This window comes from Peptoanaerobacter stomatis, from assembly GCF_000238115.1.
In the GTDB taxonomy this organism is placed as follows: Bacteria; Bacillota; Clostridia; order Peptostreptococcales; family Filifactoraceae; genus Peptoanaerobacter; species Peptoanaerobacter stomatis.
Window position 1 is genome coordinate 1 of sequence record NZ_JH414546.1, and the last position, 230,686, is coordinate 230,686.

Annotated in this window: 199 protein-coding genes and 3 pseudogenes (1 of these 202 cut by a window edge); 51 read left to right on the plus strand and 151 right to left on the minus strand. The window is 30.8% G+C overall.

The genetic code is table 11. From position 1 onward, the window contains the following. Nucleotides 1-111 precede the first annotated feature (111 nt). From HMPREF9629_RS00005 to HMPREF9629_RS00045, 9 genes are all read right to left on the minus strand, one after another. Nucleotides 112-3,537 carry a Cna B-type domain-containing protein gene (locus tag HMPREF9629_RS00005; RefSeq protein ID WP_009524238.1) on the minus strand — a complete coding sequence of 1,142 codons (3,426 nt, stop codon included), beginning with the start codon at nt 3,535-3,537 and terminating at the stop codon, nt 112-114. A gap of 900 nt (nt 3,538-4,437) precedes the next feature. Further along, the gene (locus HMPREF9629_RS00010; RefSeq protein ID WP_009524239.1) at nt 4,438-8,124 is read right to left on the minus strand and encodes a DUF7601 domain-containing protein; all 3,687 of its coding nucleotides are present in this window, start codon (nt 8,122-8,124) and stop codon (nt 4,438-4,440) included. Between the two features lie 591 nt (nt 8,125-8,715). Beyond that, nucleotides 8,716-10,977, minus strand: a complete 2,262-nt coding sequence (locus tag HMPREF9629_RS00015) for a glycogen/starch/alpha-glucan phosphorylase (RefSeq protein WP_009524240.1) — start codon at nt 10,975-10,977, stop codon at nt 8,716-8,718. 248 nt (nt 10,978-11,225) lie between these two features. Then, nucleotides 11,226-12,341: an ABC transporter ATP-binding protein gene (locus tag HMPREF9629_RS00020; RefSeq protein ID WP_009524241.1), complete on the minus strand. Its 1,116-nt coding sequence runs from the start codon at nt 12,339-12,341 to the stop codon at nt 11,226-11,228. Between the two features lie 173 nt (nt 12,342-12,514). Continuing rightward, nucleotides 12,515-13,966: a 4-alpha-glucanotransferase gene (gene malQ / locus HMPREF9629_RS00025; RefSeq protein WP_009524242.1), complete on the minus strand. Its 1,452-nt coding sequence runs from the start codon at nt 13,964-13,966 to the stop codon at nt 12,515-12,517. A gap of 235 nt (nt 13,967-14,201) precedes the next feature. Beyond that, nucleotides 14,202-15,230, minus strand: coding sequence for a LacI family DNA-binding transcriptional regulator (locus tag HMPREF9629_RS00030; RefSeq protein WP_009524243.1), 1,029 nt, complete (start codon nt 15,228-15,230; stop codon nt 14,202-14,204). A 1-nt stretch (nt 15,231) separates the two neighbouring features. Next, on the minus strand, nt 15,232-16,068 hold the full coding sequence (locus HMPREF9629_RS00035; protein ID WP_009524244.1) for a carbohydrate ABC transporter permease: 837 nt from the start codon (nt 16,066-16,068) through the stop codon (nt 15,232-15,234). Next, nucleotides 16,068-16,916, minus strand: coding sequence for a carbohydrate ABC transporter permease (locus tag HMPREF9629_RS00040; RefSeq protein WP_009524245.1), 849 nt, complete (start codon nt 16,914-16,916; stop codon nt 16,068-16,070). Before HMPREF9629_RS00040 ends, HMPREF9629_RS00035 begins: the two co-directional genes overlap by 1 nt. A gap of 185 nt (nt 16,917-17,101) precedes the next feature. Then, entirely contained in the window at nt 17,102-18,475 is a 1,374-nt protein-coding gene (locus tag HMPREF9629_RS00045) for an ABC transporter substrate-binding protein (RefSeq protein WP_009524246.1), read from the minus strand. Between the two features lie 531 nt (nt 18,476-19,006). Here HMPREF9629_RS00045 and HMPREF9629_RS00050 point away from each other — a divergent pair. From HMPREF9629_RS00050 to HMPREF9629_RS00065, 4 genes are all read left to right on the plus strand, one after another. Next, nucleotides 19,007-19,897, plus strand: coding sequence for an Rpn family recombination-promoting nuclease/putative transposase (locus HMPREF9629_RS00050; RefSeq protein ID WP_009524247.1), 891 nt, complete (start codon nt 19,007-19,009; stop codon nt 19,895-19,897). A gap of 174 nt (nt 19,898-20,071) precedes the next feature. Next, nucleotides 20,072-20,902 (plus strand): NAD(+)/NADH kinase, encoded by an 831-nt coding sequence (locus tag HMPREF9629_RS00055; protein WP_009524248.1) that lies wholly within the window; start codon nt 20,072-20,074, stop codon nt 20,900-20,902. Nucleotides 20,903-21,143: 241 nt separating this feature from the next. Continuing rightward, nucleotides 21,144-21,821: a response regulator transcription factor gene (locus HMPREF9629_RS00060; RefSeq protein WP_009524249.1), complete on the plus strand. Its 678-nt coding sequence runs from the start codon at nt 21,144-21,146 to the stop codon at nt 21,819-21,821. Beyond that, complete coding sequence (locus HMPREF9629_RS00065; RefSeq protein ID WP_009524250.1) at nt 21,818-23,062, plus strand: sensor histidine kinase; 1,245 nt, start codon at nt 21,818-21,820, stop codon at nt 23,060-23,062. Before HMPREF9629_RS00060 ends, HMPREF9629_RS00065 begins: the two co-directional genes overlap by 4 nt. Nucleotides 23,063-23,181: 119 nt before the next feature. Here HMPREF9629_RS00065 and HMPREF9629_RS00070 read toward each other — a convergent pair whose 3' ends face one another. Next, complete coding sequence (locus HMPREF9629_RS00070; RefSeq protein ID WP_009524251.1) at nt 23,182-28,203, minus strand: prealbumin-like fold domain-containing protein; 5,022 nt, start codon at nt 28,201-28,203, stop codon at nt 23,182-23,184. 867 nt (nt 28,204-29,070) lie between these two features. On the opposite strand from HMPREF9629_RS00070, the gene HMPREF9629_RS00075 reads away from it, so the two are divergent. Next, complete coding sequence (locus tag HMPREF9629_RS00075) at nt 29,071-29,325, plus strand: type II toxin-antitoxin system Phd/YefM family antitoxin (protein WP_330367794.1); 255 nt, start codon at nt 29,071-29,073, stop codon at nt 29,323-29,325. Nucleotides 29,326-29,666: 341 nt separating this feature from the next. Here the strand turns inward: HMPREF9629_RS00075 and HMPREF9629_RS00080 are convergent, their stop codons facing one another. The 10 genes and pseudogenes from HMPREF9629_RS00080 to HMPREF9629_RS00125 form a co-directional block, all read right to left on the minus strand. Continuing rightward, nucleotides 29,667-30,422 (minus strand): exodeoxyribonuclease III, encoded by a 756-nt coding sequence (locus tag HMPREF9629_RS00080; RefSeq protein ID WP_009524253.1) that lies wholly within the window; start codon nt 30,420-30,422, stop codon nt 29,667-29,669. Nucleotides 30,423-30,653: 231 nt separating this feature from the next. Continuing rightward, a pseudogene (gene rsmA / locus HMPREF9629_RS00085) lies at nt 30,654-31,521 on the minus strand (16S rRNA (adenine(1518)-N(6)/adenine(1519)-N(6))-dimethyltransferase RsmA). Continuing rightward, complete coding sequence (gene rnmV, locus HMPREF9629_RS00090; protein ID WP_009524256.1) at nt 31,511-32,083, minus strand: ribonuclease M5; 573 nt, start codon at nt 32,081-32,083, stop codon at nt 31,511-31,513. Before rnmV ends, rsmA begins: the two are co-directional and overlap by 11 nt. Next, on the minus strand, nt 32,076-33,125 hold the full coding sequence (locus HMPREF9629_RS00095; RefSeq protein WP_009524257.1) for a lysylphosphatidylglycerol synthase transmembrane domain-containing protein: 1,050 nt from the start codon (nt 33,123-33,125) through the stop codon (nt 32,076-32,078). The genes rnmV and HMPREF9629_RS00095 overlap by 8 nt, the downstream gene beginning before the upstream one ends. Before the next feature lie 117 nt (nt 33,126-33,242). Next, entirely contained in the window at nt 33,243-34,373 is a 1,131-nt protein-coding gene (locus HMPREF9629_RS00100) for a cobalt-precorrin 5A hydrolase (protein WP_009524258.1), read from the minus strand. Then, on the minus strand, nt 34,339-35,115 hold the full coding sequence (locus tag HMPREF9629_RS00105) for a cobalt-precorrin-4 methyltransferase (protein WP_009524259.1): 777 nt from the start codon (nt 35,113-35,115) through the stop codon (nt 34,339-34,341). Before HMPREF9629_RS00105 ends, HMPREF9629_RS00100 begins: the two co-directional genes overlap by 35 nt. An 81-nt stretch (nt 35,116-35,196) precedes the next feature. Then, nucleotides 35,197-35,931, minus strand: coding sequence for a precorrin-2 C(20)-methyltransferase (gene cobI / locus HMPREF9629_RS00110; RefSeq protein WP_009524260.1), 735 nt, complete (start codon nt 35,929-35,931; stop codon nt 35,197-35,199). 92 nt (nt 35,932-36,023) lie between these two features. Continuing rightward, entirely contained in the window at nt 36,024-36,602 is a 579-nt protein-coding gene (gene cbiT, locus HMPREF9629_RS00115; RefSeq protein ID WP_009524261.1) for a precorrin-6Y C5,15-methyltransferase (decarboxylating) subunit CbiT, read from the minus strand. Between the two features lie 154 nt (nt 36,603-36,756). Continuing rightward, entirely contained in the window at nt 36,757-40,965 is a 4,209-nt protein-coding gene (locus HMPREF9629_RS00120) for a PolC-type DNA polymerase III (RefSeq protein ID WP_009524262.1), read from the minus strand. Between the two features lie 119 nt (nt 40,966-41,084). Beyond that, a complete protein-coding gene (locus HMPREF9629_RS00125) occupies nt 41,085-42,386 on the minus strand; it encodes an MATE family efflux transporter (protein ID WP_009524263.1) in 1,302 nt (433 codons plus the stop codon). Between the two features lie 298 nt (nt 42,387-42,684). Between HMPREF9629_RS00125 and HMPREF9629_RS00130 the strand changes: the two genes are divergently transcribed. From HMPREF9629_RS00130 to rpmE, 5 genes are all read left to right on the plus strand, one after another. After that, on the plus strand, nt 42,685-44,469 hold the full coding sequence (locus tag HMPREF9629_RS00130; protein ID WP_009524264.1) for an aminopeptidase P family protein: 1,785 nt from the start codon (nt 42,685-42,687) through the stop codon (nt 44,467-44,469). A gap of 341 nt (nt 44,470-44,810) precedes the next feature. Further along, the gene (locus HMPREF9629_RS00135; RefSeq protein WP_009524265.1) at nt 44,811-45,083 is read left to right on the plus strand and encodes an autorepressor SdpR family transcription factor; all 273 of its coding nucleotides are present in this window, start codon (nt 44,811-44,813) and stop codon (nt 45,081-45,083) included. 5 nt (nt 45,084-45,088) lie between these two features. Then, nucleotides 45,089-45,220 (plus strand): hypothetical protein, encoded by a 132-nt coding sequence (locus HMPREF9629_RS12370; RefSeq protein ID WP_009524266.1) that lies wholly within the window; start codon nt 45,089-45,091, stop codon nt 45,218-45,220. After that, nucleotides 45,210-45,761, plus strand: a complete 552-nt coding sequence (locus HMPREF9629_RS00140) for an SdpI family protein (RefSeq protein WP_242821986.1) — start codon at nt 45,210-45,212, stop codon at nt 45,759-45,761. The genes HMPREF9629_RS12370 and HMPREF9629_RS00140 overlap by 11 nt, the downstream gene beginning before the upstream one ends. A gap of 110 nt (nt 45,762-45,871) precedes the next feature. Beyond that, nucleotides 45,872-46,072, plus strand: a complete 201-nt coding sequence (gene rpmE / locus HMPREF9629_RS00145; RefSeq protein ID WP_009524268.1) for a 50S ribosomal protein L31 — start codon at nt 45,872-45,874, stop codon at nt 46,070-46,072. Nucleotides 46,073-46,235: 163 nt separating this feature from the next. Here rpmE and HMPREF9629_RS00150 read toward each other — a convergent pair whose 3' ends face one another. The 15 genes from HMPREF9629_RS00150 to HMPREF9629_RS00220 all read right to left on the minus strand — a co-directional run bounded on the left by HMPREF9629_RS00150 (nt 46,236) and on the right by HMPREF9629_RS00220 (nt 62,212). After that, entirely contained in the window at nt 46,236-47,639 is a 1,404-nt protein-coding gene (locus tag HMPREF9629_RS00150; protein ID WP_009524269.1) for an aldehyde dehydrogenase family protein, read from the minus strand. A gap of 12 nt (nt 47,640-47,651) precedes the next feature. After that, nucleotides 47,652-48,305, minus strand: a complete 654-nt coding sequence (locus tag HMPREF9629_RS00155; RefSeq protein ID WP_009524270.1) for a phosphate propanoyltransferase — start codon at nt 48,303-48,305, stop codon at nt 47,652-47,654. 207 nt (nt 48,306-48,512) lie between these two features. Further along, entirely contained in the window at nt 48,513-49,388 is an 876-nt protein-coding gene (locus tag HMPREF9629_RS00160) for a hypothetical protein (RefSeq protein ID WP_009524271.1), read from the minus strand. A gap of 227 nt (nt 49,389-49,615) precedes the next feature. Beyond that, entirely contained in the window at nt 49,616-50,782 is a 1,167-nt protein-coding gene (metK, locus tag HMPREF9629_RS00165; RefSeq protein ID WP_009524272.1) for a methionine adenosyltransferase, read from the minus strand. A gap of 134 nt (nt 50,783-50,916) precedes the next feature. Next, a complete protein-coding gene (locus tag HMPREF9629_RS00170) occupies nt 50,917-51,930 on the minus strand; it encodes a response regulator (RefSeq protein WP_009524273.1) in 1,014 nt (337 codons plus the stop codon). After that, a complete protein-coding gene (locus tag HMPREF9629_RS00175) occupies nt 51,923-53,242 on the minus strand; it encodes a PocR ligand-binding domain-containing protein (RefSeq protein ID WP_009524274.1) in 1,320 nt (439 codons plus the stop codon). Before HMPREF9629_RS00175 ends, HMPREF9629_RS00170 begins: the two co-directional genes overlap by 8 nt. 46 nt (nt 53,243-53,288) lie before the next feature. Next, complete coding sequence (locus tag HMPREF9629_RS00180) at nt 53,289-54,407, minus strand: 1-propanol dehydrogenase PduQ (RefSeq protein WP_009524275.1); 1,119 nt, start codon at nt 54,405-54,407, stop codon at nt 53,289-53,291. Nucleotides 54,408-54,433: 26 nt separating this feature from the next. Further along, entirely contained in the window at nt 54,434-55,753 is a 1,320-nt protein-coding gene (locus tag HMPREF9629_RS00185; RefSeq protein ID WP_009524276.1) for an aldehyde dehydrogenase, read from the minus strand. A gap of 10 nt (nt 55,754-55,763) precedes the next feature. Next, entirely contained in the window at nt 55,764-56,027 is a 264-nt protein-coding gene (locus tag HMPREF9629_RS00190; RefSeq protein WP_009524277.1) for a EutN/CcmL family microcompartment protein, read from the minus strand. Nucleotides 56,028-56,064: 37 nt separating this feature from the next. Continuing rightward, nucleotides 56,065-56,646: a BMC domain-containing protein gene (locus HMPREF9629_RS00195; RefSeq protein ID WP_009524278.1), complete on the minus strand. Its 582-nt coding sequence runs from the start codon at nt 56,644-56,646 to the stop codon at nt 56,065-56,067. Next, nucleotides 56,647-57,192: a hypothetical protein gene (locus tag HMPREF9629_RS00200; RefSeq protein WP_009524279.1), complete on the minus strand. Its 546-nt coding sequence runs from the start codon at nt 57,190-57,192 to the stop codon at nt 56,647-56,649. It abuts the gene before it with no gap. Between the two features lie 123 nt (nt 57,193-57,315). Further along, nucleotides 57,316-57,597 carry a BMC domain-containing protein gene (locus HMPREF9629_RS00205; RefSeq protein ID WP_009524280.1) on the minus strand — a complete coding sequence of 94 codons (282 nt, stop codon included), beginning with the start codon at nt 57,595-57,597 and terminating at the stop codon, nt 57,316-57,318. Nucleotides 57,598-57,777: 180 nt separating this feature from the next. Then, nucleotides 57,778-58,554, minus strand: a complete 777-nt coding sequence (gene pduB / locus HMPREF9629_RS00210) for a propanediol utilization microcompartment protein PduB (RefSeq protein ID WP_009524281.1) — start codon at nt 58,552-58,554, stop codon at nt 57,778-57,780. Between the two features lie 12 nt (nt 58,555-58,566). Beyond that, nucleotides 58,567-59,484: a glycyl-radical enzyme activating protein gene (locus tag HMPREF9629_RS00215; RefSeq protein WP_009524282.1), complete on the minus strand. Its 918-nt coding sequence runs from the start codon at nt 59,482-59,484 to the stop codon at nt 58,567-58,569. A 184-nt stretch (nt 59,485-59,668) separates the two neighbouring features. Then, nucleotides 59,669-62,212, minus strand: coding sequence for a glycyl radical protein (locus tag HMPREF9629_RS00220; protein WP_009524283.1), 2,544 nt, complete (start codon nt 62,210-62,212; stop codon nt 59,669-59,671). A gap of 496 nt (nt 62,213-62,708) precedes the next feature. Here HMPREF9629_RS00220 and HMPREF9629_RS00225 point away from each other — a divergent pair, with 496 nt between their 5' ends. The 5 genes from HMPREF9629_RS00225 to HMPREF9629_RS00245 all read left to right on the plus strand — a co-directional run bounded on the left by HMPREF9629_RS00225 (nt 62,709) and on the right by HMPREF9629_RS00245 (nt 68,275). Then, nucleotides 62,709-63,248, plus strand: coding sequence for a BMC domain-containing protein (locus HMPREF9629_RS00225; protein WP_009524284.1), 540 nt, complete (start codon nt 62,709-62,711; stop codon nt 63,246-63,248). Between the two features lie 146 nt (nt 63,249-63,394). Beyond that, nucleotides 63,395-65,134, plus strand: a complete 1,740-nt coding sequence (locus HMPREF9629_RS00230) for a DUF4037 domain-containing protein (protein WP_009524285.1) — start codon at nt 63,395-63,397, stop codon at nt 65,132-65,134. An 11-nt stretch (nt 65,135-65,145) separates the two neighbouring features. Continuing rightward, nucleotides 65,146-66,183 carry a DUF4125 family protein gene (locus HMPREF9629_RS00235; protein ID WP_009524286.1) on the plus strand — a complete coding sequence of 346 codons (1,038 nt, stop codon included), beginning with the start codon at nt 65,146-65,148 and terminating at the stop codon, nt 66,181-66,183. A gap of 212 nt (nt 66,184-66,395) precedes the next feature. After that, on the plus strand, nt 66,396-67,727 hold the full coding sequence (locus HMPREF9629_RS00240; protein ID WP_009524287.1) for a 4Fe-4S dicluster domain-containing protein: 1,332 nt from the start codon (nt 66,396-66,398) through the stop codon (nt 67,725-67,727). Next, entirely contained in the window at nt 67,727-68,275 is a 549-nt protein-coding gene (locus tag HMPREF9629_RS00245) for a BMC domain-containing protein (protein ID WP_009524288.1), read from the plus strand. Before HMPREF9629_RS00240 ends, HMPREF9629_RS00245 begins: the two co-directional genes overlap by 1 nt. Before the next feature lie 143 nt (nt 68,276-68,418). On the opposite strand, the gene HMPREF9629_RS00250 is transcribed toward HMPREF9629_RS00245, so the two are convergent. From HMPREF9629_RS00250 to HMPREF9629_RS00275, 6 genes are all read right to left on the minus strand, one after another. After that, nucleotides 68,419-71,859 (minus strand): pyruvate carboxylase, encoded by a 3,441-nt coding sequence (locus HMPREF9629_RS00250; protein WP_009524289.1) that lies wholly within the window; start codon nt 71,857-71,859, stop codon nt 68,419-68,421. A gap of 245 nt (nt 71,860-72,104) precedes the next feature. Continuing rightward, nucleotides 72,105-73,571 (minus strand): hypothetical protein, encoded by a 1,467-nt coding sequence (locus HMPREF9629_RS00255; protein ID WP_009524290.1) that lies wholly within the window; start codon nt 73,569-73,571, stop codon nt 72,105-72,107. 253 nt (nt 73,572-73,824) lie between these two features. After that, the gene (locus tag HMPREF9629_RS00260; protein WP_009524291.1) at nt 73,825-74,385 is read right to left on the minus strand and encodes a hypothetical protein; all 561 of its coding nucleotides are present in this window, start codon (nt 74,383-74,385) and stop codon (nt 73,825-73,827) included. Nucleotides 74,386-74,690: 305 nt separating this feature from the next. Next, nucleotides 74,691-75,911, minus strand: a complete 1,221-nt coding sequence (locus HMPREF9629_RS00265; protein WP_009524292.1) for a TPM domain-containing protein — start codon at nt 75,909-75,911, stop codon at nt 74,691-74,693. A gap of 12 nt (nt 75,912-75,923) precedes the next feature. Next, the gene (locus HMPREF9629_RS00270; protein WP_009524293.1) at nt 75,924-76,994 is read right to left on the minus strand and encodes a hypothetical protein; all 1,071 of its coding nucleotides are present in this window, start codon (nt 76,992-76,994) and stop codon (nt 75,924-75,926) included. Between the two features lie 222 nt (nt 76,995-77,216). Beyond that, complete coding sequence (locus HMPREF9629_RS00275; RefSeq protein ID WP_009524294.1) at nt 77,217-78,563, minus strand: SPFH domain-containing protein; 1,347 nt, start codon at nt 78,561-78,563, stop codon at nt 77,217-77,219. Between the two features lie 354 nt (nt 78,564-78,917). Between HMPREF9629_RS00275 and HMPREF9629_RS00280 the strand changes: the two genes are divergently transcribed. Next, the gene (locus HMPREF9629_RS00280) at nt 78,918-80,351 is read left to right on the plus strand and encodes an S-layer homology domain-containing protein (protein WP_009524295.1); all 1,434 of its coding nucleotides are present in this window, start codon (nt 78,918-78,920) and stop codon (nt 80,349-80,351) included. A 48-nt stretch (nt 80,352-80,399) separates the two neighbouring features. Here HMPREF9629_RS00280 and rpsR read toward each other — a convergent pair whose 3' ends face one another. The 15 genes from rpsR to HMPREF9629_RS00350 form a co-directional block, all read right to left on the minus strand. Continuing rightward, the gene (gene rpsR, locus HMPREF9629_RS00285; protein WP_009524296.1) at nt 80,400-80,657 is read right to left on the minus strand and encodes a 30S ribosomal protein S18; all 258 of its coding nucleotides are present in this window, start codon (nt 80,655-80,657) and stop codon (nt 80,400-80,402) included. 23 nt (nt 80,658-80,680) lie between these two features. Beyond that, on the minus strand, nt 80,681-81,142 hold the full coding sequence (locus HMPREF9629_RS00290; RefSeq protein WP_009524297.1) for a single-stranded DNA-binding protein: 462 nt from the start codon (nt 81,140-81,142) through the stop codon (nt 80,681-80,683). 9 nt (nt 81,143-81,151) lie between these two features. After that, complete coding sequence (gene rpsF / locus HMPREF9629_RS00295; protein WP_009524298.1) at nt 81,152-81,442, minus strand: 30S ribosomal protein S6; 291 nt, start codon at nt 81,440-81,442, stop codon at nt 81,152-81,154. Between the two features lie 139 nt (nt 81,443-81,581). Continuing rightward, a complete protein-coding gene (locus tag HMPREF9629_RS00300; RefSeq protein ID WP_009524299.1) occupies nt 81,582-82,625 on the minus strand; it encodes an acyltransferase in 1,044 nt (347 codons plus the stop codon). 48 nt (nt 82,626-82,673) lie between these two features. Further along, entirely contained in the window at nt 82,674-83,756 is a 1,083-nt protein-coding gene (gene csaB, locus HMPREF9629_RS00305; RefSeq protein ID WP_009524300.1) for a polysaccharide pyruvyl transferase CsaB, read from the minus strand. Next, nucleotides 83,749-85,848, minus strand: a complete 2,100-nt coding sequence (locus tag HMPREF9629_RS00310) for a DUF5693 family protein (RefSeq protein ID WP_009524301.1) — start codon at nt 85,846-85,848, stop codon at nt 83,749-83,751. The genes csaB and HMPREF9629_RS00310 overlap by 8 nt, the downstream gene beginning before the upstream one ends. Before the next feature lie 264 nt (nt 85,849-86,112). Continuing rightward, the gene (gene murJ / locus HMPREF9629_RS00315) at nt 86,113-87,669 is read right to left on the minus strand and encodes a murein biosynthesis integral membrane protein MurJ (RefSeq protein ID WP_009524302.1); all 1,557 of its coding nucleotides are present in this window, start codon (nt 87,667-87,669) and stop codon (nt 86,113-86,115) included. 18 nt (nt 87,670-87,687) lie between these two features. Next, on the minus strand, nt 87,688-88,626 hold the full coding sequence (locus tag HMPREF9629_RS00320; RefSeq protein ID WP_009524303.1) for an Abi family protein: 939 nt from the start codon (nt 88,624-88,626) through the stop codon (nt 87,688-87,690). 238 nt (nt 88,627-88,864) lie between these two features. Continuing rightward, nucleotides 88,865-89,848 (minus strand): VanW family protein, encoded by a 984-nt coding sequence (locus tag HMPREF9629_RS00325; protein WP_009524304.1) that lies wholly within the window; start codon nt 89,846-89,848, stop codon nt 88,865-88,867. Further along, the gene (locus tag HMPREF9629_RS11975) at nt 89,832-90,113 is read right to left on the minus strand and encodes a hypothetical protein (protein WP_009524305.1); all 282 of its coding nucleotides are present in this window, start codon (nt 90,111-90,113) and stop codon (nt 89,832-89,834) included. The genes HMPREF9629_RS00325 and HMPREF9629_RS11975 overlap by 17 nt, the downstream gene beginning before the upstream one ends. A 201-nt stretch (nt 90,114-90,314) precedes the next feature. Continuing rightward, nucleotides 90,315-92,726 (minus strand): leucine--tRNA ligase, encoded by a 2,412-nt coding sequence (leuS, locus tag HMPREF9629_RS00330; protein ID WP_009524306.1) that lies wholly within the window; start codon nt 92,724-92,726, stop codon nt 90,315-90,317. A gap of 262 nt (nt 92,727-92,988) precedes the next feature. After that, on the minus strand, nt 92,989-93,810 hold the full coding sequence (locus tag HMPREF9629_RS00335; protein WP_009524307.1) for a DUF4261 domain-containing protein: 822 nt from the start codon (nt 93,808-93,810) through the stop codon (nt 92,989-92,991). 12 nt (nt 93,811-93,822) lie between these two features. Further along, nucleotides 93,823-95,040, minus strand: coding sequence for an exonuclease SbcCD subunit D (locus HMPREF9629_RS00340; protein ID WP_009524308.1), 1,218 nt, complete (start codon nt 95,038-95,040; stop codon nt 93,823-93,825). Between the two features lie 245 nt (nt 95,041-95,285). Continuing rightward, the gene (locus tag HMPREF9629_RS00345; protein WP_009524309.1) at nt 95,286-96,584 is read right to left on the minus strand and encodes a DUF1343 domain-containing protein; all 1,299 of its coding nucleotides are present in this window, start codon (nt 96,582-96,584) and stop codon (nt 95,286-95,288) included. Nucleotides 96,585-96,595: 11 nt separating this feature from the next. Beyond that, nucleotides 96,596-97,090, minus strand: coding sequence for a pyridoxamine 5'-phosphate oxidase family protein (locus tag HMPREF9629_RS00350; protein ID WP_009524310.1), 495 nt, complete (start codon nt 97,088-97,090; stop codon nt 96,596-96,598). Nucleotides 97,091-98,391: 1,301 nt separating this feature from the next. On the opposite strand from HMPREF9629_RS00350, the gene HMPREF9629_RS11260 reads away from it, so the two are divergent. Further along, nucleotides 98,392-104,352 (plus strand): S-layer homology domain-containing protein, encoded by a 5,961-nt coding sequence (locus HMPREF9629_RS11260; protein WP_009524311.1) that lies wholly within the window; start codon nt 98,392-98,394, stop codon nt 104,350-104,352. 346 nt (nt 104,353-104,698) lie between these two features. Further along, nucleotides 104,699-105,886, plus strand: coding sequence for an oxygen-binding di-iron domain-containing protein (locus HMPREF9629_RS00360; RefSeq protein WP_009524312.1), 1,188 nt, complete (start codon nt 104,699-104,701; stop codon nt 105,884-105,886). A 217-nt stretch (nt 105,887-106,103) separates the two neighbouring features. Here the strand turns inward: HMPREF9629_RS00360 and HMPREF9629_RS00365 are convergent, their stop codons facing one another. Next, entirely contained in the window at nt 106,104-106,865 is a 762-nt protein-coding gene (locus HMPREF9629_RS00365; protein WP_009524313.1) for a TraX family protein, read from the minus strand. A gap of 342 nt (nt 106,866-107,207) precedes the next feature. On the opposite strand from HMPREF9629_RS00365, the gene HMPREF9629_RS00370 reads away from it, so the two are divergent. The 6 genes from HMPREF9629_RS00370 (at nt 107,208) to HMPREF9629_RS00395 (ending at nt 112,305) form a co-directional block, all read left to right on the plus strand. Next, nucleotides 107,208-107,564 (plus strand): hypothetical protein, encoded by a 357-nt coding sequence (locus tag HMPREF9629_RS00370; RefSeq protein WP_009524314.1) that lies wholly within the window; start codon nt 107,208-107,210, stop codon nt 107,562-107,564. Between the two features lie 9 nt (nt 107,565-107,573). Continuing rightward, nucleotides 107,574-107,993, plus strand: a complete 420-nt coding sequence (locus tag HMPREF9629_RS00375) for a hypothetical protein (protein WP_009524315.1) — start codon at nt 107,574-107,576, stop codon at nt 107,991-107,993. A 146-nt stretch (nt 107,994-108,139) separates the two neighbouring features. Beyond that, nucleotides 108,140-108,904 (plus strand): alpha/beta fold hydrolase, encoded by a 765-nt coding sequence (locus HMPREF9629_RS00380; RefSeq protein WP_009524316.1) that lies wholly within the window; start codon nt 108,140-108,142, stop codon nt 108,902-108,904. 53 nt (nt 108,905-108,957) lie between these two features. Beyond that, nucleotides 108,958-110,505, plus strand: a complete 1,548-nt coding sequence (locus HMPREF9629_RS00385) for a Mur ligase family protein (RefSeq protein WP_009524317.1) — start codon at nt 108,958-108,960, stop codon at nt 110,503-110,505. 523 nt (nt 110,506-111,028) lie between these two features. Beyond that, complete coding sequence (locus HMPREF9629_RS00390) at nt 111,029-111,568, plus strand: DUF3793 family protein (protein ID WP_009524318.1); 540 nt, start codon at nt 111,029-111,031, stop codon at nt 111,566-111,568. A 314-nt stretch (nt 111,569-111,882) separates the two neighbouring features. Beyond that, nucleotides 111,883-112,305 (plus strand): flavodoxin, encoded by a 423-nt coding sequence (locus tag HMPREF9629_RS00395; protein ID WP_009524319.1) that lies wholly within the window; start codon nt 111,883-111,885, stop codon nt 112,303-112,305. A gap of 286 nt (nt 112,306-112,591) precedes the next feature. On the opposite strand, the gene HMPREF9629_RS00400 is transcribed toward HMPREF9629_RS00395, so the two are convergent. The 21 genes from HMPREF9629_RS00400 to HMPREF9629_RS00500 form a co-directional block, all read right to left on the minus strand. Further along, nucleotides 112,592-113,368 (minus strand): ATP-binding cassette domain-containing protein, encoded by a 777-nt coding sequence (locus HMPREF9629_RS00400; RefSeq protein ID WP_009524320.1) that lies wholly within the window; start codon nt 113,366-113,368, stop codon nt 112,592-112,594. 200 nt (nt 113,369-113,568) lie between these two features. Continuing rightward, complete coding sequence (locus HMPREF9629_RS00405) at nt 113,569-114,411, minus strand: ABC transporter permease (protein WP_009524321.1); 843 nt, start codon at nt 114,409-114,411, stop codon at nt 113,569-113,571. 77 nt (nt 114,412-114,488) lie between these two features. Beyond that, the gene (locus HMPREF9629_RS00410; protein WP_009524322.1) at nt 114,489-115,424 is read right to left on the minus strand and encodes an ABC transporter permease; all 936 of its coding nucleotides are present in this window, start codon (nt 115,422-115,424) and stop codon (nt 114,489-114,491) included. A gap of 99 nt (nt 115,425-115,523) precedes the next feature. Continuing rightward, nucleotides 115,524-117,086, minus strand: a complete 1,563-nt coding sequence (locus HMPREF9629_RS00415; protein ID WP_009524323.1) for an ABC transporter substrate-binding protein — start codon at nt 117,084-117,086, stop codon at nt 115,524-115,526. 176 nt (nt 117,087-117,262) lie between these two features. Further along, nucleotides 117,263-117,445 carry a DUF4044 domain-containing protein gene (locus HMPREF9629_RS00420; RefSeq protein WP_009524324.1) on the minus strand — a complete coding sequence of 61 codons (183 nt, stop codon included), beginning with the start codon at nt 117,443-117,445 and terminating at the stop codon, nt 117,263-117,265. A 208-nt stretch (nt 117,446-117,653) separates the two neighbouring features. Next, a complete protein-coding gene (locus HMPREF9629_RS00425; protein ID WP_009524325.1) occupies nt 117,654-117,893 on the minus strand; it encodes a DUF3343 domain-containing protein in 240 nt (79 codons plus the stop codon). Continuing rightward, nucleotides 117,890-118,465, minus strand: coding sequence for a sulfurtransferase-like selenium metabolism protein YedF (gene yedF, locus HMPREF9629_RS00430; RefSeq protein ID WP_009524326.1), 576 nt, complete (start codon nt 118,463-118,465; stop codon nt 117,890-117,892). Before yedF ends, HMPREF9629_RS00425 begins: the two co-directional genes overlap by 4 nt. Nucleotides 118,466-118,635: 170 nt before the next feature. Then, on the minus strand, nt 118,636-119,184 hold the full coding sequence (locus HMPREF9629_RS00435; protein ID WP_009524327.1) for a CvpA family protein: 549 nt from the start codon (nt 119,182-119,184) through the stop codon (nt 118,636-118,638). Nucleotides 119,185-119,251: 67 nt separating this feature from the next. After that, nucleotides 119,252-120,289 (minus strand): hypothetical protein, encoded by a 1,038-nt coding sequence (locus HMPREF9629_RS00440; protein ID WP_009524328.1) that lies wholly within the window; start codon nt 120,287-120,289, stop codon nt 119,252-119,254. A gap of 195 nt (nt 120,290-120,484) precedes the next feature. Then, entirely contained in the window at nt 120,485-121,639 is a 1,155-nt protein-coding gene (locus HMPREF9629_RS00445; protein WP_009524329.1) for an aminotransferase class V-fold PLP-dependent enzyme, read from the minus strand. Nucleotides 121,640-122,048: 409 nt separating this feature from the next. After that, nucleotides 122,049-122,798 (minus strand): ParB/RepB/Spo0J family partition protein, encoded by a 750-nt coding sequence (locus tag HMPREF9629_RS00450; protein ID WP_009524330.1) that lies wholly within the window; start codon nt 122,796-122,798, stop codon nt 122,049-122,051. 22 nt (nt 122,799-122,820) lie between these two features. Next, complete coding sequence (locus tag HMPREF9629_RS00455) at nt 122,821-123,573, minus strand: TRM11 family SAM-dependent methyltransferase (protein WP_009524331.1); 753 nt, start codon at nt 123,571-123,573, stop codon at nt 122,821-122,823. A gap of 35 nt (nt 123,574-123,608) precedes the next feature. After that, nucleotides 123,609-124,517, minus strand: coding sequence for a type II restriction endonuclease (locus HMPREF9629_RS00460; RefSeq protein ID WP_009524332.1), 909 nt, complete (start codon nt 124,515-124,517; stop codon nt 123,609-123,611). A gap of 12 nt (nt 124,518-124,529) precedes the next feature. Then, the gene (locus HMPREF9629_RS00465; RefSeq protein ID WP_009524333.1) at nt 124,530-125,519 is read right to left on the minus strand and encodes a DNA adenine methylase; all 990 of its coding nucleotides are present in this window, start codon (nt 125,517-125,519) and stop codon (nt 124,530-124,532) included. A gap of 240 nt (nt 125,520-125,759) precedes the next feature. Further along, nucleotides 125,760-126,206 (minus strand): NADPH-dependent FMN reductase, encoded by a 447-nt coding sequence (locus HMPREF9629_RS00470; protein WP_009524334.1) that lies wholly within the window; start codon nt 126,204-126,206, stop codon nt 125,760-125,762. 457 nt (nt 126,207-126,663) lie between these two features. Further along, nucleotides 126,664-127,536, minus strand: coding sequence for a cation diffusion facilitator family transporter (locus HMPREF9629_RS00475; RefSeq protein ID WP_009524335.1), 873 nt, complete (start codon nt 127,534-127,536; stop codon nt 126,664-126,666). Between the two features lie 390 nt (nt 127,537-127,926). Further along, the gene (gene rpsT, locus HMPREF9629_RS00480) at nt 127,927-128,199 is read right to left on the minus strand and encodes a 30S ribosomal protein S20 (protein ID WP_009524336.1); all 273 of its coding nucleotides are present in this window, start codon (nt 128,197-128,199) and stop codon (nt 127,927-127,929) included. A 100-nt stretch (nt 128,200-128,299) separates the two neighbouring features. After that, nucleotides 128,300-128,998 carry a response regulator gene (locus HMPREF9629_RS00485; RefSeq protein ID WP_009524337.1) on the minus strand — a complete coding sequence of 233 codons (699 nt, stop codon included), beginning with the start codon at nt 128,996-128,998 and terminating at the stop codon, nt 128,300-128,302. A 30-nt stretch (nt 128,999-129,028) separates the two neighbouring features. After that, nucleotides 129,029-130,933: a 1,4-alpha-glucan branching protein GlgB gene (gene glgB, locus HMPREF9629_RS00490; protein ID WP_009524338.1), complete on the minus strand. Its 1,905-nt coding sequence runs from the start codon at nt 130,931-130,933 to the stop codon at nt 129,029-129,031. Nucleotides 130,934-131,081: 148 nt separating this feature from the next. Next, nucleotides 131,082-131,528 (minus strand): GNAT family N-acetyltransferase, encoded by a 447-nt coding sequence (locus tag HMPREF9629_RS00495; protein ID WP_009524339.1) that lies wholly within the window; start codon nt 131,526-131,528, stop codon nt 131,082-131,084. 190 nt (nt 131,529-131,718) lie between these two features. Further along, entirely contained in the window at nt 131,719-132,660 is a 942-nt protein-coding gene (locus tag HMPREF9629_RS00500; RefSeq protein WP_009524340.1) for an MOSC domain-containing protein, read from the minus strand. Between the two features lie 604 nt (nt 132,661-133,264). On the opposite strand from HMPREF9629_RS00500, the gene HMPREF9629_RS00505 reads away from it, so the two are divergent. Then, complete coding sequence (locus HMPREF9629_RS00505; RefSeq protein WP_009524341.1) at nt 133,265-133,699, plus strand: acyl-CoA thioesterase; 435 nt, start codon at nt 133,265-133,267, stop codon at nt 133,697-133,699. 316 nt (nt 133,700-134,015) lie between these two features. Here the strand turns inward: HMPREF9629_RS00505 and HMPREF9629_RS00510 are convergent, their stop codons facing one another. The 10 genes from HMPREF9629_RS00510 to HMPREF9629_RS00550 form a co-directional block, all read right to left on the minus strand. After that, complete coding sequence (locus HMPREF9629_RS00510) at nt 134,016-134,576, minus strand: glycosyl-4,4'-diaponeurosporenoate acyltransferase CrtO family protein (protein WP_009524342.1); 561 nt, start codon at nt 134,574-134,576, stop codon at nt 134,016-134,018. Nucleotides 134,577-134,775: 199 nt separating this feature from the next. Continuing rightward, a complete protein-coding gene (gene ybaK / locus HMPREF9629_RS00515; protein WP_009524343.1) occupies nt 134,776-135,255 on the minus strand; it encodes a Cys-tRNA(Pro) deacylase in 480 nt (159 codons plus the stop codon). Nucleotides 135,256-135,310: 55 nt separating this feature from the next. Next, nucleotides 135,311-135,934 (minus strand): response regulator transcription factor, encoded by a 624-nt coding sequence (locus tag HMPREF9629_RS00520; protein ID WP_009524344.1) that lies wholly within the window; start codon nt 135,932-135,934, stop codon nt 135,311-135,313. A gap of 187 nt (nt 135,935-136,121) precedes the next feature. Continuing rightward, nucleotides 136,122-137,393, minus strand: coding sequence for a sensor histidine kinase (locus HMPREF9629_RS00525; protein WP_009524345.1), 1,272 nt, complete (start codon nt 137,391-137,393; stop codon nt 136,122-136,124). 9 nt (nt 137,394-137,402) lie between these two features. Next, complete coding sequence (locus tag HMPREF9629_RS00530; protein WP_009524346.1) at nt 137,403-138,767, minus strand: histidine kinase N-terminal 7TM domain-containing protein; 1,365 nt, start codon at nt 138,765-138,767, stop codon at nt 137,403-137,405. Between the two features lie 503 nt (nt 138,768-139,270). Further along, nucleotides 139,271-140,905: a copper amine oxidase N-terminal domain-containing protein gene (locus tag HMPREF9629_RS00535; RefSeq protein WP_009524348.1), complete on the minus strand. Its 1,635-nt coding sequence runs from the start codon at nt 140,903-140,905 to the stop codon at nt 139,271-139,273. A 345-nt stretch (nt 140,906-141,250) separates the two neighbouring features. Continuing rightward, the gene (locus HMPREF9629_RS12375) at nt 141,251-141,391 is read right to left on the minus strand and encodes a 5-formyltetrahydrofolate cyclo-ligase (RefSeq protein WP_009524349.1); all 141 of its coding nucleotides are present in this window, start codon (nt 141,389-141,391) and stop codon (nt 141,251-141,253) included. After that, a complete protein-coding gene (locus HMPREF9629_RS00540; protein ID WP_009524350.1) occupies nt 141,354-141,812 on the minus strand; it encodes a 5-formyltetrahydrofolate cyclo-ligase in 459 nt (152 codons plus the stop codon). Before HMPREF9629_RS00540 ends, HMPREF9629_RS12375 begins: the two co-directional genes overlap by 38 nt. Nucleotides 141,813-142,060: 248 nt before the next feature. Further along, nucleotides 142,061-142,522 (minus strand): P-loop NTPase family protein, encoded by a 462-nt coding sequence (locus HMPREF9629_RS00545; RefSeq protein WP_009524351.1) that lies wholly within the window; start codon nt 142,520-142,522, stop codon nt 142,061-142,063. Nucleotides 142,523-142,964: 442 nt separating this feature from the next. Then, nucleotides 142,965-144,551, minus strand: coding sequence for a putative polysaccharide biosynthesis protein (locus tag HMPREF9629_RS00550; protein WP_009524352.1), 1,587 nt, complete (start codon nt 144,549-144,551; stop codon nt 142,965-142,967). A 518-nt stretch (nt 144,552-145,069) separates the two neighbouring features. Here HMPREF9629_RS00550 and nifJ point away from each other — a divergent pair. Further along, on the plus strand, nt 145,070-148,612 hold the full coding sequence (gene nifJ, locus HMPREF9629_RS00555) for a pyruvate:ferredoxin (flavodoxin) oxidoreductase (protein ID WP_009524353.1): 3,543 nt from the start codon (nt 145,070-145,072) through the stop codon (nt 148,610-148,612). A gap of 154 nt (nt 148,613-148,766) precedes the next feature. Here nifJ and rplQ read toward each other — a convergent pair whose 3' ends face one another. The 31 genes from rplQ to rpsJ form a co-directional block, all read right to left on the minus strand. Continuing rightward, nucleotides 148,767-149,108 (minus strand): 50S ribosomal protein L17, encoded by a 342-nt coding sequence (rplQ, locus tag HMPREF9629_RS00560; protein WP_009524354.1) that lies wholly within the window; start codon nt 149,106-149,108, stop codon nt 148,767-148,769. A 100-nt stretch (nt 149,109-149,208) separates the two neighbouring features. After that, on the minus strand, nt 149,209-150,150 hold the full coding sequence (locus tag HMPREF9629_RS00565; RefSeq protein WP_009524355.1) for a DNA-directed RNA polymerase subunit alpha: 942 nt from the start codon (nt 150,148-150,150) through the stop codon (nt 149,209-149,211). A 47-nt stretch (nt 150,151-150,197) separates the two neighbouring features. After that, entirely contained in the window at nt 150,198-150,599 is a 402-nt protein-coding gene (gene rpsK, locus HMPREF9629_RS00570; protein WP_009524356.1) for a 30S ribosomal protein S11, read from the minus strand. A gap of 23 nt (nt 150,600-150,622) precedes the next feature. Further along, nucleotides 150,623-150,991 carry a 30S ribosomal protein S13 gene (gene rpsM / locus HMPREF9629_RS00575; RefSeq protein WP_009524357.1) on the minus strand — a complete coding sequence of 123 codons (369 nt, stop codon included), beginning with the start codon at nt 150,989-150,991 and terminating at the stop codon, nt 150,623-150,625. A gap of 17 nt (nt 150,992-151,008) precedes the next feature. Next, nucleotides 151,009-151,122: a 50S ribosomal protein L36 gene (gene rpmJ, locus HMPREF9629_RS00580; protein ID WP_009524358.1), complete on the minus strand. Its 114-nt coding sequence runs from the start codon at nt 151,120-151,122 to the stop codon at nt 151,009-151,011. A gap of 26 nt (nt 151,123-151,148) precedes the next feature. Further along, a complete protein-coding gene (gene infA, locus HMPREF9629_RS00585) occupies nt 151,149-151,367 on the minus strand; it encodes a translation initiation factor IF-1 (protein WP_009524359.1) in 219 nt (72 codons plus the stop codon). Nucleotides 151,368-151,381: 14 nt separating this feature from the next. After that, nucleotides 151,382-151,645, minus strand: coding sequence for a KOW domain-containing RNA-binding protein (locus HMPREF9629_RS00590; RefSeq protein WP_009524360.1), 264 nt, complete (start codon nt 151,643-151,645; stop codon nt 151,382-151,384). Nucleotides 151,646-151,656: 11 nt separating this feature from the next. Further along, nucleotides 151,657-152,406, minus strand: a complete 750-nt coding sequence (map, locus tag HMPREF9629_RS00595) for a type I methionyl aminopeptidase (RefSeq protein WP_009524361.1) — start codon at nt 152,404-152,406, stop codon at nt 151,657-151,659. Next, entirely contained in the window at nt 152,407-153,057 is a 651-nt protein-coding gene (locus HMPREF9629_RS00600) for an adenylate kinase (RefSeq protein ID WP_009524362.1), read from the minus strand. 25 nt (nt 153,058-153,082) lie between these two features. Further along, nucleotides 153,083-154,357 carry a preprotein translocase subunit SecY gene (gene secY, locus HMPREF9629_RS00605; RefSeq protein ID WP_009524363.1) on the minus strand — a complete coding sequence of 425 codons (1,275 nt, stop codon included), beginning with the start codon at nt 154,355-154,357 and terminating at the stop codon, nt 153,083-153,085. Then, complete coding sequence (gene rplO / locus HMPREF9629_RS00610; protein WP_009524364.1) at nt 154,357-154,803, minus strand: 50S ribosomal protein L15; 447 nt, start codon at nt 154,801-154,803, stop codon at nt 154,357-154,359. Before rplO ends, secY begins: the two co-directional genes overlap by 1 nt. A 14-nt stretch (nt 154,804-154,817) precedes the next feature. Further along, a complete protein-coding gene (gene rpmD / locus HMPREF9629_RS00615; RefSeq protein ID WP_009524365.1) occupies nt 154,818-154,997 on the minus strand; it encodes a 50S ribosomal protein L30 in 180 nt (59 codons plus the stop codon). 12 nt (nt 154,998-155,009) lie between these two features. Then, a complete protein-coding gene (rpsE, locus tag HMPREF9629_RS00620) occupies nt 155,010-155,516 on the minus strand; it encodes a 30S ribosomal protein S5 (protein ID WP_009524366.1) in 507 nt (168 codons plus the stop codon). A gap of 18 nt (nt 155,517-155,534) precedes the next feature. Continuing rightward, nucleotides 155,535-155,903: a 50S ribosomal protein L18 gene (rplR, locus tag HMPREF9629_RS00625; RefSeq protein WP_009524367.1), complete on the minus strand. Its 369-nt coding sequence runs from the start codon at nt 155,901-155,903 to the stop codon at nt 155,535-155,537. 19 nt (nt 155,904-155,922) lie between these two features. After that, complete coding sequence (gene rplF / locus HMPREF9629_RS00630) at nt 155,923-156,465, minus strand: 50S ribosomal protein L6 (RefSeq protein ID WP_009524368.1); 543 nt, start codon at nt 156,463-156,465, stop codon at nt 155,923-155,925. 15 nt (nt 156,466-156,480) lie between these two features. Continuing rightward, entirely contained in the window at nt 156,481-156,879 is a 399-nt protein-coding gene (rpsH, locus tag HMPREF9629_RS00635) for a 30S ribosomal protein S8 (RefSeq protein WP_009524369.1), read from the minus strand. A gap of 30 nt (nt 156,880-156,909) precedes the next feature. After that, nucleotides 156,910-157,095, minus strand: coding sequence for a type Z 30S ribosomal protein S14 (locus HMPREF9629_RS00640; RefSeq protein WP_009524370.1), 186 nt, complete (start codon nt 157,093-157,095; stop codon nt 156,910-156,912). A gap of 17 nt (nt 157,096-157,112) precedes the next feature. Beyond that, nucleotides 157,113-157,655: a 50S ribosomal protein L5 gene (gene rplE / locus HMPREF9629_RS00645; protein ID WP_009524371.1), complete on the minus strand. Its 543-nt coding sequence runs from the start codon at nt 157,653-157,655 to the stop codon at nt 157,113-157,115. Nucleotides 157,656-157,676: 21 nt separating this feature from the next. Further along, nucleotides 157,677-157,985 carry a 50S ribosomal protein L24 gene (gene rplX / locus HMPREF9629_RS00650; protein ID WP_009524372.1) on the minus strand — a complete coding sequence of 103 codons (309 nt, stop codon included), beginning with the start codon at nt 157,983-157,985 and terminating at the stop codon, nt 157,677-157,679. Between the two features lie 15 nt (nt 157,986-158,000). Then, nucleotides 158,001-158,369 carry a 50S ribosomal protein L14 gene (rplN, locus tag HMPREF9629_RS00655; RefSeq protein ID WP_009524373.1) on the minus strand — a complete coding sequence of 123 codons (369 nt, stop codon included), beginning with the start codon at nt 158,367-158,369 and terminating at the stop codon, nt 158,001-158,003. Nucleotides 158,370-158,383: 14 nt separating this feature from the next. Then, a complete protein-coding gene (gene rpsQ, locus HMPREF9629_RS00660; RefSeq protein ID WP_009524374.1) occupies nt 158,384-158,647 on the minus strand; it encodes a 30S ribosomal protein S17 in 264 nt (87 codons plus the stop codon). Nucleotides 158,648-158,662: 15 nt separating this feature from the next. Continuing rightward, nucleotides 158,663-158,857 (minus strand): 50S ribosomal protein L29, encoded by a 195-nt coding sequence (gene rpmC, locus HMPREF9629_RS00665; protein ID WP_009530686.1) that lies wholly within the window; start codon nt 158,855-158,857, stop codon nt 158,663-158,665. Continuing rightward, nucleotides 158,847-159,281, minus strand: coding sequence for a 50S ribosomal protein L16 (gene rplP / locus HMPREF9629_RS00670; RefSeq protein ID WP_009524376.1), 435 nt, complete (start codon nt 159,279-159,281; stop codon nt 158,847-158,849). The genes rpmC and rplP overlap by 11 nt, the downstream gene beginning before the upstream one ends. Nucleotides 159,282-159,307: 26 nt before the next feature. Continuing rightward, entirely contained in the window at nt 159,308-160,105 is a 798-nt protein-coding gene (gene rpsC, locus HMPREF9629_RS00675; protein WP_009524377.1) for a 30S ribosomal protein S3, read from the minus strand. 18 nt (nt 160,106-160,123) lie between these two features. Continuing rightward, on the minus strand, nt 160,124-160,492 hold the full coding sequence (gene rplV, locus HMPREF9629_RS00680) for a 50S ribosomal protein L22 (protein WP_009524378.1): 369 nt from the start codon (nt 160,490-160,492) through the stop codon (nt 160,124-160,126). 47 nt (nt 160,493-160,539) lie between these two features. Continuing rightward, nucleotides 160,540-160,821, minus strand: coding sequence for a 30S ribosomal protein S19 (rpsS, locus tag HMPREF9629_RS00685; protein WP_009524379.1), 282 nt, complete (start codon nt 160,819-160,821; stop codon nt 160,540-160,542). Nucleotides 160,822-160,838: 17 nt separating this feature from the next. Then, nucleotides 160,839-161,666: a 50S ribosomal protein L2 gene (gene rplB, locus HMPREF9629_RS00690; protein WP_009524380.1), complete on the minus strand. Its 828-nt coding sequence runs from the start codon at nt 161,664-161,666 to the stop codon at nt 160,839-160,841. A gap of 20 nt (nt 161,667-161,686) precedes the next feature. After that, a complete protein-coding gene (rplW, locus tag HMPREF9629_RS00695) occupies nt 161,687-161,971 on the minus strand; it encodes a 50S ribosomal protein L23 (RefSeq protein WP_009524381.1) in 285 nt (94 codons plus the stop codon). Next, the gene (rplD, locus tag HMPREF9629_RS00700; protein ID WP_009524382.1) at nt 161,971-162,597 is read right to left on the minus strand and encodes a 50S ribosomal protein L4; all 627 of its coding nucleotides are present in this window, start codon (nt 162,595-162,597) and stop codon (nt 161,971-161,973) included. The genes rplW and rplD overlap by 1 nt, the downstream gene beginning before the upstream one ends. 29 nt (nt 162,598-162,626) lie before the next feature. Further along, nucleotides 162,627-163,250 carry a 50S ribosomal protein L3 gene (gene rplC, locus HMPREF9629_RS00705; RefSeq protein WP_009524383.1) on the minus strand — a complete coding sequence of 208 codons (624 nt, stop codon included), beginning with the start codon at nt 163,248-163,250 and terminating at the stop codon, nt 162,627-162,629. 80 nt (nt 163,251-163,330) lie between these two features. Next, nucleotides 163,331-163,642: a 30S ribosomal protein S10 gene (gene rpsJ / locus HMPREF9629_RS00710; protein WP_009524384.1), complete on the minus strand. Its 312-nt coding sequence runs from the start codon at nt 163,640-163,642 to the stop codon at nt 163,331-163,333. 445 nt (nt 163,643-164,087) lie between these two features. Here rpsJ and HMPREF9629_RS00715 point away from each other — a divergent pair, with 445 nt between their 5' ends. Then, nucleotides 164,088-165,068, plus strand: a complete 981-nt coding sequence (locus HMPREF9629_RS00715) for a metal ABC transporter substrate-binding protein (RefSeq protein ID WP_009524385.1) — start codon at nt 164,088-164,090, stop codon at nt 165,066-165,068. A 167-nt stretch (nt 165,069-165,235) separates the two neighbouring features. Here HMPREF9629_RS00715 and HMPREF9629_RS12630 read toward each other — a convergent pair. The 3 genes and pseudogenes from HMPREF9629_RS12630 to HMPREF9629_RS00725 form a co-directional block, all read right to left on the minus strand. Beyond that, nucleotides 165,236-165,346: pseudogene (locus HMPREF9629_RS12630) on the minus strand (hypothetical protein); the annotation flags it as partial. 246 nt (nt 165,347-165,592) lie between these two features. After that, on the minus strand, nt 165,593-165,862 hold the full coding sequence (locus tag HMPREF9629_RS11980) for an S-layer homology domain-containing protein (RefSeq protein WP_009524386.1): 270 nt from the start codon (nt 165,860-165,862) through the stop codon (nt 165,593-165,595). 205 nt (nt 165,863-166,067) lie between these two features. Further along, nucleotides 166,068-171,650, minus strand: a complete 5,583-nt coding sequence (locus HMPREF9629_RS00725; RefSeq protein WP_009524387.1) for an S-layer homology domain-containing protein — start codon at nt 171,648-171,650, stop codon at nt 166,068-166,070. A 168-nt stretch (nt 171,651-171,818) separates the two neighbouring features. Between HMPREF9629_RS00725 and HMPREF9629_RS00730 the strand changes: the two genes are divergently transcribed. From HMPREF9629_RS00730 to HMPREF9629_RS00740, 4 genes and pseudogenes are all read left to right on the plus strand, one after another. Continuing rightward, entirely contained in the window at nt 171,819-172,037 is a 219-nt protein-coding gene (locus HMPREF9629_RS00730) for a hypothetical protein (protein WP_009524388.1), read from the plus strand. A 70-nt stretch (nt 172,038-172,107) separates the two neighbouring features. Beyond that, nucleotides 172,108-172,200: pseudogene (locus HMPREF9629_RS12705) on the plus strand (hypothetical protein); the annotation flags it as partial. Nucleotides 172,201-172,580: 380 nt separating this feature from the next. Continuing rightward, a complete protein-coding gene (locus tag HMPREF9629_RS00735) occupies nt 172,581-173,237 on the plus strand; it encodes a metal ABC transporter ATP-binding protein (protein ID WP_009524389.1) in 657 nt (218 codons plus the stop codon). Nucleotides 173,238-173,285: 48 nt separating this feature from the next. Continuing rightward, complete coding sequence (locus tag HMPREF9629_RS00740; protein WP_034910415.1) at nt 173,286-174,077, plus strand: metal ABC transporter permease; 792 nt, start codon at nt 173,286-173,288, stop codon at nt 174,075-174,077. A gap of 119 nt (nt 174,078-174,196) precedes the next feature. Here the strand turns inward: HMPREF9629_RS00740 and HMPREF9629_RS00745 are convergent, their stop codons facing one another. The 3 genes from HMPREF9629_RS00745 to hpf all read right to left on the minus strand — a co-directional run bounded on the left by HMPREF9629_RS00745 (nt 174,197) and on the right by hpf (nt 177,546). After that, complete coding sequence (locus HMPREF9629_RS00745; RefSeq protein WP_009524391.1) at nt 174,197-175,249, minus strand: type II secretion system F family protein; 1,053 nt, start codon at nt 175,247-175,249, stop codon at nt 174,197-174,199. Further along, nucleotides 175,224-176,588, minus strand: a complete 1,365-nt coding sequence (locus HMPREF9629_RS00750) for a GspE/PulE family protein (RefSeq protein WP_009524392.1) — start codon at nt 176,586-176,588, stop codon at nt 175,224-175,226. Before HMPREF9629_RS00750 ends, HMPREF9629_RS00745 begins: the two co-directional genes overlap by 26 nt. Before the next feature lie 436 nt (nt 176,589-177,024). After that, nucleotides 177,025-177,546: a ribosome hibernation-promoting factor, HPF/YfiA family gene (gene hpf / locus HMPREF9629_RS00755; RefSeq protein WP_009524393.1), complete on the minus strand. Its 522-nt coding sequence runs from the start codon at nt 177,544-177,546 to the stop codon at nt 177,025-177,027. Nucleotides 177,547-178,094: 548 nt separating this feature from the next. Here hpf and HMPREF9629_RS00760 point away from each other — a divergent pair. From HMPREF9629_RS00760 to nagB, 3 genes are all read left to right on the plus strand, one after another. Further along, complete coding sequence (locus tag HMPREF9629_RS00760) at nt 178,095-178,358, plus strand: HPr family phosphocarrier protein (RefSeq protein WP_009524394.1); 264 nt, start codon at nt 178,095-178,097, stop codon at nt 178,356-178,358. A gap of 79 nt (nt 178,359-178,437) precedes the next feature. Beyond that, complete coding sequence (ptsP, locus tag HMPREF9629_RS00765) at nt 178,438-180,117, plus strand: phosphoenolpyruvate--protein phosphotransferase (RefSeq protein ID WP_009524395.1); 1,680 nt, start codon at nt 178,438-178,440, stop codon at nt 180,115-180,117. Nucleotides 180,118-180,141: 24 nt separating this feature from the next. Then, the gene (gene nagB / locus HMPREF9629_RS00770; RefSeq protein WP_009524396.1) at nt 180,142-180,867 is read left to right on the plus strand and encodes a glucosamine-6-phosphate deaminase; all 726 of its coding nucleotides are present in this window, start codon (nt 180,142-180,144) and stop codon (nt 180,865-180,867) included. A gap of 297 nt (nt 180,868-181,164) precedes the next feature. Here nagB and HMPREF9629_RS00775 read toward each other — a convergent pair whose 3' ends face one another. From HMPREF9629_RS00775 to HMPREF9629_RS00785, 3 genes are read right to left on the minus strand one after another with little or no spacing between them, the layout of a single operon-like run. Continuing rightward, complete coding sequence (locus HMPREF9629_RS00775) at nt 181,165-181,548, minus strand: hypothetical protein (protein ID WP_009524397.1); 384 nt, start codon at nt 181,546-181,548, stop codon at nt 181,165-181,167. An 8-nt stretch (nt 181,549-181,556) separates the two neighbouring features. Further along, nucleotides 181,557-182,240 carry a hypothetical protein gene (locus HMPREF9629_RS00780; RefSeq protein ID WP_009524398.1) on the minus strand — a complete coding sequence of 228 codons (684 nt, stop codon included), beginning with the start codon at nt 182,238-182,240 and terminating at the stop codon, nt 181,557-181,559. Nucleotide 182,241: 1 nt separating this feature from the next. After that, complete coding sequence (locus tag HMPREF9629_RS00785) at nt 182,242-183,357, minus strand: TolC family protein (protein ID WP_009524399.1); 1,116 nt, start codon at nt 183,355-183,357, stop codon at nt 182,242-182,244. Nucleotides 183,358-183,954: 597 nt separating this feature from the next. Between HMPREF9629_RS00785 and HMPREF9629_RS00790 the strand changes: the two genes are divergently transcribed. Next, entirely contained in the window at nt 183,955-184,617 is a 663-nt protein-coding gene (locus tag HMPREF9629_RS00790; RefSeq protein WP_009524400.1) for a GntR family transcriptional regulator, read from the plus strand. Between the two features lie 56 nt (nt 184,618-184,673). Here HMPREF9629_RS00790 and HMPREF9629_RS00795 read toward each other — a convergent pair whose 3' ends face one another. Together HMPREF9629_RS00795 and HMPREF9629_RS00800 are read right to left on the minus strand one after the other, a co-directional pair. After that, the gene (locus HMPREF9629_RS00795; protein ID WP_009524401.1) at nt 184,674-186,038 is read right to left on the minus strand and encodes a sensor histidine kinase; all 1,365 of its coding nucleotides are present in this window, start codon (nt 186,036-186,038) and stop codon (nt 184,674-184,676) included. 4 nt (nt 186,039-186,042) lie between these two features. Next, nucleotides 186,043-186,714 carry a response regulator transcription factor gene (locus HMPREF9629_RS00800; RefSeq protein WP_009524402.1) on the minus strand — a complete coding sequence of 224 codons (672 nt, stop codon included), beginning with the start codon at nt 186,712-186,714 and terminating at the stop codon, nt 186,043-186,045. Between the two features lie 177 nt (nt 186,715-186,891). Here HMPREF9629_RS00800 and HMPREF9629_RS00805 point away from each other — a divergent pair, with 177 nt between their 5' ends. After that, nucleotides 186,892-187,608: a TraX family protein gene (locus HMPREF9629_RS00805; protein ID WP_009524403.1), complete on the plus strand. Its 717-nt coding sequence runs from the start codon at nt 186,892-186,894 to the stop codon at nt 187,606-187,608. Nucleotides 187,609-187,677: 69 nt separating this feature from the next. Here the strand turns inward: HMPREF9629_RS00805 and HMPREF9629_RS00810 are convergent, their stop codons facing one another. The 3 genes from HMPREF9629_RS00810 to HMPREF9629_RS00820 all read right to left on the minus strand — a co-directional run bounded on the left by HMPREF9629_RS00810 (nt 187,678) and on the right by HMPREF9629_RS00820 (nt 193,498). Then, the gene (locus HMPREF9629_RS00810) at nt 187,678-192,015 is read right to left on the minus strand and encodes a 2-hydroxyacyl-CoA dehydratase (RefSeq protein WP_009524404.1); all 4,338 of its coding nucleotides are present in this window, start codon (nt 192,013-192,015) and stop codon (nt 187,678-187,680) included. A gap of 348 nt (nt 192,016-192,363) precedes the next feature. Then, on the minus strand, nt 192,364-192,972 hold the full coding sequence (locus tag HMPREF9629_RS00815; protein ID WP_009524405.1) for a histidine phosphatase family protein: 609 nt from the start codon (nt 192,970-192,972) through the stop codon (nt 192,364-192,366). Nucleotides 192,973-192,982: 10 nt separating this feature from the next. Next, on the minus strand, nt 192,983-193,498 hold the full coding sequence (locus HMPREF9629_RS00820; RefSeq protein WP_009524406.1) for a cob(I)yrinic acid a,c-diamide adenosyltransferase: 516 nt from the start codon (nt 193,496-193,498) through the stop codon (nt 192,983-192,985). Between the two features lie 305 nt (nt 193,499-193,803). Between HMPREF9629_RS00820 and HMPREF9629_RS00825 the strand changes: the two genes are divergently transcribed. From HMPREF9629_RS00825 to HMPREF9629_RS00835, 3 genes are all read left to right on the plus strand, one after another. Beyond that, nucleotides 193,804-195,066, plus strand: a complete 1,263-nt coding sequence (locus tag HMPREF9629_RS00825) for an FxLYD domain-containing protein (protein ID WP_009524407.1) — start codon at nt 193,804-193,806, stop codon at nt 195,064-195,066. 110 nt (nt 195,067-195,176) lie between these two features. After that, nucleotides 195,177-196,184: a restriction endonuclease gene (locus HMPREF9629_RS00830; protein WP_009524408.1), complete on the plus strand. Its 1,008-nt coding sequence runs from the start codon at nt 195,177-195,179 to the stop codon at nt 196,182-196,184. 16 nt (nt 196,185-196,200) lie between these two features. After that, nucleotides 196,201-197,829: a stalk domain-containing protein gene (locus HMPREF9629_RS00835; RefSeq protein ID WP_009524409.1), complete on the plus strand. Its 1,629-nt coding sequence runs from the start codon at nt 196,201-196,203 to the stop codon at nt 197,827-197,829. A 193-nt stretch (nt 197,830-198,022) separates the two neighbouring features. On the opposite strand, the gene proS is transcribed toward HMPREF9629_RS00835, so the two are convergent. Together proS and HMPREF9629_RS00845 are read right to left on the minus strand one after the other, a co-directional pair. Beyond that, nucleotides 198,023-199,471 (minus strand): proline--tRNA ligase, encoded by a 1,449-nt coding sequence (gene proS / locus HMPREF9629_RS00840; RefSeq protein ID WP_009524410.1) that lies wholly within the window; start codon nt 199,469-199,471, stop codon nt 198,023-198,025. A 294-nt stretch (nt 199,472-199,765) separates the two neighbouring features. Beyond that, a complete protein-coding gene (locus tag HMPREF9629_RS00845) occupies nt 199,766-201,718 on the minus strand; it encodes an ATP-dependent metallopeptidase FtsH/Yme1/Tma family protein (protein ID WP_009524411.1) in 1,953 nt (650 codons plus the stop codon). Nucleotides 201,719-202,005: 287 nt separating this feature from the next. Here HMPREF9629_RS00845 and HMPREF9629_RS00850 point away from each other — a divergent pair, with 287 nt between their 5' ends. The 5 genes from HMPREF9629_RS00850 (at nt 202,006) to HMPREF9629_RS00870 (ending at nt 206,335) form a co-directional block, all read left to right on the plus strand. After that, nucleotides 202,006-202,680, plus strand: coding sequence for a dTMP kinase (locus tag HMPREF9629_RS00850; RefSeq protein WP_009524412.1), 675 nt, complete (start codon nt 202,006-202,008; stop codon nt 202,678-202,680). Nucleotides 202,681-202,870: 190 nt separating this feature from the next. Then, complete coding sequence (locus HMPREF9629_RS00855; protein ID WP_009524413.1) at nt 202,871-203,677, plus strand: DNA-directed DNA polymerase III subunit delta'; 807 nt, start codon at nt 202,871-202,873, stop codon at nt 203,675-203,677. Then, entirely contained in the window at nt 203,674-204,555 is an 882-nt protein-coding gene (locus HMPREF9629_RS00860) for a PSP1 domain-containing protein (RefSeq protein ID WP_009524414.1), read from the plus strand. The genes HMPREF9629_RS00855 and HMPREF9629_RS00860 overlap by 4 nt, the downstream gene beginning before the upstream one ends. Continuing rightward, nucleotides 204,556-205,308 carry a tRNA1(Val) (adenine(37)-N6)-methyltransferase gene (locus HMPREF9629_RS00865; protein ID WP_009524415.1) on the plus strand — a complete coding sequence of 251 codons (753 nt, stop codon included), beginning with the start codon at nt 204,556-204,558 and terminating at the stop codon, nt 205,306-205,308. A gap of 385 nt (nt 205,309-205,693) precedes the next feature. After that, nucleotides 205,694-206,335: a TlpA family protein disulfide reductase gene (locus HMPREF9629_RS00870; RefSeq protein ID WP_009524416.1), complete on the plus strand. Its 642-nt coding sequence runs from the start codon at nt 205,694-205,696 to the stop codon at nt 206,333-206,335. Between the two features lie 31 nt (nt 206,336-206,366). Here HMPREF9629_RS00870 and HMPREF9629_RS00875 read toward each other — a convergent pair whose 3' ends face one another. From HMPREF9629_RS00875 to HMPREF9629_RS00945, 15 genes are all read right to left on the minus strand, one after another. Then, nucleotides 206,367-206,960, minus strand: coding sequence for a GNAT family N-acetyltransferase (locus HMPREF9629_RS00875; RefSeq protein ID WP_009524417.1), 594 nt, complete (start codon nt 206,958-206,960; stop codon nt 206,367-206,369). Nucleotides 206,961-207,217: 257 nt separating this feature from the next. Continuing rightward, entirely contained in the window at nt 207,218-207,895 is a 678-nt protein-coding gene (gene tsaB, locus HMPREF9629_RS00880; protein ID WP_009524418.1) for a tRNA (adenosine(37)-N6)-threonylcarbamoyltransferase complex dimerization subunit type 1 TsaB, read from the minus strand. A 185-nt stretch (nt 207,896-208,080) separates the two neighbouring features. Then, nucleotides 208,081-208,875 carry a PHP domain-containing protein gene (locus tag HMPREF9629_RS00885; protein ID WP_009524419.1) on the minus strand — a complete coding sequence of 265 codons (795 nt, stop codon included), beginning with the start codon at nt 208,873-208,875 and terminating at the stop codon, nt 208,081-208,083. Nucleotides 208,876-208,946: 71 nt separating this feature from the next. Next, nucleotides 208,947-209,261, minus strand: a complete 315-nt coding sequence (locus HMPREF9629_RS00890; protein WP_009524420.1) for a TfoX/Sxy family protein — start codon at nt 209,259-209,261, stop codon at nt 208,947-208,949. A 64-nt stretch (nt 209,262-209,325) separates the two neighbouring features. Beyond that, the gene (locus HMPREF9629_RS00895; RefSeq protein WP_009524421.1) at nt 209,326-209,943 is read right to left on the minus strand and encodes an SAP domain-containing protein; all 618 of its coding nucleotides are present in this window, start codon (nt 209,941-209,943) and stop codon (nt 209,326-209,328) included. 28 nt (nt 209,944-209,971) lie between these two features. Beyond that, nucleotides 209,972-210,298, minus strand: coding sequence for an inorganic diphosphatase (locus HMPREF9629_RS00900; RefSeq protein WP_009524422.1), 327 nt, complete (start codon nt 210,296-210,298; stop codon nt 209,972-209,974). A gap of 104 nt (nt 210,299-210,402) precedes the next feature. Next, on the minus strand, nt 210,403-210,807 hold the full coding sequence (locus HMPREF9629_RS00905; RefSeq protein WP_330367796.1) for a hypothetical protein: 405 nt from the start codon (nt 210,805-210,807) through the stop codon (nt 210,403-210,405). Between the two features lie 166 nt (nt 210,808-210,973). Beyond that, nucleotides 210,974-211,447: a hypothetical protein gene (locus tag HMPREF9629_RS00910; protein ID WP_009524424.1), complete on the minus strand. Its 474-nt coding sequence runs from the start codon at nt 211,445-211,447 to the stop codon at nt 210,974-210,976. Nucleotides 211,448-211,479: 32 nt separating this feature from the next. Further along, a complete protein-coding gene (locus HMPREF9629_RS12710) occupies nt 211,480-211,728 on the minus strand; it encodes a hypothetical protein (protein ID WP_330367797.1) in 249 nt (82 codons plus the stop codon). 220 nt (nt 211,729-211,948) lie between these two features. After that, nucleotides 211,949-215,038 (minus strand): penicillin-binding transpeptidase domain-containing protein, encoded by a 3,090-nt coding sequence (locus HMPREF9629_RS00920; protein WP_009524425.1) that lies wholly within the window; start codon nt 215,036-215,038, stop codon nt 211,949-211,951. Further along, complete coding sequence (locus tag HMPREF9629_RS00925; RefSeq protein ID WP_009524426.1) at nt 215,035-215,523, minus strand: hypothetical protein; 489 nt, start codon at nt 215,521-215,523, stop codon at nt 215,035-215,037. The genes HMPREF9629_RS00920 and HMPREF9629_RS00925 overlap by 4 nt, the downstream gene beginning before the upstream one ends. Nucleotides 215,524-215,536: 13 nt before the next feature. Beyond that, entirely contained in the window at nt 215,537-216,310 is a 774-nt protein-coding gene (gene mreC, locus HMPREF9629_RS00930; protein WP_242821987.1) for a rod shape-determining protein MreC, read from the minus strand. 119 nt (nt 216,311-216,429) lie between these two features. Continuing rightward, a complete protein-coding gene (gene radC / locus HMPREF9629_RS00935) occupies nt 216,430-217,143 on the minus strand; it encodes a RadC family protein (RefSeq protein ID WP_009524429.1) in 714 nt (237 codons plus the stop codon). Between the two features lie 88 nt (nt 217,144-217,231). Continuing rightward, nucleotides 217,232-217,837 (minus strand): Maf family protein, encoded by a 606-nt coding sequence (locus HMPREF9629_RS00940; protein WP_009524430.1) that lies wholly within the window; start codon nt 217,835-217,837, stop codon nt 217,232-217,234. Nucleotides 217,838-218,092: 255 nt separating this feature from the next. Further along, nucleotides 218,093-218,983, minus strand: coding sequence for a radical SAM protein (locus HMPREF9629_RS00945; protein WP_009524431.1), 891 nt, complete (start codon nt 218,981-218,983; stop codon nt 218,093-218,095). Nucleotides 218,984-219,603: 620 nt separating this feature from the next. On the opposite strand from HMPREF9629_RS00945, the gene HMPREF9629_RS00950 reads away from it, so the two are divergent. The 5 genes from HMPREF9629_RS00950 to HMPREF9629_RS00970 all read left to right on the plus strand — a co-directional run bounded on the left by HMPREF9629_RS00950 (nt 219,604) and on the right by HMPREF9629_RS00970 (nt 226,930). After that, entirely contained in the window at nt 219,604-220,749 is a 1,146-nt protein-coding gene (locus HMPREF9629_RS00950; RefSeq protein WP_009524432.1) for a LapA family protein, read from the plus strand. 580 nt (nt 220,750-221,329) lie between these two features. Then, nucleotides 221,330-223,357: a urocanate hydratase gene (locus HMPREF9629_RS00955; RefSeq protein WP_009524433.1), complete on the plus strand. Its 2,028-nt coding sequence runs from the start codon at nt 221,330-221,332 to the stop codon at nt 223,355-223,357. A gap of 347 nt (nt 223,358-223,704) precedes the next feature. Further along, the gene (gene hutI, locus HMPREF9629_RS00960; protein ID WP_009524434.1) at nt 223,705-224,955 is read left to right on the plus strand and encodes an imidazolonepropionase; all 1,251 of its coding nucleotides are present in this window, start codon (nt 223,705-223,707) and stop codon (nt 224,953-224,955) included. A 222-nt stretch (nt 224,956-225,177) separates the two neighbouring features. After that, on the plus strand, nt 225,178-225,993 hold the full coding sequence (locus HMPREF9629_RS00965; protein WP_009524435.1) for a formate/nitrite transporter family protein: 816 nt from the start codon (nt 225,178-225,180) through the stop codon (nt 225,991-225,993). Between the two features lie 370 nt (nt 225,994-226,363). Continuing rightward, a complete protein-coding gene (locus tag HMPREF9629_RS00970) occupies nt 226,364-226,930 on the plus strand; it encodes a hypothetical protein (RefSeq protein ID WP_242821988.1) in 567 nt (188 codons plus the stop codon). Nucleotides 226,931-227,598: 668 nt separating this feature from the next. Here the strand turns inward: HMPREF9629_RS00970 and HMPREF9629_RS00975 are convergent. Further along, entirely contained in the window at nt 227,599-228,570 is a 972-nt protein-coding gene (locus HMPREF9629_RS00975; protein WP_009524437.1) for an HpcH/HpaI aldolase/citrate lyase family protein, read from the minus strand. Between the two features lie 118 nt (nt 228,571-228,688). Between HMPREF9629_RS00975 and HMPREF9629_RS00980 the strand changes: the two genes are divergently transcribed. Then, the gene (locus HMPREF9629_RS00980) at nt 228,689-230,053 is read left to right on the plus strand and encodes a trypsin-like peptidase domain-containing protein (RefSeq protein ID WP_009524438.1); all 1,365 of its coding nucleotides are present in this window, start codon (nt 228,689-228,691) and stop codon (nt 230,051-230,053) included. A gap of 15 nt (nt 230,054-230,068) precedes the next feature. After that, on the plus strand, nt 230,069-230,686 hold the 5' portion of the coding sequence (locus HMPREF9629_RS00985; RefSeq protein WP_009524439.1) for an HAD hydrolase family protein. The gene runs 213 nt beyond the window's last position; 618 of the gene's 831 nt are visible here — the first part of the coding sequence; it begins with the start codon at nt 230,069-230,071; its stop codon lies beyond the right edge, outside the window.

Here is a 230,686-nt window from a genome sequence, read left to right on the forward strand (position 1 = left end):
AATAAAAACAGTTATATTAATAATATTAATATACTGTTTTTTACTTTTCTTAATATATTTCTAATTGTGTAGATAAACTGATTTTAAATCTTTTATCTACAATTTTTTAATTTATTTGTCTTTTCTTCTATAACGTCTTAATACTACAAGTCCAAGTAATGAAACTATTGATGTGATTATTAATGCATTTTCTTCAGGGAATTCATTACCTGTTTTTACAAGCACTCCTCCAAGAGGTACTCCATCTTCATCTACATACTCTACCGTTCCGTCAGGATTTGTTCTCTTAGTATATGTTCCAAGAGGTACTCCGTTTTCGTCTACCACTACTATTGTTTCCGGTGAGTTTGGATCATTAGGATCCGGAGTATTGTTTCTCGGATATGACGGTAATGAAGGTGTCGGTGGAGTTGATGGGTATGCATCAGGTGTTTCTGTTTGACGTTCTGATGGTTTTGATGGTGTTGGGTCTTCTCCTCCTGTTCCTCCTATTCCGCCGCCATCATCTTTTGGTTTAGGGTCAGGTTTATCTGTGTTTGGTTTTGGTGTTCGGTCTTGATTGCTTGGTTTCTCCGGTTTATCATTGTCTGGTTTAGGGTCAGGTTTTGGTTTATCACTCGGACCTCCTCCACTCGGTTCACCACCTGATCCATTATTATCAGGTGTTGGTGGTGTTATGTTCTCCAATTTAGTATTTGTAACTGTGAAGTTGTAATCATTTTCTTTTTTATACTCTACTCTATATTTATCATAGTAATCTTCTTTTACATCAAATACTCTTAAATTACCTTCTTCATCGAACTTTTCAGTAAGATAAGTTGCTTCCCAATTATTACCTTCATTTAGAGTGAATGTATTAATTTTTTCACCTTTTTCTAGCAAGTGAACTTTTACTTCTGGTAGCTTATCTCCAACAAAAACTTTCTTTATTGTAATTGTTGTTGGGATTCTTTTGTTTACTACTGTGAAAGTATATTTTTTGTCACCTGTTTCTCTTGTTATAGCAGCCTCGTATCCTTTCTTGATTCTCAGCTCCTTAAGCTGATAATCTATATCTACTCCATTCTTTCTAAACGGTAAATTCTCACGTTTATCATTGTAATTATTAGAATGGTTTGCATCTAAGATTACAGGTATTTCCTCTCCATTTGCTGTTACTACAAACTCTGCATCTGCATTGATAGAAATCGGATTACCGTCAATACCTTCCCAGATTTTCTTAACTTCTAATGTAACTTTAGTAGTTAGTGAATTTGTAACTACTAATGCCTTATCCGTTGTTACGGAGTATTTAGCTGAGAAGTCTAATACAGGATCTTCTTTTATAGTATATCGAATTTCATGACCATCTTCATCTGAATAACGTCTTAAGTTTGTGAACTTATGCTTAAGATTATTTGCTAAATTGAGAACAGCTTGACCTTTTTCGACCCCAGCACCTTTTAAATGTACTATTACATCTGTTGGTTGTGGCGGTTGGTCTTCCCATATCTTTTGAACATCTATATCTCTTGTTTCTTTTGATACATTTAGAATTTTAAATCCTATCTCCTGAGTTCCAGATGTTAGTGGTGTGAAATCGTCTGTTATATCTGCACCATTTAATTTTACCGATTTTTCAACCGGTTTGTATGTTATCCATTTTCCTTTAATATCATACTTACGTAAACCTGTAAATGTATGGTTGAAATTGTTATTTTTATCTAATATTATTGAGTCTGTATCATAGAATACCTGCCCTATAACGCCTGTCACTGGATCAAGGTTACTTTGTAGAGATACATCTACTGTTGCTTCATTGTAATCTCTTGTCGATCTAAATTCCTTTGTCACTTTCACAGATGTTGTTTTAGGTTTGTTATATAGTTTTATCTTTGTTACATCTTTAGGTTGATGTGCATTGCCTTCTTGGAAATCAAACTCATAGTCACCATTAGCGCTATAGTCTTCTTCTACTTTATATATTATGTCTTTTCCGGCCTTTGCTATCGGTAGGTTTGTGAATTTATAGGTGTAATTGTTCTCTTTAGTTAATTGGGCAGTTCTTTTTATCCCACCACCTTCTAAGGTTATGTTTATTGGTTCTGTGTGTTCTGCCCCCCAGGCTGGGAATTTGGAGTCCTCCCATTTCTTTTCAACTGTTATATCCTTCCAGTTTCCATAAGATGAGCCTGTAAACCCGTATATAAGTTGTGTTTCTGTTGAGTCTGATTTGTTTGGATTAGGTGCAATTCCATCAAATGTTATGCTCGCTTTGTTTTTAAACAATTCTCCAGCACCTCTTTTTTCCTCAGGTATTAGTGTAAATATACCCAGTCTTAGATGAATTGCTTGAGCATCTGGATATACCAGCTTCATCATTGTCTTTTGACTTGGATATAAAGTTGGCGGGTTATACCAATTAATCATGCTTTCCAATGATGCCCTTGGTATTGTTAGCGTTGGTTCTGGTACTCTTGCCATTGCAAACAACACTGATTGAAGTTCACTCGTTTTGTAGATTACTGTTCTTGGTGATTCCAAAGATGCCTCTGTTCTGAAAAATTCTTTGAATTGCTCATATGTCGGAGTAGTGTTTCCCATCTTTGTCAGTATTTCATCCATAGTGTAAATTTTATGGTTCAACCTAATTTGTCTCAATTTACTAAAACTTGGTATGCCATGATTTGACAACGTAGGTACAACTACTTCTGCGTATAGCTCAACTTTAGTGATGTCAAAGTCAAGCGGTATGTCTTTGTCTTCTATTAGTTGATTTGTTCTTTGTTGTGGCATTACATATGGATATGTGTTCGACGGATCATTGTTGAGTTTCTTTTTCCAAGTCTCTTCATACTGCTTTATCAATAAATCATCGTTAAACACTATTGACCATTTTATTGTATCGTTCTGAATATTAGTTTTTGCAAATTCACCGTCTTTAGATAGATACTTATCTTTCAAACGCCATGTTCCAAATGGTGCATATGGAGGAGTTGTATCCTTTAACTTGAATGTTATTGTTGCTCCTGATTTAGGTTCTGTTATTGTTATAGGTTTTTCCTGAGTACCGATTTTACCTTTCTCAAGAGTTATTTGGAAATTTCCTCCACCAGGACTTGTATTATCTTTGAATACAACGTACATAAACTCTGCGCCTTTTTTGTAGTATATCGTACAAGGTACCATCCCTGCTATCTCACCTATACTTGTCCAGTCAGGGCTGTACGTGATATGATTTCTGAATAAGTCTGGCATCGGTACTTTTACATAGTAACCGTTCGCAAGTGCTGTTGTCGTAATGTACTCATATTCAACACCTACTTTTTCGTTAAAATTATTTGTTGTTCCAGGTGTTAATTTGGGGTCTGTTAAGTCTAATTCTTGACTATCAATTATTATCTTCTTCAGTTCTACAGATACTTTATTAGCTGTATCAGGGGTAAGTGCCTCAGTAGGCTTGTCATCAGCATAACTATACTTTGCCGGTATTTGTATTGCCGTGACTACTAATAGTAGTGATAGAATAAAACACAGTAGTTTTACAATCTTTCGCATAAAAACTCCTCCTTTTTTTAAATATATTAATTGCTTTTAAATTTGTATCATAATAACCATATATTTAATAAATTATTGCCATCAACAAATATATATAAATTTAGTATATTTTATATTCCTTATATACCCACTATATAATTATGGCAACTTATATATCCCTTACATATTTAATGATCTTGATATATCTATACAATAAATAAAATAAATAATATGTTTATACTAATTTATTGAAATTATGTCACAATAATACGTTAAAATAGTATATCACAATAGTATATCTTTTTCAATTCTTAGAATTAGTGTGTAAAAATAATTTACTCATACTTTACATAAAAACAAATCAAAATAATATTATCTACCGTAAGTATCTTAAGCATTTATATAGTTATTAAAATTTTATTCTATATATGATTATCTTAGACATTATCGACATAATTCACCATTTCATAAGCTTTGTTTAAAAATTATTATATATGACTATGCTTATATTAGAATCTACTTAATTAATAGATAAAATTCATACAGATTGTTTATCTAAAGTATAATTAATTTTGCTTGTCTGATAAACTCTTAAAAACAGAAATATACATTATTATATCAACTTTTAGTTTTATACTGAAACTTATAAAATAACGAAAAATTATAATAATACTAATCTCTAATAGAATAACATATACTTTATGTGTAAAATACGTAAATAAAAGTATATTTATTAAATTTACACAAAATTATTTTTCTATCATTCTAATGAATTTTATTATCATATGGCTTATCCATAATTTTATTATAAAATAATATTATATCTACATTATAAAAAATCAGATGAATTAACATCTGATTTTTTTATTTCTAATTTTGTAAATAGCATGATTTTAAACTTTTTATCTACAATTTTTTAATTTATCTGTCTTTTCTTCTATAACGTCTTAATACTACAAGTCCAAGTAATGAAACCATTGATGTGATTATTAATGCGTTTTCAGGGAATTCATTACCTGTTTTTACAAGCACTCCTCCAAGAGGCACTCCGTCTTCGTCTACATACTCTACCGTTCCGTCAGGATTTGTTCTCTTAGTATATGTTCCAAGAGGTACTCCGTTTTCGTCTACCACTACTATACTCTCCGGAGAGTTCGGATCATTAGGATCCGGCGGATTATCTCGCGGATATGACGGTATTGACGGTGTCGGTGGAGTTTCCGGTGGTGGATTATCATTTGGTTTATCCGGTGGTGTCTTCGGATCTTCCTTCGGCTTTGTTGGAGGTGTTTTCGGATCTTCTTTCGGTTTATCCGGCGGTGTCTTCGGATCTTCCTTTGGTTTATCCGGTGGTGGATTATCATTTGGTTTATCCGGTTTATCCGGTGGCGGTTCTTCTCCACCGTTACGATTATTGACAAATACCACACTTTCAGTTAAATTTGATTTTATCGTTCCTTCTTTTTCTCTCTTATTTTCTCCGTCAACTCTTGTGCTGTAACCATCCGATGAATAGTTGTCTTCTGTAACTTTATAAGTTTCTCCCGCTTCAATACCTTTTATCTCCACATATTGTCCGTGCGAAAGTTCTATCGCTTCTCCGCTTTTTATTTTTCCTGTCAGACTTCCCGTATAATCATACTCTTTATTCGGATCGGTGCCTATAGTAACTACAAACCTGAATTTTTTCGTCCTGTCTCCTCCGGAACCTGTAACTTGCTTTTCTATTCTAAGTTGACCCGGAGTAGTTCGCTCATTTACGAATGTTTCCTCGTAAAACAGTCTACTGCTTGTAGTTATGGAGTTTTCTCTTATTACTCCATCTTTAGGAGTATAACGTCCATAATCTATTTCTTGCAATTTATACTTGATATTATTAGGTAAATCCTTTATAGTTATATGCTCGTTGCCTTTTAATTCAAATTCACCGTTATTTCTTATCTTATTTTCTGTCCCGTCACTTTTTATATAATCATATTCCGCATTTTCGTCTTCTTCATCCGGACTGTTTTCTTTGTAGAAATTGGCTCTGAATTTGAATACATCTTGAGGATTTGCACCTTCGCCTGTTATTTTTTTGTTTACTGTAAGCGTAGCTTTAGTCGTAGACGGTACAGTGTTTACAATCGTAAAGTCGGTGGTAGTTTCGCTATCCTCTTTACTGACACTTTTTGGAACAAAATCTTCTTCTGTGCCATCTTCATATATTACTTTTTCTTTTACAGTGTAATTTATAATGTTCCCTTCATCGTCACAAACAGGTAAATCTATAAATTCTGCCGTCCAATTTGAATTTTTGTCAACAATTTTTGAAGTCTCTGTTGTTCCGTCCGACAATATTATTTTTACTTTTGCGGTATCTTTCATTTTGCCTGTCCAATCAGGAGCAGCATTTGGATCCCATTCTTTTTTTACTACTATCTTTTTAAATTGTATATTTTTGATTGTAAAATCTTTATTTTGATTTTGAATAATTTTAGGCTTAAAATCCGCATTAGGAGGAACTATTTCTTCAATACCGTAATCTATTAACTTATAAACTCCATTATCAAGCTTATACTTGTCAAGGTCAGTAGATTCGCCTTTCCAATTATTGCCTTGATTTAATATAAAGGTATCTTTAGCCTGCTTTGAAGGATCATCTTTATCAAATACTTTTACTTGTATATTTTCACCACTTTTACCAGTCTTCCATGCATTTGTTCCAAGCCATTTTTTCTCGGCTTTAACTTTTATTTTTGCGGTAGTTTTATTAGTATTTGTAATTTTCACTTTATCAGGAGTTGTATAATCATATGAAACTTCAAAATCTTCATTACCTGTTAATTCTTCTTTTACAGTATAGTTTATTATTTCACCGTTTTCATATATAAACAAGTTTTCAAATTTGCCTTTCCAATTATTTGATGAATTCAAAGCTATAGTTTTACCGGTGTCCTCTCCATTGGAATATAGTCTCACTGTTACCGGATTATGAGTATCTGAAGGCGAATATCCCGCCCAAGTTTTCTCAACTTCTATATCTTTAAATGACAGCCCTGCTCCTCCGCTTGCCGAATAATAATATGCACTTGCACTGTCAGTCTGTGTATTAGTATTGGAATAAGTTATTTTGGCCTCATTTTTAAATTTTTGTGTAGCATCGGCATCATCATCTACAATAGTTTCATAAAATACATTAAACTGTAATATTTTCCCATTTGTCGGTCCGTTTTCTCCATAGACATCCTTTATTCTGTCAGCCTGAGCTTGAGTTATCCAAAACTTGTTAGTAGTTGCATTATAAGTCTTTCTGCTGTCAATATGGTTTTCAAACACTGTTTTACCGCCATATACATCATAATATTTCAGACCGTTACCCGGGGAATCGCCCCATGGAAATATCATAGTGCTCTTTCCGTCCGGATGCTCATATATACCTAATGCAAATTTGTTCAAAGATGATGTGTTAAGTCCATAAGCAGGTGTTTTAGCTGTAGCTATAACTCTTTGCTTAAAATCATCATAACTTTCACCGGAGTTTTGTTCCAACACATCTATAGGCTTTGCATATATATAGCCGGACGAATCATGCGATGTTTCTGCCAAACGCGGATAACTGACGACATCTTTACTCATCTTGGTAGTATCCGAGTCTTTAGGAACATATATAAGTGATTCCACTCTTATCTTTTCTTTATCGAATTTAAGTCCTTTCGGTATGGTATCTTCAAGAACAAGGTCTGTTCTTGGAGTAACAGGACCTCCTGCTATCATTTCTTTCAATTGCTCTTTATTTACATTTATACCCCATTCAAGTCTCTTGGAGCCGGCTGCACCGGAACTTTTTCCCCACTTAAAAAATTTAACATAATCATCTTCTGTTTTACCCATATTAGGAGGTGTTCCCGGTGGTGTAACTGGTGGAGGACCGGATGGAGGATTATTTGGTGTCGGAATGGTTATAGATGATGTTTCATCTACTTTTATATCTATACCTGTATTATCTTTTTCCACTTTCCCATAAAAATTGAATGTTCCGTCTTTTATAGGTGATTTTAGAACCTTGGGATTGGACAAAACCATCCAAACATAATTATCGTGTATATAAAAATCCCCTATTTTTCCTATTGTATTTGTAGGGTCGCTGTTATTTTTAAGTATTCCGTCAGTTCTTCCCAAATATTTAAGTTCATCTGTTTTCGGAAGCTTAAATCTGAAATAGTCTCCCGTTTTAATCCCTGATATATTCTTTATATCCCATTTATACGATATATCAAGTTCATCACCTTTTTTCATTTTCGGAATTTTATTATCGGGAACAACTGTGTTATTACTCTTATACTTATAACTTCCACTTTCATAATATATAGGATTGTCATCTACATCCACAAAACCCTTGTCTTTTTTATAAATATGTTTCCCGCCTTTTACTCTTATATAATCCAATTCAAGATATACTTTTTTCCCGGTTTTTCCGGCTTCAAGCCTCTTTGCCGCATTTGATATTGCAGGCGGTTTGCTCGGTTCCTCCGCATAAACTGATGTTGGCGGTGAATTTTGTACAAAAATCCCGAACAACATTATGGCGACGGTTATTATCGAAATGAATTTTTTAACTGTTTTCATAAACATCTCTCCTTTACTGAATTCATTATCTGTAATGTTATCTTTTTAACATGGACGATAAGCATGATATTTATAAGCATCCAATAATTCAACAAACACATAAGTTTCAAGATGTAATTTTATTATTTTTATAAATATTATTATATCTTTATATGCCGATAATTCAGCTTGCATTTCAGTAATAAAAATTATTTATAAAAATTCAATTTTATATCTGAGAGTCAATTTATTGTGAATATATCATATTATTAAAAAGGTTATAAATACAAAAGCAAAATGCCTCTACATTTATACGTCTATATTAAATAAGATATAAATGTACGGTGCTATACAATACATGATATAAAAAATATCAGTCATTTTATTTTGCAAATACTGCATAATTATGCATTATATTGCAAAATATATTTTACTCATACATTTATTTACAAGATTATAACATTAATATCGTAAATAATCAATATTTTATTAGGATTTTTTGTTTATTATTTTCAAAATTACATGGCAATTCGTACTATTATTTCTATTCACTTATGCCCTAACATATACTGTTTTTCAGATATTATTGAACGGATATATTATTCAATTATTTTATAAATGCCATATTTCTTTGTTGTATTCTTCTATTGTTCTGTCTGATGAGAAGTGTCCGGCTTTGCTTATGTTGATGAGCATTTTTTTAGCCCACTCGTGTCTGTCTTTGTAGGCTTTTATCATTTTGTTTTTAACTTTTATATATGCTCTTAAATCGGGAAGTGCCATAAAATAATCTTTTTGTGATATGTCTTGGTGTAGTCTTGTAAGTGATGTTTTGTCACCAAGCTCTATGAGTTTGTCCGAGATTATAAAATCTACTATTTCTTTTATACATTCATCGTCTTGATAATATTTTTTAGGATCATATGACGATTTTTTGTATAAATTTATTACTTGCTTGCTTGTCTTGCCGAATATATATATATTATCTTGTCCTACAAGCTCAGCTATCTCCACGTTTGCTCCGTCCATTGTACCGAGTGTAACGGCTCCGTTTAACATAAGTTTCATATTGCCTGTACCTGATGCTTCTTTGGATGCTAATGATATTTGTTCTGATATATCGCAAGCAGGTATGAGTTTTTGTGCATAGCTCACATTATAGTTTTGCACCATTACTACCTTAAGATATTTGCTTACTTTTTCGTCTTTTTCGATAAGTTCGCCAAGTGTCAATATAAGGTGTATTATATCTTTAGCTATGATGTATGCAGGGGCGGCTTTTGCACCGAATATTACTGTTATCGGATGTTTAGGCAGTCTGCCTTTTTTTATATCCAAATATTTATCTATTATATAAAGTGCGTTCATCTGCTGTCTTTTGTATTCGTGAAGTCTTTTTATCTGTATGTCGTAGATTGAATTGCTGTCAATTTCTATATTTTCATGTAGCTTTATATAATCTGAAAGCTCTTGTTTATGGTGTTTTTTTATCTCCAACAGTTTTTCCAAAACCTGCTCGTCATCTACAAACTGTGATAATTTTTCGAGCTCTGTCGCATCTTTTTTAAATCCATCTCCAATTAAACTTGTTATAAAATCTGTAAGCTCTTCATTGCAATTTAAAAGCCATCTTCTGAATGTTATGCCGTTTGTTTTGTTGTTAAATTTTTCGGGATATATTTCGTAGAATGCTTTGAGTTCTTCTTTTTTGAGTATATCTGTGTGCAATTTTGCAACACCGTTTGTGCTTGATGAGAAATGTATGGCTATGTGTGCCATATGAACTTTGTGTTCTTTGTCTATGATTTGTACTTTTTTGCTTTTGAATTTTTCTTTTATTTTTGTATTTAATTTTTCTATTATAATCATAAGATGAGGTACTACTTGTTTCAGATACTCGTAAGGCCATTTTTCAAGTGCTTCAGCAAGTATGGTATGATTTGTATAATTTACAGTTTTTGTTACTATATCTGTCGCATCATCAAAGTCTATACCTTTTTCTGTCAAAAGTCTTATCAGCTCCGGTATTATGAGTGTAGGATGCGTGTCATTTATCTGAATCGCTACATATTTATGCAGATCCTCTATCTTATGTCCGTTTTCTCTGAGTTCTTTTAATATGAGTTGAGCTCCTGCGCTGACCATAAAATATTGTTGATATATTCTTAATAATTGTCCGTTTTTATCTGAGTCGTCCGGATACAAAAACAGTGTAAGGTTGCGTTTGATGTCCGTCTTGTCAAAGTTTATACCGTTTCTTACTATGTTTTCATCAACTGTGTCTATATCAAAAAGATGAAGATTGTTATATCCGCTTTCATAACCTGTTACAGCTATGTCGTACATATGTGCGGTTACTTTACAATCTCCGAATTTTACGTCAAATTTTTCTCCCGTATCTTTAAGAAAACTGTTTTTTCTGATCCAATTATTGGGTTCTTCAAATTGTTTGTTGTCTATGAACTTTTGTTTAAACAGACCCAAGTGGTAATTGATACCAATACCGTCTCCGTTAAGTCCTAACGTTGCTATCGAATCCAAAAAGCAGGCTGCCAATCTCCCCAAGCCTCCGTTGCCTAAAGACGGTTCGTTTTCTATTTCTTCTATCTGTGACATGTCAAGGTCAATTTCTTTTAATAATTTGTTTACTTGGTCATATAGTCCTAAATTTATAAGATTATTGGATAGTAATTTCCCTATTAAAAACTCCGCCGACACATAGTAAAGTTTTCTTTTACCTTTATTTTTAGGCAACTTTTCTATTTTTTCTTTTGTAAATATCAACAATGTATCATATATCTGTTGCTCGGTAAGTTTGTCAAATTCTTTATCATACTGCTTTTTCGATATCTCGTTTAACTTCTTTTTTAACATAGTTTCATCTCCATAAATATTTTTTCGGATTTTTAGTAATATACTTATACAATGTTATTTTTATAACAACTTATTACCCGTTTTTCTGCAATAACAAACACTCATTTTAAAAAGCAACTTTTCGTAAATAATAAATTTTTTGTCAGAAAATATTTTATTGATAAATTTTGTAAAATACATTATCCGACTAATTCTTATTTACGTTTTACTGTTGTATATTTTTTAAATGAGTGTTTGTGTATAATTTTTTAGTTGGTTATTGTTTTTTCCGTTTCTTTGTCAAATATGTGTATCTTGTTTATATCAAACGCAAAATCTACCATACTTCCCACTCTTGCGTTTGTTCTCGGGTTTACTCTGGCTGTAAAGTCGACATTTTCTATGTCGAAGTATAAGAACACTTCCGCACCCATCATTTCGTATACTTTTATTTGTGCATTAACTCTTGCGCTTTCTTCGCTCATTGATATGAATGCCACTTCATCGTGTATGTTTTCAGGACGGATCCCCATAACCACCGTTTTACCTATATACCCTTGATTTTTTAAGACATCTGCTTTATATTCAGGAAGTTTTACGTCTATTATTCCTCTTTTCAGATAAACTCCGTCTTGTTTTTGAACTGCTTCTACTTCTATGAAATTCATCTGAGGTGAGCCTATAAAACCTGCCACAAACATATTATTCGGTTTTTCGTGAAGTTCTTGAGGAGAATCTATTTGCTGAATTATACCGTCTTTCATTACTACTATTCTTGAGCCGAGTGTCATCGCCTCTGTTTGGTCATGTGTTACATATATTATCGTTGAACCTAATCTTTGGTGCAGTTTTGATATTTCTATTCTCATCTGAACTCTTAATTTTGCGTCCAAATTTGACAAAGGCTCGTCCATAAGAAATACTTTAGGATTTCTTACTATTGCTCTACCCATGGCTACCCTTTGTCTTTGTCCGCCTGAAAGAGCTTTGGGTTTCCTATCAAGCAGATGTTCTATATCCAATATTTTTGCTGCATCTGTGACCAATTTTTTTATTTCGTCTTTCGGTACTTTTCTTATCTTTAATCCGAATGCCATATTATCAAATACGTTCATATGCGGATAAAGTGCATAGTTTTGAAATACCATGGCTATATCTCTATCTTTCGGTTCTACTTCATTTACCACTTTGTCATCTATTTTCAACTCGCCTGATGATATATCCTCAAGTCCTGCTATCATTCTAAGTGTAGTTGATTTTCCACAGCCTGACGGACCGACAAAGATTATAAATTCTTTGTCTTCTATTTCCATATTAAAATCTTTAACGGCATGATATCCGTTAGGATATACTTTGTTAATATTTTTCAACGATAAACTCGCCATTTTTATTTCCTCCAAATAAAATGTTATTAGCCATGTGCAAAATGTGGTTTTTACAGTTATTCATAACTATAAAGTGCAATAACACAGTTATGTTTCTATATATTGCTCTAATGAATGTATTTTTTCTTATTTTGCACATCTCTAAATGTTATAGATAATTTACTTACGATTTTTTAAATTCTTTTTGTTTTTTTGAGTAATTTGTGTAAATAATCTGTTTTCTCTTCCAATTTTTCCATAGAGTTTAATTTGAAACTCCAATTTATGTTGTTGAGTGTGCTCGGTGTATTCATTCTTGCACTGTCATCAAGACCTAATATGTCTTGAACAGGTACTATAGCATAGTCCGCTATGCTGTCAAATGTCATTTCCAAAAATCCGTTTGCTATGTTTTGAGTATCATAATTGTGCTCTTTAAACAACTTAATTATATAGTCTTTTGTTTTTTGGTCTTGGCTTTCAAAAAATCCCATAGCCGTTTGATTATCATGCGTGCCTGTATATATAATCATATTTTTCTTATCCGAAAAATTGTTGTTGCCCTCATTCGGATCCAGACTGAACAGCAATATCTTCATACCTTTAAGATTATAATGATCTCTTAACTGTAACACTTCTTTTCTAAGTCCGCCCAAATCTTCAGCCACTATCTCCAATTTCGGAAATTTCTTTTTTATAAGGTCGAATACTTCGTATCCGGGTGCTTCTATCCATTCGCCCGCTTTAGCTGTTTTATTTCTTGCATTTACCTGCCAGTATGTGTCAAATGCTCTGAAATGGTCTATTCTCAATATATCATAAAGTTTTGAATTATACTCGATCCTTTTAATCCAAAAATCATAATCATTTTCTTTGAGGTATTTCCAATCATATATAGGATTTCCCCATCTCTGTCCGTTTTTGCTGAAATAATCAGGTGGTACTCCCGCTATAAATTTCGGATTGCCATTTTTATTGAGCAGGAATGACTTTTGATTTTCCCATACATCCAAGCTGTCAAGTCCTACATAAAAAGGTATATCCCCCATTATTCTGATACCTTTTGAGTTGGCATATTTTTTGAGATCTGTCCATTGTTTATAAAATATATATTGCACGAACATTTCATATTCTATGCCTTCGTTATATTTTGAAAGGTCAAGCTTTTTATCTATTATCCAATTTTTTTGTTCTTTATCCCATTTATTCCAAATGTTGAGATTATTTGCTTTTTTCAGTGTAAGAAAAACTGCATATTTATAGACAAAGTCAAATTTTATAAATTCTTCATAATCTTTATCTTTTTTAAAATTTTTAAAAGCTTCTTTTAATATTTCCGCTTTTAATTTTCTTGCTTTTTCATAATCTACTCTATCGTTATTTTCAAGCGTTTTAGGCTTTTTCTTCAAAAGCCCTTGTTCATACAACAAATCCGGACTTATATATATTTCATCTCCTGCTTGTGATGAATAGGGCTGATAAGGTGAATTCCCATAACCGAGCGGATTAAGCGGCAATAACTGCCATATTGTAAAGCCTGTTTTTTGAATTATATCTACAAATTTATATGCTTCTTTGCCAAAATCTCCAACTCCGTATTTTGAGTTGAGCGAGGATATGGCAAGTAAGATTCCCGATGTTCTCATTTTTACCTCTTTTTATTCAATTTTTATTACCATAGCGCCTGATTTTATACTAAAAATTTTTTAAAAACCCATATAATCTATGATATAAGTAATATATCACGCATAAATTAGAATTATACGATGTTTTAAAAGGCACATTATTATATTTTCGGTGAAATTCACCTACATAAGAAAATTTGTGTTTTCACATATATTTTTTCATACAGTTTTAAAAATTCTGAATATAAAATAAAATTCAGCGTTTGTCGGTTGTTTGACCTACAAACAATTCTCCTTCAAATGTTACCACTTTTTTGTAAGGTTTACCGGATATTATATTGAAAAGTACATTGCATGCCGTAAGTGCCATATTTTCTACCGGTTGCTTAATGGTTGTTATTGTTGGATTAAGGTAATCATTTATTTCAAGTCCGTCAAATCCTACTACTGAATAATCTCTCGGTGATTTTATACCTTTTTCTCTTAATCTTTTTAAAACTCCTATCGCTATTGCATCAGATACGCAATATATAGCAGAAAAATCAAGTTTTTTATCAAGCAATATATCTATTGTTTTATAACCGTATTCAAATGTATAAGGGTCTTCATTTTTTGTGGTTGTAAATATCAAATTTTCATCTATACTTATATTATTTTCTGTAAGTGCCTGTTTATAGCCGTTGACTCTAAGCATACCTATACTTGCATCATCATACCTTGAACCTATTATGGCTATTTTTTTATGTCCGAGCGACAAAAGGTAGTTAACCATTTTTTTGCTTTCCAAAAAATCATCCACTCCGACACAGGCCGAATTTTTTATGCTCATATTTTTGCTTACTATAGCTGTAACTACAAAAGGTATACCTATTTCTTCCAATATTTTTTTATCTTCGTCCATAAAACAACCGCCAAGAAATATTATTCCCTTAGGCTTTATATCTTGGGAGAGTTTCAATGCTACATCTATTTCATTATCCTGTTCTTCTACTTTATATAGTAAAAATGAGTATCCATTTTTAGTTATCTCGTTTTCCAAAACTTTAAACATAGGTTGAAAAAACAAATTTCCTATCCCTTTTATAAGTACAGCTATCGTATTTGTTTCTAAACGTTTTAAATTTCTCGCATTGGAGTTTGGGGTATATCCTAATTCTTTTATCTTTTTGAGTATTATATTTCTCGTTCTTTGGTTTATCTCAGGATGATTGTTTATGGCTCTTGACACTGTACTGACACTGACATTACATTGTTTTGCCACGTCACGTATTGTTATCTTCGACATATTAACCTTTTACTGCACCTGCAGCTACTCCTTTGATTATATGTTTTTGTACTGAAAGATAGAATACTATTATAGGAATTATATCAAGCACCAACATAGCCATCATCGCTCCTAAATCTCTATTTCCGTTTGAGCCTACAAGCATTTGTATTACAACAGGTACAGTCTTATATTTTGTACTTATACCCATTACAAGATATGGTAGAAGATAGTCATTCCATACCCACATCGCATTTAAAATACCGACTGTTATTGCTGTAGGCCTTAATATAGGAAATATTATATAGAAAAAGTGTTTTATAGGCGAACAGCCGTCAATCATGGATGCTTCTTCTATTTCAAGCGGAATGGATTTGATAAAACCGCTGAACATAAATACAGATAAACCTGAACCGAACCCCAAATATAAGAATATCATACCTACAGGATTGTTCAGATGCAACATATCTGCTACTTTAATAGTAGGAAACATAACCATCTGAAACGGCACTATCATTGAAAACACAAATAAATAATATATAGTTTTTGTAACTTTGTTTTTTACTCTTGTCAAATAGTACGCTGTCATAGATGACAACAATACTATTACAGCTACTGAAAATATGCTTATAAAAAATGACCAGCCTATTGCACTGAAAAATCCTGTTTTTGCCAAACCGTTTACATAGTTGCCAAGTCCCACAAATGTTTCTGCATTTGGAAGTGAAAAAGGTGAGTTGCTTATAAAAAATTTACCTTTAAATGAGTTTATAACTATAAATGATATCGGATATAAAAATGCTAAAAGTAAGAATAACAAGATTACAAATATTATTCTGTCTATAGTTTTTGTCTTCATCAGTTTTCAACCTCCCTATCTCTTGTAAATTTAAGTTGTACAAATGATATAGCTGCAACCATTATGAAAAATATAAATGCTTTTGCCTGTCCCACGCCTTCAAATCCTACTTTTGCAAACATTGTATTAACTATATTCATAGCCAACATCTCTGTTTTATAAAGTGGTGCTCCTGCTGTAAGTGCAAGGTTTTGGTCATACAATTTGAAACTGTTTGTAAGTGTTAAAAACAAACATATTGTAATTGAAGGCATAACCATAGGTATAGTTACATTTTTAAGTATAGTCCATTTTGATGCACCATCTATTTTTGCTGCTTCTATCAAGCTTTGAGGTACATTTTGCAATCCCGCTATATATATTACCATCATATATCCTATAAGTTGCCAGTTTGTAAGTAAAACAAGTCCCCAAAATCCGTATGTTTCACTTGCAAGCAGTCCCTTGCCTATCAGTTTTAAAAGTACGGAGTTGAGCATAACTTGCCAAGTATACCCCAATACTATACCGCCTATAAGGTTAGGCATAAAAAATGCCGTTCTAAAAAGATTACTGCCCTTTATTTCTCTTGTAAGTGCCAATGCTATGGCAAAAGCTATTATGTTGATAGTTATTATTGTCACTATTGTAAATATTGTAGTAAATCCAAATGCCTGAATAAATCTCTGATTGCTCGCAAATGCTTTAGTATAATTGGAAATACCTACAAATTTCGCATTAAATATAGTGGTAAATTTTGTAAACGACAACCCTACTCCAAGTACAAACGGTATCAAAAATACGATTGCAAATGTCAAAAAAGTAGGGAGTACAAAAAAAGGAAAATATTTTTTGAGTGTCTTTTCCATAATTTTCTCCTAAATTTTAAAAAATATTCGCATAAATACTCAACCTTATTTAAAATATCATATATATACACCCATACACTATATGAAAAAGTAACACTGACAATAAAATCCGTTATATGTATTTTTAAATGAAGATTAATATAAATGCTTATAAAAAAAGGGAGGCGTGGCGCCTCCCGGTTAAATTATTGAGCCATTTCTTTTTCGGCTTTCCATTCATTTATAAACAAGGCTTTTACATCGTCCCATTCCATATTACCTGATGTATATTGACCAAGTGACTGACCGAACGCATCTTTAAACGCTTGACTTGGGAAAGAAGTAAAGTTCCAGTCAATGTTATATAAGTCTTGATTGCTCATATATTTTATAACTTCTTTTGCAAGCGGATCATCAGGAGATTCAGCTTCTGTAAATGTATCAAATGGAGTTATGAAACCTAAATCTTTTGTTACATATTCTTTTCCTTTTTCGCTTGTGAACAACCAGTTTACAAAATCAAGTGATGCTTTTTGATCTTCAGGTTTTGCTTGAGAGTTGATTGAGAAGAAGTTTTCAGTTCCTGCGCATATACCTTGTTTTTCTTCACCTTTAACACCTGTATATATAGGTAAGAATTTAACATCTTCGGCTTTAACTGTGTTTCCTTCAACACCTGATATTTGTCCCCAAGCCCAGTTTCCGTTTTGAACCATCGCAGCTTTTCCAAGTGCAAATTCAGCCATAGAATCTGTAACTGTTTTTCCTGTTAATGTAGAAGGATCTACTGTTGAATTAGTCACATACAAATCAAATATGTTTTTATAGTTGTCTGAATAAGTGAATTTTATTTCATCAAGATTTTTTACTTTATTATCTCTGTATTCATAGTACACAGGTAAGTTTGCAAGGTGTGTTTGCCATCTCCAATCTTCTCCCGGTGCCAATGAAGTTGCTGCAAATACTCCATCTATTCCTAAATCAGCCTTTTTAGCTTGCATATCTTCTACAACTTCTTTAAGTTTGGCAAAGTTGTTTATTTCATCAACTGATTTTATTTTTGCTCCGTCAAGTGCTATATATTTTTGCATTATAGCATCGTTGTATATAATTCCGTAACCTTCTACAACATAAGGTATTCCGAATACTCCTTCATCTGTAGAAACTGCCATATCTTTGTTTAATAAATGGCTGTATATCTCAGAATCTTTCAAATCAAGCGTATAGTCTTTCCAGTTTTGATAGCCTACAGGTCCGTTTATTTGGAACAATGTAGGTGCATCGTCTTTTGTTATCTCCGCTTTAAGTGTCGGTTCATATTGTCCGCTTGCAGCAGTTTCAACTTTCACATCCACTCCTGTTTCTTCCTTGTAAGTTTGTGCTATCTTATTCCAAGTTTCTTCAACTTCAGGTTTAAAGTTCAAATAATAAACTTTCCCTGTACTTGCATCTGCAGTTTGCTCAGTTTTATTATCTGCAGCTTTATCATCTTTTTTATCTCCGCCTGAACAAGCTGTAAGCATAGCAACCGTCGTAAGAGCCGCAAGTCCTATGAATAATGCTTTTTTCAATCTTTTCATTATAAACTACCTCACTTCAATTTTTTTATGCCTTGAAAACAGCAGATTTTCACTAATACCATTTCACCTACAAAAATTTTTAATAGCGTTTTCCTTTTGTCCAAAATCCTCTTATCTTCAAAAGCATATTTTATTTATTTTTTAATTCGGTAACGTTACCGAATTTATAATTGAATTGTAACATATAAATTTTGTATAGTCAAGCATATTTTTCAATTTATTTTTACAAGCTTTACAATCTTATTAATGAAAATCTTTTATAAATTATTTGCAAATATTTTTGAACAAATCAAACAGCGTATATATTTAAAATACCGTACGATTATAATTTCTTTATGATTTAGTTTAGGCAACTTCTTATTGCTTACGCTATTTTATAATATATATGTCTTTTATGTCTTTGAAAAAATTTTATCATAAATACATGATTTTATCTTTAAATACAATAAAAATATTAGACAAAAAATAGCAGATTTCTCCAGATATGTGATATAATAACAATATAGAAAATCATTCAGGAGAAAAATAAAAATGCAAGATTATATAAACTGCTTAGGTTACGATAAAACACAACTTACACTTAGAAATGATTATGCATTCAAATGGCTATTCGGCAAAGAAGAAAACAAAGATATATTAATAGCACTTTTAAGCATAATAACAGGAATAAAAAAAGAAGATCTACAAGAAATAACAGTCGAAAACACATATCTTTCAAAACAACACTACACAGAAAAGACAGGAATACTCGACATAAAAGCAGTATTAAAAAACGGCAAAAGAATATCAATAGAAATGCAAAACAAATGGCAAACAGACTATGCAAAAAGAGTGTTATTTTATTGGTCAAAAAGATATATAGAAAACTTCAAACAAAGCCAAGCATACAGAAACTTAAATAAAACAATACTAATAACACTGTTAAACGAAAGATTTCCATATTCAGACAAAGTTCACAGCATATACAAATTGTTGGAAGAAAAAGAACACACACCATTGGACGATATATTAGAGATACATTTTTTAGATATGACAAAAATACAAGAATATGATTTAAGTGAATTAGAAAAGTGGTTATTATTTATAAAAACAACAAAAGACGAGGTGAGGGAGATGTTGGCAGAAAAAGACAAAACAATGAAAAAAGCAAATGAAGCACTCGGAAGATTTTGGAGCAACAAAGAAGAAAGAGAAAAGTACGAAGCGGAGTTTAGATATGAATGTGATATGGCATCACTAAGAGAAGACGGCATAGATATAGGTATGCGAAAGGGTATCGGCATCGGACGTCAAGAAGGCATTGGAATAGGACGTCAAGATGAAAAAATATATATAGCTAAAAATATGATTAATAAGCATATGGATATAAACTTAATATCACAGCTTACAGATCTCAGCGTAGATGATATTATGCGTTTATAATCTTTATAATATAGTTTTTAAATACCTCCGTATAAACAATGGAGGTATTTTTTTACAAAAAAACAAAAGTATATAAAAATCAAATACAAAGCTATATATTATAAATTATTCAATTTTAAAAAAATTATGCTATAATATAATTTACATATTTATTATAATTTTTTGAGGTTAACAATGTCGAACAAAAAAGCTACAAAAAACGTTGAAATAAAAAATATTTTTATAAAATCAAATTCCAACTCATCGTCTAAAAAAGTATATCCTTTACTTATGGACAAATTAATAAATGCAGGTTTTAACGTAATAAACGAATTTGACAGTATATGCGATCTTATAATATCAATAGGCGGTGACGGTTCATTTTTAAAAAATGTCCACGATCTTGAATATCCGGATTCAATTTTTGTAGGTATAAACACAGGTCATTTAGGTTTTTTTCAAGATGTAATACCGTCCGAAATAGACTATCTTATAGATTGTATAAAAAAATCCAACTATGAAATACAAAACGTATTGCCGCTTCATGCAAATATAAGAACACAATTAAGAGATTATACTATACATTCGATAAATGAATTTGCTATAAAAGGCTATAAAAACAAGACGGTTCATCTAAATTTGTCAATAGACAACAAGCATATGGAATGTTTTTCAGGTGACGGCATAATAATATCATCATCTACAGGTTCTACCGCATATAACTATTCCGCAGGAGGAAGTATAATCGATCCGAGACTTAATCTTATACAAGTCACACCTATCGCTCCGCTCAACTCCAACGCATATCGCTCACTGACTTCCAGCATAATACTTCCATACAAAGCAAAAGTTATTGTAACTCCTGAAAATCAGCATCAAAATACAACTATATTTTTAGCCGATGCAATACAATACAAATACGAAAAATTATACAGCATGGAAATATCTTATTCCAAGCACAAAATAAAACTTATGAGATTGGAAAGCTATAAATTTTGGACAAAAGTAAAGGAGAAATTTTTATAAATCCGGTATTTTAATCATATTTTAAGAATATCAAGTATAATATTAATTAAAACAGTCAGCAAAAAATTATATGGAAAGTTAATAAAATAATTGAATATTTTTGTTTTTAAGAATTTATTAACTAAGCAAAATTAAGTATACTCAAAACGAAAGCTTATATATTTTATCCATTAATTAAAAAATATAGGTATTTAATTTTTACTTGAATAAACAAAAATCAGGCAAAATTGGAGATGATACAATGAACATACTTGTAGTAGAAGACGAATTAAGGCTTGCAGAGGCTATAGGTGAACTTTTAAAAAAAGAAAAATATATAACAGATATAGTTCATGACGGACAAGACGCTTATGAATATGCCACAGGCTTTGCATATGACGCAATCATATTAGATGCAATGCTTCCAAAGATGAACGGCTTTGAAGTGCTGAAAAAACTCCGAAGCGAAAAAATACAAACGCCTATAATAATGCTTACCGCCCTAAGCCAGACAGACGATAAAATAAAGGGCTTGGACTACGGTGCAGACGATTATATGACCAAACCCTTTGAAACAAAAGAATTACTTGCAAGATTAAGAGCAATAACAAGACGAAAAGGCGAAGTTATAATAAACGAGCTTTCCTTTGGAGACGTAACGTTGAATCTTGACACAAATCAAATGATGAGTGCCACAAAATCAATACAATTAGGCTATAAAGAATTTGAAATAATGAAAATGCTTATGACTCATCCGCAGATGATAGCCACAAAAGAAGACATAATAATAAAAGTATGGGGCATAGAATCAGATGCGGCAGACAACAACGTAGAAGTATATATATCATTCCTCAGAAAAAAACTGCTGTTTTTAAAATCATCCACAACCATTCAAACTATAAGAAAGGTCGGCTATAAGCTCGAATACAATAAACAATGATACGCAATTTAAAAATAAAATTTGTTGCCATAACAATGATATTGGTATCAATAATAATAGCATCCGTATTTTCCATAATACTCAAAACAAACTCAAAAGCAATGGAATCACAGAGCATAGATGACCTTAAAGAAATAATATCAATGTCACTTATAGATCTTGTAAAAGCAACTGCTTACACAAACGGCAGTGATATGAAAAAATTACAATACACATCATTGTTTGTAGTAACATTAGACAAAAACGGAACCATATTGTCACAGATACAAAATAACGTATCAATAGATGACGAAAGTCTTCAAAAAGCAATTAAAACAGCTTTCACAGACAAATACAACGTAGGCACTATAAAACAAATGAAACTTCGTTATCTGAAACAAGTTACCGATTCATACCAAAAAATAGCATTCATAGATATAACAAGAGAACACGAAACATTGGAGTCTCTTCTTATAATCTTAATAGTCACAGGAACAACCGCACTTTTAGCATTTTTAATAATAAGCATATTTTTATCCTCATGGGCTCTTAAACCTGTAGAAATAGCATGGTTACAGCAAAAACAATTTATTGCGGACGCATCTCATGAATTAAAAACACCGCTTACAGTATTGCTTGCAAATATGGACATATTGGAAGAAAACGAAAACGATACAATAAAAAATCAAATCAAATGGATAAATTCCAGCAAACAAGAAGCAATGCAAATGAAAACACTGCTCGAAGAAATGCTGTTTCTTGCAAAAACAGACAAAAGCAAAAGAGAAATAACATTTGAAAAAATAAACGTAAGTGATATACTCATATCTCAAATATTAAGCTTGGAAGTCATAGCATTTGAAAAAAATATAGATATAAACTACGAAAACGTACAAGAAGATTTGTGCATAAATGCAAACGAAAAACAAATACAAAGCCTGTTTTCCATATTGCTCGAAAATGCCTGCAAATACAGCAACGAAAACACAGTAATAAATGTAAGTCTCAAAAAAGAACAAGAAAAAATAAAATTTGAAATAAACAACTTCGGTCCGATAATACCGAAAACCGAATTGACACATATATTCGAGAGATTTTATAGAGTGGAAAAATCAAGAAACAAAGAGCATGGAGGCTACGGCTTGGGACTTTCCATAGCAAAAAAAATAACGGACAATCACAATATGAAAATATGGGCGGAGAGCAACGAACAAAAAGGCACATCATTTAAGATAATTATGAATGGAACTAATCAAAACTGAAAAATAAAAAAATTCTTACAAAAAAACCTACTTAATTTTATAAGCAGGTTTTTTTGTAAATAGATTTCTCTACGATATTGCTACTACAACAAATTCATTTCAAAACCTATTAAAATTTTTTATTTATTTTTTCTTCTATAACGTCTTAGTACTACAAAACCGAATAATGATAATACAGATGTCATCATCAACGGTATTTCAGGGAATTCATTGCCTGTTTTAACAAGTTTACGAACTCCGAGAGGTACTCCATCTTCATCCACATATTCTACCGTTCCGTCAGGTTTTGTCTGCTTAGTATATGTTCCAAGCGGTACTCCGTCTTCATCTGATACTACTATATTATCAGGAGAATTCGGAGCATTCGGATTAGGTGTATCGTCGATTGGATAAGTCGGTACTGAAGGTGTCGGTCTTTCTCTGTCAGGTACAGTCGGTGGTGTCTGCGGATCGTTTGACGGTCCCGGAGGTGTAGGGTCCTCACCGCCTCCTCCACCAGGTGTTGTATTGTTACGAGTATTTACAAATTTTACAACAGCTCCGTTTTCAGTGATATCCCCGGTTACAGTTTTACCATTTACGTCATTAACTGTTGTAGTATATCCGTCTGATGATGTTACAGTTTCTTCAACACTATAAAATGAGCCTGATTCTATATCGCTTATAACTGCATACTCTTCATGTGCAAGTTGTATTGTTCCTCCACTTTTTATAGTACCTTGTCTAACTATAGCGCCATCACCATTTATCTTTTTAACTTCGTATTTATACTCCTCGTTTTCATTATCACCTATTTTAACAGCGAAATCAAATAGTTTTGTTGTATCAGCGGCATTACCTTCAACCCGTTTTTCTATTCTTAACTGTGAAGATTGAATTTTACGAGTATTTACAAATTTTACTGTTACATCATGCTCATTTTCAGTTATGGTTCCGCTTATTGTTCTACCGTTTTGTCCGTTAACCATAACAGTATAATTAGAATTCGATGCTTCCGTTACTTGATATGATGTTCCTAATTTTATACCTTCTATAAGTATATGTTCACCATGTCCGAGTTCTATAACAGTTTCCGTTCCGCCTGTTATTGTTTGATAAATATTTCCACTTTTATATTTATATATTTTATTAGGATTATCTCCTATTTTAACTGTAAATCTGAATTTTTCAGCTTTATCCGTATCAGAACCTACTACTTCTTTTTCTATTCTAAGTTGTCCGTGTGTAGTAGTTTCATTTATAAATTCAACTGAGTTTTCCAATAAATTAGCAGTAGTTATTTGACCTGATTTTTCTACTTCTTGAGGTTTGTATTCTTTATAATCAATCTCAGTTAATGTATATCTTATTCCTGCAGGAAGTTCTTTTATCTCTATTTGCTCACCGTCTTTTAATTTGAACTGCTCACCGTCTCCTATAGTTCCTGCCTCAGTTCCGTTTTTATAATACTTATACTTTTCATTTACTTGTGATTCATTTTCGCTTATAAATTTAACTGCAAAAGTAAATTCATCATCAGGATCCGACCATTTATCCCCTACTACTCTCTTATTTACAGAAAGTGATGCTGATGTCGTTTCAGGTGTAGGTGGAGGTGTTGGCGGCATTTTTTCATTTATTACGGTTATTACATTTTCATTTTGTACTATATTTGTATCGCCTTGTTCTTTTTCGACAACTGCTTTATATACGCCGTTATTTTGAGTAATATTAATATTATAAGTTTTATTAAGCTTAACATATCCTTGTGGAGCTTGAATTTCTTCAAGGATATATTTTCCTACGGTCAATTGTCCAAAAACCAATTCTCCGTTACTATCCGTTATTCTTGTTCTATTAATATTGCCATTTATTTGTTTTAAATTGAACTGTGCACCTTTTAACAAAGCTTTGTTCTTATCGGTCTTTATTATTTTTATTTGAGTAAGACCTTCAGAAGCACTTCCTCCGCCACTGCCACTTACTGTGAATTCATGTTTTACAGTAGGTATATCTGTGATTTTTCCGTCTTCTCCAAAAAGTGTAACCTCATTTTGAATTTTATCTACTTGACCGTTTACATCTGTAACATATATGAACTTATATTTTTTTGTATTATCAATAATATTTAATTTTAGGATATTTTTTTGATTATCATGATATTCCATAAATTTTTCCAGATCAGATTTTTCTGTATAAGTTTTATCCAATACAAATTTTTGAGAATTATCATCAAATATCCACTGCTCAACTTTATAATTCCCATCTTTAAAACTTAATTCTCCCGAAGGTTCCGTTCTGAATGACATTCCTGCTCCAAGCTTGTCTTCGATATACTTGACTTTCTTATCTTTTGCATAATAGTTGTCAGGATCATATTCCACTGTCCATGTCAAGTAACCTTTTTCGTCCATGTCTTCCTTGTCAACGGATTTTTTAAGGAATTCATTGCTTATATCAAAAAGCTGACTGTCTTGCGCTTTATTTTTTCCGATCCTAACTGTAGCCGTATTTTTAATAGGATCGACTTTTCTATTTACATATGCTTTGAAAGCGTCATCTGTAATCTTGGCTCTAAGCAAAATAACATACGGCTTATCTATTTTGTTAAAAGTGAATTTAACTGTATTATCTTTGAAGTCTGCTTTAAGAAAATCGGATGTGTCTCCTAAAAGCGTTTTAGCTTTTACAACTCCTCTTGTTCTTTTGATATTTTCATTTTTAATATTTTCGTAAGCTTCTTCATTATTATATGCTTCTCCTTCAAATATAAGGAATTGCTTACCCTGAATATCCTCAAACTTCCAGCCATCAGGCAATATATCCTCTAAAATGACATCTCCAATCAGGCTTTCACCTGTATGTTTTCCATTTTCATCTATTGTATTGTCCATACCTGATGCGTTTACGCTAAGTCTGAATATTACCGAATTTGTTTTCTTGTCAAATGCTATAGCTTTATTATCTATAGCTTTTTTAGTTGTATCATCGAATATATCCTGGTTAGCCAAATCTGATACATCTTGTCCTTCTTTTAACTTTTCAGCCAAATTTCTTGATACTGTGGCAGGCAATGCCTGTTTTGTAATCATCCTCGCATTATATTCAGGCCAAGATTCTGAAACTGCGACTTGTTTTTTGTCTTCAAACAGATGAACATAATTGGCTATACTTATTCTTCCGTCACCAAGCAACGTCTGATTGTCCGTTACCACAGTGTTAAAAGTGAAATTATAATCTTTTTTATTAGGGTCAAACCCATATATTTCGAGCAAATCTCCGACATATTCATCATTGGCATATATTTTATAAACTTTATGCTTAATAGTTTTATCGGAATTAAAACTTTCTTCCAAATATTTATTATATCTTATAAATTTCGGAACTATTTTTTTTCTTTCTGACAGCTTTGTAATATCAATACCATCTAAGCTCGTTATTTTTGTAATTCCGTCACGTATTTCATATTCCCCTTCTTTAAGCTTATAAATAGCATTTGGAGAATTTTTGAAAATTATCATGTCATATAAATAACTGCTTGTTTTAGGAGAGTACTTATCATATTCATACGCTTTTATATTCCATTTTATAGTTTGACCTATATAAGAGCCTTTATCTTTCTCAAAATCCTTAGTAAGTATAGTCTCTCCTATAGACATTGAGGCAAAATGTTCCACTATGAGCTTACCGTCTTTTCCCCATATTACACTTGCTACATTTTTAAAATCTCTTCTTTTTGTTTTTTCTAAATCTACATTAATACCGCCCGGATTTATCTTAGTTGTTATTGTAAATTTTATTTTAGCGTCTATATCGCCTATGGTATAGATAGAACCAACAGGTCGTATAGAAGTATCTTTTACTTCATATTTTTTTGTTTCTTTGTTCCATACTTCCAATTTTGAATGTGCAAACTCAAGATAACATTCTCCAAGCGTATCTTTAAGCAATTCATCTTTTATTTTCACATTTTCCAATGATTTGCCTTCATGATTAAACTCTATAGTCCAATCCACGTAGTAATAATCAGGATCTTCTCCTTTTTCTGAATCTCCTTTACGATACGGTCTTTTATGTCCATTTACATAATGACCTTTTATTACTTTCTTTTGAGTCCACATCTTGTCGATTTCAACTTCGCCTACAGCTTTATACTCTTCTTTGTCTTTTCTTATAAATGCAGTATTTGTCTTTGTAATTCTTTCAGATTCTTTTTTATCGTTTCTTAAATAAAAATCGTCAAATTTTATTTCAGTTTTAAACTCGATTACAATCGGTGTCGTACTACTATTATCAAATTTATATGTGAGAGGTTTTACTTTATTACCGTTTTTATCCGTTTCTATTTTATCCTTGTCAAATGTAGGTGTTTTTGACACTAATGCATCTTCCGTCTTGCCAACTTTAAAAGTGTCTTTTATATAGTCTCCTACATCAAACAAGTTATCATAAAATTCAAATCCGTCAAGAGATATTTGACCGAAATATTTATTTTTGTCGATAAATACTTTCCATGTTACGGTTTTATCATTATAATCGACTTTACCCTCTTTTCTCATAGATATACTTTTCTGTCCGGGTATAAGGTTGTATTTTTTCTTTAATATTTCTACAAATTTATTTCCTTGAGGAGTATTTGGATCATCAGCCTTTTCATCCAACTCAAAACTTGCATACAATTCGACTTCGACATTTTGACGTTCTTCAAATATATACTTGTCTCCATCGAACTGAAAATCCAAGACAACATTGTCACCTTCTTTTACAAATTTTGCAGTTCCTATTTTTCTGCCTGTATGATTCGGTCCCTTATCATCTTTTATTATAATAGGCTTATCTCCAATAGGATTTGTGACTTTAATACCTTTTCCAAGTTTTATTTTGGCAAAGTCACCTTGTTTGACATACTGCGGTTTACCATCAAGCTTAACCGGAACTTTAAAGTTTACATCCACCATAAATCCCTTATCCGCAATTATATTTTCACCTTCTTTGATTACTTTATTGTCCTGTTTTACAACAGTTTCAGGTTTTAAAATATCGGTTACGTCTTTACCTGTACCTTCCGCATAAGAGCTTTGCGGGACGGATATACTGCTTATGAGTAAAACAAGTGCCAATATAAAACTTCGCAATCTGCTTAATCGTGTCATAGGTCTCATCTTCACTCCTTCTTTCTTTTGTTTTAATACCATTATTTGATTAAAATTCCACAATTATAATACAAAACGGTTCTGTATTATGTTATAATTGATGCATGCAGTTTATAGTATTATGCTTTTTTACCAAATATCGGTATTGATTTAAGTAATTCAAGATTGTCAATTAACTGTTATATATATAACAAATTTTTACTATTTTTTTTCAACAATTTCATTTTCTTATTTTTTATGCCTCCTTTATTACGAAATTTATAGCAATATTATACCTATTTTAAACAATATATTTTATTTTTAAAAAACATATTATACACTGAAGCTGCCGTATTAACTGTGATATATAGGCATATATTACTTTTTATGCTGTATTGTTATGAATACCTCAAATTATACCGCCAATTGTTCAAATAATAAAGTGTTTTTTATATACAAACTGCGGTTTTAAATTTATTATGCAAGTTTTTGCAATATTATTAAGCGAGATCCCATAATTTTAATTATAAACAACCATGCTACAAATCATCATTATCTATTTTTATTTGGATATTCTTCAATCTTTCATATCTTATCACATTTTTTATAAATGTTAGTTATATTTACTTATTTTACAATAATACCACATTTTTATAATTTAATCAATATGTAAAATACAGAACCTATTTTATTTTTTTGTTTATAATTTTTTTATTAAAAGTTATATTCAAATTAGTCAAATGCAAATCAATTTTTATTAGAATCATTTAATATTTGCACAATATAAAAATTTAAAATATTTTTATTATTGTTATTTTGATATAATTTTGATACAATAACGATATAATAATGTTGTTGTATCAAAAAGGAGGAATCATTATGATTAATATTCGACCTGTGTCTGACTTAAGAAATAAATTCCCTGAAATTGAGGAAACCGTCATCAGCTCAAACTCTCCGGTATTCCTTACCAAAAACGGTTATGGAACAATGGTTTTAATGAGTATTGAGCAATACTCTGCACTTACTGATGACATAGAAAGAAAATTGGATGAAGCCGATTCTTTTTCAGAAAAAACCTCTATTCGTCTTCTTCAATCTGATATATTCGACAAAGTAAGGAGTAGAATCAATGAGTCGCAAGAACTATAAATTATCTTTCCTTCCTATGTTCGAAGATGATTTAAATGAGGTTGTAGACTATATTACTAATACTCTAAGCTCATCGCCTTGTAGATGACATTGAATTTGCTATTATAAAAAGACTAAAGATGCCACTTGCATTTTCACCATATCAATCATCAAAGCATAGAAAACACTCATACTATAGAATAAATATTCGTAATTTTTCTATTTTTTATGTTGTTATTGATAATACTATGGAGTTCGTAGGCTTCTCTACTCAAAATAAAATATATACGAATTGTTAAATTAATTTCAAAAAAAAGGCTTATTGTTAATTTATTATAAAATTTTCAACAGCCTTTTTTATTTTACAATTCTATTTCTATTGATACGGGGCAGTGGTCTGATCCCATTACATCTTGATGAATGCTTGCGGATTTTAATTTTTCTTTTAGTCTGTCAGATACGCAAAAATAATCTATTCTCCATCCTGCATTGTTCTTTCGTGCATTAAATCTATATGACCACCATGAATACTCATCCGTTTTATCGGGATAAATATATCTGAATGTGTCTATGAAGCCTGCATTTAAGAATATTGTGAATTTTTCTCTTTCTTCGTCTGAAAAACCCGGATTTTTACGATTGTTCTTTGGATTTTTCAGGTCTATTTCTTGGTGTGCAACATTCATATCTCCACATATTATAACCGGTTTTTTCTCATCCAATTTTTTAAAATATTCTCTGAAATCATCTTCCCACTTTTGTCTGTATGCAAGCCTTGCAAGCTCAGGTTGTGCGTTTGGAGTATATACTGTGGCTATATAATAATTTTCATATTCCAATGTTATGAGTCTACCTTCCATATCATGTTCTTCTATGCCTAAGCCGTAATGCACGTCTATAGGTTTATGTTTTGTATATATGGCTGTGCCTGAATATCCTTTTTTATTTGCATAGTTCCAATACTCATAATATCCGTCAAAATGAAGTTCTATTTGATTTTCTTGCAATTTTATTTCCTGCAAACAAAACGCATCTGCATCAAAGTTTTTGAATATATCTTCAAATCCCTTCTCTCTAACTGCTCTAAGTCCGTTTACATTCCACGATACAAATTTCATATGTTCTCCTGTTTTAAATTTTTTTAATTTATTTTTTATTAAATCATCTTAATTATTTATGCTTTTTCAATACTTTATATTAAAGCCCATTTAAATTAAGCTATGTTAAATATATTTAAGCATTATATTAAAAAGATATATATGTTTAATTAATTAGATATTAATATTTTTATCATTTATCGACATTTTTTGATCATAAAAAAATAATTATTAATTATTATATAATCAAAATTATAATATGTTTTTATAGTTTTGTGTCAATTTTGCAAACTCTTGTATTGTAAGTGTTTCTCCTCGTCTTTTGCTATCTATTTGTGATATTTCAAAAAGTTTTTCAAGTTTTTCTTTATCTGTCAAATCTTCATAGCCTGTAAGTGAATTTAATATGGTTTTTCTTCTTTTGGCAAAACTTCCTCTTACAAGTTTGAAAAACAAATCTTCATCTTCTATATCAACTTTTCTTTTTTCATTAACTGTTAATTTTATGACTAAAGAATCTACGTTCGGCTCGGGTATAAAAGAATTTTTAGGCACTTTGCAAATTATCTGTGTGTCACAATAATACTGTACTGCTATACTCAAGCTTCCATAATTTTTTGTAGAGTGCTGTGCGTTTATCCTGTTTGCAACTTCTTTTTGGAGCATCAAAACCATAACGCTTACATTTACCTTTTCTTCCAATATTTTCATTATTATTGGAGTTGTTATATAATATGGTAAATTTGCTACGACTTTGACTTTTTGATTTATGCCCAAGTTTTTTAACTCTTTGTTTATATCTATTTTTAATATGTCTTTGTTTATAATGTCTATATTTTGATAAGCTGACAAAGTTTCATTTAATATAGGCAAAAGATTTTTGTCAATTTCTACCGCTACAACTCTTTTTGCTCTTTCACATAATTTACTTGTAAGAGTACCTATGCCTGTACCTATTTCAATTACTACATCATCTTTTGTTATGTCTGCAGCTTCTATTATTTCGTTTAATATATTTTCATTTATCAAAAAAATTTTGCCCGAGAGATTTTGTCAGTTTAAAACCGTATTTTTGTATTATATTTTTTGTAATTTTTGCTGATGAAAGTTCAGTTTGCATTTTTATCCTCTTCTTCGTATTTTTGCAAGGCAAGTTCAAATTCTTCTCTTGTTATTTCAAAATTATTCAATCTGTATAAAAATTGTTTTGCATTTGAATATCCTATTCCGAGAAATTTACCTATATAATCCCTTTTTAATGAGGAATTTTCTCCTCCCTGAAGTTTGTTTTGCATCATATCATATATTGAAAATGTATCTGTTTTATCACTTCTAATACATCTTGCTTTTGTAAGTGCCTCTATAATCGAATCGGGTCTTGCATTTTCTACTCCTATGTCTCCGTCTTTCGTGCTTTGCTCTCTGGGTATGAATGCATGTTTACAATTTTGTTTTCCTGCAATTTTTTCTACTCTTTTTCTGATTGTTTCTCCTGCATAGTCTGAATCTGTAAGTATGATTATATTTCCTATTGTCGATGCTTTTTTTATAAGGTCTTGTGATTTTTTGTCAAGAGAATACCCGTTTGTCATTATCACTTGTGCATCTACAGCCTTCTTTACAGCTGAAACATCGTCTTTTCCTTCTACCACTATTATTTCTTTTATCTTTAATCTACACATTTTTCACTTCTTCTTTTTTCTGTTTAAAAATATATTCTCCAAATGATACAAAAAATATCAATGCACTTATTGCAAACAATACATAAAAATTAGCTCCTCTTGTCAGTACAAGTGCATCTGTAATAACATCTTTGCTGTAAACGGACAAAAATAAAAATTGAAACAACTTTTCGCTAACTCCGATAGCTCCCGGTAAGGGTAAAGATGATACGGACACATAAGCCAAAGCCTGTAAAAATATTATCCTATAATATGCAAGATTATTAAAGCCAAGCGATCTGTATACTATATATGATATAGTGTAAAGCACTGTTACTTGAATTGTTGTAGTAAGCAATATTATGGATACGAGTTTTTTATTTTTCTTTATGAATATAGAGCTGTTTCTGTAATCATCAAGACCTTTATTTATAATATTTTTCTTATCATCTTTTTCGCTTAACGGTAATTTATTTATTGCAAAAAAAGCAATTCTTCTTATAAATTTTATAAATCTTTCAGAGAATATTGCAAAAACTATAAACAAGAATATTAACAGGTTTATAAATATTCCAAGATATATTATCCAAACATTTAATCCTTTTTTTGAAAATATATAATCATAATTGTAATAAAATCCTATAACTGCCATAATTACAGTTACAAATTGATACACACAAAGTTCTATCATCAATATAAGGCTTGAATGGGATATTTTTATATTGTCTTTTTTCATAATTAATACCTGCATAGGTTGACCACCTGTTGCAGATGGAGTAAGACCGCTAAAAAAATATCCTGAAAATGCATATCTTGCCGTTCTTAATATGTCGGTCTTATATCCATATGAGTTCAACATATTCTTAGTATTGAATGCCTCACATAATATATAGATTATTGACAGGACTATAGAAAACACAAGTAATTTTCCATCCGCATTTTTTATAGCTTTGAATATATCTTTACTTGTAAAGCCTGTTATGAGATATTTGAAGGTTATAAATATCAACAATGCCATTATAATAATATTTCTTGGCACATTTTTAATAATCTTGTTGTTCATATTTCCTCTTTATGCACTTATAAGATAATCATAGTTTATAATATTTTTGTTTCTCTTGCCTAATTAAACAACTGACTAAATATTTATTGAAATTATAGAAAAAATTATTTAATAATATTAGTATAACTTCAATCCTGCTGATAAAGTTATTCCATTTCCTTTGAAATTTTCAGCTATTATATTGTCTTCGCTGAGAATCTTGGCACAGGAGAGCGACACAGAGTCTACACCTGTTATACTTTTTACAAAATCGTTCTTAGGTATATCGTTATAATACCTGCTTGCAATAATTTCATCTGATGTAAAAGTTATAAATTCTATGCCTAATTTTTCTGCCAAATTTATTATGCTTTGCTCGTTTCTTTTTATATCTATACTGCCTATCTTTGCAATGGATGTCATATCTATATTGTTGTCAAACAAATATTTCATAAGTGTCTGTTTAATTATATCATAAGGTGTATTTTTTTTACAACCTATGCCTATATATATACATTTAGGTGTTATTTTTGCATAGTTTTGCAAATATTCCAATCCTGTTTTTTTTCTATATGTTATATGAATTATAAATTCATTTTTTTTATAAATTCCATTTTCTTCAAATTTATTTTTTTCAAAATCAATATCATTTTTTATACATAGATTATCTGCTAATTTAATTTTTTTATAATTTATCAAAGTAAAACCTCTTAAATCAACATCTTTAGGAAGACTAACATCACTTAAAAGATATACTTTGTCATCATTTGCAAGCTTATAATTTATATTTTTGTATAATTCTCTGTCTTCATCTTTATATGCCTTTAATCTTAATGCTATATTATCAATAGCACCTTTATAATTTATATCTGTAGCAGTTGTTATTACAGGAAACGCTCCTGTTTTTTCCCCTATATATCTGCATATTTCATTTGCTCCGCCTATATGACCGCTCAAAAGAGATATTGCAAATGTCAACTTTTCATCACATACTATTATTGCAGGGTCTACTGCTTTATCCTTTATATGTCTCGCTATATGTCTTATTACTATACCTGTTGCCATTATAAATATTATTACTTTGTATTTTTCAAAAATTTCATCCATCAGTATATCAAGTTTTTGATAAAATATTGTTTTATCATATTTTTGTTTTTCTCTGTGTTTTTCCATAATGTACACATCTGCATTTTCAAATATATCTGATAGTTTATATGCCGGTTGTATTGATTTTTCAGTAAGGCTTATTATGGCTACTTCTGTATTCATGAGAAAACCCTCTATCGTAAAGTTTGGAGTTATTATATTCATTTCCAAGAAAATTTCCGACAAGTATAAGTGCTGTTTTTGTTATATTTGCCTGTTTTGTTTTTTCAGCTATATCACTTAGCTTTCCTACAACTTTTTTTTCATCTTCCCAAGTGGCTTTGTATATAACTGTGCATGGTGTATCCATACTGTAACCTCCATCTGAAGTCAACTGCTCTACAACTTGCTCTATTTTATCTACTGACAGAAATATTACCATAGACGTCTGATGCTTTGCAAATTCTCTCAAACTCTCTTTTTCAGGTACAGGTGTTCTTCCTGATTGCCTTGTTATTATTAAACTCTGTGATATTTCAGGCACTGTATATTCCACTTTAAGTGAAGATGCCGCTCCTAAAAATGAGCTGACTCCGGGTATGAGCTCATATTCTATATTCAATTTGTTAAGCGCTTCTATTTGTTCTCGTATAGAACCATATATAGAAAAATCACCTGTTTGTAACCTTACTACATATTTTTTAGCTTTTACGTTTTTATCTATCACATCAATTATTTCATCAAGATTCATAACGGCAGAGTCATATTTTATACAACTGTCTTTGCAATAATCAAGTAATTCATGATTTATTAGAGAGCCTGTATATATTACTACATCTGCATTTTTAAGTCTTTTATATCCTTTAAGAGTTATAAGTTCCTTATCTCCGCTACCCGCTCCAACAAATGAGATATAATGGTTCATGCTATACGTCACCTACTTCTAAAAATATTAAATTAGAAATTATTTCTTAATAAATTAAAACCATATAAATTATAATATCTTTTAAATATTTTGACTTTTTACAGTATTTTCTTCTGCTTGAGTAAAATTTTTATTTATCAATATAGTAGTAAGATACTCTTCATTTTTTTTGTCAAAAATTTCTTCACCTTGTAATATGATTTCATTTTCAAGTGATGCGTTGCTTACAACAATAGTGTTTTCTTGCAAATTATATTTTTTTATGAGCGATATTATATCGTTATAGTTTTTATATGCTTTCATTATCACAATAGAGTCAAAAGAAATTATATATTCCTCCAATTTTTGAATACTCGTAGTGGCAGGCACAACTACAAATGCATTATCATCAAAAGCTATCGGAAAATTGGTTTTACTCGCAACATCCACAAATGACGGTATACCGGATACAGTTATTATATCTATTTCATCTTTAAGTTTTCTTAAAATATATATAAATGTAGAATATATCATTGCGTCGCCTATTGTTACAAAACCCACTTCTTTGCCGAGCTGTACGTCTTTTTTTATCTCGTCTGCTATCTCGTCAAATACAACTTCGAGCTTTTGTTTATCTCTTATCATCGGAAAATGCCTGTTTTTTATTTGGACGTCATCCCTTATATATTTTTTTGCTATTGTATAGGCTATACTTGTGTTATCATTTTTTGATGTAGGACAATAGAGTATATCTATTTTTTGTAGAGTTTCCACAGCTTTTAAGGTCAAACTACTGTTATCTCCAGTACCTACACCTATTGCATATAATTTAGACATTCTTTACCTCTTGTTTTTATAGTAATTTATAAATCAATTATGTCAGCCTTTTAAAAACTTATGCCGATAATCCCATATGGACAATACATAATTTATATTTTTTTACAACTTATCACAAACACAGGATTGAGCGGTTTAAGATATTTATACCTTGCCAAATTTTCAAGTTTATTAACAGAAAGCTGACAACCTTTAATATCTATAAGATTCTGATTTTCCTCTATCGCTTTTAAAGTATCGTAAAAATTCTCCAAAGTTATGAAATTAAGCACCATTGTACCGTTTTTTTCTAACAAATTGCCTGCCCAGTCTATTATCTCTTTTACATTTCCTTTGCTACCTCCAATAAATACGGCATCAAATTCGACATCTAATTCACAGGGTGCTTTTTCTTTCAGCAATTTTATTCTATTTTGTATATTGCCATATCTTTGTTCAAAACTTTCTATGTTCATAAGAGTTGTAGCATAGGCTTTGTCATCAGTTTCTATTGCAGTTACAAGTATATCGGGATTTTGCATAAGAGCTTCTATACTTATCGTACCTGTGCCTGAGCCGACATCCAAAATATTTTTTTTACTCGTTATATCTAAATATCCCATTGTAACATATCTTATTTCTTCTTTAGTCATTGGAACTTTTTCATTTTTTATAAACTCTTTATCATTCATAAGTCTGTTCCTTTTTATTATAATAAAAACATTTTATACTAAACACTATTAAAAAAAATATAATTGATTATTTTCGAAAAAGTATAACATTTTAAGACTACGATTATATTATACTTTTGAATTAGTGTTTAGTATAAATAAAGTCTATTTTGAATTAAAATCCAAATGTTATTTGGTTTGTTGCCGACAAACTGTCTATACAACCGCTGTCTATGAGCTCTTGAACAACAGTTTTTGATATACCAGTTCTGTTTTTTAAATCTTCTATTGATATGAACTCTCTTATTCTACCTTCTTGATATATTTTTTCTGCTACTACGTCTCCCAATCCTTGTATTGATAAAAATGGTGGTATCAAATCCCCGCTTTCGTCAAGCTTGAATTTTTTTGCATCAGATTTATATAAATCTACTTTTTTCAGTTTTATACCTCTTTGATACATTTCATATGCGACTTCAAGTACACTGAGCAGACCTTGCTCTTTTGTAGTAGCACTTTTTCCGAGCATATTTATTTCTTTTATCTTTTTCAATATTTCTTCTTTGCCTTTTGATATTATATTGGCATTAAAATCAAGCACTTTCGTTGTAAAATATGTGGCATAAAATGCTGAAGGATAATATATCTTGTAATACGCTATTCTGAATGAAAGCATAACATAGGCTGCGGCATGTGCTTTTGGAAACATATACTGTATTTTTTTGCAGGAGTCTATATACCAATCAGGCACTTTATTGTCCACCATATCTTTTTCATATTCTTCTGTAAGTCCTTTACCTTTTCTTACATTTTCCATTATTTTAAATGATGTCTTTGGTTTTAATCCTTTTAATATAAGATAATTCATTATATCATCTCTTGTACATATTACTTCTTTTAGTGTGGCTATATTATTTCTTACCAAATCTTGTGCATTGCCTACCCATACGAGTGTTCCGTGAGAAAGTCCTGATATTCTTATAAGCTCTCCCAGTGTTGTGGGCTTTGTATCTATAAGCATCTGTCTTACAAATTTTGTACCGAATTCGGGTATTCCAAGTGTTCCTGTTATGCAATCAATTTCTTCTAAGCTACAACCAAGTGATTTTGTTCCTGAAAATAATTCCATAGTTGCTTTATCGTCAAGGGGCACGTCTGTTCCGTTGGTATTTGTAAATTCTTCGAGTTGTTTTATAATTGACGGACCGTCGTGTCCGAGTATGTCAAGTTTTAATATCCTACCGCTTATTGAATGATAGTCGAAATGTGTTGTGAGTGTTCCTGATTTTTTATCATTTGCAGGGTATTGTATCGGTGAAAAGTCATATATATCTTTATAATCGGGTACTACCATTACACCGCCCGGATGTTGACCTGATGTTCTCTTTACTCCTACACAATAATTTTGCAGAATTTCTATATATGGAATAGAAAATTTTTCATTATATATTTCTTCGTATTTTTTTATAAAACCGAAAGCTGTTTTGTCTGCAACTGTACCTATTGTTCCTGCTCTATACACATAATCTTCTCCGAAAAGCTCTTGAGTGTATTTATGTGCATTTGGTTGATATTCTCCTGCGAAGTTAAGGTCTATATCTGGTTCTTTGTCTCCTTCAAATCCCAAAAATGTTTCAAACGGTATATCAAATCCGTCTTTTATATATTTTTCACTGCAAACAGGGCAATTTTTATCAAGCATATCTGCTCCTGTTGCGTATGAGCCGTCTGTTATAAATTCGCTGTGTTTACATTTTGGGCATATATAATGTGGCGGAAGTGCATTTACTTCTGTTATATCACTCATATATGCAGCAAGTGATGAGCCTACTGAGCCTCTTGAGCCTACAAGATAGCCGTCTGACAATGATTTTGTAACTAATTTTTGGGCTATTATATACATAACCGCATAACCGTTTGTTATTATGGAGTTAAGTTCTTTTTCAAGTCTTTTTTCTACTATTTCCGGTAAATTATCTGAGTATATTCTTTTTGCTTTTTTATAGCACATTTCTCTAAGTTCAACATCTGAGCCTTCTATAATGGGTGGAAAGGTTCCTTCAGGTACTGGTATCACTTCTTCAATCATTTCTGCTATTTTATTTGTGTTTTCTATTACTATTTTTCTTGCAATATCTTCTCCAAGGTATGAGAATTCTTCAAGCATTTCGTCTGTTGTTCTTAATTGCAGGTCGTCGTTTGCATTTTCATCACGTTTTTTTATAGAGGCTTTTAAAATTTTTCTGTATAACTGTTCTTTTTCATCAAGATAATGCGAGTTTGATGATGCTATAACTATTTTATTTTTCCTTTGTGCTATATCTAATATTTTTTTGTTTATATCTTTTATTTCGTCAAAATCTTTTACTCTTCCTTCTATTACAAGTCCTCGCATTGTAGTTGCAGGATTTATCTCTATATAGTCATAAAAATCTACTAAATTTTCTATTTCTTCTATGGAATTATTACTAAGTATTGCTGAAAATATATCACTTTCATAAAATCCTGAGCCTATGAACAAATTTTCTCTTAATGCTTTTAATTCAGATTTTGGTAAAGTAGGTGTAGTTCCTTGCAGATATTTTATATGTGCAAGTGAAACCAATTTATATAAATCTTTTATACCTGTTTGATTTTTTGCAATTACTACTGCATTTGTAGGCCTTATCTTGCTTACATCTATGCTTTTTATCTTGTTATTTATATCGTTGAAATTCTCTATATCCATATTTTTGAGTTTTTCTATGAATTTCAAAAATATATGTGCTGTAGCTGTGGCGTCATCTACTGCTCTATGGTGATTTTCGAGCGAAATATCAAGTTCTTTTGCAATAGTGTTGAGCTTGTGATTTTTAAGCTCTGTCATTATAAGCCTTGACAATACAAGCGTATCTATTGCATCAAAATCATAGTCCAATTTTTGCTCAAATGACTTTTCTCTGATAAAACCTGTATCAAAATCCGAGTTATGTGCAACAAGTACACTTCCGCTACAAAATTCCAAGAAATTCGGCAACACTTCTTCTATAAAGGGTTTATCTACAACAAGCTCGTCTGTTATGCCTGTGAGTTTTTGTATCTTTTCGGGTATCGGTCTTTTAGGATTTATAAGCTGTGAAAATGTGTCCACTATCTCACAATTTTTTATTTTTACAGCCCCTATTTCCGTAATCGCATCATTTTTATTGGAAAAACCTGTTGTTTCTATATCGAACACAACATATTCATCATTAAAATCGGCTGTTTTTCTAACTTTTATGTGTTCCTGTGTATCTTCAGTTATATAAAATTCACAGCCATATATAGGTTTTATACCTTGTTTGTTGGCAACTTCCATAATTTCAGGATAGGCTTGTACAACTGCATGGTCAGCTACGCCTATCGCTGTATGTCCATAACCTTTTATTCTTTTAATCAACTCTTTTACAGAGGTTAAACCGTCCATTTGTGACATGGTAGTATGTGAATGCAGTTCCACCATTTTTTCAGGCGACAAATCTTTTTTTACTATTTTTATGAGTTCTTGACTTTTTTGAACGTTCATCATAAAGTCTTTTTTGTACTGGTCGTATTCCACTTTGCCTGATGCTTTTATATACTGACCGTTTGACAACATATCGCTGTCGCCGTTTTTTTCATTTATAAACCTTTTACAATAAATGGCGTCCGTATCATCACCTATTATAAAAGTTATCATAGTTTTATTGTTCTTCAAAACCTTCTTTTCTACATTAAATACTTCACCTGTTATTATAACATTGTCAAATTCACCTTTTATCTGTGATATAGGCACGCTTTCACCTTTTATCTCAACTTTTTTAGGTGCATCTTGAGTTTTTTGTTTTTCCTGTTTTACTTCTTTCATGTTAATGAGATTTGCTGTAATATTTGTATTTTCAAGTTCTTGATTCTTTTCATACTCCTGCATATCTATTTCTTCTTCGTCCAATATTATGTTGGCTGTTATATCAAGGTTTATCTGATTTTTTATAATTTTATTCAACACATTTTTAGCATCTTTTTTCATCAACAAATTATATATTGCGGATTTTACTATGGTTATATCGTAGCAATTATTTTCTTTATTGTAATTGATTAAAAGATGTCCGTTGAGCTCTTTCGTGGAAGGAAACGTCTCATTTATTCTGACTCGCAGGATATTTTCATATCTTTTCAACTTATCCGTATCATCTGATGATATTTTATAGCTTGATATTATCTCTAATTCGTTTAAAGACAATTTTTCTTTGATCTGTGCAGTTTTTTCCACTATAATCTCTTCTTTTATGAAATCATCAGATGTTACATAAATTTCTATTTTATTTAATTTTTTATGATATTTTATCTGCTCTATCACTATATAATTAGGAAAAATATTACTCATCTCATCAGTTCCTTTGAATATATATTTAAAATTATGATATTTATTTTTTTACTCAACTTTATAATATAAATGTCATTAAATTTTTGCTTTTTTATTATATCATAAATTCTAAAATTTTTTTATTCTTTATTCTTTCCGTATTTCATTATGAATACTATAGACATAAGACTTACAATCATTTCTGTTAATGTATATGAACCCCACATTCCTCTTATCATAAATATGCTTGAAAGATATATGGAAAGCGGCACTATTATTATGATACCTCTTAATATTGAAATTATAAATGATATTCTCGGTTTTTCCATGGCTTGCATTGATGTTGCTGTAATCATATTAATCCCTGTAAAAGGAATGGACAAAAAATAGATTGTTATTCCCTCAACAGCCATTTTTAAAAGGGTTGCGTCTTTATTTGAATTGAACAGATTTGTCAAAAATTCGGCATTAATATACATATATGCGTATAAGATTACAGAAATAATAATCTCCGTAATTATAGCAAGTTTGATTATATAGCTTATGGATTTAAAATCTTTTTTTGCATAATTTTCACTTATTATAGGCTGTATGCCGTTACCTACACCGTTGAATATCGCAACAACTACAAGTGCTATATTAGCAACAACTCCATACGCAGCCACACCTACATTGGAGGAATATTTCAAAAGTATAAGATTAAATACAATTATTACCACACTTGATGAAATTTCATTTATAAGCGACGATATCCCAAGTGATGACAGATAAAAAAACTCTTTCAATTTTATTTTTGTCTTTTTTAATTTAAAACTGTTTTTTCTAAACATAAAATGTGTAGACAGTATAGCTATGCCTACAATCGGTGATATTCCTGTCGCAATTGCCGCTCCGAACATACCCATATCAAACGGAAATATAAATATATAGTCAAACACAGTATTTACAATACTGCTCATAATTACAGACTTCATAGAAAGCGACGGATGATTGTCGTTACGAATGAAACTAATCAGTAAGCTGTTTATCATAAATGCAGGTGTAAAAATAAGTATTACTTTTAAATAGGTCGTTGACAAGTCAAGCACAGTATCCCTCGCACCCATTATATAAGCTATATCCGATGCAAAAAATAAACCTGTAAGCAAAAAAATAGACGAAAGAAGCAGAGCAAAAAACACGCCTTTGCTGAATATACTACATTTAAGCTCATAATCATCAAAACCGATTTTAAACCTTGTTCCGAAACCGACACCTATCATATTGGATATAGCAAACATAAAACCATATGCGGGCAATGCTATATTTAAAGCTGCAAGTCCGTCACTTCCACACCCGTTTGCAATAAAAAAAGTGTCTGCAAGTATGTAAAAAGACAAACCCATCATACTCATAATATTGAACGACACATACTTAAAAAATTTATTTCTTATTTGTTTCATAAAAAAACTCTTTCATATAAATTAAATTCATTATAATAATCATTTTTATATTATATATTACAAAAAAAACATATACTTTCTTACAAAATAAAAAAATAGTATTTTAGCCAACTTTCAGTTAATTTTACAGATTAATATTTAATGATATTTTAAAAAGAAAAAAAATTCAACTATTAATTGAATTATTTTTTGTAAAATTGCAAAAATAATGTTATAATTTAAAATTATACCCAATATCAATATATACTTATCAACAAGATTTTTTTATAAAAAATTTATATATAAATGGAGGAAAATAATGTCAATTTTACAACAAATACAAGAAAGTATGAAAAAAAACAATGTCCATTACTATATAATCCCGACAAATGATTATCATCAAAGTGAATATGTTTCTGACTTTTTCAAATTGAGAGAATTTGTATCAGGCTTTAACGGTTCAGCAGGCACACTTGTAATAGAGCAGGAAAGAGCAGGTTTATGGACTGATTCAAGATATTTTTTGCAAGCAGAATCACAACTGCCTAAAGAAATCACACTACATAAACTTGGAAGCGATGAAAGTTCAGATTTTCCGGCATATATTGCAGAAAATATAAAAGTCGGTCAAGCAATAGGATTCGATGCCAAATGTATAAGCACTTCTCTTGGAAAACACCTCTTATCCATTGCAGAAAAGAAAAACGCAAAAATATTATTAGATGTCTACTTCGCTGATGAATTGTGGAAGGAAAGACAAGCACTTCCTAAAAATACAGCATATTTTTTAAACGATGATATAACAGGGGAAAATATAAGCTCAAAAATCAAATATATTACAGATATGATGAAAGAACATAAATGCAACTATACTGCACTTACCAAACTTGATGATATAGCATATCTATTGAATATGCGAGGCACAGACGTTACTTATAACCCTGTATTTTATTCATATGTGTGTATAGAACTCAGCGAGGATTTCAATAATTACACAGTAAAATTATATATAGATGATGAAAAATTAAAAGAAGATACAAAAAAATATCTGAGCGAAAACAACATACAAATACTTCCATATGAAAATATATATGATGAAATAAAACTTATAAAAAATAAAAATATATTGTTGGACGAATCGGCACTCAACTTTATGCTTTACGCAGATATAGATGACACAAACTCAATTGTTGATATACCAAGCCCTATCACATCAAAAAAAGCCATAAAAAATGATACTGAACTTAAAAATGCTATATATTATCATAAAATTGATGCAGTTGCCGTTATAAAGCTCATTCATTATGTCAAAACAAATATCAAAAAAACAGATATGAGCGAAATAAGTGTCTCCGATAAATTGGAAGAATTCAGAAGACAATGTGATAAATGTGTAGATTTAAGTTTTGATACAATATCAGGATACAAAGATCATGGTGCAATAGTTCATTACAGTGCAACTGAGGAAACTAATTATAAATTAGAGCCAAAGTCTATACTCTTACTTGATTCAGGTGCTCAATATTTAGGTGCAACAACAGATATAACAAGAAGCATTTCACTCGGTACACCTACAGATACAGAAAAATTTGACTTTACTACTGTACTTAAAGGTCATTTGGCATTATCCAATGCAGTTTTTCCTGAAAATACAACAGGAAGTCAATTAGACACCATCGCAAAAGAGCCTATATGGAGAGAACACCTGAACTTTTTCCACGGAACAGGTCATGGAGTCGGAGCTTTTTTAAATGTACACGAAGGTCCTATGAGAATATCAGGAACTTATAACAATGTCGGCTTCAAACGCGGCATGATAGTATCAAACGAACCCGGACTATACAGAGCAGGTCATCACGGTATAAGAATAGAAAATCTTGTATACGCAGAATTTGATAAGGAAACGGAATTCGGCAAATTTTTAAAATTTATTGATTTGACACTCGTTCCAATCGATCTTGACTTGGTAGATGTCAATTTACTCAACAGTCAAGAAAAACTTTGGCTAAACAACTATCACAAAAAAGTGTTTGACGAGATAAGTCCATTCATAGAAGATAACGAACTCAAAGAATTTTTAAAACAACAAACAAGAGAAATATAGTAATCATCTTAAAAATAGTGTCTTATTCGGCACTATTTTTTTTGCTGTTATATATACTATTTAGATAAATTTCTAAATAGTTATTGACATTTAATATTTATTTTTATATAATAATTACAGTATTTAGATAGATATCTAAATACTGTATGTTTTATTTTTCATAAAAAATTTGTTCAAAAGCGTTAACTTTCTCTTAGATGTATGCAAAATACAGTTTTTATAGTTATTAACAGCCATATATAGTATGATAACATAGTTTTATTTTTATATATCGCTTTAACGGATATATTTTTTCTTATTTTGCACATTTCTAATTTTCTCTAAGATTGGGGGGTATTGTCTTGGCTTTTGCAAAAACATTTAAAGCACTGTCTGATCCTGTAAGAAGAGATATTTTAATATTGCTGAAAGATGGAGAAAAAAAGTCCGCAGGAGAAATATCTTCACATTTTTCTCTAACTGATGCTACAATATCTCATCACCTGTCAATATTAAAACAAGCCCTTCTCATAAAACAGACAAAAGAAAAAAATTATATATATTATGAATTAAACATATCTGTCTTTGAAGACGTTATGATGTGGTTTTCCGAATTTTTTAATAAGAAGGAGTAATTATTATGAGTAAAAATAATATTTTATCTAAAAAATTAATCGTATTCAGCTCCATATTATGTCTTATTCCTTGTATAATAGGTTTTCTAAAATATGACAGTTTTCCTCAAATGTTGCCAAACAGATTTGATTTTTAACGGGAATGTCACTTCTTATACTGATAAAAATGTATTGCTTTTCTACTTGCCTATCGTAATGGCTTTATTAACAATTATATTGGGTATTACAATTCATTTTGATCCATTTGATAAAAAAAGTCAAAACAAAAACCCTATATTAGTAAAACTTACAATTTTTATAACGCCGATAGTCAGCAATATTATATTCTTGGCAATTTATATCAATTCTAAAAAAAATTTTTCATTAAATACTAAAATACCGATAATATTCATAGGTTTGATATTTTTAATAATCGGTAATTATATGCCTAAAAATAAACAAAACGCTATAATAGGTGTACGAAATATGTGGACTTTAAAAGATGAAATTATATGGAATAAAACTAACAAACTGGCAGGGTATCTATCTGTTTTAATCGGTATTTTATTTATAATAATACCTTTTATAAACATACCTCCTTCTGTTTTGCCTAATCTTGTCTTATTTTTTGTATTTGCTTTGTCTATAGGTATAAATCTATACTCTTTCATATTGTATTACAAAAAAGAAAAACATTGATAAATTATTATGATTGATTTTTGTAATAAACTATGATATAATTTCTAAGTTAATAATTTATTTGGCAATAACAAGCAACTATTGCCCATTATTTAGTAAGAGGTGAAATAATGAAACCAAATTTGCATCCTGAATTCAAAGAAGTAACAGTACACTGTGCTTGTGGAAACACATTTACATCTGCATCTACAAAAGATGAAGTAAAAGTGGAAATATGCTCTGCTTGTCACCCATTTTATACAGGTCTTAACAAATCTGTAGAAAAAGGCGGTAGAGTTGAGAAATTCAACAAAAAATTCGGAAAAAAATAAAGCATTTATCAATAAATGCTTAAAAGCGTGCTAAGTAGCACGCTTTTTTATTTTTGTTTTTTTATACTAATATCTTATAAAATAATGAATATTTAAATTCTATAATCATCAAAAAATAATTATTATTTTTTCATAATATACATTAAGAAAATAAGTTTCTGCATTATCTTATGCTGAAAGAATCATGCATTACGCATCTTCTTATTCTGCAAAATGATTTTGCTGAAGTTATACCTTCTCCTGTAGGTCCTGCTATAGTAAATGTTGTATGTCCTTCTCCACCTACTCCTATTCCTGAATATGAAGGTGCATTTTTAACAAATATAGTCGCTTCTAATTTTTTTGCCATTTTAGACAACTTTTCTACATTTTTGGAGTGCATTATTGCTGTATGTCTATTGCCATGTTCAGCTTCATATGCATATTCTATTGCTATATCTACATCTGATACGCTTACTATTGGTAATATAGGCATAAGCATTTCTTCTTGTACTAAATGGTGATTTTTAGATGTTCTGCATATTATTAATCTTATACTGTCATCTACATATATTCCTAATTTTTCTAATATATATTTTGCTGATTTACCTACGAACTCTGTCTTAGGTTTTCCGTTTTCTTGTGATACCAATTTGTCCAATTTTTCTATCATATCTTGTGATACTATTTCATATGCTCCGTTTTTCTTCATATGATAAATCAACATATCAGATATGCTGTCTACTGCAAATACTTCTTTTTCAGCTATACAAGGAACATTGTTATCAAAGCTTGCACCTGATACTATATCAATAGCCGCTTTTTCTATATCCGCAGTTTCATCCACTACTACCGGAGGATTTCCTGCACCTGCTCCTATGGCTTTTTTTCCTGATGACAAAACAGTGTTTACGATAAATGGACCTCCTGTCGCTACAAGTAACTTAACCTTAGGATTGCTCATCATAAGATTGGTATTTTCTATTGACGGTTCTTTTACCATTGTTATCATATTTCTCGGTGCACCGTGTTCTTCCAAAGCCTTGTTCATCATCTTAACCAATTTTATAGAAACATTTTTTGCTCTCGGATGAGGACTAAATACTACAGTATTTCCTCCAACTATCATAGATATTGAATTATTTATAAGAGTTTCTGTAGGATTTGTAGTAGGTGTTATTGAGCCTATGACTCCAAACGGACAATATTCTTCAATCATAAGTCCGTCCTTTCCTGATATGGCTCTTGTTGTTAAATCTTCCATTCCGGGAGTTTTTTCGGCTGCCACTTTATTTTTTAATATCTTATCTTCAAATCTTCCTATTTCAGTTTCCTCTACAGCATCTCTTGAAATCATCTCAAGATTGTCTTTTTTGAGTATTTCTTTTCTTATAACATTTGCAAATTCATTTCTTTGTTGCACACTGCACTCAAATAATTTTCTTTGTGCTGTTTCACTTGCATTTATTGCTGCTTCCATATCATCAAAAATACCATAATTATATTCATTGCTTAATATATTTGATGATTCCAATTTCATTTCGCTTAACACCTGTCTTACGACATCTTGTAACAGTTCTGCGTTCATTTCTCCCTCCCATTATTGAACAATACTGTTTTTATTTTTTAAAATTGCAAAATCTCCGTTTTTTATAGATACAGAATTTGCCTCGTCTGTATCCAAGTGCATTTCCAATCTATATGAATCTGATACCCTTACAAGCACTTTCGACATAATTGCCCGTCTTTGTCCGAATATTTCCACATCTACAAAATCACCGTCTTTTACATTCATAAGCCTTGCATCTTTCGGTGTCATATGGATATGTCTAAGTGCAACTATTGTTCCTTCGTCAACGTTTATCTTTCCTTTAGGTCCTATTATCTCAAGTCCCGGAGTTCCTTCCAATTTTCCTGATTCTTTTATAGGAGCTTTCACACCTAACCTGAAAGAGTCTGTAAGCGATATTTCAACTTGAGTTTTGTTTCTTATAGGTCCTAATATTCTTACATTTTCAAATTCACCTTTTGAACCTCTTATTGTTACAAGCTCATTTGAAGCAAATTGCCCCGGTTGTTTTAAATCAGATTTTTTTGTAAGCTCATATCCTTCTCCGAACAGAGTCTCCAAGTCCTTTTTACAAAGATGAACGTGTCTATTGGAAACTCCAATAGGGATTTTATAATTTTCTATTTGATCAAGTTTTTCTTGAACACGTTTACAAACCAAAGTTATAAATTCCTCTTGATTCATAAAATATTCCTCTTTCTACCAATTATATAAATCAAAAAATTTAAAGTAATAATGCTAAACACTATTACAAATTATAATATTCCTAAATTTTATATATTTATTACCCTGAAAAATTACAGCTTTTTAAGGACACGATTATAATATAATTTTAATTAGTGTTTAGTATAAAATTTTTATCTATGTCATCAATTTAAATTCTCTAAAATTTTATCCGAACAGTAAATTTACTATTGATACTGATATCATTATAACTGTTGCAGGAGGATCTATATATGTATCGCAATTACTGTTGAATATATTTCCTGCAGCTTGCCATGCCACTGCATTTACAGCTCCTACAATAGCTGCTATCAAAATATTCCCTGTAAGCACATATGCAACTGCCGCAGGATATGTTATATGATGCGTAACCGGAATACTGAACCCTGTTTGTAAAAATACCAATGAACTTGCACTTATTCCGAAACATATTAACGGAAAACTTGCCAATTGTTCTTTCGGCATACCTGACAACATCATTGCATTTCCAACCACACTTATTACTATTCCGAATGTCGCCCCTAAAAACGCGTGCATTAATAACCCTAAATCAGGATTAGGCAACCATGTTCTTTTTACATCCAAACTGCATGTTCCCACCGGTCCAGTTTTTCCTACTAAAAGTCTGCAAACCATCAATGTACAAAATACTGCTGCTCCGGGTGCGTCGGTTTTTAAGAAACTTAATTTTGTTGTAAATAATGTAAAAAATAAAAATCCTATTACTGCAAATACTCCGCCGGCAATAAGAGTAGGTATATCATTAAGTTCATATAAAGGTTTTAATACATCTTGTGCAGAAGACAGTTTTTTTCTTTTTATAGCTGCGAATCCTGCCGCTGCCGCTCCCGCAGTAAAAGCTATATGAGGTCCCCAAAACAATCCGAATGTAATATGACCGATAGAAAATTCATTTATACCTGACATAGACAAAATTCCGCCTGATAATGCCAACAGACCTGTAATTATAAATGACGGTATTGCTCCGAATGCTGTTCCTACTACACCGCCACAAAATGCTCCAACTAATAACATAATATCCATAAGTCTTCTCCATTTCATAAATTTTAAAATTATTAAACTTTTTTGTGTGAACTATTGCTTAATAAAAGTCGACATATGGTGTTATTAATAATACAATTGCTTAATAAAATTATGAACAATTTTTTATATACTTTTATAAAAATAAAAAATTTGCTCATAAATAATAGAACTATACATTTTTTATTTATTACTGATATATAAGTGTTTTTTCTCTTTTAACTAAATAACTATATATAGTTTTGTATATAAGTTTTTACTTGATTTTTTAATTTGGAAACTTTATCGGTTCTCTCCCATGCAAATCTTTCTTCCATTCTTCCGAAATGTCCGTAAGATGCAAGTTCAAGATATATAGGAGTTCTCATATTAAAGTTGTTTATCGCGGAATCTATCGTTAAATCAAACGTGTTTTTTACCGCATATTCTATACATTCCCTTGATACTCTTTCAGTTCCAAATGTATTTATATATATTGTTTGAGCTCCTTCTTTACCTATTACAAAAGACATTTCAACTTCACATTTTTTGCTTAGCCCTGCTGCAACTACATTTTTTGCTATATATCTTGCCAAATAAGCAGCCGATCTGTCTGCTTTTGAAGGATCTTTTCCTGAGAATGCTCCTCCGCCATGTCTTGCTATGCCTCCATAGGTATCAACTATTATTTTTCTGCCTGTAAGACCGCTGTCAGCGGACGGACCTCCTTTTGCAAAAAATCCTGTGGCATTTATATGAATTTTTGTGTCGGATTTCAGCAAGTTTTTATCTATTTCTTCAAATATTACTTTTTCTATTATTTCATATCTTAGCTTGCTCAAATCTATATCTCTATGATGTTGAGCTGCTATTACTATACTGTCTATTTTTTGAACATTTCCGTTTTCGTCATATACTGCACTTACTTGTGTTTTTCCGTCAGGATAAAGCCCCTGTATTATACCTTGTTTCCTTACATATGCAAGCCTTCGTGCCAATTTATGCGCTGTATGAATCGTATATGGCATATAGTTTTGCGTTTCGTCTGTGGCATATCCGTATACCATACCTTGATCGCCTGCACAAATTTTTTCTTTTATCACTCCCATAGCTATATCTTCAGACTGTTTTATTATATTTGTCATTATTATAGCTTTATCAGGATTAAAACCGCTTTCTTCATCTGTATAACCTATTTTTTTTATGGTATTTTTAGCTACTTCTTTCACATCGATTTTTGCATTGGAAGTTATTTCACCGCCTATAAACAAAGCTCCATTAGTTATAAAGCTTTCACAAGCCACTCTCGAAAACGGATCTTGCTCCAAATGTGCATCAAGTACAGCATCGGAAATTTGATCGCAAACTTTGTCAGGATGCCCTTCTGTTACCGATTCGGAAGTCAATACTTTATACATGACAAATCACCAACTCTCTTAAAATCTTAATAGTTAAAGCAAAATTTATATGCTCTGCATAAACATTTTTGTAAAAACACCGTTTTACAACTGATACTTATGAATATACCAATATTTTAATATATCCGGAATTCTTAGACTTCCAACTTGACTTTATTATAATTTCTGAATCTTGATACAGTTGTTTTTTCGTATTTCTTAAATACTTTGCAAAAATAACTGAATTCATTGTATCCTACTTTAAAAAATATCTCCGATATATTCATTCTTGACAAGCATATATATTCTTTCGCTATATTTATCTTTTTTATATGTATATAGTTCATAACCGTCATATTAAATTCTTTTTTAAAAATTCTGCTTAAATATCCTTGAGATAAATTGCAATTTTTAACTATATCGTTAAGAGATATATTATTTACTATATTGCTTTCTATATACGAAAAAATATCTTTTAATATTGGATACCTGGCTTCGCTTCTTTTTATAAATATATATTCATATACTTTAAAAAGCCAAATGAATATCAATCTTTCATCTTTTGAATATATGTCTTGAAGCGGAAAAAGTTGCTGTAATTCCAGTTTATTCTTCTTTACTTCAGGCAAAAACGAATACAATATTGCTGAAATAAATCTGTACATATTATCTTTGAAATTGCTTTGTGAGTAATTATTATATATTTCTTTCGCTACTACGGATATGTTGTCATAAAGGCCGTAAAAATCATTTTCTTCTATAAATTTATTCACATTTACACTTATTGATATTTCTTCCTGCTGTTTTTTGACTTTAAAATTTGTCAATATACTTTTGATAGTATTACTGTCTATAGGTTTTATAACATATTGTTTTATTTTGTTTTTTAACGCTCTTTGTGCAAGTTCAAAACTGTTATAACTTGACACTATATATATGCTTATATCAGGATTTATCTCCAATATCTCTCTGCTTGCCGCTATACCGTCTTTTATCGGCATCATTATATCCATAAAGACTATATCAACTCTTTCGTTTTTGCATATATCTAATGCTTCCTGACCGTTTTTGGCAAAAAATTCGACCTCAAAATTTTCTATCGACGAAACTATCTTTGCTATTGCTTGTCTAACCAGTTCCTCATCATCTACTATAAGAACTTTATACATAATTTATTCCTTCGTCAAAATTAATTGGGTACTTAATAGTAAGTTTTGTGCCTATATCTTTTTCATACTCATACACAGGCTTATATTCTTTACCGAACATATCGGTCAAAGATTTTTTCATATCTCTGACTGATTTTAATATAGGAGTCCCTTCATGATTTTCCCCATATAATCTATATGTTTTTTCCAATTCGCTTATACTGAGCCCGGGTCCATTATCTTCCATTTTTATAACTATATCGTTTTCTACATTATCTATAGATATATCCAAGCTATAATCCGCTTCTTTCATAGTCAGACTATAGTACATGGATGCCTGAACAAAAGGTAATATTACGGAAAAAGGTATTTTTATATCCATCAGACTTTCGTCACATTGTATATTATAACGAATTCTATTTTCATATCTCAGCTTGTTTATGGCTACAAGATTGTCTATTCTTTGTATCTCTTCATTTATTGTATTGGAATTTTTATTTTGCAACTCATTTGTTATAAAATTTGAATATTTTAATATTGCATCATTTGTTTTTGTCGCACCTTCTATTATTGACAAGTTCGACATCATATTAAATATATTTCTTACAAAAAATATATTTGTATATCTGAGTATTGTGTCATACTTACTCTTTAACAGACTGTTTTTATATTCCAACTCTTTTATCTTATCTTCAAGTTCTCCTATCTTATTGAGATTTTTCATTTTATTATGTCCTGATATGAGCTCTTGTTTTGTGAGTTGACTTATTATGAGTTCTATCAGCTTTGATATTGATACAAACTCGTTATATGTATACTTTGCACAATCTTTCAAATCTTCTTTATATTTTTGAGATAATATATCCACATCTTCCAAATCTTTTCCTGATGCAGACATATTCTTGCTGAGTCTCATAACATAAGGAGGCGCATCGTCACATAATACCTGCCCACCTACAAAACCTCCAAGATACCTGTCATTTACTATTATAGGTATTGCCACTTCCAATAAACCGCACGGACAAAAATATATGCTCGTCTGTTTGCTTGTAGCCGCAATTATTGCACCCGAAGCATCCGACAATTTGCAAATAGGAAGTCTTTCTTTATCTTGTCTCATCTTTTGACAAAATCTTGTAAATTTTGTCTGTTCAGTTACAGGTTCACCTTTATAATCTACCGTAACAAAGGCAAGCCCTGTAACATCTGAAATTATTTTTTGTATTTCTTCAAGATTCTTCTTACCGAATACCGAAATAATATCTATTTGCTCTACGCCTTGTAAATATTTTTCATTAATAGAAATGTTCGCTGAATTTTTGTTCTCCGCCATAGAAAAAACCTCTCTTATTAAAAGTCAAATACGTTATAATAATAAGTTAATAGATTTTTTCCAAAATTGCAACTATTTCTTTTTCCGAAATACTTTTCGGATTGTATTTCAAGCAATTATCTTTGAGTGCATTTTTTGCCAAAACGGTTTTATTTTTATCCCAAAGCTCTTTATCTATATTACATTTAGATATTTTGTCCGGCATATCCATAAGTTTCATCATTACACTTATATATTCTTTTAATACGCTAAATGCCATATTATCATCCAAATTATCTCCTGCCATACCTGTTCTTCTTGCAAATTTTATATATCTCCTCTTAGTAAGTTTATCCGTCGCATTGAAGTCTATGACTTCTTTAAGTAATATTGCATTTGCAAGTCCGTGCGGTATGTGATAAAATCCTCCGATTTGATGTGCAATGCTGTGATTAAGACCAAGACCGGCTATATTAAATGCCGTTCCCGCCAAATTCGATGCTATATGCACCTTTTCTCTTGCAATATAATTTTTATCGCTTGAATAGCTTTCATAGAGATACTTTATCAATAAATCTCCTGCTTTTTCCGCAAGTGCATCCGAATACTCATTAGCTCCTTTTGCCACATATGCTTCTATTATATGTGTAAGTACATCTATACCCGTGTTTGCTATTATTGAATTTGGCAGTGACATTGTAAACTCTGCATCCAATATTGCCACATCCGGTAATATATCATCTGATTCAAGCAAATGTTTCGTCTGCCTTTGTTCATCTGTCAAAACTGTTACTGATGTTACCTCCGAACCTGTTCCGCTCGTTGTAGGTATAGCTATAAATTCTATATCGTGATCAATCCTATCGGATTCTCTTAAAAAATATATCACACCTTTTGCAGTATCTATTGCCGAGCCTCCGCCGAATCCTATTATATGTGTGGCATTAAGAGCAATCATGGTTTTTATAGCATCAGATACTGTAGATAAAGACGGATCCGGTTTTACCCTGTCAAAAACTTCTATTTTATTCGTATGATCAAGTTTTTGAGTAATTCTTTTTATCATGGAATTTTTTACAAGAAACTCATCCGATACTATTAAAATTTTAGATTTTTTTATATTTTTAAGTATCTCTAAGGCATCTTTTCCCATACATATCTTTGTATGCTGATTAATTATATTCATCTTCACACTATCTTTCTTAAAATATATTATTTTATAGAAAATTTATCTACAAGTGCTATTCTTCTTTTTCTTGCAAAATCTTTCGTAGTAATCGCTCCTTCGCCTGTAACATTGGCTATTGTAAAGCTTGTACCTCCAACTCCACATATGCCTATTCCATCTAATGATGAACCGTTTTTTATAAATACTGATGTTTTAAGAACTCTTTGGGCTAAATTTAGCCTGTCTATTCTTGAAGAATGTATTCCTGCCGTATGTTTCAAATTTTGTTCTACCGCTAACGCAACATCTAAAGCTTCATCAAAATCTTTTACCCTCACCACGCTTATAAGAGGTACTAACAATTCTTGTGTAACAAACGGATGTATCTTCACTGTTTCAACAGCTATTAACTTATAACACCTATTTGTCACGATGCCTGCTTTTTCTAATATTAAATCTGCATTCTTTCCACCCAAAAGCTTGTTTGGAAGTAAGTCTTCCGTCAGCAGTAATTTTGAAAGTTGCAACATTTGTTTTACATCTCTTATATAAAATACATCATTTTTTTTGAGTTCTTCTTCAAATTCATCGCATACTTTATCAACAATTATTATATTTTTTTCACCTACGCAAGTTATGTTATTGTCAAAACTTGCACCTTTTGATATACAATATGCAGCTTTTTGAATATCAGCCGTTTCATCTACTATAAATGTAGGGTTGGCAGCTCCTCCTGAAATTACTTTTTTACCGCAGGCTATAGCCGCTCTTGCGTTTTCAGAACCACCTGTTGATACTATCAAATCCACATCAGGATGTGTCATTATTTCTTTTATATATTTGAGCATACATTCATTCAATGTAACTACTATATTTTCTATACCGCACACATCAAATATAACTTTATTTATTATATCTGTTAAATATTTTGAAACCTCCATCGCTCTTGGATGAGGGCAATTTATCACACTGTTTCCTGCAGATAATAAACCAATCGTATTGTTAATCATGGTTTCGCATGGATTCGTACTCGGATGTATTGCGCAAGCTACTCCATAAGCTGTATATTCAAAAAACGTCATACCTCCGTCACCGGTTTTTACTTTTGTTTCCAAATCCTCCACTCCCGGTGTCTGCTCTATTGCAAGTCTTATCTTTACAACTTTATCTTCGACTTTTCCCATGCAGGTTTCTTCTTGTGACATCTTGGCGAGCTTGTCTATATGTTTTGAAAGCTCTTGTCTTAAATTCGCTATTATGTCTTGTCTATCTTTCATACAAAGCTTCGAATATATATATAGTGCACTTTTCGCCGCTTGTACAGCTTCATTTACAGTTGAAAATACTCCTCTCAATTCCTTCATATTTTCTCCTTTAGACAACTATTTCGTCTATTATACCTATAATCGCCATATCTATTAATGAGCTTTTTCTTTGTTCTTCCACTCTTACGGAAGAGCCGGATCCTACTAATACATATTCGCCTATTCCGGCGCCGACATAATCCGCTGCCACTTTTTGAGTTCCGTCTTCCGTCAAGTCAGCTCTCATAGGTTGAATTACCATCAGTTTATATCCCGTTAAAGTATCATTTTTTTTAGTGGCGACGACATTTCCAACTACTTTTGCTATAAACATAATCAGCCTCCGGCATCAAAACAGATTGTTAATTTTTTTATTTTTTCTTTTTATTTTTTTTGCTATTTGTGTTTTTTAAATTTGATTTTGTATGTTCTTCTTTATCTTCAGATATTTCTTCTACAATTACTTCTTCAACGTTATCTTCTATCTTTTCTTCAATTATTTCCTCTTTTATAATTGTGTCCGGAGCATCTTTTTTTTCTGTTTTTAATTCTTCTTTTATTTCTTCTTTTTTAGCTGTTTCTTCTTTTGCAGTAATTTCTTCTGTTTTTTCTTCGATTATTTCTACAGATTTTACATCTTCTTTTTCTCTATCATCTTTTGTTTTTTCATACGATGATATATCTTTTAAAAAGGTGTCATAGATAAAATCATTAGGTCGAGGTATAACCGTAGAACTTATATATTTACCGTATTCAATCGCCTCTTGCTTTGCCGCACTTATAGCTGAATTTACAGCCCCTACATCGCCGACAACTTTTACTGTCATATATCCAAGTCCCTTCGTATTTTCTATATCATATATTTGTATATTTGCTGTTTTAGCCATCGTATCAGCGATGAGTATCCCTGTTGAAAGACCTCTAACTTCAATCATACCAAGTGCTTGTTTCAACTACATCACCACCTTCAGGTTTTCAATTATTTCTATATCGAATTCAAAAATTTCTTTATAGTAATTAAGTATCTTCTGTTTATATTTTTCAGGCTCTTTGCCTGTCAATTTTTCTATTCCGTATTTCAAGATGTATATTTCAGTCCCGTTTTCAAAGCATTTTTTTATAAGCTTCGTTGTCTTGGTATCACTTAAACAACTCGCTATATGTATGACCTCGTCTCTTTTTATAACAGGGAATATAACCATATCTTCTTCTTCACACAAAAATTCCTCTAATTTTATCACCTTTGTGAATGTGTAGAGTTTTTCAATTTTATTTTTATATACGCTACAGTCTTCATTCAACAAAACAGCATATATATTCTTATCTTTTATCTTGTTAAGTTCCTCAAATAAAAAATAATATCTGTTGTCCCAATCTTCATTAAACACTATATATGTATTTTTTATTTTTTCTTGTATTTGAATTTTTTTTTGTTCTTCTAAAACTCTTTTTATAACTTTTTTTATAATAAGTTCCAATTCATCTTTTCTATTTGGCATATCTGCCCCCATTCATAAAAATAACTACGATTGGAGTTCAATTTTTAAATTTTACTGTAAATTTACAAATATCACCTCCGGAAAAAACCGGAGATGATACCCGAAAAGTCACGATTTATATATCTATTTTTCAAAATGAGGTATAATTCTTTCTGTATCCATATGAGGTCTTGGTATAACGTGAGTAGATACAACTTCACCTATTGCAGCCGCTGATGCCGCTCCTGCATCAACTGCAGCTTTAACGGCTCCTACATCTCCTCTTACCATAACTGTTACAAGTCCTGAACCTATTTTTTCATATCCTACTAAATTTACATTAGCTGCTTTTACCATAGCATCGGCTGCTTCTATAGCTCCTACCAAACCTTTTGTTTCAACCATTCCTAAAGCATCTGATATCATAATAAACCTCCGTTTTATCTGTTTTTTTATATTTATCTTTTCAGTTTTTTATTTTTTTATATATTTTGCATCATATTGATTTGATTTTATAACCTGTATGAAATTTTTTTCTTAATTATTACTATATGTTATGTTCAAATCTATATATGAGTTTTAAGTATCATTAAATTTTTATTTATTTTATATATAAGGTGTTGTTGTTGATTTAGGAACATCTCCTAATGTACCAAGCAGTTTTACACCTACATCTATTGCAGCTTTAACAGCTTGTCTTACTGCTCCTGAATCTCCTGTAAATGTTAATATAACCTCGTTTGAAAAACTTGTTCCATCTGACGGTGAACAATATTTAACAACTTCTACATTCGCAGCTTTTACTGAAACATCGGCTAATACTGTACCGATTGCTGCCGGTCCTGCACAAATCATACCGAATGATTTTCCAAGTGGAGTTCCAAAAACTTTTTCCAAGCAATAGCTTGCTCTTGCTGTATATTGGAATTCAAGGTGACCTGCATCGTTAGCATAAACATCTCCAAAATATTTAGGTAAAACATCTAATGCTATTTCTACTGCACGTCTTGCATCTGAAACGTCATCAGCTCCTATATATATTAAGCTTCCATGTCCTGCTCCGCCTTTTGTATCTCTTGGCAATTCCACTGATATAACTTCTGTATTTGTAGCTTTTACTGCATCATCCACTGCCATTATTTGTGGACCTGCTCCTGTTCTTCCACCTATTATTCCTATTGATTTATACTTTCCTAAATTCATAGTCTGTGTAAGTAGAGGATCTACGCTTGCTATAACAAGACCTATCGTATCTCCTATTGCCGTTCCTACAAACTCCGTTACTCCTATATTGGCTTTTTTACTGTTACCGGATTCTTTATTATCTATCCCAAGTTCTTGTGAAACTTGTCCCATTACTCTTTCTAACAATTCTTTGTCCATATTGACCTCCTATTAACCACCTATAATACACTCAAAACCATTATTTTCTACAATAGTTTTAAATTTTTCAACAAATTCTTCACTTAATTCCTCTGTACCGTTCATCTCATAATTTCTGCCTAAAAGCTTATATTTATTTTCACCATATCTATGATATGCCAACAAATGTACTTTCCTTATATTAGGTAGAGTTTTTATAAACTTGACAATATCTGTTATCTCTTTTTCATTTGCATTAAAGTTTGGTATAACGGGTACTCTTATAACTGTATCAGCAAGTTCTTGTATTATCTTTGCGTTTTTTTTAATAAGTTCATTTCTAACCCCTGTGTATGCCAAGTGTACATCTGAATCAAAGCTTTTTATGTCAAGTAAAACCAAGTCTACATTCGGTATAACTTCTCTTATCACTTCTTCGCTCGCATAACCTTCAGTTTCTAAAGCTGTATGCCATCCTTGTGCTTTGCAGGCTTTAAATAATTCCTTGGCGAAATCGCTTTGTGTAAGCGCCTCTCCGCCTGATAATGTTACTCCACCACCTGATCTGTAATACTGTGTGGCATCTTTTTTTACTTCTTTTATAACTTCTTCTACGCTCATCTCTTTGCCCTTCATTATGAGCGCTCCTGCCGGGCAAACTAAAGCGCATTCACCGCAAGCTGTACATTTTTCTTTGTTTACAATATATTCCTTTTCAGGTTCTATGGCTTTTACTTTACATACCTTGACACATTTTCCACAGCCTATACACAAGGCTCTACTAAACATAAGTTCAGGTTTTGCCTTTTGAGATTCAGGATTGCTGCACCATCTACATCTCAGCGGACATCCTTTAAGGAAGATTATCGTTCTTATTCCCGGTCCATCGTGTATAGAAAATCTTTGTATATCAAACACAATGCCTTTTGCACCATAATCAACAGTTTCCATAACAACGCTCTCCCTGATATATGTTTTTTATATTTTATTTTTACTTTATTATAATTTCACTGAAATATAGTCCTATACCTATTTGAACATAAGCATTATATCTTTGTATTTATAGCAAGCTGTACACTTGCTATAAATACATTTCACAAAAAATATCTTATAATAAAATCAATTATATTTATTTTTACATATCGTGTTCCGTTCTGTTGATGATATCATCTTGAACTTCTTTTGCAAGCGTAACGAAGTGTGCACTGTATCCCGCAACTCTGACTATCAAATCCTGATTGTCTTCAGGGTGTTCCTGTGCGTTCAAAAGAGTTTGTTTGTCAACTACGTTAAATTGAACGTGGCTACCTTTATGGTCAAAATAGCTTTTTACTATTGATACGAAGTTTTTAAGTCCTTGCTCTCCTTTAACTGCTCCAGGTGTGAATTTTTGATTATATAATGTTCCGTTTGATGCTTGAGCGTGGTCTAATTTTGCAACTGAGTTTGATGCAGCTGTAGGACCTGTCACATCTTGTCCTTGTCTTGGAGATACACCGTCAGAAAGCGGTTCATGCGCCAATCTTCCATCAGGTAATGCAAGAACGTCTTTACCGAACAATACATTTGCAGAAACAGGATATATACCGGCTTGGAATTGTCCACCTCTCGGATTTTTATATTTATCCACTTCATTACAATATATCTTACCGCATCTTACTGCCATTTCATCAACTTCTTCTATATCATTTCCGTAACTGTCCGTATTTTGAAGTATTTTTCTCATTGTAGTAAACTTACCTGTTTGCTCACCGCAGCATACAGGTCCGCTTGGATATTGATTTGTCAATTTGCTTTCCAATGTAGCTATATCTATTGAACCTGTACTTGCAAGTATTTTCTTAACAGCTTCATATACATCAGCTTCGCTCATAGCTCCTGTAACAGGTTTATTGCAAGGAGGTTTTATACAATCGCTTACTCCGAAGTTTGCTTCAAGAGCTTCTCTTAATTCTTTTAATGTTATTTTCTTATCATCAAATACGTTTTTCTTAATTGCATATAATGAGTCACCTGAGTCTGCAACTCCGAATGCCTGAGGTCCTGTAAAGTTGTAAATCGCTCCACCTTCTTGAGCCGATTTACCCACTTTTATACAATCATCTACCATTGCAGACATAAATGGTAGAGGAGCTCTTTCCATATGCGCATAGTCAACGGCATTATCAGCCATAGCTAAATGTCTTACAAAGTATTCCATTTGTTTTTGATATGCATCGAATATTTTTTCCATGCTGTCAAGTTCTTCTAATTCTCCTGTTTTTGGTCCAAGTTGTTTTCCGTTGCATCTTCCGTTATTTAATGTTATCTCTAAAACTTTTGCTATATTAAAGAATGCTGCATCATGCCATCCTTCTGTTCTATGTCCGGCTTGTGGCTCAACGCAACCTATTATACTGTAGTCTCTTGCATCTTTTAAAGCTACGCCTCTTGCTACAAGCGCAAGTATTATGACTTCGTCATTATAAAATGCCGGTACACCATATCCTAATCTTGATACTTCACAAGCTCTGTATAAAAATTCCATAGGAGAATTTTGGTGAACACGAACTGAGAATGAAGGAGCAGGTAGCTTAACGTGTGCAACTGCTTCCATGCACATATAAGATACTTCATTGGTTGCATCTTGACCTTCTTCATTTTGTCCGCCTACGCAAAGATTTTGAAATACCGCATATCCTGCAAATGCTTGTGCAGATACTTCATCACGAGTTTTGTTTATATCGTTTAATTTTACCCAGATACAATCTACAAGTTCTTGAGCAAATTTTCTATCTATATTATCATCTTTCAAATATGGATACATATATTGGTCAAATCTTCCAGGAGATATTGAGTGACCGTTAGATTCTATTTGTACCATTATTTGTATGAACCAAAAAGATTGGCAAGCTTCATAGAAGTTTCTTGCTCCATATTCAGGTACTCTATCGCAGTTAGCCGCTATTTGTAATAATTCTTGTTTTCTTATAGGGTTAAGCTCTACATTTGCAAGTTCTCTTGCCTTATCAGCATATCTATGTGCAAATATTATAGCTGCATTATAAGATATTATAACCGCATTGTAGAATTGGCATTTTCTAATTGATTCCGGATCGTCCATATCCAATTTATTCATTGCAGTTATAGTTTCTTCCAATATTCCTCTGAAACCTTTTTTCAATATTTTACCATAGTCTACGTTAACGTGACCTACTCCGCCGTAGAAATAGTTCCCTACTGTGAATATACCGTTGGATATACAATCTTTAGTGGTAGGAGACATATATGAATCAGCAAGAGCACTTGTAGTTTTTCCATCCCAATATTTAAATGCTTCATGAAGATCTTTTTTTACTTTATCACTTATTTCAAATGGATCCGCCATTCTTGAATGCATTGTATCAAACTCTTTTTCAACCCAATCATAAGAGAATTCCGGACATATTTCTGTAGATCTTGGGTTTATTGTTATTGAGCCTACTACAAGCTCGTCCTCTCTTATAGTTACAGGCAATTGAGTGAATATTTTTTCCACTACTTTTGCTCTTCTCATTATTGCAGGAAGACCTTCCGTTTCTTTGTATGCTTGAGTTGCAAGGCAAGCTCTTTCCGATTCAACTTGAGGCATTGCATTGATAATTACTTTTCTTAATCTTTCAATTCTTTCTGTCGGTTTGCTGAAACCTTTTTCTAACATAATTTTTAAACCTCCTTAAATTTAAGTACGATTCATATGTATTTTTCTGACATATGTTTTTTTAATACAACATTAAAATAACTAAGTAATTTTTATGCCACTTTTTTCGGCAATCGTTCACATAAATACAATAACATCTTTTTATTTTTATTGTTAACGTTTTTCAAACTTATTAATTGTAAATTTCAGACTTTTAAATTTTACACATTGTTCACAATATTTTTTATATTTTATTGCGTTGTTTTTACAAAATCTTGTTGTTTCACAATATATAGAGCTATGAATTTAACGAAAAATAAAATTTCATTATATAAAATCTATTTGAAAACTTTTTCATATTTCAGACCAAATCAATGTAAAATTAAAACTTCCTATAAAGGCATTATTGATTTTATTAATAATAGTTCGTATACTGAAAAATATATATCTAAAAAAACGTTATTTTCATTAAATATTCTAAAAAAATAATTATCATATTTAATAAGAGGATACCTTTATGAATTTATCCATTGCAATATTAGAATTTATAAATATAGCCGAAGCTTATTTCATATTGGACAAAATAATCAAAACTTTTACGGTTGACATATTGAAGGCTCAAAAGATATGCCCCGGAAAATTTTTGACTGTTTTTTCCGGCAATACTTCGGAAATACTGGATTTAGTAAACAAATTCGGAAATATTTCCGTTCAGATTAAATCTTCTTATGTAACAGGAATATCAAACGAAACTCTAAATGCCATATCAAGAATAAAAGAAAGCAAAAATATAGACAACATAGGAATTATAGAAGTAAAAAACGCCGTAAATTCATTCATAATAGCAGATACTCTATTAAAAAACTTTGAAATAGATATATTAAAATTGGATTTTGCCACAGGATTATTTGGAAAAGCTGTGATCTTTATAAACGGTGCATTGAGTGATATAACAAATGCAGTCAATTTTTCAACCGACATAGTAGGCCCTGATAAAATAATAAACACTCAAATAATATCATCTCCTTGCGATGAACTTAAATCATTATTAAGCTGATGCTATATCACATACCCTAATTAAAAATATATAATTTCAATATTTATTAAGTTATCAGTTATAAAAAATATAATTCTTATGAATAACTTAGCAATATACATACCAAAACTTTAAAATAAATTCATATATAAACTTATGAGGAAACTATGAATAAAATAGAAGAACTTACAAAACAAGCACATAAATTGTGGAAAGAAGGAAAAGAGGAGCAGATGCTCCCTTATCTTCGTAAAGCTATAAATTTGTGCAAACAGGAAAATAATTTTTCCAAACAAATTGAAATATTAAACGAATATGCAGGTGCATTAAGATTATACGGAAATTATGATAAAGCTGTTGAGAGCATAAATGAGGCTCTTGAACTAATCAAACTTCACTATGACACAAATAACATACAATATGCAACTACACTTATGAATAAAGCAAATATATACAGAGAAAAAAAAGATTATTTCACCGCTGAAAAATTGATGTTGCAATCAAAAGAAATATTCGACAAAAAAGGTGATAAATCTTATTCATACATAGGTCTATTAAATAACTTATCATTAACTTATCAGGAAATAAAAGACTATACGCGTGCAGAACAGTTGCAATTAGAAGCAATATCTCTTTTGCAAGGAAATGCACAGTATAATGTACCTTTGGCAATAAGTTACAACAATCTCTACGAGATACAAAAAAAATTGAATAAACATACAAACGCTGAGGAAAATCTTATAAAAGCCAAAGATTTATTATCAAAGGAAGTAGGAGAAAAACATCCCTTGTATTCGGCAGTTTTAAATAACCTTGCGGAACTGCAAGTAAAAAATAAAAATTACCACAAAGCACTCGAACTTTATAAAAACGCTCTTGAAATCGTAAAAAGTTGCTATGGAAATCAGAGTGACGCATATTTATCAGTAAAAAGTAACTATGACTATGTAAACGATTTAATTTTAACATTAGAGCCTGATAAGATAGGAAATTTAAAAATTGACAAAAGTTATAGCAATCCGTCAAAGACAGAAAAATTATTGGATAAATCAAGAGAGTTTTCAAAACAGGTCGAAAAATTGATCTATGAATATTTTCCTGCCTTGAAAAATAGAATATGTCTTGCACTCGTAGGCTCAGGCTCAGAATGTCTGTATTTTGATGATGAACTTTCGAAAGACCACGATTATGATTTAAGATGCCAACTATTTTTGACAGATGAAGATTACATAACGTATAGTCAAAAATTAGAGCATATTTTTTCACAATATCTTGAAAACAAAGTAATTATACAAACAATAAGCAGTTTTTACATATATTACACCTCATATAAAAACGGTCCTTCTACAATAGAAGAATACAGAAATATCCCTGATGAATACCTATGCAGTGCGACAAACGGCGAAGTATTTTTAGACAACTTAGGAGAGTTCAGCAAAATAAGGCAAAAAATATTAAATTATTATCCACAAGACTTAATATATAAAAAATTGGCATATCATCTCAATAATATAGCTCAAAGCGGTCAATACAACTATCCGAGACTTTTAAAAAGAAATGACAAGATAGCGTGCTCACTTGCCCTATCGGAATATATGAAACATTATATGCAAGTTGTACACATACTTAATAAAAAATATATGCCGTTTTATAAATGGTCATTTAAAAATCTTAAAAATTTAGAAATATTGGGCGAATACACAAGCAAAAAGCTAAATGAACTAATAAGCTCACCTGATATTGAAAAAGAAAATATAATAGATCAAATGTGCAAAAAATTGGTATCACAGTTAAACGAAGAACATTTTACTACCGGCAAAATAGATTTTTTGACTTATCAAGCAAACGAAATAACTCAAAATATACAAGATGAAAATTTGAGAAAAGAAGATAATTGGATAAAATAAGGAGATTCCCCATGGAAAAAAATTCGATCATACAAAATATAGTTGACGAAGAATGGATTCAATTCACAAACACTAAAAATATAGGCAGTAGAGCTGTGTGCCAAGACCAAAAAGGAAATTTTACAGCATCAAGAAGAGCCTATTGGCAGATGTATAATGAAGATATATTAAACTCATACTTAGCTGATATAAAAGCCGCAAAAAGAGAAAATATAAACCTCATAACACAAAAATACGGCTATATGATGAGCTCCACAGACAAAGAAAACTACGAAAAAATAAAATCCCGTTTAATGCCTGTAAACGAGCAAAAAGAAAAGCTTATTTCATCGATAATGCTGATATATATGGCTTGGGAAGAAGAAATAACAAAAAATTATCCTACGCTTGACAATAAAAACAGAATCTTATACTCATATAACGATACAAAAAATTCAACATCCGTACAAACATATATGAAAGGAGAGCTGGCGACATATTCAACAAGAACTCTTGCACTTATATTGCAATATTTTTTGACACAGGCAAGCCTTAAAAACAATCTTGTATATAAGTATATGTCAAAATTAAACAGTTATGAAAATCCAAGCAATAACAGTTTTTGCACATCAGAAACTCTAAATAGCTGTAGCTCAAACAAAGTTATAGACAATATAGATTTAAAAAACGCTGAATTGCTCGCAGATTTTGCCAAAAATACAGCAAATGATATGAATTTACCTATCGTTATAACCGTAGTTGATAAATTTGCAAATACTATACTTTTCAAAAAAATGGACAATGCACTTGTTGCAAGTATAGACATTTCACCTGCAAAAGCAAAAACAGCATTAGCTTTCAAAAAAGATACATATTCTCTGTCACAAGACAGTTTAAGCAAAAGTTTGAACAACTTTAACCCTCCAAGCACAAAATATTGTTTCCTTGGCGGAGGAATACCTATATTTGTAAATGACACATTGATAGGTGCAATAGGCATAAGCGGAGGAAGCGTTGAACAAGATATACAAATCGCACAAGATTCAATAGAAAAATTTTTAAAAATATAAAATTGCTAATATATTTTTTTCCATTAGACTTGTTTGATAAAATTACAAAAATCTATAAAGTATATTTTAATTTAGCGGGGTAACGCCAATTTTGCATTGTTCTTTAATTTGTAATATCTACAAATCAGCAACTGTAAGTAATCAAACAAGTATAACAGGTATAACATAATTATATAGGTTTTAGTATAATATAGCAAAAGAGAGGTACATAAATGAGTTTTATAGAAGATATATATAAAGCCGGTGTCGTAGGTGCAGGCGGTGCAGGATTTCCTACACACATAAAGTATAAAGCAAATGCTACACATCTGATGATAAATGCCGCAGAATGTGAGCCGTTACTTTTTACAGACCAGTATAATATGGAAAATTATGCCGATGATATAATATCCGCCATATCACTTGCAAAATCCGAAATAAATGCTTATAAAGCAACAATAGGTATAAAATCAAAATACATAAAATCAATATCCGCTTTGCAAAACGCCATAAAAAAACAAAATGCAGATGTGGATATATGCTCTTTTGACAGCTACTATCCTGCAGGAGATGAACAGAGCATAATAAATGAAATCACAGGCGAAGCTCTGCCTGCAGGAAAAATCCCTCTTGATATGAAAATTATCGTATCAAATGTGTCAACTATGAAAAATATTTATGATGCTACAAGGAATATACCTGTAACTGAAAAATGTATAACAGTTACAGGAGAAGTAGTATGTCCAAGCATAATAACAGTGCCTATAGGTACAAGCATAAAAGAATGTATAAACTTATCAGGCGGTTCATCTATAGAAGACTATGATGTAATAATCGGCGGTCCTATGATGGGTAAACTTCTGCTAAAAGAAAATATAGACACTACATTTGTAACAAAAACCACTGGAGGAATAATAATACTTCCAAAAGATCATAAACTGATAACAAGAAGAAAACAAAGCATAGAACATATAAAAAATCAGGCATCATCTGCCTGTATACAGTGCACATTTTGCACTGAGTTATGTCCAAGATACTTAAAAGGTCATCCTTTAAAACCTCATAAAATTATGAAGGCATTCGGTTTTGGAGATATAACCAATGAGAATTTAAAACAGGCAAATCTATGTTGTGAATGTGGAATATGTGAGTTATATTCGTGTCCAATGGGATTATCTCCACGAATGGTAAATGCCCATGTAAAAATAGAACTTAGAAAAAACAATATTCCAAGAGAAAATTATATCACCGATGAAATTCACGATATGCTTATTTACAGAAAAATACCTACAAGCAGACTTATATCTAAAATAGATATAGAAAAATACTATAAAATACATGATTTTAATATATTAAAAAGCGATACGGATACAGTAACAATAATGTTAAGCCAACATATAGGAAAAGTTCCTACACCTGTTGTAAATGTAGGAGATACTGTAAAAAAAGGCGATATTATAGCCGATTTGTCCATAGATGATATGGGAGCAATAATACACGCAAGCATAGACGGCAAAGTTACTGAAATTACAAATAAAGATATAACAATTAAGAAGGTGATATAATGATAAATGCAATAGGAATAATAGAACTTAACAGTATAGCTAAGGGCATAACAGTAGCAGATGCTATGTTAAAAGCATCAACAGTAACTTTATTGGAGTCACGACCTATATGTCCGGGAAAATATCTCACAATAATACATGGTGACGTAGAGTCTGTAAAAAATTCAATTGATATTGGTAAATCACTTGCAAAAGCGTACTTAGTCGACAGTTTGGTGATACCGAATATACATACACAAGTAGTAAAAGCTATAACAGGCGTATCAAGCGTAGAAAAATTCAAAGCAATAGGCGTACTTGAATTTTTCTCAATAACCTCATCCATCTTATCAGCAGATTTTGCAGTAAAATCTGCAAACGTAGATATTGTTGAATTAAGATTAGGCATTGCCATAGGAGGAAAATCATTTGTTACTTTGACAGGAGATGTAAGTGCAATACAAGAGGCTATAAAAGTAGGTAAAAGAGCCGGCGTAGAAAATGGATTGCTATTTGAAAGTACAATAATCGACTCCCCTGATCAAGAGTTGTTAAAAAAATTAGTATGATACTAAACCATTTATTAATAGTGAATTAAATAACTCTATAAATAAAGCCATATTACAAACTCCTAAAGTTTGAATTATACAAAAAGAATGTCTATTGCTGAGCATTAAATTAGCCGGCAATAGACATTCTGCTTTTATAAAATTTATTTTTTTAATCTTATCAACAATTCTCCCGCTTTGACCTGTTGTCCTGTATTTATGAGCACTTCTTCTACAATTCCGCTCTCTTTTGCAACTATATTTGTCTCCATTTTCATAGCCTCTACCAATATCAAGCTTTGACCTGCTGTAACCTTATCATTTTCTTTTACATAAACTTTTAATATATTCCCCGGTATTGATGCACCTATTTCCATATCATCATTCGGATTGGCAAATTTTGTAATATTTAACTCGTCTTGTTTTTTTGCAAAGTTCTTATCTACTATTTTTATATCTCTTCTATTGCCATTTACTTCAAAAGACAATCTTACATTACCTTCCTTGTCAAGTTTTCCTATTTCAAGCAGCGTTATTATAAGTATCTTTCCATCTGCTATTTCTACTTCACAAGTTTCTCCCTCTCTTATACCGTGGAAGAAAACATCACTTGACATATATGAAAGCTCTCCGTATTCAATTAATGTTTTTCTGTAATCTTCATATACTTTAGGATAAAGAGCATAGCTCAAACATTCTTTTATAGTAGGTTTATAGTTGTATTTTTTTTCAAGATGTTCTGATATCTTATCAAAATCTTCATCTTCAAGCAATGTTCCAGGTCTTACAGTTATAGGTTTTTCATCTTTTAATACCAATTTTTGTAAGTCTTTTGGAAATCCGCCTTCAGGTTGTCCCATCATACCTGAAAAATAAGTCACTACAGAATCCGGAAAAGTCAAATTTTTACCTTTTTCATAGATGTTTTCTTTTGTAAGTGAATTTTGCACCATAAATATTGCCATATCTCCTACCATTTTTGATGACGGAGTTACTTTTACTATATCACCCAGCATTTCATTGACTTCTTTATACATAGTCTTAACTTCACCGAATTTATCGGATAATCCGAAACTGTCCACCTGAGGTTTAAGATTTGAATATTGTCCCCCCGGTATTTCGTATTTGTATATTTCTGTTGTACCCGATTTCAAATCAGACTCAAAATGCTCGTATATAGGTCTTAATGATGCCCAATAGCTTGATATTTTTTCCAAATTATCTAAATCTATCTTTGTGTTTCTGTCAGTATGCTCTAAGGCTGCAATTATAGAGTTCATTGACGGTTGTGATGTAAGCCCTGACATAGAGCTTATAGCTGCATCTATTATATCAACACCTGCTTGAGCTGCCATTATCACTGTGGCAACTCCGTTACCTGATGTATCATGTGTGTGAAGATGTATAGGTATTGATATTTCTTCTTTTAATGCCTTTATAAGTTTAAATGCGGCATATGGCTTTAGAAGTGCCGACATATCTTTGATACCAAGTATATCCGCTCCTGATTTTTCTATATCTTTTGCAAGGTCTACATAATATTTGAGAGTATATTTATCTCTTGTTTCATCTAATATATCTCCTGTATAGCACATAGTACCTTCTGCTACTTTACCTACATTTTTTACCGCATCTATTGACGGTTTTATAGCCTCAAGCCAGTTAAGCGAGTCAAATATTCTGAATATATCTATTCCGCTGTCTGCAGATTGTTTTATGAATTCTTTTATCACGTTGTCCGGATAGTTTTTATATCCTACCGCATTTGATCCTCTAAACAACATTTGGAAAAGTATGTTTGGTATTCTGCGTCTTAGCTCTGTAAGTCTTTTCCAAGGTGACTCTTTTAAAAATCTATATGCGACATCAAATGTTGCTCCTCCCCACATCTCCAAAGAGAAAAAATCTTTACCGTATAAAGCTGTGGCTTTTGCCGCTTTTATCATATCTATAGTTCTTACTCTTGTTGCAATCAATGATTGATGAGCATCTCTCATAGTTGTATCTGTAATCAATAACTTATCTTGCTCATGTATCCACTTTATAAGTCCGTCTACACCTTTGCTGTCCAAAATTTGCTTTGTACCTGACAAATCCTGTGGCAATCTCGGTTTTGAAATTGAGAGCGCATCAAAATCTTTTTTCACGCCTTTTGTTTCATTTACAATTTTTTCACCTATATAGCTCAATACTTTTAATTCTTTGTCACCTTTTGTAGTTATTTCAAAAAGTGAAGGATTATCTTTTATAAATGATGTTGTACATTCACCTTTTCTAAATTCTTCAGTATTTAATACATTTATCAAAAATGCCGCATTTGTTTTTACCCCGGATATTTTAAGCTCTCCGATTGAACGTTTTGATTTTCTTATAGCGTCTTCAAAAGTTCTTGAATGCGATGTAAGTTTTACAAGAAGTGAATCATAATATGGAGATATTATTGAACCTGTAAATCCGTTACCTCCGTCAAGTCTTATACCCGCTCCTGAACCTGATCTATATACATCCAATCTTCCGGTATCAGGTGCAAATCCGTTTGCGGGGTCTTCTGTTGTTATTCTGCATTGTATTGCATATCCTCTTGGAATTATATCTGCTTGAGAATTTATACCTATTTCAGACGAATTTAACGGATAGCCTTGTGCTATCAATATTTGGCTTTGCACTATGTCATATCCTGTTATTTCTTCTGTAACAGTATGTTCCACCTGTATTCTCGGATTTACTTCTATGAAATAATGGTTCATATCTTTGTCCACAAGAAACTCTACCGTACCTGCATTTATATATCCTACATGTCTTGCGAGTTTCACTGCATCCTCACATATCTGCTGTCTTTTTTCCTCAGTAAGTGATATAGATGGACAAAATTCTATCAATTTTTGATGCCTTCTTTGAATTGAGCAATCTCTCTCAAATAAATGCACTATATTTCCATATTTATCTCCCAATATTTGCACTTCTATATGCTTTGGAGAGTCTATATATTTTTCTATAAAAATATCATCTATTCCGAATGCTTTTTTTGCTTCTGAACGTGCTTCGTTGAAGTTTCTTATGAGTTCTTCTTCGCTGTTTACTATCCTCATACCACGTCCGCCACCACCTGCTGATGCCTTCAGCATTATCGGATATCCGCATGATTTTGCAAATTCCATAGCTTCCTGTTCAGATTTTATGGCTTGCTCCACTCCCGGTATAGTCGGTACGTTTGCCTCTTTTGCTACTATTTTGGAACGTATTTTATCTCCAACCGCATTTATCATTTCTGATGTAGGTCCTATGAAAGTAATGCCGTTTTCTTCGCATTTTCTTGCAAATTCAGAATTTTCTGACAAAAAACCGTAACCCGGATGTATTGCATCTACATTTTTTTTCTTAGCTAATTTAATTATTTCATCCATAGACAAATATGCGTCTACAGGAGTTTTATTCTTACCTATCTGATATGATTCATCTGATTTTGTTCTAAAAAGCGATGTTTTATCCTGAGCCGAATAAACCGCAACAGTCCTTATACCAAGTTCTTTACAAGCTCTGAATATTCTTATAGCTATTTCTCCTCGGTTTGCTACAAGCACTCTTTTAAATTTATTAAGTTGCATTTATTTTTCTCCTTAAATTCTTTTATACTAAAGCTATTTAAAATAAAAAGTGACATTAAAACATAAAAAAATGCGAGTATTACTAAAAAACATATTCAATTTATACTAATATTTATTTAATAGTACATTGGTATTATATAAACATAAAGCCTTCGCTTTTGGGCGAAAGCCTAATTTTTTTAATATATTATTCAAGATAATTTTAGTAAATTATATTCTCCTAATTACTTTATGTCAATATGATATTATCTTTCTTGCTGAATTTTTTTATTTTTTTCTTCAAAGTATGCTTTCTCATCTAACTGAGTCTGAGTAGGAGATTTTTGTCTCAGTGTATTTTGAGACTGTTCCTTGGTTTTTGTATCGCTGTTCATCATATCGTTTATCTCTTTTGATGTATAATATCCGCTCTCAAAATTTCTATACAATAAAAACATAGGCTCTGCATAGTTGTACAAAAATCCTCTCATATCTCTCGTATCATTGTACTTGTCATAAAATGCGTCCGCAAACCCAAAATAATACAAAAACGCCTCAAGTCTTCCTTTTGAGTTGGAAGTATCCTCATATGCTTTTTGAAAATATTTTTTCAATAAGTTGTCAACCACATTTTGATTAAAATAGTTCCTTCCCATATAGCCTCGCTCAAACTCTATCTGCCTTGCCAAGTCATCTACAAAATCACGTTTTTTTGATGTAAGATTTTCTTTTTTAGGCCAACTGTTTGAATTCGGCGGAAGTTTAGACGGCAATAAATTAGCTATTGAATTATATTTTATATAGTCTTTATTGTACTCGTATTTATACTCATATGTCTTGTCATCTCTAAAATATTTTTGACCGTTTTTATATTTTGCTCTGACATTAGACATATGATTCAATTTCCAAAGATAGTCTTCTTCATTTGTATATTTAAAATCGTCATAATAACGTCTGTTTCTATATTCGTCATCATAATATATTTTTCTTCCGTTTTTATCGTAGTAATATCCGTAATCTCTTCTGTTTCTTGAAGTGCCGTAATATTTTTCTCTGTCTTTATATTCATCACTTTTTAAATAGTATTCCAAATAATATCTAAGGTCGCTGTCATTCAGTTTTTTTTCATCTACGTCCACTGTATATCTTTTGTCGGAGTCTTTGTCATAATAGTAGTCTTTAATTGTATATATTTTATCGCCGTCTCTATAATAATAGTCTATTGTGACATAGTGTTTTGTACCATTATATCTATATGTGTCTTCATATATATAGTGTCTTTTATCATCTATCATTTTTGTACTGTAACTTTCTTGTGAAAAAATATCTGATGATGAATTGTAATTGCGAAGGTCTTTATCATTCTTAACATATCTTTTTTCACCATAACTGTTATAATAATAGTCTTCTACATCATAGATTTTTTCATCATTTACACCATAATAATATCTTATGCGTACATAATGTTTTTTGTCATCTCTGTCCGTATATGTGTACTCTTTTACATAATATCTTCTGCCGTTGTCATAATATGTTGTATAATTGTCGTTATCATCGTAATATCTGTAATAGTCTCTATTTCTTGAATTGTAATCCCCATCAAAATATAAACCTTCTCTCCTTCCGTAAGAGAGTATGTCTTTTTCTTCCTGCGTGAGTATCTGCTCACCATATGCTATAGGCGTCAGAACGGAAAAAACTAAAATCCCTACCAATATAGCTAATTTTTTCATAGATACACCTTCTTTTATATTTTTTACTTATATGAATAGTCTAACATATGAATTGCTAAATTTCAATATTTATAAATTAATATTTTATATCACTGAATATTGATTTTTGCTATTTTATACAAATATACAATAGAATAATATATTTCTTATAGGTAAGAAATATATATCTGCACAAACTAAAAGAGGCGATTACGCCTCTTCCAGTTTTTTTATAAACAGTTTTACTATTTAATTAATTTATATTAATTTATATTTATTTAAATTTTATTGTATCTGCCATTGACCATATTTCAGCAATTTTAGAATTTTCTTGACCATTATTTCCGTCAACAACAATTATCCCAAAAGGTTTTTCTTTGACAAAGCCATAGTACATAATGCTTTTCATTTCTTCAGGGGATTCAGACGTACCTTCGGTAATTTCAAAACCTTTCAATTTTACTCCGTCTATTGTTATAGGATCAATCTCTTTCGGTTCTCCTTCCCCATTTGATTTCATTATTTCTTTTACTTCTTCGTCCATCTCTTCTTGCGTCATTTTTTCGTTAGACATCATAAAGCTGACCGTTGCAAAAACATCATCGTTAGAAAAATCGACATCTACAGAACTTCCTTCTTCTTCATTCTTTTCTACTGTCCAGCCTTTGACAGGATCTACTGTAAAATCTTCTGTTTCTACCTTGTCTCCAAACTCAACATCTTTTGCTTTTTTTTGTTCAAGACCGCTGTTACCGCCATTTGAGCCTCCACCGCAAGCAACCATAGTCAATCCCATTAATCCTACCATTAATAGCGCAAGTATTTTCTTTTTCATCTTAAAAACCTCCTTAATTTTTTATAAAAAATTTTAATTTATCTAAATTTGTCCTAAAACAATAAATTTACATCATTGGACTTATCATAGCTTTCGCTTGTGTAACTCATATACTCAAGTTCAATTGTCCGTCTTGTTCTACACGCTTTTAGAACAAATTTACTCAATCAGAAGTAAATATTTATAATTTGTATTGTTTGAATAATAAATTGTTCAGTTTCAATCTATTAAAAAATAATTTTTAATTTACACTTGTTTAAAGAGAATATTAATCTTTTTTGTTGCTTTTTTATTCAAATTATTTTTTAATATTTTCCGGAGCGTGTACTTGACCCGCCTCCTCCGCTACTGCTACTATTTTCTTTAGGCTTAGGTTTTTCTCTTCTTGTGACATTTCTGTATAAGAAAGATTCACTGCTTTCTCTAAGATTTAAACTTCCTTCTTTAAGATAACTGTTTGCTGTTCTGCTGAATGCAACTGATTTTAATGAACCTTTACCTATTGATACTATTATGAACGCTATTAAAAATCCTCCTGCTATTCCTCCTACATATAATAAAGGATTTATAGGAGGTTTAGGCAAAGTGCCGTCTTCTTTTATCTGAGGTAATATCTCTTGTGTTTTATCAAGATATATATCGAATGCCTCTGCATATTTGTTTTCTTTGAGTTGTGCCAACACATCAGTCAGTATATAATCTTCCCAATATGTAGTGAATGCTTTGTCAATCTTGCCTGATTTGTGCAACATATAATCTCTGTCTTCATCGCTTAAAAGCAACATTATACCGTCTTTATTATATTCACGTTCTTTATAAAATTTATCTGCAAATTCATGTGTGCCTTGTCCATTTAGGGAATCAACTGTCGCTATTACTACATCTACTTTATATTTTTTACTTATATCTTCTGCTTTCTTGAGTAAATCGGGCTCTTTATCATCAGGTATCAAATCGGCATTATCTTCCAATAAAGTTATTTCTTCATCATTTTCTATTTTATTAGCTTTATCATCGATGCTCAAATAATCAACAAAATCTCCGTTATTATATGTTTCATCATATTTTTTGGCAACTGATGTCATATAGTATTTTACAGGATTCGCAAAAGTTTCGCCTTCAACTTTAACCATTTCTCCCCATAGCTTTTCTATATAGTCCTCGTCATATATTTCTCTTAGAGACTCTGTCATATACTCTATATACAGATTTTCTTCAGATTCATACACAAGTACTATAGCAGGATCAATCCAGCCACCTTTTTCCAATGCTTTTTTTGCATATTCTCCTATAGACATTCCGTCACAATCTACAGACTGTATATATACTATATCTATTCCTACATTGTCTGAAATATACTTTGCATACTCATTCAATTCGAGCTTTTCTTCATCACTGAACTCATCAAGCTCATCTATTACAAATATGCCGTTTTCGTAAGATTTTTCATCCGGCAGAGCAAACACCGGCAAAACGGATGACAGCGAAAGTAAAATCACACATATAAATATTTTAATGTTTTTCATATCGGTCACCTCCTAATGTAACAGCGTTATCCCTGCGCATATTACCGCAGACAATATAACACCTATAATCCCTAACCAGCGAAAATAAGCTGATTTATCCAAAGGTAAATCACCGACAAATTTACCTGTTTGACCGTTCATGGCAAATGTATATTTTTGTCCTTGCCATGTAGTATGTAGAAGCCATACAGGATACAGTGCATAGTTAACGCTTGAATCTTCCAAATTTACCGTACTGCTTGATACATAGACGCTATCGTGTCCTGTAACTGTATTTTTAAAAGTTTCTTCCACGCTTTCTTTTACTCTCTCATTTGCTCTTCCAATACTTTGTTGCGAATCTACATCGTATCTTTCTGAAATATATCCCGCTAAATATGCTGTTTGAAAATCTACCGCATCTTCAAACCTATAAGGTTCTATTGACTCCATCAAATCATCCGGCATTTTAGAAGCACCGTCTACCGGTATTCTTTCAAAATCCACAGTTCCGGCTCTATTTACAAGATATGTGGTTACTTCTGTATATTCATAATCCGAATCGCTCCAAGTTCTTATATCTTCAGCTTTATATTTTACGTCCGCATCAGCTTTGCAATTAAATAACCAAAACGGAACGTATGCACCGTCTATCTTATCTATATGATTTTCATCTTTAAAAGTTTTAGGTAAAAATCTTTTTCCTTTTAAATGTTTTTTCAATGCCTCTTTTGCGGCATTTTTATCTATTTTAAACGGAATTATATAGTCAGGACGTAAATCTCCTGAAAATTGCCCTTTCATAACTATATTACTACCGCAATAAGGACACTGTGTTGCTGATGTGGTAGAGTCAGATATAACTTCTCCTCCACAAGACTCACACGAATACACCGACATACCGCCCGCTTCTTCATTTGACCACTCATTAAAATCAGTGCTCCAATTTATATTTTCCTCTGTATTTGCAGCAGACTCCATACTTTTAATGGTCTCTATATCAAATTCGGAATCACAAAACGGACATTTCATATTTTGACTTGAACTATTAAACTCTATAGCTCCTCCGCAACAAGGACATTTAAAATCCATTAAATCACTCATTTTACACCACCTTTTCTATTAACTGACAATAGGATTGAAATTTATATAAATAATGATAAAAAATTATAATTTTTATTAAATTATTTTATAAATCATTCACTGATGTTTATATAACTTTCTAACAAATTTTAAAATAAATTATTTTTTAAATAACTCTATTTTTAAAGAAATCAATAGTAGATTGATTTTAGAAAAATTATATTTATATCTAATAAATTTTTATCATTTTATATCATTTTCATCAAACACATCTCCACACTCAGGGCAGAATTTTGGAGGTTTCGTAGGATCTTCAGGTTCCCAGCCACATTTATCACATTTATATAAAGGTGCTCCGGCAGGTTCTGGTATACCGCATTCTGAGCAGAATTTTCCTTTATTTATAGCTCCGCATGAGCAAGTCCAACCGTCTACATTTGCTTGTGGCTTAGGTGAAGCACATTCCACACAAAACTTACCTGTATTTACTGTTCCGCATGAGCAAGTCCAAGTATCTTTCGGAGGTTGTGGGTATGGTCGTTGCATTTGTGGTTGTTGCATCTGTTGCTGTTGCATTTGCTGTTGTTGTCCCATTTGGAATAAATTTTGTGCATTCATTCCGCCTGCTTGTTGTGCCATTCCCATGCCCATAAAGCCCATCATAGCTCCACCTTCATTTGAAGCTGCCGCTCTCATAGCATCTGATTGAGCCCCTACAAGTGTTGCTGCCGCCATATTAGGATCTCTCATAACAGCTGTTCTTTGCAACTGTTTAATCATATCCTCATCTTCTTTTGGAGCCGTTATAGAGTTTATACCTACTGATACTATTGATATACCTCGTAGCTCTGACCATTTCGGTGTCAGTATCTCGTTCATGGCATCAGATAATTCCATAGTGTGACCAGGAAGGGCACTATATCTTATTCCCATCTCAGATATTTTTGCAAAAGACGGTTGTAAAGCATTTAAAAATTCACTCTTCAACTGACCGTCAATTTGACTTCTGTCATATTGATTTTCTACATTACCGCAAACATTGGCATAAAACAACATAGGATTTGTTATCTTATATGAATATACGCCGTTGCATCTTACAGATATATCAACGTCAAGCCCAATATTTCTGTCAACTACTCTAAAAGGTACAGGATTTTGTGTTCCGAATTTATTATCAAGCAATTCTTTCATATTGAAATAATAGACTCTTTGATCTTTTCCAGTATCTCCGCCATAAGCAAATCGTTTACCTACAGTTTCAAAAGTTTTCTTTATACCTTCTCCTAAAGAACCGTTAAATATTGACGGCTCAGTAGACGAGTCGAAAGTAAACTCTCCTGGTTCTGCACAAAATTCCACTACCTTACCTTGTTCAACTATCATCATACACTGTCCGTCAGCTACAGCAATACCTGAGCCTTGCGAAATTATATTATCGCTTCCTTTTTTATTGGACGAACGTCCGCCTATGCGTTTTTCTCCTTTGACAACCAACACGTCATTAGGAATAGAATCACAATAGAAAAATTCCTTCCACTGGTCGGCCATTGTTCCACTCAATGCTCCAAGACCCGCTTTTATTAATCCCATAATATTTCCCCCTATGATTTATTAATATATGTAAAAGCAATACTGCAAATACAATAAAACTGTGATTATTGAATCAATTAAAAAATTATAGGCATTTTCATATTTATTAATCGAATTTAATCAATAAATAAATATTTTTTTATATTTTTAGATTGATTTTTGTATTAAATATAAATAAAAATTGCACTTTTACAATAATATTATAATCGTTTTTTTTTAAATTACATCTGTAATATTACCTGTTTTTTATTAAATTTTTATATTATTGACAAGAAAAAAATATTCAATTATAATCACATTATATAGGCAAACGATTATTTTTGTATTAAATCTTAAGAAGAAAGGAGAATATATATGTTATTTAAAAAGTCCAAATATTTATTAGCTTTTACTTTAATATTTTTTATAACATTCTTTTTTGTATTATTTCGTTCATCAAACGCTTATATGGATTTCACTACCCTATCTATGGGTATTGAGCACAGATACGGTAATGATGATAGAGATTTTTCAGATGACACATTAAGCATCAATAATACTAATGTTGATCTGAGCATATATGTAAAAAACAGAGACGGTTATACGGTTGAATCTTATTCACCGAGCCAATTTATTAATCCCAGCCAATATAGTCCGGGAAGTTTTTTAAGTGTAACTATATATTATAAGAAAAATGAGCCTGCGCCTCCACCGGAACCTACACCTCCGCCAGAACCTACACCTGATCCGAAACCTGATCCTACGCCTCCTCCGCAAAATAACGGAAAGAAAGACTCATATATCTACATCTACTACAGGAGCGTAGCAGGACACGATGTGCTTGCATCGCAAACTATACAAGGTTATGACGGTGAAACTCTAAATCTTAATGACTATGTAAAAGATGTGACTACTATGACTCATGTGGGATTTGACCCTTCTTCAGGCACAGTTACATTTAATAAAAGTCGAAGAGGTATGGGAATAATCCTGTATGAAAAAAATCAAAAGCTGAACCAAAACAATAACAATAACAACAATAATAATAATAATAATAATAATAACAATAACAATAATAATAACAATAACAATAATAATAATAATAACAACAATAATGACATCTATATCAAAAAGAGTTATAAGGAGTATCTTCCTCCATATGACGAAGAGAACACAAGTGAAAATACACAAGTTTCTAAAAATCAGGATACATCAGATGAATATATTATTGGACCTGAAAGCAATAGTGTAGCAATTATAAAAGGATATCCTAACGGAACTGTAAGACCGAACGCTCCTGTTACAGGTGAAGAATTTGCATCTATGTTGTATAAATTACTAAATAAGAACTACACTGCAAATATAGACGTATCATCTTTTAATTCTTCTCATTTGAACAAATCATCATGGTCATATGAAGCCGTATCAAAATTGATAAGTGCAAAAATAATTAATGAAGATTATCCCGGCTCATTCAATCCGAAGAAAAAAATTACAAGAGGCGAAGTTGCTATGGCATTATCAGCTTTATATACAGGTGAGGCCGACAACAGATTTGTATTTACCGATACGCAAGACACTCAATATGAAGAACCTGTAAAAATTGTAACTTCTAATCATATCATGAGTGGATACCCTAACGGCTCATTTAAACCTGAAAAAGAAATTACAAGAGCTGAATTGATAGCTACGTTGAACAAATTAACAGGAAGAACTAAATCCGTTATAAAAAAAGAATATACATTTTCAGACTTAAAAAAATCTTCATGGTATTACTATGAAATTCAAGCCGCATTACAAGGTAAATAAATATACACGTAAAAAAGGACTGTAAATACAGTCCTTTTTAATTTTATCTTATTCTACTGTGTAAGGCAACAACGCTATTATTCTTGCTCTTTTTATAGCATTTGTAAGTTTTCTTTGTGCCTTAGCTGATGTTCCTGTCACTCTTCTTGGAAGGATTTTTCCTCTTTCAGATATAAATTTCTTAAGTAGAGCAACATCTTTATAATCTATTTGATTTATTTTATCTCCAACAAAAGGGTCAACTTTTTTTCTTCTTTTTCTAAAGTTGGCATTGTTGTTAGCATTTGCTTGTTTTTGGTTAGCCATTTCTTACACCTCCAAATCTTTGGCTAAAATGGTACTTCATCATCTGACAATGCTCTGTAGCCTTCTTCATCAAGACCTTCAGGCATAAATTCATCTTCTTTTTGTGATTGAGTAGCTTGATTTCCTGATGACATAGAATTGTTGGAAGATGTTTGAGTTTTTTTATCTCCCCAATCTATGAATTGTACATCTTCGGCAATTATCTCTACTGAGTATTGCTTAACTCCGTTTTTATCTGTATAGTTATTGTTTTGCAATCTGCCTCTTACTGCAACCATTCTACCTTTTGCGAGATAATTGGCACAAGTCTCTGCTCTTTTTCCCCATACAACTATATTGAAAAAATCAGCAGTAACTTCAGCGTCTTTTGCGGCAAATGCTCTGTCAACAGCTATAGAAAATCTCGTTACGGCATTACCTGTAGATGCAATATACCTAAGTTCAGGATCTCTTGTCAATCTTCCAATCATTATAACGGTATTCATATCTTCCTCCTATTTGTTATCAGTAACGTTGATAATCATATGGCGGATTACTTGATCCATTATTTTAAGATTTCTGTCAAGTTCTTTAGGAACTTCTGCTCCTGCATTGAACTTAACTAAAACGTAATAGCCGTCGCTCAATTTTTGTATTTGGTAAGCAAGTTTTCTGTTACCCCATACATCAACAGCTTCAACTTCCCCGTTTGTGTCGATGATACCTTTTAGCTTGTCTTGGATTTTTTGCTTAGTTTCATCATCTGTGTCAGTTCTTAAAATATAAACTAATTCATATTTTTTCATTGATATTCACCTCCCTCGGACTATTGGTTCTTTAACTTGTAAAGAACAGAAAGTGTAATTTTCTAAAATTACAACAATTTATAATATCACTTTCCAAAAATTTTTTCAAGTGCTTTTAAATAATTTATATATTTTATAATCATATCAAATATTTATTTACATATTTTATGCGTTTTAAAATCTCATATATTATATAGCTCGGAATGAATACTATCAATATAAAGACAGGTACATTTATTATATCCGGGTAATTAACTATATTTATATTTTTATAAAACATTATCTTTAAAAATATGTCATGCACTAAAAATATACAAAATGACGCTTTGGATATATTTTCTACGATTTTTGATGAATATATTCTAAAACCTGTACTCACAACAAATCCGAAAAAACCGTATGCCATAAGCATTACCCCTATAGACATACCTCCCCAAAATACTATATTTATATCATTTTTAAGCAGACATAATAAATATGTTGCTCCAAAACTTATTATAAAACCTATAAACAAGGCTATAAAATAATGTTTGGCATTTTTTATATTTGTGTTTATATAATACCCCAGTACTCCGTAGCCTATTGACGCATATCCGAGATGCATTGCTATATATTGAGTAAGATTGTTGAATTTTCCTTGAGTGTCAAGCCCTATAAATGTCGGCAACACTATGCCGAGAGCCACCCAAACTATCAAAAAATATTTTATTTCCGATTGTTTTGCATTTTTTATAAATATCTTTACTATAGGTGTAAAAATATAAAATAATACCATTATATAAATATAATATAACTGATAATTATGATTGAAATAAATTATATTTTTTATGGCATTTTTTATGGCTTCAAGTTCAAAAACTCCTGTTTGCACACGTCTATAGATTATATACATACTTTCATATATGCTTGCCCAAAAAAATAATGCCGTTATCATCCGTACAATATATTTTTTGAAAATATCTTCTATTTTTATAACTTTACTCTTATTAAACAGCAGTGCTCCGCTACACATAAAAAATAGCGGTACGGCAGGTGCTACAATACTTCTGTAAAACACCGCTATACCCCAACTCCTGCTTGCAAAAGTATAGTCATAAAGCGCTGACGCTGTAGAATGAATACCTATAACAAATATTATTGCTACTGCTTTTATAAAATCTATGTTTCCGCTTCTGTTTTGCATAATTTTCTCACTAAACATTATATATTTTTGCACATCTTAATTTAAAATTTATTTTTCTATGATTAATTTCATATAATCAAAATTTTTCTTTGCCATTTCCTTTATTTTCTCAATTTTGTTTTCGAGTTTTGTTCTGTATGATTGCAGATTTATCTCCATATCATCAACAGATTTTTTCATATCTTCAATGCTCATATCTTCTATTTTACTGCACACCGGCATATCTATCTGATTTAAAAGATTATCTATCTTAGGATCATAACTGAAGCCCAGCACCGGTGTACATACACTCGATGCAAATATAAGCCCGTGAAGTCTCATGCTTATCACATATGTCGCTTTTTGCATTATACCCATCATCTGCATAGGTGTTATATCTTGTATTATATACGAGTTGTTTTTCATCTTCTGTTTTATTATATGTGTAGATTTCAAATCATGTGGATATTGGAGTGCAAAAAATATTACATTTTTATCATATTTTTCTATTATATAATCACAGGCTTTTGCAAATATTGTTGTAAATTCTCCTTGCTTATCCCATGACCGTACTGATATTACAACAAATTCTTTATCGCAAGGTATGTTGTTTTCTTTTAACAATGCTTGTGCATTATCGTCAGGTTTTAGAGAGAATACAGGGTCTGTCGTTAAAAATATATTTTCATTTTCAACTTTCATTAATTTTACAGTTTCCAACGTTTTTATATCTCGAAGGGTTATAATATCAGATTTTTCTATTGATTTTTTCACTCTTTTTATATTGCTTTGTTTTTTTAGCGGTCCGATTCCGTTTGCATATATCATAACTTTTTTACCGAATAATTTTGCAATATTTATTATGCTTGTATAATATATCAGCGAGCGTGTACTTGTCTTATCTTGAAAAAGTGTGCCTCCTCCGCTTATAAGTATATCGCATTGTAATAATGCTTTTAGTATATGAAGTGGATTAAATCTTTTTACAGCATTTATATTATATTTTTCTTTTGTAAATTCTATATTATCCGATAACACAGTTATATCTGCATTTTTATCTATTTTCTTTATATTGGCTATTATGGATTTTAATATGGCTTCATCGCCTGCATTATTGTATCCGTAATAGCCTGATAGCAATATTTTATGCATTTGCCCTCTTACCTCTTTGGATTATTTTACATATTATATCTATAAGCACTACTATTACAAATGTTATTACAAAACTTACCGCATATTCTACCCCTACTCTTGAAAGCGACACAAGAAACGGTGTTCTTATATGTGAAAATGTATTTAATATATCCGCTTGTCCAATAGTAGCTGCCAATGCAAAAAGTATATAAGTATCTCTGAATTTTTTCTTAGATGCTAACATTATGAGTAATATCAGTGACGGATAACCCAAAAATATAGCTTTGTTTCTCGGTCTTGCAGGAAATATATATTCAAATATATTTCTCATAAGTATTTCAGATGACGAAGGATCAACATTTGATGTATGTCCACTTCTAAGCAACATAAGTCCGAGTACGCCAAGCATAGCAAAAAGCAACACCACTTGCCATACCTTTACATTTTTTTGGAGTGTTTCTACAACTTGTTCTTTAAGTGACCTGTTTTTATCAAAATATTTTCCAAGTCCTATTATGCTCAAATATGCAAACGGCACTATCAAAAGTGGTAACATCTGTGATATTTTTACACCTGAAAATTTACTGAATTCAAGCATATATACACTATCTCCGTACAAAGTCACTATGAATGTAACTCCTATCAGTGAAATCATTATACATTTCAACAATTCTACAGTTCCAAATAAAAATAGTTTATAAATATTTGTATTTTCTAAAGATTTATTTTCTTCAAATTTTTTTGTAGCTCTTAGTAAATATACAATAGAAAGTGTAGCAAATGATATTGTACCGAACAATGCCATAAATGTATTAAATGTAGCAAGCTTTATATTAAATTTATATATTCCTGCTGAGCCTATCACTCCAAGTACAAGTAATACGAGTTGAATGTTTTGTGTATTTTTAAATATATTGTCAAATATTATAAGGGCACTTACCATTATTGCAACTGTAGCTAATAATTTCATATATTTAGATGTCAAAAATCTATCCATAGTTTTTACATAGCTGTCTGATGTTATAGGTGTTATGCCATAAAATTTATCAAGTCTTGAATTTAATTCTTCGAACCTTTGTTTATATATACTCATATCTGTTATGAGAGGGCCTCCTTTGTAATGGAAGGCTCTGAAATATATAACTCTTATATTTCTTTCAGATATGGCTCTATAATATGAATTCATTATCTCTTGACCTTGATTATGACCTGCTATGCCATAGTCATATCTGTCTTGTATATATGTTAGAGTTGAAAATAATCTCGTTGTCTGATAATCCATTTTTTGAGTCAAAGCTCTCAAACCTTTTAAGTCTATATTTCCGTCCTGCTCAGATGTTTCTATTGCAACTGGTATCAAAGATGCTTCTTTCATTTTTTCAGCAAGATAATCGGTATTTTCTTCTCCGCCTAATATTTCCTCTCCGCCAAATATAACTATTCTTTGATTAGGAGAATATTTTTTTATAAAGTTTATATATCTGTCTATTGATTTTTTTTCGTCTTGTATCGCACCTATATATACAGGTCTTAAATTTATAGAAAATTTATTGTCTTTCAACTCTTGAAGTTCACTGTCCACAAACCCCAATCCTGTATATTCTATAAGCGACTGCTTGTTGTTTTCAAGTGCAACTCTCTTACCTGTAAAATCTCTCATTATCTGTGAGCTGTTATATGCAAAATCAGATAATCTGCCTTCTATTATCAGTGTATCTTCGTCCTTATAATATATTTTTCTGCCATCTTTTACAGTTTCCTCAAGACCTTTTTTAATGTATTCAAGTCCATATTTTGTACCATTTATCTCCAAGTCTAAACCGTCATACCTTGTAGATATCTTAAAATTTTCATTCAATTTAAGCGAATCTATAGTATCCTCAAAGACACATATAGAATTTACACCTATATCCGTAAATTCTCTTGCTACGTCTAAATAATCTCTGTTTTCAACAGACGCAATGCTCTTTATATCTCTAAGCTCCATTACGGTTTCATATGTTTTATAATTGCTTTCCACATTTATACGCTCATACACAACTTTTAACGAGCCGAGCAGACATATGAACATTAAAAATAAATAAGCAAAATATATTTTTTTAAGCCTCATCCAATTACCTCTTTAAAAATTTTATAATAAATTTATTTATAGGATTTAATACTAAAATCCATTTAAAATTAAGATATGCTCAAATTGTTTTGCAATCAAAATTCCCGACACTTTTATAAAAAACTCCTAAAGCACAAAACATTTTAGAATTATCTTAAAATATCTTTCAATGTTAACAATGTGTTCGGTCTGTAACAAAAAACATATTTGAATATTATATTAACATATCTCTTTTTAGTTGGATAATAATATAAAATATTAAATTTAAGAATTTTTTCCCTTTTTTATAATATTTTTTACAAAATTTACCTGTTTTATTTTTAAAATAAATGCTGAAAGAAAATATGTCAATACTCCTGCAACAAACAATATTGCCAAATTTATAATTTTTTTAGAAGCACCTATATTTCCTCCAGGCAGTATTTTCTTTATTAAAAATATCACTATACACATCAAAACTGAAGATATCACAATCTTCACTATCTCTTTTATAAAATCAGCATCTATAAGCTTGGTGTTTTTGTCCATTTGCAATGGTATTATAAGCATAATCGCATTTATAGTAACTGATATTGATGAGGACAGCGCCAAACCGCCTACTTCAAATTTATTTATGAGTAAAGAACAAAATACATAGTTGACAATTATTGCAACTACTGCACTTATCATAGGCACTTTTCCATTTTCTTTTGCAAAATACACTCTCGATAAAATAGTCTGTATGGCATATCCTATCATACCTACTGAAAAGAAAAATAGTGCACTTGAAGTGATATTTACTGAAAATTCATCAAATCTATTGCCTCCATATACGAGTCCTATTACTTCTTTGCTCAAACTCATAACACCTCCCATTAATGGAAGTATTAAAAACATAGTTGCCTGCATAGTTGTGCTTACAGTTTTGTTAAATTCGTCTTGTTTCTTATCATTTATGAGTTTGGACAATTGCGGAAATACGAAATTCATTATTGATAATACCAATACACTCGCTATCATAGTATAAAGATTATTGGCAAATTCAATAGCAGCTACCGCAGAACCTTCGTATAATCTTGAAGCATATTTTGCATTTATCATTATATTAAACGGCTGAACCCATGTGCTTATCATAACCGGACCCATTAATATAAGAGTTTCTCTCAAATATGGATAATCCAAATAAGGTTTGAAATGATATCTATATCCTATTTGTTTTAGTGACGGTATTTGAATAATTACCTGCATTATCCATCCGATAAGATAAGTTACGGCTAAACCGTATATACCGAATACTTTGTCGAATGTAAAATAATATACAATTATTATAATATTAAACACAACGCTTATAGATGCCGGTATCAAAAATCTGTCCATAGACTGCAATATACCTACAAACGAAAATGCAATACCTGTGCATATCATTGTAGGCAGTAATATTTTTAGCAGATTTATACAAAGCTCAAGCATTTTTTCATCAAAACCGTCTGCAAAAAAATAGGCTATTTCTTTTGCAAAAATCATTGATAGAATCATGAGCAACACCATGAACATTCCGACAACACTTATAAAAACATCAGAAAATTCATATGCTTTATCTCTTCCTTTTTCTTTTAAGGCTCTGTTAAATATTGGTATAAAGCTCGAAGTAATAGCAGACGCAAATATAGCGTCAAACAAAACTCTCGGTATCCTACTCGCAGTCAAAAATGCACTTACTTCAACTCCGCTACCATATTGTCTTGCAAGTATCATATCTCTTAAAAGCGCCAATACTTTACCTGCAAGTGTTATTATCATAATATAGCTTACTGTTTTCACAGCTTTATTTTTTTCAGACAATTCTTTCTCCTAATTAATTTAGAAATTTATATCTTTAATTTCTTTCCAATTATGCGGAAATCCCATCATATTATATATTTTAGTTATAGGTATGCTGTCAATATTTTCATCCAAATCATCAAATGCCATAATAAGTTCATTTATCATCTTCATCTTATCTTCTCTTGAAAGCAACATACATAGTGTTATACAAAGTGCAAATACATCTTTTTTTCCATTTTCAGAAGTATCATTTATTTCAAAATATGTATGATATTCATTATGAGCAATAGAGAACTTTGCAGCTTTTACATTATATAATCTTTCATCGTGTGCACATATATTTCTATACGCATTTAAAAGCTCCATATAAGTTTCTAATTCATGGACTTTTACCCTGAAATATTTTCTTGCAATATATTGTTTTTCTTCATCCTTCATAAGCTTGTAAAAATTTATTATTCCACCGAAAGTCAGTATATTCGCCAATATCCAAAAAGGGACATTGTTGTATTTTTCTATATTGTATGTTATATACTCGTTTTTTCCTATAGCTTTGCTGAGTGCATTGTGCAAAGAACCTATCAAAAAGAATATCTCTTTTGTATTTTTCTCATCTTCACACGCAAAATTGGAGTAACGCAAATAATTTTCAGAACCATAGATTTTTGAAAACTCATAGCTTATTGCAGATTTTAAATTTTGTTCCATTATAAGTATATATTTCAGAAATATTATTCTAATGGATCTGTCAAACATATACAAAAAATATATCTCTTCAAATGCAGAGCCTGTTATATATTTTGACTTATCTCCCGCTTTTCTGTCGAGCAAAAACGGTGTTCTATATCCATTTATTACAACATAATAATTGGAGCGTACGAGCGTCTCCACTGCTTTTTGTTCGTCTTTTATAGTCAAATTTTTACTTTTCAATATGTTAATCTGTTCACCAACATTTGAAAAAACTTTTTTCATATAAAAATCTCCATATATAAATTAAAACATATAAAAAAACTATAAATAAGCTAATTTGAAATCAATAATTAAATAAAACTATTATCTACTTAAAATCTATATATTTTTAATATGAGACTCAAATATATTTTGCTTTGGCACTTTTATAAATATCTGCAAAGCAGATATTTATAAAAATGTCCACAATTTTGCTCGTAAATCATTTTAAGTATAGTTTAATTTAAAAGTGTTTAAGCTCTTAGTTGCTTGGAGTTTGATAATTAGAATAGAATTTTTCCTCTACAGTGCTACCTTCTATAGCTCTGTAAAGAACATAGCTTAGCCCTCCGCCTGATGTCCATATCTTTATATTCTTCTTATCTTCTCTGTTACCGTATATATTAAATGTTATCTCATCATTTGCTGTTCTTTGATAAGTTATATATATATCATGTGGAAAATTGTTTCTAAATACAAAATCATTATAATCTGAAACCATAGCGTCTCTGCCTCTCGGCACATAATGCACCGGAAGTGTATGGCATCTTCTATGATCTATTTGCAAACCGCTTTCAAGTGTTGCATTGAAAAGTGTTGTAGATACTTGGCAAAGTCCTCCTCCTGTTCCTTCTACAAATTTATTATTTAAAATGACTTTAGCTGTTCTTAAATGAGGATATATCGGTGCTATTCTTGTATTATATTTGAATTGTTCATTGGGTGCCAATTTAGTGCCGTTTATTTCTTCTCCGGCCAACACAATATTGCTTGTTCTTCCTGTATCATATGCATTATACTTGGTAGTATAGCTTGAGAATAGTACAACTTCGTTTTTAAGTATATTGCTGTCTATTTGCTCATTGTTTATAAACGGTACTTTTAACGGAGTATAATCTGCAATTCTTACCCTATTCATAAGCTCGTTTTTAAATTTTGCTTTGTCTATCTTCTTTTCGCCCAGTTTTTTTGTAATAATCTTATATTTATTTGTATTTCCTATCTTTTGAGGATATAATATCTCTTTTAAATGCTTATTTGTAAAATAATCCTCTATCTGTGCTGTAAATACATCAAAACTCCACTCATCTACTTTGAGAGGAGGAAATTTTTGCTTATAATCGTATGTAAATGCTTTATTTGCTTGAAAATCATAAATTTTCCCTGTTTGTTCGTCATAAAGCCTAAATGTACCTATAAAATAATTGTTTACTGTCTCTAATTTAGGTTTATCTACTTGAGGCATATCCTCTTTTTTTTTCAGAGCTTTCTTGTTTTAGCTGTTTTTCCGTAGTATCATTTTTCTGATTAGATTCTATACCTTCTTGAATATTATTATTTTCATTAGAAAATTCAGTTTCCACTTTATCCGACTTTATATCTTCATAAACTGTATTTACAGGTGTATCAGTTTTTTCGGCATTGTTGTCTGCAAATGCTATACTATTACTGAAAATAGCGGAAACACTTGCCAAAACACACAAGGCTGTCTTTAATATATTCCTTTTCATAATACTCACTTTCTCACAAATTGTTAAATTTGCAGCCAATTAATTTCAAATTATAATATTAATAAAGCATTTTTATAAACTTTTTTCATATTTTTTAATTTGAACTTTTGATAAATATTATAATAAAATCAATCAACTGCTATTTTATATATAAGATTAATTACATTTATCTGTTTTTATAAAATATTATTGTAAATTTGACTATTTAACCACAATATTAAGTATCTTTTTAGGCACATATATCTCTTTTACTATTTGTTTTCCGTCTAATAATGATTTTATAATATCTGTTTCCTTTGCTTTTTTTATCGCTTCATCATTAGTGCAATTTACAGGTATTTTCACTGTTCCTTTAACTTTTCCGTTTATTTGCACCGGCATTTCTATCTCTTCTTCTAAAAGCATTTTTTCATCGCATACAGGCCATTTCGCCTTATTAAGCATTGAATTTTCTCCATTTATTACTTGCCATGCCTCCTCAGTGATATGAGGCGCTACAGGATTTGCAAGTATCAACAATGTATTGTAATCTTCCTTGCTTATACGTTTTGCATCATAGACTTCATTTAAAAATGCCATCATAGCAGCAATAGCTGTATTTGCCTTTAAATTTTCATAATCTTCAGATACTTTTTTTATTGTTCTGTTTAATGATTTTTGCAACTCTTTGCTTGAAGGCTCTTCGCTTACAAGCTCTTGCATATTCCATATTCTTTCTACAAATCTATAACTTCCTTTGATATTTTGTGATGACCAAGGAGCTTTTTTCTCAAAATCGCCTATAAACATCTCATATGTTCTGAACGTATCAGCTCCATATGTCTCTACTATCTCATCAGGATTTACTACATTGCCTCTTGATTTAGACATCTTTTGTCCATCTTCACCTAATATCATACCATGTGAAGTTCTTTTTGCATAAGGTTCTTTTGTGTTCACTACACCTATATCATATAGGAATTTATGCCAAAATCTTGAATACAACAAGTGCAAAGTAGTATGCTCCATACCTCCGTTGTACCAATCAACGTTCATCCAATAATCAAGTGCATCTCTTGATGCAAAGGCCTTGTCATTATTAGGATCTGTATATCTTAAAAAATACCATGATGAACCTGCCCACTGAGGCATAGTGTCTGTTTCTCTTGTGGATTTTGCTCCACATTTAGGGCAAGTTGTTTCTACCCAATCTGTAAGTTTAGAAAGCGGAGATTCTCCGTTATCTGTAGGTTCATAACTGTCCACTTCCGGTAATTTTAGTGGTAATTCACTCTCATCCATAGGAACATAACCACAGTGTTCACAATGTATTATAGGTATCGGCTCTCCCCAATATCTTTGTCTTGAAAATACCCAGTCTCTAAGTTTGAAGTTTACTTTTTTGTGACCAAGTCCTTCTTTTTCAAGATATTCTCCTATTTTTTCAATACCTTCTTTTACTGTAAGACCTGAATAAACTCCTGAGTTTACAAGCTTTGAATTATCGCTCTTATCTATATGCGGTTTTTCATTCACATCTTCTCCGCCTGATATTACCTCTACTATAGGAAGATTAAATTTTTTTGCAAAATCATGGTCTCTTTCATCATGTGCCGGCACACCCATAACTGCACCTGTACCATAACTCATAAGCACATAATCCGAAACGAAAACAGGTATTTCTTCTTTTGTAAGTGGGTTTATAGCTGATAGACCTTCTATTTTTACTCCTGTCTTTTCTTTTACCATTTCAGTTCTTTCAAAATCTGATTTTTTTGCGGACTCATCTCTATAATTTTTTATATCGGCAAAATTTTTTATTCTGTCCTTAAACTCATCTAATATAGGGTGTTCAGGGGATAGCACCATATAAGTAGCACCGAATATAGTATCACATCTCGTAGTAAATACTGTAAGCTTTGTGTCTGCAAATTCAAAATCCACTTCCATTCCATATGAGCGACCTATCCAATTTATTTGTTGTGTCTTCACTCTTTCTATAAAATCAACTTCATCCAAATCATTGATAAGTCTGTCGGCATATTCGGTGATTTTTAACATCCATTGACTTTTTTCTTTTCTTACTACCTCGCTACCGCATCTTTCACATTTTCCGCCTACCACTTCTTCATTTGCAAGTCCAACTTTACAAGATGTACACCAATTTATAGGCATCTTTTTCTTATATGCCAAACCTTTTTCAAATAGTTTCAAAAATATCCATTGCGTCCATTTATAATAATCAGGATCTGTAGTATTTATCTCTCTTGACCAATCAAATGACAACCCCAAAGATTTCAATTGTCTTTTAAAATTTGCAATATTGTCCTCTGTAACTTTTTTCGGATGAACTTTATTCTTTATAGCAAAATTTTCCGTTGGAAGTCCGAATGCGTCCCAGCCTATAGGATAAAGCACATTATAGCCTTCCAATCTTTTTTTTCTGGCAACTATATCAAGTGCAGTATATGAACGTGGATGTCCAACATGAAGTCCCTGTCCTGACGGATACGGAAACTCTACTAACGGATAAAATTTAGGTTTTTCACTATCTTTTTCTGCATAAAAACTTCCCTCTTTATCCCAAATTTCTTGCCATTTCTTCTCTATCTTTTTAAAATTGTATTTATCCATTATTCCCTCCAAAAAAAATTATAGCTTATAATATTTATATACAATTTAAGTTAAAAATTATTGCATAAATTATAAAAGCAATATGCCCGCAATAAATTAAAATTCGCTATAAATCCATTTTATCATTTTATGTATTTGATAAAGATATTTTAAAAAACATATTTACATAAATTATTTCTAAAATATCTTTTCTATTATATAACAAAAATCTTTAAATTTCAAAAAAAATTATTTTTTATAGACACTGTTTCTATATTATTCACTATTTTTTAATTTGTCTTTCTATTTTTACAGTTTTTCCTATACCGTTTACAGCTTTATCATATTTTACTTTAAATTCAAGCGACACATTATTCCCGTCACTGTCTATCTCTTTTAATGTCAATGTCTCATCTTCTGAAAGCTCCGTATCATTATCTATCAAAAAATATGCCAAATTAAGCAATCTGTTCCTAAGTGTTTCAGGATCTTCATATGAATTTAATATTTCCATCTCATCTTTTAAAAATGCCTTCATCCCTATAGTATATGCGCTTAAACTGTCTCCTTCATTCTTGATAAAACCTATATAAATCCAGTTTTCTATAGGTAAAAAATCTTGCTTTATAAATCTCGCTTCATCTATGAAAGCATCAGCTTCTATAACATTATACGGAGTGTAAATTGCTATCATATTATATTCTTGCAAGCAGGCCGCGGCAATCTTCGTGAATAAAATTGCAGATTTCACTCTGTTTTCTCCGCCTACAACTCCTATTGCCAAATAGCTTTTATGCGACTTGCATCTTTGTACTCCGTCTTCAAACATATAATTAAAGCTCGCTTTTAAAGTTATCTCTTCATCAGGTATCTTGGAATCTATAAAATTTATAAAACAATTCATATCTTCTATTGCAAATGCTACCGAATTTTCACTTTCTTCATATTCTTCCATATCCGCATTTACTTTTATTCCCCAGCTTTGTCTTAAATTTAAAAGTATATGGTTAAGTTCAAACTCTTTTATATTCATAAGACAAAGCCCTGTAAATACATTGTCTTTGTTAAAATTATCCTTTAAATCCATAATTTCTCCTGTTTTCATATTCTTTTCCTCTTAAATGTTTTCTTCATCTTCATAACTTATAATATCCATATATCTGTCTATTATATTTTTAGTAGGTTCAGCACCGTTTTTTTCTTTATAAAACTCTGTGAATTTTTCCATTTCGCTTTTTTCAAGCATATTTTCAGAAGTACTTATTATATTTTCTATGCTCATTATAGGACGTATCTCTATTATATCTTTTTTGTTTGATTTTATCTGTCTTATTTCTTCATTGCTTATTATTCTGTCAGTTTTTATATTGATGTATACAAACGAGCTTTCATCTGATTTTTCTTCACTCATTTTGATGGCGTCTTCTATACTTTCTGCATTCCATATTTCTATTTTTTTGTATATAGGAACATTTATTTCCGTTAAATCTATACTCTTATCCTCTTGTATATCCACTTGCAATATTACTTTTTTTGCAGTTTTTACTTCCGTCTTGTTGTAATGTATTGGCGAACCGCAGTAATATGCTCTCTTATCAACTCCCGATATACACTGTTTTTTATGTATATGCCCTAAAGCTATATAGTCTGCCGATTTTGGAAATGCTGATGCATCTACAGCATATGCTCCACCTATTGAATAGCCTATCTCATCTTCACTAAGTCTTGCTCTTGTGGTAAAAAGATGCGCTATTATTATATTATACTCGTCTGTATTGAAAAACTTTTCTTTTTTACCAACTAAGGCTTCAAATTTTGTCTGAAACGATCTTGCATTTTCTTCTTCACTGTCAAACAAGTCCTGTACATTTTCATTAAGCCTCGCTTCACTTATATATGGAAGTGCCATTATATTAGCGATTTTTCCGTTCACTTTTACCTTTATAACTCCATCATTACAAGACAACACCTCTGAACTTTTATACATACCTATATCTATTTTATCATCATTATTTTCGTATATTATGATTCCATGTGTCCTTGCAAGAAGTTTTGCGCTTGCAAGTCTTTTTGGACTGTCATGATTTCCAGGTATTATCACTATAAGCGAGGAAGTATTAGATGAAATATTGGTTAAAACATCATAAAACATTTTTTCTGCAATAGCTGAAGGATTAGATGTGTCAAATATATCTCCTGCAATTATTATTATATCCGGCTGAATTTCTCTTGATTTTTCTACAAAAAACTCAAGAAACTTCTCCTGCTCTTCTATTCTTGAATATCCATCCAACGTCTTGCCCAAATGCCAATCACTGCTATGAAGTATCCTCATATTCACCTCTTTTATTTTTGCAAATTAAATAAAAAACCACTCAATATTTATATTTTATCATAAATATGAGCAGTTTTATATATTTATATATTTAAAATCTGTCTATATATCTTTATTCATTACCATAAAAAAACAAATTTTATCTTTTATATTTCATATGATATTGTAAAAAAACAATTCCTTGGTATATATATTCGATTATTTAATTGAATTAATCTATTTCTTCTTATTTTTATTTTAATAATCTATTCATATATATAATATTTTTTTGTATTTTCTCTAAATTCATCTGCATTTTTTCTATAGAGCTGTTCTATTTCATATGCTGATTTTTTTGCAAGTATTGCATTGCCAAAAGCTTTATTCCCGCTTATCTTATAAAACATAGTAGCTCTTCCTTTACTGTCATAAAAACTCACATTCAACGCTTTTTGTAAATTGGCTGTTGCCATTATATAATATCCTGTCTTTGCCGGATTAAATGTATGATAGTTTGTAATTTTAAGCTTTACTCCTCCGCTTTGACCTTTATTAAGCGCTATGAACTCCACTCCTTGCAAACCGTAAGAATTTAATTTATCTGCAAGCACAGATGAATTTATATTTTTACCACCTGACCAAGTAAAATTATCCCCCATGCCTATGCCCATATTTTCAGATTGACCGGTCGCCATATAACAAAATGCAGATTCTATATTAGGTATATACGGCGATGTCTGTTTGAAATTAAGTCCTGTATCTTGCCATATCATATCACGTCTGTAATTTCTCATTGCTACAACCTTTAAATCTGCACCTATATTCCTGTTGAAATATCTCGCTAATTCTCCTGCTGTCATACCATGTGCCATAGGCATATTGTCTATTCCTACAAATGATTTCGCTTCATCTTGAAGCAAAAAACCTTCCACATATTTACAAGAAATAGGATTAGGTCTGTCCAATACCACAAACGTCTTGCCGTATTTTTTGCAGGCCTCCATACATTTATACATAGTTGAAATATATGTATATGTCCTTGAACCTATGTCCTGTAAATCGAATAAAAGCACATCAATATTGGATAGCATCTGCTCATTCGGTTCTCTTGTATCTCCATAAAGCGAATAAATCGGCAATTTTGTATCTTTGTCAGTATATGACGATACATAATCTCCTGCCTTTACAGTTCCGTCTATTCCATGCTCAGGTGCATATAGAGATGTAAGTTTTGCATTTTTATATGAATACAATACATTTTTCGTATTTTCTCCTTTTGAGTTTACTCCTGTTTGATTTGTAACAAGCCCTACCTTTTTACCGTCTATCAAATGCTTATATTCATCTGTAAACAGCATTTCATCGCCCAAAATAACTTTGCTGTTTGTAATTACATCACTTTTACCATTTGAAGAGCTGTTTTTACTTAAATTCATATTTGTCTTGTCATTAAGCATATACATATCCAAAAACTCATCAATTATCTTAAAATTATCAGCATATGAATTAATGCACATAGTTAGACAAAAAAATATAATACTTAAAAAAATTGTTATTTTCTTCATAAAATCACCTTTTATTTATTTTTCATTTTTACAAGTTCTATCGCTTCTTTTCCTGTAACGTGTTCTATATCTATTCTAACCATACAAAGAGCCTTTTTTTCTCTTTCTATTGCTTTGTTTCTGTTTTCTTCACTGTCTTCAGGATAGTATTTTATAGACAGCTTTTCGATTGACTCCATAATCTCTTTTTCATCTTCAATTACATATGCCTTTCCAAAAGCTATAACACTTCTAAAATAAGTTGTATATTCCTCTTTTACAATATCATCTTTATCTATTACGCAAAATGAAACTTTTGCATTTTTCTTTATAGCATCAAGTTTATGTCCTGATTTCGCACCGTGAAAATATATTTTTGAATCATAGTACACATAGCTTACAGGAACTGCATACGGATAATCATCATCTCCAATAACTGCAAGCACTCCTGATGTAGATTTTTCTAAAATCTCCATAACATCCTCGTTTGATAAAAGCTGTTTTTTTCTTCTCATTTCTCTAAACATAATAAATCTCCTTATAAAATAATTTTAAAATGGTTTAATTATCACATAGCTAATTGTTTTTTAAAATAACTTATACTAAACACCATTTATAATGCTATGCGCAAAACTTTTTATATGTGTTGGATTTTTACTTTCGTTAAATTACTATTTTTTAGTATTAAAAATCATCTGAATGGAAAATTTTTATGCGAAAACCTGTTTATGCAAAATCATTTTTCATATTTTAAACTAAATTAACTATACGTATTTATATTGATTCCCAATTTTATATATGTCATTATATAACATTTTAATATTATATTCAAATTACAAATAAATATCCATTTTTTACTCATATTATAAAGTTACAATACTGATATTTTAAACAAGTATATAAATATTGCAATAAATACTGTTAAGCGGAAATTAAATAATATATTTTTAATATTTTAAAATTAATCTCCGAATTTGTAGATAATTTATCCTGGATTTATAATAATTACACAAAATATATCTTGTGTTATATTTTAAATAAGTAATATATCTTTATTGTTTTTTGTATAATTTTTGTTAAAAATATTAAAAAAATAATTGACTTATAATATATTTCTGCTATATAATTTTCTTGTGAAAATAATTATTGATATTATAAGATAAAAAATTATATTTATAAATTTGAATTTACTTATATTAAAGAGAACATTAATTTTAATTTAGCACTTGGATGACGTGTCAGACTAACGAAAGTTGAAGGTACCTACTTATTTAAGTCTAACGAAGTTAGGAAAGCTGAGAAATTAAAACTATATATCTCTATCATTTTATAATATAATTTAATTAATATCATCTGTTATTAGAGGTGTATATTATATAGTTTTATGATAAATTTATAAAATATTTCAATAAATTATTTTTGCAAAAAATTATACTGATTTAAATTTAAAATAGCCAATTAAATTTGACTTTACATATATTATATCAAAAATAAGCTGTTCTGATTTAAAATCGGTATTACATATACATAGATAAAGGTCGACACTATATATATCTCAATAGGCTTTATAAATTTTGCATAATTACATACATGTATAATAATGTTTATGATATGCAAACGTTAAGAATACTTTAAATTTATAATCCCCCTGTACATATATGACTTTCCGATTTTATTGAATATTGACAACAATTATAAATTTATCCATAAAAAGTAATAATTCAATGTAATTTATCACAATTTTAATCTTAGACAGATATAAGCATAAATGTCTTCTTTATTATGTATATTATTCATTTTATAATATTATAAGGAGGTTCGGTTCATTATGGAAATAAAACAAAAATTAAAAAGCTGCCTGTCAATGCTTATTGCATTTACCGTCGGTTTCAGTTGCATTTCACCGACTGCTTTTGCTGATGAAAACAATCTTGGTGCAAAAAGAAAACAAGTCATTGGAGTTGCTGACAGAATTTTGGAAAGAGATGATTTGGCTACAAGATTCAGAGGAACAACATATACGGATAACGAAAATTATGATAATTTTTCTGATACTCTTTGGTATAATACTTGGGAAAATGCACAAAAATGGAAATTTAAAGCAAACGGTCTTTCAGAAAATGAGTGTGACAATGCCATTGGAGAGATGTTGTATAACGAAGCTGTCTATGGTTTCCCTATGAGTCATTTTTTGAAAAAAGACGGTCTTTACAAAGGACCGTATAAGATAGTAAAAGTTAAGAAAATAGCCGGCAAAAAGTATTATCAGGAAATATATAAAAAAGAAAAAGATTCTGATAACAACGATATAGAATTAAATGATATTAAAGCTCTTTTCGACGAAAATGTAAGAATAATAAAAGAAGGCAACAGTTATGATATTCAAATGAATGTCAAAACTGATAAGGTGCAAAGTCTTTCTGCTGCATATATAAATAGAATCGCAGGTAAGGAGGTATATCGTGAATATATAAAAGATCCTGTTAATAACGAAAAAGATGGCGGTTTTTTATTAGGTGGTATCCCGGGAGAATTAACAGGAGAAAATATAGTTGTCTTTGATATGACATATGTAGATGCTTCCGGCTCAAAAAGAACATTGGAGCCGTTCGGCATTGAAATCGACTACGCCGCTTTGCAAAGAAAAAATGATTGGGAATTGCCTAATTATAAAAAAAATTTACTTGATAAAGCTCAAGAGTTTCAGATGAATACTTCTGCTATTATGAGCAGCGAAGATGCGAAATATGTGGATAAACATAAGAAAAAAATTATAGATAAAGCATTATCTGAAATAGACGAGTTTATAAAATCAGATGATATATCATATGACAGATTTTATGAAATAGCAAATCCTATAATAGATATGGAGTACGGCTTTAAAATGATTCCCGGCATAAAAAATATGATAGACATTCATAAATCAAGTATAGGTACTCTTTACACAAATAAAACATATTCTCAAAAAAGCTTAGATGAGTTTGAAAAATATCTTGATGATTTAGAGAAAGATTTAACTTTTAAAACATTAAAAGATTTGGTATTGGACAGTTATAAAGTCAATAATGCTTCTATGATAATGCTTAGATACAACACAAGCAAATTGGAAGAATTGATAAAGCAGGCAGGTGCTAAAAAACAGTCTGATTACACTGTTGAAAGTTATCTCAAAATGCTACAAGTCAAAGCAGAGGCTGAAAAATGGGTAGAACTTTGCAAAGTTTATAAAGATCCGTCAAATGAAACTTCAACTTTAGAAAAGAAACTTGAAAAAGCATTAAAAGACCTGGTTCCTACAAAGCCGGAAGTTGAAAAAGTTAAATTGACACTTATAGGAGAAAATATAACTTCAACTCCTCAAGCAGGTGATATTGAAAAAGGAACCGAAATAGTTATTACATTAACACCTGATACAAATAAAGTTGTAAAAGTTTTTACTGTTAATGATGTCGATAAAAAATCAAAATTACAGGATAATAAATACAAATTCAATATACAAGAAAATACAACTGTAAAAGTTGAATATGAAAATAAACCGCAAATTGAAGAAAAAGTTTATACTGTAGATGTTAAATTCTTGAATGCAGACGGTATCGGAAGTCTTTCTATGGCAAATCAATGCTTGGACAGCAGAGCAAAACTTGTAATGGGCAAAGAAAACAAGTTAATGTTGAAGCTTATGCCGATGTATAAAGAAAACTCGCCTACAGGTATCATTGATAAAATCTATTATTATGATATTGATCATACTAAGGTCGAATTAAAAACTTTAGAAACTAAAAAAATAAAAATTTCATATCAAGAGTATGAACAAGAATATGTGTATCCGACTAAGGTGGAAATGCCGGTAGATGGAGAATCAAATAAAATATCAATGCACATGACTGTAAAATCACCTATGTTAGGTAATGATCCTCATCCAAACGATGCAATACTTACAATAGACTATGAAAATAAAACCGACGGATACGAGGAAGAACAAGATAATGATAAGAAAAAGGAACTTTCAGATGCCGTCTATTATCTTCAAGAAGGGCTGAAGACTTATTCTTACCTAATTCCTCCTAAAATGCAAAAAGAAACAAGAAATCTGATTGCAGAAGGAAAAAAAGTATTGAATAATTATAGTGCAACGCCTGAACAAATAGATGAGATGCTTGCAAAAATCACTAAACAACGTGAAAAAATAAATAAACTAATCTCAGTTCACAGACTTTATGAAGATGCAAAAGCAACTTATAAAGATGATGTAGAATCAGGTAAATACTCCAAAGAGAGTATGGAAGCAATGAAAAAAGTATTGGACAGAGCGGCAGAATTAATCTCAAAGCAAGACATAACTGACGAAGATATAGATGAATTATTGTCAATGGATTTGGCAAATATATATAAGTTGGAAAGGTACAATACTTCAAAATTACAAGAAGAAATAAAAAAATCAAAAGAAGTTTTAAATAACGGCAAAACTTACACAAAAGAAACAAAAGAAGCACTTGAGATTGTAATTGAAAAAGCTGAAAAATATGTAAATGACGCCAAAGAAACAAGATGGATAGCAGACGAAAGAGAAAGTCTGATTAAAGAACTTCAAGAAAAAGTCGGCGAATTGAAAGTAACTCAAGCTCCTGAAGTTGATAAAACTCCGCTTGTAAACAAAATAGCAGAAGCTGAAGCTATAGCACAAGGCAAAAAAACCGATGTGGCTTATCAGGAATTGCAAAATGCTATACAAACAGCTAAACAAAAATTAAATACTATAAATACTGTAGAAGCATTGAAAAATGCTGTAAACGAACTGCAAGCTGCTATTGATAAATTCAATTCTTCTGCTGATATACCTCAAGAACTTGATAAAACTCCTCTTGTAAATAAAATAGCAGAGGCTGAATCTATAACTCAAGGCAAGAAAACTTCAGCCGCTTATCAGGAATTGCAAAATGCTATACAAACAGCCAAACAAAAATTAAATACTATAAATACTGTAGAAGCATTGAAAAATGCTGTAAACGAACTGCAAGCTGCTATTGATAAATTCAATTCTTCTGCTGATATACCTCAAGAACTTGATAAAACTCCGCTTGTAAACAAAATAGCAGAAGCCGAAGCTATAGCACAAGGCAAAAAAACTGATGTGGCTTATCAGGAATTGCAAAACGCTATACAAACAGCTAAACAAAAATTAAATACTATAAATACTGTAGAAGATTTACAAGCCGCCGTGAATGAACTTGATAATGCAATCAATACATTCAAATTATCTGCCGATGCACCAGAAACACCTTTACAAAAATTATATAGAGAGTTTTCTGAAGAAATAGAAGCTGCAAAGTCTCTAACAGATGAAGGCGATAAATTTCCACAAGCATATAATGTTTTACAATCAGCAATAGAAAAAGCTGAAACGGAATTAAATGAAAACAAAGATAATATCCATGCTTTAAAATTGTCCTTCAACAATTTCAAAATATCTGTTGTTGAATATAAAGACAGCAACTATACAGCCCTTGAAGAAATCGAAAATATATTAAAACAAAAAGATCCTGATGAATATATAATGGCACAGGGAGTCATTTCCGCCACTATCTATAAGTTAAATGATCAAGAACCATCTATGGCTGATAAATCATTAGTCAAACCTGTAAGAATACTTTTAACAAACAAAGGATATAGACTTGTTCTTGCATTTAGAAGTGCAAATATGGGCTTTTTAAAAGGCTTTTTAGGCGAATTATATGCAGATAAAAATCAAGGATTCAATATATTGGAACCTATAAGCACATACAACGTTATAGACGTTTATAATGATCCTGAGACAGGTAAAGATATTAAAATGAAAGGCAACAAGTATCCTAAAGAAACCATAGTGTCTATTGATAAAAATACAAACTTATTGCCTGTAAAAGTATATATTCCTGCTTTAGAAAATATGTCTCCTGGAGATGGTACAAAAAAAGCAAATATTCAATTTGACTGGAATACACTTGAAATAAATAAAGTTTTTACAACTTCTCTTAAAAACAAAATAGCAGAGGCTGAATCTATAACTCAAGGCAAGAAAACTTCAGCCGCTTATCAAGAATTACAAAACGCAGTACAAACAGCTAAACAAAAATTGAATACTGTAAATACGATAGATGATTTACAAAATGCTGTAAACGAACTACAAGCTGCTATTGATAAATTCAATTCTTCTGCTGATATACCTCAAGAACTTGATAAAACTCCGCTTGTAAACAAAATAGCAGAAGCCGAAGCTATAGCACAAGGCAAAAAAACCGATGCAGCTTATCAGGAATTACAAAACGCAGTACAAACAGCTAAACAAAAATTGAATACTGTAAATACGATAGATGATTTACAAAATGCTGTAAACGAACTACAAGCTGCTATTGATAAATTCAATTCTTCCGCTGATGTTCTTCAAGAAAAAGTCTATACAGTGAATGCGAAATTGATTCAAATCGACACTACAACACCTATGACATTAGGAACTTCAATGAATAAAATCATTAAATTATCAGAAAAAAATAATACGGTTAAATACGAAATACAATTCAAGCCATTTACAGAAAATGGAAAAACATTGAATATAGTAGAATTATACTCAATAGAAAATGGAGAATCCAAAAAAGCGAAAATTATTGAAAATTCAGCTGACGAATATAATAAAACATTCATATTTACAAGGCAAACTCTACAAGAACCTGATATAATGTTGGATATTTTAACAGATTTAAATATTGATAAAAAAGAAAATATGCAAAAATTCTCTTTAGTTTTTGATTGGACAACAAAAAAAGATTTTAAAAAAGAACCTGAAAAACCTGTCGAAGAAAAAGTAAATTTGACACTTACAGGTGAAAATATATCATCTAATCCTGCAGCCGGTCAAATAGCAAAAGGTACAAATGTTACAGTTACAGTTGTTCCTGCATCAAATAAAGAAGTTCAATCATTTACGGTAAACGGAGCAGATAAAAAATCAGATTTAATCAACAATCAATATACATTCAACATAGACCGTGATACACAAATAAATGTAGAATATAAAGATATAACATCACCAGGCAATAACAATAGCGGAAGTGGCGGTGGAGGCGGTTCATCTTCATCATCTGAAAACTCAGGTTCTACAGAAAGAGGCTCTTCAAATAATACAGTGAAAGAGACGAAACAAAATGAAACTGTAACCATAACAGAAGAAGAAGTTGCAAAATCAGCTCCGAGCGTAAAAAATATAAAGTTCAAAGACGTAAAAGATAATCATTGGGCAATAGATGCGATAAAATTCTTAGCTCAAAAAGGTATTATGGTCGGAACAGGTAACGGAAATTTTGAACCGAACGGCAAATTATCAAAAGTAATGTTGATTTCAATATTGGCACGTATCTCAGGTGATGAAATTGAAAATGCCGAAAAAACTAACTTTACTGACATACCACAAAATGCTTGGTATAAAAATGATGTTGCTTGGGCAGTAAAAATCGGAATAATTTCCGTTTCAGGCAACAAATTTAATCCTAATGCAAGTTTAACTCGTAGTGAAACTACTGTTATAATTGGTAAGTATTTAGGAAACAAAAACATAAAACTTGAAGAAACCAACAAACAAATAAACTTTAAAGACAGTAAAGATATACCTGCATCTTCAATGCAATATGTAGAAAAATTAGCTAAATACGGTATAATAAAAGGTGATGCGTCAGGAAAATTCAATCCCGAATCATCACTTACAAGAGCTGAAACAGCAAGCATAATAACAAGATTAATAAAAGCTGTAGGAAAATAATGAATTGTTTTTCACAAGATAAAATCAAACAGCTTTGCAAATATATTTTCTTAACTTCGTTTATATAATGAAGATATATTTAAAATATTTAATCAATTATAATATATCTACTATGTAATATTGATAATTACACATAAAAAGAACATCTGAATTTTAGGTGTTCTTTTTATGTTCACAATGAATTTATTTCGATATTTATTCACAAATTAATACTGTTTTGCTATTTTATTCACTATGTAAAATTTATATATTGGGATACCATATTATTTTAAATATATGTTATAATAGTATCATCTCAAGCAAATTTAATATTATATATTATTTTAGATCAGGAGTGAATTTATTTATGAAAAGACAAGTAAAAAACAATGTGTATTGGATTGGAAAAATAGACTGGGAGTTGGAAGAATTTCATGGCTCCGACTATTCTATAAACAACGGTTCAAGTCAAAACTCATATCTTATATTGGAAGATAAAAAAGTGTTAATAGATACTGTTTGGAGACCTCATTCACATGAATTTGTTGAGAATTTAGAAAAAGAAATAGATCTCAATGAAATAGACTTCATCATTATGAATCACGGAGAAGTTGATCACTCCGGTTCATTGCCCTATCTTATGAGCAAAATTCCGAACACGCCTATTTACTGCACAGCAAACGCCGTAAAATCAATAGTAGGTCAATATCATCATCCTGAATGGAATTTTAACGTTGTAAAAACAGGAGACAGTATACCTGTTTCAAAAGATAAATCTCTTGTATTTGTAGAGATGAAAATGTTACATTGGCCGGATAGTATGGCTACTTATTTGACAGGTGACAATATTTTATTTTCCATGGACGCTTTCGGACAACACTTTTCAGTAGCAGAATTATTCAATGACAAAGCTGATCAATGTTTACTTATGGAAGAAGCATTAAAATATTATGCCAATATATTATCGCCATTCTCTCCACTTGTTAAGAGAAAATTAGAAGAAATAGATAAAATGAATTTAAACATTGATATGATTGCACCAAGTCATGGTGCCATATGGAGAGATAATCCACTTCAAATAGTTGAAAAATATGCTCTATGGTGTGATAATTACAAAGAGGATCAAATAACGGTAGTATATGATACTATGTGGGAAGGTACTATGAAACTTGCTCATGCCTTAGCTGATGAGTTAAAGGCCCAAAGTCCTCAAACAGTCGTAAAAGTATATAATATATCTAAAACCGACAAAAATGACGTAATGACAGAAGTATTCAAGTCAAAAGCAATAGCTTTAGGCTCACCTACTGTAAGTAAAAGCATATTGTCATCAGTAGGAGGTTGGTTGCATTTCTTACAGGAGCTCTCATTTAAGGGAAAAAAAGCCGCCGTATTCGGATGTTACGGATGGTCCGGTGAAGGAAATAAAGTGCTTAGAGAAGGGCTGAAAAAAGCGGGTTTTGAAGTTATAGAGCAAGAGGAGCGTTGCAGTTGGAACCCTACAGAAGAAAATTTCGCTCATCTGAAAGATATAGCAAACGAACTTTTAAAATAGATTAAAAATATAGCGGTGTAATGCTGAACACAAATATCAATCAGCATTGCACTGCTTTTATTTACTGTATCGCTATTTTGTTAATGCTATTACACCTAATTAAATAAGCATATAATAAAAATACTAAATTAAATGTATTTGATTTATAGAAACTCAAACGCATTTTTTATATTCTAATATTACATAGCTTTTTAAACAAGTTTCAGTATAATATTTTTTAAATATTTAAAATAAATACTCTCACTATCCAAATAATGCACAAATGTAAAGGATAGAATATATAAAATATCCATTTTGAAAATTTATCGCTACTACCATGCTTACCGTTGTAAAACAACAACATCATAAAAGGTAAAAGATACCCAATCCAATAATAATCATTATAAAATTTGAAATTGCCATCGTATACCAAATTCCAAAACGGACCTGCAAAAAAGTCCAACAAGCCCAAATTCAAAACTATTACTAAAAAATATCCTGCAAGCTGATTTTTTAGATTACCATAGTAAAAATCAAATACAAGCATTATTATTATACAAAGCTCACCATAATCAGCAGGTATACTTATTATCATAAGCAAGTATATGATTATCGCTTTTAAAAAGACATTTTTTACTGTTCTTCTAGTATGAACCGCCAAAACTCCAAGCAATATATTAAAAATTATGTTCAGTCGCAATATGTTGAACGTATCTCTCCACGCGTACATAAATGGTATGTAACTTATAATTGCGAATATAAAAAGTCTAAAAATGTATTTCTTCAAACTTTTTGTGTGATGATATCCCTCCACCGCACAAAAAAACATAATCGGACCTGTAATTCTTCCTATTATATCAAATACCAAATATACTGTCATATCCTCAGGTATAAATGCAATATCTATATGATCTATAAGCATAGCTGTAATTGCGATATATTTTAAAGCATTTACAGAAAGCCCCTCTTTAAAAATTTTTTTAACTTCGCCGACTCCCATATTCAAAACTCCTCTATCCATACTATGATTATATTATAAATTCTAAAACATCAGTTCTCTTATACTAAAATCTTATATAATAATGAAAAATCTAACAATTAATTTTTCTGGTAGACTATATATATTAATTTTATATAATTATACAAGTTATCCATAATTTTATTAGAAAATAGTATTAATTAAAATAAAATATATATTTTCCACTTATTTCAGTATAATAATTATACACTATAACATTATAATTGAAAAATACACATCTTTAATGTATAATCATTATATCACACAGACATATGATTTATTTAAAATATTTTTTAAATTTTAGCTGAGTAAAAGAGGTATAAAATGAAAAATAAATTATATTACATCTTGATTGTAATTTTAATTATATACAATGTATTTCTCATAAATAAGCACTCTTCATTAAAAAAAGAACGGATACAAATTCAAAAAACATCTACAAACGAAAAGAAAGAATCAGATATTAATGATTATACCGACAATCCATATGAGCTTGCTGACAGCAAATATCTTGATAATATAAAAAATATTCATATTTCATCAGATACTATGAGTATAAAATTCAGCATAGACGCATACAATGTTGAAGATATAGTGCGTGATACCGATAAATGCCTGAATAAAACTGCTCAAAGTGTAAGTATACAAGAAGATAAATACATAATATTGGAATACAGATAAGGGTTTGATATGAAGATAAAAATGCAATCTATAAAAAATTCTGAGCTGTTCATAATGTTTATATTACTCGCAAACTTACTTATAATAACAATACCTTATAGTATAAAAAACATAAAAATTAGACAGCAGATAAACAATGTGCAAATTTTAGAAACAAAAAACAACGAAAGTATAGACTTCTATAAAATTTACAAAGATTTTAACGATATTTTAAATAAATTAGACTTAAATATCACTTACAAAAATTCGACTATATCTCAAAATTCAATGACTATAAATATAAAATTTCACTCAAATATAACTATACTCACCAATTTATTAGCTTACATACATAAAAATATACCTAATATGTCCATAATCTCTGCTAATATAGAAAATGATACTAAAGGAGAAAGCGAAATAACATTTTATATAGAAAATCAACATTAAAAAACAATGCTATTATCTAATTAAAATGTTTAATATATTTTAATTTAAATAGTAGTTTATACTTAATACGATAATAAATTTGAAAATATATCAAAAATATGGTATATTAATTTGCCGGATACTTTACTTAAATTATGAGGTGAAATTTGAATATAGAAATAGATAATATAAAAACAAATTACATAGATTCCGGAAGCGGAGACACTATTGTGCTGTTACACGGCTGGGGTTCCAATATAAACTTGTTAAACACCCTAACAACATCACTTAATGCAAACTATCGTGTAATCGCATTAGATCTTCCGGGATTCGGTCAAAGCAGTGAGCCAAATTATGCTATGAACGTAGATGATTACACAAATTTTGTCATAAACTTTATAAATAAATTAGGCATTAAAAAAACACATATATTAGGACATTCTTTTGGCGGACGAATAATAATTAAAATGATGAATAAACAAAATCTGCCTTTTGAAATAGACAAGATAATACTTGTAGACTCTGCCGGAATAAAACCGAAAAAAAGTCTTAAAGTAGAATTTAAAATAAAAATTTTTAAGCTTTCAAGAAAATTATTTGAAGGCACTATACTTGGTAAAATGTATCCCAACTTCATAGAAAATATGCGAAATAAAAGCGGATCCGCAGACTATAACTCTGCAACACCTATAATGCGTCAAATATTGGTAAATGTAGTAAACGAAGATCTTACACCGTTACTTTCTAATATAAAAAATGAAACTCTGCTCATATGGGGAGATAAAGATGATGCAACACCTATACAAGACGCATATACTATGAACAAACTCATAAAAAACAGCGGACTTATAACTGTAAAAAACGCCGGACATTACAGTTATTTGGAACAGAAAGATTATGTAAATTCTGCTATATCAGCTTTCTTATCATAAATTTTTAATAAATTTATAATATTACATCAAATTTGTAAAAAAACGGAGAACATATGATATATATTTTCATAATATCAAATATATCAGCATTTATTTCACTTCTGATATATCACACACATATTTTTCAACTTAATTCGTACAACGAAATAGAAGAAAATAACTGGCTTAGAGAAAATTATTATCCGATACTCGGTAGAAATCTCGGACTTATAATTTCAGCCTTATTCATCTTCATATTCAGTTTTAAATTCCAAGTGGCAGGTTTAATAATAGCTACTATACTTAACATACTGACAGCAATTTTAAACAGAGAAAAAAATTCTAAAATACCTCTTAAATATACAAATAGAGTAAAAAGAATGCTCTTTACAGTTTGCATTATGTATATAATAATGCTCTTATTTTTAATAATAGGCCATAATTTTTTATATTTTGCAGTTTTAGAAGTTATATGTATGATAACACCATATATGCTACTACTGTCAAATACAATAAATAAGCCTATCGAAAAACACATAAATGACGGTTTTATAAACGATGCTAAACGCAAAATCAACTCAATGAATAATTTAACCGTAATAGGTGTAACAGGTAGCTACGGTAAAACAAGCGTAAAACATATATTAGGAAAATTACTTAGCAAAGACTACAACGTACTCATAACACCAGGCAATTACAACACAACTCTTGGTGTGGTAATTACAATAAGAGAACATCTAAGTCCTATACATGACATATTTGTATGTGAAATGGGGGCAAAATCGCTCGGAGAAATAAAAGAAATATGTGATATTGTAAATCCTCGTTATGGAATAATTACATCCATAGGAATGCAACATCTCGAAACCTTTCTCAGCTTGGACAATATAATAACAACAAAATTTGAATTGGCAGAAGCACTTCCTGATTCCGGAACTGTATTTTTAAACTATGACAATGAATATATAGTAAATCATCAAATAAACAAAAACACAATCTCATACGCTGTCGACAACCAAAATTCAAACTTTGTTCCATATGACTTACAAGTAGACGAAAACGGTTCAAGCTTTAAATTAAATATAGATAACACCCCTGCACTATTTAAAACAAAGGTTATTGTAAAACACAACGTGTTAAATATTACAGGTTGTATAGCTGTTGCACACGAGTTAGGTGTAGATACAAGCACATTAATTCAAAGAGTAGCACAATTAGAACAGGTAGAACACAGACAACAGATAATAAAAAAAGATTTCGGCCTTATAATAGATGATGCCTATAATTCAAATCCAAGCGGTGCAAAATCTGCATTAGATACTTTGTCTATGTTTGATATGACAAAAATTGTAGTAACACCAGGAATGATCGAGCTTGGAGACAAACAATATGAGCTTAACAAAGAATTCGGCAAACAAATAGCAGATGTTGCAGATTATATTATACTCGTAGGAAAAAAACAAACCCTACCTATACAAGACGGAATAAAAGAAAAAAATTATGATGAAAAAAATCTGTTTATAGAAGAAAGTATGCAAAAAGCTCTTTCACTTGCATATACACTTAAAACAGATAGACAAAAAGCAATTCTTATAGAAAATGATCTGCCTGATAATTATTAGCGCTGCATTTCCCATTATTAATTAAATAGCATAGGCTGATTAATATAAAGAAAGTGGTTTTAAATCATATGTATTTTATGTATTACAGTGATTTAAATCCACTTTTTTATTTTTTTACTAAACATTTTTCATAATAAAGTTAAATCCTCTTTGATTTTTATATCATACGTTTTTTATATAATCACTTTATTTCATATTATATATAACTTTTTCAAAAGTTTTTAGCATCACTATGTTTTCAAATTAGCTAATTTATAAATACATAAAGCACACAGCTCCTAATATCATAGATAAAAATACTGTTAAATTTATCTTTTTTATCTTAGCTTCAGACATATTTCATACCCCCTTTCATAAACTGTTTTTTATATTTTAAAATGATTATAATTTTTATTGTTAATAATATTATACACCATTTTAAAAATATATCAACAGTTTTCAAAAATATTTTTCTTATGAAAATAATTTTTATTGACAAACATTATTTATTATCTTATAATTTAGAAAAGGAGATACGATTTTTATGTTTGAACAGTTACTTATTAATCATTGTGCCCCTACTTTAGCAGGTATAAAAGTTGCCAATATGTTTATGTATAGCGGTAGCAATCCGTACAGAGATGTAAAACACTGGAATAATATATTAAATGCTTTCGGATTGAAACTTATGATTATAAAAAAATCTGAAAATAAAGTCCTCATATACATATATAGAGTTACTATGCTCGGTAATTTGTTGAGTTTAACAGATGTACAAAACTTTTTAAAAGATTACGGATATACCGATTTTGATGATATATTTTCTGTCTTGAATCAACTTTTAATAAGATTCACATATTCTTCTTTCCCGCATGAGATAGGTATATTTTTGGGATATCCGCTTGAAGATGTTAAGATGTTCATACTCAACAAGGGAAAAAATTATAAATGTTGCGGTATATGGAAAGTATATTGCAATGAAAAAAAATCTACGGAAATTTTTGAAAGTTATAAAAATTGTACATCTTCATTTTCAAATTTATTTTCAAGCGGTAAGAATATAACAAGTTTATGTGTTGCCTAAATTTATGAATTTGAAAAAAGTAATAATATAATTAAAACTTTTATATAACGATTTATACGTCTGCTGAATATTGTTATTAAATTAAATGATAATATTTTATCGTATTTGTAATAATTTAAGATTGTTTTTTATAGATTTCACTACGATAAAAAAATATCTGTTTATTGTTTATAATGGCGAATGCCATTTATATAAATTTTATATATAATGTTGAGCTTTATTTGAAGTATTATTTTAAATTTATATATTTTTTGAAATATTACTTTTTAATTGTTGCTTAACATAAAAATCAAATCATAAAGGAGTAATTAAAGATGAGTAAAGTAGCAGTTGTTTATTGGTCAGGTACAGGAAATACGGAAGCTATGGCTAATGCTGTAGTTGAAGGTGCAAAAGCCGCAGGTGCGGAAGTAGATTTGATATTCAGTGATGATTTCGGTCCTGATAAATTGGATAATTATGAAGCGATAGCATTCGGCTGTCCTGCAATGGGTAATGAAGAACTTGAAGAATCAAGTTTTGAACCTATGTTTGCAAGCGTAGAAGGAAATCTTGGAGGAAAGAAAATAGCTATATTCGGTTCTTATGAATGGAATGACGGTCAATGGATGAGAGATTGGGAAGAAAGAGTTAAAGGCGGAGCAGGAAATCTTGTATATCCGGCACTTCCTGCATATGACAATCCTGATGCGGATGCTCTTGAAAAATGTAAAGAACTTGGAAAAGCTCTTGCATAGTAGTTTAAAAACTTATTAAATAATTTAAGGGACTGTAAGTAAAATCAGTCCCTTTTTTTATGATATTTATTATACTAATACTATTTTCTAATAAAATTATAGATAACTTGTATAATTATATAAAATTAATATATAGTCTACAAGAAAAATTAATTATTATGTTTTTCCGTTATTCTATAAGATTTTAGCATAAAAGCAAAAAAACTTATATATCTATTAATTAAATGAATATTTATATGATATTCTCAAATATATTAAAATATCGATGTTTGATTGAATATTAGTATTAAAATCTCGGCATATCCTTTATAAGTTTTTTTGTATAATCTGATTTCGGATTTGACACCACTTCTTTTGATGTCCCCATATCCACTATCTTGCCGTCTTTTAATACTATCATGCGGTCTGATATATTGTATGCCATTGCAAGATTATGAGTTACCATTATCATACTCATATCTATTTCCTGATGAAGTTTTTTTATTTCGTCCATTATTTTCTTTTGAACTGTAACATCTAACGCCGATGTAGGCTCATCCATTATCATAATATCCGGTTTTAGCATAAGCACCATAGCTATAGACACCCTTTGTTTCATACCTCCGCTTAACGAATATGAGTAACTTTCCCATATAAAATCAGGGTCGAGTTTTACACTTTCAAGTGCATTTTTTCCAATATCTATACTCGAATCTTTATCTAAGTTGAAATTATATCCGAACATTTGAATTATCTGCTTGCCTATCTTTATATTAGGATTTATTGTGCTTCCCGGTTCTTGGAATACTACTCCTATTTTCTTGCCAAGCATATTTCTTATTCCTTTATTTTTAATAGGATTAGAAAATATACTTTCTCCTAAAACTTCAAATTTATTTGCATACGCTCTTGCAGTTTGTGGCATAATTCCATAAATCGCTCTCAAAATACTCGACTTACCGCTACCACTTTCTCCTACTATTGAAAGTATCTCTTTTTTACCAAGTTCAAACGATATATCATATAAAACCTGCTTTTTTTTATAGAACATATTAAGCTCATCTATTTTTATAAGATATGTCATATACACCGCCTTAATAAATACTGCTTTAATATATCCGATATTAGAACCTATTTAAATAAAAACATATATTTTTTTATTTAATCGGATAATTTTAAAAACATATATTTTTTACTCATATGCTTTATCATACAAATAAAAATATCTATAATCTCTATATTATTTTCTTGAATATAATTTTATATACACTAACAACATAATACTCAGCTCATTAGGCTGTCTTTTTTATAATTTAAATAATCCTGCATATAATCAGCAAAAAAATTGAATACAAATACTGTAAAAAATAGAGCAAAACCTGTATAAATCATATAAGATGGTGCCAACTGCATATAATCCTTCGACTCTGATAGCATCAAACCAAGCTCAGGTCGTGGCGGTTTTACTCCTAAGCCCAAGAAGGCAAGCCCTGAAAATCTAAGCATTGCACTACTGAAATTTAATGATGCGAATACAATCAGTTGTGGCAAAATATTCATAAAGATATATCGAAATATTATCTGCTTATTATCACATCCATGAAAAATTGCCGTTTTCATATATTCATTATCTTTTACGGATATTGTCAAAGCAAGAGACATTCTTGTATATTCTGCCCAACCGGATATGACAAGTGCAATAATTGTATTAAAAACTCCTTGACCAAGCACACCGACTATTGCAATACTGAGTACCAATCCGGGAAATGCAAGCATAACATCTGTAAATCTCATTATTATACTCTTTACTTTTCCTCCCTTATATCCTGCTACAATCCCAAGCACAGTGCCTATGACAAAATTTATCAAAACTGTTATCAAACTTATCAATATAGATGATTGTATTCCCAAAATAATTCTGGAAAACAAATCTCTACCCATATGGTCACAGCCCATTATATGAACACTGTCGCTCTTTGCCAAAACATCTCTCGCATCTGAATAATACGGATCAAACGGAATTATATATTTTGCAAAAACAGATATAAATATTAAAATGCTCATCATCATGAGCAAAAAAATAAAAAATATCTTTTTTGAAATATTCAGATTTAAAAAATAGTCCATAAACTCTCCAATTAAAATTTCACAGTTGAACAAAAATATCTTCTACTAAACTATCTACATTCCATTAGATAACTGTATTAATCTATAGCTTTCCTTTGCTCTTTCGGCTTAAAGTATACATACGATATATCCACAAAAAAATTTATTATTGCAAATGCACTTGCAATCCATAAAGTATATATCTGTATCATAGGCAAATCTCTATGCCCTATAGAATCTACAACCTGAGAAGAAATTCCGGGATAGTTAAATATGATTTCACACGCAGATGTACCTCCAAGCAGATTTCCGAAACTAAGAGCCAAAAATGTTATTATTGACAACATACTGCCTCTTAAAATATGAATAACTATTATCTTATCCGGCAAGCCTCTTACTATTTCACCTGCTACATAATCCTTGTTAAGTTCCTCAACCAAAGAAGCTCTCAATTGTTTTATAGCCCTTCCGGACAGTATAATTCCTAATGTCATGGCAGGCATAATCATATTTTTAAATGCAACTCCTCCTATTATAGGAAACATTCTGAGTTTCAATCCAAATATGAAAAGTATTATAACGCCTAAATAAAAATCAGGCATAGACATTGAAAATACACTTAAAAGCCTAATTATAGCATCTGTTATACTGTTTTTCTTAATCGCAGAGATAATTGCAACGGGAAAAGATATTAAAAAACATATGAAAAAAGCAAATATTGTAAGTTTCAGTGTATTTTTAAGTGCTGACGAAAACTCTTTAACGACCGGCTCTCCGGAAGAAAAACTGTTTCCAAAATCAAACTTTACAATATCTGCAAACCAAGAAGTATATCTGACAAAAAAAGGTCTGTTAAGTCCCATCTGCTCTCTTGTTTTTTCAAGTAACTCTTCAGATGGAGGTACACCCTTTTCACTCAATTTAATATATGCTGGATCTCCTGGAGATATACTTACAAGTGCAAAAGATAAAAAAGAAATACCCACAAGTATTATTATGAGTTGCAATAATCTGCTTAATACAAGCTTTTTCAAGTATACCTCCCAGAAAACTTTTATTTACAATAAAAATGTGCTAAAACTAATTTTTGCTTATATTTCAAAAAATACTATAAATTAAAAATAAAATATAACTTATTCTATAGTAACATCGCTATTTATTTGATAATAGTCTATCGGCGATAATTCAAAGCCTTTTACATTATTTTTTCTGCTCACTGAATTTTGTGTGTATATGAAAAATATATTTTTTGCTTCTTCCACAATTATGCTGTTAGCCTCTGTTGCAAGTGATTTTTGCTTTTCCGGATTAGATTCTGATTTTAGCAATTCTGCTATTTCATCTATCCTCTCATCAGAAAAATATCCATTAAAATTGTTTGTTGCACCTGTTTTAAATCCTAAATTTAATAACTTCAACGGATTTGCACTTGTAGCAACTGTCCATGAATCAAATCCTATATCAAAATCACCTGCATTATAGTTATCTACAGCTTGTTTATCAAAAGATATAAGTTCTGCATCTATTCCTACTTTTTTAAACTCTGTTTGAATATACTGTGCAATTATAGGCATTTCAGGTCTTGATATATAATATGTTATTCTTAATTTTACATCTTTACCGTCTTTTTCTAATATTCCATCTCCGTTAGTATCCTTTAAACCTGATTCTTCCAACAATGATTTTGCTTTTTTTACATCATATTTGTATACATCAGTTTTATTATCATTGTATCCAAGAGATTCAGGATATGGCATATATGCAGGTAAACCTGAAGATGCAAGAGTTACATTAGCTAATGTTTCTTTATCTATAGCGTAATTTAACGCCTGTCTTACTTTTTTGTCTTGTAAAAACTCATTTTTAGGATTAAGCATTGCGTATATTAATCTCATAGATGGTATTCTTTCCACCTCAATATCTTTTTCTTTTTCAAGTACAGATAATTGTTGTGTTCCAAGTCCCACAGTAACATCTATTTCTCCGGATTGAAGCGCCAACATCCTCGTATTTGCATCAGGTATGAAAATATATTTAACTGTGCTTAATTTAGCTTTGTTGCCATAATAATCTTCAAATGACGCCATTACAGCTTCCTTTTCCGGAGTATAACTTTCTACTTTAAATGGTCCGGTTGCAATAGGTTTTACGTTAAAATCTTCCGTATTTTTCCCTTCTTCGCTATCAACTATCGCAAACATAGGATCTGCCAAAGACTGTGCTATGTATGGAGATATTTCTTTTGTTTTTAAAACAACTGTGTTATCTCTTACTTCAAATGTGCATCCCTCAAGAGCCTCTTTCGCTCTGTCATTCAATTCAACACTTCTTTTTATACTTTCCATTACAGCTGTTGCATCACAAGTTTTTCCATTGTGAAATTTAACATTATCTCTTATTTTAAATTCCCAAGTATTTTCATCTACTTGTTCAAATTCTTCTGCTAAAAAAGGTATTGTCTTTAAATCTTTATCTACCTTTACAAGTGTTTCTCCTACACCCATTTTTACGGTATCCCAACCTTGCCAGCCTATCGCAGGATCCAATCCGACATCAAAAAATGCCACTCCCACGTTTAAAGCCTTTTGACTGTTTTCTCCACTTTTATTCGCTTCATTTGAAGATGAACAGCCAAATAGTAGAGACGTACATATCACAGATGATATAATAAATGTCGCAAGTTTTTTCAATTTCATATAATTCCTCCTATTTACAATTTAATTGCATCAATATGGCAATAATTTACAAAAAAATAATCGCACACGTCAATAATTATACTAAATAAAATTTATAAACACAAGATATAAATTTAACTATTTTTATACAATAACTTCATATTAAATTTATAAAATCATTTTCAAAAAACATATATTTAAAACATAGACATCAAGGCTCCAAGCACTGTACTTCCAACCATTGCAAGCAATGCAAGTATAGCCACTATCGCCAATGTTTTTTGTTTAGTTTTGCGTCTTTTAGCTATATCTGAAATATCATTCTTCTTTACCTTAGATGATTCTATATTTTTCTTTTTAACTTTCTTATTTGAATTCATTTATTCCTCCAAAAATATTTTTGAATATATATTCAATACATACTGAAAAGTAGAGTGTATTAATTTATATTGTAGAGTTTTAACAATATTTGAACAAAGTTTATTTTTTATGTCAAATATTTTGAATTTTACTACACTTTAATCAATACTTTTCTAAATTTTCAGATACATTATGATATTTTTTTCAATTATTACTACGATATGATTTTTAAAGCAGTTGTACTGCTGTATTTTTATCTACTTCAAAAATCCCTTTTATTTTTATATGCTTTTCTTGTATCAACACTTTTGCTTTTTCTATATCTTCTTTGTTTATCTGTAAAGATATTCCACAGCTGTTGCTTATAGCTCTTGGTGTAGGTACTACCATTTTCTGAAAATTAATTTCATCAAAATATTTATCTGCAAGCATAGCGTAATTGGTCGACTCAAAACTTATAACTATCATACGCTCATCTTACTTTCTGCATTGTTTATTGAATCAACTATATCATACATATTTCCGACAATTCCGACTTTCAATTCTTCTTTCAAGCCGTAAAAATCTAAACAAGTACCACAAGATATGATTTCTACACCTTCATTTTCAAGGACTTTTAGATTTTTTATAACCTCTTCATTTTGTGTAGTGAGCTTTACTCCTGAATTTACAAAAATAACTTTGCTTGGATATGGTTTTGATTGAGTAAGTGAAAATACAAATGATTTCATAAGTATAGCTCCAAGCTCATCGTCTCCGCTTCCCAAATATTGAGTCTTTACAAGCAACACCATTCCTTTTTTGTGCCCTTCAACTTTTGTACTTGAATTTTTCACTATTGTTATTATGAATTTACCTGCATCATCTTTTGCAGTATAACTCAAATTCATTGAAGCTGCTAACTTACTCACATTTTCTTTCGCTGTTTCATTATCAACAATAACATCTAATGTTATGCTTTCATTTTCTTCCAACATATTTTTTGCCTTTACTACAGGCATCGGACATTCAAGTCCTGTACAATCAAGTGTATGTTTCATTTTTCTTCTCCTTATGGTTTTAAAATTGTAAAATATAATTAAACGTTTATTTATTTTTTTGACTTTTTACAAAATATAAAAGAAAAAATATTTCTGTTCAAAATTTAATATTTTTTAACTAAATTGCAATAGCAAATACATATTTTTTATTAAAATTATATAGCTATTTTCTATACATTGAATAAATTCATAAATATATTATATGTGTATAGTGGAGACATCAAAGCTGAATTTGCAAATATTTCTTTAATCTGCACTGTCAATACATAGTCTGAAACTTTATCTATAAAATACACCATAAGCATCATTATAAACAATGATTTTATTAAGCCGTATGCAAGTCCCAAAATTTGATCGCTTACTTTAAGTGTATCATCATCTGTAACATCCTTTAATATTTTAAATACTATAAAAACTATTATGCTTACAAATATAAATATTGAAAGTATCAATATTGCCTTATCCAAAAAATCAGTATATGCAAGATTTGGAAGGCTTTTTGCCAAATAATCTTTTATATATTTCAAAATCAGTTTTATATTGCTGTCTGCAAACAGCATTTTAGAAAAAGCTGTATATATAAAATAAGTCGCAACTATTCTTATAATAAATCCGAAACTTATAAATATTGACTTTACAAAACCGTTTTTTACTCCAATTATCACATTATATAAAGTAAATATTATAATAAAAATATCTATATTGTTTATTGTATTCATATCTCTCCTAAAACTTATAATAGTTCAAATATTAGCAATATGTTCTGATTTTATCAGACGTATGCTGTCAATACGGTATTGCAAATGTCCTTATTCCGCCGTTAAAAAATACAATCAACTTATTATTTGAAAGCAATATACTCTTATCTATAACTTCTTGAACTGCATAGTCTTTTTTGTCAGAATAAATTTCACTTTTGCTCACATAAACAACCTGTGATACATTGGTAAACATATTGATTATAGGCTCTTTAAAACTCTTTTCTTCTACTAAGTTTCCGGCTTTATCGAATATTCTTACGTTTTTTTCTCCATCTTGCAAATATATCTTGTCACTTGCTGTTATCATTCTTTCAAATGACGCTTGTGCAGATACTTTTGACACATTTTTAAAATCTTTATCCATTATATAAAGTGCTGTCGGATCTAATATCAATATATTGTTTCCCAATACATCAAGTGCCATAGTCACTAAATTTTTGTAATTTTGAAAAAGTTGAGGTTCATATTTAAAATCATACACATATATTGAGTTTATAACGTCTAACTCATTTACCACTTGTATGCTGACAAACAAATTATTTGTTCTTTCTTCATATGCCACAGTATTTACAAGACCGTTCGGATAATTTATGTCTTTTTTCTTCTTCAAATCTTTATCATATATTATTATACCGTCCGTATTTACTCCCGTACTGTACTGCAAGACTACATCTGAATTTTTAAGAGGATAAATATTTTGCCCTGTTTCTACAAATTTAACTTGACTCACAATCTCTCCGTCTTTACTTATTTTATACAAAATTTTTTCTGTCTTATCAAGTATATATATATCTTCTGACATAGTTTTTATGACATAATTGCTCGCAACCAATCTAAGAGCAAATACATCTTTAAAAGTATCACTTTTTCTAATGAGCTTTTTCCCATCATATATCAAAAATGTGTTTTGAAACGGTAAAACACTCATATTGCTGTTATATTCAAACTGTACTTTCGTTTCCATATCTTCGTTTTTGCTATTATGCTTATTTATATATATTGCTGTCGATATAACTATAGCAATTACAAAAAATATAGATATTGCCAATAATTTTTTTTTCATCATTTCTCCATATTGATCTACTGCAAAAATTTAACAAATTTTATGCTGAATTTTTTATTGATTTAAAATACTTAACTTTTATCTCTCAAATATAATATATTGAAAAATTCTATTTCTAATCATTATATATTTTTGTTTTATACAATTTATCAATTATTCTGCTTTTATACAACTCATATTATCATTTATAATTTTTTATATATTTAAGCCTGAACTTGATTTTATGCTTTTTACAGCCGATATGAATTTATCTGCTTCATTCATATTATTGAAGTATGATAAAGACGCTCTTATAAATCCGCTTTCCAATGTACCCAAATATCTATGTCCAAGCGGATTACAATGAAGACCTCCTCTAACTGCTATGTCATATTTCAAATCCAAAACTCCTGCCACAAATGATGAATCCAAGCCGTCTATATTGAATGACACTATACCTGCAAGCTCATCATTAAGAGGCGTATATACTGTTACACCTTCTATTTCTATTAATTTTCTTATTATATATTTGGCGAGAGCATTTTCCTTTGCTCCTATTATATCTATTCCGACAGAATTTATCCACCTTATGCCTTCCAACAAACTCTTTATCCCTACTACGTTAAGTGTACCTGTTTCCAATTTATCAGGCATTATTTGAGGCTGATGGATGTCATCCGAAAAGCTTCCCGTTCCTCCATACAAAACAGGTTTTACTTTTGCTTGTTCATTTGCATATATAAAACCTGTACCTGTAAATCCATAAAGCGATTTATGACCGGGTGCGCATAAAATATCTATATTCATCTTTTGCACATCTATATTTTTTTTACCTGCACTTTGCGCTGCATCAACCATAAAAAGTATATTATATTTTTTTGTTATCTGACCTATTTTTTCTATATCATAAAATGTGCCGACAAGGTTGTTTGCATGACTTAAAACTACCATTTTTGTGTTAGGCTTTATATTATTTTCTATATGATAATCTGTTATAGTCATATCTTCATCAGGATTTAGATATGTTATCTCTATATTTTTTTCTGACTTTATATGTTCAAGTGCTCTTATTATGGAATTGTGTTCCAATACACTTGTTATGACATGATCATTTTCTTCCAAATTTGAAAATATCCCTATATTAAGTGCCTCTGAACAATTTTTTGTAAATGCTATATCAGTAGGGTCATTTATATTAAACATATTTGCAATTTCAAATCTACATTCAAAAACTTGCCTTGATGATTCTATGCTCATCTTATGTGCTGAACGTCCGGGATTGGCACATGAAGTTTTTAAAAACGAAAAAGTGTTTGCAGTGACTTTTTCCGGTTTTGGAAATGTAGTTGCAGAATTATCAAAATAAATCATATCAACCCTCCAGTTTTCTAATAATTATTTCTTATATTTTTTATAACTGTTAAAATTGTGAATATCTATATTCCATTTGATGTAATACTAAACACCAATAAAAACATTGAATTATGTAGTAGATAGATTATGTGACACCATAAATTTATTAACAAAAGATATTGTAAAAAGTGTATTCATAGAGAATGAATTATCTCTACTATTAAATTGGTTATTAGTATAAATAAAAATTTATATAAACGAAAATTTGATTCTATCGGATAATAACTATGCCAACTTTTTAAACAAATAGCAGTACGAATAATATAATGCTATTATCCAATAAACACAGATTTTTTTAATAGACTGCTTAAATATATTAATTTAAAATAATATTTAATATGAGTTAAAAATAAATACACAATAAATTTTACAAAATATTTTCTATTATATCTCTAAGCTGTTCATATGAATAAAATTCTATGCTTATACTACCTTTTTCTTCGCTTTGTCTTTTTATATCTACTTTTGTTGACAATTTTTCTTCCAACATCTCTATTATCTGTTCATCTTCATCAAACGCAGCATTCTTTTTATTTTTTTTGCTTTTTACAGCTTTTTCTACATCTCTTACACTGAGTCCGCTTGATATTATTTTTTGTGCCAATTTTTTTCTTTTATCTATATCCTTTTCTACAAGCAATGCTCTGGCATGACCTTCACTTATCTTCTCATCTTTGAGCATTTTTTTTGTCGTATCATCTGCTGTCAATATTCTAAGTTTATTTGTAATATACACTCTTGTCTTTCCAAGTATTTCAGATAACTCCTCATGAGTGTAATTTTTTGCATTTTTAAGTGATAATATAGCCTCTGCTTCTTCAAGCGGTGTAAGATTTTCTCTTTGTATATTTTCTATAAGTGCAATTTCAGCTATATTTTCATCATCCTTGACTATAACATCCACATATTCCAAATTAATAATTTTACAGGCTCTATATCTTCTCTCTCCTGCAACTATTTGATAATAATTGTCTATTTTTTTGACAAGTATAGGCTGTAATAAACCGAATTTTTTAATAGATTTTGCAAGGTCTTCTATCTGAGCTTTATCAAATATCTTGCGTGGCTGATTTTCGTCCTGCCTTATTAGATTTATATTTAATTTTTGTATCTCCATAATAATTACCTGATTTATTTTTTTATACTTTTTTAAATATAAACAGATATTCATGCGCGAGTAATAAAAAATTATATTTTATACTATTAGTTTTCCAATATCCTGTAGCTTTACAATTATGTTGTTCTTTAATTATAATTTCTTTTAATTTAAAACCCGTATTTTCAAAAATTTTCATAACTTCAAAGCTCATAGGTTGTACATTTCCTTTTATTCTTGTATCTCCCATTAAAATAGCACAAAATTTTTCTTTTTTTAAAACTCTATAACTTTCATTCGCTACTTTTTGCATTTCTTTTAGAAACTCCGGAATTTTACAACAAGACAAATCTCCTTCAATATTTTCACTATACCTGATTATATTGGCATATGGCGGATGAGTACATATAAAATCTATACTCTCATCTTGTATAAAACTTAAATTCCGTGCATCTCCTTTATTTATATATACTTTTCCGTTTGCTCCGTCATAATTAAAACTTGTTTTTTCTTTACATCTTTCTAATGCGATATCATTTATATCTACTCCAATGATATTTCTGTTAAGTAATTTAGCTTCTACAAGAGTTGTGCCTCCACCTGCAAATTGATCAAGCACTAAATCATTTTCTTTTGAATACCTTAAAATCAGATTTCTTGGTATATATGGAGACCAATTTCCACGCCATTTCGCATCATGTGTTGCCCAATCTCCACGTTTTGGAAAACTCCAATGAGTATTCATTTCAAGTTCAAAATTTTCAGGTTCCCATTTAGTTATTTTAGTTTTAGTCATCAATATTCCTCTATCAAACTACTTACTTTCTATAATCATAAACCTTCTGACAATATTTCATCCAACAATCCATTGTTAATCATATTGATATTTATAATATAATCCACTATATTAAACGCTTCAAGTAGAGGTCTTTTCGAAGTAAGCCAACCTTTCCCATCCGTTACCCAAATAAATCCAACATCATCATTTTTTACAACAGAAAAAAGATTACTAAATTCACCTGCAACAGATTTAAGCTTTGAACCTCCACCACTATAATAATTAGTTTCTATTAAATACAATTTCCCCCCTGTATCTACTGCAAAATCAAAATGTCTATCTGCTTTATCTGTAGATACGCTTTTGTTAAATTTCATTTTTATCTTGTCAACCGTTGCTTGTTTTAAGTATTTAAATCCATGTTTAATACATATTGATTTAACATAAACTTCAACTAAATTTTCCATAGCTATACCACTTCTATTTTTTCTGGCATTTGTATCGAGTCCCACTTCTACACCTATTACATAATCAACTAAATTTTTAATGCTTTTATCCTCAACAATTTTCAAAAAACCACATCTATCTGCAAAAAATACAATTTTTTCAATTTCTTCATCAGTATAATATTTCTTCTTTGAAAATACATACTCTATATCACCATATTCACTTGCAATTTTTATATTTTTATCTCTAACCGCAATTAATATTGGAATTGTTGAAACAATTTGAGGATATTGCTTTATAAGCCCCTTTAATCTATGAGAAACATCATCTTTTCCGATAAGAGTGTTCAATATATTTAAAGATATTTCTATTTCAGATACATTTCTAAGCACCTTTTCCCAAGCCACAAAAAAATCATAGGTATGAATTGTGTCCTTTAAATTTTCTAAAATGTATTCAAATACTTCATTGTCAGAAAAAGCACCTATCTGTTTATAGCCATTTATATATTTCAAAGCATTCTCTCCCTAATAATTTGAAATTAAAAGTTCTTTTATTTTTCCTCTTGCACTTGCTTTGCTGTTTATCATCCTTGTTGCTTCTACTCTTCTAATTTTATATTTACTATAAATATTATCAAAAAAATCATCTTTTTCATCAATATTTTTAGGATCTGAATTGCTAAGCAAAACTTTTGCACCGTTTTTCGATATAAAATTAATAAATTCACTTAAACGAATTTGCTGTTTATCGTCAAAGCTCGTCTGTGAATAAGCTATAAAACCTGAATTTCGTGTAAGAGGACGATATGGAGGATCAATATAAACAAATGTATTTTTATCAATAAATTTTTCAGATTTTCTATAATCTCCAGATTCAATTTTTATATTGTTTAACTTTTCAGACACCAAACGAAGATTATCTTCATCACAAATCATAGGATTTTTATAATCTCCCATAGGTACATTAAAAAATCCTTTTTTATTCACACGATATAAACCATTAAAGCAAGTTTTATTCAGAAAAATCATAATTGCTGCTTTTTCAATATCATCTTCTATTGAATTGTTCAATTTTAAAAAATTAAACTTTTCACGTTTTTTACTATAGTATATCTTTCTGTCACTATTTTCAATAGGTATGAATTCATCTTGCATAATAAAAAGCTTTTGTATAAGCTCATCTATATGTTCTCTAATCATTGTATAGGTATTGATAAGTTCTTCATTTATATCACTGATATATATTTCTTCTAAATCATATTTATTAAGAATATCAAACAATACAGCTCCTCCACCTACAAAAGGTTCTGCATATTTTTTTATTCCATTTTCAAAAGGATAGTATTTTTCTATTTCGTTTAAGAGTTGTTTTTTTCCACCTGCCCATTTTAAAAATGGCTTTACTGTATTTTTACTATTTGATAATTGTGAAATTTCAGTTTTAGAATAAATAATAGAGTTATCTTTTTTATAAATTCCTAATTCAATATTTTCTTTTACCTTAATAAACTCCATAATTAACCTCTCAATAATTGCGTTAATATTATTAAAAAAAACAATATTTATTCATCAACTTAAAAAAAGTAGCGTATGTTTTATTATACACCACTTCATAAAAAGCGTCTACAACCTTATAATTTTAAATTTGATATTTGCTTTATAATATATTTTATACAAAAAAAATAAAATGAACTATGTTTTTCATAATTCATTTTATCAATTTTTCAATATTTTTACGTTAAATTAAAATTATATTTACTCACCTATAAATTTTAAAAACTCATCTAATTGTTGGTTTAAAGCATCAATATCTGTTTGAGATAAGTCCATTTTACCTGTTTTAAATGCTTCTGATGTAAGTGCCACACCTGTTTGAGGCGTTTCCATTAACTCCATTTTTATCCGTTTCAACAGTTCTGTAAGTTTTTTTCTTACTCCGCCTGCTGCTGATTTTCCATTTACACCGCTTATAGTAACCTTTTTCATTCTAATAGCTGTTCCTGACGAAAAATCATTTTCTTTTAATGGACGAGATAACCAGTCCAACAAATTTTTCAAAACTCCAGGATAACTGAAATTGTACTCAGGTGCAATAACCCATAAAGTGTCTGCTTTAAGCACTTCTTCTTTTATTCTAACTATTTGATTTGGAGCCAGAGATTCTATATCCCGATTCATATACGGTATATCTGAATATTCCAAAAATGAAACCTCTGCTCTATCTTCTAAAATTTCCTTTATTTTATTGCAAGCTGTCTATTAAAAGATTCTTTTCGCATAGAACCAACTATCATCAATATATTTTTCTTCATCGTATTCCTCCTAAATAGATTAATACCAAAGCCGATTTAAATTATGGATTTTATCCAAATGGTATAAATTTATATATTTATTTTTTACTCTATATTCAACATATACATACTTCTATCATATTTTAGTATGAAAACTTTCTTGTATAGAAATAATATAAATCATATTTTCTCTATATTACTTTTTAGTCAATACCCATTATTCAGCAATTTATTGAACTTAATTTTTATACTAATCTCCATTTAATTAATAGATACATCTATATAATTTATTTTAAATATACTTAATTTTACTTAGCTAATAAGTTTTTAAAAACAGAAATGTCTATTATTTCTATTGATTTTTAGTATTACTTTTCATAATATGGTTCTATATGCACTAAAACATGAGCATTTTTATTTATGTTTTCTTGAATATGCTTTTCTATTTTATGAGATAATATATGGCTTTGCTCGAGAGTTATATCAGGATTTGCCAATACGTGCATATCTATATAAGTGTTATTTTGTGTACCTCTTGAGCGTATTTTATGCACGCCCTTTACATTTTCCATATTCACAATAATCTCTCTAATCTTATTTTCATCAACTGCTTTGGCGTCTATTAATATATTTCCGTTTTCACTGAGCACTTCCCAAGCTGTAAAAAATATTACACCTGCAACTACAAACGATACTATCGTATCCAATATCGGTGGCATTCCCAATTTTACTGAAAGAAGTGTTATAAGCACACCTATTGTAACAAATATATCCGATTTCGTATGTGTAGCATCCGATATCAAAATATTGCTGCCTAATTTTACTCCTTGCCTATGTTCATATACAGTTACAAATATATTGATTATAAGTGTTATTAATAGCATTGCAAGACTTGATAAAGTTATAGACGGCACTAACGGATTTTTTAATTTTTCTATAGCTTCAAAAACTACATTACATCCAACAAATATCAAAAATATTCCTATTAAAAGTCCTGTTATTATCTCTATTTTATCATGTCCATACGGGTGTTTTTTATCTTCAGGTTTTGAAGCAAAATATATTCCTATCATTGCAACTATGTTGGATGAACCATCAGATAACGAGTGAAAACCATCTGCACTCATAGATGATGATTTTATTATATTCCCCATCACTATTTTTAAAATTGCCACTAAAAAATTGGCAACAAGTATAACGAATAATACTCTCTGCACTTGTTTATAATTACTGCTTTGCATTTTTTTGCCTTTCGTTTTTAATTTGTAAATATTTAAACCATTACTTTCATTATTCTACTTATATTATAAATTTAACTTTTTATAAAATATTTTTTATCATTTGATAATTTATTTTTGAGTTAATCAAGTGTTTATAAATATTTTAAATTTCCTTTAAAATCATTTGATATTATATTTATATCATTAATTTCATTTTATAAACATTTTATACAATATTTTTATAAAATTGTTTTCTAATAAAATTATGGATATTATATAGCATTAATATAAATAGTTTATTTGAAAAATTAATTATTATGTTTTTTAATTATCCTACTAATTAGGTAATAATATGAATAATAAGTATAAAATAAACAATAAAAAAACAACCTAAATTAGGTTGCTTATTTATTAGTTTGATTTTTGTGCTAAGTTAAATTTCTTAGTAAGTCTTGAAACTTTTCTTGCTGCCATATTTTTGTGTATACTTCCTTTAGCTGCTACTTGATTAAGTTTCTTTTGTACAAATCTCAATTTTTCGCCTGCCAAATTCATATCTCCACTGCTAAGAGCCATTTCAAATCTCTTTATAGCTGTCTTCACTTGTGATATTCTCATTTTGTTTATCAAAGTTTTCTTTTGAATAACTTTTATTCTTTTTTTAGCTGATTTTATATTTGCCAATTAATTCACCTCCATTTTAGGCATACTCATTCTGTTTTCATATGCTGTATATTTTATCAAAAAAATATTAAAAAGTAAAGTATTATTTTTTATTAATTTTTTAGCTTTTAAAATAATAGCCTACTCCTCTTTTTGTCATAATAAATTCAGGGTTTGACGGATCTTTTTCAATCTTCTCTCTTAATCTTCTTACTGTTACATCTACTGTTCTCTCGCTGTCTACCCCTATATAATCATATTCCCATACTGTAGTTAAAAGCTGTTCTCTTGAGAAGACTTGTTCTTTATGTTGTGCCAAATATTTAAGCAGTTCAAATTCTCTAAATGTTATTTTTATTTCTTGTCCTGCTTTTGATACTACATATTTTGTAACGTCTATTTCAAGATCTCTGAATTTTAATATTTCTGATGATGTGTTGCTGTTTAGCATTTCAACACGCCTTACATTCGCTTTTACTCTTGCTATAACTTCCCTTGTGCTGAACGGCTTTGTAATATAATCGTCCGCTCCCAATTCCAAGCCTAATATCTTATCAACTTCTTCTTCTTTGGCTGTAAGCATTATTATAGGAACAGTCTTATGCTCTCTTATCTTCTTGCATATCTCAAAGCCATCCATTGAAGGCAACATTATATCCAACAAAACTATATCAAAGTCTTTTTCAAGGGCTGTATCAAGTCCTTCTTTTCCATCAAATCTCTGAGTAACTTCATAGTTTTCTTTTACTAAATTAAATTTTAATATATCAGAAATATTTTTTTCGTCTTCTATTATAAGTACACAAACTTTATCTTTCATGCTTATCCTCCTTGATAAAAGTAAACTTTATTATCCTATAATTACAACTTCAAAAAGTCTTGCACTATAAGGTGGTAAATCCATTTTTATATAATGTTCGTAGCTGATATTTTCTACTTTGCTTATTACTTCTTTTGGTGCATCTATTTCTTTTAAAGTTGTGAAATCTTCCTCATACGCTGTAAATATTTCTTGTTTTCTTACACATATCGAATCTATTATATTTCCATCTTGATATTTGGTTTTTCCTCCATATATGTCCCAATCGGAGTTTAATATCTCTTTTAATCTTACTTTTTTGTCATGTTTATATTCATAATTTTTATGATATTCATCAGAAAAATTGAATACACAAACTATTTTTTGCATTTTACTTTTTCTTACATATGAATATGTAACACCTTGTTTATCGTCTACTATTAGCCATTTGAAACTTTCCGGCATATAGTCTTTATCATATAATGCAGGTGAGCTCATATATATTTTTTGCAACCTTTTGATGTATTTATTGAAAGCGTCATGTATAGGATATTTCAGTAAAAAATAATCCAGTTCTTTCGTTTCATCCCACTCTCTTAAATGTCCGATTTCGTTACCCATAAAATTAAGTTTTTTTCCGGGATGAGTGAACATATATGCATAAAACGCTCTTGCCTGTGGAAATTTATCTTCATAATTTCCATACATTTTTTGGAGTATAGTTGCTTTTCCATGCACGTTTTCATCGTGTGATATTGCAAGCAAAAAGCATTCACTATAAAAGTACATCATGGAAAAAGTTATTTTATTGTAATTTCCCTTTCTTTCTTTTGGTGTTTTTTTGAAAAAATCAAGTGTATCGTTCATCCAACCCATATCCCATTTATATGTGAAGCCGAGTCCACCATCTGATACAGGTGCTGTAACTTTGGGAAAATCTGATGAATCTTCTGCTATAAGTATTACGTTCTTATGACGCTCATCCAAACCGGAATTCAATGTTTTCATAAATTCCAAGCCTTTTTGATTAATACCTCTATCGCTGTTACCTTGCCAATATATTATACGGCTTATAGCGTCCATTCTCAGTCCGTCAAAATGATATTTATCAAGCCAATAATTAGCTGATGATTTTAAAAATGATGCTACTTCTCCCTTTGAATGTATGAAATTATAACTTCCCCACTCACTCAAACCCATTGAATCATCTGCATACTCATAAAGCGGCGTGCCGTCAAATCTTACAAGTGCATAATTGTCTATTGCAAAATGCACAGGCACGAAATCCATTATCACTTTTATATTGGCTTTATGCAACTCATCAATCAGCTTTTGCAGTCCATAAGGCGTTCCGTATCTTGAAGTTGGTGCAAAAAAACCTGTGCTTTGATAACCCCACGATATATCGGCAGGATGCTCGGTAAGTGGCATAAACTCTACTGCATTGTAATGATTATCTTCTAAATATTTTATGAGTAAATCAGCTATTTCTTCATATTTATACCAGCCGTTTACATCATCTTTATTTTCTATCCAAGAACCTAAATGCAGCTCATATACATTTAACGGCTCATCATATGACTTGGTTCTGCTCTTCATCCAATCTTCATCGCTGAATTCATACTCGTCCAAATCTGCAATTATCGACGCAAAATTGGGTCTAAGTTCCATACTGAAACCATACGGATCACAATGCTCTACGAAATTATGCTCATCTATATATATTCTATATTTATACATCATGCCTACTTTTGCGTTTTCTACAAACACACTATGTACATTGTGATAGCCTCTATCCATATGTATTTCATTCCACGAAGAAAATTCACCTATCAGTGTAACTTTTCTTGCATTTGGTGCATACACTCTAAAAACTATGCCTTCATCTTGTATATGAGCGCCAAAATATTTATAAGCATCAAAACAAGAGCCTTCAAAAAACTGCTGAAAATCCATAAAGACACCTCTTTTAAATTACTGCCGTAAATTAAAATCCAACTTCAAAAAATTTTTATGATTCAATTGTATAAATCCAATTATTCATATTGTTATTATTATAACATTTATTTTAATAAAATAATACATTTATATTTATTGTAAAACTTTATCTTTCTTTTATAAATTGTAAATATTTTAACTCTTCAAATCCGAATGATGAAAAAAGAGCCATGGACTCAACATTATCCTTTACCATATCTATCCTGAATCTTGCTGTATTAGGATACTCCTGTATTACATAATCAAGCAATTCATTCGATAAGCGTCTGTTTCTATACTCTTTTTTTATATATATTTCCTCTATCCATACCACACTTCCACCGGCTTCATTTGAATATGTAAATGCAAGCAGTACATATCCTACCATATTTGAATCCATCTTCAATATAAAAGCCTCCGCAAACGGAGATTTTTGATTTAATAACGCTATTGTTGATTTTATATTGCTGTCATCTATCTTATGCAAAACACCCGGAGTAGAATAAAACTCCCTCATCATATTCGATAAACCGTCAGCATCTAATACATCATATCTCTTGATAATATGCTCCATTTCTACCTCCAGTTATTAAATTCGTTCTACACATACTATAAAACAAATTCAATTTTTCAATAAAAAATTATATCGGTAAGCCTGACAAAATTATGCAAGATTAATCACATCTATTATGTGTATCAACAACTATATACAATAATAAGCTTAATTTTTGCTTAACTTTTTGAATGATAAAAACATTTTACACTTATCTTGCACATTCAGCATCTCTTTTTAGTAATATCTCAAGCCCATGTTTAAGCGGATCTGCTATAAACTCCAATGACTCTTGTACTGCAATAGGACTGCCGGGTAAATTTATTATAAGAGACTCATCCGCTATGCCTGAAATTGCTCTTGACAATATAGCTCGATCAGTTTTTTCCAAACTTCTTGCTCTTATATACTCGCTTATTCCAGGCGTTTCTCTTTCTATCACTTTTTTTGTAGCTTCAGGTGTGACATCTCTTTTTGAAAATCCTGTACCTCCTGATGTGAGTATAAGATTGACTTTTTCAGACATATTTTTTCTTATAACTTCTTCTATTTTGTCCATTTCATCAGGAACTATAACATAATTTACAAGCTTATATACTATTTCTTTTCCTAAAACATTCACTATTCTTTCTTTACATCCATCTTGTCTTAAACCTTGCGAACCTTTATCAGACACAATTATTATAGAATAAGTAAAAACAGATTCTTCAGGTATGGATATTATTTCTATCTCATCATTTACCTGTATAAGTCCACTCTTTTCAATAGTTGCAAAAATACCTTGCGTAGGCATAATACAAGAACCAACTTTTTTCATTATATTACAACCATGATGGCACTCTTTACCAATCTGCGTAACTTTTAATATACATTCACCTATTTTAAGCACAGTTCCTACAGGTAATCTGTGAAGTGTTATTCCTTGAGTTGTTATATTTTCTGCAAAATCTCCAAAATTTACATCTATATTTGACTTTTCTCTCATAAAATCTATTGATTCCTTGGAAAGCAATGACACTTGTCTATGCCAATCACCAGCATGAGAGTCATCTTTGAGACCTAAACCTTTTATAAATTCACCTTTATCTATAGGAATTTTTACATCTCCCTTTTTTTCAGAAATATTTACAGACAACACTTTTGCTGATATCATTTATATTACCCCTTACAGTTAATCATACAAATTTATACTAAAATCAATTAAATAATTGAAACATATTTTTTCAATGTTATAAAAATCATTAAATCAAATTGCAATAAGCCTTTTAATAATTATACTAATCACTATTACAGATTCTAAAACCTCTAAACTTTATATAATTTACTGTTTTAAAAAATATAGATTTTTAAATACATAATTATACTGTTAATTAGTAATTAGCATCAGTATTAAAATATAAACATTAACAATATAAAAATATGTTAATGTACATATTATATACTACTATAATAATGATTTAATTACAAGCTGTTTTTATATTTATACTATGTTTAATTTGATTAACAGAAATCGCTTTTTAAAATAGACTCTTTTATGTCATTCAACTATTTTAAAAAATATATGTTTAATTTAAATAACAGTATTATATTAAAACTCCATAAAATGAGCGAAAAATAGTATTATTTAAATTTAACAAAATTATACTTTGATTAATATATAAATTATGCTATCATAAGCTTAATTATTTGGGGTAAATTATTTTGGATGTTTTAAACGAATTTAAACAAAATAGATGTGTTATTTAAGGGGAAATAATATGAAAAAATACGAGAACTCTATAATTGTAAAGACTGATGATTTAAATCATCATGGAACGCTTTTTATCGGAAAAGCTCTAACTTATCTGGCAGAAACAGGTTTTTTAAATATGGCTTTGACTTATGGCAATGGAGATGAGATAGTATTTCGTGCATTAGACGGTTTCAGATTTTTCTTACCTGTTCCAAAGGGAAGTATATTGACTTATACAAGCCAAATAGTAAGGCTCGGAAAAACAAGCGCAACGCTCTACATAAAAGGAGAATGTAAACTTGCAAGTACATTAAATATGGAGGGATACTGTACTTATGTCACAGTAGATGAAAAAACAAGAGTTAAAAAACCTCATAATATGGTACTTGACAGTCTATCTGATGAATATGAAAAAGAATTAAGACAAAAAGCTGATGAATTTTTTAAAAAACTGCTATAATCATATTTAATACTAATTTTCAACAAATCAATAGATAATTTATATAATAATATCCATTTAATTAATAGATACATTTATATAAGTTATTTATTTCAAATATACTTAATTTTACTCGGCTAATAAGTTTTTAAAAATAGAAATGTCTATTATTCTATTGGTTTTTAGTATAAGAACTCTATAAACCATGTTATACTTTATTAAATTTACACAAAACTGTTTTCCATTGCTCTATTGAATTTAGATATAATAATAAAACTATTTATACTAAATTCTATTTAAACTATGGTTTTTATAAATTATCTACTTGTTACACTCTTTATATCTTTTTCTTCCTCTCAAGCATTCTCTTTATCCTCGGGCGGTTATATCTTTGCATTATGACGAGGCAGGTATCGAATGTGGCAGACATAAACGATGTGATAATAAATAACCATTTATACGATATATTCAAGTAAAAAACGTATATTATAGGTACAAAGCTCAAGATTGTAATGATTATATGTACCACTTCAGATTGGCACATTACTTTGAGTATCTTGTCGGGTGCGTTATTTTGCAGTGAAAAAGTATCAGGATAAAAGGTAGGTATCTTGTCTTTCCAGTTTCTTACCCTCAGTTTTTTATAAAGTTTGTCTTCAAAAGGCTTTTCTAAAAACCATTTTTTGTTGTAGTCGATGTCGTTTTTGAGTATGAAGTTTACCAAATGCCCGACTGAAAGATGGACAAAAAGATGATATCCGGCTATTGAAAAAATGACGAATAGCAAATAGAATATGTGCTTGTTTGAAACGGAAAATATACGAAAAAATATAACACTTACAATTATACAAAAAGCATTGAACATATGTACAAAATTTCTTAGAACTTTATCTTTCATCTTTGTTACCTCATGATTAACAATAAATGTATTTGATTAAGAAAACCAGTATATCCTACTTAGTCGAAAGTACATATAATCAAATACTTTTAATCCAACATTTTTATTATGCGTTTATTAAATTTAGATAATGGCATTAAAGATATGTCCAAAAACTAAAAATACTATTTTTAGGCATATCTTTAAATAAAAAACATAATTAATTTTTCACTACATCTTCAAATTTGGCATCGACAATTTCTCGCAATTTATTTACATCCAATTTTATTTGCATACCTCTTTGGCCTGCACTTACTATTATATATTCCAAGCTTTGTGCTTTTACATCTATTAATGTCTTGAATCTTTTCTTCATTCCTATAGGAGAACATCCGCCTCTTATATATCCAGTAATTTTATTTATATCACTCACAGGTATCATAGCAATATTTTTTATGCCGAATGCTTTTGCCGTCTTTTTTAAATCCAATTCATCACTTCCCATGATAACGCATACATAGTAGTTCTTATCACTTCCTTGCAATACTAAAGTCTTGTATACATATTTTATATCATGCCCTATAAGATTTGCCACGCTTATTGCATCGATATGCTCATCATCTACCTCATATTTAAAAATTTCATAATCTATTTTTAGATTTTCTACAGCTCTTACAGCATTAGTTTTTTTATCAGACATATATAAATTTTCTCCTCTACAAATAAAAAACAGTAAAATTAATAATTATTAGTTTTTAGTAATCATTGTTTATAAGCCCGCTTTTTGATGCTGTAACCGCTAATTCAGTTCGTGAATGAAAACCTGTCTTATCGAGCAGATTTTGTATGTGAAAACCTACAGTTCTCTTTGATATATTGAGTTTTTCCCCAATTTCTTCATTGGTAGCTCCATCTATCAAGCCTCTTAGTATATCTATTTCTCTATTTGTAAATTCGTGTATTTTAGACATTCCTAAGTCAAAATTCGGTGAATTGTCCGGATATATGCTTTCTCCATTTACAGTTTTTTCCATTATTTTCAATATTTCTTCTTCATTTGAGTTCTTATACCAAAAACTTTCTATTTTTGATTCTCTCGCTCTTTCTATAAAACTTATTTCAGGTTGACTGGTTATAATTATTATCTTTATATCAGGATAATTTTGCTTAATCTTTGCCGATACATCCAATCCGCTTGCTCCTAAAGCTGTACATACGTCCATAAGTATTAAATCTATTTTATATTTTGTACAATATGCTTCTGCAAAAGCCGCACTTTCTATTGAACTTATAAGATTATATTTTTCACTGCTTTTTATATATATCTCCAACAATTTTCGAGCCATAGGATCATTTTCAACAACAAGTACATTTATCATAACATCAGCCTCCTTAAAAATTGTCTTTTTGATATTGTAGAAATATCCGCCTTTTAGTAAATGTTATACTAAAACTCAATAGAAAGATATAAAAATAGCGTTATGTTAATTTAATAAAATATAACACTGTTTATATGTTTTGTGTATAAATTATCCATTATTTTATTAATCGTAAGTATTACAAATTTTATGTAGGTATCTTTATTATTATTTTAAAAATCGGAGTTGATTCTATTTTTATTTTGCCTCCAATACGCTCTATTTTTTTTCTCATATTTGACAATCCTCCTCTTTCTGTTATAGGATAAATGGGCTGTATGCCGTCATTTGTAAATATTACAGTATATTTATTCATATTATACTTTATATCTATATAAATATTTTGTGCCTTGGAATGCTTAACTGCATTTGTCAATATTTCACTTGACAAAAGCGTTATCATCTCTTCTACACTTTCATCTTGAAAAGCATCTCCACTTATTGTTATATTTACTCCTACGTCTCGTGCAGTTTCCATAAGATATGTCAAAGGAGATTTTTTTTCTATTTCAACTTCATGTCTTAAAATATCTACGCTGTTTTTCCATATTTCAAATAATTCTTTTATTCTATTATAGTCAATATCTTTTGTAATATAATATTTTGTTCTCAAGAGCACTTGACCAAGTTCATCATGTATTCTAATCTTTGTGTTTAGTCTTTCTTCCTGTGCCACCAGATTATTTATATTTTTGGCATATGATTTAAATCTTTTATTCACTTCCACAAGCTCTATGTTCTCTTTTTTTATTTTATCATATAACTCAGCTGATTCACTTGTATCTGTTGCACTAATCTGTGTTATTTCTCCCATATCAGTGTCTATCAGGTTTTTTACAAATGTCCATGATTTTTGATCGTTTGTTCTTATCAGTAAATTATCTCTAAATACAACTCTTTTAACGCCTTCTTTTAACTTACCGCTCTCCAAAGATTTCCAAAAACTGTGTAAGTCTTGTGGTATATCATCTAATATTTCCAAACTCAATTCATACATACATGTGTTTACAAGAAGCAGAATTCCGTTTTTATCTGCAAACAGCAGACCTTTCGGTAATACATCCACACTTTCTTTTATAGATGATATATTTATTGAACTCTTTTTATATCTGAATATATCATAAAGTTTAAAAAATCCGTAAATTATAAATAAAAATGCCGCAATTATATATATATTATTAGGAAGCTGAGCCAATTTCATATATATAAGGCTTAAATTTTGTTCATTTCGTATATACAGCATATTAATGATTATAATTATGCTCATAACTGTAACAACAGAAGGAAAAATTATTTTTTTTATATTATTAAGTTGTATGATAACAAATGACATATAATACATCATAATACATATGTTTAAAAACCATAAAGTAAGTACTATACCTTTTTGTATATCTGTAAGTTCTATAAAGCTTATCATAACCGTTCCTTATTTTAACATACACATCGTTATATGCACTTCATTTTCTATATAGTCAAGTGCATAAACACCGCCCATATCTTTAAATTTTTCATTATTTAAAACCTGATTTATATATTCTTTTAAAGGTATGTTGCCCATATTATACACTAATTTCATGCTTAAATATAAATTATCGTTTTTAATAAAAATATTGACATTGAAATCAGAAAATGTTGACAGCATACATTCTACAACGTTTTCAAATAAATCGTATAACACTATTACGTGTTTTATGGATATATGTTCATTACATTCACTTGTGAAATTACAATTTATATTACATCTTGAAATGCTGTCCATAGATTCTCTTATGCAATATTCAAGTTCTTTAGATGATATGTTTTCGTTGTCATAGCTTAGTAAAAGCAAATTACATCTTCTTTTTACATATGCGCCTAATATACACAGTCTTTTTAAAACTTCAATGCCCAAACTTGCATTGTTTTCAAGTATATTATTCATTTTTGCAAGACTTGGTATATTTTCGCTCATTATTTTTTCAATAATTTTATTTTTTTCTTCTACTCTGCTCTTTCTCTTTTCAAGTTCTATCTCTGCTTTAAGTAAAATATTTTTTTCTAAAAGTTGTCCTTTTAAAATATTAAGTTTGTCGAGCAATAGATTCATCTTCGATAAATTGTCCAACCATACCATATACCCGGCATTAATAGGCATAGCATTCACTTTTATGTTTCTATTCAGCAGTATAGGCTCTTTTATAGCCTCTTTTATATATTTTTTTTCTATATACATATCAGCCTTGGTATTATAAACAGTTTCATAATCTTCATTCAATATTTTCATAGGCACGCTACAAGCATTGAAAAGCTCTTCATAATTGTCATTGGATTGTATCAGTCCGCTTCGTATACAGCTTTCTATAATTATCATTATAAACAGACAAATCTTGACTGTTACATCACGAATTATCCATAATTGCCCCACATTAACAACATATATAATTATATATATAATAAGTGTGAACATAGCAATGTTCGGCAGAATCAATATCTTTTTATTTGGCAATTTGCTCTTTTTCACAATTATAGATAAAGTTAAAACAGGATAAATTATATTAAAAAATAAGACTACAAAATACATCGTCTCATACTTATAATCTTTGCTCGTCCAAATTTTATTGCTACCGAATGAAAATACAGCTTGATGTATGTCATTAGTAAGCACCAATATACATAATATAAACGCCGGTATCCATAAAACTTTTAAATATTCCGGAGGTTTATGCCTTTCAGATTTTCCCAAATAAATACCGAAAAACAATCCTAATAAAGGTATGAACAACATAGGTATGTAATAACTGTACCACAACATTCTGCGGATAAAATAATCATCAAAAAAAAATCGCTCTCATCGTTCGAAGTATCATCCAAAAAATCATAAGACTTGTTATACTTGTGATATAAAAACGAACTGATTTTATAAATATACGCCTTTTTATAGACTCTCTCCACAAAAATATCATACCTATATATATAAGAGGTCTGATAACATCTGCCGTGCTTCTATAAAAAACATTATCAAAGCTTATGTATCTCATAAGCATTGCTAAAATCACAAAGAACAGAATAATGCAATCATTCCTGAGAACTTTATATTTTTTCGGCATCATTATCCCTTCCTTAAAAATCTCATATTTTGTTAAATTATATCATTTTATTTGTTAAATCTCAATGATTTTTATGCAATACAATTTTCTTTGCACAAAAAATAACAGCTTATCAGTTTTATCCGATTAAGCTGTTATCTTTTATACCTATATCTATTATAATCAGCAATAAAAAAAACTTTATAGATTTCTTTTAATATATTTTTCGCTATTTACTTAATGTAACCGTCTTAGTAGAAGCATCCCATGCTGTTTTTACATTTAAAGCATTTGCTATTTGAGCTACTGGTAAGAATGTTCTTGCGTCTTTTATTTCAGGTGCTGAATCAAGCGCAACTTCTTTGCCGTTTACAAGCATAGTCTTATTTCCTATTGTAAGAACTACTGTTTGAGTATTATCTTTTGAGTTAAGGGTAGCTGTGCTTGTTTTAGCGTCCCATTTAACTTCCATATCCAATGTTTCAGCTACTGCTCTTAGCGGTAACATAGTTCTGTTTCCTTTTGCTATATATGGTGCTACATCTAATGTTTTTTTCTCTGTGTTGCCGCCTTTAGTTACTTTATATTCTGCACTTCCTATAACAAATTCTATTCCGTTTGATACAGGTGTTTTAACTGTTTCAGGTGCTACCGCATTTACATTGAACAATGTTGCTTTTGCTATCACATCATCAGGAGTTTTTGCGTTAACAAGTGATATTGTATATTCTCCCTCATAACCGAATCTGTCTATTGTAATTTTCATGTCACTGAATGTCAACTTTGAAGGTGCTGTTGATGCTCCGTTTACTTTAAATTTGATTGTATCTCCTTTAACATCTGCTGAGCCTGCTTTAATATTGCCTTCTGCTTCTAATTTTACTGATGAAAATACTGAGCCTTTGTACTCAGGATCTAATTTTAGTATATATTCTCCTTCTGACAATGCTCCTGCTGATGTTTCAACAAATGATAAATCTGCTAATTTTTGATCTCCCAAACCTAATGTTATGTTGTCAGGTTTTCTATCCTCAACATTTATTGCATCATATACTTTTGCAACTACTGATGACATATTTTCAATACCTCTGCCATCAAATGTTGCTGTTATATCTCCTACAAAGTCTTTTTTAGGTACTATATTCAATTTTATTACAAATTTATTTATGTTTGATGAATTTTCCTTCAAATTGAATTCCGCATAATTTTCTTTTACTGCACTTACTTCTAATTTATCTCTTCCATTTAATTGCTCTATTTTTACGCTTTTTTCATCTACAGTTGCATTATCGAAGGATAAATCATATGGAGCACCTGGAAGTATTGAGTCTTGTACAGCCTCTGTTACAGTTATTTCAACAGGAATAGATTTTGAATTTTTAGCCGCTCTTTCATATGACGATGAAATGTTTACACCGTAATCACTTATTTTTGCTATTACTACGCTTTCATCTTTATCTCCTGATACTCCTCCTGATATGATTACGGGAATATCACCTTTTTCTGCACGCTTGTCAACGTCAAAATACGGTACTATATACGCAACTTCCTGATATTTAGGATTTGTTTTCATAGTTATTTTAAGTAAATTTCCGTCTATCTGCGGTTTGTTATGTCCATTGACAATAGTTTTTGCGTTCCATTTTACATTTGTAGGCAGTTTCAATTCAAATGTAACCGAATCTCCCCAAGAATCTTTTTCGCTTTCTCTTATCTCAATCATAGAGCCTTTTTGTTCATCTAATGCACCTACTGTTTGAACTTTGTCAACTTTTACCGTTTTTGAACCTTCTGCAAACGAATTTATGCCGAAAGCCGAAACTAACAGTGCCATAGCTGTCATTCCTACAAAAAATTTTTTCATAATTTTCATTCCTCTCTGAATAATTTATTTTTTGACGCAATTTTTTATAAAGCGTCTTGGAAAAAGAAAATAAATATTCAAATTTATTTTCTAAATAGGACTATATTTATACTATACCAAATTTTATAAATAAAAAAAACATTTTTTTACAAATTTATTATTAAAAACATATTACAGCATTTTTTTAAATCTAATTTCTAAAATAAATGATACATTAATTTAATACTTTTCTCTGATAAAATAATATATACTTTTTATATAAGAAATTTATAAATATAGAGTCATATTTTATTAAATTTACACAGCGCTATTTCTCTATCGTTGTATTGAATTTTAGTATGATAACTATATTATTACTCGCTTATCTGTAATTACCATATCTGTTTTCACATCATATTCATCATATTCTATGCTGTCCACGAGACATTCATCAAAACATATGCCTATTTTAAACGCATTCGGTGTTTTTGAAAAAAAATCTGTCATAAAATCCTTTTCCATACCCTATACGATATTTGTTGAAATCATAACACACGCACGGAGTAATAATCAGCTCCACCTTTTTTTCATCAAAACTCTGTATACATTCTTCTTTTACTTCCAATATTCCTTTATATCCCGCTTTCATATCGTCAAAAGAATTAAAAACTGATATTTTCATAATATCTGTACTCTTATCTATGTACGGAAGCACAATATTTTTATCTTCTCTTTTACACCAAATGATAAAATCGTGAGTATATACCTCACTTCCAAAGCTTGTAAAAAGCATTATATTTTTTGAATTTTTAAAAATGTCTGTTGCTTTTACTTTATTAAGTATGATTTCAGATTTTTTTAATATATCTTCTTTAGATATTGAATCTCTTATAGCAAGTATGTCTTTTCTCATCTGTTTCTTGTTCATAAGTACTCCTTTTATTAATATTATGTGTATAAAAATTTATTTTGACATATATAATACTATATTGTGGATCAATTTTTAAAATAAGCTGTTATACGTATACAAAGTCTAAAAAACCATTGTTTGTTCGTTATTATAAATAAGCATTATTTGTAAATTAACTTACTATAATTTACAAATAATGTTGCAAGTTTCCTTATACGCAAATAATGCTTTAAAGCATTACTTTAAAGCATTATTTAAAAACTTAACTACGCCTGTTGTATTTTTATTCTTTCTGAATTGTTTCCATCAATATATACAAGTGATCTGAATCCATCCACAGACTTGTTTAATTTCAATATATATGAATTGTTCACAGGGAATTTTTTGATATGTGTTTCTTCTAAGCAAGTCAATCCCACATAAATATCTTCAGCGTTTAATTTATTCACTTTATCATTAAAAGTGTTTACATCTGTAACTTTATATAAATCGTCTACTATTACTAAACTTATTTTATCATTTTTTAGTTTTTCCAAATTTATAACATCGTCTTTTATAAACTCGTCGGCTGTAATATATAACACATTTTCGCTGTTTTCTGCCAATCTCTTTATATATGTTGTCTTACCTACCCCTGTTTCACCTGCTATTATTACATTTCTGTCAATAACTATACACTTAGGCTTGTCGTTTTGTTTATTTCCTATTTTTATCATTGAATAAGTCATAATAATTCTCCTTAATTTTAAAATATATTTTAATACTTACATTTTTTATAGTAAATCAATTTGAAAACTGTTTTTATATAATCATAATATACAAAGCCTGAATCAATCTACCATAAAACTCTAAAAACTGTTTTAAACAATATTTTTTCACCAGCCCCTTTTTGTAAACTGCATAATTTTAAGTTAACAAATATATTTAGTTTATTTATGTTTGCTTGGTATAATGTTGATTTATGATATAATAAAAAAATGATTAATATTGGATATCTATAAATACTGTTCTATATTTACTAAATTTCACAACATTATTTTCATATCTTTGCTGTCGAATTAAATAAATTTCTCCATACTGTTAAAAGCATAATATTTTTCAGTAAAGTTCCATTTAATTTATTTGACTGTATTCTAACTGATTTATTTTTCAAATTCAATAAAATAATTATCAATTTTTATATATTCTACTTGCTATCTTTCTTCCTATTGATGTACTCATCAGTTCTTTTTGAGATATTCCTCCCATAAATAAGAGTTCAAAAATATATACGGCTCCTCCGATCATAACAGCAAGCAATGTGCTTATTTTAGAGCCCGGTATGATCATAGAAAACAGTACATATGAAACTTTAACGAATATACCCATTATTGCCGACATCAAAAACGGTATGGCAAATGAAGACTTTATTTTAAAATTTACACCTAACAGTTTCTTTATCCATATATAGTCTAAAACCATGGCTATTACATAAGCAACCGCCGTACCTATCGCTGCACCTTTTACGTTTATTGCCGGTACAGGTGTTATAAAATAAGTTATCACAATTTTAAATACGGATGCTATAAACAAGTTTATTACAGGTATCATAGGTTTACCTATAGCTTGAAGTATGGCTGTAAAAGTTTGAAGCAGTGCTATCAAAACTATTGTAAATGACATTGCAAAAAGTATTGAACCTGCTGAATCCGGTTCTTTAGGATACAATAATTTCATTATAGGTGTTGACAGTACCATAACTCCAAAAAAACAAGGCATTGCTATTAAATTTGACAATCTCGTACCGAGCACTATATTACTTCTGAGTTTTTTAATCTCTTTTACAACATAACTTTCAGATATTGCCGGTACTATGCTGTATGCGATAGAAACTGTCAATGCTTGTGGAAGATTTATTATCGTAGCTGCCATACCTGAATATTGCCCGAAAAGCGAATTGGCATCTTGATATGAAAACCCGCCTGACATAAGCCTGTCTTTTATTATTTTGGAATCAATCGTGTTCATAAGAGGTATGACAAGCGAACCTATTATTATAGGAACTGCTATTGACATCATCTCTTTTAACAAGCTGATACTGTCCTCCTCCAATATTTCGTCACACATATTGATTTCTTTTTGTATCTTTGAATTTTGTCTTATATATATGACTATTATTACAAAAAATGCTATCACAGCTCCAAGTGAAGCCCCAAAAGCCGCCCCGGCCGCTGCAATCGGCTTTCCGTTAGGAATTAATATATATGCCAAAAATAAACCGAAAAATACTCTTACAAACTGCTCACTTATCTGTGAAAGCGAGGTAGGTAACATATTGCTTCTACCTTGAAAATATCCCTTAAAAGCATTTACGGCAGGCACTATAAGAAGTGCCAATGACAATGCCTTTATACTGTAATACGAATTTTCATCATTCAAAAACTTTGCTAATAAATTTGCTCCGAAAAAGAATAGTAAAAACGATAATATTCCCATACAAGTTAACAAAAGCAAACTTATCTTAAATATTTTATGGGCTGTCTTATATTTTTTCAGTTTCGTTCTTTCAGCTACCATCTTAGATATTGCTGTAGGCATACCGGATGTAGATATTGCAAGTACAAATACATATAACGGATAAGCCGTCTGATAATAACCTATTCCGTCTGAGCCTATCAGATTACCAAGCGGTATTCTAAATACAGAACCGAGTATTTTTACAAATAAATTAGATATCGCAAGTATCATAGTACCTGCCAAAAAAGTTTGAGAGTTCATTTGCCCTCCAAAAAAATCATATGTATTTTAATTAACTATATTTTATCAATTAAAATTTTATCAATTAATTTTTTCAATAATAATTTATTTTAAGGCTTTTTTTAATATTTGTCAATTTAAGCTAAGTCATTTAATTATTTTTTCAAAAAAACTAATTGATAATAAAGTATAAATTTGTTATAATGTTATAAATAGAAATTAATAATTTTTTAATTTCAAGTGATAATAGTATTTTAATATATATTTTTTTCAAATAATCTGTTTATTTTGATAAAAATTGATATTTTTTTGTCAAAAATCATTCATTTTTTAAGTTATGTTTATTTAATGTTGGAAAAATATTTATTTGAATATTTTATCACGAATTCTTACAATTTACAGATTAAAATATGTTTTTACAACTTCTTGTATTAAATAAAATTAGTAAGGGCTATCTAATTGTTTACTTAATATTTTTAATCGTAAGTTTTAAGGACATAGGTTTTTTATATTTTTTTAAAATTTAGGAGGTTTTTAATATGGCTAAACATATGAAAACTATGGACGGTAATACTGCCGCCGCATATGTTTCTTACGCTTTTACTGAAGTTGCCGCTATCTTCCCTATCACTCCGTCTTCTCCAATGGCTGAAGTTGTTGATGAATGGGCTGCTAACGGAATGAAAAATGTGTTCGGACAAACAGTAAAAGTATCTGAACTTCAATCAGAGGCAGGGGCGGCAGGTGCCGTTCACGGTTCTTTATCTACAGGAGCCCTTACTACTACTTATACAGCTTCTCAAGGACTTCTACTCATGATTCCTAATATGTATAAGATTGCCGGGGAACTTCTTCCGGGTGTATTCCATGTATCTGCAAGAGCTTTGGCATCTCATGCACTATCAATATTCGGAGATCACTCAGACGTTATGTCTGCAAGACAAACAGGTTTTGCTATGCTATGTTCCGGCTCTGTCCAAGAAGTTATGGACTTAGGAGGTATAGCTCACCTTGCAGCAATTAAGTCAAAAGTTCCTTTTATGCACTTCTTTGACGGTTTCAGAACTTCACATGAAATACAAAAAATAGAAACTATAGATTTTGAAGATTTGGCAAAATTGGTTGACCAAGAAGCACTTGCTGAATTCAGAGCAAAAGCACTTGACCCTAACCATCCATATACAAAAGGTACAGCACAAAATCCTGATATATTCTTCCAAGCAAGGGAAGCATCAAATGTATTTTATAACGCTGTTCCAAAAATAGTTGCCGATTATATGGTAGAAATATCAAAATTGACAGGCAGAGAATATAAGCCTTTCAACTACTACGGTGCACCTGATGCAACAGATGTAATAGTAGCTATGGGTTCAGTTACTGAAACTATCGAAGAGGTTGTTGACCACTTAAATGCAAACGGTAAAAAAGTCGGTTTGATAAAAGTACATTTATACAGACCTTTCGTTGCCGATTACTTCTTAGATGTTTTACCTAAAACAGTAAAAAGATTAGCTGTTCTTGACAGAACAAAAGAACCGGGAGCCCCGGCAGAACCTCTACATCTTGATGTAGAATCAGTATATTTCGGAAAAGAAAATCGTCCTATGATAATAGGAGGAAGATATGGTCTTGGTTCAAAAGATACTATTCCTACTGATATATTGACAGTATTTGAAAACTTGGAATCAGAAAATCCGAAAAATAACTTCACAGTATCAATCGTAGATGATGTTACAAATCTATCATTGGATGTTAAACATAAATTATCTATTCGTCAAGAAGGCACTATAAGATGTAAATTCTGGGGATTAGGCTCAGACGGTACAGTAGGTGCTAACAAACAAGCTATAAAAATAATAGGTGACCACACAAATAAATATGCACAAGCATATTTCGCATATGACTCCAAAAAATCAGGCGGTGTTACAGTATCTCACCTTAGATTCGGTTCAAAACCTATACGTTCAACATATCTTATAGATGAAGCAGATTTTATAGCATGTCATACTCCTTCATATGTTAAATTATATGATGTAGTAAAAGGATTAAAAGAAGGCGGATCATTCGTACTTAACTGTCCTTGGTCAGATGATCAGTTAGAAGAAGAATTACCGACAGCAATCAAAAAATATATAGCAACAAATAATATCAAGTTCTACACAATAGATGCAAGCAAGATAGCTTTTGAAATAGGACTTGGAACAAGAATAAATATGATAATGCAATCAGCATTCTTCAAATTGGCTGATGTAATACCTTATGACGAAGCAGCAAAATATTTGAAAGACTCAATAGTAAAATCATACGGTAAAAAAGGTCAGGAAATATTGGATATGAACTTCAAAGCTGTTGACCTTGGAGCAAATGCTATACATGAAGTAAAAGTACCTGAATCTTGGGCAGCTCTTGGAAATGAAAAAATAGCAACAAAACAAAACAACGATGCTCCTGATTATATAAAAAATATACTAAGCGTTGTAAATGCGCAGGACGGAGACTCTCTACCTGTATCTACATTTGTAGGATACGAGGACGGTAAAGTGCCGGCAGGTGCTTCAGAATATGAAAAACGCGGTATAGCAACACACGTTCCTCAATGGAAAATAGAAAATTGTATACAATGTAACCAATGTTCATTTGTATGCCCTCATGCCGCTATAAGACCATATCTTTTAGATGAAAATCAAAAAGCAAATGCACCTGAAGGATTCGACACATTAAAAGCAGTAGGAAAAGGTCTTGAAGGTCTTGAATATAGAATACAAGTAAGCCCATACGACTGTACAGGTTGTGGAAACTGCGCCGATGTTTGTCCTGGTAAAAAAGGCGAAAAAGCTCTTGAAATGACTTCATTTGAATCATTAAAAGACGAGTACGGAAAATTATTTGACTATGCACATAAAAACATAGGATATAAAGATGATATACTTGACAGAAACTCACTAAAAGGTAGCCAATTTATGCAACCGCTTCTTGAGTTTTCAGGAGCTTGTGCCGGTTGCGGTGAAACTCCATATGCTAAGCTTGTTACTCAAATGTTTGGTGACAGAATGATAATAGCAAACGCAACAGGTTGTTCATCAATATGGGGAGGTTCAGCTCCTACATCCGTATATACTACAAACTCAAAAGGCAGAGGACCTGCTTGGGCAAACTCATTATTTGAAGATAATGCAGAATACGGATATGGTATGGCTATGGGTGTAAAAGCCATAAGACAAAGAATAGAAAATGAAATGTCACAACTTCTTGAAAAAGATATACCTTCAGATGTAAAAGATGCTCTTAAAGATTGGATAGAAAATAGAGAAGAAGGCGAAAACACATTAAACAGAAAAGAAAAAGTTTTATCAGCTTTAGATAAAATAACAGGCGACGGAAAAGAATTAGCAGGCGCAATTAAAGAAAACAAAGATTATCTTGACAAAAAATCAGTATGGATATTTGGTGGAGACGGTTGGGCATATGACATCGGTTATGGCGGACTTGACCACGTACTCGCAGCAGGCGAAGATGTTAATGTATTAGTATTTGATACAGAAGTTTACTCAAATACAGGTGGACAATCATCAAAATCTACACCGACATCAGCAGTAGCAAAATTTGCTGCATCAGGTAAGAGAGTTAAGAAAAAAGACCTTGGTATGATGGCTGCATCTTATGGTTATGTATATGTTGCACAAGTTGCTCTTGGCGCAGATAAAAACCATCTGTTAAAAGTATTAAAAGAAGCGGAAAGCTATAAAGGACCATCACTTATAATAGCATATGCACCTTGTATAAACCACGGTCTAAAAGAAGGTATGGGCAGAACTATAGCAAACGAAAAACAAGCCGTAGATTGTGGATACTGGCATTTATACAGATACAATCCACTACTTGCTCATGAAGGAAAGAATCCGTTCTCATTAGATTCAAAAGAACCTAAAGAATCTTTCAGAAAATTCATAGACGCACAAGTAAGATACTCATCACTTAAGAGAACATTCCCTGAAATAGCTGAAGAGTTATATGACAAAGCTGAAACAGAATCAAAAGAAAGATATGAAAAATACAAACTTATGGCAGAAAAATGGATGTAAGATAATATTATAATCTTTGAATAACTGTAACTTTAAAAGACCACTGATTTTATCGGTGGTCTTTTTTATACTATTAAAACCTCTATTTTATTGCACAAAAAAAACTGCGAACATCTCGCAGTTTTTTTACTTTTTTAAATATTTAAAAAAATTATTAAACTAATTCTAAGATTGACATAGGTGCGCTATCTCCACGTCTCTCTCCAAGTTTTATTACTCTTGTATATCCACCGTTTCTCTCTTGATATTTAGGTGCTACTTCAGAGAACAATTTTGCTACTACAGCTTCATCAGTTATATAAGCAAGTGCGGCTCTTCTTGCACTAAGATCACCTTTCTTGCCAAGTGTTATCATCTTTTCTACCATTCTTTTTGTTTCTTTTGCTCTTGTTACTGTTGTTGTTATTTTTCCGTATTTTAAAACGTCTGTTGTAAGGTTTCTAAGCATTAGATTTCTATGTGAAGTTTTTCTTCCTAATTTTCTATAATTCGCCATTCTTTCGCCTCCTTCTTATACTATTATATATTAAACGCATATATAAAATATATATTTTTTATCTTATATAGGCATTTAAGAAAAATAGTATCCGTTGTTTTTATTCGTAACTTGATTTTAAAGTAAATCCAAGTTCATGCAATTTTTGTATTACTTCTTCCAGTGATTTTTTACCAAGATTCCTAACTTTCATCATTTCGTCTTCACTCTTGGCTGTGAGTTGCTCTACCGTATTTATATTTGCACGTTTCAAACAGTTGTATGACCTTACGGACAAGTCTAATTCTTCTATTGTCATCTCTAAGGCTTTTTCTTTCACATCTTGTTCTTTTTCTACCATTATTTCCATTGCATTGACACTGTCTGTCAAATCTACAAACATATTGAGATGTTCTACCAATATTTTTGCTGCTACTGAAAGTCCGTCTTTAGGGCTAACTGTTTTGTTAGTCCATATTTCAAGTATCAATTTTTCAAATTCAGGATTTTCAGATACGCTTACTTTTTCTATATAGTAGTTCACTTTTTTTACAGGCGTATATATGGAATCCATTGGAAGTACACCTATAGGCAGTCCTTTTTGTTTATTTGTATCTGCTGATATATAACCTCTACCTTTATTTATATACATCTCCATTTTTAATTCCGCATCTTCTGACAATGTAGCTATGTGTAAGTCTTTGTTGAGTATTTCTACTCCTGCCGGGCAAATTATATCGCCTGCTGTTATCTCACATTCACCTTTTGCTTCTATCCTTATCACTTCTTCTGTATCTGTTTCCATTTGCATAGATAGTTCTTTTAATGTCAGCATGAGTTCAACCACATCTTCCTTTACACCTTTTATAGTTGAAAATTCATGCATTACTTTGTCTATCTTTATTGCTGTAACTGCTACTCCGGGAAGTGAGGATAAAAGTACTCTTCTTAGTGAGTTTCCTACTGTTGTTGCAAAGCCTCTTTCTAATGGTTCCAATACAAACTTTCCATAGTCTTCTTCAAGTGCAAGTATTTCTACTTTCGGTTTTTCTATTCCTAACATGTAGGCCCTCCTTATGGTTTAATTTACTTTTTCCGAGGGAACAACAATTACACTCTTCTTCTCTTTGGTGGTCTGCAACCGTTATGAGGTATAGGTGTAACATCTTTTATCATAGTTACTTCAAGTCCTGCTGCTTGTAATGCTCTTATAGCCGCTTCTCTTCCGGCTCCCGGTCCTTTTACAAAAACGTCAACTGATTTTAATCCATGTTCTATCGCAGCTTTTGTTGCTGTTTCTGCTGCCATTTGCGCTGCAAACGGTGTTGATTTTCTTGAACCTTTGAATCCCAATTGACCTGCACTTGCCCAAGATATAGCATTTCCTTGCACATCTGATAGAGTTATTATTGTGTTGTTAAATGTTGATTGTATATGTGCATGACCTTTTTCTATATTTTTACGTTCTTTTCTTCTCACTCTTGTGACTTTTTTCTTTTGTTGTTTAGCCATTTATCTTTAATACCTCCTTTTATCTATTTTTTCTTACGACCTACTGCTCTTTTCGGACCTTTTCTTGTTCTTGCGTTTGTTTTTGTCTTTTGTCCTCTTACTGGAAGCCCTTTCATATGTCTAAGTCCTCTATAGCATCTTATATCTCTTAATCTTTTTATGTTTAATGAAACTTCTCTTCTTAAATCTCCTTCAACAGTATAGTTTGCATCTATCTCTTTTCTAAGAAGATTTACTTCTTCTTCTGTAAGGTCTTTTATTCTTGTATCTTCACTTATACCTGTTGTAGCAAGTATCTTTGATGAAGTTTTTTTACCTATACCGTATATATATGTTAGTCCTATGATTACCCTTTTATCTCTTGGTAAATCTATTCCGGCAATACGAGCCATAACTCTCCTCCTATTTATTAACCTTGTTTTTGTTTATGTTTTGGGTTTTCGCAAATTATCATTACTTTTCCTTTTCTTTTAATGACTTTGCATTTTTCGCACATTGGTTTTACTGATGGTCTTACTTTCATTTTTCTCCCTCCTTACCTTTGCACTGTTACTTCTTTCTCCAAGTGATTCTTCCTTTTGTCAAATCGTACGGAGACAGCTCAACAGTGACTTTATCTCCAGGTAAAATTCTTATGAAGTTCATTCTGAGTTTTCCTGAAATATGTGCTATTATTTCAAATCCGTTTTCCAATTGTACCTTAAATTTTGCATTAGGTAGTGCATCCGTTATTGTGCCTTCCATTTCTATGACATCACTTTTTGCCATTTAATCCCCCTATTTTATTCTAACAAATTTGCAATTTCTCTCATTATTTTTTTATTTTGACTTTTAATATCTGATGTATTTATCTCGTCTATCACATTAGATACTTTGTTAATTTTTGACAGATGTTTTATTTTTTTCAACTTGGGTTTCTCCAATTTTCTTGATTTTCCATTGACAATTTTTACATAATTATCATCTACTATCTCGTAAATTAAAAAATATTCTCCCTTGTCATGCCCTGCCATACTTCTTACTAATTGTCCTTTTGCTAAATTCATTCTTTTATTCCTTATAAAATAGTTAGTAATTCTGGCTCGCCATCTGTTATTGTAAGTGTATGTTCATAGTGTGCGGCATTTTTGCCATCTAACATTACAGCTGTCCAACCATCTTGTAGTACTTTTACTTTATATGTTCCTATTGCTACCATAGGTTCTACTGCTATCACCATACCCTCTTGCAATCTTGGGCCTCTTCCCGGATTTCCATAATTCGGTATTTGCGGGTCTTCGTGCAATTTTTCTCCTACTCCGTGTCCTACATAATCCCTTATCACAGAAAATCCATTTTTTTCAACATATACCTGAACTGCATGTGATATATCTGAAAGTCTGTTGCCTACAACGGCATTTTTTATACCTTCATAAAAGCTTTGTCTTGTAACTTCAATAAGCTTTTTATCTACTTCCGATATTTTCCCTACAGCATGTGTCTTTGCGCTATCTCCGTGATATCCGTTATAAAATGCACCTATATCAATGCTTATTATATCTCCGTTCTTGAGTACAACATCTTTGGACGGGATTCCATGAACTACTACCGAATTTAATGAGGCACATATACTGCCTTTAAATCCTCCATAGCCTTTAAATGAAGGTATAGCTCCACATTTTCTGATATATTTTTCTGCTAAATAATCAAGCTCATATGTGGTTATTCCTTCTTTTATATGCTCTTTTAACAGCTGATGGGTTTGTGCTACTATCTTTCCCGCATCTCTCAATTTTTGTATCTGCGACTTTGATTTTATTGTTATCATTTATTTCACGCTTTCGACTGCTTTTACTATATCTTCAAAGACTATATTTATGTCTTTTTCTCCTGCAATGTTAACCAAATTGCCTTTTTTGTTATAGTAATCTATTAGAGGTTTGGTATTGTTATTATATACCTCTATTCTATTTTTTATTGTTTCTTCTTTATCGTCATCTCTTTGGAAGAGTTCTCCGTTACAATTATCGCATACATTTTCAACTTTTGATTTGTTAAATGCTATGTGATATGTCGCTCCGCAATCTTTACAAACTCTTCTTCCTGCTGCTCTGTCTATAAGAAGTTTATCATCAACTTCTATATTTACAACATTATCTATTTTTAAATTTCTATTTTCTAAAACTTCGTCAAGTTTTTCAGCTTGAAATATATTTCTTGGAAATCCGTCAAGCAAAAAGCCTTTTTTAGCATCATCTTGCATTATTCTGTCGAATACCAAATCGCAAGTTAATTCATCTGGAACTAATTCACCTTTGTTCATATATTCTTTAGCTTTTTGACCAAGTACAGTATTGTTTTTTATGTTGGCTCTGAATATATCTCCTGTTGAAATATGCGGTATATCAAATTTTTGACATATTTTCGCCGCTTGTGTTCCTTTTCCTGCCCCGGGGGGACCAAGTATTATAAGTTTCATCTTTCCTCACCATATTTCTTGTATGTTATTTTAAAAATCCTTGATAGTGACGCATTACCATTTGAGCTTCTATTTGCTTCATAGTTTCAAGTGCAACTCCGACCACTATTAAAAGCGATGTTCCTCCAAATCTAAACGGTATTGATGTAAACCCTAATATCAAGATTGGTATTGCACTAATTGCCGCCAAGAACAATGCCCCTGCAAGCGTAAGTCTGTTTGATACCTCTTGTAAATACTCAGCTGTGCTTCTTCCCGGTTTTATTCCCGGTATGAAACCTGCTGAATTTTTAAGATTATCTGCTATCTCATCAGGCTTAAATATAATTTCTACATAAAAATATGAAAATCCTACTACGAGCAAGAACTCTAACAGGGCATATACATATAATCCCGGAGGTCCTTGTGTTGAAAAATATTTACTTACAAATGTTTGATATGACAGATTTTTTATGAATATACCTAACAGATTAGGCATCATTAAAAATGATGAGGCAAATATTACCGGTATAACCCCGGCTTGATTTATCTTAATAGGTATATGTGTTGATTGCCCACCATATGTTTTTCTTCCTATAACTCTTTTTGCGTGTTGAACAGGAACTTTTCTTACCGCCTCAAGCACCATTACTACTCCGACTATTATTGCCAAACATAAGGCCATAAACAATAAAAACTCTACTATTGACAGTTCCTTTGTCTGCAATAATTCAAATGTCTTTATAGCTCCTGAAGGTACTCTTGAAACTATACCTGCAAAGATTAAGATTGATATACCGTTACCTATTCCTTTTTCTGTGATTTGTTCACCAAGCCACATCAAAAATGCTGATCCCGCTGTAAGCGTAAGTACAACTGATGCCTGATTTAAAAATGAACTGTCAACCAATGCCGAACGGAAAAAGCCTATCCCAAGTGCTGTTGATTGTAATAATGCAAGTGCTACTGTTGTATATCTTGTTATCTGCATTATTTTTTTTCTTCCTTCTTCTCCTGATTTTTGCATATCTTCAAGAGCAGGAATAGCTACCGCTAAAAGTTGTATTATTATTGATGATGTTACATACGGTCCTACACCTAAAGCAAATATTGTGAAGTTGTTAAGTGCCCCCCCTGAAACCAAATCATAAAAAGAAGAAAACGAACTGTACTGCTGCAACATTTGTCTTATAACTTCTACATTTATTCCGGGTACCGGTATAGCCGAACCTACCCTGAATACAACAAGCATAAGTAACGTATATACTAATTTCTTTTTTAAATCCGGAATTTTAAAGGCATTTTTTAAGGCTGCAAACATTAAATCACCTCAGCCTTTCCTCCCGCAGCTTCTATTTTTTCTATGGCTGACTTTGTGAATTTGTTGGCTTTTATTGTGATTTTTTTGCTGATTTCTCCGCCGCCTAATATTTTAAGTCCATCTTTTTCTATTTTTTTGATAACGCCTGCATCTTTTAATATTTCAGCTGTTATTTCAGCATTATCTTCAAAACCTTCTAATCTGTCTAAATTTATTGTTGTATATCTCTTTTCAAAATCATAATTGTTGAAACCTCTTTTTGGAAGTCTTCTGTAAAGTGGCATCTGTCCACCTTCGAATCCTATTCTTATTCCAACACCTGATCTTGAATGTTGTCCGTCTTGTCCTCTACCTGCTGTTTTCCCGTAGCCGGATGCTGTACCTCTACCTACTCTTTTTCTTTTTCTCACAGCACCTGCATTTGGCTTTAAGTTGTTTAATTCCATCTTTTCACCTCCTGTTATGCTTGTTCTACTTTTAACAAGTGTTTTACTTTTTCTATCATTCCTCTTAATTGAGGTGTATCTTCTTTTATCACACTGTGTTCTCTTTTTCTTAGTCCAAGTGCTTCTACTGTAGCTCTTTGTTTAGGATTTGTTCCTATAACACTTTTAGCTAATGTTATTTTTAAACTTGCCACCTTCAATGCCTCCTATCCCAAAAGTTCTTCTACTTTCTTACCACGAAGCTCTGCAACGTCTTCTATTTTTCTTAGGGAAGCTAAGCCGCTTATTGTCGCATTAACAACGTTTCTCGCATTTTTTGACCCTAAAGATTTTGATCTGACGTCTTTATAACCTGCAAGTTCAAGTATAGCACGAGCTGCTCCACCTGCTATAACTCCTGTTCCCTCTTTTGCCGGCATTATTAAAACTTCTCCTGAACCATATCTACCTTGTATTCTATGTGGTACTGTTGTTCCAACTATAGGTACTGTTATAAGATTCTTTTTAGCTGATTCTACCGCTTTTTTTATAGCATCAGGTACTTCCATTGCTTTTCCTGTACCGTAACCTACGTGTCCGTTACCGTCGCCTACTACTACAAGAGCTGCAAATCTAAAGTTTCTTCCGCCTTTTACAACTTTTGTTACTCTTCTTATCTCAACAACTCTTTCTTCTATTTCAAGTTTTGATGCATCTATTTTTTTGTTTAGCATTCTTTCGCCTCCTTCTTCTTAGAATTTAAGTCCTGCTTGTCTTGCTGATTCAGCAAGTTCTTTTACTCTTCCGTGATACAAGTATCCGCCTCTATCAAATACAACTTCGCTTATTCCTTTTTCGTTTGCTTTTTTTGCTATAAGCTCGCCTACTTTTTTAGCTGCTTCTTTATTCCCTGCATATACTCCGTCTAAGTTTATTTCTTTATCTATTGTTGATGCAGAAACCAATGTTACTCTATTAATATCATCTATTATTTGAACATATATGTTTCTCGCACTTTTAAACACGTTCATTCTTGGTCTTTCAGGTGTTCCTGATATTTTTTTACGAACTCTTTTATGTCTTGCTAATCTGTTTTCGTTTTTATTGACCTTGTTAAACACTTATATTTCACCCCTTTATCTATTTTTTACCTGTTTTTCCTTCTTTTCTTCTTATATGTTCACCGGAATATTTGATACCTTTACCTTTATATGGTTCAGGTTTTCTCCAGTCTCTTATTTTTGATGCATAGTTTCCAACTTGTTGTTTATCTATACCTTTTACTATTATTTCTGTTTGTGACGGTACTTCTACTTCTATACCTTGAGGGTCTTCCATTTCTACCGGGTGTGAAAATCCTAAGCTTAGTGTAAGTTTTTTGCCTTGTTTTGCTGCTCTATATCCTACACCTACTATTTCCAATTTCTTGCTGTATCCTTCTGTTACACCTACTATCATATTGTTTATAAGTGTTCTTGATAATCCGTGTAATGATCTATGCTCTTTATTATCTGATGGTCTTTTTACCAATATCTTTCCATCATTTTGCTCTATTATCATATCTTTAGATATAGCTTGTGATAAACTTCCCTTAGGTCCTTTTACGCTAACTAAATTATGTTCGTCTATATTAACTGTCACGCCAGCTGGCACAGTAATTTCTTTATTTCCTATTCTTGACATCTTTACGCCTCCTTTCTACCAAACGTAGCAGATTACCTCTCCACCTACGCCTTTTTCTCTTGCCTGTCTATCTGTTAAAACACCTTTAGATGTTGATATTATTGATATTCCTATACCGTTATATACTCTTGGAACATTCAATCTGTCTGCATAAACTCTCATTCCGGGTTTTGATATTTTTTTAAGTCCGCTTATTACTCTTTGTCCGTTTCCAGCATATTTTAATTGAATTTTTATCATACCTTGCTTTGAGTCTTCTATAACATCATAGCCTTTTATATATCCTTCTTCAAGCAATATTCTTGCTATTTCTTTTTTCATTTTTGATGCAGGCACTTCAACTGTTTCGTGTTTTACACTGCTTGCATTTCTTATTCTTGTAAGCATATCTGCTATTGGATCTGTCATTGACATTAATTTTTACCTCCTTTGCCGTATATTATCTTACCAAGACGCTTTTCTTACGCCAGGTATTTGACCTTTGTATGCTAAGTTTCTAAAACATATACGGCATATTCCGTATTTTTTAAGAACTGCGTGTGGTCTTCCGCATATTGTGCATCTTGTATATTCACGAGTTTTATATTTTTGCTCTCTTTGTTGCTTTATAACCATAGCTTTTCTTGCCACGTTTTCTTCCTCCTTAATTATTTTGCAAAAGGCATTCCCATCAAGTTTAATAATTCTCTTGCTTCTTCATCACTTTTAGCTGTTGTTACGAAAATTATATCCATACCTCTTGTTTTATCGACTTTATCAAATTCTATTTCGGGGAATATTAGCTGTTCTTTTATTCCAAGTGCATAGTTTCCTCTTCCATCAAATGAGTTCTTATTTACTCCTTTGAAGTCCCTAACTCTTGGTAATGATATGTTGAATAGTTTGTCTACAAAGTAATACATCTTATCTCCTCTAAGTGTAACCTTTGTTCCTATTGGCATACCTTCTCTTATTTTGAAGTTGGCAACTGATTTTTTTGATTTTGTTACTACAGGTTTTTGTCCTGTTATTGCCTCTAACTCACTAACAGCAGAGTCTAACAATTTTGAGTTATCCTTTGCTTCTCCAACGCCCATATTTATAACTACTTTTTCAAGCTTTGGCACTTCCATTATATTTTTATAACCGAATTTTTCGATTAGACCTTTTACAACTTCATTTTTATATTTGTCAAGTAATCTTGTTGACATTAATTCTTCCCTCCTTTGCTATTATATTTCTTCTCCTGTTTTTTTGGATATTCTGACTTTTTTTCCGTTTTCTAATATCTTATATCCTACTCTTACGCCTTTTCCTGCTTTTGCATCATAGTACATAACATTTGATACATGTATAGGCATTTCTTTTTTTATTATTCCGCCTTGTGGATTTAATTTGTTAGGTTTTTGGCTTTTTGTTGCTATATTTACGCCTTCAACCAATACTTTTTCTTTTGACGGATATGCTTCAAGCACTTTTCCTTTTTTACCTTTATCTTTTCCGGCTATTACTACAACTGTATCTCCACTTTTTATACGCACTTTTACACCTCCTAATTATAGAACTTCAGGAGCAAGAGATATTATCTTCATAAATTGTTTATCTCTAAGCTCTCTTGCTACCGGTCCAAATATTCTTGTTCCAGTAGGTGTCTTATCATCTTTTATTATTACGGCTGCATTTTCGTCAAATTGAACATAACTTCCATCTTTTCTTTTTAAGGCTGATTTTGTTCTAACTATTACAGCTTTTACTACTTTACCCTTTTTTACAACGCCACCTGGTGTTGCAGATTTTACGGAAGCAACTATTATATCGCCTATTCCTGCTATCTTTCTATTTGAACCGCCAAGAACTCTTATGCAAAGTAATTCTTTTGCACCTGAATTGTCAGCTACTTTTAGTCTTGTTTCTTGCTGAATCATCTTAACCTCCTATACTATTGGGCAGCTTTTTCCAATATTTGTACTACTTCCCATCTTTTTTCTCTTGATAGTGGTCTTGTTTCGCCTATTCTTACTTTATCTCCTATTTTACAAGCATTTTGCTCATCGTGAGCCTTAAATTTCTTTGTTCTTTTTACTGCTTTTGAGTATAAAGGATGACGAATCAATTCTACTATTGAAACTACTACGGTTTTGTCCATTTTATCAGATGTAACATAACCTATTCTAAATTTTCTGGATTTTTTCTTTTCCATCATATTCTTCCTTTCATACTAAGCTTGAGTTTGTTTTTCTGTTATTATTGTATTTATTCTCGCTATGTCTTTTTTGACATTTCTTATTTGCATAGGGTTTTCTAGCTGTCCTGTCGCTAATTGAAAACGTAGATTAAATAACTCTCTTTTTTGGCTTAGTAATTTATCTCTTAAATCTTGGATATTCATATCTCTTAGTTCATTAGCTTTCAACAACTTCACCACCTTCTACCTCTTTTTTAACAAATTTGCATTTTATTGGAAGTTTATGCATAGCAAGTCTCATCGCTTCTCTTGCTTTTTCTTCAGTTACTCCACTCATTTCAAACATTATTCTTCCAGGTTTTACAACTGCTACCCAATATTCAGGTGAACCTTTACCGGCACCCATTCTTGTTTCAGCCGGTTTTTGTGTTACAGGTTTGTGTGGGAATATTTTTATCCACACCTTACCACCTCTTTTTACTGATCTGTTTATAGCTATACGGGCAGCTTCTATTTGGTTTGATGTTATCCAAGCAGGTTCTAATGCTTGAAGTCCATATTCTCCATATGTTATAGTATTGCCTTTGTTGGCTTTACCTGTCATTTTTCCTCTGTGAACTCTACGACGTTTCACTCTTTTTGGCATTAACATTTATGTGTCCTCCTTTCAGCAATCATTTATCTATCTTGGTTTCTTCCTTGAGTTCTATTTCCTTGTTTTCTTTCATTGTTAAAATTTCTTTTTCTGTTAGGGTTAAATTCTCCATTATTGTTTCTTCTTTTTTTCTTCTTGTCGTCTTTAACTCCCATTAGACTGTCTAAGTCTCTTTTTTCACCGTTTCTATCTTTTAGGATTTCGCCTTTGCATATCCATACTTTTACGCCCAATTTTCCGTAAGTTGTATCAGCTTCTGCAAATCCATAATCTATATCGGCTCTTAATGTGTGTAGTGGCACTACTCCTTCAGCATATCCTTCAGTTCTTGCCATTTCGGCTCCACCAAGTCTTCCTGAAGTAGCAACTTTTATACCTTTTACTCCTCTTGTACGCATTGTTCTTTGCATAGCTTGTTTCATTGCACGTCTAAAAGCTATACGTCTTTCCAATGATTGCGCTATTTTTACTGCAACCAATTGTGCATCTGCGTCAGGATTTTTAATTTCTTCTATATTTATAAATACATTTTTACCTGTAAATTTCTCAACAGCAACTTTAAGTTCTTCTATACCTTGGCCGCCTTTTCCGATTACCATTCCGGGTTTTGCTGTAAATATATTTAATTTTAATTTATCTCCGACTCTTTCTATTTCAACTTTTGAAAGGTCAGCTTGGTTTAATTGTTTTGCCAAAAACTTTCTAACTTCATGGTCTTCTTTTATAAAAGATGCTATCTTATCTTTACCTGCAAACCATCTTGAGTCCCAATTTTTATTGATTCCGACTCTAAGTCCGTGTGGGCTAACTTTTTGACCCATTTATTTCCCTCCCGATTCCTAATTTCTCTCTTGTACAAAAACTTCTATATGACTTGTTCTTTTTCTTATTGATGTTGCTCTACCTTGAGCTCTTGGCATGAACCTTTTTAGTGTAGGTCCTTGATTTGCCCATATTTTTGATATATATAATTTTTTAGGTTCCATATTAAAGTTATTCTCTGCATTTGCAGCAGCCGATTTTACCACTTTAGAAATTATTTGTGCACTGCTGTTTGGTAGGAATTTTAATATAGCTATAGCTTCGTCAACGCTTTTGCCTCTTACTAAATCACAGATTTTTCCTGCTTTTCTTGGAGAAGTTCTAACGAATTTTGCTATCGCTCTTACTTCTTTAGCTATTGCTACTTTCTCTTTAGAATCTGCCATTTCGTTCTCCTTTCTAAAATATCTTATATATGTCTTAGACTTATTTTTTATTTTGTTTTTGATGATCTGTCATCATCTTTATGTCCTTTAAATGTTCTTGTTGGTACAAATTCTCCCAATTTATGTCCTACCATATCCTCTGTTATATATATAGGCACATGTTTTCTGCCATCATGTATAGCAAGTGTGTGTCCTATAAAGTCAGGATATATAGTAGATGATCTTGACCAAACTTTGATTACTTGTTTATCTCCTGTTTCGTTCATTTTTAGGATTTTCTTGTATAGTCCTTCGTGAACGAAAGCACCTTTTTTTGATGATCTACTCATTTTTACCTCCGTTTAGACTATTTTCTTCTTGTTACTATCATTTTATTAGAAAGTTTCTTTTTATTTCTTGTCTTATATCCAAGTGCAGGTTTACCCCAAGGTGTTACCGGTGATGGTCTACCTATAGGTGAACGTCCTTCTCCACCGCCGTGAGGGTGGTCATTAGGGTTCATTACGGAACCTCTTACTGTAGGTCTGATACCCATATGTCTTTTTCTTCCCGCTTTACCTATTGTAACATTTTCTTTTTCCAAGTTACCCACTTGACCTATTGTAGCTTTACATTCGGCATTTACATATCTCATTTCGCCTGAAGGTAATCTTAAAAGTACGTTTTTGCCTTCTTTAGCCATAAGTTGTGCTGAATTCCCTGCGCTTCTTACTAATTGTCCGCCTTTTCCAGTTTTTAATTCTATGTTATGAATTATAGTACCAACAGGCATATCTTTCATTTTTAGGCAGTTACCTATTTTTATATCTGAGCCTTCTCCAGAATATAATATATCTCCAACTTTTAATCCGTTAGGTGCCAATATATATCTCTTTTCTCCATCTCTGTAATGAAGTAAAGCTATATTAGCTGTTCTGTTAGGATCATATTCTATACCTGCAACTTTTGCCGGTATACCGTCTTTATCTCTTTTGAAGTCTATTATTCTATATTTTCTTTTTTCTCCGCCACCTTTATGTCTTACAGTTATCTTTCCTTGTGAGTTTCTTCCTGCGTGTTTTTTAAGACTTGTAAGCAATGACTTTTCCGGTGAAAATTTTGTAATTTCTTCTGAAATTACCACTGTCATATGTCTTCTTGACGGAGTAGTTGGTTTAAATTTCTTTATAGCCATTTTCTCTCACTCCTTTTTTATTATGCGCCAAAGATTTCTATATCTTTACTGTCAGCTGTTAGTTTTACTATAGCTTTTTTAAATGATGCAGTTTTCCCTACATTTCTTCCTACTCTTTTTTCTTTGCCGTCATAATTCATAGTATTTACTTTTTCTACTTTTACTTCAAATATTTCTTCTATAGCTCTTTTCACTTGTGATTTGTTAGCTTTTTTATCTACTATAAAAGTATATTTCTTCTCTGATGCCTGCTCCATACTTCTTTCAGATATAACAGGTCTTTTTATTATATCGTATGATAACATTATGCAAACACCTCCTGAGTTCTAATAACAGCATCTTTTGTCATTACTAAAACTTCATGATTTATTATGTCATATGTGTTAATAACATCAGCAAATGCTACTGACACTCCATATATATTTCTTCCTGATCTAACAACATTTTGATCATTTTGTTTTGTAACAAAAAGTGCTTTTTTCCCATCTATTTTAAGATTTTTCATAGTTTGTGCAAAAACTTTAGTTTTAGGTTCATTCATTGTTAACTCATTTAAAACTATAAGTTTTTGATTGTTCACTTTATCAGTCAACACGCTCTTTAAAGCTATTCTCTTAACTTTTTTATTTATTTTATAACTGTAATCTCTTGGTTTTGGCGCAAACACTACTCCACCGCCTATCCATTGTGGTGATCTTGTGCTACCTTGTCTTGCTCTACCTGTACCTTTTTGTCTCCAAGGTTTTTTTCCTCCGCCTCTAACTTCCGCTCTTGTTTTAGCAGATTGAGTGCCTTGTCTTCTGTTAGCAAGATGATTTTTTACAGTTTCATAAACGCAATGTTCATTTATTTCAACAGCAAATATTTCTTCTGATATTTCCATTTGCTCTACTACATTTCCATTTATATCAAGTACATCTATTTTTGGCATTATTTACTCCTCCTTTCACCTGATATTATTTATTTATATGATTCTTTCAGTACAACTAAGCCTTTTTTAGGACCCGGAACTGAACCTTTTACAAGAACCAAATTATTTTCTTTATCTACTAAAACAACTTCAAGATTTTTGATAGTTACTCTCTCAAATCCCATATGTCCGGCAAGTTTTTTACCTTTAAACACTCTTGAAGGATCTGAACACATACCCATTGAACCAGGTCCTCTGTGATAGTGTGAACCGTGAGTTTCAGGGCCTCTTGATTGTCCATGTCTTTTTATAGGACCTTGGAATCCCTTACCCTTAGATGTTGCAACAGCATCAACTTTATCTCCTACAGAAAATACATCTACGTTTATTTCTTGCGCAAGTTTAAAATCAGCTATGTTGCTTACCTTAAATTCTCTAAGCGTTCTTTTGCTTCCGATTCCAGCCTTTTTAAAATGTCCTTTTAGCGGTTTGTTCACATTCTTTTCTTTTATTTCTCCAAAACCGCATTGAACAGCTTCATATCCATCATTCTCTTTTGTTTTGATTTGAGTTACTATCATCGGTCCTGCTTCAATTACTGTTACAGGAACTAATCTTCCGTCTTCAGCGAAGATTTGAGTCATTCCCAATTTTTTTCCCATTATTGCTTTCATTAAATTACTACACCTCCATGTACTTACAGCGGATTGCTATGCAATCATCCTAAGGACAAGGCTATACCTTCGCTATTAAATTATTTTTTGATTTCAATTTCGATACCAGCCGGTAAGTCAAGTCTTATTAAAGAATCAACTGTTTTTGAGCTCGGCTCTAAAATATCAATAAGTCTTTTGTGAGTTCTCACTTCAAATTGTTCTCTTGAATCTTTATACTTATGAGTAGCTCTTATTATAGTTATGATTTCTTTTTTTGTAGGTAGTGGTACAGGTCCGCTTACAGTAGCACCTGTAGACTTAGCTATTTCTACTATTTTTTGAGCTGCCATATCAAGTATTGAATGGTCATAAGACTTTAATTTGATTCTAATCTTTTGCTTGTTTGACATTTTAAAAATTTACCTCCTATCGTACTTTTTGTACGACCGCCATTTATTTTTCAAAGCTCACAGCCAAACCTTCACTTTGTAAACGCCGCCGTGTGTTTCGCTTTTGCTTTTATAAAAAAATGGCTTTGTCGCAACATTCACAGATGTTTACTTGCTCCACAAAAATATCCTCGTAAATCGGGCAACCTTTTGCTTCATAGCCACTTGAGCATTAAAAATAATACTCTAAAAACATACTGATAAATTATACAATAAGTAATTATAAAAAGCAAGCATTTTTTTAAAAATATTTCTGATTTTAAAAACGAAAAAATATAATACATATCACTTGCATTAATTCGCAAAAAATGTTATAATAATCGCCAGTTGTTTGCAATAATTTTTTTATTAAAAATTTTATTGTTTAAACTGTAATTTCAACATAAAAAAGAAAGGATTAACATTTATGAAAAAAAATTTCAAAAAAATATTAGGTTTAGTAATAGCAACTTCTATGCTATTTGTAGGTTGTTCTTCAAATAATGCAAATAACACCGAGCAAAAAAAAGAAGGAGAAACAAAATTAAAAATAGTTACAAGTATGTATCCTATGTATGACTTTACAAAAAAAATAGCAGGTGATAAAGCTGATGTAGAAAACCTAATACCTGCCGGGGTCGAAGCTCACGGTTGGGAGCCTTCAGCAACCGATATTACCAAACTTGAAGATGCTGATATGCTTGTATACAATGGCGCCGGAATGGAAGGTTGGGTAGAAAAAGTTACAGATTCTCTTTCAAATAAAAATCTTTCATTAGTAGAAGCGTCAAAAGGAGCAGAACTTATAAAAAATGAAGAGCATGATGAAGACGAAGAGCACGAACACGAAGAAGGCGAACACGAAGAACATCATCACCATCACGGAGAATTTGACCCTCACGTATGGATTAGTATAAAGAATGCAAAAAAAGAAATGGAAAACATAAAAGACGCTTTGGTGCAAGCTGACGAAAAAAACAAAGCTTATTATGAAGAAAATTATAAAAAATACTCAGAAGAATTTGACAAATTAGATATGCAATTCGAAGAAACACTTAAACCTTATGCAGGCAAAAGTATAGTAGTAGCCCACGAAGCTTTTGCATATCTATGCAGAGATTACGGTATAAATCAACTTGGCATAGAAGGAGTTTACGAAGATTCAGAACCGGATCCTGCAAGAATGAAAGAGATCATAGAATTCGTAAAAGAAAACAATGTTAAAACTATATTCTTTGAAACACTTGCAACACCTGAAGTATCAGAAACAATAGCAAAAGAAACGGGGGCAAATACAGACGTCCTCAATCCTATAGAAGGTTTAACACAAGAAGAATTAGATGCAAATAAAGATTATCTTTCAATAATGCAAGACAACCTGAAAGCAATAGAAAACGCATTAAAATAGTATATAAAGTGGGGCTGTTGCTATGATTTTCATCATTATGCAACAGCCCCTTCTTTACACAATAACTGCAAATGCCTCTTAAGTCTGCAGATACAGGCGATTATTTTTACACAAAGAAAAACGCCCCATAGGAATAAATCCTGTAGGACGCCTTCATTAAAATATCTCTATTTCTCTTTCCCTACTACTTTACTATCGACCTTGTATCCGTTTATTTCCGTATTTACCGCAAGCATGCCGTCAGGATAGAAGTAATACCATTTTCCGTCTATCTTTACTCATTTGTCAGATTCAAGCAGACCTTCCTTGTTCAGATAGCAGAGCCTTTCTTCTCCCTCTACTTTTAAGTTCAACCAATCCTTATATACCTTAGTTCCGTCATAGTGTCACCAAAGGCTTCCATCTTTTACCCGGTCTGTTTTAAACATTCCGCTTTCATCAAAGAAAATATACCGCGCCGTCAAGTGTCTGTTTCCCTGTCAAAGCTTTGCCGTCTTTGTAGCAACGGTATTTTCCGACGTCGTCTAATACAAAGCCTTGTGCCGTTTCCGGTGTAATAGCCAGCTTAATATATCGGCGCTTGACATTGTAGAAACCTCCGCACGAGTAGCATTTCCTTTCGGATTAAATTTGTTTCCGTCTATGCCCATCATAATTCCTGCCTGCTGCATAACTTTCACTGCCACCCTATACTCGGTTCCTATGTTTTCTTTATTTTCATAAATGCTTGCTTCTCTGATTACAGGTATTTTACAGCCCGTAACTTTTGCATATCTTTCAAAAATTATCGCCATTTCTTCTCTCGTTATACTTCTGTCAGGCGAAAACTTACCGTCTTAGATTCCATAAATAACGTCCTTGATAAACAACAATTCGATATATGTGCTATATGAGCGGCTGTTTTTACATATTCTTCCAACGATATGCTTGTACATTCATCTAAAATAAAATTTTGCTCAGAATAATTTTTTATCATTATTGACTTAAAAATTGTTATGGCTACCTGCCCATATACCTATATAAAAATGTTATGATTTGAGCACGGTTGCATATTGCATCGGGACTGAACAAATTGACGTCTGTACCTGATGTAATTCTCTTTTCAAAAGCCCAGTTAACAGCATTGCTATAATAAGTCCCCTCATTCACATCTGCGAAATTCTTTCCGCCACTTACCGCAGGTGATTTTGCATAGCGATAAAGTATCGCAACCGTCTGTGCCCTTGTGCAGATAGCTTCCGGACTGAATTCATTTGCTCCCGTTCCTTTTACTATGCCCTGTTGCAAAGCCCAAAGCACTGCTTTACTATAATATCTGTCCGCTTTTACATCGGAAAACGAATTATCCGTCTTCTTAACTTCAGGCTTTCCTGCCGCTCTCCAAAGGAATGTAACTATCTGCGCTCTTGTGCAAGGTGCTTCAGGTGAAAACAACGTATCGGAAGTTCCTTTCGTAATTTCCTTTTCTATCGCCCACTCAGCGGCTTTTGCGAAGTAATCGCTATCTTTAACATCGATAAATTTAACTTTCTTATCCGTAATTTTATCATGTTTATCGGTATCGATATTTTTCACATAAGACGGAGCGGTGTTTTCGGAACTTCCACTTGAACTTCCGCCATCGGAGATTCCGCCGGAACCGCCTGATGATCCTCCTCCTGACGAACCGCCACTGCTGTTTGCACTGTAATTAGCTGTCACTGTAATATTTTTTGCAGGCATTACAAAGCTTGTTTCTTTTTCAGAAGCATTTGCAAAAACAATCCCGTCAGAACTTGTCCAACCTGTAAAGGTATAATTCGGCTTGTCATTTGCTTTGACGTTAACTGTCTGCCCTTTACCATAATTGCCGCCACCCGTTCCGTTCACTACTTTCACTTCATAGACAGCATTCACTATTGTAAGTCTACCTTTTTTGTATATTACTTCATAATTATTTTTGACATCTGCACCGGCTGAATTTGTCAACATTCCACCGCTGACTGTAATATCGTATTCTCCTACGGTATTCGTATCTGATATGCTTGTTGCAAAATCAGGATTTACAAAGACATCACCGTTTACAAGCTTACTGTCTACTTCCTCCTTGTTGTATGTGAACTGCGGCATAGCACTTCCTTTTACAAGATTCAGCTTATCATCAGCTTTTACTATCAACTTTTTCTTTGCAACAGTAACACTGATATTTTTGCTCTCCTCGTTATATTTATCATCTGCCGCCTTGGTTACTTTGACAACAACTGTTCCCGCTCCTATGATTTTTGCAATATTTCCGCTTATTTCAAGCACGCCGTTGTTTACAGGTACACTATAGCTTACCGCACCGTTTCCGCTACCACCTGTAATTTTCAGTTCAAAGTCTTTGTCACCGTAAGTTTTGACGGAAATATCCGTAAACAAAATTTCACTCTGATTTTTCTTACGAGTATCAATGTTCTTAATATCACTTTCAATAGTATTATAATTGCTGTCGCCTGCATACTCTGCTTTGATTTCGTATTCTTTAGCAACTACATTTTCCCATTTATAGGATATTTTTCCTTCTGCCAATACCCCTGTATGAATCTCTACAAAGTTTCCACCACCATCTTTATGCAAGAATTTAATGCTTCCTCTCGGTTTATCCGCACCGATTACTCCATCTACGTTCGCTGAAAGAGTAAGTATTTTGTTTCCTGCATTTTCCGATACTTTCACCATAAGATTTATAGTAGGATTCGCTTTTGCAACTGTAATTGAAATGTTACTCTTTTTATTGTCTTCGCTTACTTCTTCGTAGTTTTTCAATAAATGAGCATTTGGCGTAAATACAACTTCATAGCCTGCATTATCTACGGCAGGAATTACATTGCCGTCTTTCCAAGCGAAGCTTCCATACTGAATACTTCCACCTGAAAACGTACTTTCTGATAATTTCTGTCCGTATGTTAAATTGCTTGCCGTAGGGAATATAATTTCAGGAGCAGTACCTTTAGCTATCGTTACAGTACGTTCTGCACTCATTTTGTTATAGTTACTGTCTGACGCTTTGACAGCCGTAACTTTCACAGAACCCGCTCCTATGATTTTTACTGTATTTCCATTTATTTCCAATATTCCGTTATTCGCAGGTACGCTGTAGTTTACCTCACCTGTACCGCTACCGCCTATCGTTTCAAGTGAAAACTCTCCATCACCAAACTTCTTTCCTGTAACATCTTTAATGGCAAGTACTCTCTGATTTGCTTTTGCTATGCTTACCGTCACTTTACCCTTTGCATTATTATAAACGTATTTAGGATTCGTTCCCACCACTTTGTAATGGACCTCATAAGAGCCTGCATTTTTTGCTTTTGGTATCTCTGCCTTATATTCTCCGTTTTCGCTTAAACTGTATCTAAGTTCTCCTGTTGAAGTTTCTACACTACCTGCATTTATCAGTTCCTGCTCACTTCCAGTGTATGCAAGATTTGTTTTCGCTGTCGGAGCTGTGAACGGTGCATTTTTCACTTGCTCAAAAATTGCCGTTACTGTTACATCACCGTTAGGCATAGTGAAACTTTTGTCAGCATCAAGAACAATCGGTGTTTCGCCATTTTTAACACTTAGACTGTTAAGCCACCAGCCTGCCTCCGGTTTTACTTTCAATGTAACCTTAGCACCTTTCGATGCCTTGGAAACACTTCCTGCCGTTCCTTCAATTTCTGCCGTTACCGTTCCGTTACCTGTAACGCTTCCTATTGTAATATTATACTTCGGCGCTTGTGCTGAGATTTTTATTTCTCTGCCATCTTCAGTCCAATAGATATACCTGTTTCCGGTGTCGCTTACAAAATTTTCAGGTACTACCTTTCCCTTTGCACCGTTTGTAAGTATGGCTTCCATATCCTCTAATCCTATACGGCTGTCACTTGTAAGCGGATTTTCAAAACTGATTTTTCTATTTAGATTTCCAACTACATTTTTAGAATGAGATCCTTTCGTGTTATCCTTAATGACTACTCTGTCTGATAGCTTTAAGACTCCTTTATCTCCTACAGATACACCTCCGTGATTCCCTGTAATAGAAACATTTTTAAGAGATAATGTACCGTCATTTTTTATTGCCTCATCACCTTCGATGCCGCTGATTGTTACATTATCTAATGTAAGTGTTCCATGATTTTTAATATGACCGTTTTTACCTGTAATACTGCCTTTTTTGCTCTCATCTGTAATTGTTAAAGCTGCATTATTTTCTACAAAAACGGCATCTTTCACATCTCCTGTCAAATTAGACTGACAGCTAATCGTATATCCGTTTAAGTCGATAGTTGCATTTTTACCCTCAGGAACTACAAGGGCTATATCCCCGCTTTTTGCACTTACATTACTTATAAGTTTTATGCTCTCTCCTACATCCAGTTTTTCCTGTATATCTGACCATAGCATTTTTGTCTTAGGTACAATTTTTCTATTGTCAATATTATTATTATCCGCACTCTTCCAAAAGGCACGAGTATCTGTTCCGTCAAGAAGAAACTTCTTTGAAAATGTCACATTCCCCTTGTACCTTGCCGGCTGACCGCCGGGAGCGGGATACAGCTTTATATAGTCACTTTCCCTTGTCCAACTAAGTTTTATATCGGCATTATGAGGTTCTACACCTCCTGCATAAGAAAAACCGATAGCTTCTCCATAATCGCGTGATCCCTGTACATCTACCTGTCCACCATATATTCCAATCGTACCGCCGTTACCGAATGCAGAACCGCCTATAGCCGCGCCCAAATCACTGCCGCTCGCCTGAATACGTCCGCCATAGATATTTATAGTTCCGCAGCTCCTTTTAGCTTCATCACCGCCAATACCGGCAGAATATACTTTTTCATCAGGAAAAGCCTTAAGAGTTCCTGTACCCTGATTCTGAGCATATACACTAAACTTAGAGTGATCCTTACTCGTTACCGCTATCCCTTTGTTAGCTGTTAAGGTCTTACCGTCAGCAAGAATGATATTTACATCTCCCTTTATAGTAATACGCTCATGAAAGCTTGTGTCATCGTCCACTACTACCCAAGTGCCACCGTCAAGTACAGTATGACTTGGCTCCAGAGGATAATATTCGCTGCCGGCCAACTCGACCGTTACATCCCCTTCTCCTTGGTATTCCGTATCAGGAAGTGAGTTCCAGATAGCCGTTAAAGTAGTGTCATCAAGGATAGGCGTCGAGATATCAAACGGTAAGCCGTCTTTTTGCCATCCTGCAAAACGGTATCCCTTACGGACAGGCGTAACAGTCGGCTTTATTTTGCCTCCCTTGTTTATGCCCTGAGGAGCTACCTTTGTAGCGCCCTCTCCGGTTTCAAAGGTTACACTACATATTGCAGCTTCTGCGGGTACAATCTTACCCCCATTTTTTATATTTTCAAGCGTGACATATTCACCTGTATCAGCGAACTTAAACGGATGAGCCGAATCTATTTCAATAGAGCATTTCCCTTCACCTATATTATTAGGGTGTATATATCTGTTCGCATCAATATAATCATTTTGATCATCAGTCCAACTTAAAAAAATGCTAAAGTTTCTCGGGTTAACACCCGCACCGTTACCGATTGCAACAGGCTGACTCTCAATATTTCTTATTGAGTGACCACCCTTAGCCGTAATCTGTCCGCCATAGATTTTAATTGGACCTCCATCTGAATCATTCTTCGAGCCTCCGCCGATTCCGGCACCATCTTCTCCACCGGTAGCGGTAATTTTCCCGCCATAAATATTTATTCCGTCAGAAGCTGCAGCACGACCGCCGCCTATTGCCGCAGCGCCTTGTCCTCCCTGTGCATTTATCTCACCGCCATATATATTTATTATACCTACTCTGGAATAAGAATCGCCTCCTATACCTGCTGTGCTTCTTGCACCTGTAGCCGTAATCTTTCCACCATGAATGTTAGTAGTGCAAGTTGTGCCATCAACATTTCCATCATCGCCTGTTCCGATTGCAGGACGCTTGCTTTCCTGTCCCGTAGATATAATTTCTCCCATATCGGCACCGTCAGACTGTGCATAGATATTGATACTGCTACCGTTAATTAGCATAACCATTCCCTGCTCTACCGTAAGTTTTGCATTATCGCAAAGCACTATGTTAAGCTTTCCCATTGCATAAATATATAGTAAATTTACTTCTCCTTTAACCACATACCAGGTTTCTTTGCCGTCTTCATCACCCCAATCGGTCTTCGTATAGGTAGAATCTACTATCTTAGCATCCGCCGGTACCGTTCCTGTCTTAAATGCTTTCTCTCCTGTGTCATAATAGCGGTATTGGATATCCACATTTCCCCCGGTGTTTTCCGCACTAACCACATACTTGATTTCTTTGCCGTCCTCACCCTGACCGCTTTTTTCATAAGTAGAATCTACTATAATAGCCCCCTCAGGTACCGTTTCTGTATTAAATGCTTTTTCTCCTGTGTCATATCGGATGCCCACATTTCCTCCGGCGTCTTCTGCAAAGACTGTTATCGCAGGGCTTATCCCGAATGATGTCGCAATCATTGCTAATGCACACACAAAAGCTAATGTACTTTTAAAAAACTTTTTCATATTTTTCATAAAATCAACTCCTCCCTGTCTTTTAAGTATTTTTTAAGCAATCAGACAATTACCTAAATAAATTTTGTGCATTAGGTAAATTCTATAAAATATTTTTCCTTTTGAAAAGTACGAGAGATGTCAAAATAATTATCATAATTCGTACTTGACAAATTGATTAAAAAATGAATGGGACTGTTGCAAAACATAGCCAATAGAAAAAGCACGCAAGAAACTGCATGCTTTTTATGGTATAATATAATTATGAGAAAACAAATACCACTTACAGAGTATATCATAGCACCAAATATAATGCAACTAAGATTAAACCTAAATATAGAACAATATATACAAGATGATGGAAAAGTACAGCCTGGTCAAAACATAGTAGAAAGGATAAATATATAAGAAATATTTAAAAAGGACAAAAAGAAACTCCAAAAAAAAGATAATCAAAAAATTAGAATCGAAAGAAGGAATAAACGAAAGAATAAATGGAAGTATCCAAGCAGAAGGAGTATTTTCAAAACTAAAAGAAGGGTTAGGATACAAAAGATTTAGATATAAAGGAAAGAAAAACATAGAAAAAGAAATAGATATGATGGCAATAGCAATAAATATAAATACACTGTTAAACAAATTAAAAAGAAAAGAAACAAAACCTACAAGATGTGAAAAAATAGCAGCATAAAAAAACGAAAAAAATGATAGGTTTATTTGTTGTGCGAAAAATTAGGTAAAGATAATAGAATTATAGTAGAGCAAAAAATTTTGTGTATGGATATTCCTAAAAATAGAGACTGTTGCTATGATTTTCATCATTATACAACAGCCACTTTTTTCTTTTAATAAATCTCCATTTCAAATAATTTATCATATTCATTGATTTTTTGCTTAAAACTGTGATATATTTTACTTGGTAAATTTTTTATACAATATTGAGGAAAGTCCATGCAAAATATAATAGAAATAGAAAATGTAAGTTTTTCATATTCGGATACACCTGTATTAGAAAATCTTAATTGCAACATACAAAAAGGCGAAATTGTCGGAATAATAGGCTCAAACGGTGCCGGCAAAACCACACTTATAAAACTTATGATAGGTCAACTGAAGCCGCAAAAAGGTTCTATAAAAATATTCAATTTCGAAATGGATAAGATATGTAAATTTCACAACATAGGCTATCTGTCTCAAAGTCAGGATAAAAGTAAGGTCAATTTTCCGGCAACAGTATTGGAAGTCGTTATGATGAATCTTTATAAACAAGTAGGTTTGTTCAAATTTTATAAGGAGGAGCATCGCCAAAAAGCCATAAACGCTCTAACTCTTGTAGGAATGCAAGACTATCAAAAAAGACTCATATCAGAGCTGTCAGGCGGTCAAAGACAAAGAGTTATGATTGCAAAATCCATTGTAAATAACCCGCATATACTTATATTGGATGAACCTACTACAGGCGTTGACAAAAAGTCCTGCGATTTAATATATGAGCTTATAAAAAAATTAAATCAAGAATTTAATCTCACTGTTATAATAATAAGTCACGATACAAAAAATTTAAAAAATATTGTACAAATTTGTACGAATTGGATTATGGAAAAATAAATAGACTATAATCATTAGGGGGTAATCATCATTTTTGAATACGAATTTATGAAAAAGGCATTTATGGTAGGCATACTACTATCTATAATAATACCTTGTATAGGAACAACCATTGTCCTCAAAAGGCTCTCCATGATCGGCGATGCTCTTTCACACGCATCATTGGCAGGAGTATCAGCAGGTCTTATTATGAGCATCAACCCTGTGCTTGGCGCAATAATAGCCTGCATTTTAGCCGCACTCAGCGTAGAAGCCATAAGAAAAAAAATCCCACAATATTCCGAAGTATCTATAGCTATAATAACTTCAGCTTGTGTAGGATTGGCAGGAGTATTATCAGGCTTTATAAAAAACGTTACATCTTTTAACAGTTTTTTATTCGGTAGTATAGTTGCAATATCTGATATAGAAGTAAAAATGACGATAATCGTAAGCATAGTTGTAATTATATCCACAATATTATTGTACAAAGAACTTATGTATATATCTTTTGATGAAGAAAGCGCAAAGCTGTCCGGAGTAAATGTAAGTGCAATAAATTTTGTATTTACAATATTAACTGCAATAACAGTATCTGTAGCATCCAGAACTGTAGGAGCGCTTATAGTTTCATCTCTTATGGTAGTACCCGTTGCCACATCCATACAGGTCTCACGAAGTTACAAACAAGTTATTATCATAAGTGTGTTGTACGCTTTTTTTGAAGTCGTAATCGGACTTACCATGTCATACTATATACGAATAAACGGTGCAGGTCTTAAGCCAGGCGGAACGATAGTATTAATAGCAGTAATAGGATTTTTATTGACGAGTGCAATAAAAAATATTATAAGAAAATAATTTATATTATATGATACTTCAAATACCGTTTTTTTAGACAAGATTCGCATAAAAATATCTAAACTTACATTTTATAATATATGCGTTAGATATTTTTTACATAAATTAATTATATCTCCTCACAATATATTGTCATAATTAAGCACCGGCAATACAACTCCTGCTATTATTATGCCAACTATGAATGTTATCACTATTATCAAAACCGGTTGAATTATCTCACTTATATATTTTATTTCATTGCTCAAATTTTTTGAATACCTGTCGGACAATATGCTTAGATATTTGTCCATATTACCGGTTTTCTCCCCTATAGATATAAAATATTTAAGCATATCGTCGTCAAGATTAAGGCTTTCTACACTGTAACTTATAGATTTTCCCGAATTTATATTTTCTTTGAGCTGTTTCAGTTTTATTTTTATAAATTTATTACTTGTACTCTCTGACAATATCTCTGTAGATTTTATTATATCTATTCCGGCAGATGTCATAATAGAATATGACCACAATATATTAGCCATCGCATTTGAAACCGCAAGCTTAGATATTACCGGTATTTTTTGCAAAAAATTATTGTCATCTCTATTTTTGTATAAATCTTTAAAAAATAAATATATAATGCTTATTAAAGAAATCATCATTAAAGAGCTTTCAAGTTTATAGTCATTCAAAAATAATGAAATCATAAACAATGTACGGCTAAATACATTCAATTTGGACAAATCATAACTGTACAGATTGACTATTTGAGGTATAAAATAATAATTTATGAATATCAATAAAAATAATATTGATACAGATAATATCATAGGATAAAATGAGGCTGTCTTTATGTTTTTTCTGCTCTCACTCAATTTATAGTAATATTTTGACAATTTTTCAAAAGAAATTTTTAAATTTCCGGTTTCCTCTCCCATTTTTATTATTGATATAGTCAAATCGTTAAATATATCCGTATTTTGCAATGCTGTCGATAAAGACACTCCATTACTTATGTCCGTTTTTATATCAAATAATATTTTTTTATCTTTCACCTTGATATCGGTTATGTCAAATATTTTTACTATAGGCACACCTGTGCTTATGAGTTCCGACATACTCTCAAAAAATATGGCATTCTCTTCATATGAAAGTTTGCTTCTCTTAAATATATTTGGAAATTTCTTCAATAGATGTCTCTCCTTTTGCAAATTCATCCAAAAGCTTTTGCTTTAACGTTCTTATATTTATATTATCTTCATTAATCTCGCCATTTTTTATAAGTTTTCTCACATTATCATCCACTACAAGTATTTCAAATACAGCTTTTTGTGTAATATATCCGCTGCCGTAACATTCATTGCATCCTACCGCCTTAAAATAATGTCTGTCCTCAAGTCCATAGTAATTCAAAATTTCTTTTTTCACTTCATATTCTTGTTTGCAATGAGGACATAAAACTCTAATCAATCTCTGTGATATTATAAGAGAAAGTGCACTCACAACTTCAAATCCTTCCAATCCTAAATCGTGTAATCTTTGTATTGATGATACACTGTTGTTAGTATGCATTGTCGAAAACACCAAATGCCCTGTGTTGGCAGAGCTTATTGCCAACTTCGCTGTCTCCTCATCTCTTATCTCACCTATGTTTATTATTTGCGGGTCTTGTCTTAATACAAATCTAAGTACATTGTGAAACTCTATATTCTTTTCTTTGCTCACCGCTATTTGAGTAACACCGTCGATTTTATACTCAATCGGATCTTCTATAGATATTATATTTTTTGTACCATCGTTTAAATAATGTAGCATTGTAAACAGAGTTGTTGATTTTCCAGAGCCTGTAGCACCTGTTATTAGTATAAATCCTGCATTTTTATTTATCTTCTCTTTTATTATTTTTTCCTCTTCAGCATTCAAACCTATATCTCTTAAAGTGTATATCTTCCTCGTATTTCCAAGTATTCTTATACTTATTTTTTCTCCGCTTATCGTCGGCATTATAGAAACTCTATAATCTATGCTTTGTGAATTTATAACAAAATCAAACCTTCCTTCAAGCGGAGTTAATGTTCTGCTTATATCTATATTAGATTTTAATTTTATTATCCGTATAAGAGATTCTCCCTTGTTTATGTCTATTTTCACAAAACTGCGAAGTATTGAATTAATTCTGAATTTTATTATAAAAGACTTTTCTTCACCTATTATATGTATATCGCTTGATAAAAAATCCTGTGCTTTTTTGAGTATATATGTAAATAGGGTATCTATATCAGACTTTAATATATCTTCAAATTCTCTTTTTATATCAAGATTCGTTTCTACTATGCTGTAATATTCTTCAAAATATTTATCGAAATTATAAACAGGACTTTGCATCACATTTATATTTTTATCTGTCAATTTTTGAAGTTCATTTTTTATTTTATCCAAAGGCTCATATTTTGAAAGAATTGTAATACTGCCATTTTCTTGATGTAATGGAACTATTTTGTTAGAAAAAGCATATGAATAATCTATCATCGTTTCTCCTTAGTTTTAACAACAATTCATTATAAATTTATGTAAAATATATTTGAGCATATCTTGATTTATACAAAACACTAATTAATACCGAAAGTTAATAAAATTATGGATAACTTGTATAATTATATGACATTAATATAGATAGTTTATTTGAAAAATTAATTATTATGTTTTTCTGTTATTCCATAAGATTTTAGTATAAATATATAAAACTTAAAAATATCATACAGTTTTAATTTCTATATTAATCATTTTTATATAATTACTTATCACATTATTTCATATCATATATGGCTTTTTAAAAAATTTTTAATTTCTATAAGAGTATAAATAAAGCAAGCTAATCAGCTTGCTTTATTTATACTTCTTAGATTGTTGTAACATTTACACACAATCCATATATTAAATTTTATATAACTAAAAAATTTCTCTTTTATTCAGGCTCTATTATACCATAATGTCCGTCTTTTCTCTTATATAACACATTTACACTATCTGTATCGGCATTTACGAATACAAAAAAGTCATGACCAATCATTTCCATTTGTAAACAAGCTTCTTCTTCAGACATAGGCAAAAAATCGAATTTTTTTCTTCTTACTATCTTTTGCTCTTCTTCATTCGATACGCTTGAATCGTCAATGTTTTCAAATCTTATTGTTTCAGTTCCTCTATTTTTCAATTTTGTTTTATATTTTCTAAGCTGTCTTGCCAATTTGCTAACAACTTCATCTACCGCACAATACATATCATAGTCTGTGGCTTCAGCTCTTATTACCGACTTATTTACAGGTATTGTTACCTCTACACAACTTTTATCTTTTTTATGAGATGCTGTAGCTCTTACAATCATATCCTTATCAAAATATTTTTCCAATCTTGATAGTTTTGTTTCGATTGTGTCCTTTTGTTTTTGGGAAAGGTTAATTTGTTTTCCACTTAAAATGATGTTCATATTTAATGCCCCTTTCAAATGGTATTGATAGAATTATAATACTTAGGTTTTAATGTAATTATATATAATATGCCTATTTTTTGATATCTGTTTTATAAAAATATAATCAAATTTAAAAACCGTTTATCATATTTTCTATCTTGATTATATTATACACTTTTTTCAAAAAAAGTAAACATTTTCTTTATGTATTTATATAAGACTGTAATGTTTTTTTCTATATTGTAATAAGTTATGTTTCCACTCTTGAATTTTTGATGATACATATGGATATGAAACTATATTTTCTAAATTTATATTTATACTATGGTTAAAACACATACAAAAAAATAATTTATAGATTTTTTATTCATATAATCAAGTTAAATTACTATAATAAAATATGTTTCAATATTACAAAATATATAGTATAATAAATAACAAACGAACTATATAAAATTATAGACATATTTACAGGATATATATTTATTTATTTGGGTAAATATAAATACATATCTGTTGCTCAACTTAGTCATAATTCAATTATATTTTGAAGGGAGAAAGTTAATATGGTAAGTAAACAAGTAAAAATAACAAATAAAACAGGTCTACATCTAAGACCGGCAGGAGTTTTGTCAAAAATAGCAGGCGGCTGTAAATCTTCTGTCATTCTTGTAAAAGGTGATAAAAGAGTAAATGCAAAAAGCGTACTGAATGTAATGTCAGCCCAAATAAATGTAGGCGATGAAATAATTGTAGAATGCGAAGGCGAAAACGAAACAGATGATCTACAAACAATAATTGAAGCTATACAAAGCGGTTTAGGAGAATAATTATTCTTATTTTTTCTTATGCTCTTACTTTAAGTAGGAACATAAGAAAAAATATTAAATTTTTGAAAGGATATATTTTATGAAGAAACTTTCTGTTGATAAAACTTCATCTAAAGGTATAGCTATAGGAAAAGCATATAAATATGAAAAAATATCTTTCGTTCCGGATATGTATGTATATAATGATAAAGATGAAGAAATAAAAATATACAAAAACGCAACAGAACAGGTATCTGATGAACTTACAAAATTGGCGCAAACAAACGATATATTTGCAGGGCATTTAGAGCTTGTAAATGATGTTGCCCTTCTTGATGAAGTGACTAATAAAATAGTAAATGACAAAAAAAATGTGCAAATAGCTTTTAGAGATACCATAGATGAATTTGTTGCCATGTTTGAAGCTATGGATAACGAATATATGAAAGCTCGAGCAGACGATATAAAAGATATATATCAAAGAGTAATGGCTAAAATAAAAAATGTAGAGCTTAAAAATCTTTCTTCAATAAATACACCTACCATAGTAATAGCAAAAGATTTAGCCCCATCTGATACAGCCACTATGAATCTTGATTATATATTGGGTTTTGCCACTCAAGGCGGTGGAGTTACAAGCCACGTTTGTATAATGGCTCGTAATTTAGGATTACCCGCCCTTGTCGGTGCGGATAATTTATTGGAAGAAGTAAACGATAACGATATTATAATAATAGATGCTACAAACGGCGATATATATATAAACCCGGATGAAGCAACAACAAAAGAGTTTGAAAACAAAAAATCAGATTTTGAAAAAAGAGAAAAACTTCTAAAAGAAAACGCCCATTTAGAAGCAATAACAAAAGATAACAAAAGAGTTCTTGTATACTCCAATGTAGGCAATATCGAAGATATAAAAAATGCTGTAAAATGCTATATAGATGGTATAGGTCTTTTCAGAAGTGAGTTTTTATATATGGAAAACTCACATTTTCCTACAGAAGAAGAACAATTTGAAGTATATAAGGAAGCTGTTCAAATATGTACCGGAGAGGTTATAATAAGAACACTCGATATAGGAGGAGATAAAGAACTGTCATATTACGAATTTGACAAAGAAGAAAATCCTTTCTTAGGTTTCAGAGCCATAAGAATTTCACTGCATCTAAAAGATATGTTCAAAGAGCAGCTTAGAGCATTGCTTAGAGCGAGTGCATTCGGATATGTCAGCATAATGTATCCTATGATAATATCTTTAGAAGAATTGTTGGAGGCAAACTCTATACTTGACGAATGCAAAAAAGAACTTGACTCTCAAAATATAGCTTACAACAAAGATATAAAAGTGGGTATGATGATAGAAACTCCGGCATCTGTAATGGAAGCTGAGGCGTTTGCAAAATATGTCGATTTCTTCAGCATAGGTACTAATGACCTTACACAATATATGCTTGCCGTTGATAGAGGCAACGATAAAATTGCCGATATGTACGACTCTTTTAATCCTGCTGTTTTACACGCAATACAAAAAGTAATAGATGCAGGACATAAAGAAAATATTGTAGTAGGTATGTGCGGAGAATTTGCAAGTGACGAAAGAGCATGTAAAATGTTACTCGGTATGGGCTTAGATGAATTCAGCGTAGCTTTTACGCAAGTGGCTACAATAAAAAGCATCATAAGAGAATCTGATTTTAAAAAATGCAAAGAAATATCTGAAAAAATCAGATTTATACACAGCAAAAAAGAAGTAAATGAGATTTTAAATATGTTTTAATCATCAAACAAGGAGGAGATTGAAGTGAAAATAATAAGAAGTGCAACACATTTTGGTTCATCAAAAAAAGCATCACTCGAAATATGCAGGCAGGTTCTTATAAAAAAAGACAGTGTATTGGGGTTTGCAACAGGTTCATCTCCCATGGAGATATACAAATATCTTATACAATACTACAAAGAAGGCCTCGTAACTTTTAAGCAAGTGACAGCGTTTAATCTTGATGAATATGTAGGCATCGAAAAAACTCACCCAAATTCCTATGCATATTTTATGAAAGATAATTTATTTTCTCATATAGACATAGATATTAATAAATGTAATATTGAAAACGGCTTGGCAGATGACCTTGAAAAAGAATGTGAAAACTATGAAAAAGCTATAGATTCAGCAGGAGGCATAGATCTTCAAATATTAGGTATAGGTACTAACGGACATATAGGTTTCAATGAACCTTCAGATAAAATATCTGCAAAAACACATATAGTCAAACTTACTCAAAGTACGATAGACTCCAATTCAAAATATTTCTCAGACATGCAAATGCCTACCAAAGCAATAACTATGGGTATAGCATCCATAATGAAAGCCAAAAAAATCATACTCATAGCATCAGGAAAAGAAAAAGCGCAAGCCATATACGATTCGGTATATGGAGAGATAACTCCTAAAATGCCGGCATCAATACTGAGACTTCACCCTGACGTTTCAGTATATGTAGATGATGAAGCAGGAAAATTTATTATATAGCACTAAACCATATTTAAGATCCCACATAATCTTAAAATATAAAAATTTCATTTGAATGTGATTGATTAATTAGATTGCTTACATCTAATACTAAAAATCAATAGAATAATGGATATTTCTGTTTTTAAAAACTTATTAGCTGAGTAAAATTAAACATATTGCAATTTCTCAAATTTATTTTATATAGTTGTCTAATTAGGCAATAATAAACAAGTATAATTAACTAAACAAAAATACCATATATACAAATACATAATCTATTTTGTATATATGGTATTTTAATTTTTAATCAAATCATCAGATTGTACTTGTATTATAGTCCAACAGCATCCATCTTATTTCAAGTTGTTTTTTTATCTGTGACAGTAAATTTGACTGTATTTGCGTATCTATCTCGTCTACCGATAATCTTTTATCAACTCCCTGATTGTATAAAGCCGTCATTTGTTTTTTCTTTATATCAAGCTGCATTTTGTTCAATTTTTCCAAGCTCAATTCATTTGCTTTTATCAGTATGTTGTAATATATCTTGTCATAATTGTATAAAGTATTTTTCTTCAATTCTTTAATATCTTTTTCTTTTTCGTCTATAAGCTTTTGCTGTTCATCTTTATATTTTTTGTAATTTTCACCATAATTGACTTGTTCTATCCACTTCATATCTTTATTCAAATCGTCCAATTCTTTTTTTATATCCTCAAATGTCTTTTTATTTTTTCCGTTATTTCAAGAGCATCTTGCGGTAATAACTGATTTAATTCGGGTTGCGTAAGTTTTAGATTCACTTTATCTTTAAGGTCTATATTCAGATGTTGTTTAAATCTTTTTTCTTCCAAATCCAATTTAAAATTAAGATTTTTTAATTCTGTCTGTAAAGCGTCAAGTGCATTTTTTTCACTGTCATAATCAACTTGCGTTATCATACCTGTCTTGAGCTTTACTTGTGCATGATTTAGCGATTGAATTTGGTTATCTATCTGCATTTGTTTATTTTTTATTTCGTTTTGATAATTTATTATGTTCGTAAAAAGCGTAAGCGTCTTTTTTTCATTAGCTATTATCATTTCTTTTTTTGTCTGTATGTTGTTTTTTAATATCTTTTCATAATCATATGTCTTATAAGTATTATTATATACTTCTGTTTTTGCCATTCCGTTATATTCATAATCCGGATTATTCTGTAAATAATCCTTTTTCTGTATATAGTTTTTATTTTTTAGAGAATCTATTATTTCATCTTGGAATTTTATCTCTTTTGAATTTGATATTCCTATCTGTCTTGCTTCATCGAACGTATAGCTAACTTCATTAGCATATGAATTTGATATGCCGAGCATACTTATAAGCAACAATGCTATTATTTTTTTCTTCATATTATTCACCTGTTAAGCTCAAAAGATATGGTTTCGTATATCTTTCTAATGATATATCATGGTTATTTAATAAGCTTCTTCGTTGCATTTGTAAATCCTCTATTTTCAAATTTAGATTTTCCAACTCTATGTTTGTTTTCATACCTAATTTTACCAACTGAGCCATATTTTTTGATTGTCTTTGTAAATTTTCTATCTGATCATCGATATTTTTTATATTAAGTTCTAAATTCTCTATTGAATTTGCTGTTTCAATTACCGCATTTTCTATTGACTGCTTGTTTATTCTCAGATTTACATCTTGTATTCCTACACTTGTTGATGTTTCTTCTCGTGGAAGTGAAGTTTGTGATTTGTCGAGTAAATCGTATTTAATACGCTCTTCTAATGCTCTTATGTTCGCATTTTGTCTAAATATGGCGGGTGCTTGTGATATAGCTGTACCTATTGCTGATTCTTTTGATATTCCAAGCGATGATAGAGTTTTATATTCTATCTTTATATATTCCACTTTTTGATCCACTTTGCTACCCACTATATTTGATAAGTCTTTATATGCGGATTCTAATTGAAGAGTGTTTTCTTTTTGAGAGTTTTTTAATTTATCAAGCTCTAATTGAGAATTTTCAAAATCTAATTTACTAATCATACCGTATTTGTATTTAATCGTATTTATGGATATATTCTTTCTCATATTCGCAATCTTTTCTTGTATAAGATTCTCATTTTTTTCAAGATATTCTATCTTCAAAAATATATTTTTAAGCCCCACGCCTATCGCATCTCTTTGAGCGTCATAACTCATCTTCAATGCTTTTTCATCATCTATGAGATTTTGATATTGTAAAGATGAATTTATAGATGTAATAACATTTTCCATATCTTGACCTGACGATTGCCCGCTTTTATTGAAATTTTGCATTTGTCCGTCTTTATTCGTACCTGTCGTTAAAGTTTCATCTACTTTATCTAAATTCTTTTGTACCTTTTCTAATTGTAAGTTATTTTGTACAGCCTTTTTAAAAGCGTCTTCATATGTCAACTTATTTTGTGCATATGACAATGACGGTATTAACATAGCTATACTTAAAACTATGGCTGTTAATCTTGATTTCAAAATATCATCTCCTTAATTATTTATTCTATTAATTTTCTATAATCACTTTTATATTTGTAATTATATCACAATTATTTTTATTTTTAACACATTACATAAATTGTTAAATAAAATTTAATACTTTATTAAGTTTTAAAATTTATTACCGTTTAACTAATTTCCAATGGAATAACAGTTAGTTTATATGATAAGTCTATAATTAGTCTTATATTTTACCCAATTTATACAATATTTATACAATTCTATTTTTATATAGTTTTGCTGAATTTTGACATTAAATTAAACTATTTTAAGATATATTAAAAATATCTGTGTTTAATCTGATAATAACATTAAACTATTGTGTAAATATATAAATGATGTTATAATATTATAGTCTTTTTTATTATAAAATAGCGGTATTTATAAAATCTTATATATAAGTTTTGCTTGTAATAACGTTATTTTATGATTTTTTTATTTATTTTATAATATATGATAATTTTTTAATTAGTGCATAAATTTAATAAAAATATGCCTATTAACTTTCTACATAAACACAAAACATAATATTTGCAACCTAATGTCATATAAAATTGATTTTTTAAGGAGTATGTTATGGCTATTATCAAAAGGTCACTCAGCGATCAGATATATGATGAGCTGAAAATGCAGATTATAAATCAAGATATTCCTTTTGGCTCTAAAATAGTGAATAGAACTTTACAAGAAAGATTTAATGTCAGCTCTTCTCCAATTCGTGATGCTATAAACAGACTTTTTTCAGATGGTTTAATAGAAAGCATAGATAATACCGGAGCTTTAGTGGTAGGATTTGATGCGAATTTTTATCTGGAAGTTAATGAAATACTTATGGGAATAACAAGTACAGGCGTCCAACTTTCAATGCAAAAATCAGATATAAAAGAAGTTGTTAAGACATTAAAAAAATATGTTGCCCTCCAAAAAGATAATATGGGTAGCGTTGAATATTTTAAATATGATTATGAATTTCATAAAACATTTATAGATTTTTCAAACAATTCAAGATTGAAAAAATTGTATAAGCAATATAATGTTTTACACGAAATATTGCTCAGATGTTATTATGAAAAAGAAGTTGTAGACATGCAAAAAGGCAGCATAAAAACTCATGAGGATATGATACAGGCTTTTTTAGAAAATGATGTGGATAAATGTGTAAAATTAAATGAATATCACTACAAAAGAGCGGAAAGTCTCTTTAAAGAAATGTTTAAAAAAAATACTAAAGACTTGTAATATTCTAATAGAGTGCATCTGAAAAACAAAAATTAAATTTTTAAGATGCACTCTATTTATATGAGATTAAACTCCACTGTCAACTCTGTTCCTTCATTTTCTTTGCTGTTAAGTACTATATGGGCATTATGCACTTTTGCTATATGCTTGACTATGGAAAGCCCTAAGCCTGAACCCCCGAGATTTTTAGAGCGACTTTTATCTACTGTAAAAAATCTTTCAAACACTTTTTCCTTATATTTCTCCGAAATTCCTATTCCTGTATCTTTTACTTTGAATATGACTTTATTTCCCTCACTATTGCAATAAATCGTCACTTTTCCGTCTTGTACATTATATTTTATGGCATTGCTTATTATATTGTTGACCATATCATACATAAGGCTCTCATTGGCATATACAGACACATCTTCCTGTATATCGGAACATATATCTATATTTTTTAATTTAGCTTGTATTTCAAGATTTTTTATACATTTTTTTATAACTGTATCAAGGCTTACTTTTTTCTTTTCTATATTGTTAATATCTACTAAGGAAGATAATTTTATTATATCATTTATCATATTTATCATCTTGTTTGTATTTTTTATTATATTGTCTGAAAACACTTTTATATCTTCTTTTGTAACATCCATATTTTTCATAATTTCCGCATATCCTGCTATAGATGTAAGCGGTGTTTTCAGCTCGTGAGTTACATTAGTTGTAAATGTACGCCTTGCAAACTCGTTTTCATACATAATCGTATCGTCAACTATTACACAAAAAATTCCTTGAAGTTTTCCGTTTTCGACCATAGCATTTACATAAGATTTTAAATATCTTCCGTTTATTTTCATAGTTGTAGGCATTTTCGGCTCATCAAGTACATTTTCAAGTTGATTGTTCAGCTCTACACTTTTTACTGCAAATAACATATGTTTCCCTGTAAAATCATAATATTTGTCTATATTGAGAAGATTTTTAGCACTTTCATTTATGTGTATTATCCTTTTTTCATTGTCCAAAAGTATTAGCCCTTCGTGTATTTTGTTAAATATATATCTCGTCTTGTACGCTTCTTCCATCATCAAGTCCTGCAAAGATATTATTTCATTTTTCTGGTTTTTTATATCTCCTTCCAAGATTCTTATATACTCTTGGGATTTATAGTTTTCATTTATATCTTTTATTATATGATTTGTTACCATATTTATCAGAAAAAATGATACTGCTATAAATATAATTACAAATAACATTATTTCATTTTGCGATTCATTGACATATTTATTTATATAATGTACCTGTTCAAGTAATATACCGCTCTTTTTCATAAACAAGCCTATATTCATCTGCATTATAAAATATATTACAACGCTTGTTATTGTGACTCCCAAAAGCGATAGTGTAGCCATCAACACAAACAACTTTTTTCTCATAATCTTACTCACCTATTTTATATCCCACATTCCTTACCGTCTTTATTATATTGTTTGCAATGCCTAATTTTTGTCTCAAAGATTTTATATGAGCATCTACTGTCCTTGTCTCCCCTTCAAAATCAAACCCCCACACATTGTTCATCAATTTTTGTCTCGTTAAAACTATATTTTTATTGACCATCAAATATTTTAAAAGTTCATATTCTTTATTTGTCAAAACTATCTTCTCGCCATCTACCAAAACATTGTGGCTCTTAGGTTCAATAACCACATTCTCATATCTTACCTCGTCAAATTCCATATCTTTTCTTGCACGCCTTAAAACCACTTTTACTCTTGATATAAATTCCATGAGACCGAACGGTTTTACTATATAATCATCTGCACCCAAATCAAGGCATTTCACCTTATCCATCTCCATATCTTTTGCTGTTATCATTATCACAGGTATATCCTGATATCTCTCTTTGCTTTTTAAATATTCAAGTATTTCAAATCCGTTCTCTGTAGGTAGCATAATATCAAGAATTATTATATCAGGAAGTTTAATCTCCATTTTTTCATAAAATGATATTGAATTTTCAAAGCCGTATGTATCAAAGCCGCTATTTTTAAGAGCATATTCTTCGATTTGTCTTATATCTTCATCATCTTCCACTATATATACTATCATAATTTCCTCCAAAAATTTATTTGAAATAATCTTTTAATATTGTTATAATTTTTATTATATCACATATTGGCAAGTTTTTTTAGTAAATTATGGTTTTATATCGGTATCTTATTAAAAACAATTACCGCTTATAAAAAATATCCTTATAAATTATTTGCCTTAAACAAGGAGATTTATATGCTGCAACTCAACAGATTTCAATTTAAATTATTGCTTGCTTTTTTAATGGTACTTGACCATATAGATTTTTTTGTATCCGACAATTTGAATATTTTATTTAAAATACTTTCAAGATGTGTTGCTGTCGGTTTTGCGTATTTGGTTGTAGACGGATTTTTATATACAAAAAATCTAAAAAAATACCTTTTGAGGCTATACGGATTCGCAATATTTATGCTTATAGGCAACCACTTTTTCAACGCTTTGTATGCTCCATATAACATAGTCATAAGAAACAGTATAATTATGACATACGCAATAGGTTTAACAATGCTGTTCATATTGAGCAAGGTCAAAAAGAATTTTTTTATAAGATTTATCTGTTGCTTTGCAATGTTTTATATATCGGATTTCTTTGAAGGCGGCTTTATAATATTATTATTTATGTATTTTTCTTATATATATCACGATGATGAGAAGAAGAGAAATATAGCATATTTGATATTTTCAGCCGTTTTATTTGCACTTACTCTTAATTTTGCTTTACAATCAAAAAATCCGATTATATTTATGTTAAAGCGCTGCGAATTTTTATTCATATCTATAATACCTCTACTGAAGATATATAACAGAAAGCAAGGGCTTAACAACGCCTTTTCAAAATATTTCTTCTATATATTCTATCCTGTGCATTTATGGATAATAAATTACATTAATTATATTATGGTAAAGTAAATATATCCGAATAAAAACGGACTGTTGCTGTTATTTTCATAATTTGCAACAGTCCGTTTTACTATTGTTCTATACTTTTAATTTATGTTGTTTTTCAGGTATTACTTTGTTTTTAAGCAATACAAGTAAATCATCTTTTTGCTCTATAAGTCCTTTCAGTTCAGCTATTTGTCCGTTTTCTTCTTTAAAATTCTCGAATGCTCTTGACATCATAAGTTTTATCCTATTAAGCTGATTTACTTCCGATGCTCCGGGATCATAATCTATAGGTGCTATATTAGTACCTTTATACAATCTTTTAAGCTCTTTTGCCATTCCTTTGCCTGTAACGTGATTAGGTAAACACGCGAACGGCTGAACGCAGATTATATTTTTTACTCCACTGTTGATAAGCTCTATCATCTCTCCTGTTAAAAACCAACCTTCTCCTGTTTGATGCCCAAGCGACATAACAGTAGATGCTCCATCCGCTATTTCATTTATAGTTGACGGTTTTTCAAAATATCTTGATTTTTCAAGCGCATATCTTAAATATTTTCTATAATTTTCAATATAGCCTAATACCAAATTACTTATAAAATTACCTTTTTTACTTCTTCCCAAATGTTCTTTTGAAAAATTGGAGTTATACAATGTATATAGTATGAAGTCAAGCAGTGACGGTACAACCGCCTCTGCACCTTCGTCTTCTACTACTTTTACAACAGAGTTGTTAGCTGTAGGATGGAATTTTACAAGTATCTCTCCCACTATACCTACTTTAGGCTTTTTAATATCATATCTTTCCAATTGATCAAATTCATTTACTGCATTATATATATTTTTTATAAATTTTTTCTTATTATGTTCTTTTAGGTCTGATTTAAATGTATTTGATATTTCCTTGTACAAATCATTAGCAGAGCCTACAGTTTTTTCATACGGTCTTGAAGCATATAACAGTTGCATCAGCAAATCACCATATATAAGCGCCTGTAATGCTCTGTCCAATGTATTTAAATTCAATTTAAATCCGGGATTTTTTTCAAAACCTTTAGGATTTATTGATATTACAGGTGTGTTTTCAAAACCCGAATCTTTCAAGGCTTTTCTCAAAAATGCTATATAGTTTGTTGCCCTACAACCTCCACCTGTCTGCGACATAAGCACTGATGTGGTATTCAAATCATATTTGCCTGATTTTAACGCTTTTATAAGCTGACCTATTACTATTATAGCCGGATAGCAAGCGTCATTGTTTACATATTTAAGCCCTTCATCTATAGCACCTGTATCATCTCTTAAAAGCACAAGCTTATATCCGGAATAATTAAATGCTGACTCTAACAAATCAAAGTGAATTGGCGACATTTCCGGACAAAGTATGGTATGAGTTTTTCTCATATCTTTTGTAAATACTATTCTTTCTTTGTTTTCACCTATTTTTTCCGGCAATATGCAATTTTTATCTCTTTCTATCATACTTGCCTTCAAAGAGCGAAGTCTTATTTTTACTGCACCCAAGTTACTTACTTCATCTATTTTCAAACAAGTGTATATCTTGTTGTTGTATGCAAGCATTTCAGCAACCTGATCAGTAGTTACCGCATCCAATCCGCATCCGAAGGAATTAAGCTGTACAAGCTCCAAATCTTTCCTCTTTGAAACGACATCTGTAGCTCTGTAAAGTCTTGAATGGTATGTCCATTGATTGACTACTCTCAATTTTTTCTCATCTGTTGAAAGATGTGCTATACTGTCTTCTGTAAGAACGCACATTCCAAGTGATGTTATTACTTCCGGTATTCCGTGATTTATATGAGGATCCAAGTGATATGGTCTTCCTGATAAGACTATTGCCTTCGTACCTGTCTCTTCAACATATTTTAAAGTCTCTTCGCCTTTTTGCATTATATCTTTCTTGAAATCATCATACTCTGCCAAGGCTTTCTCATAAGCTTTTTCCACTTCATTTTTCGCAATATCATAGTCTTTTTTAAGCATAGTATATAATTGATTTATAACCGCTTTCTTTTGATCCAATGCCAAAAACGGATTAAATACCGTAATATTTTTTTCTCTTAAAATATCCATATTGTTCTTTAAAACTTCAGGATATGATATTACTATCGGACAGTTATAATTGTTTGTAGCGTCTACTTTATCTTCCTTTACTTCATATACTACACTTGGATAAAATATTTTTTCTATCCCTTTTTCAACAAGGTTCATCATATGACCGTGAGTTAATTTCGCAGGGAAACAAGCCGATTCTGACGGTATAGTTTCTATTCCTTTTTCATATATCTTCATACTTGACCTGTCTGATAACACTACTTCAAACCCTAAGGTAGTAAAAAATGTATGCCATAAAGGATAATTTTCATATATATTGAGCACTCTCGGGATACCTATTTTACCTCTTACAGCCTCATCTTTTTTTAGAGATTTATATGAAAATAACCTCTTATATTTATAATCAAATATATTAGGTAAATTATTTTTCTTGTATGTTTCTCCAAGACCCTTTTCGCATCTGTTTCCTGATATAAACACTTCTTTGTCTGCAAATTGATTTATAGTGAGCAGACAATGATTTGAACATTTTGCACATCTTGATATTTCAGTTTGCATTTCAAAATTATCGAGTTCTTCAGCTTGTAATAACTTTGTCTGATACCCTTGTTCATATCTTGAGCGTGCAATTATGGCACAACCGAATGCCCCCATAATACCTGCTATATCAGGTCTTATAACCTCTGTTTCGGATAACAGTTCAAACGCTCTTAGCACTGCGTCATTATAAAATGTACCGCCCTGCACGACAATTTTTGTTCCTAAATCTTCTTTATTTTTTATCTTAATTACTTTATAAAGAGCATTTTTTATTACTGAATAACATAAACCTGCACTTATATCTCCTACACTTGCACCTTCTTTTTGAGATTGTTTTACCCTCGAATTCATAAAAACTGTACATCTTGAGCCTAAATCTACCGGATTTTTTGCTTTTATCGACTCTTTCACAAAATCTTGTATTGATATATTGAGAGATTTTGCAAATGTATCCAAAAACGAACCACAACCTGATGAACACGCCTCATTCAGTGCTATAGAATCTATTGTATTATTTTTTATTTTCAAACATTTCATATCTTGACCACCTATGTCAAGTATGAAATCTACTCCGTTTAAGAAGAAATCTGCTGCCTTGTAGTGTGCAACAGTTTCTATTTCTCCAAAATCTACTTTAAGTGCCTTTTGCAAAAGACCTTCTCCATAGCCTGTAACAGTTGAATAAACTATGTTAGCAGACTTCGGAATAAGTTTGTACATTTCTCTAAGAGCATTTATGGTAGATTTTAGCGGTGAACCGTTATTGCTTCCATAATATGTCCAAAGCAACGCACCTTCATCATCTATAAGAGCAACTTTTGTAGTTGTAGAGCCGGCATCTATTCCAAGATAGCAATTTCCGCTGTAAGCAGATAAATCTTTTCTCTTAACATTTTCTTTAGAGTGTCTTTGCTTAAATTCTTCATACTCTTCTTCATCTTTAAAAAGCGGCTTTAATCTGTCACTTTCTATAAGTGCATTTAACTTCATATTATCAAATGCTTGAACAAGGTCATAAAATCTGATTACAGATGTTTCTTTTGATAAAAGTGCAGCTCCTATTGCGACATAAAGCTGAGAATTAGCAGGGAATATTATATTTTCATCGCTCAATTTCAAAGTTTCTATAAATCTTTTTCTAAGTTCTGACAAATAATATAGAGGACCTCCTAAAAATGCCACCTTTCCTCTTATAGGCATACCGCAAGCAAGGCCGCTTATAGTTTGAATTACAACTGCTTGAAATATAGATGCTGCTATATCTTCTTTTTTAACACCTTCGTTTAAAAGAGGCTGCACATCTGTCTTTGCAAAAACTCCACATCTTGCAGCTATCGGATATATGGTTGTATAATTTTTAGCAAGTTCATTAAGTCCTGTTGCATCTGTTTGTAAAAGTGATGCCATCTGATCTATAAAAGAGCCTGTACCTCCTGCACAAGTTCCGTTCATCTTTTGTTCAACACTGTCATAGAAATATGTGATTTTTGCGTCTTCTCCACCTAATTCTATAGCTACATCAGTATCCGGATCAAAAGTTTTTACTGCTTTTGTAGAAGCAATAACCTCTTGAACAAAACTTACTCTCAATGCCTGAGCAAGACTCATTCCGCCTGAACCGGTTATACTTACAGTCACTTTTACATTTTCAAACTTGGAATACGCCTCTGTAACAAGCATTTTCAATGTTTCATTAATATTTGCATGGTGTCGTTCATACCTTGAATATAAAATCTCGTTATTATCATCAAGCACAACCAATTTCACAGTCGTAGAACCTATGTCTATTCCTATGTTTATTACGTCCAACATATTTCCTCCACAGGCAAAATCAAAGATATCAATATATCTTATATTGCCTCAAACTATAAAAGTCATAAACTTTATATGTAAAATAATACACACTTACAATCAACAAACAATTTGTGCAAATAATTTTTATTAAAATAGACTATAATAAATTCAATAAGCTTCAACTTTATATTTAATGCTGTCATTTATTTTAAGATAATATAGATTTTTTAAAAATATATACTATAAATCATAATTATTAAATATTTGCATAAATATTTTGTCTATTTATACCAAATTAATATATTTTAAAACTTCCTTAATATACAATTTACACATTTTTTACTTTAAAAACAAGTATCTTTTAACTTACATAGGAATGTCATCATATACTTCTTCTTGCATTATTTTATTTACTTTATCTCCTGAAATTTCGTAGCCTATAAGCGTACAACCTGTTATAACCGGAAGTTTACCTATATTTTCAAACGGCTGATTTTCAAGTATTATTCTGAGCGCTTTAACAGTTATTCCGTGTGAAACTATAAGTACGTTTTCGTATCCACAATTTTTTATTTTTTCAAGCGACATCTTAACTCTATCTATCAACTGATGATACGTTTCTCCACTGCCGTTATTATAATTATATGGGTCTTTTTTGAATTTTTCAAATTCATTTGCGTATTTTTCGTAAACTTCTTCCATTTTCATACCGTCCCATACACCATATGACATTTCCCTTAATTCCTCAAAATACCATATAGGAATATCCATATTTCCTCTTATATAATCTGAAGTATCTTTTGCTCTTTTCAAGTCTGAAGTTACAATAAGTTCTATATTATATGGCAATATCCTCTTTGACAAATCCTTTGCCATTTGTATACCTTCTTGTGTGAGTGGAGAATCAAGTGAGCCTTGCAGTTTTCCTTCTTCATTCCATACAGTCCTGCCATGTCTTGTAATATATATTTTCATAAATCACCTTTTACTTTTCTATTCCAACCCTCGCCTGTACGCCTTTTTTATAATAGTGCTTTATCTCGTCCATATTTGTAACCAAATCTGCAATCTCTATTATTTTTTCATCTGCATATCTGCCTGTAAGCACCAATTCTACATTATCAGGCTTTATCCTTATAAGATTTATGATATCGTCAACACTTATAAGCCCCATATAACAGGCGACATTAATTTCATCCAACACTATTATATCATAATTATTTGAAAGCATATTTTTTTTTGCATCTTCAAGCGCTTCCCTTGCCATTTCATAATCTTCTTTGCTCGGATTTTTCCCTATAAACCTGTCTGTACCGTACTGTTTGAGAGTAAAATTAGGCAATATATTAGGTGCTTTCAATTCACTGTAATCCATTCCTTTTAAAAACTGACCGAAAAAAACTTTTTTATCGCTGCAAACAGCTCTTAAACTAAGCCCTAAAGCACAAGTAGTCTTGCCCTTACCATTTCCCGTATATACTTGAACATATCCCTTTTCCATAAAATCTCCTCGGTTTATTTATATCAAGTTGACTTATAAAAAATTTTTCAACCTATATATAGAATTATATTTTATAAATATTATTTTTATTAAATCTAATAATTATTATATGATATTTTTATAATTTTTTAAATATTATTACATAATTTCATATAATTATAAAGCTGATTTGAAAACAATATATTATAAACTTTTCACTATTTCACTATATTATGAACTTTTCACTGAATTTTATTGACAATATATATATATATATATATAATTAGTAATAAATACTTAAAATAACGTTTTATATGGAGGATAATATGAATAAAGCAAATAAAATTCTTATTACAATCAGTGCGATATTAGTAATAATATCATTGGTAGGTGTAGTAGTTTTTTTATCATCAAATTATTCATCAAACACCTCAAAAGAAAATTCATCCGGTAAATATGGAGATGTATCTGAAAAGCCTATACCTGACAAAACTGTTGATAATCAGGATTCTGACGATGAAAACTCAATTGATGTGGAAATTTCAAATCTGAAAGTTTTCGGTGTAAATAAACCTTATATAAATATCAGAGGAGAATTAAAAAATAATACAAATAAAGCTTTAAAACTTCCTACCATATCATTTGACATACGTGATGATGTGCATGGAGATTTATCGGACAGAGTGGAAGATATTTTACATACGCCTCTAAAAGCAGGTGATACGTGGAATTTTGATATTTCAGCCGCTAATAGTTTTGATGGTATAAGCGTAGATCTTGAAAACCCTATCATAACAATTAATTCAAAAAAGGTAAAAAACTTCACTTTGAAAATAGCCGATGATTATGATAAAAATACACCTATAATCAGAAAAGATAATAAGAAGAATAAACATACCGACAAATCTGCAAGTACTGAAAACTTTTCTAATTTTGAAAATGCTGTTGAAAACGATACTACTTTGCTTATCAACGGAAAAGATTATGAAATCGTGGATACTATGATTGATTCGGATTATTCAGGACCTGAACCCTTGTATGCCTATTCCATAACTATAAAAAATATATCTGGAAAAACTATACCCATTACACATATGACTTACAAAGAACACGTTCTGTCTTCTTATAATGGTGCGACTTCTGATTATGAGTGTTATTTATACAATTTCAGACCTAATGAAATATCTGAATTTAGAACTCCGGTTCCTGACAACATTACCGATATACCTGAAAATGACATTTTATTGGAAGCGGTCAATAGATTGCCTGATGCCATATACAATACGGGAGAATTGCTTAGCGGATTATCTTCTTACCATGACTTACGAATAAATTATAATGTTCCTATGGCTATTATTGCCGGTAGATATACAAATAATACCCCTTACTATGCAAAATTTAAAATCCGTTATCCCGCTTATTCAAAATCAACAGGTATGCGTTTAGGCGATGCAATAGGTGATATAGGAGAATTCCAACCAAATGAAAGCAACTACTTTATTGCTTACTATATGTATTTTCATAATAGTATTGAAGATGTAGTATTTGATTTTGACAATCCGATTATAATTGCTACTAATATCCGATAGAATAACAGATGATTTATATATGAAATTTATAATAGTGTTATATTTTATTTACTGTCATCGTTTAATATTTTATACCATAAAATTAATGTAAAATATAAGGAGGCTTTTTTATGGAAAAACAATATTATCTTCATAGGATTTCACATGAATATGACATATCTTACAGACTCATTCAAAACGGATATTTATCAATAGGCTGGTCCAAATTTACGGATATCTCTAACAAATTGCTCGGCTCATCGGATGATGAATTCGACTTGCTTATGAAAGAAGTGAATCAAAAAGGCGGTTCAAAGAGCAGTCTGAAAAGATTTAAAAATTTTAATATAGGTGATATTATACTTGTTCCGTTTCTTGACAAAGAACTTGGAATTTATGAAGTTGAAAGCACGCCTATGCCGATTTCATCATTAAAGAATATAATTGATGAAAAGATTTTAGATGAAAATATAATTTTTGAAAATGAAAAATTATACAATACTCAAACAGCTAAATATATTGACTTGGGTTTTGTTGTAAAGGTGAAAAAAATATGTCGTAAAAGACGTAATTTAATAGATGGAAATTTGTCAAAATTTATGACGATTCCAAGTACAAATATCAACATAACACAAGTCAGTGAAAGTGTAAATAATCTTATAAATGACAAAAATATAGTTTCGCTTAAAAATTCCATTACAGAAAAAATATCTGCAGATGTAAAAGACACAATCTTAAAAAATATACATTCATCTGATGAATTTGAAAGATTAGTTGCACGCTATCTGTCAAAAAAAGGTGCTTCCTATGTATATATATTGGATAAAGAAAGCTGTACTCAAGGGGATGATGCCGATATAATAGCAACTTTTGAAGATTTGAAGGTGGTATTTTATGTGCAGGTGCGTTATACAAAGTCACAAACAAACGATTTCGTGATAAATCAAATAATGAAATACAAAGAACAAAAAGAAGCGATAAATGATGAATACACTTATATACCTTGGATAATATCAAGCGGCACTTATTCACAAAAGGCAAAAACAGCGGCGCAGGACAACAATATACGCCTTATAGATATGGATGAGTTTGCAGGCATGTTTATAGATTGCGGTTTTGATGAAATAAATAATATATAAAAGGAGTTGTCCTGCAATGAAAAAATCAAGATTTTTATTTAGTTGTATTTTTATAATTTTATTAACTTTTGCAAATATAAGCAACAGTAACGCTACATTTTACAGTTCTAAGCAAATTCAGGACGCTTTAAATACTTTAGATAGTAAGCGAAGAGCTGATATACAGGAGATTATTAATGAAATAAACTCTACACCACCCGGAGAAAAAAGAACCAAAATGGAATATCATTTGGATAATGTAATTTTTGATATAAGAACTTCCCTGCTTGAAGATATGATACACTCAGGCATGATCAGAGATATGAATAAAGTAAGTGCGTTGCTTGAAAAAAGCGGCAATGAAGGATTTGCAATGCATTTATATTATTCAAATGGATTGGCAAGAAATAATTATTCACAAATCAACGTTCAATCTAATAAAAATAATTATTCACAAAACAATGTTCAGCCTAAGAAAAATAATTATTCACAAAACAATGTTCAGCCTAAGAAAAAAGAAGATAACAGCAACAAAAAACCCGAAGCCAATCCTGAAAGTGCAGATTTCATAGTTGGGAGCAAATATTATAATTTGTACGGCGAAATCAAAAAATATACTGCTGGTCCTATTATAGACGAATTCGGAATGTTGCTTATACCTTCAAAGATGTTTGCAGAAGCACTTGGTCTTGAAAGCAGCTATAATAATGTCGACAAAACCGTTACTCTGTCTGGTAATAACAAGAAAGCTACTCTTTCCGTAAAAAATAATGTAACGCGTGCCACAGCGAAAGATGCGGGTATACAGTATTCGGTAATAAACGGAATTGCTTATGTATACAGTAAAGATGCAATAATCTTTTTTGATTACAGGTTCTCTTCAAGTTATGATAACTATAACAAATCTTATTCCATATTCTTAGAAGATTTCGACATGGAAGAAGATGAACCGGGTAACAATGATTATAATAATGAATATGATTATGAAAATACTGTTGAAGATCAAAACTCATCTGTCAATGAAACTTCCTCCTCTCAAATGACAAACTCGGCTTCATCAAAAAAATCCGCATTTGAAAAGAAATCAAAAACTTGGCAAGAATTATATGATGAAAAAATAGAGGAATTAAAAGTTTCAGAAAAATATAATGCAAAGCAAAACTATCGTTACGGTGCAGATACACAGTTATTCGCATATGTGGATATTAATTTTGACGGAGTACCTGAATTATTTCATTTGTATTGTGCTCCGAACAGTAGATATTACAAAGTATATTCAGGAAAATTGTATTATATCAAAAACAATGCTGTAAAACAAGCCCAATCTACATTAGGAATACATAGGAGCATACCGGGGCTACTGGACAGTAAAAACAATGATACAAGTCAAGCTGTTATGAGAGATTTGTCAGACGGTAAAAACTATTTTGTAACTAAATTTCTATACGAAGATCCGAATGAGATTTATCCTGATGTATATGTCTATGAAAAATGGATTCTTGAACCTGATAAAAACTCCATAAAAACTGATTTAATAACCAGAAACAAAGAAAAAAATGCAACTATACCTTATGAATTTATTGAACCTGCTAAAATACATTACGAGGAATATCATTATGACCCTGCTATTGAAGGATATGATTACAATAACAAAATAACTTATTAATTTAATGCTAAAATTCAATAAAGTGACAGAAAAATAAATAAACATAAAACTAAATCAGCTTATTAATAATCTATTAATAAGCTGATTTAAAAAATATATTTTAATATGTTTTTTATACTAAAAATCCGATAAAGTGATGAATATTTTCAATTTATAATCATAAAAAAACTAATTATTAATATATATTCCAAAATTAATACGCTTTTGCTATATACACCATATGTTTTGCAGGCTTGCCACAGAATGGACAAACATCTCCAAGATTTTCCTGTTCAAACGGTATACATCTTATAGTTGCGGCAGTTTCTTCTTTCACTCTCTTTTCACATTTCTCATCACCGCACCACATAGCTTTTGCAAAACCTTGTTTTTCGGACATCATCTTTTTGAACTGCTCATAATCTTCTACTAAGAAAGTTTTTTCTTCTCTATTTTTTAGAGCTTTTTCAAACATCGTATTATGCACAGCGTCCAATAACTCAGGTATTTTTGTTTCTAATTCCTCTATACTCAATTGGAATTTTTCTAAGGTATCTCTTCTTGATACCATCACAATTTTATTTTGTAAATCTCTCGGTCCTAATTCTATTCTTAAAGGCACGCCTTTCATCTCATATTCATTAAATTTCCAACCCGGTGTTGTATTTTTATCTGAGTCTAACAGAACTCTTATACCCAATTTTTTAAGACTGTCGGATATTTTTTGTGTAGCTTCAAGCACACCTTCTTTTTGTTGTTGAATAGGTATCACAACTACTTGTATAGGTGCTACTCTTGGCGGTAATACAAGTCCTCTGTTATCTCCATGTACCATTATAAGTCCACCTATCAATCTTGTACTTACTCCCCAAGACGTATGGAATGGATATTCCAATTTACTTTCTCTGCTTTGATATGTTATATCAAATGCTTTTGTAAAATGCTGACCAAGATTATGAGATGTTCCTGATTGCAAAGCTTTCCCATCATGCATAAGTGCTTCTATAGTATATGTCGCATATGCTCCTGCAAATTTTTCGCTTTCCGATTTTTCTCCAAGAATCATAGGTATAGCCAACACATCCTCTGCCAATTCTCTGTATATATCAAGCATTTGCAAAGTTTCTTTTTGAGCCTCTTCATAAGTTTCATGTAAAGTATGGCCTTCTTGCCATAAAAATTCTGATGTTCTTAAAAACGGTCTTGTTGATTTTTCCCAACGTACAACACTGCACCATTGATTATACAAATATGGTAATTCTCTATATGAAGTTAACCATTTTGAATACATCGAACATATTATAGTTTCCGATGTAGGTCTTACACACAATCTTTCTGCAAGCTCTTCACTACCTCCATGTGTAACCCATGCAACTTCAGGAGCAAAGCCTTCTACATGCTCTTTTTCTTTGTTTAACAGACTTTCAGGTATAAGTAGAGGGAAATAGCAATTTTTGTGTCCTGTTTCCTTAAATCGTCTATCTAAAAATGCCTGTATATTTTCCCATATTTCGTATCCATATGGTTTTATTACCATAAACCCTTTTACCGGTGAATAATCCACTAAATCCGTTTTTCTTATCACATCTGTATACCATTGTGCAAAGTCATCTTCCATATTTGTAATATCTTTTACAAATTCTTCTTTTTTATTTTTTGACATATATTCCTCCAAGTAAATGAGCTTAACACTTCAACTCGCATTAAGCTCATCTTTTTATTAATTTTGATTTTCCATATCTGTAATTTTTTAAATTTCAAATTCAATCATATAATTATATTAATCACTAATAAAACAATAGATAATTAATATTAAGAAGTATCACCGTTTTATATTTTATTAAATTTATACAACACTATTTTTCTATCATTACTATTGAATTTCAGTATTAAATTTTTATTTATAAAAATTGCCGAAGTTACTATTCAAAATCGTATTTGTTTTTATTTTTCAAAATTAAATATAAGTTTCATCAGACTTGTCATCCGCTTTAATCAAATCTACAACTTTTTCTTCTTTTTCCCATTCTTCTTTTGTATCGTTCATAATTGATAAGAATGTATCGGAGTCTACGAGTGATTTATCCATAAGCATATTTGCCAACGTATCCAATTTGTTTTTATTCTTTTTAAGCATATCTAAAGTTTCTTCAAAAAGTTCGTTTGATATCTGTTCAGCCTGCTCTATTATCTCATCTGTAGGTCTTTTCATGCCGAGTTCTTCAAGATTTATTAATGAGCCGTTAAGCCCCAATATCTTTATATAGCTGTTTATTATCCTTGTAGCTCTTTGTATATCATTTACAGCTCCTACAGTTATCTCATCATCGCTTGACGCTATCATAGTTTCACCCGCTCTTCCGCCGTACAGCTCTTTTATCTCATTTTTCATATCCGATTTTGTTCTGAGACCTTCTTTAGGTTGAGATAATGTATATCCGCCTGCACCTGACGTAGTTCCTATGACGCTCACTTCCAAAATCGGTTTTCCGAGCAAATGTCCTATTACCGCATGACCTGCTTCGTGATAAGCGATTATTTTTTTCTCTGTTTCAGTTTGATGCTTATCTTCTTTTTTATCGCCTTTTATTATTATTTTTAGATATGAATCGTCTATATCTTCCTGTTCTATTATATCGCTACCTCTTGTAACCGCTTTTATAGCTGATTCGTTTAACAGGTTTTCCAATTCTGACGGGCTGAAATCTATAGTTTTTGATGCGAGCTTATCAATATCTATAGATGGTGAAATTTTTTTGCCTTCTTTATACAAATTTAATATCTGTATTCTTTCTTCTTTGTTCGGCAGAGGTACTGCTACTTGTCTGTCAAATCTTCCCGGTCTTACAAGCGCAGGATCCAAATCCTGTAACCTGTTAGTAGCCGCTATTGTTATAACCCCATTTTTTGCAGAAAAACCGTCAAGCTCATTTAATAAGGCTGTTAATGTCTTATCATCTTCCGATGATCCTCTATGTGCTCCTCTTGCTCCTCCTATTGAGTCTATTTCGTCTATAAAAACTATACAAGGTGCATTTTCTCTGGCTGTCTTGTACAATTTTCTAACACGCCTTGCCCCAAGTCCTACATATAATTCTACAAAGTCTGAACCGTTCACTTTATAAAAGGGTACGCTCGCCTCTCCTGCTATTGCTCTTGCCATAAGCGTTTTACCTGTCCCCGGAGGTCCATAAAAAAGTACACCGTTAGGCAATCTTGCACCTATTTTTTCATATGACTGCGGATTTTTTAAAAAATCCAATATGAATTTTGAATCGTTTTTCAAATTTTCATATCCTGCTATATTTTGAAACCTGGTATCAGGCACGTCTGTTACAACCTCACTGTCCGCAGGCTCCATTCGCCTTTGAAAATACATCATAAAAGCAAGTATTAATATAAAAGGCAAAAAATTAAGCAATAACATAAATATTAAACTGAGGGTTTCTGAAGTTTTTACAGAAAAAACTCTTATGCCTTTTGTCAGCAAGTCTTCCTTAAAATTTTCAGAGTTGGGATTTTCAGTTATAAATCTGAGTTTCCCATCTGTAGGTATAATCTTGGAATCTATAGAAGTGTCCTTTGTTTTAGAAAGCTCTTCAGTAAGTTTATAGTATCCGTCCTGTGTAAGCAGTATATTCTTATCTTTTAAATATGCTTGTGTAGGTAAAAATTGTACTGTTGACGGAGACGCATTGTTTATAAATACATATTCCACTTCACCCTTATCGACCATGCCGATAAAGCTGTCATAAGGAATATATTGTGTATCTGATTTCACCTGCTTATTAGAGACCAAATTGTCTCTAAAAAACATCGCCAAGAATAAAAATACAGCTATTATCGTCAATATCCTCGATTTAGTGAAATATTTCTTCAAGTTGTTATCATTATTGTTGTTTTTTTTCATTTTATCACCTGACTAATATATTAACCTAAGTTATAATAAATTACAACATATTTTTAAATAATTACAATTTTACTTTAATATTGATACCCCGTTTTAAAAATAAAATATCTTTTATTTAGTTTAAAATATTTTACAAACTATAATTAATTTTGTATAATATAGAAGATATTGAATATATTTAAATAATCACATTAATTATATATACATATCCTATAAATACTCTTAAAAAATTTTTATACATATTTTATAATAAATTTTTGATTATCACAAAGAAAAAGGTGAAATAATTGGGTAAAATTTACGTTATGGAGTCCGGAAGCGATGCCTGTGGTAAAGCTACACAAACCAAACTTTTATATGAAAGTCTTTTAAAGAAGAACAGCAGAATTATGAAAGTGGAATTTCCAAACTACAAAAGTCCGTCTTCATCTCTTGTAAAGATGTACTTAAACGGAGATTTCGGCTCTAAAGCTGAAGATATAAATCCATATATAACTTCGACTTTTTTTGCAATAGACAGATATGCCACTTTTAAAAAAGAAATTCAGTGGTACTATGATAATGGCTATATAATAATAGCTGATAGATATACAACTTCAAATATGGTATATCAGGCAGGAAAATACGACAGCATCGAAGAAAAAAACAAGTTTTTAGACTGGTTGTATGATTTTGAATTCAACTTGTACGGCTTGCCGGTTCCTGACAAAGTATTCTTTTTAGATTTACCGTTTGAGATTTCATACAACCTAATGAAAAAAAGAAGCGTGGAAAATAAGAGACATAATGAATTGTTAAAAAGAGACATACACGAAAACAACAAAGCATATCTCGAAAAAGTGTATAAAAATGCCAAATTTGTATCTGAAAAATACGGTTGGATAAATATAGACTGCTCTGAAAATGACGGTTTAAAAAGTATAGAAAATATACATTCTATGATAATCGAGCAAATACAATAATTGATATTATTTAATAAAAATCATTCAAAAATACAATATTATTACATTATTTTTTGCCATAATCAGCACATTTATTACAAAGCCTACTGGCCGTATATTATAATTTTAACATTTATAATAGGTTTATCAGGTTATATTTTAATTCAATTAACTATTTAAGATTAAAATTTTATAAAAATAAGGTAAATTTATGAACAAATATGAACAAATAAGAGATTTATTATTCGATGAACACGAACAAAATACATTGAGACACGCATATATCTTTGAGAGCAGTGATTTATCTCTTGCACTTAAACTGGCTACACAATTATGCAATAAGATACTTGAAACTTCTAATCTTTCTATGGTAAGTGACTATCATCTTATAAAAAAAGAAGATATGAACGTACAAACTATAAGAGACATCACAAAAGATTCTATTGTAAAGCCATTTAAAGCAAAAAAAATATATGTATTTGAGGATTCTATGAAATTCACAATCCCAATGCAAAATGCATTTTTAAAGACACTCGAAGAACCTCCGCCAGATGTCATATTCATCTTGCTTACAGAAAACGCAAACTCACTTCTTGAAACAATACGCTCAAGATGCATAATATATTTTTTTGACGAAGAAGTAAGCGAATTATCACAAAGAGAAGACATAAATATAAAGACAAGACAATTATTCGACATATTAATAGCAAAAGATAAGATAAAGATGATACAATATATGGAGAATTTAAAAAAATCAAAAGACGATATAGATGACATCCTAACATATATATTGGACAACTCAAGAAATATAATGATTGCCAAAGAGAGCATAGCACTCTTACCGGACAAGCATAAACAAAATAAATATATACACGACATAATAAACAAATTCACATACTATCAACTTCTCACAATAATAGATATAGTAGAAGATACAAGAAAAAAGCTGAATCGAAATTGCAGTTTTTCAATGACTATAGAGCTTATGCTCATAAATATAATGGAGGTTATGAATTGAAAAAAGTAGTAGGAGTAAGATTCAAAAGTGTAGGTAAAATCTATCATTTTGAATGTACAGAGCAACTTAGTTTTGAAATCGGTCAAAAAATAATAGTCGAAACTTCCAGAGGAATTGAGTATGCTACCGTAGTTATACCGGAAAAATACATACAAGACTGTGAATTAGTGGCTCCACTAAAACCTGTTCTTAGAATAGCAGATGTAAATGACCATATACAACACGAAAACAATATCAAAGAGGCTGAAGAAGCTTTTGAAATATGCAAAGAAAAAATATCTTTGCACAAGCTTGATATGAATTTACTCGAAAATGAATATACATTTGACAAAAGTAAACTTATATTTTATTTTACCGCTGACGGAAGAATAGATTTCAGAGAATTAGTCCGAGATCTTGCCAACATATTCAAGACAAGAATAGAACTAAGACAAATCGGAGTGCGTGATGAAGCAAAAAAACTCGGAGGACACGGTCCTTGTGGCAGAGAATATTGCTGTAAAAAATGGCTTGGAGATTTTCAACCTGTAACGATAAAAATGGCAAAAGATCAAGGATTATCACTTAACCCAAGCAAAATTTCAGGCTCTTGCGGAAGATTATTCTGTTGTTTAAAATATGAAAACGACAACTATGAAGGGATAATAAAAAGAATGCCTACATTAGGCTCAATAGTAGAAACACCGGAAGGCGTCGGAAAAGTTACAAGCCAACACACTCTACTTGAAAAAGTCACAGTTGTTATAGAAACAAATGACAATAATGTAAGCTTTAAAGATTTTAATTTGGATGAAATAAAAGTTTTAAAAATGGCAAAAGTTATGAATGATTTACACGATCACGTTAGCGAAGAAGAACTCAAACAATTGGAGGACTAAGTGCTGTTAAAAGGTGAACGAATAGACGATTTACAAGTCAAAGGCTACAAAATAATACAAAATACAAACGGATTTTGTTTTGGAATAGATGCCGTATTGTTAGCCAATTTTGTAAAATACAAAAAAAATGATGTGATTGCAGATTTGGGAACAGGTACAGGAATTATTCCCATACTTATATCAGCCAAATCCGATATCAAAAAAATATATGCCATAGAAATACAACAACAAATAGCGGATATGGCAAAACGTAGCATAAAATTAAATAATCTTGAAGATAAAATCGACGTGCTGAACATAAATCTTACACAAAGCCTGCAATATATAGAAAAAAATTCCATCGACATAATAACCTCAAATCCTCCGTATATGCCGAAAGAGAAATTGTTAAGCACAAATGAAATGATGAAAATATCACGCAATGAAATATATTGTACACTATCCGATATAATGAAAATAAGCAGTGATTTGCTTAAACCAAACGGCAAAATGTATATGGTACACAGACCTTCAAGATTATGCGACATATTTGTAGAAGCACGCAAAAATAAATTAGAGCCTAAAACCTTACAACTCATACATCCAAAAATAAATAAACCTGCAAATTTAGTACTCATACAATTCACAAAGAATTCAAAGCCTGAACTTAAAATGTTGGACGATATATATGTGCATAATGATGACGGCTCATATACAAGCAGTATAAATACTATATATTCAAAAGAATTTTTAGACATAGACGAAAATATTTAACACGAAAACCTATTTAAATTAAGATAACAATATTTTAATAGCTAACGTTACACGCTATTTATATAATACCCTATGACATTAGCGTACAAAAAATATGTTCAACTTAGACTTTTTATTATATTACTGTTTAATTTCGTAATAATATTAAACATAAAAAACTGTATTTACAATAAATTTTTGAAAATACAGTTTTTCTTTATATTTTTATAATTTTTTAAGGTGAATTTCAAATATCTATGCTAAAATTAGTCATATAATAATTTTAACACCGATACTCTTTATGGCTATCGAGAAATATATTATAATTAAGATTAATTCATTGAATTAAAAAACATTTTCTCATTATTTAATTAAATTTCAGTATAAGTATACTGCCGGAGGTCTTATGAAAAAGAATAAATTGCTTCTATTATCTGTATTTATATTATCAATACTGTTCGTATCGTCTTGTAATAAACAGGATATAAAAACAAGTTCAGACGAGGTAAAAATTCAGGAAAATGCACCTGTATCCACTTCAAAAGCTGAGGTTTCAAGTGAAGTTAAAAATGACACAAAGTCCGATGAAAAAGGAGGTCCTTGGTCAAAATTCACAGCTTCGGATTTAGATGAAAAAGAATATAATCAAGATATATTAAAAGATAAAAAACTTACGGTAGTAAATATATGGGGGACATTTTGCGGTCCTTGTCTAAGAGAACTTCCTTATCTTGCTGAAATAGCCGAAGAATACAAAGAAAAAGACGTTCAATTTGTAGGTATAGTTATAGACACTCTTGACCAAAACGGCGAATATTCCAAAGACCAAATAAATGTGGCAAAAGATATCATATCAAAATCTAATGTAAAATACTTAAATCTATTACCGTCACCGGATTTAATAAACATATATCTTAAAAATGTACAGGCAATACCCGAAACACTTATATTGGATAGCAAAGGCAACATAATGCAAAGTTTCTTGGGTTCAAGAGAAAAAGACGATTTTAAGAAAATTATAGACGAAGAACTTATAAAATTAAAATAAAGTTATCCACATTATCCACAGAAAATAATTTTTACTTTGTGGACAATGTGGATAATTCCATTTTTATACACTTCACATATGTAATATCTCTTACTTTTTTAAAATATTGTTTTATATACTCATATTCTTTATCTGAAAAAGGATTTATTTCTTCATTGCCGAATCTTTCCCAAAATGTATATTTGCTTTTAAATCCCAATTTTCTATATACTTTGTATGCTCTGTCGTTATACATTGCAACGCTTAAAAACAGTTTTTTAAATTTCAATTTTTTAAAATACCAATTTATAAAAATTTTTAATGCCTCCGTTCCATAACCTTTATTTATTTCATCAGGATTTAGAACTATGCCTATCTCGCCTCTTTTAAAAAATCTGTTCGTATTTCTAAGAGAAATATATCCGATAATTCTGTCATTTGCAGTAGATATAGATATAACCGCTCTACCGTTTTTTGTTTTCAGTTCAAGCCACTCTATAAGTTCTGTAGTACTTAAACTTGGAAAATCATAATCGGCATACAATCTGTCCTTGTGTTTACCCCATACTTGAGTCAAACTCGTCTCATACGGTATCATATTATGCAGCTTTATATGTTCCCCTATTTCATCTATATAATATTTCAACTTAATCATTCCTTATATTTTATCTATACAGATTTCAATTTAAAACAGCAATTATCCCCATAAAAATAGTTTCAACAATATTAAATCCTATTTTTAAATTAATATTAAACACCAATTAAAGCCATATTACAATTATATATCTGAAAAATTATATTTCCCACAAATAATAAATATGCGAAAAATAGAAATTTTATATTTTGTAATATTTTTTAGTATATTAGAGTAGAATATTACAACATATCAGACTTATTTTAAAACTACTCAATATCTTTATGTTTTTGCTCATATACTATTTCAGCTTGAGATTTACGCATATATACAGGATTTGCAAAATTTTTATCCTTTGCTCCTATAATCTCGCCAATAACAGCTACATTAGACGTTCTTATAAAATTGTTTGCGGTATTTGGAAATATACAGCCGTTTACATTTACGCTTTCTACAGCATCTCCTGACAATATAACTTTATCTTTTAAACTTAAAATATATTCTGTCAATTCTTCATCACTCATAATTTCATTTTCTCTAACAGGTACTACTCTATTTCCGTCTGATTTATAAACTCCAACATAAAAATTATCTCTTTGAGCATCTACAGTAGATATTATAATACCGTCAAAGTACAAAAAATTCATAGCCAAAGCATCTAATGTAATTACGGATACAACAGGAATATTAAATGCCATAGACATAGCATTTGCAGTCGCAACTCCTATTCTTATACCTGTAAACGAACCGGGACCTACACAAACAGCTATCATATCCAATGTTTTTTTGTCAAAATTTATTACCTTGAATAAATCTTCTATGCAAGGCATAAGAGTAGTAGAATGAACAAGTCCGTTATTCAGATTAATTTCTCCTTTTATAACTCCCTCCGACATAACGCACACTGACATTGAACTTGATGATGTGTCTATAGCAAGTATGTTCATAAATATTCCTTTCCCGCATTTTATAAAAATATATTTAAAATACAATATAACGGTAATGCTGAACATTATTAAAAATCATAATATTTCTATATTTTATATATTTATACTTTTAAATAAGTATAACTTTCTGATGACATGCTTATAATATACTTTTAATCAGTATTTATTATGAAAGTATATAAAATTTATCTTTTTTTATCAAATAAAATTTCTCTGTAATCCTGTAAAATTTCCAAACCTTCACCGATTCGTCTTGCAATCTCTTCATATTCCCTTTGTAGCAAAACCTGAGGATTATGTGCGTCGTAGCCTATTACAACCTTTGCATTTTCTTCTTTATATATCTCTATTGTCTTACTATGCGGATATTTATATGATTTATAACCGTCATATTGCTGTATACCGTATCTCATTCCTTTTAAATTTATTTCCACAATAGCATTGTTTTTCTTGGCACACTGCACTATTTCTCTTACTGCTGTCTCGCAATCTTTGGAATAATTATCTCTTGCCAGCATAAAATAATCAGGGTGTGCAACATATTTTGTAAAGCCATTTTCAAGTGCTGTACATACCTGATATGCCATATATCTCACGTCCTTATCAGTACATCTATATGTGTAATCATAGCCTTTTCTGTCCTTTAGATGTTGACCTATTATAAGGTAGTCATATTTTTCTTTAAGCTCTGTATAATAGCTGTTTAAATCATCAAAATATTCAAATTCCAATCCTACATATATTTTTATATCTGACTTGTACTTTTCTTCAGCGTTTTTTATATCGCTAAAATAATTGTCCATTTCTTTGAACGGTATCCTCTCCCTTGGACTGTCAAAACCCTCATATCCGCAATGCTCAGAAAACCCGAGGACTTTAAATCCGCTTTGTATAGCTGATTGTATATAATCATCTTCAGTTTTTACGGCATGTCCGCATCTATATGTGTGTGTATGAAAATTAAAGTCTTGATATTGCATATTTCTCCTTTTATAAAAATCAACAATTTTCATTTGTTTATATTATCTTTACAAACCAAAGCTTGTCTGTCTCATTTAGCTTTCTTGGGTTTCTTTTCTGGCAGTTCCGTATACATACCTTCCAGTAGTTCTGTAATCAAATCCGTATCCTCAAATCTGTCGAATACATGCATCAATGTCTTTGAACCTTCATAGGGATAACGCAATTCTGAGTCTGCAAGAAGTTTATCAGTTGTCGGCGTTCTCTTCAGAAACAGTTCATTATCACAAATATCACCTATCAGCTTACCGTTAAAATATACAAGGTATCCGCCCATCATAGATTTTATGACAATATCACCTGCTGCAGAAAAAACCTCACGAACAAATTCATTAAATTCATTCACTATGATTACCTCCTTCAAATTTATATTTTTCTTTCCAGAACAGTTTTACGAAACTGGGAGTTGTTTATTTTTGATACTCCTCTATTTTCTCTTCATATTTTTTTAGAAGTTCCCGTGAATAATTTTTTTTGTTTTTTGAATCTCTGACTTTTTTCCATAGAATAGCAGCAACTTTTAACTTATTAGAATAAAAGTCGCTAAATTCGTCTGAGCAAAAGTCCTTTAGGAATTGATTCCATTGACAAGCTGAATTATCATACTTAGCGTAGTCTGACTCGCCATAATATACTTTAAGCATATCTTGAATTGTAAAGTTTAAGTCATTTTCTGCTTTTACTTTTCTCCATGCAGTTGCCATATCAGCATTAAATTTAAATGGATTAATACCTGTTACAGCTGAAAAATACTCGCGAAATTTTTGATTGAAGGAAAAACCACATTCAAGTAACGGTGAATTTAAGGTTATCGCTTCGGCTTGTTTTTTGTTTACTTTCCTTACAGACTTTTCTATTCTATTTCCCTTAAAATATTGTTCTATAATTAAGTTCAGCTCTTGCTTTGTACATCTATACTCTAATCCAAGGAATTTACAAATTTGTGAAAGTTCTTCTCGATACCAATAGTATCTGTTAAATTCTTCAAATGATTTTATATCTTTAAAATCCGGTCTAATATCTTTCATCAACCCTCCTCTACAAATACTGATTTGATCATAACATTTCAATATGAGACTTGAAATATTTCTCTTGAAATCTAACAGCTTCTTCAATTTCTTCTACTGTAAACTTTATTCCTATTGGGGCAACAACCCATTTTTCTTCTGCATCATCGTCCCTTTTGATAACAGCAATTAATTCTCCTTCATATTCATCTACTGCTTTATCAACCCCAAGTATATACACGTCTTGTTCTTCCCCATCAGGAGCGATTATTCCTTCAACATAACCATAATTGATTGGATAAATATGTTCTGGATAATCAGGGTGAGAACTTCCAAGTGGACGATCCACTTTAACTTTTACAGTCTTGCCAATCATAGTTGCCTCCACAAATTCTAATTTGTCGTAGATTTTTTTATTTCATATTTATTTTAAATAACTAATTTAATAACTCGCTTTTAACAATCTACTAAAATCAAGATTTACAGCAAATCGTTATGAATAAGAACACTCATATATGCACCTTTTTTGAAAAGTGATGTACTCACACCCCACGCAATTGCTGAGCAAGCTAATTCATTTGCATTCTTTGCCTTGATACTTCTGGTATCAAGCACGATACCCTTTGGATATAACTCTGCTGATAAATACTGGTGTAAACTGTCTGCTGAACCGGATTCAACCGCCTTTATCGAACGTAGAGGATGCGTATCCCACCATTCATTCGGCTTTGAAAACGAACCGTCGGCTCTCATCTCACCCGAAGATAACTTCTGTGCGCATATTTCTCTAATTCTCTCCAAAGTCTCATCATCAATTACACCGTCAGTAATTGAATATGCATAGTATGCACATGCCACGCCATCATCATCCAACTCTTTAATCAAGTAGAGGTTTGAAACACCTCTCTCCTTAAATTTCTTCCACTTGGCTGATACCTTCTTAAAACTCGCATCCGTATAAACAGATGAATTGCCATCCTCTAATGCACGCATAAGTTCTTTTAAATTAACGTCTTTCTTTTCCCAGTTGTCAATAAAATTAATTCTTAGGTTACTCATTTAAATATTCCTCCTTATAATCTTCTTGCCAACTATCCAACGTATCATTATCAAATACGATTATCGTATCAACAAACGGTTCTACTGTAACTTCCGTATAAAAAACCCCCTTTTTGCTATGATATGCTGAAACTACTGAACGCGATTTTACGGAAAACTTCATCGTATATTGTCCAGGTGAAAGTAATATAGACGGTGCTACTACTTCTTCGGAAAATAGAGCTTTATGCCACGTTTCACCATCAGAACTAACCGCAACATCATAGAAATCACCATATCCGTTATCTATCCTAAGATACACTTTGGATAGTTCATTGTTGTTTCTCATACTCTTAATCATCTTAAAAGCTTTCTTACGCTTAGACTGCCGATATGCCAAGCATCCTATACTTACATAGAACATTATCGTCATGACAACAAATATTATCCAAGGATTATCGTATACAAAACTCGTAATTTCTTTCACATTATTTTCCCTTTCATAGATAAAATTCCAATTTATCTTTCTGACATATATTTTTGTATTTCGTCAGAAGTTAATTTTCTAATCTGTGTATTAGGATACTCATTATATCCTTCCACTTGAAAAACAGGGGACATTGTTTCACAGATTTTACCTTTATTCTTTCTTAGATATACTTGCAAGTCTTCACAATCTTCAAAGATTTTGTATGATAATCTGCCATTCTTACTTTTGATTTCATAGATTCCACATGACTTTTTTGTTGTATAGTCTGCAGTTCTCAAATATAACTTGGCAATTTCTAATGACTTAAAAGGGAAATTCCATCGCTGTAAACCTCGATTTTGATCATGTTCAATACAAATACACCTACCACAAGTACCAACAGATATATTGTGTATGATTTTCTAAACAGTCCAATGGATTTAAAAGTGGAGTTATTCTTTTTTCATCAACATAGCATTCCTTGCACATTTCTATATCACTCCCTATACAACTTCAAATTTAAGGGGTGTTACTCTCATCAAAAATAACTCCCTCATCTTCATAAGACGCCGGTTGTTCTTGCTGTTGCTCATTTTCTACAGGGGCTTTGTTTTCAGACGATTTTTGCTCTACTTTCGGTTCTATTTTAGGTTCTTCTTTTTTCGGTATGGCAACCTCTTGACTTGGTTTATTTTCTACTTTAGGTTGTGAATAAAGCTCTTGAACATATGTTTGTTGTGTAGGCAAAGTATATGTTGTAATTTTATCTTTGTTTTCTTCAGTTTGCTCTACTTTTATTTTTAAATCATCTTTTTCATCATGGAGTTTTACTTCTCCGTCATATATTCCCATATACTGTGCAATCACATCTCTTGTCGCAGGTCCCGCATGCCCTCCGGAGCCTCCTTGAAACAATAAAGTTACTACCGCTATTTGCGGATTGTCATATGGTGCATATGCGACAAACCACGAATAATCGCTGTATGTTTCTTTGAAAGTATCAAGATTGTCTAATTTAAGTCTCGGATTTAATTGCAGAATTGCTGATTTAATATAATATTCTTCTTTATACTTGTATTTTGATTCCGATTTTATTTTTCCAGCCAATTTTAAAACTTCACTTCTGTCTACATTGTAGTAATCGAGATGTGATAAATAATAATTTACTTCATCTTTTGTAGGTATCTTTCCTTGTGTTTCTGCTGTACCTGTCTTGGCTGCAACTCTTATAGGAAATTTTGAAAATATATCTTTTGCAGTTCCTTCGTCTGTAACGTCAATCATACCCTGTTTTATATATTCTAAATTACCGTAATTGGAAAGCTCCACTCTTAATCTTTCATTTTCTATAAAGGTATCTTCTCCCGTTTGCTTATTAACGAGTTTGTCAACTACACTTACCGTATTAAGATATCCTCCGTTTGCAATCGCACTTATATATCTGGCTATTTGTATAGGTGTATATTGGTGCTCTCCTTGACCTATCGCCATATTAAATATATCTCCGGTTGTCCAATCTGCGTGCATAAAATAAGTATATTTCAACAAATCTGCAATTTCTTCCAATTTTGAACTTTTAACTTTCAGGTTTGACAGCCTTGATATTATTTCTGCTCTTGAAGGATTTTCGTCTATCCAGCTTATTATCGTATCTACTCTTTTTTTGTATTCCGCTTCATTGGATGACGGTGTTATATCGTTGAATTTATCCTTCATCTTTTCTGTTATATCATCTTTTAGCAAAGCTTTTTTCTGTTCATATTTTACTTTCGGATCCGGAACGGTTCCTGCAACTTCATATATTTCTATTCCTGTTTTTTGATCCAGCTTAAATTTTCTTGCCATATCCAATATGGCCTTACCTTTTTTCATATCCCCCATAGGTATTTTTTGATCTGTTGCAAAATTATATCCTACCGATATACAATAAAAATAATAGTTGTTGGAATCTTTAAGTGCAGTTATTACGTTCTCATAACCTTGTGTCTGTCTTGATTGATTCCATAGCCAGTTACCGTATACGGCTCCTCCTCCCAAATCTATATATCCTTTATCCTGAATGGAGTAATATGGATCCAATCCGTTTTCCAATCCTGCAAGTGCGCTGACCATTTTAAATATTGAGCCGGGCTGTACTGCCGTCATAGTAGCCGAATTGAAAAGAGGTTTAGGCGAAAGCGGATCATTGGGATTTTCAGGTTGTAAACTGTCATATTGAGCTTTTGTAAGCCCGTTTGTAAAAATATTGGGATCATATGATGGATAGCTTGCCATAGCCAAAACTTTTCCTGTTTTTATATCTAAGGCTACTATCGCACCTGCATTGGCATTTTTGTATATCTTTGTAGCACCTGCCATATTGGTATTTCCCCACTTACTTTCATACACTCCTCCTACTTGAAGTGTTTTAAGTGTTTTTTCCAATGAAATTTCCGCTACCTTTTGAAGTTTTGCATCTATTGATAAAAATATTTTATTACCTGATACTCCTTCTTTATGGTCAATATCTCTGATTTTTTTACCTGCGGAGTCTACCAAAACTTTTTCGTAACCGTTTGTGCCTTTGAGATGTTTCTCGTATATATATTCTATTCCTGATTTTCCTACATAATCTGATTTTGAATATCTTTCATCTTCCAAGAAATATTCGTCTTGTGAAGAAATCTTACCTATCTGTCCTATTATGTGTGATGCCAAATTGCCTTGAGGATAATATCTTAGCGGTTCCACCTGAACGCTTACTCCTGTCAGGTCAACTCTGTTTTCCTGAATTAATGCAACCGTCTTTTGACTTATGTCTTTTGCAATCAGTGCCGGCTCATATTGTAAATACCCTTTCGACTCTACCGCATCAACTATCACAAGTATATTTCTTGCCTCTAAATCTGTCAAAGTTTCATCTATTCTTCTATTTTCTCTTATCTTTATAAAAGCATCTTTTGCTGATATATTTTTATCTTGTATGCCATATTTATATAGCCATTGCTCTTTGTCCAGTTGCCTTGTAAACTCCATATTATCTTTTACAGAAATTGGAGGGTATATTCCTGCTTCATTTAAAATTTTTTGTACTTCTACAACACTCAAATCAGAATTTAATGTTATCCCGTTTTCTTTTTGATAATTTTCGACTATGATGTAAAAAGATTCTTTAGCCGTCTTTTCCAACGGAATTTTATTCAACTCTTTCCATTTTCTTATATCTTCATCAAAAGTGAATTTATAATCAGAATCTTGAATTAAAATCGGAAGTGAGTCTTCTATTTTTTCTTTATTTTTTATAAGTATATTACTGAGTTTAAGTGCAATAATGTTTATCTGTTCTTTTTTCTGCTTGTCTGTTTTTCCTAATCTGTCTATTTCATTTTTTGATATTTTTACTGTAAATATAGGTTTATTTCCTGCCAATAATATGCCGTTTCTGTCCCTTATCTCTCCTCTCGGGGCAGGTATGGTAATATCTTTATATATGCTGTCATTAGCTATATTACTATAATATTCTCCTTCTACTACATTTATATATATTATTCTTACGCAAAGTATAATACATACAATTACTATAAACCTGTATATATAATAAAATCTGTTAGTTAAATCATTGTTGTTCATTTATTATTTCTCCAATAATTCACACTCATATTCACTATGCCTATAATAACTGCAAGGGCTATAACATTGACAATAATATAAAATACATTGGTCACAAACATATGCACAAAACCATGGTTAATATTTATACTTGATATAATCGTGTTATAAATTGCACTTACAACTATAATAAGTGATGAAATGAAAAACGGTACTATAAAATAATCTTTTCTTATCTTATCTTTAATCAAAACTCCTACTATGGATATAGATAAAAACAATATTGTACATTGCCCTTGATACATACCTACAGATACATCTACAAAATATCCGAGCAGTGCGGATATTATATAAAGTGCATAGTCGTCCTGCTCCCAATACAATGATAATATTATTATATATATTAAGATAAAATCAATTTTTGGAGAAAATTTGAAAAAATTGAATACAGTATTTGAAAATATTATTATTAAAATACCTAATATGAAATTAAATATATTTTTCAAAATTACTCCTTTTTTATAAATCTTTTTTATTAAATACCATAACTTTATCAAGTTTTTTGAAATTTACATAAGGTTGTACTACTATGTATTTCAATATATTTTGCTCATCAGGAATTATCTGTTGAACTTTTCCTATAGGTATTCCGGCCGGATAAAGCCCTAAACCTGATGTAGTAACTATATCATCAATTTTTACAGGTGAATTCACGTCAAACATATATCCTTTTATAAGACTTGCATCTTCTATCTGTGTAATTGAAACATCCTGACTTAGCATACCGGTATCACTGCTCCTGCCTATTATCTGAAAACTTACAGGAAACCTGCTGTCTATTATTGACACGGCTTTTGAATATTTTTGCGAAACTTGATAAACTCTACCTATCAAACCGTCACCGTTTACTACAATAGAATCGGATTTCACTCCGTTGTCGCTTCCTGCCGATATTGTAAAACTATTATAATAATTGCCGTCATTTCTCGCAACTATGTCAGCAGATATAAAATCGCTCGCAGTTTTATCCGTTACAAATTTTAGTGCATTCTTAAGATTGTTAAGCTCTTGCACTTCTTCTTCTTGCATGGTATTTTTTATTAACTGATCTCTTAAACTTCTGTTTTCTTCCTTTAATTTTTCAAGCTCGCTGTCTGTCGAGTCAGAAATAAATTTATTTCTTATCTTGTTTCCTATAAGAGACATTTGCGTGAAAACATCAAAGCTTTTATTATTTATTGACGAAGTCTTTTCATATCTTATTGAGTTTATGAGCATCACAGCTAAAATCAAAAAAAACTGTTACAGCCGCTATAACTTTTTTCCATTTAACTAAACCCTTTATAAATACATTAAACATCTATTTCTTACTGCTCCTTATATTCTTGTTCACTTTTCCGGCTATAAAAAATTTATATATATCCGTTTTCCTTAAAGCTGTAATAGTTTTTGGCACTTCCATACACTATGTGGTCAAGCAATTTTATACCTATAATATCGCCTGCATCTTTTATTTTTATAGTCACGGATATATCCTCTTTGCTCGGTTTCGGATTTCCTGACGGATGATTGTGCATTACAATTATACCTACCGCATGCCTTAACAACGACTCTTTAAAAATTTCTCTGGGTGTTATCACAGAGCAATCTGCTACTCCCATAGTTATATTTTTTGAATATATTATGTGATTTTTCACATCCAAACATATGAGTTTAAATACTTCTACATTGCACCTGTCAAATTCAAACGAAAACATCTCGGCTAAATCAGCCGGAGAGCTTATACTTGCTCTTGAATTTGTTCTTTTTCTTGCAACCCTATTGGCAAATTCTATAGATGCTATTATTTTACAGGCTTTTGCAGTACCTATGCCTTTTATGTTCTTAATCATATCTATATCGCATCTGATTAAAGATTCCAAACTGCCTGCATATTCTATGAGCTGTTTTGCAATTTCTATCGCATTATGCTCTTTCGTTCCCGTATCTATGAGTATTGCAAGCAACTGTTCATCTGACAGAAATTCAACTCCTTTTTCCAACAACAGCTCTCTGGGTCTTTGAGAAATATCGAGATTTTTTATGGTATTTTTTTGTTTATCTTTATATTGTACATCTTTATCCATAAATTCTCCTTAACTTTTGAAATCTTATATACTATTCTTACTAATAGGTTACTCAAAATTATTTTCATATGTTTTCAATAAAAATCCGCTACTGATTTTCAAACTTTTCAAAATCCAATAAATCCAAAGAAAATTTTGTCTTAAGCACGTCATATATCTTGCTTATAGGTAAGCCTATTATATTCTGATAATCTCCATTTATACTGTCTATAAATATTGAGCCTATACCTTGCAAGGCATACGAACCGGCTTTGTCACCGCCTTCTTCGGTTTTTATATAATTTTTTATGGTTTCATCGCTCAATTCTTTGAATTTCACTTTTGACACCACATAATCTACATATTTATAATCTTTTTTAATTATTGCATAACCTGTAATAACATCGTGTGTTTTTCCTGACAGATATTTCAGCATAGAAAACTGATCATCGTCATCTTTAGGTTTTCCAAACTGATAATCTCCTATTGTAACTGTTGTATCCGCACCAAGCACAACAATATCATCTTCTTCATCTATATTCTTGTCATACACGCTTGAAGCTTTCATAAAAGCACTTACCATAGCATTTATGTGCGGTGTTGCTGTAAGTACCAAAGTCCTTTCAACATCTGTCGTATCAACAATATATTCTATATCAAACATATTCATTATCTCTTGTCTTCTTAGTGAAGATGACGAAAGTATAAGTTTCATTTTTCCTCCTGTTATATATTTTTAATGCTAATAATCTTTTAAAAAGCAAATATATTTAACTTAATATTATCTTCAGTATTTTAACTTAAATCAAAATTATTTTTATTTATGTAAATAGTCTATCATTTATGCAAAAAAAAAACAATAAATTCGATAAATTTATTGTTTTCTTAAAGTTTTATTCATCTCATAATAAAAATTAAATTTTAAATTCCGCTTTTAATTATCTTCCTATATTTTTTATTCAACAATTATTTACAGACCCGTCTGTCTTGCATACATCTGTCTTATTCTTTTGCTTTTTTCAAAGTCGCTGTTTTTTAAGGCATTTTCAATTTGTTTAAGTATAGACGCTTTATCTGTGTTAAGCACTCCTTTTATATGCGCATAATTTGAAACGTGATTGCTTCTTACAACTGTATCCTTCAGTTCCAAACCTTTTACAAGTTCCATAGTTTCGTGCATTATTTCTTCCGGTGTAAGCTGTTCAAAATTTCCCGCCATCACTTCATCATATATTTCAGTGCCTGATTTTACAAGAAGCGTCATAAGTCCAAGATAATCAGGATTTATAGCATTTAAAACTTTTATTGAGCCTTCAACGTGCTTTTTGCTGTCTTTTATTCCTCCAAGCCCCATTATAAGCGTAGCAGATAATTGTATACCCGCTCTTCTTATTTTTTGTCCGGCTGTTATTATTTCATCTGCTGTAGCTCTTTTCTTAATGTCTTTTAAAACCTTGTCACTTCCGCTTTCTATACCGAGATATGCCATTTTTAAATTATTCTCACGCAGTATTTTAAGCTGTTCATCAGTTTTTCCAAGTATCGAACGTGGAGATGCGTATAAAGATATTCTATCATTATTAGGAAATAATTTATTTATATATTTCAATATTTCAAGCAAATCATCAAAAGGCATTATAAGGGCATCTCCATCTGCCAAAAATATTCTCTCCACATCATAGTAATGATTTTTAGCATAAAGAAAATCTTCTTTTATATCATTAACTTTCCTTATTTTAAACTTTGCATCTTTATACATTGCACAAAATGTACAGGTATTTTGTGAACATCCCGTTGTAACTTGAACTATCAAGCTGTAAGCCTCACTTGGCGGTCTATATACCATTCCTTCGTATCTCATATGTCCTCCTTAAATAAATTTTCATTTATCAAAATTTGTCCTAAAACAGTGCATTTACTTAGTTGGACTTTTCAAAGTTTTCACTTGTGCAGCTTAAGTACATGCACTCAAATTATACTTGTCTGCCCCGTCCCACACTTTTTATAGAACAAATTTTACTCAAACACAAATAAATGCTATAAAAATTAAAATTAATATACCCAAATCATAAGCATAAAAACCTCGTATATTTTTTCGATTAAACTATATAATTTTTTATAAATTGTTTTACAAAAACATTATAGATTTACATAAAAATATGTAAATATCAACAATTTTATAAGATAATCAATTTTATTGAAATTTCAACGTTATTTAACATATATAATTTTTAAAACTTTTGAAATGTTTGTAATTTAGCTGAAAATTTGTAATATTTTTTAAAAAAAGTCTTTTAATTATTGTAAAAACTTGTTATAATTATCAAATAACAGCAAAAATAGTTTACTATCATTTTTTTATAAAAATTTTCAAGTATTTTATATCAAAAATTATATCACAAAACATAGATAATTTTATAAAAATAGTAATGACACTCTTAAGATTGAAAATATACATAATTCCTAAAGGAGAAACAACATATGCAAATTAAATTTTTTACATCGCTCATATTTGCATTTTTAATGGGAATATTTGCAATCCAAAACTCTCAAGATGTGCAAGTAAATTTTTTATTTTTCAAATTTCATATATCCATGTCCATTCTTATAACAGCCATTATCGTCATAGGATACATAATATGCTTGGGTTTCAGCGTTTTTAAAGAAATAAAATACAAAAGAATAATAAAATCCAAAAACAAAAATATTGCCAAACTAAAAAAAGAAATATCCGTTATAAACGGTTCAACTTACGGACAAAAAATACATACCGGAAACAACATAGCTTACGAAAATATCACAAAACTGCTTTCTATTAAAGTTCTTGAAGATGATGGAACAGATCAAAAGACGGAAACTCAAAAATCTAAAATTCTAAAGACGGAAACTCAAAAACTTGAAGAACACATCAGTACCAAAGTCCAATCAAAAGAAACTGCAAATTTGGATAATATATTAAGCGGTTTTGATGATTTGGAAAACGATGATTTTTCTTTGAATAAAAAAAATATAAAAAAAGATGTGCCGTGGCATATGGAAAAGTCAGTGAAAATAAATAAAATAGACATAAACCGTCCACAAAAATGTATAGACTTAAAAGCCGAATATTCCAAATATATTAAAGAAAATAATTCAGATGAAAAACAAAACAATGACACAATTATTAAAAGAGAAAAAAAAGTGATATCGCCCGTAAAAATAAAAAACAAGAAATTTAAAAAAATATCATCAAAACATATAAGAAAAATAAATCCAGAAAAAACTTTTTTAAAACTTGTCCTAAATGACGAAAATTTGCAAAAAGCTGTAGACGAGGCATCAAAAAAATCAGATACTGTAAACCCTGATTTACCCAAAATAAATCTTTCTGAAAAAGAGAACATTACGACTGCAACAAGCGAAACTTCTTCATTAACCAAATTATATAAGCAAAATACATCACCCGAAAACACATTATCCAGAAATCTCGTACAAGAAAGATTCAACTGGAAATCAGACACTGTGCAAAACGACGATATGAAAGAAACGGAACAATACAACGGGATGCCTATATCAGTGCTCAAAAATAAGATAAATTCATTATTTTCAAGCTCGGATTTGAGAGCAAATTATAAAGATAATATATAAAAAATCGTTAATATTACAACTGCATATAAAAACATCATTGAAATAAGTGACAAAGAGAAATCTTAATCACTTATTTTTTATTTGATTAGCATTATCATTATTTTTATAAAATACCCTACAAGCTAATTTGAAAAAACAAAAATATATTAATCCCATTTTTCGTTCATAATAATATCTTTTTTATGAGCTGAAGTGAAATAAAAAAATTTCTATATCTGTATTAATATATTTTAAAAATAATTTTTATAAAATGTTTTCAAGCGAAAAAACCAAGAATAATTATAGTATAAAAATGAAATTAGACGCAAAATAAAACAAATCAAATTATTGGAATATAAATGTTTTCATCAATTCTATAAACAAGGAAAACATTATGAAAAATATAAAAACCATAAATATATTTTTTATATACGTCGAAAAAATTTTTTAAATAAAATTTCAGCATAGACTATTTAAAGACTAAATGTATATATAATAAACTTACGATAAATAAAAAAACTTCATCATAAAAATTTTTTAGAGTTTATGAAAAAGTTTTTTTGATATAATTTATGTATAAAATAAAAAAGGAGTGTATGAAATGATACAAAATCTTGATATTGCGAATGCTATGACAATAAAATTGGACGATGAACTTCCAAAAATGCCTAAATTTGTAGAAGGTATAAGAAGAGCTCCGGACAGAGGATTCAGATTAACTCAGGCTCAAACTGAAATAGCGCTTAAAAATGCACTTAGATATATCCCTGAAAAATATCACGAAGAACTTATTCCTGAGTTTTTAGAAGAACTTACAACAAGAGGAAGAATATACGGATACAGATTCCGTCCTGAAGGTAAATTATACGGAAAACCTATTGATGAATATAAAGGTAATTGCACAGAAGGTAAAGCTTTCCAAGTAATGATAGACAACAACCTCGATTTCGACGTTGCTCTTTATCCATATGAATTAGTAACTTACGGTGAAACAGGAAGTGTTTGCCAAAACTGGATGCAATACAGACTTATAAAAAAATATTTGGAAGTTATAACTCAAGATCAAACATTGGTTATAGAATCAGGACATCCACTTGGATTATTCAAATCTAAACCTGATTCTCCAAGAGTAATAATATCAAACGCAATGATGATAGGTATGTTTGACAATCTACACGATTGGGAAGTAGCTGAAGAAATGGGTGTTGCAAACTACGGACAAATGACAGCCGGAGGTTGGATGTACATAGGACCTCAAGGTATAGTTCATGGAACATTCAATACAATACTTAACGCAGGAAGAATGAAATTAGGTATACCTAATGAAGGAGATTTAAAAGGTGTATTATTTGTTACATCAGGTCTTGGCGGAATGAGTGGTGCACAAGGAAAAGCTTGCGAAATAGCAAACGGTGTTGGAATAGTTGCAGAGGTTGACTATTCAAGAATACAAACAAGATTAGATCAAGGTTGGATAAGAAAAGCTTCTGCAAATCTTGAAGAAGTTTTTGCTTTAGCAAAAGAGTATCAAGACAAGAAAGAACCTATATCAATAGCTTATCATGGAAATATAGTAGACTTGCTTGAATATGCCGACGAGCACGATATTCATATACCTCTTTTATCTGACCAAACATCTTGCCACAACGTATATGAAGGCGGATATTGCCCACAAGGAATAACTTTTGAAGAAAGAACAAGATTATTGGCTGAAGATCCTGAAAAATTCAGAGAATTGGTAGACAAAACTCTTGTTGCACATTTCAACGTAATTAAGAAGCTTACAGCAAAAGGTTCTTACTTCTTCGATTATGGTAACTCCTTCATGAAAGCTATCTATGACGCAGGAGTAAAAGAAATCTCTAAAAACGGAATAGACGAAAAAGACGGATTTATATGGCCTTCATATGTAGAAGATATAATGGGACCTCAACTATTCGATTACGGATACGGACCTTTCAGATGGGTTTGCCTAAGCGGAAAACACGAAGATTTGATAAAAACTGATAAAGCTGCTATGGAGTGTATAAATCCTGACAGAAGATATCAAGACAGAGATAACTACATCTGGATAAAAGATGCTGAAAAAAATCAAATGGTAGTAGGTACACAAGCAAGAATATTATATCAAGATGCAATAGGCAGAATAAAAATAGCTCTTAAATTCAACGATATGGTTAGAAAAGGTGAAATAGGTCCTGTAATGATGGGTAGAGACCACCATGACGTTTCAGGAACAGATTCACCATTTAGAGAAACATCAAATATCAAAGACGGTAGTAATGTAATGGCTGATATGGCTATACAATGCTTTGCAGGTAACTGCGCAAGAGGTATGAGCCTTGTTGCTATCCACAACGGTGGTGGTGTAGGTATAGGTAAATCTATAAACGGTGGATTCGGCTTGGTGTTAGACGGTAGCCACAGAGCAGACGAAATAGTAAAATCAGCTCTATCTTGGGACGTTATGAGCGGAGTCGCAAGACGTTCTTGGGCAAGAAACGAACACTCAATAGAAACAGTGTTGGAATTCAACGAAGCTAATCATGGTACAGATCACATAACTATACCATATATAGCAGATGAAAATAAAGTTAAAAGCGCTGTTGCAAAAATATTCAACAAATAAATCATAATCTAAAATTTGCAGTATAATTATATACTGCAAATTTTGTATTTATACAATATTTTATAAAAAATAATTTGAAATTAATATTATACTTTGTTAAACTTATACCAATAGCTATATTAAAAATATAATTTACAACTTATACTAAAATCTTATAGAATAACGGAAAAACATAATAATTAATTTTTCCAACACACTATCTATATTAATCTTATATAATTATACAAGTTATCGATAATTTTATTAGAAAATAGTATAAAAAAGCATCATAAATTATAAAATAAAAAATGCTATTTTAATCAATTATCGGCATTAAATTATGTTTATATCAAAACAAGGAGGATACTATGAAAAATTTACTTATAAAAAATGCAAGCGAAGTAGTAACTTGTAGTGGAAATAGAGCCAAATTCGGCAAAGAAATGTCAGAAATAAACGTTATAGAAAACGGCAGTGTAGTCATAGAAAACGGAATAATAAAAGCTGTTGGAAAAACTGATGACATTTTAAAAGATTATGATGAAAAAAATTATGAAGTCATAGATGCTACAGGTAAATCAGTTATGCCGGGATTTGTAGACTCTCATACGCATTTCGTATTCGGAGGATATAGAGCGGAAGAATTTTCTTGGAGACTTCGTGGCGACAGTTATATGGACATTATGAACAGAGGTGGCGGTATAGTAAACAGCGTTACTGCTACAAGACAAGCAAGCGAAGAAGAACTCATCGAGCTTGGAAAACAAAGACTTGACTCTATGCTGTCATTCGGTGTAACTTCTGTGGAAGGCAAGAGCGGATACGGCTTGGATAAAGATACTGAGCTGAAACAACTCAGAGTTATGAAAAAACTTAATGAAATACATCCGATAGACATATCCACAACATTTTTAGGAGCTCATGCAGTACCTAAAGAATACAAAGGAAAAACTGATGAATTTATAGATTTATTGTTGGAACAGGTATTACCTGAAGTTGTAAAAGAAAATCTTGCCGAATTCTTTGACGTTTTTTGTGAAAAAGGTGTATTTTCAGTAGAAGAATCAAGAAAAATGTATCTAAAAGCCAAAGAATATGGTATGAAACTAAAAATCCACGCCGATGAAATAGTACAGTTAGGCGGTTCAGAACTTGCTGCAGAAATGGAAATGATATCAGCAGACCACTTATTGCACGCATCAGACGAAGGCATAAAAGCAATGGCTGATAAGAAAGTAATAAACACATTGCTTCCTACAACTGCATTTTGTATAAAAGAGCCATTTGCAAGAGCAAGATTTATGATAGACAGCGGTTGTGCAGTTGCACTTGCAACAGACTTCAATCCGGGTAGCAACTTTACAAATTCTATACCTCTTATGTTTGCACTTGCATCCATATATATGAACATGAGCATAGAAGAAGCTGTTACAGCTATGACAATAAACGGCGCTGCTGCAATTGACAAAGCCGATAAAATAGGCTCAATAGATGTCGGAAAAAAAGGAGATATAGTAATATTAAAATTCCCTTCATACAAATTCTTACCATATCACACAGCAGTAAACATAGTAGAAAAGACTATAAAAGACGGCGTTGTTGTTTGGGAAAATAAATAGAATAGAAAATTATAATTAAAAACTGATTTTTGCTAAGATATGTCTTAAAAATATCATATATCTTTTAAGGCATATCTATATTTTACAAATCAAATATAGTAGTTCAACTTATAAAAAAACTAATTTATTTTTATACAGAATTATTTTGCGCATATTCATTTTAAAATAATATTATGCTTTCCATTTTTAAGTTTAATTACTACCACTAACGAAAGGAGAATTATGTTATCAGCAAAAGAAGTAGCAGAGCAGTACATAGAATTGGGAGAAAAAAAATCCGGCTATCCCTTATATAAGATGATAGGTCTTGCTATACTTGCCGGAATATTTATAGCACTTGCATCAGTTGCATCAAATACCGTATCGGCTACTGTAGAAAGCGGCTCTATAGCAAAATTGCTTGCAGGTCTTGTTTTCCCGGGTGGGCTCATTATGGTGCTTTGCTGTGGAACTGAACTTTTTACAGGAGATTGTCTTTTAGTAATATCTCTACTTAAGAAAAAAATTAGTTTATTTAGAATGTTAAGATGCTGGTTTTTTGTATATATAGGCAATTTAATAGGCTCAGTTATTATTGCAGGACTTATCAATATGTCCGGACAACTTTCATTTTTTAATAATGAATTGGCACTTACAACTATAAAAGTAGCCGTAAAAAAAGTATCTTATACATTTTCTCAAGGCTTAGCTATGGGTATACTATGTAATATCCTTGTTTGCACAGCTGTAATAATGGCTTTTTCAGGTAAAACTTTAAGCGATAAGGTGTTGGGTACATTTTTCCCTATACTGTTATTTATATTATCAGGATTTGAACACTGTGTAGCAAATATGTATTATATTCCGTCAGGAATGATGGCACTTTCTAACAGTGAATATGTAAAAATTGCCGTCGAGCACAATATACACATAGAAAAATTAAACATAGGCTCATTTTTTATAAACAATTTACTTCCTGTTACCATAGGCAATATAATAGGTGGTGCTATATTTATAGGGGCATTCTATTGGTTTTTGTATTTGAGAGAAGAACATTAATGCCGTTATTAAACTACAAAAGATAGATTGTCAAGATAATTGTGTTGCACTTAACTTGACAATCTATCATAAATTATTTGAAAATATTTCATATTATCTATTGACAAAATTGATAAAACAACTTATGCTTTCTACATAGTTTATATATTTTCCACATATTTGTAATATATTTTTGTTAGGTGGGATTAGACCAATGTACTCTATTTAGTAATCAATGCACTAATAATAAATTTCACAATAAGTTAAATTTTTATTCTTTTATTTTAAATTAATTTTATAAAAAATATATTTTTTATAATCATATTGAAGAGAGGTTATAGAAATTAAAAAAATACTAAAAAAAATAATGGCGTTCATATTGATATTTTCTATGTTTTTTAGTAATTCAATATTTGCCTTTGGAACTAATAACAATTCAACAGATGTTGTTTGTCTAAAAATGGATTATCAGGATTCTCAAAAAAATAATGGTATCTATCTTACAGAAGAATATATTATTGATGGTAAATTTTATAGATATGAACACAAGGAAGAAAACGGTTTTAACATAATAAAAATAAGTGGTGCTGAAAATATAACTATTAAAGCTCCTATAAAAAATAATAGAGATATTTTCTCGTTTTCATATAAAATGGCTAATTCAGATGATTGGAACTATTTTAGTGAAATTGAAAATTATGAGCTTTTCTATATGAGTGTAACTCAAGCTGTTTTAGCAGGTGCTTTAGCAGGTGTTTGTGGCGGTCCTGTTGGTGCTTTTTTTGGAGCAGCAAGCGTATTACTTGGTATGCAGGCAAGTGGATATATGAACTTAAAGATTATAATTGGCGGTAAATGGAGAACAGTTGGAACTTCTATAGAATATAGAAGATATGCAAAACTTTATGATAAAAGCGGCAGATATATAGACACTGTACATTGGTCAGGACTCAGATAGATGATGTTTCGTAATTTTGAATTTCTTTTTGATCCTAAGACACTCTTTTATTTCCTTTTACAAGTTCTTCTATTAATATCCGTGCTTCGTACCTATAGTAAATATAAACTTTCTTTTTATACTGTTCTCCAAACATTTATATTATTAATATTTAATTATCTTTATTTATGTAATCATTATAAACTTAAATGATTTTAGAAAGTTTAATTTTATGACTGACTTTAAAAAATGAACAAGAACCTCCTTTTGATTTTATTTTGGTTTTGGCGGACCAATTCTATTATATCAAAAGGAGGTTTTCTTTTATCTAAAGATTTTTATTCCCCCAGTAAAACTGGAGGTTTATTTTGCTTAAGCTACAATTATATAATAAATTGATATTAAAACATATCTGAAAAATATTATATTTTAATATAATTAATGTCAAAAATATAATAACTTTAAAACAATTTTCATCATTGAAGCTTTAAAACTTTTAAGATACACTACAGTATAGACTAAAATACAGTTTGGATAAATCAATTATAAATTTTAAAATTAAAAATTCTGATACATTTTCAACTGAAACCTACTTAAAAACGAATATTTGCATTGCTTATAAGCATTTTTTTATTTATGTGAAAAACATAAATTAATAGCCTTTCATTTTATAAGTATGCATGATTTATTTAATCAACCAACTCTTTTACACCGAATGCCTCCGCCATAAGCATTATTTTTTCAGCCCATATATGATGGGTGTTATACTCATTCATTCTCTCACTTTTTGTACTGCCTGATACGAGCAATTTGGAGTTTTTATTCCAATTCAATATAGCCTTTGCATCTTCAAAATCTTTTTTATGTACTTTAAAGCCTTCATTTATAACTTCAATTTGTTTCGGATGTATGACAGTTTTTCCTACAAAACCACACAATATATCTCCTTTAATTTCATCAAGCAAGCCCTTTTCCCAATTACTGCTGTCATAATATTCCCATACAGGTGCGGATATTACATAATCTGTTCCATATACCGTAACAATATCTGAAAATATAGATGATATAGGCTTTATATCGTGTATAGATTCATCATCATGCCTTCTAAAACCGAATATATGGCACAAGTCATTCCCGCCCACACGAATATTTAGGACAAGTTCTTCTATTCTATCAAGTTTATATTTCAATTCATATAAAATATCATAACGCATCTGTAAATTTACTATTGCTACACTTTCATAAATAGGCATCATATATATTTTTTTATTACTTTTTTGATTTACATTAAATATCGCATCTATATATTTGTCCGCATTTTCAAGCGAAAATTTGGGTATTATAAATCCTGTTACAATATCCATACAATCTTTTAAACTCTCGCATAATTCATAGATTTGAGCATAATTTCTTACTCTTATAAAAATCTTAGGAATATGTATACCATCTGATATATATTTCTCATAAATATTACTTATTGACTGTATAAGTTTTTGCTCTGCCTCCAACACACAATTATCCGGTATTGTATCTTCAAGGCATAGTGCAAGAGAAAAATTTGACGAAAATTTTCCATTTATTATGGAATTTGCTATGCTGTCGCTATTTGCCGGACAATATAATAAAGCGCCGACACTATAATATATTAAATTATTTTTCATACTATCTCCAACTAATTAACTTTTATTTATCATTGTAGCATAATTTTGAACAAAAAGATAGAAAAAATGTAATATATATGATAATATTTATAAAAACAAGTAAAGTGAGAAAAGTGCTATGTGTGAGAATATAAAATACCGTCACAATATTATAAATATAAACTCCATAAATACGTTTGTAAACATACATGGAGGATGCAATAAAAATTGCAGAGATGTATACTTTATAAGGACATTAGGCATAGATGAAAATTTAATCTTAGATTTGGAAAAAGCGGAAAAAACTCTATATGAAAATATGAGCAAAAATATACTTGTATATAAAAGGATAGAAGCCTTACCAAACAATATACAAGAAATTGATTACTATGAGTTATGCTATCAGAGATTTCTGAAAGATGAAAATATATCTACTAAAGTATCCGGCATAACCCCTGCGTTAGACAAGACTTTCAGCAATGCCTGCAAAGAAATACTTAAATTATATAAACTTTCAAATAAAAATATTTCTTTGTCAATGGAAAAAAACTATTGTATAAAACTATTTTATAGATTTGACACAATATTTTCCGATTGCTTGAAAACTTGGAGCGAAAAAATAAATATAAAAGTAATAACAGACGATATTATCAAATTACAGGACTATCTATTTTTTTATATGCTTACCTTGATAGGTGCAGATGTATTAATGCTTCAAAGCAAAAATGACATAGAAATAGAAGAATGCTTTTTAAATCTTTCAAAAAAACTATATATTGGCAGTTACAGTGATATTTCATTACCTATTTACAAACAAAAAGCTGATTTTATACAAAATAATGCAAATATTAAAATTGATAACACCGGCTCTCAAACAGAAAAGAATGTAAGCATAAAACCTCAATACATATCTTCAGACGATTATAAAAAACAGGAAAAAACTTTTGAACAGTTGGCAGGTATGGCATCTTCTATTGTTATGATTACTATAAAAAATGATTACAATGAAATAATAGGCACAGGCTCCGGCATTATGATAGGACAAGACGGATACATACTTACAAATAATCATGTAACCGGCGGAGGCAGAGAATTTATAATAAGAATAGAAAATGATGAAACCCTATACTCTACAACTCAAATAATAAAATACAATCAGTTGTTAGACTTGGCAATAATAAGAATCGAAAAAAAACTTCAGCCCCTTAAAATATATGATGGAAAAGATGATTTGGTAAGAGGACAAAAAGTTGTTGCCATAGGCAGTCCATACGGCTTTTTCAACTCTGTGTCTGACGGTATAATATCAGGTTTTCGAATAATAGATGATGTAGATATGATTCAATTCACAGCACCTATATCGGCAGGAAGCTCCGGAGGCGCAGTGCTTAATATGTACGGGGAAGTCATAGGCATAAGTACGGCAGGCATACGAAATGCTCAAAATATAAATTTGGCAGTATCCTATGAATCCATAAAAACATTCGTAAAAGGTTTCATATAAGATGAGGGCGAAAAAATGAAAGTATTTAACACAGACTTGGACAATACACTCATATATTCATACAAAAAAGATATAGGAGAAAACAAAAAAAACGTAGAAATATATAACGGTAGACAGATTTCATTCATAACAGACAAGACATACCATCTTTTGAAAAAACTTAATGAAAAACTGTTAATCGTCCCTACTACAACTCGCACCGAGGAGCAGTACAAAAGAATAGATTTGGATATAGGACAGCTAAAATATGCGCTTGTATGCAACGGCAGCATATTGCTTATAGACGGGCAGGAAGATGAAATGTGGTATAACACCTCACTTTCTCTCATAGAAAACAGTAAAAATGAGCTTGAAAAATCACTCACATATCTACAAAACGACAACAGAAGAAATTTTGAACTCCGATTTATTAAAAATCTATTCGTATTTACAAAATGCGAAAATTCTCAAAATGTAGTCAATGATTTAAAAAATATCTTAGATACAAGCAAAGTTGATGTATTTAACAACAAAGAAAAATTATATGTAATTCCAAAAAATCTCAGTAAAGGAAATGCTTTGCTTAGATTTAAGCAATATTTAGACAGTATTTCAGACAATAAAAAAATTTTTATATCAGCAGGCGACAGCGAA

What these genes read in the sequence shown, in the direction of transcription:
- HMPREF9629_RS00005 (WP_009524238.1), bottom strand. Translation starts at nt 3,537, where the DNA reads ATGCGAAAGATTGTAAAACTACTGTGTTTTATTCTATCACTACTATTA.
- HMPREF9629_RS00010 (WP_009524239.1), bottom strand. Translation starts at nt 8,124, where the DNA reads ATGAAAACAGTTAAAAAATTCATTTCGATAATAACCGTCGCCATAATG.
- HMPREF9629_RS00015 (WP_009524240.1), bottom strand. Translation starts at nt 10,977, where the DNA reads ATGTTAAAAAAGAAGTTAAACGAGATATCGAAAAAGCAGTATGATAAA.
- HMPREF9629_RS00020 (WP_009524241.1), bottom strand. Translation starts at nt 12,341, where the DNA reads ATGGCGAGTTTATCGTTGAAAAATATTAACAAAGTATATCCTAACGGA.
- malQ (WP_009524242.1), bottom strand. Translation starts at nt 13,966, where the DNA reads ATGAGAACATCGGGAATCTTACTTGCCATATCCTCGCTCAACTCAAAA.
- HMPREF9629_RS00030 (WP_009524243.1), bottom strand. Translation starts at nt 15,230, where the DNA reads ATGTCGAAGATAACAATACGTGACGTGGCAAAACAATGTAATGTCAGT.
- HMPREF9629_RS00035 (WP_009524244.1), bottom strand. Translation starts at nt 16,068, where the DNA reads ATGAAGACAAAAACTATAGACAGAATAATATTTGTAATCTTGTTATTC.
- HMPREF9629_RS00040 (WP_009524245.1), bottom strand. Translation starts at nt 16,916, where the DNA reads ATGGAAAAGACACTCAAAAAATATTTTCCTTTTTTTGTACTCCCTACT.
- HMPREF9629_RS00045 (WP_009524246.1), bottom strand. Translation starts at nt 18,475, where the DNA reads ATGAAAAGATTGAAAAAAGCATTATTCATAGGACTTGCGGCTCTTACG.
- HMPREF9629_RS00050 (WP_009524247.1), top strand. Translation starts at nt 19,007, where the DNA reads ATGCAAGATTATATAAACTGCTTAGGTTACGATAAAACACAACTTACA.
- HMPREF9629_RS00055 (WP_009524248.1), top strand. Translation starts at nt 20,072, where the DNA reads ATGTCGAACAAAAAAGCTACAAAAAACGTTGAAATAAAAAATATTTTT.
- HMPREF9629_RS00060 (WP_009524249.1), top strand. Translation starts at nt 21,144, where the DNA reads ATGAACATACTTGTAGTAGAAGACGAATTAAGGCTTGCAGAGGCTATA.
- HMPREF9629_RS00065 (WP_009524250.1), top strand. Translation starts at nt 21,818, where the DNA reads ATGATACGCAATTTAAAAATAAAATTTGTTGCCATAACAATGATATTG.
- HMPREF9629_RS00070 (WP_009524251.1), bottom strand. Translation starts at nt 28,203, where the DNA reads ATGAGACCTATGACACGATTAAGCAGATTGCGAAGTTTTATATTGGCA.
- HMPREF9629_RS00080 (WP_009524253.1), bottom strand. Translation starts at nt 30,422, where the DNA reads ATGAAATTTGTATCGTGGAATGTAAACGGACTTAGAGCAGTTAGAGAG.
- rnmV (WP_009524256.1), bottom strand. Translation starts at nt 32,083, where the DNA reads ATGTGTAGATTAAAGATAAAAGAAATAATAGTGGTAGAAGGAAAAGAC.
- HMPREF9629_RS00095 (WP_009524257.1), bottom strand. Translation starts at nt 33,125, where the DNA reads ATGAACAACAAGATTATTAAAAATGTGCCAAGAAATATTATTATAATG.
- HMPREF9629_RS00100 (WP_009524258.1), bottom strand. Translation starts at nt 34,373, where the DNA reads ATGAATACAGAAGTAGCCATAATAAGCCTTACTGAAAAATCAATACAA.
- HMPREF9629_RS00105 (WP_009524259.1), bottom strand. Translation starts at nt 35,115, where the DNA reads ATGAACCATTATATCTCATTTGTTGGAGCGGGTAGCGGAGATAAGGAA.
- cobI (WP_009524260.1), bottom strand. Translation starts at nt 35,931, where the DNA reads ATGTCTAAATTATATGCAATAGGTGTAGGTACTGGAGATAACAGTAGT.
- cbiT (WP_009524261.1), bottom strand. Translation starts at nt 36,602, where the DNA reads ATGAATGATAAAGAGTTTATAAAAAATGAAAAAGTTCCAATGACTAAA.
- HMPREF9629_RS00120 (WP_009524262.1), bottom strand. Translation starts at nt 40,965, where the DNA reads ATGAGTAATATTTTTCCTAATTATATAGTGATAGAGCAGATAAAATAT.
- HMPREF9629_RS00125 (WP_009524263.1), bottom strand. Translation starts at nt 42,386, where the DNA reads ATGAAACAAATAAGAAATAAATTTTTTAAGTATGTGTCGTTCAATATT.
- HMPREF9629_RS00130 (WP_009524264.1), top strand. Translation starts at nt 42,685, where the DNA reads ATGTCAATTTTACAACAAATACAAGAAAGTATGAAAAAAAACAATGTC.
- HMPREF9629_RS12370 (WP_009524266.1), top strand. Translation starts at nt 45,089, where the DNA reads ATGAGTAAAAATAATATTTTATCTAAAAAATTAATCGTATTCAGCTCC.
- rpmE (WP_009524268.1), top strand. Translation starts at nt 45,872, where the DNA reads ATGAAACCAAATTTGCATCCTGAATTCAAAGAAGTAACAGTACACTGT.
- HMPREF9629_RS00150 (WP_009524269.1), bottom strand. Translation starts at nt 47,639, where the DNA reads ATGAACGCAGAACTGTTACAAGATGTCGTAAGACAGGTGTTAAGCGAA.
- HMPREF9629_RS00155 (WP_009524270.1), bottom strand. Translation starts at nt 48,305, where the DNA reads ATGAATCAAGAGGAATTTATAACTTTGGTTTGTAAACGTGTTCAAGAA.
- HMPREF9629_RS00160 (WP_009524271.1), bottom strand. Translation starts at nt 49,388, where the DNA reads ATGGATATTATGTTATTAGTTGGAGCATTTTGTGGCGGTGTAGTAGGA.
- metK (WP_009524272.1), bottom strand. Translation starts at nt 50,782, where the DNA reads ATGTATAAAGTATTGACTTCCGAATCGGTAACAGAAGGGCATCCTGAC.
- HMPREF9629_RS00170 (WP_009524273.1), bottom strand. Translation starts at nt 51,930, where the DNA reads ATGTATAAAGTTCTTATAGTAGATGATGAGGAACTGGTTAGACAAGCA.
- HMPREF9629_RS00175 (WP_009524274.1), bottom strand. Translation starts at nt 53,242, where the DNA reads ATGGCGGAGAACAAAAATTCAGCGAACATTTCTATTAATGAAAAATAT.
- HMPREF9629_RS00180 (WP_009524275.1), bottom strand. Translation starts at nt 54,407, where the DNA reads ATGAATATAATTAATCAGCATACAAAGATATGTATGGGAAAAGATGCC.
- HMPREF9629_RS00185 (WP_009524276.1), bottom strand. Translation starts at nt 55,753, where the DNA reads ATGAAGGAATTGAGAGGAGTATTTTCAACTGTAAATGAAGCTGTACAA.
- HMPREF9629_RS00190 (WP_009524277.1), bottom strand. Translation starts at nt 56,027, where the DNA reads ATGTTTATAGCAAAAGTAGTTGGAAATGTCGTCGCCACTAAAAAAAAT.
- HMPREF9629_RS00200 (WP_009524279.1), bottom strand. Translation starts at nt 57,192, where the DNA reads ATGCCAAATAGAAAAGATGAATTGGAACTTATTATAAAAAAAGTTATA.
- HMPREF9629_RS00205 (WP_009524280.1), bottom strand. Translation starts at nt 57,597, where the DNA reads ATGATATCAGATGCTTTAGGAATGGTTGAAACAAAAGGTTTGGTAGGA.
- pduB (WP_009524281.1), bottom strand. Translation starts at nt 58,554, where the DNA reads ATGGACAAAGAATTGTTAGAAAGAGTAATGGGACAAGTTTCACAAGAA.
- HMPREF9629_RS00215 (WP_009524282.1), bottom strand. Translation starts at nt 59,484, where the DNA reads ATGGAAACTGTTGATTATGGTGCAAAAGGCATTGTGTTTGATATACAA.
- HMPREF9629_RS00220 (WP_009524283.1), bottom strand. Translation starts at nt 62,212, where the DNA reads ATGTTAGAAAAAGGTTTCAGCAAACCGACAGAAAGAATTGAAAGATTA.
- HMPREF9629_RS00225 (WP_009524284.1), top strand. Translation starts at nt 62,709, where the DNA reads ATGAATTTATCCATTGCAATATTAGAATTTATAAATATAGCCGAAGCT.
- HMPREF9629_RS00230 (WP_009524285.1), top strand. Translation starts at nt 63,395, where the DNA reads ATGAATAAAATAGAAGAACTTACAAAACAAGCACATAAATTGTGGAAA.
- HMPREF9629_RS00235 (WP_009524286.1), top strand. Translation starts at nt 65,146, where the DNA reads ATGGAAAAAAATTCGATCATACAAAATATAGTTGACGAAGAATGGATT.
- HMPREF9629_RS00240 (WP_009524287.1), top strand. Translation starts at nt 66,396, where the DNA reads ATGAGTTTTATAGAAGATATATATAAAGCCGGTGTCGTAGGTGCAGGC.
- HMPREF9629_RS00245 (WP_009524288.1), top strand. Translation starts at nt 67,727, where the DNA reads ATGATAAATGCAATAGGAATAATAGAACTTAACAGTATAGCTAAGGGC.
- HMPREF9629_RS00250 (WP_009524289.1), bottom strand. Translation starts at nt 71,859, where the DNA reads ATGCAACTTAATAAATTTAAAAGAGTGCTTGTAGCAAACCGAGGAGAA.
- HMPREF9629_RS00255 (WP_009524290.1), bottom strand. Translation starts at nt 73,571, where the DNA reads ATGAAAAAATTAGCTATATTGGTAGGGATTTTAGTTTTTTCCGTTCTG.
- HMPREF9629_RS00260 (WP_009524291.1), bottom strand. Translation starts at nt 74,385, where the DNA reads ATGAAAAAGAAAATACTTGCGCTATTAATGGTAGGATTAATGGGATTG.
- HMPREF9629_RS00265 (WP_009524292.1), bottom strand. Translation starts at nt 75,911, where the DNA reads ATGAAAAACATTAAAATATTTATATGTGTGATTTTACTTTCGCTGTCA.
- HMPREF9629_RS00270 (WP_009524293.1), bottom strand. Translation starts at nt 76,994, where the DNA reads ATGAGTGATTTAATGGATTTTAAATGTCCTTGTTGCGGAGGAGCTATA.
- HMPREF9629_RS00275 (WP_009524294.1), bottom strand. Translation starts at nt 78,563, where the DNA reads ATGGGATTAATAAAAGCGGGTCTTGGAGCATTGAGTGGAACAATGGCC.
- HMPREF9629_RS00280 (WP_009524295.1), top strand. Translation starts at nt 78,918, where the DNA reads ATGTTATTTAAAAAGTCCAAATATTTATTAGCTTTTACTTTAATATTT.
- rpsR (WP_009524296.1), bottom strand. Translation starts at nt 80,657, where the DNA reads ATGGCTAACCAAAAACAAGCAAATGCTAACAACAATGCCAACTTTAGA.
- HMPREF9629_RS00290 (WP_009524297.1), bottom strand. Translation starts at nt 81,142, where the DNA reads ATGAATACCGTTATAATGATTGGAAGATTGACAAGAGATCCTGAACTT.
- rpsF (WP_009524298.1), bottom strand. Translation starts at nt 81,442, where the DNA reads ATGAAAAAATATGAATTAGTTTATATTTTAAGAACTGACACAGATGAT.
- HMPREF9629_RS00300 (WP_009524299.1), bottom strand. Translation starts at nt 82,625, where the DNA reads ATGCAAAACAGAAGCGGAAACATAGATTTTATAAAAGCAGTAGCAATA.
- csaB (WP_009524300.1), bottom strand. Translation starts at nt 83,756, where the DNA reads ATGCATAAAATATTGCTATCAGGCTATTACGGATACAATAATGCAGGC.
- HMPREF9629_RS00310 (WP_009524301.1), bottom strand. Translation starts at nt 85,848, where the DNA reads ATGAGGCTTAAAAAAATATATTTTGCTTATTTATTTTTAATGTTCATA.
- HMPREF9629_RS00320 (WP_009524303.1), bottom strand. Translation starts at nt 88,626, where the DNA reads ATGAAAAAAGTTTTTTCAAATGTTGGTGAACAGATTAACATATTGAAA.
- HMPREF9629_RS00325 (WP_009524304.1), bottom strand. Translation starts at nt 89,848, where the DNA reads ATGCCTCAAGTAGATAAACCTAAATTAGAGACAGTAAACAATTATTTT.
- HMPREF9629_RS11975 (WP_009524305.1), bottom strand. Translation starts at nt 90,113, where the DNA reads ATGAAAAGGAATATATTAAAGACAGCCTTGTGTGTTTTGGCAAGTGTT.
- leuS (WP_009524306.1), bottom strand. Translation starts at nt 92,726, where the DNA reads ATGGATAAATACAATTTTAAAAAGATAGAGAAGAAATGGCAAGAAATT.
- HMPREF9629_RS00335 (WP_009524307.1), bottom strand. Translation starts at nt 93,810, where the DNA reads ATGAAAACAGGAGAAATTATGGATTTAAAGGATAATTTTAACAAAGAC.
- HMPREF9629_RS00340 (WP_009524308.1), bottom strand. Translation starts at nt 95,040, where the DNA reads ATGAGGATACTTCATAGCAGTGATTGGCATTTGGGCAAGACGTTGGAT.
- HMPREF9629_RS00345 (WP_009524309.1), bottom strand. Translation starts at nt 96,584, where the DNA reads ATGAAGAAAATAACAATTTTTTTAAGTATTATATTTTTTTGTCTAACT.
- HMPREF9629_RS00350 (WP_009524310.1), bottom strand. Translation starts at nt 97,090, where the DNA reads ATGTTTAGAGAAATGAGAAGAAAAAAACAGCTTTTATCAAACGAGGAT.
- HMPREF9629_RS11260 (WP_009524311.1), top strand. Translation starts at nt 98,392, where the DNA reads ATGGAAATAAAACAAAAATTAAAAAGCTGCCTGTCAATGCTTATTGCA.
- HMPREF9629_RS00360 (WP_009524312.1), top strand. Translation starts at nt 104,699, where the DNA reads ATGAAAAGACAAGTAAAAAACAATGTGTATTGGATTGGAAAAATAGAC.
- HMPREF9629_RS00365 (WP_009524313.1), bottom strand. Translation starts at nt 106,865, where the DNA reads ATGGGAGTCGGCGAAGTTAAAAAAATTTTTAAAGAGGGGCTTTCTGTA.
- HMPREF9629_RS00370 (WP_009524314.1), top strand. Translation starts at nt 107,208, where the DNA reads ATGAAAAATAAATTATATTACATCTTGATTGTAATTTTAATTATATAC.
- HMPREF9629_RS00375 (WP_009524315.1), top strand. Translation starts at nt 107,574, where the DNA reads ATGAAGATAAAAATGCAATCTATAAAAAATTCTGAGCTGTTCATAATG.
- HMPREF9629_RS00385 (WP_009524317.1), top strand. Translation starts at nt 108,958, where the DNA reads ATGATATATATTTTCATAATATCAAATATATCAGCATTTATTTCACTT.
- HMPREF9629_RS00390 (WP_009524318.1), top strand. Translation starts at nt 111,029, where the DNA reads ATGTTTGAACAGTTACTTATTAATCATTGTGCCCCTACTTTAGCAGGT.
- HMPREF9629_RS00395 (WP_009524319.1), top strand. Translation starts at nt 111,883, where the DNA reads ATGAGTAAAGTAGCAGTTGTTTATTGGTCAGGTACAGGAAATACGGAA.
- HMPREF9629_RS00400 (WP_009524320.1), bottom strand. Translation starts at nt 113,368, where the DNA reads ATGACATATCTTATAAAAATAGATGAGCTTAATATGTTCTATAAAAAA.
- HMPREF9629_RS00405 (WP_009524321.1), bottom strand. Translation starts at nt 114,411, where the DNA reads ATGGACTATTTTTTAAATCTGAATATTTCAAAAAAGATATTTTTTATT.
- HMPREF9629_RS00415 (WP_009524323.1), bottom strand. Translation starts at nt 117,086, where the DNA reads ATGAAATTGAAAAAACTTGCGACATTTATTATATCATCTGTGATATGT.
- HMPREF9629_RS00420 (WP_009524324.1), bottom strand. Translation starts at nt 117,445, where the DNA reads ATGAATTCAAATAAGAAAGTTAAAAAGAAAAATATAGAATCATCTAAG.
- HMPREF9629_RS00425 (WP_009524325.1), bottom strand. Translation starts at nt 117,893, where the DNA reads ATGATAGTTATAAGTTTTGAGTCGACCAATTACGCTATGCTTGCAGAT.
- yedF (WP_009524326.1), bottom strand. Translation starts at nt 118,465, where the DNA reads ATGAAACATACACTTGATTGTACAGGACTTGAATGTCCGATGCCTGTA.
- HMPREF9629_RS00435 (WP_009524327.1), bottom strand. Translation starts at nt 119,184, where the DNA reads ATGAATACAATAAACAATATAGATATTTTTATTATAATATTTACTTTA.
- HMPREF9629_RS00440 (WP_009524328.1), bottom strand. Translation starts at nt 120,289, where the DNA reads ATGAAAAAAAAATTATTGGCAATATCTATATTTTTTGTAATTGCTATA.
- HMPREF9629_RS00445 (WP_009524329.1), bottom strand. Translation starts at nt 121,639, where the DNA reads ATGATTTATTTTGATAATTCTGCAACTACATTTCCAAAACCGGAAAAA.
- HMPREF9629_RS00450 (WP_009524330.1), bottom strand. Translation starts at nt 122,798, where the DNA reads ATGGAGATACAAAAATTAAATATAAATCTAATAAGGCAGGACGAAAAT.
- HMPREF9629_RS00455 (WP_009524331.1), bottom strand. Translation starts at nt 123,573, where the DNA reads ATGACTAAAACTAAAATAACTAAATGGGAACCTGAAAATTTTGAACTT.
- HMPREF9629_RS00465 (WP_009524333.1), bottom strand. Translation starts at nt 125,519, where the DNA reads ATGGAGTTTATTAAGGTAAAAGAAAATATTGAATTAGGAATTTATAAA.
- HMPREF9629_RS00475 (WP_009524335.1), bottom strand. Translation starts at nt 127,536, where the DNA reads ATGCAAAGCAGTAATTATAAACAAGTGCAGAGAGTATTATTCGTTATA.
- HMPREF9629_RS00485 (WP_009524337.1), bottom strand. Translation starts at nt 128,998, where the DNA reads ATGAAAGATAAAGTTTGTGTACTTATAATAGAAGACGAAAAAAATATT.
- glgB (WP_009524338.1), bottom strand. Translation starts at nt 130,933, where the DNA reads ATGGATTTTCAGCAGTTTTTTGAAGGCTCTTGTTTTGATGCTTATAAA.
- HMPREF9629_RS00495 (WP_009524339.1), bottom strand. Translation starts at nt 131,528, where the DNA reads ATGGAGCATATTATCAAGAGATATGATGTATTAGATGCTGACGGTTTA.
- HMPREF9629_RS00500 (WP_009524340.1), bottom strand. Translation starts at nt 132,660, where the DNA reads ATGATATCAGCAAAAGTGTTGTCTGTAAATATTTCTGAAAAAAAGGGA.
- HMPREF9629_RS00505 (WP_009524341.1), top strand. Translation starts at nt 133,265, where the DNA reads ATGAAAAAATACGAGAACTCTATAATTGTAAAGACTGATGATTTAAAT.
- HMPREF9629_RS00510 (WP_009524342.1), bottom strand. Translation starts at nt 134,576, where the DNA reads ATGAAAGATAAAGTTCTAAGAAATTTTGTACATATGTTCAATGCTTTT.
- ybaK (WP_009524343.1), bottom strand. Translation starts at nt 135,255, where the DNA reads ATGTCTGATAAAAAAACTAATGCTGTAAGAGCTGTAGAAAATCTAAAA.
- HMPREF9629_RS00520 (WP_009524344.1), bottom strand. Translation starts at nt 135,934, where the DNA reads ATGATAAATGTACTTGTTGTTGAAAATGATCCTATGGCTCGAAAATTG.
- HMPREF9629_RS00525 (WP_009524345.1), bottom strand. Translation starts at nt 137,393, where the DNA reads ATGATAAGCTTTATAGAACTTACAGATATACAAAAAGGTATAGTACTT.
- HMPREF9629_RS00530 (WP_009524346.1), bottom strand. Translation starts at nt 138,767, where the DNA reads ATGTTGTGGTACAGTTATTACATACCTATGTTGTTCATACCTTTATTA.
- HMPREF9629_RS00535 (WP_009524348.1), bottom strand. Translation starts at nt 140,905, where the DNA reads ATGAAAAAATTTTTTGTAGGAATGACAGCTATGGCACTGTTAGTTTCG.
- HMPREF9629_RS12375 (WP_009524349.1), bottom strand. Translation starts at nt 141,391, where the DNA reads ATGACAGATTTTTTTTCAAAAACACCGAATGCGTTTAAAATAGGCATA.
- HMPREF9629_RS00540 (WP_009524350.1), bottom strand. Translation starts at nt 141,812, where the DNA reads ATGAACAAGAAACAGATGAGAAAAGACATACTTGCTATAAGAGATTCA.
- HMPREF9629_RS00545 (WP_009524351.1), bottom strand. Translation starts at nt 142,522, where the DNA reads ATGACTTATTCAATGATAAAAATAGGAAATAAACAAAACGACAAGCCT.
- HMPREF9629_RS00550 (WP_009524352.1), bottom strand. Translation starts at nt 144,551, where the DNA reads ATGAACTCTCAAACTTTTTTGGCAGGTACTATGATACTTGCGATATCT.
- nifJ (WP_009524353.1), top strand. Translation starts at nt 145,070, where the DNA reads ATGGCTAAACATATGAAAACTATGGACGGTAATACTGCCGCCGCATAT.
- rplQ (WP_009524354.1), bottom strand. Translation starts at nt 149,108, where the DNA reads ATGGCGAATTATAGAAAATTAGGAAGAAAAACTTCACATAGAAATCTA.
- HMPREF9629_RS00565 (WP_009524355.1), bottom strand. Translation starts at nt 150,150, where the DNA reads ATGTTAGGAATAGAAAAACCGAAAGTAGAAATACTTGCACTTGAAGAA.
- rpsK (WP_009524356.1), bottom strand. Translation starts at nt 150,599, where the DNA reads ATGGCTAAACAACAAAAGAAAAAAGTCACAAGAGTGAGAAGAAAAGAA.
- rpsM (WP_009524357.1), bottom strand. Translation starts at nt 150,991, where the DNA reads ATGGCTCGTATTGCCGGAATAGATTTACCAAGAGATAAAAGGGTAATC.
- rpmJ (WP_009524358.1), bottom strand. Translation starts at nt 151,122, where the DNA reads ATGAAAGTAAGACCATCAGTAAAACCAATGTGCGAAAAATGCAAAGTC.
- infA (WP_009524359.1), bottom strand. Translation starts at nt 151,367, where the DNA reads ATGGCAAAAAGTGATGTCATAGAAATGGAAGGCACAATAACGGATGCA.
- HMPREF9629_RS00590 (WP_009524360.1), bottom strand. Translation starts at nt 151,645, where the DNA reads ATGAATTTAGCAAAAGGACAATTAGTAAGAAGTATGGCAGGGCATGAC.
- map (WP_009524361.1), bottom strand. Translation starts at nt 152,406, where the DNA reads ATGATAACAATAAAATCAAAGTCGCAGATACAAAAATTGAGAGATGCG.
- HMPREF9629_RS00600 (WP_009524362.1), bottom strand. Translation starts at nt 153,057, where the DNA reads ATGAAACTTATAATACTTGGTCCCCCCGGGGCAGGAAAAGGAACACAA.
- secY (WP_009524363.1), bottom strand. Translation starts at nt 154,357, where the DNA reads ATGTTTGCAGCCTTAAAAAATGCCTTTAAAATTCCGGATTTAAAAAAG.
- rplO (WP_009524364.1), bottom strand. Translation starts at nt 154,803, where the DNA reads ATGGAATTAAACAACTTAAAGCCAAATGCAGGTGCTGTGAGAAAAAGA.
- rpsE (WP_009524366.1), bottom strand. Translation starts at nt 155,516, where the DNA reads ATGCTAAACAAAAAAATAGATGCATCAAAACTTGAAATAGAAGAAAGA.
- rplF (WP_009524368.1), bottom strand. Translation starts at nt 156,465, where the DNA reads ATGTCAAGAATAGGAAATAAAGAAATTACTGTGCCAGCTGGCGTGACA.
- rpsH (WP_009524369.1), bottom strand. Translation starts at nt 156,879, where the DNA reads ATGTCAATGACAGATCCAATAGCAGATATGCTTACAAGAATAAGAAAT.
- rplE (WP_009524371.1), bottom strand. Translation starts at nt 157,655, where the DNA reads ATGTCAACAAGATTACTTGACAAATATAAAAATGAAGTTGTAAAAGGT.
- rplN (WP_009524373.1), bottom strand. Translation starts at nt 158,369, where the DNA reads ATGATTCAGCAAGAAACAAGACTAAAAGTAGCTGACAATTCAGGTGCA.
- rpsQ (WP_009524374.1), bottom strand. Translation starts at nt 158,647, where the DNA reads ATGATGGAAAAGAAAAAATCCAGAAAATTTAGAATAGGTTATGTTACA.
- rplP (WP_009524376.1), bottom strand. Translation starts at nt 159,281, where the DNA reads ATGTTAATGCCAAAAAGAGTGAAACGTCGTAGAGTTCACAGAGGAAAA.
- rpsC (WP_009524377.1), bottom strand. Translation starts at nt 160,105, where the DNA reads ATGGGTCAAAAAGTTAGCCCACACGGACTTAGAGTCGGAATCAATAAA.
- rplV (WP_009524378.1), bottom strand. Translation starts at nt 160,492, where the DNA reads ATGGCAGATTCTAAAGAGAAAGTAGCAATAGCTAAAGAAGTAAGAGCG.
- rpsS (WP_009524379.1), bottom strand. Translation starts at nt 160,821, where the DNA reads ATGAGTAGATCATCAAAAAAAGGTGCTTTCGTTCACGAAGGACTATAC.
- rplB (WP_009524380.1), bottom strand. Translation starts at nt 161,666, where the DNA reads ATGGCTATAAAGAAATTTAAACCAACTACTCCGTCAAGAAGACATATG.
- rplW (WP_009524381.1), bottom strand. Translation starts at nt 161,971, where the DNA reads ATGTTATCATACGATATAATAAAAAGACCTGTTATATCTGAAAGAAGT.
- rplD (WP_009524382.1), bottom strand. Translation starts at nt 162,597, where the DNA reads ATGCCAAAAATAGATGTACTTGATATAAATGGAAATGTAGTAGAGCAA.
- rplC (WP_009524383.1), bottom strand. Translation starts at nt 163,250, where the DNA reads ATGAAAGCAATAATGGGAAAAAAATTGGGAATGACTCAAATCTTCGCT.
- rpsJ (WP_009524384.1), bottom strand. Translation starts at nt 163,642, where the DNA reads ATGTCAAACAAGCAAAAGATTAGAATCAAATTAAAGTCTTATGACCAT.
- HMPREF9629_RS00715 (WP_009524385.1), top strand. Translation starts at nt 164,088, where the DNA reads ATGAAAAAAAATTTCAAAAAAATATTAGGTTTAGTAATAGCAACTTCT.
- HMPREF9629_RS11980 (WP_009524386.1), bottom strand. Translation starts at nt 165,862, where the DNA reads ATGGCGATAATTTTTGAAAGATATGCAAAAGTTACGGGCTGTAAAATA.
- HMPREF9629_RS00725 (WP_009524387.1), bottom strand. Translation starts at nt 171,650, where the DNA reads ATGAAAAATATGAAAAAGTTTTTTAAAAGTACATTAGCTTTTGTGTGT.
- HMPREF9629_RS00730 (WP_009524388.1), top strand. Translation starts at nt 171,819, where the DNA reads ATGGGACTGTTGCAAAACATAGCCAATAGAAAAAGCACGCAAGAAACT.
- HMPREF9629_RS00735 (WP_009524389.1), top strand. Translation starts at nt 172,581, where the DNA reads ATGCAAAATATAATAGAAATAGAAAATGTAAGTTTTTCATATTCGGAT.
- HMPREF9629_RS00740 (WP_034910415.1), top strand. Translation starts at nt 173,286, where the DNA reads ATGAAAAAGGCATTTATGGTAGGCATACTACTATCTATAATAATACCT.
- HMPREF9629_RS00750 (WP_009524392.1), bottom strand. Translation starts at nt 176,588, where the DNA reads ATGATAGATTATTCATATGCTTTTTCTAACAAAATAGTTCCATTACAT.
- hpf (WP_009524393.1), bottom strand. Translation starts at nt 177,546, where the DNA reads ATGAACATCATTTTAAGTGGAAAACAAATTAACCTTTCCCAAAAACAA.
- HMPREF9629_RS00760 (WP_009524394.1), top strand. Translation starts at nt 178,095, where the DNA reads ATGGTAAGTAAACAAGTAAAAATAACAAATAAAACAGGTCTACATCTA.
- ptsP (WP_009524395.1), top strand. Translation starts at nt 178,438, where the DNA reads ATGAAGAAACTTTCTGTTGATAAAACTTCATCTAAAGGTATAGCTATA.
- HMPREF9629_RS00780 (WP_009524398.1), bottom strand. Translation starts at nt 182,240, where the DNA reads ATGAAGAAAAAAATAATAGCATTGTTGCTTATAAGTATGCTCGGCATA.
- HMPREF9629_RS00790 (WP_009524400.1), top strand. Translation starts at nt 183,955, where the DNA reads ATGGCTATTATCAAAAGGTCACTCAGCGATCAGATATATGATGAGCTG.
- HMPREF9629_RS00795 (WP_009524401.1), bottom strand. Translation starts at nt 186,038, where the DNA reads ATGAGAAAAAAGTTGTTTGTGTTGATGGCTACACTATCGCTTTTGGGA.
- HMPREF9629_RS00800 (WP_009524402.1), bottom strand. Translation starts at nt 186,714, where the DNA reads ATGATAGTATATATAGTGGAAGATGATGAAGATATAAGACAAATCGAA.
- HMPREF9629_RS00805 (WP_009524403.1), top strand. Translation starts at nt 186,892, where the DNA reads ATGCTGCAACTCAACAGATTTCAATTTAAATTATTGCTTGCTTTTTTA.
- HMPREF9629_RS00810 (WP_009524404.1), bottom strand. Translation starts at nt 192,015, where the DNA reads ATGTTGGACGTAATAAACATAGGAATAGACATAGGTTCTACGACTGTG.
- HMPREF9629_RS00815 (WP_009524405.1), bottom strand. Translation starts at nt 192,972, where the DNA reads ATGAAAATATATATTACAAGACATGGCAGGACTGTATGGAATGAAGAA.
- HMPREF9629_RS00820 (WP_009524406.1), bottom strand. Translation starts at nt 193,498, where the DNA reads ATGGAAAAGGGATATGTTCAAGTATATACGGGAAATGGTAAGGGCAAG.
- HMPREF9629_RS00825 (WP_009524407.1), top strand. Translation starts at nt 193,804, where the DNA reads ATGAATAAAGCAAATAAAATTCTTATTACAATCAGTGCGATATTAGTA.
- HMPREF9629_RS00830 (WP_009524408.1), top strand. Translation starts at nt 195,177, where the DNA reads ATGGAAAAACAATATTATCTTCATAGGATTTCACATGAATATGACATA.
- HMPREF9629_RS00835 (WP_009524409.1), top strand. Translation starts at nt 196,201, where the DNA reads ATGAAAAAATCAAGATTTTTATTTAGTTGTATTTTTATAATTTTATTA.
- proS (WP_009524410.1), bottom strand. Translation starts at nt 199,471, where the DNA reads ATGTCAAAAAATAAAAAAGAAGAATTTGTAAAAGATATTACAAATATG.
- HMPREF9629_RS00845 (WP_009524411.1), bottom strand. Translation starts at nt 201,718, where the DNA reads ATGAAAAAAAACAACAATAATGATAACAACTTGAAGAAATATTTCACT.
- HMPREF9629_RS00855 (WP_009524413.1), top strand. Translation starts at nt 202,871, where the DNA reads ATGAACAAATATGAACAAATAAGAGATTTATTATTCGATGAACACGAA.
- HMPREF9629_RS00870 (WP_009524416.1), top strand. Translation starts at nt 205,694, where the DNA reads ATGAAAAAGAATAAATTGCTTCTATTATCTGTATTTATATTATCAATA.
- tsaB (WP_009524418.1), bottom strand. Translation starts at nt 207,895, where the DNA reads ATGAACATACTTGCTATAGACACATCATCAAGTTCAATGTCAGTGTGC.
- HMPREF9629_RS00885 (WP_009524419.1), bottom strand. Translation starts at nt 208,875, where the DNA reads ATGCAATATCAAGACTTTAATTTTCATACACACACATATAGATGCGGA.
- HMPREF9629_RS00895 (WP_009524421.1), bottom strand. Translation starts at nt 209,943, where the DNA reads ATGAAAGATATTAGACCGGATTTTAAAGATATAAAATCATTTGAAGAA.
- HMPREF9629_RS00900 (WP_009524422.1), bottom strand. Translation starts at nt 210,298, where the DNA reads ATGATTGGCAAGACTGTAAAAGTTAAAGTGGATCGTCCACTTGGAAGT.
- HMPREF9629_RS00920 (WP_009524425.1), bottom strand. Translation starts at nt 215,038, where the DNA reads ATGAACAACAATGATTTAACTAACAGATTTTATTATATATACAGGTTT.
- radC (WP_009524429.1), bottom strand. Translation starts at nt 217,143, where the DNA reads ATGGATAAAGATGTACAATATAAAGATAAACAAAAAAATACCATAAAA.
- HMPREF9629_RS00940 (WP_009524430.1), bottom strand. Translation starts at nt 217,837, where the DNA reads ATGAAACTTATACTTTCGTCATCTTCACTAAGAAGACAAGAGATAATG.
- HMPREF9629_RS00945 (WP_009524431.1), bottom strand. Translation starts at nt 218,983, where the DNA reads ATGAGATACGAAGGAATGGTATATAGACCGCCAAGTGAGGCTTACAGC.
- HMPREF9629_RS00950 (WP_009524432.1), top strand. Translation starts at nt 219,604, where the DNA reads ATGCAAATTAAATTTTTTACATCGCTCATATTTGCATTTTTAATGGGA.
- HMPREF9629_RS00955 (WP_009524433.1), top strand. Translation starts at nt 221,330, where the DNA reads ATGATACAAAATCTTGATATTGCGAATGCTATGACAATAAAATTGGAC.
- hutI (WP_009524434.1), top strand. Translation starts at nt 223,705, where the DNA reads ATGAAAAATTTACTTATAAAAAATGCAAGCGAAGTAGTAACTTGTAGT.
- HMPREF9629_RS00965 (WP_009524435.1), top strand. Translation starts at nt 225,178, where the DNA reads ATGTTATCAGCAAAAGAAGTAGCAGAGCAGTACATAGAATTGGGAGAA.
- HMPREF9629_RS00970 (WP_242821988.1), top strand. Translation starts at nt 226,364, where the DNA reads ATGTTTTTTAGTAATTCAATATTTGCCTTTGGAACTAATAACAATTCA.
- HMPREF9629_RS00975 (WP_009524437.1), bottom strand. Translation starts at nt 228,570, where the DNA reads ATGAAAAATAATTTAATATATTATAGTGTCGGCGCTTTATTATATTGT.
- HMPREF9629_RS00980 (WP_009524438.1), top strand. Translation starts at nt 228,689, where the DNA reads ATGTGTGAGAATATAAAATACCGTCACAATATTATAAATATAAACTCC.